This is a genomic window from Streptomyces cylindrosporus (genome assembly GCF_022698165.1).
Taxonomy (GTDB): Bacteria; Actinomycetota; Actinomycetes; order Streptomycetales; family Streptomycetaceae; genus Streptomyces; species Streptomyces cylindrosporus.
Map to the genome: position 1 here is coordinate 113840 of NZ_JALDAY010000007.1, position 225777 is coordinate 339616.

207 protein-coding genes, 1 pseudogene and 1 riboswitch (1 of these 209 running past the window's edge) are annotated in these 225777 nt (G+C 71.9%); of the genes and pseudogenes, 110 read left to right on the forward strand and 98 right to left on the reverse strand.

Annotated features, from left to right (window positions below):
- Nucleotides 1-920 precede the first annotated feature (920 nt).
- The 3 genes from MQP27_RS23170 (at nt 921) to MQP27_RS23180 (ending at nt 6157) form a co-directional block, all read left to right on the forward strand.
- On the forward strand, nt 921-3674 hold the full coding sequence (locus tag MQP27_RS23170; RefSeq protein WP_242767257.1) for a SpoIIE family protein phosphatase: 2754 nt from the start codon (nt 921-923) through the stop codon (nt 3672-3674).
- Between the two features lie 135 nt (nt 3675-3809).
- On the forward strand, nt 3810-4655 hold the full coding sequence (locus MQP27_RS23175; RefSeq protein WP_242767258.1) for a chitosanase: 846 nt from the start codon (nt 3810-3812) through the stop codon (nt 4653-4655).
- A 137-nt stretch (nt 4656-4792) separates the two neighbouring features.
- Nucleotides 4793-6157, forward strand: coding sequence for an FAD-dependent oxidoreductase (locus MQP27_RS23180; RefSeq protein WP_242767259.1), 1365 nt, complete (start codon nt 4793-4795; stop codon nt 6155-6157).
- Nucleotides 6158-6164: 7 nt separating this feature from the next.
- Here the strand turns inward: MQP27_RS23180 and MQP27_RS23185 are convergent, their stop codons facing one another.
- Together MQP27_RS23185 and MQP27_RS23190 are read right to left on the reverse strand one after the other, a co-directional pair.
- Nucleotides 6165-7127: a D-cysteine desulfhydrase family protein gene (locus tag MQP27_RS23185; protein WP_242767260.1), complete on the reverse strand. Its 963-nt coding sequence runs from the start codon at nt 7125-7127 to the stop codon at nt 6165-6167.
- 25 nt (nt 7128-7152) lie between these two features.
- Nucleotides 7153-7338 carry a hypothetical protein gene (locus MQP27_RS23190; RefSeq protein ID WP_372511288.1) on the reverse strand — a complete coding sequence of 62 codons (186 nt, stop codon included), beginning with the start codon at nt 7336-7338 and terminating at the stop codon, nt 7153-7155.
- Nucleotides 7339-7556: 218 nt separating this feature from the next.
- Between MQP27_RS23190 and MQP27_RS23195 the strand changes: the two genes are divergently transcribed.
- Both MQP27_RS23195 and MQP27_RS23200 read left to right on the forward strand, forming a co-directional pair.
- The gene (locus MQP27_RS23195) at nt 7557-8708 is read left to right on the forward strand and encodes an FAD-dependent oxidoreductase (RefSeq protein ID WP_242767261.1); all 1152 of its coding nucleotides are present in this window, start codon (nt 7557-7559) and stop codon (nt 8706-8708) included.
- A gap of 75 nt (nt 8709-8783) precedes the next feature.
- Nucleotides 8784-9278 carry a lamin tail domain-containing protein gene (locus MQP27_RS23200; protein ID WP_242767262.1) on the forward strand — a complete coding sequence of 165 codons (495 nt, stop codon included), beginning with the start codon at nt 8784-8786 and terminating at the stop codon, nt 9276-9278.
- Here the strand turns inward: MQP27_RS23200 and MQP27_RS23205 are convergent.
- Both MQP27_RS23205 and MQP27_RS23210 read right to left on the reverse strand, forming a co-directional pair.
- Nucleotides 9262-10302 (reverse strand): hypothetical protein, encoded by a 1041-nt coding sequence (locus tag MQP27_RS23205; RefSeq protein WP_242767263.1) that lies wholly within the window; start codon nt 10300-10302, stop codon nt 9262-9264. The genes MQP27_RS23200 and MQP27_RS23205 overlap by 17 nt on opposite strands.
- Nucleotides 10299-10667, reverse strand: coding sequence for a PadR family transcriptional regulator (locus MQP27_RS23210; protein ID WP_242767792.1), 369 nt, complete (start codon nt 10665-10667; stop codon nt 10299-10301). Before MQP27_RS23210 ends, MQP27_RS23205 begins: the two co-directional genes overlap by 4 nt.
- Before the next feature lie 393 nt (nt 10668-11060).
- Here MQP27_RS23210 and MQP27_RS23215 point away from each other — a divergent pair, with 393 nt between their 5' ends.
- Nucleotides 11061-12215: a hypothetical protein gene (locus MQP27_RS23215; protein WP_242767264.1), complete on the forward strand. Its 1155-nt coding sequence runs from the start codon at nt 11061-11063 to the stop codon at nt 12213-12215.
- A 10-nt stretch (nt 12216-12225) separates the two neighbouring features.
- On the opposite strand, the gene MQP27_RS23220 is transcribed toward MQP27_RS23215, so the two are convergent.
- Entirely contained in the window at nt 12226-13278 is a 1053-nt protein-coding gene (locus MQP27_RS23220) for a hypothetical protein (protein WP_242767265.1), read from the reverse strand.
- A 223-nt stretch (nt 13279-13501) separates the two neighbouring features.
- Between MQP27_RS23220 and MQP27_RS23225 the strand changes: the two genes are divergently transcribed.
- The 3 genes from MQP27_RS23225 (at nt 13502) to tgmB (ending at nt 15115) form a co-directional block, all read left to right on the forward strand.
- Entirely contained in the window at nt 13502-13837 is a 336-nt protein-coding gene (locus tag MQP27_RS23225; RefSeq protein WP_242767266.1) for a YkvA family protein, read from the forward strand.
- An 85-nt stretch (nt 13838-13922) separates the two neighbouring features.
- Complete coding sequence (gene tgmA / locus MQP27_RS23230; protein ID WP_242767267.1) at nt 13923-14114, forward strand: putative ATP-grasp-modified RiPP; 192 nt, start codon at nt 13923-13925, stop codon at nt 14112-14114.
- 17 nt (nt 14115-14131) lie between these two features.
- Nucleotides 14132-15115, forward strand: a complete 984-nt coding sequence (gene tgmB / locus MQP27_RS23235) for an ATP-grasp ribosomal peptide maturase (protein ID WP_242767268.1) — start codon at nt 14132-14134, stop codon at nt 15113-15115.
- Nucleotides 15116-15121: 6 nt separating this feature from the next.
- Here tgmB and MQP27_RS23240 read toward each other — a convergent pair whose 3' ends face one another.
- Entirely contained in the window at nt 15122-15337 is a 216-nt protein-coding gene (locus tag MQP27_RS23240; protein WP_242767269.1) for a hypothetical protein, read from the reverse strand.
- A gap of 126 nt (nt 15338-15463) precedes the next feature.
- Nucleotides 15464-15919, reverse strand: coding sequence for a hypothetical protein (locus tag MQP27_RS23245; RefSeq protein ID WP_242767270.1), 456 nt, complete (start codon nt 15917-15919; stop codon nt 15464-15466).
- A gap of 178 nt (nt 15920-16097) precedes the next feature.
- Between MQP27_RS23245 and MQP27_RS23250 the strand changes: the two genes are divergently transcribed.
- Nucleotides 16098-17081, forward strand: a complete 984-nt coding sequence (locus MQP27_RS23250) for a GlxA family transcriptional regulator (protein ID WP_242767271.1) — start codon at nt 16098-16100, stop codon at nt 17079-17081.
- A gap of 113 nt (nt 17082-17194) precedes the next feature.
- A complete protein-coding gene (locus tag MQP27_RS23255; RefSeq protein WP_242767272.1) occupies nt 17195-17530 on the forward strand; it encodes a hypothetical protein in 336 nt (111 codons plus the stop codon).
- A gap of 11 nt (nt 17531-17541) precedes the next feature.
- On the opposite strand, the gene MQP27_RS23260 is transcribed toward MQP27_RS23255, so the two are convergent.
- Nucleotides 17542-19311 (reverse strand): ABC transporter ATP-binding protein, encoded by a 1770-nt coding sequence (locus tag MQP27_RS23260; RefSeq protein WP_242767273.1) that lies wholly within the window; start codon nt 19309-19311, stop codon nt 17542-17544.
- Nucleotides 19312-19336: 25 nt separating this feature from the next.
- Nucleotides 19337-20194 carry an aldo/keto reductase gene (locus MQP27_RS23265; protein ID WP_242767274.1) on the reverse strand — a complete coding sequence of 286 codons (858 nt, stop codon included), beginning with the start codon at nt 20192-20194 and terminating at the stop codon, nt 19337-19339.
- Nucleotides 20195-20413: 219 nt separating this feature from the next.
- On the opposite strand from MQP27_RS23265, the gene MQP27_RS23270 reads away from it, so the two are divergent.
- A complete protein-coding gene (locus MQP27_RS23270; protein WP_242767275.1) occupies nt 20414-21307 on the forward strand; it encodes a Gfo/Idh/MocA family protein in 894 nt (297 codons plus the stop codon).
- 20 nt (nt 21308-21327) lie between these two features.
- On the opposite strand, the gene MQP27_RS23275 is transcribed toward MQP27_RS23270, so the two are convergent.
- The 3 genes from MQP27_RS23275 to MQP27_RS23285 form a co-directional block, all read right to left on the reverse strand.
- Complete coding sequence (locus MQP27_RS23275; protein WP_242767276.1) at nt 21328-21651, reverse strand: hypothetical protein; 324 nt, start codon at nt 21649-21651, stop codon at nt 21328-21330.
- 35 nt (nt 21652-21686) lie between these two features.
- Complete coding sequence (locus MQP27_RS23280; protein ID WP_242767277.1) at nt 21687-22583, reverse strand: GNAT family N-acetyltransferase; 897 nt, start codon at nt 22581-22583, stop codon at nt 21687-21689.
- 194 nt (nt 22584-22777) lie between these two features.
- Nucleotides 22778-25033 carry an MMPL family transporter gene (locus MQP27_RS23285; RefSeq protein WP_242767278.1) on the reverse strand — a complete coding sequence of 752 codons (2256 nt, stop codon included), beginning with the start codon at nt 25031-25033 and terminating at the stop codon, nt 22778-22780.
- 181 nt (nt 25034-25214) lie between these two features.
- Between MQP27_RS23285 and MQP27_RS23290 the strand changes: the two genes are divergently transcribed.
- Nucleotides 25215-25421 carry a hypothetical protein gene (locus MQP27_RS23290; RefSeq protein WP_242767279.1) on the forward strand — a complete coding sequence of 69 codons (207 nt, stop codon included), beginning with the start codon at nt 25215-25217 and terminating at the stop codon, nt 25419-25421.
- Here the strand turns inward: MQP27_RS23290 and MQP27_RS23295 are convergent.
- Nucleotides 25418-26560: a sulfite oxidase gene (locus MQP27_RS23295; protein ID WP_242767280.1), complete on the reverse strand. Its 1143-nt coding sequence runs from the start codon at nt 26558-26560 to the stop codon at nt 25418-25420. The genes MQP27_RS23290 and MQP27_RS23295 overlap by 4 nt on opposite strands.
- 152 nt (nt 26561-26712) lie before the next feature.
- On the opposite strand from MQP27_RS23295, the gene sthA reads away from it, so the two are divergent.
- Nucleotides 26713-28116: a Si-specific NAD(P)(+) transhydrogenase gene (gene sthA, locus MQP27_RS23300; protein WP_242767281.1), complete on the forward strand. Its 1404-nt coding sequence runs from the start codon at nt 26713-26715 to the stop codon at nt 28114-28116.
- 9 nt (nt 28117-28125) lie between these two features.
- Here sthA and MQP27_RS23305 read toward each other — a convergent pair whose 3' ends face one another.
- Nucleotides 28126-28629: a DUF5709 domain-containing protein gene (locus tag MQP27_RS23305; RefSeq protein WP_242767282.1), complete on the reverse strand. Its 504-nt coding sequence runs from the start codon at nt 28627-28629 to the stop codon at nt 28126-28128.
- A 302-nt stretch (nt 28630-28931) separates the two neighbouring features.
- Between MQP27_RS23305 and MQP27_RS23310 the strand changes: the two genes are divergently transcribed.
- Nucleotides 28932-30404, forward strand: a complete 1473-nt coding sequence (locus MQP27_RS23310; RefSeq protein WP_242767283.1) for an APC family permease — start codon at nt 28932-28934, stop codon at nt 30402-30404.
- Nucleotides 30405-30415: 11 nt separating this feature from the next.
- Nucleotides 30416-31375 carry a hypothetical protein gene (locus MQP27_RS23315; protein WP_242767284.1) on the forward strand — a complete coding sequence of 320 codons (960 nt, stop codon included), beginning with the start codon at nt 30416-30418 and terminating at the stop codon, nt 31373-31375.
- A 19-nt stretch (nt 31376-31394) separates the two neighbouring features.
- Here the strand turns inward: MQP27_RS23315 and prcB are convergent, their stop codons facing one another.
- The 4 genes from prcB to MQP27_RS23335 form a co-directional block, all read right to left on the reverse strand.
- Entirely contained in the window at nt 31395-32249 is an 855-nt protein-coding gene (gene prcB, locus MQP27_RS23320; protein WP_242767285.1) for a proteasome subunit beta, read from the reverse strand.
- Between the two features lie 74 nt (nt 32250-32323).
- The gene (locus MQP27_RS23325) at nt 32324-33265 is read right to left on the reverse strand and encodes a lysylphosphatidylglycerol synthase domain-containing protein (protein ID WP_242767286.1); all 942 of its coding nucleotides are present in this window, start codon (nt 33263-33265) and stop codon (nt 32324-32326) included.
- A gap of 157 nt (nt 33266-33422) precedes the next feature.
- Nucleotides 33423-35765, reverse strand: a complete 2343-nt coding sequence (locus MQP27_RS23330; protein WP_242767287.1) for a glycoside hydrolase family 65 protein — start codon at nt 35763-35765, stop codon at nt 33423-33425.
- A complete protein-coding gene (locus tag MQP27_RS23335; RefSeq protein WP_242767288.1) occupies nt 35762-36502 on the reverse strand; it encodes a beta-phosphoglucomutase family hydrolase in 741 nt (246 codons plus the stop codon). Before MQP27_RS23335 ends, MQP27_RS23330 begins: the two co-directional genes overlap by 4 nt.
- A gap of 100 nt (nt 36503-36602) precedes the next feature.
- Here MQP27_RS23335 and MQP27_RS23340 point away from each other — a divergent pair, with 100 nt between their 5' ends.
- Complete coding sequence (locus tag MQP27_RS23340) at nt 36603-37271, forward strand: nucleoside/nucleotide kinase family protein (RefSeq protein WP_242767289.1); 669 nt, start codon at nt 36603-36605, stop codon at nt 37269-37271.
- Here the strand turns inward: MQP27_RS23340 and MQP27_RS23345 are convergent.
- The 6 genes from MQP27_RS23345 to MQP27_RS23370 form a co-directional block, all read right to left on the reverse strand.
- The gene (locus MQP27_RS23345; RefSeq protein ID WP_242767290.1) at nt 37268-39091 is read right to left on the reverse strand and encodes a hypothetical protein; all 1824 of its coding nucleotides are present in this window, start codon (nt 39089-39091) and stop codon (nt 37268-37270) included. The two genes, MQP27_RS23340 and MQP27_RS23345, sit on opposite strands and share 4 nt — an antisense overlap.
- A 13-nt stretch (nt 39092-39104) precedes the next feature.
- Entirely contained in the window at nt 39105-40811 is a 1707-nt protein-coding gene (locus MQP27_RS23350) for a hypothetical protein (RefSeq protein WP_242767291.1), read from the reverse strand.
- 2 nt (nt 40812-40813) lie between these two features.
- Nucleotides 40814-41716 (reverse strand): carbohydrate ABC transporter permease, encoded by a 903-nt coding sequence (locus tag MQP27_RS23355; RefSeq protein ID WP_242767292.1) that lies wholly within the window; start codon nt 41714-41716, stop codon nt 40814-40816.
- Nucleotides 41713-42624, reverse strand: coding sequence for a carbohydrate ABC transporter permease (locus tag MQP27_RS23360; protein ID WP_242767293.1), 912 nt, complete (start codon nt 42622-42624; stop codon nt 41713-41715). Before MQP27_RS23360 ends, MQP27_RS23355 begins: the two co-directional genes overlap by 4 nt.
- A gap of 84 nt (nt 42625-42708) precedes the next feature.
- Entirely contained in the window at nt 42709-44037 is a 1329-nt protein-coding gene (locus MQP27_RS23365; RefSeq protein ID WP_242767294.1) for an ABC transporter substrate-binding protein, read from the reverse strand.
- Nucleotides 44038-44311: 274 nt separating this feature from the next.
- The gene (locus MQP27_RS23370) at nt 44312-45436 is read right to left on the reverse strand and encodes an ROK family transcriptional regulator (protein WP_242767295.1); all 1125 of its coding nucleotides are present in this window, start codon (nt 45434-45436) and stop codon (nt 44312-44314) included.
- Nucleotides 45437-45663: 227 nt separating this feature from the next.
- On the opposite strand from MQP27_RS23370, the gene MQP27_RS23375 reads away from it, so the two are divergent.
- From MQP27_RS23375 to MQP27_RS23400, 6 genes are all read left to right on the forward strand, one after another.
- Nucleotides 45664-46563 (forward strand): BadF/BadG/BcrA/BcrD ATPase family protein, encoded by a 900-nt coding sequence (locus MQP27_RS23375; protein ID WP_242767296.1) that lies wholly within the window; start codon nt 45664-45666, stop codon nt 46561-46563.
- A 199-nt stretch (nt 46564-46762) separates the two neighbouring features.
- On the forward strand, nt 46763-48691 hold the full coding sequence (locus MQP27_RS23380; RefSeq protein WP_242767297.1) for a phosphatase PAP2 family protein: 1929 nt from the start codon (nt 46763-46765) through the stop codon (nt 48689-48691).
- 36 nt (nt 48692-48727) lie between these two features.
- A complete protein-coding gene (locus MQP27_RS23385) occupies nt 48728-50497 on the forward strand; it encodes an ArnT family glycosyltransferase (protein ID WP_242767298.1) in 1770 nt (589 codons plus the stop codon).
- Nucleotides 50498-50621: 124 nt separating this feature from the next.
- Nucleotides 50622-51545: a MurR/RpiR family transcriptional regulator gene (locus MQP27_RS23390; protein ID WP_242767299.1), complete on the forward strand. Its 924-nt coding sequence runs from the start codon at nt 50622-50624 to the stop codon at nt 51543-51545.
- Between the two features lie 271 nt (nt 51546-51816).
- The gene (locus MQP27_RS23395; RefSeq protein ID WP_242767300.1) at nt 51817-52191 is read left to right on the forward strand and encodes a hypothetical protein; all 375 of its coding nucleotides are present in this window, start codon (nt 51817-51819) and stop codon (nt 52189-52191) included.
- A 259-nt stretch (nt 52192-52450) separates the two neighbouring features.
- Nucleotides 52451-53323, forward strand: a complete 873-nt coding sequence (locus tag MQP27_RS23400; protein WP_372511303.1) for a PP2C family protein-serine/threonine phosphatase — start codon at nt 52451-52453, stop codon at nt 53321-53323.
- 272 nt (nt 53324-53595) lie between these two features.
- Here the strand turns inward: MQP27_RS23400 and MQP27_RS23405 are convergent, their stop codons facing one another.
- Entirely contained in the window at nt 53596-54255 is a 660-nt protein-coding gene (locus tag MQP27_RS23405; RefSeq protein ID WP_242767301.1) for a peptidoglycan-binding domain-containing protein, read from the reverse strand.
- 229 nt (nt 54256-54484) lie between these two features.
- Here MQP27_RS23405 and MQP27_RS23410 point away from each other — a divergent pair, with 229 nt between their 5' ends.
- Nucleotides 54485-55153 carry a TetR family transcriptional regulator gene (locus MQP27_RS23410; RefSeq protein ID WP_242767793.1) on the forward strand — a complete coding sequence of 223 codons (669 nt, stop codon included), beginning with the start codon at nt 54485-54487 and terminating at the stop codon, nt 55151-55153.
- Between the two features lie 173 nt (nt 55154-55326).
- The gene (locus tag MQP27_RS23415; RefSeq protein ID WP_242767302.1) at nt 55327-55740 is read left to right on the forward strand and encodes a Zn-ribbon domain-containing OB-fold protein; all 414 of its coding nucleotides are present in this window, start codon (nt 55327-55329) and stop codon (nt 55738-55740) included.
- Here the strand turns inward: MQP27_RS23415 and MQP27_RS23420 are convergent.
- Nucleotides 55722-57095 carry a Gfo/Idh/MocA family protein gene (locus MQP27_RS23420; RefSeq protein ID WP_242767303.1) on the reverse strand — a complete coding sequence of 458 codons (1374 nt, stop codon included), beginning with the start codon at nt 57093-57095 and terminating at the stop codon, nt 55722-55724. The genes MQP27_RS23415 and MQP27_RS23420 overlap by 19 nt on opposite strands.
- A 202-nt stretch (nt 57096-57297) precedes the next feature.
- On the opposite strand from MQP27_RS23420, the gene MQP27_RS23425 reads away from it, so the two are divergent.
- Nucleotides 57298-60078 (forward strand): alpha/beta hydrolase family protein, encoded by a 2781-nt coding sequence (locus MQP27_RS23425; protein ID WP_242767304.1) that lies wholly within the window; start codon nt 57298-57300, stop codon nt 60076-60078.
- Nucleotides 60079-60146: 68 nt separating this feature from the next.
- Here MQP27_RS23425 and MQP27_RS23430 read toward each other — a convergent pair whose 3' ends face one another.
- From MQP27_RS23430 to MQP27_RS23440, 3 genes are read right to left on the reverse strand one after another with little or no spacing between them, the layout of a single operon-like run.
- The gene (locus MQP27_RS23430) at nt 60147-60533 is read right to left on the reverse strand and encodes a PPOX class F420-dependent oxidoreductase (protein ID WP_242767305.1); all 387 of its coding nucleotides are present in this window, start codon (nt 60531-60533) and stop codon (nt 60147-60149) included.
- 9 nt (nt 60534-60542) lie between these two features.
- A complete protein-coding gene (locus MQP27_RS23435; RefSeq protein WP_242767306.1) occupies nt 60543-61301 on the reverse strand; it encodes a type 1 glutamine amidotransferase domain-containing protein in 759 nt (252 codons plus the stop codon).
- A 51-nt stretch (nt 61302-61352) separates the two neighbouring features.
- Complete coding sequence (locus tag MQP27_RS23440) at nt 61353-62537, reverse strand: MalY/PatB family protein (RefSeq protein ID WP_242767307.1); 1185 nt, start codon at nt 62535-62537, stop codon at nt 61353-61355.
- Nucleotides 62538-62562: 25 nt separating this feature from the next.
- Here MQP27_RS23440 and MQP27_RS23445 point away from each other — a divergent pair, with 25 nt between their 5' ends.
- The 3 genes from MQP27_RS23445 (at nt 62563) to MQP27_RS23455 (ending at nt 65970) form a co-directional block, all read left to right on the forward strand.
- Nucleotides 62563-63573 (forward strand): hypothetical protein, encoded by a 1011-nt coding sequence (locus MQP27_RS23445; RefSeq protein ID WP_242767308.1) that lies wholly within the window; start codon nt 62563-62565, stop codon nt 63571-63573.
- A 54-nt stretch (nt 63574-63627) separates the two neighbouring features.
- Nucleotides 63628-64458 (forward strand): SAM-dependent methyltransferase, encoded by an 831-nt coding sequence (locus MQP27_RS23450; protein ID WP_242767309.1) that lies wholly within the window; start codon nt 63628-63630, stop codon nt 64456-64458.
- 129 nt (nt 64459-64587) lie between these two features.
- Nucleotides 64588-65970: a S1 family peptidase gene (locus tag MQP27_RS23455; protein WP_242767310.1), complete on the forward strand. Its 1383-nt coding sequence runs from the start codon at nt 64588-64590 to the stop codon at nt 65968-65970.
- Between the two features lie 17 nt (nt 65971-65987).
- Here MQP27_RS23455 and MQP27_RS23460 read toward each other — a convergent pair whose 3' ends face one another.
- The 3 genes from MQP27_RS23460 to MQP27_RS23470 all read right to left on the reverse strand — a co-directional run bounded on the left by MQP27_RS23460 (nt 65988) and on the right by MQP27_RS23470 (nt 68356).
- Nucleotides 65988-66809 carry an EamA family transporter gene (locus MQP27_RS23460; protein ID WP_242767311.1) on the reverse strand — a complete coding sequence of 274 codons (822 nt, stop codon included), beginning with the start codon at nt 66807-66809 and terminating at the stop codon, nt 65988-65990.
- A gap of 59 nt (nt 66810-66868) precedes the next feature.
- Nucleotides 66869-67054 carry a hypothetical protein gene (locus MQP27_RS23465; RefSeq protein WP_242767312.1) on the reverse strand — a complete coding sequence of 62 codons (186 nt, stop codon included), beginning with the start codon at nt 67052-67054 and terminating at the stop codon, nt 66869-66871.
- Nucleotides 67055-67195: 141 nt separating this feature from the next.
- Nucleotides 67196-68356: an ROK family transcriptional regulator gene (locus tag MQP27_RS23470; RefSeq protein WP_242767313.1), complete on the reverse strand. Its 1161-nt coding sequence runs from the start codon at nt 68354-68356 to the stop codon at nt 67196-67198.
- A 179-nt stretch (nt 68357-68535) separates the two neighbouring features.
- On the opposite strand from MQP27_RS23470, the gene MQP27_RS23475 reads away from it, so the two are divergent.
- Genes MQP27_RS23475 through MQP27_RS23490 form a run of 4 tightly spaced genes read left to right on the forward strand, consistent with a single transcriptional unit; the run spans nt 68536 to nt 73028 of the window.
- A complete protein-coding gene (locus tag MQP27_RS23475; RefSeq protein ID WP_242767314.1) occupies nt 68536-69501 on the forward strand; it encodes a carbohydrate ABC transporter permease in 966 nt (321 codons plus the stop codon).
- Between the two features lie 17 nt (nt 69502-69518).
- Nucleotides 69519-70442, forward strand: coding sequence for a carbohydrate ABC transporter permease (locus MQP27_RS23480; RefSeq protein ID WP_242767315.1), 924 nt, complete (start codon nt 69519-69521; stop codon nt 70440-70442).
- Nucleotides 70443-70452: 10 nt separating this feature from the next.
- The gene (locus MQP27_RS23485; RefSeq protein ID WP_242767316.1) at nt 70453-71802 is read left to right on the forward strand and encodes an ABC transporter substrate-binding protein; all 1350 of its coding nucleotides are present in this window, start codon (nt 70453-70455) and stop codon (nt 71800-71802) included.
- Nucleotides 71803-71828: 26 nt separating this feature from the next.
- Nucleotides 71829-73028 carry a Gfo/Idh/MocA family protein gene (locus MQP27_RS23490; protein ID WP_242767317.1) on the forward strand — a complete coding sequence of 400 codons (1200 nt, stop codon included), beginning with the start codon at nt 71829-71831 and terminating at the stop codon, nt 73026-73028.
- A 27-nt stretch (nt 73029-73055) separates the two neighbouring features.
- On the opposite strand, the gene MQP27_RS23495 is transcribed toward MQP27_RS23490, so the two are convergent.
- Complete coding sequence (locus MQP27_RS23495; RefSeq protein WP_242767318.1) at nt 73056-73754, reverse strand: L,D-transpeptidase family protein; 699 nt, start codon at nt 73752-73754, stop codon at nt 73056-73058.
- Nucleotides 73755-73892: 138 nt separating this feature from the next.
- Nucleotides 73893-74684 (reverse strand): SDR family NAD(P)-dependent oxidoreductase, encoded by a 792-nt coding sequence (locus MQP27_RS23500; protein WP_242767319.1) that lies wholly within the window; start codon nt 74682-74684, stop codon nt 73893-73895.
- Between the two features lie 49 nt (nt 74685-74733).
- On the opposite strand from MQP27_RS23500, the gene MQP27_RS23505 reads away from it, so the two are divergent.
- Nucleotides 74734-75270, forward strand: coding sequence for a hypothetical protein (locus tag MQP27_RS23505; protein ID WP_242767320.1), 537 nt, complete (start codon nt 74734-74736; stop codon nt 75268-75270).
- Nucleotide 75271: 1 nt separating this feature from the next.
- Here the strand turns inward: MQP27_RS23505 and MQP27_RS23510 are convergent, their stop codons facing one another.
- The 4 genes from MQP27_RS23510 to MQP27_RS23525 all read right to left on the reverse strand — a co-directional run bounded on the left by MQP27_RS23510 (nt 75272) and on the right by MQP27_RS23525 (nt 78431).
- On the reverse strand, nt 75272-76186 hold the full coding sequence (locus MQP27_RS23510; protein ID WP_242767321.1) for an SDR family oxidoreductase: 915 nt from the start codon (nt 76184-76186) through the stop codon (nt 75272-75274).
- A gap of 96 nt (nt 76187-76282) precedes the next feature.
- On the reverse strand, nt 76283-76657 hold the full coding sequence (locus MQP27_RS23515) for a DUF4180 domain-containing protein (protein ID WP_242767322.1): 375 nt from the start codon (nt 76655-76657) through the stop codon (nt 76283-76285).
- A gap of 59 nt (nt 76658-76716) precedes the next feature.
- Nucleotides 76717-77346, reverse strand: a complete 630-nt coding sequence (locus MQP27_RS23520) for an MBL fold metallo-hydrolase (RefSeq protein WP_242767323.1) — start codon at nt 77344-77346, stop codon at nt 76717-76719.
- Nucleotides 77346-78431, reverse strand: coding sequence for an S-(hydroxymethyl)mycothiol dehydrogenase (locus MQP27_RS23525; RefSeq protein WP_242767324.1), 1086 nt, complete (start codon nt 78429-78431; stop codon nt 77346-77348). The genes MQP27_RS23520 and MQP27_RS23525 overlap by 1 nt, the downstream gene beginning before the upstream one ends.
- Before the next feature lie 289 nt (nt 78432-78720).
- Here MQP27_RS23525 and MQP27_RS23530 point away from each other — a divergent pair, with 289 nt between their 5' ends.
- Both MQP27_RS23530 and MQP27_RS23535 read left to right on the forward strand, forming a co-directional pair.
- Nucleotides 78721-80052 carry an FAD-binding protein gene (locus MQP27_RS23530; RefSeq protein ID WP_242767325.1) on the forward strand — a complete coding sequence of 444 codons (1332 nt, stop codon included), beginning with the start codon at nt 78721-78723 and terminating at the stop codon, nt 80050-80052.
- Between the two features lie 140 nt (nt 80053-80192).
- Nucleotides 80193-81947 carry an ABC transporter ATP-binding protein gene (locus MQP27_RS23535; RefSeq protein ID WP_242767326.1) on the forward strand — a complete coding sequence of 585 codons (1755 nt, stop codon included), beginning with the start codon at nt 80193-80195 and terminating at the stop codon, nt 81945-81947.
- A 25-nt stretch (nt 81948-81972) separates the two neighbouring features.
- On the opposite strand, the gene MQP27_RS23540 is transcribed toward MQP27_RS23535, so the two are convergent.
- Nucleotides 81973-83433, reverse strand: coding sequence for an aldehyde dehydrogenase family protein (locus MQP27_RS23540; protein WP_242767327.1), 1461 nt, complete (start codon nt 83431-83433; stop codon nt 81973-81975).
- 133 nt (nt 83434-83566) lie between these two features.
- Nucleotides 83567-83857: a hypothetical protein gene (locus MQP27_RS23545; RefSeq protein WP_242767328.1), complete on the reverse strand. Its 291-nt coding sequence runs from the start codon at nt 83855-83857 to the stop codon at nt 83567-83569.
- A gap of 172 nt (nt 83858-84029) precedes the next feature.
- Here MQP27_RS23545 and MQP27_RS23550 point away from each other — a divergent pair, with 172 nt between their 5' ends.
- On the forward strand, nt 84030-84398 hold the full coding sequence (locus MQP27_RS23550) for a nuclear transport factor 2 family protein (RefSeq protein WP_242767329.1): 369 nt from the start codon (nt 84030-84032) through the stop codon (nt 84396-84398).
- A gap of 45 nt (nt 84399-84443) precedes the next feature.
- Here MQP27_RS23550 and MQP27_RS23555 read toward each other — a convergent pair whose 3' ends face one another.
- Nucleotides 84444-84947, reverse strand: coding sequence for a MarR family winged helix-turn-helix transcriptional regulator (locus tag MQP27_RS23555; RefSeq protein ID WP_242767330.1), 504 nt, complete (start codon nt 84945-84947; stop codon nt 84444-84446).
- Nucleotides 84948-85008: 61 nt separating this feature from the next.
- Between MQP27_RS23555 and MQP27_RS23560 the strand changes: the two genes are divergently transcribed.
- Nucleotides 85009-85863: a hypothetical protein gene (locus MQP27_RS23560; protein WP_242767331.1), complete on the forward strand. Its 855-nt coding sequence runs from the start codon at nt 85009-85011 to the stop codon at nt 85861-85863.
- 4 nt (nt 85864-85867) lie between these two features.
- Nucleotides 85868-85951: riboswitch (ZMP/ZTP riboswitch) on the forward strand.
- A gap of 24 nt (nt 85952-85975) precedes the next feature.
- A complete protein-coding gene (locus MQP27_RS23565) occupies nt 85976-86824 on the forward strand; it encodes a bifunctional 5,10-methylenetetrahydrofolate dehydrogenase/5,10-methenyltetrahydrofolate cyclohydrolase (RefSeq protein ID WP_242767332.1) in 849 nt (282 codons plus the stop codon).
- Here the strand turns inward: MQP27_RS23565 and MQP27_RS23570 are convergent, their stop codons facing one another.
- Both MQP27_RS23570 and MQP27_RS23575 read right to left on the reverse strand, forming a co-directional pair.
- Nucleotides 86825-87826 carry a CU044_5270 family protein gene (locus MQP27_RS23570; protein WP_242767333.1) on the reverse strand — a complete coding sequence of 334 codons (1002 nt, stop codon included), beginning with the start codon at nt 87824-87826 and terminating at the stop codon, nt 86825-86827.
- Nucleotides 87819-88367, reverse strand: a complete 549-nt coding sequence (locus MQP27_RS23575) for an RNA polymerase sigma factor (protein WP_242767334.1) — start codon at nt 88365-88367, stop codon at nt 87819-87821. Before MQP27_RS23575 ends, MQP27_RS23570 begins: the two co-directional genes overlap by 8 nt.
- Before the next feature lie 105 nt (nt 88368-88472).
- Here MQP27_RS23575 and ctaD point away from each other — a divergent pair, with 105 nt between their 5' ends.
- Both ctaD and MQP27_RS23585 read left to right on the forward strand, forming a co-directional pair.
- The gene (ctaD, locus tag MQP27_RS23580) at nt 88473-90080 is read left to right on the forward strand and encodes an aa3-type cytochrome oxidase subunit I (RefSeq protein ID WP_242767335.1); all 1608 of its coding nucleotides are present in this window, start codon (nt 88473-88475) and stop codon (nt 90078-90080) included.
- Between the two features lie 5 nt (nt 90081-90085).
- Complete coding sequence (locus tag MQP27_RS23585) at nt 90086-90427, forward strand: hypothetical protein (protein ID WP_242767794.1); 342 nt, start codon at nt 90086-90088, stop codon at nt 90425-90427.
- A gap of 56 nt (nt 90428-90483) precedes the next feature.
- Here MQP27_RS23585 and MQP27_RS23590 read toward each other — a convergent pair whose 3' ends face one another.
- On the reverse strand, nt 90484-92451 hold the full coding sequence (locus MQP27_RS23590) for an RICIN domain-containing protein (RefSeq protein WP_242767336.1): 1968 nt from the start codon (nt 92449-92451) through the stop codon (nt 90484-90486).
- A gap of 226 nt (nt 92452-92677) precedes the next feature.
- Here MQP27_RS23590 and MQP27_RS23595 point away from each other — a divergent pair, with 226 nt between their 5' ends.
- On the forward strand, nt 92678-93907 hold the full coding sequence (locus MQP27_RS23595; protein ID WP_242767796.1) for a glycosyltransferase: 1230 nt from the start codon (nt 92678-92680) through the stop codon (nt 93905-93907).
- A 32-nt stretch (nt 93908-93939) separates the two neighbouring features.
- On the opposite strand, the gene MQP27_RS23600 is transcribed toward MQP27_RS23595, so the two are convergent.
- Nucleotides 93940-94623: a TetR/AcrR family transcriptional regulator gene (locus MQP27_RS23600; protein ID WP_242767337.1), complete on the reverse strand. Its 684-nt coding sequence runs from the start codon at nt 94621-94623 to the stop codon at nt 93940-93942.
- A gap of 215 nt (nt 94624-94838) precedes the next feature.
- On the opposite strand from MQP27_RS23600, the gene MQP27_RS23605 reads away from it, so the two are divergent.
- Complete coding sequence (locus tag MQP27_RS23605) at nt 94839-96092, forward strand: YncE family protein (protein WP_242767338.1); 1254 nt, start codon at nt 94839-94841, stop codon at nt 96090-96092.
- A gap of 131 nt (nt 96093-96223) precedes the next feature.
- Entirely contained in the window at nt 96224-97477 is a 1254-nt protein-coding gene (locus MQP27_RS23610; RefSeq protein WP_242767339.1) for an MFS transporter, read from the forward strand.
- A gap of 151 nt (nt 97478-97628) precedes the next feature.
- On the opposite strand, the gene MQP27_RS23615 is transcribed toward MQP27_RS23610, so the two are convergent.
- A complete protein-coding gene (locus tag MQP27_RS23615; RefSeq protein ID WP_242767340.1) occupies nt 97629-99485 on the reverse strand; it encodes a cellulase family glycosylhydrolase in 1857 nt (618 codons plus the stop codon).
- Nucleotides 99486-99691: 206 nt separating this feature from the next.
- On the opposite strand from MQP27_RS23615, the gene MQP27_RS23620 reads away from it, so the two are divergent.
- Genes MQP27_RS23620 through MQP27_RS23650 form a run of 7 tightly spaced genes read left to right on the forward strand, consistent with a single transcriptional unit; the run spans nt 99692 to nt 107192 of the window.
- On the forward strand, nt 99692-100162 hold the full coding sequence (locus MQP27_RS23620) for a (2Fe-2S)-binding protein (RefSeq protein WP_242767341.1): 471 nt from the start codon (nt 99692-99694) through the stop codon (nt 100160-100162).
- Entirely contained in the window at nt 100159-102531 is a 2373-nt protein-coding gene (locus tag MQP27_RS23625) for a xanthine dehydrogenase family protein molybdopterin-binding subunit (RefSeq protein ID WP_242767342.1), read from the forward strand. The genes MQP27_RS23620 and MQP27_RS23625 overlap by 4 nt, the downstream gene beginning before the upstream one ends.
- The gene (locus MQP27_RS23630; protein ID WP_242767343.1) at nt 102528-103388 is read left to right on the forward strand and encodes an FAD binding domain-containing protein; all 861 of its coding nucleotides are present in this window, start codon (nt 102528-102530) and stop codon (nt 103386-103388) included. Before MQP27_RS23625 ends, MQP27_RS23630 begins: the two co-directional genes overlap by 4 nt.
- A gap of 33 nt (nt 103389-103421) precedes the next feature.
- Nucleotides 103422-104279: an AAA family ATPase gene (locus MQP27_RS23635; protein ID WP_242767344.1), complete on the forward strand. Its 858-nt coding sequence runs from the start codon at nt 103422-103424 to the stop codon at nt 104277-104279.
- A gap of 5 nt (nt 104280-104284) precedes the next feature.
- Nucleotides 104285-105442 carry a vWA domain-containing protein gene (locus MQP27_RS23640; RefSeq protein WP_242767798.1) on the forward strand — a complete coding sequence of 386 codons (1158 nt, stop codon included), beginning with the start codon at nt 104285-104287 and terminating at the stop codon, nt 105440-105442.
- The gene (locus tag MQP27_RS23645) at nt 105435-106535 is read left to right on the forward strand and encodes an XdhC family protein (protein ID WP_242767345.1); all 1101 of its coding nucleotides are present in this window, start codon (nt 105435-105437) and stop codon (nt 106533-106535) included. The genes MQP27_RS23640 and MQP27_RS23645 overlap by 8 nt, the downstream gene beginning before the upstream one ends.
- Before the next feature lie 18 nt (nt 106536-106553).
- Complete coding sequence (locus MQP27_RS23650) at nt 106554-107192, forward strand: SRPBCC family protein (protein WP_242767346.1); 639 nt, start codon at nt 106554-106556, stop codon at nt 107190-107192.
- 174 nt (nt 107193-107366) lie between these two features.
- Here the strand turns inward: MQP27_RS23650 and MQP27_RS23655 are convergent, their stop codons facing one another.
- Nucleotides 107367-108794 carry an MFS transporter gene (locus MQP27_RS23655; protein WP_242767347.1) on the reverse strand — a complete coding sequence of 476 codons (1428 nt, stop codon included), beginning with the start codon at nt 108792-108794 and terminating at the stop codon, nt 107367-107369.
- A gap of 42 nt (nt 108795-108836) precedes the next feature.
- Nucleotides 108837-109337, reverse strand: a complete 501-nt coding sequence (locus tag MQP27_RS23660) for a metallophosphoesterase family protein (RefSeq protein WP_242767348.1) — start codon at nt 109335-109337, stop codon at nt 108837-108839.
- A gap of 99 nt (nt 109338-109436) precedes the next feature.
- On the opposite strand from MQP27_RS23660, the gene MQP27_RS23665 reads away from it, so the two are divergent.
- The 4 genes from MQP27_RS23665 (at nt 109437) to rfbC (ending at nt 113234) form a co-directional block, all read left to right on the forward strand.
- Entirely contained in the window at nt 109437-109898 is a 462-nt protein-coding gene (locus MQP27_RS23665; RefSeq protein WP_242767349.1) for a MarR family winged helix-turn-helix transcriptional regulator, read from the forward strand.
- 64 nt (nt 109899-109962) lie between these two features.
- A complete protein-coding gene (locus tag MQP27_RS23670; protein ID WP_242767350.1) occupies nt 109963-110547 on the forward strand; it encodes a hydrolase in 585 nt (194 codons plus the stop codon).
- A 119-nt stretch (nt 110548-110666) separates the two neighbouring features.
- Nucleotides 110667-112622 (forward strand): glycosyltransferase family 2 protein, encoded by a 1956-nt coding sequence (locus MQP27_RS23675; protein WP_242767351.1) that lies wholly within the window; start codon nt 110667-110669, stop codon nt 112620-112622.
- Nucleotides 112623-112625: 3 nt separating this feature from the next.
- The gene (rfbC, locus tag MQP27_RS23680; protein ID WP_242767352.1) at nt 112626-113234 is read left to right on the forward strand and encodes a dTDP-4-dehydrorhamnose 3,5-epimerase; all 609 of its coding nucleotides are present in this window, start codon (nt 112626-112628) and stop codon (nt 113232-113234) included.
- Here rfbC and MQP27_RS23685 read toward each other — a convergent pair.
- The 6 genes from MQP27_RS23685 to MQP27_RS23710 all read right to left on the reverse strand — a co-directional run bounded on the left by MQP27_RS23685 (nt 113224) and on the right by MQP27_RS23710 (nt 118306).
- Complete coding sequence (locus tag MQP27_RS23685; RefSeq protein WP_242767353.1) at nt 113224-114027, reverse strand: class I SAM-dependent methyltransferase; 804 nt, start codon at nt 114025-114027, stop codon at nt 113224-113226. The two genes, rfbC and MQP27_RS23685, sit on opposite strands and share 11 nt — an antisense overlap.
- On the reverse strand, nt 114024-114896 hold the full coding sequence (gene rfbD / locus MQP27_RS23690) for a dTDP-4-dehydrorhamnose reductase (RefSeq protein WP_242767354.1): 873 nt from the start codon (nt 114894-114896) through the stop codon (nt 114024-114026). The genes MQP27_RS23685 and rfbD overlap by 4 nt, the downstream gene beginning before the upstream one ends.
- A complete protein-coding gene (gene rfbB, locus MQP27_RS23695) occupies nt 114893-115861 on the reverse strand; it encodes a dTDP-glucose 4,6-dehydratase (protein ID WP_242767355.1) in 969 nt (322 codons plus the stop codon). Before rfbB ends, rfbD begins: the two co-directional genes overlap by 4 nt.
- On the reverse strand, nt 115858-116925 hold the full coding sequence (locus MQP27_RS23700; RefSeq protein ID WP_242767356.1) for a glucose-1-phosphate thymidylyltransferase: 1068 nt from the start codon (nt 116923-116925) through the stop codon (nt 115858-115860). The genes rfbB and MQP27_RS23700 overlap by 4 nt, the downstream gene beginning before the upstream one ends.
- A 103-nt stretch (nt 116926-117028) precedes the next feature.
- On the reverse strand, nt 117029-117199 hold the full coding sequence (locus MQP27_RS23705) for a hypothetical protein (RefSeq protein WP_242767357.1): 171 nt from the start codon (nt 117197-117199) through the stop codon (nt 117029-117031).
- 141 nt (nt 117200-117340) lie between these two features.
- Nucleotides 117341-118306 carry an alpha/beta hydrolase gene (locus tag MQP27_RS23710; protein WP_242767358.1) on the reverse strand — a complete coding sequence of 322 codons (966 nt, stop codon included), beginning with the start codon at nt 118304-118306 and terminating at the stop codon, nt 117341-117343.
- Nucleotides 118307-118446: 140 nt separating this feature from the next.
- Between MQP27_RS23710 and MQP27_RS23715 the strand changes: the two genes are divergently transcribed.
- Nucleotides 118447-118902, forward strand: a complete 456-nt coding sequence (locus tag MQP27_RS23715) for a MarR family winged helix-turn-helix transcriptional regulator (protein ID WP_242767359.1) — start codon at nt 118447-118449, stop codon at nt 118900-118902.
- Here MQP27_RS23715 and MQP27_RS23720 read toward each other — a convergent pair.
- Nucleotides 118889-121330, reverse strand: coding sequence for a SpoIIE family protein phosphatase (locus MQP27_RS23720; RefSeq protein ID WP_242767360.1), 2442 nt, complete (start codon nt 121328-121330; stop codon nt 118889-118891). The genes MQP27_RS23715 and MQP27_RS23720 overlap by 14 nt on opposite strands.
- Nucleotides 121331-121526: 196 nt before the next feature.
- Between MQP27_RS23720 and lanKC the strand changes: the two genes are divergently transcribed.
- From lanKC to MQP27_RS51420, 4 genes are all read left to right on the forward strand, one after another.
- Nucleotides 121527-124073: a class III lanthionine synthetase LanKC gene (gene lanKC, locus MQP27_RS23725; protein WP_242767361.1), complete on the forward strand. Its 2547-nt coding sequence runs from the start codon at nt 121527-121529 to the stop codon at nt 124071-124073.
- Nucleotides 124074-124146: 73 nt separating this feature from the next.
- Nucleotides 124147-124263 (forward strand): SapB/AmfS family lanthipeptide, encoded by a 117-nt coding sequence (locus MQP27_RS23730; protein WP_028798592.1) that lies wholly within the window; start codon nt 124147-124149, stop codon nt 124261-124263.
- Between the two features lie 113 nt (nt 124264-124376).
- On the forward strand, nt 124377-126083 hold the full coding sequence (locus MQP27_RS23735; RefSeq protein ID WP_242767362.1) for an ABC transporter ATP-binding protein: 1707 nt from the start codon (nt 124377-124379) through the stop codon (nt 126081-126083).
- A gap of 146 nt (nt 126084-126229) precedes the next feature.
- Nucleotides 126230-128191 (forward strand): ATP-binding cassette domain-containing protein, encoded by a 1962-nt coding sequence (locus tag MQP27_RS51420; protein WP_308289978.1) that lies wholly within the window; start codon nt 126230-126232, stop codon nt 128189-128191.
- Here MQP27_RS51420 and MQP27_RS23745 read toward each other — a convergent pair.
- Nucleotides 128114-128863: pseudogene (locus MQP27_RS23745) on the reverse strand (response regulator transcription factor); the annotation flags it as partial. The gene MQP27_RS51420 and the pseudogene MQP27_RS23745 sit on opposite strands and share 78 nt — an antisense overlap.
- A 101-nt stretch (nt 128864-128964) precedes the next feature.
- On the opposite strand from MQP27_RS23745, the gene MQP27_RS23750 reads away from it, so the two are divergent.
- Nucleotides 128965-131103, forward strand: coding sequence for a SpoIIE family protein phosphatase (locus tag MQP27_RS23750; RefSeq protein WP_242767800.1), 2139 nt, complete (start codon nt 128965-128967; stop codon nt 131101-131103).
- 90 nt (nt 131104-131193) lie between these two features.
- Here MQP27_RS23750 and MQP27_RS23755 read toward each other — a convergent pair whose 3' ends face one another.
- On the reverse strand, nt 131194-132582 hold the full coding sequence (locus MQP27_RS23755; RefSeq protein ID WP_242767364.1) for a S1 family peptidase: 1389 nt from the start codon (nt 132580-132582) through the stop codon (nt 131194-131196).
- A gap of 191 nt (nt 132583-132773) precedes the next feature.
- Between MQP27_RS23755 and MQP27_RS23760 the strand changes: the two genes are divergently transcribed.
- The 5 genes from MQP27_RS23760 to MQP27_RS23780 all read left to right on the forward strand — a co-directional run bounded on the left by MQP27_RS23760 (nt 132774) and on the right by MQP27_RS23780 (nt 139820).
- Entirely contained in the window at nt 132774-133187 is a 414-nt protein-coding gene (locus MQP27_RS23760) for a PaaI family thioesterase (RefSeq protein ID WP_242767365.1), read from the forward strand.
- Between the two features lie 452 nt (nt 133188-133639).
- Entirely contained in the window at nt 133640-133855 is a 216-nt protein-coding gene (locus MQP27_RS23765) for a type A2 lantipeptide (protein WP_242767366.1), read from the forward strand.
- Nucleotides 133856-133976: 121 nt separating this feature from the next.
- Nucleotides 133977-134783, forward strand: a complete 807-nt coding sequence (locus tag MQP27_RS23770) for an HlyD family efflux transporter periplasmic adaptor subunit (RefSeq protein ID WP_242767367.1) — start codon at nt 133977-133979, stop codon at nt 134781-134783.
- Nucleotides 134780-137002, forward strand: coding sequence for an NHLP family bacteriocin export ABC transporter peptidase/permease/ATPase subunit (locus tag MQP27_RS23775; RefSeq protein WP_242767368.1), 2223 nt, complete (start codon nt 134780-134782; stop codon nt 137000-137002). The genes MQP27_RS23770 and MQP27_RS23775 overlap by 4 nt, the downstream gene beginning before the upstream one ends.
- Before the next feature lies 1 nt (nt 137003).
- Nucleotides 137004-139820 carry an NHLP bacteriocin export ABC transporter permease/ATPase subunit gene (locus MQP27_RS23780; RefSeq protein WP_242767369.1) on the forward strand — a complete coding sequence of 939 codons (2817 nt, stop codon included), beginning with the start codon at nt 137004-137006 and terminating at the stop codon, nt 139818-139820.
- A 4-nt stretch (nt 139821-139824) separates the two neighbouring features.
- On the opposite strand, the gene MQP27_RS23785 is transcribed toward MQP27_RS23780, so the two are convergent.
- Nucleotides 139825-140352: an SRPBCC family protein gene (locus MQP27_RS23785; RefSeq protein ID WP_242767370.1), complete on the reverse strand. Its 528-nt coding sequence runs from the start codon at nt 140350-140352 to the stop codon at nt 139825-139827.
- A gap of 6 nt (nt 140353-140358) precedes the next feature.
- Nucleotides 140359-140703: an ArsR/SmtB family transcription factor gene (locus MQP27_RS23790; RefSeq protein WP_242767371.1), complete on the reverse strand. Its 345-nt coding sequence runs from the start codon at nt 140701-140703 to the stop codon at nt 140359-140361.
- Between the two features lie 177 nt (nt 140704-140880).
- On the opposite strand from MQP27_RS23790, the gene MQP27_RS23795 reads away from it, so the two are divergent.
- The 4 genes from MQP27_RS23795 (at nt 140881) to MQP27_RS23810 (ending at nt 144523) form a co-directional block, all read left to right on the forward strand.
- A complete protein-coding gene (locus MQP27_RS23795) occupies nt 140881-142383 on the forward strand; it encodes an MFS transporter (protein WP_242767372.1) in 1503 nt (500 codons plus the stop codon).
- A gap of 82 nt (nt 142384-142465) precedes the next feature.
- Nucleotides 142466-142960 (forward strand): methyltransferase family protein, encoded by a 495-nt coding sequence (locus tag MQP27_RS23800; protein WP_242767373.1) that lies wholly within the window; start codon nt 142466-142468, stop codon nt 142958-142960.
- Between the two features lie 40 nt (nt 142961-143000).
- On the forward strand, nt 143001-144008 hold the full coding sequence (locus MQP27_RS23805) for a Ppx/GppA family phosphatase (RefSeq protein WP_242767375.1): 1008 nt from the start codon (nt 143001-143003) through the stop codon (nt 144006-144008).
- 137 nt (nt 144009-144145) lie between these two features.
- The gene (locus MQP27_RS23810) at nt 144146-144523 is read left to right on the forward strand and encodes an STAS domain-containing protein (protein WP_242767376.1); all 378 of its coding nucleotides are present in this window, start codon (nt 144146-144148) and stop codon (nt 144521-144523) included.
- Nucleotides 144524-144659: 136 nt separating this feature from the next.
- On the opposite strand, the gene MQP27_RS23815 is transcribed toward MQP27_RS23810, so the two are convergent.
- On the reverse strand, nt 144660-145091 hold the full coding sequence (locus MQP27_RS23815; RefSeq protein WP_242767378.1) for a protease inhibitor: 432 nt from the start codon (nt 145089-145091) through the stop codon (nt 144660-144662).
- Between the two features lie 323 nt (nt 145092-145414).
- Between MQP27_RS23815 and abmR the strand changes: the two genes are divergently transcribed.
- The 5 genes from abmR (at nt 145415) to MQP27_RS23840 (ending at nt 150734) form a co-directional block, all read left to right on the forward strand.
- Nucleotides 145415-145966: an ATP-binding transcription factor AbmR gene (abmR, locus tag MQP27_RS23820; RefSeq protein WP_242767379.1), complete on the forward strand. Its 552-nt coding sequence runs from the start codon at nt 145415-145417 to the stop codon at nt 145964-145966.
- Nucleotides 145967-146159: 193 nt separating this feature from the next.
- On the forward strand, nt 146160-147755 hold the full coding sequence (locus MQP27_RS23825; RefSeq protein ID WP_242767380.1) for a purine-cytosine permease family protein: 1596 nt from the start codon (nt 146160-146162) through the stop codon (nt 147753-147755).
- 40 nt (nt 147756-147795) lie between these two features.
- The gene (locus tag MQP27_RS23830; RefSeq protein WP_242767382.1) at nt 147796-148488 is read left to right on the forward strand and encodes an alpha/beta fold hydrolase; all 693 of its coding nucleotides are present in this window, start codon (nt 147796-147798) and stop codon (nt 148486-148488) included.
- 99 nt (nt 148489-148587) lie between these two features.
- Nucleotides 148588-149757: a lactate 2-monooxygenase gene (locus MQP27_RS23835; RefSeq protein WP_242767383.1), complete on the forward strand. Its 1170-nt coding sequence runs from the start codon at nt 148588-148590 to the stop codon at nt 149755-149757.
- On the forward strand, nt 149754-150734 hold the full coding sequence (locus MQP27_RS23840; RefSeq protein WP_242767385.1) for a 2-hydroxyacid dehydrogenase: 981 nt from the start codon (nt 149754-149756) through the stop codon (nt 150732-150734). Before MQP27_RS23835 ends, MQP27_RS23840 begins: the two co-directional genes overlap by 4 nt.
- A gap of 9 nt (nt 150735-150743) precedes the next feature.
- On the opposite strand, the gene MQP27_RS23845 is transcribed toward MQP27_RS23840, so the two are convergent.
- The 3 genes from MQP27_RS23845 to MQP27_RS23855 form a co-directional block, all read right to left on the reverse strand.
- Nucleotides 150744-152357, reverse strand: a complete 1614-nt coding sequence (locus tag MQP27_RS23845) for an RICIN domain-containing protein (RefSeq protein ID WP_242767386.1) — start codon at nt 152355-152357, stop codon at nt 150744-150746.
- 484 nt (nt 152358-152841) lie between these two features.
- Nucleotides 152842-153219: a toxin Doc gene (locus MQP27_RS23850; protein ID WP_242767387.1), complete on the reverse strand. Its 378-nt coding sequence runs from the start codon at nt 153217-153219 to the stop codon at nt 152842-152844.
- 3 nt (nt 153220-153222) lie between these two features.
- Nucleotides 153223-153468 (reverse strand): hypothetical protein, encoded by a 246-nt coding sequence (locus MQP27_RS23855; RefSeq protein WP_242767388.1) that lies wholly within the window; start codon nt 153466-153468, stop codon nt 153223-153225.
- Nucleotides 153469-153614: 146 nt separating this feature from the next.
- Here MQP27_RS23855 and MQP27_RS23860 point away from each other — a divergent pair, with 146 nt between their 5' ends.
- The gene (locus MQP27_RS23860) at nt 153615-154130 is read left to right on the forward strand and encodes a methylated-DNA--[protein]-cysteine S-methyltransferase (protein WP_242767390.1); all 516 of its coding nucleotides are present in this window, start codon (nt 153615-153617) and stop codon (nt 154128-154130) included.
- Nucleotides 154127-154846, forward strand: a complete 720-nt coding sequence (locus tag MQP27_RS23865) for a 2OG-Fe(II) oxygenase (RefSeq protein WP_242767391.1) — start codon at nt 154127-154129, stop codon at nt 154844-154846. The genes MQP27_RS23860 and MQP27_RS23865 overlap by 4 nt, the downstream gene beginning before the upstream one ends.
- Before the next feature lie 80 nt (nt 154847-154926).
- On the opposite strand, the gene MQP27_RS23870 is transcribed toward MQP27_RS23865, so the two are convergent.
- The gene (locus tag MQP27_RS23870) at nt 154927-155538 is read right to left on the reverse strand and encodes a hemerythrin domain-containing protein (RefSeq protein ID WP_242767392.1); all 612 of its coding nucleotides are present in this window, start codon (nt 155536-155538) and stop codon (nt 154927-154929) included.
- Between the two features lie 187 nt (nt 155539-155725).
- On the opposite strand from MQP27_RS23870, the gene sigJ reads away from it, so the two are divergent.
- The 3 genes from sigJ (at nt 155726) to MQP27_RS23885 (ending at nt 158745) form a co-directional block, all read left to right on the forward strand.
- A complete protein-coding gene (gene sigJ, locus MQP27_RS23875) occupies nt 155726-156646 on the forward strand; it encodes an RNA polymerase sigma factor SigJ (RefSeq protein ID WP_242767393.1) in 921 nt (306 codons plus the stop codon).
- Nucleotides 156643-158163: a cytochrome bc1 complex cytochrome b subunit gene (gene qcrB / locus MQP27_RS23880; protein ID WP_242767394.1), complete on the forward strand. Its 1521-nt coding sequence runs from the start codon at nt 156643-156645 to the stop codon at nt 158161-158163. Before sigJ ends, qcrB begins: the two co-directional genes overlap by 4 nt.
- 81 nt (nt 158164-158244) lie before the next feature.
- Entirely contained in the window at nt 158245-158745 is a 501-nt protein-coding gene (locus tag MQP27_RS23885) for a hypothetical protein (protein ID WP_242767395.1), read from the forward strand.
- 10 nt (nt 158746-158755) lie between these two features.
- Here the strand turns inward: MQP27_RS23885 and MQP27_RS23890 are convergent, their stop codons facing one another.
- Together MQP27_RS23890 and MQP27_RS23895 are read right to left on the reverse strand one after the other, a co-directional pair.
- Nucleotides 158756-160999, reverse strand: a complete 2244-nt coding sequence (locus tag MQP27_RS23890; protein WP_242767397.1) for a glycoside hydrolase family 9 protein — start codon at nt 160997-160999, stop codon at nt 158756-158758.
- Between the two features lie 155 nt (nt 161000-161154).
- On the reverse strand, nt 161155-164253 hold the full coding sequence (locus tag MQP27_RS23895; protein ID WP_242767398.1) for a glycoside hydrolase family 2 TIM barrel-domain containing protein: 3099 nt from the start codon (nt 164251-164253) through the stop codon (nt 161155-161157).
- A 191-nt stretch (nt 164254-164444) separates the two neighbouring features.
- Here MQP27_RS23895 and MQP27_RS23900 point away from each other — a divergent pair, with 191 nt between their 5' ends.
- Nucleotides 164445-166832, forward strand: a complete 2388-nt coding sequence (locus MQP27_RS23900; RefSeq protein WP_242767399.1) for a SpoIIE family protein phosphatase — start codon at nt 164445-164447, stop codon at nt 166830-166832.
- Nucleotides 166833-166836: 4 nt separating this feature from the next.
- Here the strand turns inward: MQP27_RS23900 and MQP27_RS23905 are convergent, their stop codons facing one another.
- Nucleotides 166837-167406, reverse strand: coding sequence for an RNA polymerase sigma factor (locus tag MQP27_RS23905; RefSeq protein WP_242767401.1), 570 nt, complete (start codon nt 167404-167406; stop codon nt 166837-166839).
- A 19-nt stretch (nt 167407-167425) separates the two neighbouring features.
- Here MQP27_RS23905 and MQP27_RS23910 point away from each other — a divergent pair, with 19 nt between their 5' ends.
- The 3 genes from MQP27_RS23910 to MQP27_RS23920 all read left to right on the forward strand — a co-directional run bounded on the left by MQP27_RS23910 (nt 167426) and on the right by MQP27_RS23920 (nt 170919).
- Entirely contained in the window at nt 167426-168778 is a 1353-nt protein-coding gene (locus MQP27_RS23910) for a serine/threonine-protein kinase (protein WP_242767402.1), read from the forward strand.
- A 117-nt stretch (nt 168779-168895) separates the two neighbouring features.
- The gene (locus MQP27_RS23915; RefSeq protein ID WP_242767403.1) at nt 168896-169579 is read left to right on the forward strand and encodes a DUF4232 domain-containing protein; all 684 of its coding nucleotides are present in this window, start codon (nt 168896-168898) and stop codon (nt 169577-169579) included.
- Nucleotides 169580-169662: 83 nt separating this feature from the next.
- A complete protein-coding gene (locus tag MQP27_RS23920) occupies nt 169663-170919 on the forward strand; it encodes an SLC13 family permease (protein WP_242767802.1) in 1257 nt (418 codons plus the stop codon).
- Nucleotides 170920-170933: 14 nt separating this feature from the next.
- Here the strand turns inward: MQP27_RS23920 and MQP27_RS23925 are convergent, their stop codons facing one another.
- Entirely contained in the window at nt 170934-172856 is a 1923-nt protein-coding gene (locus MQP27_RS23925) for an RICIN domain-containing protein (protein WP_242767405.1), read from the reverse strand.
- Nucleotides 172857-173284: 428 nt separating this feature from the next.
- Nucleotides 173285-174193: a helix-turn-helix domain-containing protein gene (locus MQP27_RS23930; protein ID WP_242767406.1), complete on the reverse strand. Its 909-nt coding sequence runs from the start codon at nt 174191-174193 to the stop codon at nt 173285-173287.
- A 62-nt stretch (nt 174194-174255) separates the two neighbouring features.
- Between MQP27_RS23930 and MQP27_RS23935 the strand changes: the two genes are divergently transcribed.
- A complete protein-coding gene (locus tag MQP27_RS23935; RefSeq protein WP_242767408.1) occupies nt 174256-175074 on the forward strand; it encodes a phytanoyl-CoA dioxygenase family protein in 819 nt (272 codons plus the stop codon).
- 118 nt (nt 175075-175192) lie between these two features.
- On the opposite strand, the gene MQP27_RS23940 is transcribed toward MQP27_RS23935, so the two are convergent.
- Nucleotides 175193-176164, reverse strand: a complete 972-nt coding sequence (locus MQP27_RS23940; protein WP_242767410.1) for an aldo/keto reductase — start codon at nt 176162-176164, stop codon at nt 175193-175195.
- A gap of 260 nt (nt 176165-176424) precedes the next feature.
- On the opposite strand from MQP27_RS23940, the gene MQP27_RS23945 reads away from it, so the two are divergent.
- The 6 genes from MQP27_RS23945 (at nt 176425) to MQP27_RS23970 (ending at nt 183165) form a co-directional block, all read left to right on the forward strand.
- Nucleotides 176425-177768: an ABC transporter substrate-binding protein gene (locus tag MQP27_RS23945; protein WP_242767412.1), complete on the forward strand. Its 1344-nt coding sequence runs from the start codon at nt 176425-176427 to the stop codon at nt 177766-177768.
- Between the two features lie 23 nt (nt 177769-177791).
- Nucleotides 177792-178757, forward strand: a complete 966-nt coding sequence (locus tag MQP27_RS23950; protein WP_242767413.1) for a carbohydrate ABC transporter permease — start codon at nt 177792-177794, stop codon at nt 178755-178757.
- Nucleotides 178754-179575 (forward strand): carbohydrate ABC transporter permease, encoded by an 822-nt coding sequence (locus MQP27_RS23955; RefSeq protein ID WP_242767415.1) that lies wholly within the window; start codon nt 178754-178756, stop codon nt 179573-179575. Before MQP27_RS23950 ends, MQP27_RS23955 begins: the two co-directional genes overlap by 4 nt.
- Nucleotides 179576-179580: 5 nt before the next feature.
- Nucleotides 179581-180519, forward strand: coding sequence for a carbohydrate kinase family protein (locus tag MQP27_RS23960; RefSeq protein WP_242767416.1), 939 nt, complete (start codon nt 179581-179583; stop codon nt 180517-180519).
- Nucleotides 180519-181820: an alpha-glucosidase/alpha-galactosidase gene (locus MQP27_RS23965; RefSeq protein ID WP_242767417.1), complete on the forward strand. Its 1302-nt coding sequence runs from the start codon at nt 180519-180521 to the stop codon at nt 181818-181820. The genes MQP27_RS23960 and MQP27_RS23965 overlap by 1 nt, the downstream gene beginning before the upstream one ends.
- A 664-nt stretch (nt 181821-182484) precedes the next feature.
- Nucleotides 182485-183165: a hypothetical protein gene (locus MQP27_RS23970; RefSeq protein WP_242767418.1), complete on the forward strand. Its 681-nt coding sequence runs from the start codon at nt 182485-182487 to the stop codon at nt 183163-183165.
- Between the two features lie 183 nt (nt 183166-183348).
- On the opposite strand, the gene MQP27_RS23975 is transcribed toward MQP27_RS23970, so the two are convergent.
- Complete coding sequence (locus MQP27_RS23975; RefSeq protein ID WP_242767420.1) at nt 183349-183873, reverse strand: flavoprotein; 525 nt, start codon at nt 183871-183873, stop codon at nt 183349-183351.
- Nucleotides 183874-183904: 31 nt separating this feature from the next.
- Nucleotides 183905-184366, reverse strand: a complete 462-nt coding sequence (locus tag MQP27_RS23980; RefSeq protein WP_242767421.1) for a nuclear transport factor 2 family protein — start codon at nt 184364-184366, stop codon at nt 183905-183907.
- A gap of 108 nt (nt 184367-184474) precedes the next feature.
- On the opposite strand from MQP27_RS23980, the gene MQP27_RS23985 reads away from it, so the two are divergent.
- Nucleotides 184475-185023, forward strand: a complete 549-nt coding sequence (locus MQP27_RS23985) for a TetR/AcrR family transcriptional regulator (RefSeq protein WP_242767804.1) — start codon at nt 184475-184477, stop codon at nt 185021-185023.
- Between the two features lie 3 nt (nt 185024-185026).
- Here the strand turns inward: MQP27_RS23985 and MQP27_RS23990 are convergent, their stop codons facing one another.
- A complete protein-coding gene (locus MQP27_RS23990) occupies nt 185027-185233 on the reverse strand; it encodes a ferredoxin (RefSeq protein ID WP_242767422.1) in 207 nt (68 codons plus the stop codon).
- A gap of 12 nt (nt 185234-185245) precedes the next feature.
- On the reverse strand, nt 185246-186445 hold the full coding sequence (locus MQP27_RS23995; protein WP_242767423.1) for a cytochrome P450: 1200 nt from the start codon (nt 186443-186445) through the stop codon (nt 185246-185248).
- 284 nt (nt 186446-186729) lie between these two features.
- Here MQP27_RS23995 and MQP27_RS24000 point away from each other — a divergent pair, with 284 nt between their 5' ends.
- Entirely contained in the window at nt 186730-187182 is a 453-nt protein-coding gene (locus MQP27_RS24000; protein ID WP_242767424.1) for a nitroreductase family deazaflavin-dependent oxidoreductase, read from the forward strand.
- A gap of 58 nt (nt 187183-187240) precedes the next feature.
- Here the strand turns inward: MQP27_RS24000 and MQP27_RS24005 are convergent, their stop codons facing one another.
- Complete coding sequence (locus MQP27_RS24005) at nt 187241-188221, reverse strand: cation diffusion facilitator family transporter (RefSeq protein WP_242767425.1); 981 nt, start codon at nt 188219-188221, stop codon at nt 187241-187243.
- A gap of 95 nt (nt 188222-188316) precedes the next feature.
- Between MQP27_RS24005 and MQP27_RS24010 the strand changes: the two genes are divergently transcribed.
- Together MQP27_RS24010 and MQP27_RS24015 are read left to right on the forward strand one after the other, a co-directional pair.
- A complete protein-coding gene (locus MQP27_RS24010) occupies nt 188317-189330 on the forward strand; it encodes a glutathione S-transferase family protein (protein ID WP_242767426.1) in 1014 nt (337 codons plus the stop codon).
- A complete protein-coding gene (locus tag MQP27_RS24015; protein ID WP_242767428.1) occupies nt 189327-189662 on the forward strand; it encodes a DUF4235 domain-containing protein in 336 nt (111 codons plus the stop codon). Before MQP27_RS24010 ends, MQP27_RS24015 begins: the two co-directional genes overlap by 4 nt.
- A gap of 9 nt (nt 189663-189671) precedes the next feature.
- Here the strand turns inward: MQP27_RS24015 and MQP27_RS24020 are convergent, their stop codons facing one another.
- Together MQP27_RS24020 and MQP27_RS24025 are read right to left on the reverse strand one after the other, a co-directional pair.
- Nucleotides 189672-190064: a VOC family protein gene (locus tag MQP27_RS24020; protein WP_242767430.1), complete on the reverse strand. Its 393-nt coding sequence runs from the start codon at nt 190062-190064 to the stop codon at nt 189672-189674.
- Nucleotides 190065-190140: 76 nt separating this feature from the next.
- On the reverse strand, nt 190141-190842 hold the full coding sequence (locus tag MQP27_RS24025) for a TetR/AcrR family transcriptional regulator (RefSeq protein WP_242767431.1): 702 nt from the start codon (nt 190840-190842) through the stop codon (nt 190141-190143).
- Between the two features lie 132 nt (nt 190843-190974).
- On the opposite strand from MQP27_RS24025, the gene MQP27_RS24030 reads away from it, so the two are divergent.
- The 3 genes from MQP27_RS24030 (at nt 190975) to MQP27_RS24040 (ending at nt 196008) form a co-directional block, all read left to right on the forward strand.
- Nucleotides 190975-192477 carry an APC family permease gene (locus MQP27_RS24030; protein ID WP_242767432.1) on the forward strand — a complete coding sequence of 501 codons (1503 nt, stop codon included), beginning with the start codon at nt 190975-190977 and terminating at the stop codon, nt 192475-192477.
- A gap of 10 nt (nt 192478-192487) precedes the next feature.
- A complete protein-coding gene (locus MQP27_RS24035; RefSeq protein ID WP_242767433.1) occupies nt 192488-194122 on the forward strand; it encodes an amidohydrolase in 1635 nt (544 codons plus the stop codon).
- Nucleotides 194123-194301: 179 nt separating this feature from the next.
- Nucleotides 194302-196008 carry a hypothetical protein gene (locus MQP27_RS24040; RefSeq protein WP_242767434.1) on the forward strand — a complete coding sequence of 569 codons (1707 nt, stop codon included), beginning with the start codon at nt 194302-194304 and terminating at the stop codon, nt 196006-196008.
- Nucleotides 196009-196067: 59 nt separating this feature from the next.
- On the opposite strand, the gene MQP27_RS24045 is transcribed toward MQP27_RS24040, so the two are convergent.
- Genes MQP27_RS24045 through MQP27_RS24065 form a run of 5 tightly spaced genes read right to left on the reverse strand, consistent with a single transcriptional unit; the run spans nt 196068 to nt 200394 of the window.
- Nucleotides 196068-197315 carry a cytochrome P450 gene (locus tag MQP27_RS24045; protein WP_242767435.1) on the reverse strand — a complete coding sequence of 416 codons (1248 nt, stop codon included), beginning with the start codon at nt 197313-197315 and terminating at the stop codon, nt 196068-196070.
- On the reverse strand, nt 197312-197917 hold the full coding sequence (locus tag MQP27_RS24050; RefSeq protein WP_242767436.1) for a GTP-binding protein: 606 nt from the start codon (nt 197915-197917) through the stop codon (nt 197312-197314). The genes MQP27_RS24045 and MQP27_RS24050 overlap by 4 nt, the downstream gene beginning before the upstream one ends.
- Complete coding sequence (locus MQP27_RS24055; RefSeq protein WP_242767437.1) at nt 197898-198269, reverse strand: DUF742 domain-containing protein; 372 nt, start codon at nt 198267-198269, stop codon at nt 197898-197900. Before MQP27_RS24055 ends, MQP27_RS24050 begins: the two co-directional genes overlap by 20 nt.
- Nucleotides 198266-198676 (reverse strand): roadblock/LC7 domain-containing protein, encoded by a 411-nt coding sequence (locus MQP27_RS24060; protein ID WP_242767438.1) that lies wholly within the window; start codon nt 198674-198676, stop codon nt 198266-198268. The genes MQP27_RS24055 and MQP27_RS24060 overlap by 4 nt, the downstream gene beginning before the upstream one ends.
- 5 nt (nt 198677-198681) lie before the next feature.
- On the reverse strand, nt 198682-200394 hold the full coding sequence (locus tag MQP27_RS24065; RefSeq protein WP_242767440.1) for a sensor histidine kinase: 1713 nt from the start codon (nt 200392-200394) through the stop codon (nt 198682-198684).
- A 290-nt stretch (nt 200395-200684) separates the two neighbouring features.
- Here MQP27_RS24065 and MQP27_RS24070 point away from each other — a divergent pair, with 290 nt between their 5' ends.
- Nucleotides 200685-201047: a DUF1304 domain-containing protein gene (locus MQP27_RS24070; RefSeq protein WP_242767806.1), complete on the forward strand. Its 363-nt coding sequence runs from the start codon at nt 200685-200687 to the stop codon at nt 201045-201047.
- Nucleotides 201044-201607 carry a TetR/AcrR family transcriptional regulator gene (locus tag MQP27_RS24075; RefSeq protein WP_242767441.1) on the forward strand — a complete coding sequence of 188 codons (564 nt, stop codon included), beginning with the start codon at nt 201044-201046 and terminating at the stop codon, nt 201605-201607. Before MQP27_RS24070 ends, MQP27_RS24075 begins: the two co-directional genes overlap by 4 nt.
- 4 nt (nt 201608-201611) lie before the next feature.
- Here the strand turns inward: MQP27_RS24075 and MQP27_RS24080 are convergent, their stop codons facing one another.
- Nucleotides 201612-202469: a hypothetical protein gene (locus MQP27_RS24080; protein WP_242767442.1), complete on the reverse strand. Its 858-nt coding sequence runs from the start codon at nt 202467-202469 to the stop codon at nt 201612-201614.
- Nucleotides 202470-202537: 68 nt separating this feature from the next.
- Nucleotides 202538-203497 carry a GlxA family transcriptional regulator gene (locus tag MQP27_RS24085; protein ID WP_242767444.1) on the reverse strand — a complete coding sequence of 320 codons (960 nt, stop codon included), beginning with the start codon at nt 203495-203497 and terminating at the stop codon, nt 202538-202540.
- Between the two features lie 71 nt (nt 203498-203568).
- Between MQP27_RS24085 and MQP27_RS24090 the strand changes: the two genes are divergently transcribed.
- Nucleotides 203569-204519, forward strand: coding sequence for an NADP-dependent oxidoreductase (locus tag MQP27_RS24090; protein WP_242767445.1), 951 nt, complete (start codon nt 203569-203571; stop codon nt 204517-204519).
- A 1-nt stretch (nt 204520) separates the two neighbouring features.
- Here the strand turns inward: MQP27_RS24090 and MQP27_RS24095 are convergent, their stop codons facing one another.
- The gene (locus MQP27_RS24095) at nt 204521-205627 is read right to left on the reverse strand and encodes an NAD(P)-dependent alcohol dehydrogenase (protein WP_242767447.1); all 1107 of its coding nucleotides are present in this window, start codon (nt 205625-205627) and stop codon (nt 204521-204523) included.
- Between the two features lie 40 nt (nt 205628-205667).
- Nucleotides 205668-207122, reverse strand: a complete 1455-nt coding sequence (locus MQP27_RS24100; RefSeq protein WP_242767448.1) for an aldehyde dehydrogenase family protein — start codon at nt 207120-207122, stop codon at nt 205668-205670.
- Nucleotides 207123-207225: 103 nt separating this feature from the next.
- On the opposite strand from MQP27_RS24100, the gene MQP27_RS24105 reads away from it, so the two are divergent.
- A complete protein-coding gene (locus MQP27_RS24105) occupies nt 207226-207663 on the forward strand; it encodes a MarR family winged helix-turn-helix transcriptional regulator (RefSeq protein WP_242767449.1) in 438 nt (145 codons plus the stop codon).
- 231 nt (nt 207664-207894) lie between these two features.
- Nucleotides 207895-208275 (forward strand): anti-sigma factor antagonist, encoded by a 381-nt coding sequence (locus tag MQP27_RS24110; RefSeq protein WP_242767450.1) that lies wholly within the window; start codon nt 207895-207897, stop codon nt 208273-208275.
- Between the two features lie 17 nt (nt 208276-208292).
- Here the strand turns inward: MQP27_RS24110 and tuf are convergent, their stop codons facing one another.
- Nucleotides 208293-209486 carry an elongation factor Tu gene (gene tuf / locus MQP27_RS24115; protein WP_242767452.1) on the reverse strand — a complete coding sequence of 398 codons (1194 nt, stop codon included), beginning with the start codon at nt 209484-209486 and terminating at the stop codon, nt 208293-208295.
- 55 nt (nt 209487-209541) lie between these two features.
- Nucleotides 209542-210495 carry a ribose-phosphate diphosphokinase gene (locus tag MQP27_RS24120; protein WP_242767454.1) on the reverse strand — a complete coding sequence of 318 codons (954 nt, stop codon included), beginning with the start codon at nt 210493-210495 and terminating at the stop codon, nt 209542-209544.
- A gap of 195 nt (nt 210496-210690) precedes the next feature.
- Here MQP27_RS24120 and otr(A) point away from each other — a divergent pair, with 195 nt between their 5' ends.
- The gene (gene otr(A), locus MQP27_RS24125; protein WP_242767455.1) at nt 210691-212559 is read left to right on the forward strand and encodes a tetracycline resistance ribosomal protection protein Otr(A); all 1869 of its coding nucleotides are present in this window, start codon (nt 210691-210693) and stop codon (nt 212557-212559) included.
- Between the two features lies 1 nt (nt 212560).
- On the opposite strand, the gene MQP27_RS24130 is transcribed toward otr(A), so the two are convergent.
- On the reverse strand, nt 212561-213751 hold the full coding sequence (locus tag MQP27_RS24130) for a cytochrome P450 (protein WP_242767456.1): 1191 nt from the start codon (nt 213749-213751) through the stop codon (nt 212561-212563).
- A 149-nt stretch (nt 213752-213900) separates the two neighbouring features.
- Between MQP27_RS24130 and MQP27_RS24135 the strand changes: the two genes are divergently transcribed.
- Nucleotides 213901-214563, forward strand: a complete 663-nt coding sequence (locus MQP27_RS24135; protein ID WP_242767457.1) for a DUF4230 domain-containing protein — start codon at nt 213901-213903, stop codon at nt 214561-214563.
- Here the strand turns inward: MQP27_RS24135 and MQP27_RS24140 are convergent, their stop codons facing one another.
- From MQP27_RS24140 to MQP27_RS24165, 6 genes are read right to left on the reverse strand one after another with little or no spacing between them, the layout of a single operon-like run.
- Complete coding sequence (locus MQP27_RS24140; RefSeq protein ID WP_242767458.1) at nt 214564-216327, reverse strand: complex I subunit 5 family protein; 1764 nt, start codon at nt 216325-216327, stop codon at nt 214564-214566.
- Nucleotides 216327-216677: a sodium:proton antiporter gene (locus MQP27_RS24145; protein WP_242767813.1), complete on the reverse strand. Its 351-nt coding sequence runs from the start codon at nt 216675-216677 to the stop codon at nt 216327-216329. The genes MQP27_RS24140 and MQP27_RS24145 overlap by 1 nt, the downstream gene beginning before the upstream one ends.
- A gap of 5 nt (nt 216678-216682) precedes the next feature.
- Complete coding sequence (gene mbhE / locus MQP27_RS24150; protein ID WP_242767459.1) at nt 216683-217423, reverse strand: hydrogen gas-evolving membrane-bound hydrogenase subunit E; 741 nt, start codon at nt 217421-217423, stop codon at nt 216683-216685.
- Nucleotides 217420-217680, reverse strand: coding sequence for a Na(+)/H(+) antiporter subunit B (locus MQP27_RS24155; protein WP_242767460.1), 261 nt, complete (start codon nt 217678-217680; stop codon nt 217420-217422). Before MQP27_RS24155 ends, mbhE begins: the two co-directional genes overlap by 4 nt.
- Nucleotides 217673-218125: an MrpF/PhaF family protein gene (locus MQP27_RS24160; RefSeq protein WP_242767461.1), complete on the reverse strand. Its 453-nt coding sequence runs from the start codon at nt 218123-218125 to the stop codon at nt 217673-217675. Before MQP27_RS24160 ends, MQP27_RS24155 begins: the two co-directional genes overlap by 8 nt.
- Nucleotides 218122-218304 carry a hypothetical protein gene (locus tag MQP27_RS24165; protein WP_242767462.1) on the reverse strand — a complete coding sequence of 61 codons (183 nt, stop codon included), beginning with the start codon at nt 218302-218304 and terminating at the stop codon, nt 218122-218124. Before MQP27_RS24165 ends, MQP27_RS24160 begins: the two co-directional genes overlap by 4 nt.
- A gap of 134 nt (nt 218305-218438) precedes the next feature.
- Between MQP27_RS24165 and MQP27_RS24170 the strand changes: the two genes are divergently transcribed.
- Both MQP27_RS24170 and MQP27_RS24175 read left to right on the forward strand, forming a co-directional pair.
- The gene (locus tag MQP27_RS24170) at nt 218439-219119 is read left to right on the forward strand and encodes a VanZ family protein (RefSeq protein WP_372511293.1); all 681 of its coding nucleotides are present in this window, start codon (nt 218439-218441) and stop codon (nt 219117-219119) included.
- Nucleotides 219120-219258: 139 nt separating this feature from the next.
- Nucleotides 219259-220491 (forward strand): ricin-type beta-trefoil lectin domain protein, encoded by a 1233-nt coding sequence (locus MQP27_RS24175; protein ID WP_242767463.1) that lies wholly within the window; start codon nt 219259-219261, stop codon nt 220489-220491.
- Nucleotides 220492-220500: 9 nt separating this feature from the next.
- On the opposite strand, the gene MQP27_RS24180 is transcribed toward MQP27_RS24175, so the two are convergent.
- Nucleotides 220501-220737: a hypothetical protein gene (locus MQP27_RS24180; protein WP_242767464.1), complete on the reverse strand. Its 237-nt coding sequence runs from the start codon at nt 220735-220737 to the stop codon at nt 220501-220503.
- A 101-nt stretch (nt 220738-220838) separates the two neighbouring features.
- On the opposite strand from MQP27_RS24180, the gene MQP27_RS24185 reads away from it, so the two are divergent.
- Nucleotides 220839-221849 (forward strand): PHP domain-containing protein, encoded by a 1011-nt coding sequence (locus tag MQP27_RS24185; protein ID WP_242767466.1) that lies wholly within the window; start codon nt 220839-220841, stop codon nt 221847-221849.
- 327 nt (nt 221850-222176) lie between these two features.
- Nucleotides 222177-223139, forward strand: coding sequence for an SDR family NAD(P)-dependent oxidoreductase (locus MQP27_RS24190; RefSeq protein WP_242767468.1), 963 nt, complete (start codon nt 222177-222179; stop codon nt 223137-223139).
- Here the strand turns inward: MQP27_RS24190 and MQP27_RS24195 are convergent.
- Entirely contained in the window at nt 223136-223792 is a 657-nt protein-coding gene (locus MQP27_RS24195; protein ID WP_242767822.1) for a M15 family metallopeptidase, read from the reverse strand. The two genes, MQP27_RS24190 and MQP27_RS24195, sit on opposite strands and share 4 nt — an antisense overlap.
- Nucleotides 223793-223874: 82 nt before the next feature.
- Here MQP27_RS24195 and MQP27_RS24200 point away from each other — a divergent pair, with 82 nt between their 5' ends.
- On the forward strand, nt 223875-224903 hold the full coding sequence (locus MQP27_RS24200) for an SDR family oxidoreductase (protein ID WP_242767469.1): 1029 nt from the start codon (nt 223875-223877) through the stop codon (nt 224901-224903).
- A 15-nt stretch (nt 224904-224918) separates the two neighbouring features.
- Here the strand turns inward: MQP27_RS24200 and nrfD are convergent, their stop codons facing one another.
- Nucleotides 224919-225777, reverse strand: the 3' portion of a protein-coding gene (gene nrfD / locus MQP27_RS24205; RefSeq protein ID WP_242767470.1) for an NrfD/PsrC family molybdoenzyme membrane anchor subunit. Its footprint extends 113 nt past the window's final position; the window shows 859 of its 972 coding nt (coding positions 114-972); its start codon lies beyond the right edge, outside the window; the stop codon is at nt 224919-224921.

Consider the following 225777-nt stretch of genomic DNA (forward strand, 5'->3'; position numbering starts at 1 on the left):
CGTCGCGGGACCGGTGGGAGGCCGGGCGCGGGGACCGGCACGTCGCGGACCAGTAGGAGGCCGGGCGCGCGGGGACGGGCAGACCGACAACTGGTAGAGACCCAGGCGCCGAGTCAGACAGCCCGCCAAACCGGCAAGAGCCCAGGCGCCGGGACCGGCACCTCACGGACCGGTGAAAGCCCGAGCGCGCGGGGACGGGCAGACCGACAACCGGTAGAGACCCAGGCGCGCAAGGACCGGCAGCCGCCAACCGGCGAGAACCCAGCCGCGTCGGGACCGGCACCTCACCAACCAGCGAGAGCCCGGACGCCGGGACCGACAGCCCGCCGACCGGCGAGAACCCAGCCGCCGAGTCAGACGGCCCGCCAACCCCCTGAAGCTCCGGCCGCGCCGCACGTTCCCCGAACCCGGCGTGTGCCGCTGACCCTGTCGGCGGCTCTCCCGCTGGGCGTGCCCCGCCGCGCCCTGGCCGCGCGCAGACTCCCCGCCGACACGCCCTCTCAGCCCCGAGGACGCCCAGATCGGCCAACGGTGTGCCCGCGCATCCGTCCCGACGTCCGGACCGACCGACGGTGTGCCCTCCACCCCCTGCCCATGCCCGGATCGGACGACAGTCCGCCCCCGCCGCCCTGCCGACGCCCGGTCCGACCGACAACGTGCCCCCGCACCCCTCCCGACGCCCAGCCCGACCGACAACGTGCCCGCGTCGGCCCGCCGCCACCCACACTCACAGCCACCGGCACCGGCACCGGCACCGGCACCGGCACCGGCACCGGCACCGGCAGCGTGCCCTTCGCCACCCCCGCCCCCACCCCGCCGCCGCCCTCCCCCCCCCGCTACCAACGCCAACCAGCGGCGCGCCCTGTCACCCTCTGTGACGCCTCTCGCCTCCTGAGGCCCGGCAGTGTAGACATGGGCACATGGTCCGACTTCTGGGCCGCTCCGGGGCCGGGTCGAGCCGTCACCCCAGCGGGTCCCGTGCCGAACGCGCGCCGGACGGCGCCCGCGGAGCGCAGGGGCGGCGATCGGCGCGGACGCCGGGCGGTGCGACGGCCCGGCGGCTCACGCGCGCGGACCCACCGGACCAGGGACGGTTCGCGGCACTGCGGTCGGCACTGACCGGACGCAGCGTCGCCGGACAGGTGTTCGTCCTCCAGGTCGTGATCGTGCTGCTGCTGGTGGTCGCCGCGGTGGTCGCGCTCTACCTCCAGGCACGCCACGACAGCACCCAGGAGGCCCGCAACCGGTCGGTCGCCGTGGCCGAGGCCTTCGCCAATTCGCCGGGCACCCGCGAGGCGCTCACCAACCCCGACCCCACGGCCGTGCTGCAGCCGCGCGCGGAGGCGGCCCGCAAGGCGACCGGCGTCGACTTCATCGTCGTCATGAACACCGACGGCATCCGCTACACCCACCCGAAACCGGACCGCATCGGCAAGAAGTTCGTCGGCAACATCGCCCCCGCGCTGGCCGGCCAGACCGTCGTCGAGGAGATCAACGGCACGATCGGACGCCTCGTACAGGCCGTCGTACCGATCAAGGCGGACGACGGCACGGTCGTGGGCCTGGTCTCGGCGGGCATCACCACCGCGAACGTCGGCGGCGCAGCCAACCGGCAGCTGCCACTGGTCCTGCTCGCCGCCGCCGTCGGCCTCGCCCTGGCCACGGCCGGCACCGCGCTGGTCAGCAGACGACTGCTGCGCCAGACGCACGGCCTGGGTCCGCACGAGATGACCCGCATGTACGAGCACCACGACGCCGTGCTGCACGCCGTCCGCGAGGGCGTGCTCATCGTCGGGGACGAGGGCCGGCTGCTCCTCGCCAACGACGAGGCGCACCGCCTGCTGGACCTGCCCGAGGACGCCGAGGGCCGGCACGTCCTCGACCTGGGCCTGCCCGCCGACACCGCCGACCTGCTGGCCTCCGGCCGGATGGCCACCGACGAGGTGCACCTGGTCAAGGACCGGCTGCTCGCGGTCAACCAGCGCCCCACGGACGCCGAGGGCGGCCCGCCCGGCAGCGTCGCCACCCTGCGCGACTCGACGGAGCTGCGCGCCCTGTCCGGCCGGGCGGAGGCGGCCCGGGAGCGGCTGAACATGCTGTACGACGCCGGCGTGGGCATCGGGACCAGCCTCGACGTCACCCGCACCGCGGAGGAGCTCGCGGAGCTCGCCGTGCCCCGGTTCGCCGACTTCGCGAGCGTCGACCTGTTCGACGCGGTGCTCGGCGGCGGCCAGCCGGAGGCCTCGACCGTGCTGCGCCGTACCGCCGTCAGCGGGATCCGCAAGGACGCCCCGCTCTACCCGGTCGGCCGGCAGATCACGTTCGTCGAGTCCTCGCCGCAGGCCCGCAGCCTCCGCTCCGGCCGGCCCGTCCTCGAACCGGACCTCGACCTGGCGCCGGGCTGGCACGCACAGGACCTGGAGCGGACCGCGCAGGTCGTGGGGTACGGCATCCACTCGCTGATCACCGTGCCGCTGCGCGCCGGGACGCTGCTCCTGGGCGTGGTCAGCTTCTGGCGCTCCGAGAAGCCCGAGCCCTTCGACACGGAGGAACTCGCCCTCGCCGAGGAGCTGGTGGCCCGGGCCGCGGTCTCCATCGACAACGCCCGCCGCTACACGCGCGAGCACAGCATGGCCGTGACCCTGCAGCGCAGCCTGCTGCCCCGCAGCCTGCCGGAACAGACGGCGCTGGACATCGCCTACCGCTATCTGCCGGCGCAGGCCGGGGTCGGCGGCGACTGGTTCGACGTACTGCCGCTGTCGGGCGCCCGGGTCGCGCTCGTCGTGGGTGATGTCGTCGGGCACGGACTGCACGCCGCGGCCACCATGGGTCGCCTGCGTACGGCGGTGCACAACTTCTCCGCCCTGGACCTGCCGCCCGACGAACTCCTCGCCCTCCTGGACGAGTTGGTGGGCCGCATCGACCAGGACGAGACCACCGAGGACGGCAGCGCCCCGGTCACGGGAGCGACCTGCCTGTACGCGATCTACGACCCGGTGTCGCGGAAATGTTCCATCGCCCGTGCCGGCCATCCGCCGCCGGCCCTGGTCCGGCCCGACGGCGGCGTCGAGTTCCCGGACGTCCCGACCGGTCTCCCGCTGGGCCTCGGCGGCCTGCCCTTCGAGACCGCCGACCTCGAACTGGCCGAGGGCAGCCGGCTCGTGCTCTACACCGACGGCCTCGTCGAGGACCGCGAACGGGACATCGACGAGGGGCTCGACCTCCTGCGCGGCGCCCTGGAACGCGCCGGGGACTCGCCGGAGGACACCTGCCGGGTCGTGCTCGAGACCCAGCTGCCGAACAAGCCCAGCGACGACGTCGCCCAGGTCCCCCCGGACCCGGCGGCGGTGGGCGAGGTGCGTGCCTCGGTCACCCGGCGGCTGGCCGAATGGGGCCTGGACGAGCTGACGTTCACCACCGAGCTGATCCTGAGCGAGCTGGTCACCAACGCGATCCGCTACGGCGCCGATCCCATCCGCGTCCGGGTGCTGTTCGACCGCACCCTGATCTGCGAGGTCTTCGACAGCAGCAGCACCTCACCGCATCTGCGGTACGCGGCGATGACGGACGAGGGTGGCCGCGGGCTGTTCCTGGTGGCGCAGCTCAGCGAGCGGTGGGGCACGCGCTACACGCCCGAGGGCAAGGTCATCTGGGCCGAGCAGCCACTGCCCTGACCCGTCGTCCGTTCGTTCTTCCCTACGAAGTTCTCACGTGACGGGTGCCGTCCATCGCCAATTTCTGATAGGAAACCTTCCTATCAGAGTGATGCACGGCCAACTCCCCACCCCCCACCTCCTCTTGGAGTCCCCGTGAGCCATCCGTCCAGCGATCTGCCACGCCCCGCGCTCACCTCGCGCCGCACCGTCCTCGCCCTGCTCGGCGCATCCCTGGCAGCGGCCCCGCTGCTGCGCCCCTCGCACGCCTCCGCGACGACCGCCGCGGGCTGCGTCGGGCTCGACGACCCGGCGAAGAAGGAGATCGCCATGCAGTTGGTGTCGAGCGCGGAGAACTCCTCGCTCGACTGGAAGGCGCAGTACAAGTACATCGAGGACATCGGTGACGGCCGCGGCTACACCGCCGGCATCATCGGCTTCTGCTCCGGCACCGGCGACATGCTCGACCTGGTCCAGCTCTACACCGACCGCAAGCCGGGCAACGTTCTTGCCAAATACCTTCCGGCCCTGCGCCAGGTGAACGGCTCCGACTCGCACGACGGGCTCGACCCGAACTTCCCCAAGGACTGGCGCAAGGCGGCCCAGGACAGCGCCTTCCAGCAGGCGCAGAACGACGAACGCGACCGCGTCTACTTCAACCCGGCCGTGAAGCAGGGCAAGACGGACGGGCTGGGCACGCTCGGGCAGTTCACGTACTACGACGCCATCGTCATGCACGGAGACGGCGACGACCCGACCAGCTTCCGCAACATACGCAAGCGCGCCCTGAACAAGGCCGAGCCGCCGGCCCAGGGCGGCGACGAGGTGACGTACCTCAACGCCTTCCTCGACGCGCGGGTGTGGGCCATGAAGCAGGAGGAGGCCCACAGCGACACCACCCGCGTCGACACCGAGCAGCGGGTCTTCCTGCGCAAGGGCAACCTGTGCCTGAACACCCCGCTGGACTGGAAGGTGTACGGGGACAGTTACCACATCGGCTGATCCGGCAGGTAGGCTTCCTATGGGCTCATAAAGTTGATTTATGAGCCCATAGACCGGACCCGCGTACCGACTTAGGCTTGCCTTAGCTTAGGCTTCCCGTTCGAGTCGATCTATCGCCGCTCGAAGGGAACCTGATCATGCCCCGCCCCCTGCGGGTAGCCATCGTCGGAGCCGGCCCCGCCGGGATCTACGCCGCCGACGCGTTGCTCAAGTCCGACGTGGCCGCCGAACCCGGTGTGTCCATCGACCTCTACGAGCGCATGCCGGCGCCCTTCGGGCTGATCCGCTACGGCGTCGCCCCCGACCACCCCCGCATCAAGGGCATCATCACGGCCCTCCACCAGGTGCTCGACAAGCCACAGATCCGCCTGTTCGGCAACGTCGACTACCCGAACGACATCAGCCTCGACGACCTGCGCGCCTTCTACGACGCGGTGATCTTCTCGACGGGCGCGACGGCCGACCGCGAGCTGCACATACCCGGCATCGATCTCGACGGCTCCTACGGCGCCGCCGACTTCGTCTCCTGGTACGACGGCCACCCGGACGTGCCGCGCACCTGGCCGCTGGAGGCCGAGAAGGTCGCCGTGCTCGGCGTCGGCAACGTCGCCCTCGACGTGGCCCGCATCCTCGCCAAGACGGCGGACGAGCTGCTGCCGACGGAGATCCCGCCGAACGTCTACGAGGGCCTCAAGGCCAACAAGGCCCTGGAGATCCACGTCTTCGGCCGCCGCGGCCCGGCGCAGGCGAAGTTCTCCCCGATGGAGCTGCGGGAGCTGGACCACTCCCCCAACATCGAGGTCATCGTCGACCCCGAGGACATCGACTACGACGAGGGCTCGATCGAGACCCGGCGCGGCAACAAGCAGGCCGACATGGTCGCCAAGACCCTGGAGAACTGGGCGATCCGCGACGTCGGCGACCGCCCGCACAAACTCTTCCTGCACTTCTTCGAGTCCCCGGCGGAGGTCCTCGGCGAGGACGGCAAGGTCGTCGGCCTGCGCACCGAGCGCACCGCCCTCGACGGCACCGGCAACGTCAAGGGCACCGGCGAGTTCAAGGACTGGGACGTCACCGCCGTCTACCGCGCGGTCGGCTACCTCTCCGACAAGCTCCCCAAGCTGCCCTGGGACATCGACTCGGGCACCGTCCCGGACGAGGGCGGCCGGGTCATCCAGGAGAGCGGCGAGCACCTCCGGTCGACCTACGTCACCGGCTGGATCCGGCGCGGCCCGGTGGGCCTGATCGGCCACACCAAGGGCGACGCCAACGAGACGGTGTCGAACCTGCTGGACGACTACGCGAACGACCGCCTCCACACGCCCGCCGCGCCCGAGCCGGAGGCCGTGGACGCGTTCCTCGCCGAGCGGGGCGTGCGCTACACCACCTGGGACGGCTGGTACAGGCTGGACGCCGCCGAGAAGGCGCTGGGCGAGCCGCAGGGCCGCGAGCGCGTGAAGATCGTCGAGCGTGAGGACATGCTCCGCGAGAGCGGCGCCTGACGGTCGCTCAGGAGGGCTTCCGGGACGACAACGCGGAGACGGTACGGTGCACCGTCTCCGTGTGGCCGAACAGTCCCGGGAGCCCTCCGCTGTGCAGGAACACGGTGCGCTGCCCCGGCCCGATGTCACCGTCCCGCACGGCGGCGAACAGCCCGGCCATGGCCCGCCCCGTGTAGACGGGGTCCAGGACGATCCCCTCGGTGGCGGCGGCCGTCCGCATCGCCGCCAGGACGGGCTCGTGCAGGACGCCGTATCCCGCGCCGACCTGGTCGGTACGCACGCGAAGGGAGCCGGGGTCGACGCCGGCGAGTCCGGCGACGGTGGCAGCCGGCTCGTCCACGGCGCCGCAGTGCACGCCCAGCACCCGCTCCGCCCCCAGCGCGCCGACGAGACCGGCCATGGTGCCCCCGGAGCCGAGAGCCACCACCACATGCGCCACGTCCGGCAGTTGGGCCAGCACTTCCTGACCGCCCTCGACATATCCCCGCGCGCCCAGCGGACTTGAGCCCCCGAAGGGAATCAGGAAGGGCCGGGCTCCTTCCCCGCGCAGCTGTTCACAGACGTCCTCGGCCACCCGGCCCAGGCCGCTCGGAGCGCCCTCGCCGGCCCAGTGGACACGGGCCCCGAAGAGGCTGTCGAGCACGAGGTTCCCGGAGCCGTGCGCCGCCCTGTCGGGCGTACCGGGGAAGACGAGCACCACGTCGAGGCCCAGCCGGGCGCCGGCGGCCGCGGTGAGCCGGGCGTGGTTGCTCTGTGCGGCGCCGGTGGTCACCAGCGTGTCCGCGCCCGCGGCCGACGCGGCGCCGACGAACCACTCCAGCTTGCGCACCTTGTTGCCGCCTCCGCCGAGACCGCCGAGGTCGTCCCGCTTGATCCACAGGTCGTCCTCGCGCAGGCCGAGTTCGGCGCCGAGGCGCGGCGCGCGCTCGATGGGGGTCGGCCAGGTGCTCAGGGCGATCTTGTCACTCATGGCACCCATCGAATCAGTACGCCGGTCAAAGGCACGTGCGGACGAGCCACTCGTCGGCGTTGTACGCGTCCCTCGCCGGATCCGGCGCCACCGCGGGCCGCTCCTCGATGGTGTCCTCGAGCCGGATCCGCTCCGGCAGACTCCCGAACCGCGCCCGCCGCCCGGCCTCGTCGGAGTCCGCCACCGTCTTCTCCTGCGACTGCATCGCCATCCCACGCTCCTGCGCTCGAAGCCCGTCCGAACGTTACCGGTTCGGATGACGACCATGCTCGCAGGCGACGCGTCACCAGTCAAGGCGGTGACGACGCACGGATGGCGCGTTCCACGGAATTCGAAAGGCGCGCTCCGCGGAACCGCTCCCGGCGCCCGGACGTTCCCCTCTGTGCAGGTGCGACCACGGGGGCCGCACGGAGACGGGCGAGGTGGCGCGTGACGCGGGTACTGGTCATCGGTGGCGGAATCGCCGGTACGACGACGGCTCTGGCACTGGACAAGGCGGGCTTCGAGGTCGCCGTGCACGAGGCGCATCCCGACTCGGCCGAGGACCTGGGCGCGTTCCTCACCCTCGCGAGCAACGGCATGCGCGCGCTGGCCCAGATCGACGCCTCCGCCGCGGTCACGGCGCTCGGCTTTCCGCTGACCTCGATGCGCGTACTGGACGACACGGGCAAGGAGTTGGCGCAGGCACCCCTCGGAGAGGCGGGCGATCCGCTCCTCCGATACCGGTGCCTGCGGCGCGGCGACCTCAACTCGGGGCTGCAGGCGGAGGCGACACGCAGGGGCATCGCCGTCCACCACGGCAACCGGCTCACCTCCGTCCAGGAGAACGGCGCGGGCGTCACCGCGCACTTCGCCGACGGCAGCACCGCGACCGCCGAGGTCCTGATCGGCGCCGACGGCCTCAACTCGACGGTCCGGCAGGCGATCGCCCCCGACGCGCGCCCCGTCTACGCGGGCCAGCGCGTCTTCTACGGCTACACCGGCGCCGCGTCCACATCCGACGGAGGCGCGCGCATCACGATGGTGCGGGGCAGCGAGGCCGCGTTCGGCTTCGCGGTGTCGCCCGACGGGGAGACGTACTGGTTTGCGCGCGTGGCCGACGACCCGCTGCCCGCGGAGGCCACCGACCAGGGCACACCGGCCGGTTGGCGCGAGCTGCTGCTCCCGGCGCTGCGCAAGGACGCCACCCCCGCCGCCGACATCGTGGCCGCCACCGGTGACGACGTCCTGGTCACCAACGCCACCGAGCTCCCTCCGGGCACCCCCTGGCGTTCCGGCCGGGTCCTGCTCCTCGGCGACGCGGCCCACGCGGCCTCGCCGGCGACCGGACAGGGCGCCTCGATGGCCATGGAGGACGCCGTGATCCTCGCGAAATCCCTGCGCGACGCACCGGACACCGACTCGGCGCTCTCCGTCTACGAGGAGCTGCGCCGCCCGCGCGTGGAGCACAACATCACCGTGAGCGGGAACATCTCGCGCGGCACCCACTCCACGTCCCCCGCCGCCCGCAGCGGCGCACCCGCCCGGCCCGGTGAGGACGAACTCGTACGGCTCCTCGAATGGGACGCATCAATTCGGTGAAGTGACCCCCCGCCCCGCCGTGTTTGTATACGCTCCGTTTCTTCACGGAAAATCCACACAGGGGGGATGTTTCACATGCGTATACGCCTTGTCGCGGCAACCGCGACCGCCGCGGGCACGCTCGCCGTACTGGCCGCCGTCCCGGCACACGCCACGGAGTACTCGTCCGCGCTGAAGATCAAGGGCATCCAGTACGACGCGCCCGGCAGAGACTCCAACAACTGCACCACCGGGAACACGAAGGACGAGTACCTGACGATCAAGAACTACTCGGCCCACACGACCGTGAACCTCAAGGGCTACGTGGTCAAGGACAAGGCCGGCAACAAGTTCACCTTCTCGAAGAACCACTACCTCCAGCCCGGCGACTACGTGAAGCTCCGCGGCGGCAAGGGCACGGACTCGGACACCAAGAACGTCGTCTACCGCAACAACTGCAACTTCATGTGGAACAACGACAAGGACACGATCTACGTGTACAAGCCGTCCGGCAGCGGCGCCGACTCGCACTCCTACACGAAGAGCGGCAACGACCCCGACGGCAACGGGTACATCACGTTCCACGGGTGACGTCGGCGGCGTGCGGGCCGCCTCCGCGCGGCCCGAGGTCGCGCCTGGCCACGACGCCCAGCCCGACGACGAGGAGCGTGAGCACCACGGCCTGGGCGAGCGCCCCGCCGACGAGCGCGGCGGGGACCGGGACGCCGAGCCAGGTGTAGAGCGCGGCGACGCGTACGGCGAGCAGGAGCAGGCCGAGCGCGGCGAGGGCCGGCGCACCGCAGGCGGCGCTCCGGTCGGCACGGCGGGTGTGCCACACCAGCCAGCCCAGAGTGCCGACGACGAAGCACGTGGCAGGTGCCCAGGCCGCGTCCGCCATGGCGGGCAGCAGCACCTCGGAGGCGCCTGTCACCACGCAGCACGCCGCGAAGACCAGCCCGGGCGAGCCGGCCGGCCGCAGGGCCGCCGGGGCGTCCCGGTGATGGCCGGCGCACAGGGCGAGGGCGGACGCCCAGGCGAACAGGGCGAAGGCGGCGGCGAACCACGGGGCGCCCGGCACGGTTCCGCTCAGCAGCGGTCCGGCCAACGGCCACACCGACGGGAGCGCCGCCAGCAGCACCGACACCTGGGCCAGGCGCCTTCGGTCGTGCACGAGGGCGAAGAAGCCGACCGGCCACAGCAGCGGCAGCACCCATACGGCGATCTCGACCACGGCGGGCGTGGGCCCGTGCCCGGCGAAGCCGGACAGGAAGAGGTCCCATTCCCGTGCGCCGTGGGTCGACGCCCAGGTCAGTTGCAGGACCCGGTCGACGACGGCGGTGGCCGCCTGCAGGAGCACGGCGAACAGGGCGAAGTGGCGGACCGCCGACCCGAGGAGCACATAGGGCCGAGGTGCCCCGGCGGCGGCGAGCCGGGTGCGTACGGCGAGTGCCGCGACGCTCGCCACCTCGCCGAGGGTGGGCCGGCTCTGGTCCTGGGTGTCCCGGTCGAGGTCCCACAGGTAGACCTCGACCATCTCCTCCTCCCGGGCCCGCCGGTAGTAGTCGGGGAGTAGCCGCAGCACCGTGCGGTAGCGGGCTTCGAGCAGTGTCGTCATGCGAGACCTCCCGCGAGTCCGGGTCCCTGGGCCGGGTTCGTGACGGGGCCGGGGGCGCCGCGGCCCTCGGCGATACGGCGCTTGGCGGCGCTGGCTCCGGCCGCCATGCGCTCCGCCTCGGCGTCGAGAGCCCGCATGCCCTCGTCGGTGAGCCGGTAGTAGCGCCTGAGCCGGCCCTCGTGCACCTCCTCGCGGTCGAGCACGATCAGCCCGTCGGCGGTGAGCCGGTCCAGCACGCCGTAGAGAGTGCCGACGCGCAACTGCACGGCGCCGTCGGACAGTTCCTCGACCTCGCGCAGGATGCCGTAGCCGTGTCGGGGCTGGTCGGCGAGGGCGGTGAGGACGAAGAACGCCGCCTGTGTCATGTTCCTCGATGCCATGCCGCCATGATATCTCGGTTACCGATATATAGCGCGCCACGGAGTTACCTGGGCGTGTCCCCCGAGGACGGGGTGGGGGTGACAGGGGCGGCGTCCGTGCGGTGCCGGCCGGACTCCGGCACCGCCGGGCTCGGTGGGTGCGACCACCGCCGCCGCGAACAGGGCCCGCCCCGAAGCGGATGGTGGGCGGGCCCTGTTCGGGGCGTCATTCTCGCGGCCCGAATGCCCGCGGGACACGAGTGAAACGCCGCGGACTGGGGTGTTCCGCTCGCACCCCGAGTGCGGCACGCACATCCCGTGTGCACACCCCGCCCGATCTCGCCCGAACCCCGCGGACGATACTGGTGGGTCCACGTGCCCCCGCCACCCGATGGACCCATGCGCTTCTTCTCCACCGCCCGCCCGACACCCTCCCCGACCCTGTGGCTGGCCCGCGGCCACCACCCCGGACCCGACGCGCCCGACACGGTTCGCCGGACCCTGAAACGCCTCAAGGGCAGCGAGGTCCTCGACGACCAGCACGAGCTGCCCGCGGCCGAGGACGCCTCTCCCCTCGTGTTCGAGGCGCGCTGGCGGGTCCGCGCCGGGACGGTGACCGTGCGGGCCCGGCTGACGCTGACGCCCGGCGCGGAGGGTGGACACGACTGGACGCTGGCAGCCGAGGCGGAGTCCCCGTGGGATCCGGAGTGGCCCTCGCCCGCCACCATGTTCTGGCCCGACGAACCGGACGCCGACTGGGACCACGAGCCCGGCACGGCACTGCGCACACGGCAGGCCAACCGTCTGCCCACGGACGACAAGGAGATCCGGCGGCTGCTGCGCGACTGCGTGCGCGGCGGCTGGAGCATCAACCTCGTCGTGCACGAGGCGATGACGCCGGACGAGCGCGGCCGGGGCCCGCTCGGCCCGCTGCTGCCACCGGGGCTGCGCCACCGCGTGCTGGAACACCGGGCCGCTCCCGAGCAGTTGCGGATCGTGAACCGGGCGCTGCGTGAGTTCGGTGTGCAGGTCCCGCGCGGCGGCGCCGTGCTGCTGTCCGCGGACCGGGACGGCGTCGACGCGGACGAGTTCGCCGTACGCACGGTCTTCCTCGACGGTTCGCGGCCGACGGACCTCGTCGACGCGCTGACCCGTTTCGCCGCGCTGCCGCCGCCCCTGCCGGAGGGGGCCGAGGAGGTCGTCTCGGCGCTGCGGGACGAGTGGCAACTGATGACGCTCGAGGAGGAACTCGCCCGTGAGCGCGCGCTGGTGGCGCGGTACGCCGAGGCCCTCGACGCGATGACGAAGTCCCGGGACCTGTACCGCGAGGCGGCCGAGCGCGCCCATGAGGCGCTGGAGGCCTACCGCGAGTCGGGCACGGCCGCACCGACAGCGCCGCAGCCCGCCCCCACTGCGTCCCCCTTCCAGCACCTGACCCGCACCCTGGAACGCCTCAAGGGGACGGGCAAGGCCCTGCGGCCCACGCCCACGACGGACAGCGAGCGTGCCGGAAACCCGGAGCAGGACGGCTCAGACGATTCGACCCGCGACTGACGCGGGTGTGTCACTCCGCCCCACGGCGTGCCCCCACCAGGGGGCGTGCCGGCGCGTTCACGGTCGGCGCCTGTGACGCCAGTCGCACCAGCAGGGCGGTCAGGGCCACGAGGGACGCGCAGACGGCGGCCAGGCCCGCGATCCAGTTCGGGGCGAGCGTGAGGTCCAGCGCGCGGGACAGCCGTGCCGAGTGGAAGCGCCCCTCGTACAGCTGGGCCGCCGCGAGCAGGGCCGGCACCACGACGGCGACCGCGAGGACGGTGAGGCCGGGCCGCAGGGTCAGCAGTACGGAGACAGCGGCGCACACCGTCGAGAGGCCCAGGGCGAGTCCGTAGGCGTGGAGCGACGCGCCGTCCCGGTGCAGCGGGAACCAGAGCATCGCGCAGGCGAGCAGCGCGGCGGCGGCGAACAGGCCGGGCCACTGGAGCCGGGCGGCGGGCCGGGCCGGCGTACGGGCGATCCGGCGCGGTGTGCGGAGGTCACCGATGGCGGGCGCGAAGTCGGGGGCGGGCGGCGGGAGGACGCCGGGCACGGGCGGCGGCTGGTCGCCGTACGCCTCCTGCTCGTCGTACGGCCGCGGCGGCTCCTCCGCTTCGAGCCTGGCGGCCTGCGCCTCGCGTTCCTCGCTCAGCCGGCCGATGAGTTCCACGAGTTCCTCGACGGGCCGCGCGGTGGCGGCGGCGCGGGCCGCCTCCTGTCCGCAGTGGGGTTCCATCGGCGAACGGTGCAGCAGCGCCATCAGCCGCGTCACGTCCTCCACGGGCCGGCTCCCGGCGGCGGCACGGATCGCCTCGTCGGCGCTGTCGGCGTCGCGCGGCGGCCGGGTGAGCAGGGCGGCCAGCCGGGTGACGTCCTCCACGGACCGGTCCGTGCCGACCGCCCGGAGCGCGTCGACGGTGGCCTGCGCGTACTGAGGGGACTGCTCCAGCAGTGTGATCAGCCGGGCGACCTCCTCCAGCGGGCGGTCGGCGACCGCGGCGTGCACCAGTGCGCTGACCGGGTCTTCGTGAGCGGTGGTTATCGAGGGTTCGTTCGGCTGAGGTGATGAAGAGCGGGTGCTCATTCTCTGCTCCATGGGAGAGATGAAAGGAGTTCGGCGAGCTCTCGCGCCCCCCCGAGTGCGCTCACGCGACGTTACGTGCCATTACTAGGCGCCACCCCCGCGCCGTGCCACTCGGGTGGGCCACCGGAATGAGACGTGCCGCGGACCGGCGACGTACGAAGGGCGGATGCGGGAATGCGGGAAGGGGGCGCGCCGCTCGGGCCCGCCCGTCCGAGGAGGACCCGTGGATACGACCACAACGGTGATCGTCGTTGCCGTGGCCCTTGCCGCACTCGTCCTGACCATGGCCGTCGTCCTGTTGGTACGGCTGGTGCGGACCCGGCGCGATCTGCGCCGCGCCGGACTGCCGACCGGCCCCCGCTGGGTTTTCTGGGGCGCCGTCCTCTACTTGGTGCTGCCCACCGACCTGCTGCCCGACCCCGTGTACCTGGACGACATCGGCGTCCTCCTTCTCGCACTACGCACCATCAGTGCACCTTTACGGATGCCGAATAGCCATAAATCCCCCGCGGTTACGGAGAGTAAGGAAACCAATCACTCGTTCGATTCGTATAAGTGACTGGAAGGGCAAGGCAGTCGGCGGACCGAGCGGCACCACAGGGCAGGGAGCGCTCGGTCGGCGCAGCACCGACGAGGGAGACACGATGCAACCGTTCGCGCTCAACTACGCACGTCCGGCGGTGGAGTTGGAGGCCAGGACTCCGTATGCCTACGACTCCGGACTGCAGTTGAACGTGCTCAGTGACGGCCGGGTCGCCGCCGGTGACCTGGCTCTGCTCAGAGAGCTGGGGACCACGACGTCCACTGCGGGCTCCAAGACTCACTTCGACGACTGAACGCGGAACCGCCGACCATGACCGTGCTGATACTGACCTGTGAAGAGGACGTCACCGCCGACATGGTGGTCGTCCATCTGAACGCGTCCGGGGTCCCGGTGGTCCGTCTGGACCCCGCCGATCTCCCCGGCGGTGTGGCGCTGTCCGGTGAGTATGTGCACGGCGCCTTCCGTGGCCATCTCCAGTCCGCGGGCCGCCTGGTGAGCATCTCCGGTCTGCGCTCCATATGGATGCGCAGGCCGGGCCCGGCGGCCACCCGGGCGCCCGAGCCCTCGGACTGGCTGACCGAGGAGTCCGGACAGGCGCTGTACGGCATGCTCCGCGGCTCGGACGCGCGCTGGATGAACCACCCGGACGCGGCCCGCCGGGCACGGCACAAGCCATGGCAGCTGAGGGTGGCACAGGGCTGCGGACTGCCCGTCCCGGCCACTTTGATCACGACGTTCCCGCAGGCGGCACGGGAGTTCGCGGAGCGCTATCCGGACCTGGTGGTCAAGCCGGTCTCCGGCGCGCATCCGCAGGATCCGCCGCGGGCGGTGCCGACCAGCCGGGTGGCGCCGGACACGGACTTCACGGCGGTCGCGTTCGGTCCCACGCTGCTTCAGCGGCGGGTCGCGAAGAGGGCCGACATCCGGCTGACCGTGGTGGGCGAGCGGCTGCTGGCCGCCCGCAAGGCGACCCCCGAGGACGCCGATCCCGACCAGGTGGACGTCCGTTTCGCCTCGCCGGACGTGCCGTGGCAGGCGACCGAGGTGCCGCCGCGGGTCGCCGCCGCGGTCGGCGCGTACATGCGGCGGGCCGAACTGGCCTACGGCGCCTTCGACTTCGCCGAGGACGCCGACGGGACCTGGTGGTTCCTGGAGTGCAACCAGTCGGGTCAGTTCGGCTTCGTCGAGGTGGAGACGGGCCAGCCGATCTCCCGGACCGTCGCCGAGTGGCTGGCGCATGGCGGCCCCGAGCCGAGGTCACACGTCAACGGGTCCAGTACGACGGTGTGTTGAGGCCGGTCAGTGCGGCATCGAGCCCGGCAGCAGCGCCGTCCGCTGCCATCCCGTGCCAGGAGAGGCTGGCCGCTCGGGGATCGGCGCGGGGGCGAAGGACTGCAGCGGACGCATGGCGTACTCCAGTTCCCGGCTCACGCGCTCGGCCTCCCGGCGAGTCTGGGTGGGGACGTCGCCGCGCTCGGCGACGAGTCGGTCGTAGATGGGGGAATCCTGGAACACCCGTCATGCGCCTTTCGTGTGCTGGCCCACGCGCATGGGCACAGCTGACGAGTGTATGCGCCCCGGCAGGCCGAGGTGTGAATTCCTCAAGAGCACTTGACGTCCGCGAAGCGGGTGTGCGTTCGCTCAGGCCCCGGTCGTCGAGCCGGGACGGACGATCATCAGGACGGTGACGGTGGCCCACAGCAGGTTGAAGATGCCGGTGAACATGGCGAGTCGGGCGGTGCCGGAGCGCTCCACCGCCTGTCCGGCGTCCAGTTGTTCCAGCAGTTCGTCCTGGCGGGGCAGGACGAAGGCGATCAGGATCCCGGCGGCCACCGCGGTCAGCGTGATGGACGCGACGAGCCACTTGTCGCCGAGCACTCCCATGGCCGACGCGGTGGCGAAGCCGAGGGCGGGCACGGCGAGGCCGATGCCGGAGTAGACGCGGCAGATGCGGCGCAGCAGCCGCACGGTGCCCACCCCGGCCGCGTCGGCGCCGGCCCGGCGCACGGCCGGCGGGAACATGCTGGCCGCCACGGTGACGGGGCCGACGGCGACGATGGCCGCGAGCACGTGGAGGGACAGCAGGACCTTGGTCATCGAGGAGCTCTTTCCGTGGATCGATCGGCTGTGCGCGGCCCACGGTAGGGATCTTCGAGACGGATCGACAGCGGCAGAAACGACAGAGGCCAACGGATTCCCGCCAACGCCCTCGTCTGAGCCATCGGCCTCGTTCCCTGGTCATACGCATGGCGGGAACCCGTCTATCGTGGCGTTCATGCACTCCGTGGCGATCCTCGCGCTCGACGACGTGGTGCCGTTCGACCTGACGGCGCCCATGACGGTGTTCGACTGGGCACAGCTGCCCGACGGGCGCAGCCCCTACCGGGTGACCCTGTGCGCCGAGAAGCCGGAGGTACGCGGAGACGGACTGGTACTGCGGGTGGAGCGGGGGCTCGACGCGCTCGCGGACGCGGACACGGTGGTCGTGCCGGGCCGCAAGCCCGGGGTGGGGCCGACGTCCGAGCCGGTCCTGGCGGCGTTGCGCCGGGCCGCCGCGGACGGCACCCGGATCGCCTCGGTCTGCTCGGGCGCGTTCGTGCTCGCGGAGGCGGGGCTGCTGGACGGGCTGCGGGCCACCACACACTGGGCCGCCGCCGGTGAACTGGCCCGCCTGTTCCCGCGCGTGCAGGTGCAGCCGGACGTGCTGTACGTCGACAACGGGCAGATCCTCACCTCGGCCGGTGCCGCGGCCGCGCTGGACCTGTGCCTGCACATGATCCGCCGGGATCTGGGCTCGGCCGTCGCCGCGGACGCCGCCCGCAGGTGTGTCATGCCGCTCGAACGGGAGGGCGGGCAGGCCCAGTTCATCGTGCACGAACTGCCGCCCGTGCCGCGCGGGTCGACTCTGGAGCCGGTGCTGGAGTGGATCGAGGACAATCTGGCGGGCGAGATCACCCTGGGCGCGATGGCGGCACGTTCGGGGATGAGCGAGCGCACCTTCAGCCGGCGCTTCCGCGAGCAGACGGGCACGACGCCGTTGCAGTGGCTGCTGCGCACACGGGTACGGCGGGCGCAGTACCTGCTGGAGAACAGCGACCGCCCGATCGAACGGATCGCGCAGCAGGCGGGGTTCGGCTCACCGACGGCGTTCCGTGAGCGCTTCCGCCGGGTGGTCGGGACGACTCCGCAGGCCTACCGGTCCGCGTTCCACGCGAACGGGACCCCGGTGACCTCGGGTGCGCAGGCGGGCGGCCGGTGACGGACTTCCGTGTCCCGTACCGCAATTGACGCAAACCACCGCGCCACCCGAGTCCCCGCGGCCCGCCGGACGTTGAACAGAGGGCAACCGACCCAGCACGAACGGTGACCATCATGAACCGCTCCGGCCGCCTCCTCTGCGCCCTGTACCTCGCCACCAGCGGCGGGCTCGCCTGGACCACGCTCCTCGAATCGCTGCACGGACCCGCGTGGGCCGCCTGTCTGTTCGCCGCCGCGAGTCTGGTCCCGGTCATCGCCGTCGTACGCGAGACGCTGATCCACGAGCTGCGCACGGCCGCCGCCGGGCCGCGCCGGCCCGTGCGGTCGGCGGCCGACGAGATCGTCCGGGAGGAGCTGGACGCGGCGTGCTGCGAGCGCTGGTGGACGAGTCTCGGCACAGACCACGACATGGCCTGTCCGCACCGGATCCCGCGCAGCAGCGCCGCCTGACCGCAGGCCGCTCAGGCGACCTGGCCGCTGTGCAGGTGGGTGTAGGCCCCGCCGCGGCGCAGGAGTTCCTCGTGCGTCCCGGTCTCCAGGATGCGCCCGTCGCCCATCACCACGATCCGGTCGGCGCCCCGCACGGTGGACAGCCGGTGCGCCACGACGAACGTGGTGCGGCCGTGCAGCAGCCGGGCCAGCGCCTCCTGGACCAGGGCCTCGGAGCGGGTGTCCAGGGCCGAGGTCGCCTCGTCCAGGATCAGCACCCTCGGGTCGCGGATCAGGGCGCGGGCGATGGCGAGGCGCTGGCGCTGCCCGCCGGAGAGCCGGGCGCCACGTTCACCGACCAGGGTGTCGAGGCCCTGCGGCAGCCGGTCGACGAACTCCAGCGCGTTGGCGTCCCGCAGCGCCGCCCGCACCGTCTCCTCGTCGGCGTCGTCCATGCCGTACGCCACGTTCTCCCGGATCGTGCCGTCGAAGAGGATCGACTCCTGCGGCACCACCGAGACGAAGCGCCGATAGGTGCGCAGGTCCAGGGTGTTCATGTCGGTGCCGTCGAGCAGCAGCCGGCCCGTGGTCGGGCGGATGAAGCCGATGACGAGGTTGAGCACGGTGGACTTGCCCGCGCCGGACGCGCCGACCAGTGCGACGGTCTCCCCCGGTACGACGTCCAGGGTGAAGTCACGGACGGCGGGCCGGCCGCTGTCGTCGTAGGCGTGGCCGACGTTCTCGAAGGCGACCGCGCCGCACAGCGAGGTCAGTTCGGTCTTGCCGTCGTTGTCCTCCAGCTCGGGCGCCTGGAGCACCTCGCCGACCGAGCGCACCGACTCCAGGCCCTTGGTGATGACCGGGGCCAGACTCGCCAGCGTCGTCGTGGAGTTGGTGAGCGTGGTCAGGAAGGCGCTGAGCATGACGACGTCGCCCGCCGTGACGCCCCAGACGCCGTAGTACGACACCAGTGCCGCGCCGGCCAGGACGAGTACGCCGACCACGTTGAGGACCACCCAGGCCAGCGAGCCGAAGCGGCCGTTGACGAGGTCGAGGCGCAGGCCGGAGGTGAGCAGCCGGCGCAGGGTGCCGTCCATGCGGCGCAGCGCCTTGCCCTCCAGGCCGTGGGCGCGGGTGACCGGGATCAGGCGGGTCATCTCCGAGACACGGGAGGAGAGGGTCTCGACCTCGTGCCGGAAGTGCTCGTTGTGGGTGCGCAGCCGTGCCCGCAGCCGGGCCACGACCAGCGCCGCGGCGGGCACGACGACCACGAAGACGGGCACGAACTCCGGTGTGCGGACGGCGATGATGACGAGTCCGCCGACGAGGACGGTGATGGCGCCGAGCCCGGTCTCGGCGGTCTGCTGCACCATCTGCTCGACCGTCTCCACGTCCCGGACGACCTTGGCCTGCAGGACTCCGGCGCTGACCCGCGAGTGGTAGCCGATGGACAGCTGCTGCATACGGGTGCACAGCGCGGAGCGCAGAGCGGTGCCCATGCGGCGGACGCTGCCGTACAGGAGGCGTACGTACAGCACGTGCAGCGGGTAGTTGACCAGCAGGATGAACAGGATGATCCCGGTGCTCAGCCACAGCCGCTCGACCGGCGCGTGCTGGACGACGGTGTCGATGATGGACGCGGTGATCAGCGGCAGCAGCCAGACCGGGCTGTGCTTGACGGTGAACACGCCGACCGCCGCGATCAGTCGGCGGCGGTCGGCGCGGAACAGATACACGAGGGTGCGTATCGGGTGTTCGTCGCGGTAGCGGTGGTCGAGGGGTCTTTCCGACGACGACGCCATCGGCGGGGGTCCTCCGGAGGAAGTGTCAGACGGCGTCGAGCTGGTCGAGTTCCTCGGCCGAGAGCTCGAGTTCCGTCGCGGCGAGGGAGTCGAGGATGGTCTCCGGGCGGCTGGAGCCCGGAATCGGTACGACCACCGGGGACTTGGCGAGCATCCAGGCCAGGCAGACCCGCTGCGGGCTCACCCCGTGGGCCTCGGCGATCCGGGCGAACGGCGCGTAGGAGGAGCCGAGTTCGCTCGCGCGGGAGATCCCGCCGAGCGGGCTCCAGGGCAGGAAGGCGATGCCCAGCTCATCGCAGAGTTCCAGCTCCGGCTCGCTGGAGCGGAAGGCCGGGGAGAACTGGTTCTGCACGGAGACCAGTCGCCCGCCGAGGATCTCCTGGGCCTGCCGGATCTGGTCGGGGTTGGCGTTGGAGATGCCCGCCAGCCGGATCTTGCCCTCGTCGAGCAGGTCCCGGATCGCGCCGACGGACTCGGCGTACGGGACGCGCGGGTCGGGCCGGTGGAACTGGTAGAGCCCGATGGCCTCCACGCCGAGCCGGCGCAGGGACGCCTCGCAGGCCTCCTTGAGGTGGCGGGGGCTGCCGTCGAGGGTCCAGCTGCCGTCGCCGGGGCGCAGATGGCCGCCCTTGGTGGCGACCAGGACGTCCCCGCCGCGGTCGTCGGAGGCGAGGGCCTTGGCGATCAGGGTCTCGTTGTGGCCGACTTCGTGGGCGTCACGGTGGTAGGCGTCCGCGGTGTCGATCAGCGTCACGCCGGCGTCGAGCGCGGCGTGGATGGTGGCGAGGGAGCGTGCCTCGTCCGGCCGTCCCTCGATGGACATGGGCATTCCGCCCAGACCGATCGCGCTGACCTCGACGTCACCGATACGACGGGTGTGCATGTGCTCGTGTCCTCTTTCGGCTTTCCGGCTTCCGGCTTTACGGCTTTCGACTGTCGCACTTCCAGCCTGACTCTCCGCTCGGCCGGAGGTCCAATAGAGGAAAGAGAACGCATTCAGCAGCCGCGCAACTGAATCGTCCGGCGTGCGGAAAGGGCTTGCCCGAGCGGCGGGTCGGTGTGCGACGCTCACCCTCGATCGATCGCGACGAGAGGCGGCGGCATGCGCATCGGACTCCTCGGAACCGGCCCCTGGGCGGCGATGGCTCACGCCCCCGCGCTGGACGAGCACCCGGAGCTGGACTTCGTGGGTGTGTGGGGTCGCCGTCCGGACGCGGCGAAGGCGCTCGCCGACCGGTACGGCGTGCGGGCATACGACGACGTCGACGCGCTGTTCGCCGACGTGGACGCGGTGGCGGTGGCGCTGCCTCCGGGTGTTCAGGCGGACCTGGCGGCGCGTGCGGCGCGGGCGGGGTGCCATCTGCTGCTGGACAAGCCGCTCGCGACCACGGTCGAGCAGGGGCGGGCCGTGGTCGACGCGGCGCGGGAGGCAGGTGTCGCGTCGGTGGTCTTCTTCACCACGCGTTTCGTCACCGAGACCGCGGCCTGGATCACCGAACAGGCGGGCGTGGACGGCTGGTTCACGGCACGGGCGCAGTGGCTCGGTGCCCTGTTCGGGCACGACAGCGACAGTCCGTTCGCGGATTCGCCGTGGCGGCAGGAGAAGGGCGCGCTGTGGGACGTGGGCCCACATGCGCTGTCCGTGCTGCTGCCGGTCCTGGGCGAGGTCCGCCGGGTGGCGGCCGCGGTGCCCGGTCCCGGGGACACGGTGCAGCTCGTCCTCGACCACACCGGCGGCGCGTCGAGTTCGCTCACCCTCAGCCTGTCGGCACCGGCCGCGGCGGCGGGCGCCGGCGTCGAACTCCGGGGCGAGTCGGGGGTGACGGTGCTGCCGGAGGGCACCGACAACGCGGTCACGGCCCTGGTCCACGCGGCCGACGCCCTCCTCACCGCCGTACACACCGGGAAGCCACACCCGTGCGACGCGTCCTTCGCCCTGCGGGTCACCGAGATCCTGGTGGAGGCCGAGACGCTGCTGGAGTCCGGCGCCCGCTGACAGCACGCCGGAGCCCGCCCCTACTCCTCCTCGAACGGCTCGTCGCTCCACCGGAACCAGGCCCGGTCGCCCTCGATGTGCAGCAGGAACTCGGGGACCGGGCCGTCCGGAGAGGAGAGGGAGACGCTGCGTCTGATCTCCGCGTACGCCGCCTCCCACTCCTCCCAGTCGTCGTCCCGCTCCATGAGGACGAGTTCGCGGGCGAACAGGTCGCGCACGGCGTCGTAGCCGGGGTGTGCGGTGAAGCGGCCGGACAGCCAGGGGAAGTCGGCATCGTCGATCAGGATGTCGCCGACCGCCGCCTCACCGCTGTGCACCCGCCAGGTCTCGCCCAGGAACGCCATGGCGCCAGCATGCCGGTCGGCACTGACAGCGCGGCCTACTCGGTGCGCGGGGGCTCGAAGTTGATGCGTTCTCGCTCGATCGGGTATCCGGCCTTGGCGAAGTTCGCCGCCATCGGGAAGTTCCCCCGGTCGGTCGCCGCGGACACGAACTCCGCGCCCTGGTCGGCCAGGAAGTGGGTGCACTCCGCCAGCAGGTCGTAGGCGTAGCCGTGTCCGCGTTGGTCGGGCAGCACGCCGATGAAGCCGACGCACGGGCCGGACGGGTTGTGTGCCGGGATGTGGATGCCCACGGGCTCGCCCGCGCGTGTGTACGCGATCTGCCACCACTCCCGTGGCGACGGGCACCAGTGGAAGAAGTCGAGCTCCTCCTGGGCGGCCTGGTCGAGGCCGCCTTCCTTGATGGCCTTGAGGGCGTGCGCGTCCAGCGTGGCGGAGTGGATGCGGCGCAGCGCGTCGAAGAACACCGCGTCGTCCGGTTCGGCCCGGAAGTCGAGCCGTCCTGGCCGCTCGGGCAGCCCGCACTCCGGCGTCCACCGGTACAGGAACCGCTCGACGAGCAGTTCGTAGCCGGCCGCCCGCGCGGCGCCGAACCGGGTCTCGGCGGCGGCCCGTTGCCGCGTGTCCTCGCGCCAGCCGGCCGGCAGGGTCAGTTCGAGTTCGACCTGCCAGGGTGCGCTGCGCAGGAGTTCGGCGCCCGCCTCCTCCTCGCCCTCGGCCACGTCGAACCAGTTGACGTTGAGGGGCTCGGCGTCGTCGGGGCCGCCCCACCAGGCGCCGCGGGCGACGACGGTGCCGTCGCGCAGGGCCACCCGCTTCCACTCGGGGCGGTGCCGGGTGCGCCGGTGGCCGGCCCGGGCGTCGAGCGGGTCGGGCATGTCGTCGAAAAGGTGGGCGTCGCTCTCGTCGAGCGCGCGGATGACCGGATCGGTCACGGGTTCCTCCGGGATGCGTACTGCGTGGAGCGCTCCCGGGTCAGGTCGGTCGAGACACGCCGGGGGCAACGGACAGGGAGCGCTGGGTGGTTGTGGTTCGCACGGCACTCGCCTCCTTCCGCCGGTCTCGGGGCGTGGCCCCACACGCTACGGGCCTGTCGTGAGCACGTCCAGCGAATATCCGGGGCCGTTTCTCACGCCCGGGTGACCGGCCGCTCGACGGCCTCCGCCGCCTGTTCCGACTCCCCCTCGGCGTCGATGTGCGGCAGCATCCGGTCCAGCCACCTCGGCGTCCACCAGGCGTGCCGTCCGAGCAGCGTCATGACCGCCGGGACCATCAGCAGGCGCACCACGGTCGCGTCGATCAACACGCTCACGGCGAGGCCCAGTCCGAGCATCTTGACCACGATGTTGTCGCTGACGATGAAGGCGGCGAAGACGCTCACCATGATCAGTGCCGCGCAGGTGATGACCCGTGCGGTGATCTCCAGGGCGTGCGCGACCGAGGCCTTGGCGTCCCCGGTGCGCAGCCAGGACTCGTGGACGCGGGAGAGCAGGAAGATCTCGTAGTCCATGCTCAGTCCGAAGATGATCGCGAACATCATCATCGGCACATAGCTCTCGATGGGCACCTTGCCGGAGACGCCCAGGGCGGGCCCGCCCCAGCCCCATTGGAAGACGGCGACGACGACGCCGTAGGAGGCGGCGATGGACAGGACGTTGAGGACGGCCGCCTTGACCGCGACGAGCAGGCCGCGGAAGACGGCGAGGATGATCAGGAAGGCCAGGGCGACGACGACGCCGATGATCAGGGGCAGCCGGCCGGCGACGATGTCGCGGAAGTCGACCTGCGCGGCCGTCGTGCCGGTGACGTATCCCTTGGCGTCCGTGCCGGAGACGGCGGCGGGGAGGGTGTGGTCGATCAGACGGTTCGTCAGGCCGGTGGTCTCGGCGCTCTGCGGGGACTGCCGGGAGTAGACGGTGCCGATCAGGACGTCGCCGTCCTTGGTGGGCGTCAGCGGCGTCACCGTGGCGGCGCCCGCCACGCCGTCGAGGGTCTTCTGCGCCTGGTCGGAGAGGGTGGAGCGCTGGGCGGAGGGCACGGTGGTCTGGTCGATGACGACGGTGAGCGGGCCGTTGGAGCCGGGGCCGAACGCGTCGGTCATCAGGTCGTAGGCCCGCCGGTCGGTGAAGGAGGTGGGGTCGGCACCGTCTCCGATGTGGCCGAGCTGGATGGAGAACACCGGAATGGCGAGGACGATCACGGTCGCGACGCCCGCGGCCAGGTACCGCCAGGGCCGTCGCTCGACGCGCTGGGCATAGCGGTGCCAGGTGCCCTGGGGCTGGGCGCCCGGCACGGCGTCGGTCTCGGCGACGGGTCGGCGCACTCGGTAGCGGTCGATACGTGTGCCGATCAGCCCCAGCAGCGCCGGGACCAGGGTCAGGGCGCCCGCGACCGCCGATACCACCGTGACGGCGGCGGCGAGGCCGAGTTTGCCGATGAAGGACACGCCGGACGCGGACAGGCCGGCCAGCGCGATGATCACGGTGCAGCCGGAGACGAGGACGGCCCGGCCGCTGGTGGCGGTGGCGTGGCCCGCGGCGCGCACCGGGTCGGCGCCGTCCATGAGGTTCTGGCGGTGACGGGTGATCAGGAACAGGGCGTAGTCGATGCCGACGCCGAGCCCGATCATCGTGGCGAGGGTGGGTGAGACGGTCGCGAAGGTGAACGCGGCGGCGAGCAGCCCGAGGCAGGCGAGCCCGCCGACCGCGCTGAGCAGTGCGGTCAGCAGGGGCAGTCCGGCGGCGATGACACTGCCGAAGCCGACCAGCAGGACGACGACGGCGACCGCGAAGCCGATGAGTTCGCTGACCCGGTCGTCGGCGGCGGGCCGGGCGAGTTCACCGAGCGGTCCGCCGTATTCGGCCTGTGCGCCGGCCGAGCGCAGCGGCTGCACCGCCTTGTCGACGCCGTTCAGGTAGCCGTCGCCCAGGGTCGAGGGCTGGGTGTCGAAGCGGACCGTGATGTAGGCGGTCTTCCCGTCGGAGGACAGGGGCCCGACCTTCGAGGCGGGGGCGGACAGCGGGTTCTGCGCGGACAGGACGTGCGGCAGTTTCTGCAGGTCACCGACCGTGGTGGACATCTGCGAACTCAGTGCGGTCAGGGACTGCCGGCCGTCGTGCAGGACGATCTGGCTGCTGTAGCCGCCCGCGGCCGGATCATGTCGTTTCAGGACATCCAGGCCCTGCTGGGACTGCACGCCGGGCAGCGAGAAGTTGTCCGAGTAGTCCCCGCCGAAGGACCGGTTGAGGGCCTGCAGCGCCACCAGGGCGATCAGCCAGCCGACGATCACGATCACGAAGTGGCGGGCGCACCATTGCCCCAGCCGTCGCAGAGCCCCTCCGGTGACGGTGCCCGCTCCCCCTGTGCCGGTGCGGGTGGCTGCCATGGCCTTCTCCAGGATCGCTGTCTCCCATTACACGCCCGTGCGATCGCTCCGGCATCTCGGGCCGTGGCCGGTTTCCGACGCCCTCCGGATGCACGCCGGGCTCCCGCGATGAATGGTGATAGGGGACCCGGACGACAGCTCCGGGGCCGAAGAAGCGATCCGGAGCCGAGGAGCACAGATCATGCCGACGTCACAGCCCGACGCGTCCGGGTCGTCCGAGGACCGCGTCACCCCGGACGACCTGCTTCACACCCGTACCGGCACCGAGGTCTCTCCGGAGGACCTCGTGCTCGCGACCGGCAGGGACATCACCCCGCACAATCTGGAATGGGCCAGGCACAAGCTGGAGACCGAGGGCCCGGCGGCGATGGAGAAGCTGCTGCCCTAGCTCCCGCCGGAGTCCGCCGGGTCGGGCTCCAGGCACAGCACCGGGACCCGCTGGACGAGGTTGTTGGCGAAGCCGCCCCGGTTCCAGTGCTGGTCGAGGGGCTGGGTGTGGCCCTCGGCGTCGGTGGCCCGTGCGCTGAGTACGTGCTCGCCCGGGTCCGCCGTCCAGTCGTACCGCCACCGCCGCCAGGCCCAGGGCCGCCCACCGTCGGGCTCCAGCTCGGCCTCGTGCCAGGTGCGTCCGGCGTCCGTGCTGACCTCGGCCCGCGTCACCGGTGCCCGTCCCGACCAGGCGCGCCCCTGAAGCGGCACCGGACCGGGCCGTACCACACGGGCCCGGGACATGAAGTCCGGGAAGCCGGGCGGGATCAGCAGGGCGCGCGGTGCGATCCGGGTGACCGGCTCACCCTCCTCGCCGGACTCCTGCCGCAGCCGGTAGGCGACGGCCTGCTGGAAGCCGGTGAACGGGGCGTCGGCGACGGTGACTTCGCGCAGCCACTTCACATGCGCCATGCCGTACCAGCCCGGTACGACCAGCCGCAGCGGATACCCGTGCTGCGGGGGCAGCGGGCCGCCGTTCATCTCGTACGCCACCAGTACCTCGGGCTCGGCGCCGGTGGCCACGGCGACGGGCAGGGAGCGCTGGTAGTCCTGCTCCACCCCGCGTTCCACGCCGTGGTCGGCGCCGGTGAAGACCACGTCGACGGCGTCGGCCGCCACCCCGGCCTCGGCGAGCAGCAGCCGCAGGGGTACGCCGGTCCACTCGGCGGTGCCGACGGCCTCGACGAGCCAGGGCTGGCTGACCGGGCGGGGGGTGAGCAGGGCCCGGCCGTTGCCCGCGCACTCCAGGGTGACGCGGGCGGTGGCCCGGGGCATCGCCCGCAGTTCGGCGAGGCCGAGCTCCAGCGGGCGGCGGACACGGCCTGCGACGGCCAGCCGCCAGGGGGTGTCCTCGGGGACGTACGGGATGTCGTAGTGGGTCAGTACGTAGTGCAGGCCCGGCGGTGTGACGTCGTAGCGCAGCGCCTCCAGGGGCAGACCGTGGTTGCGGGTGGCCAGCGCCAGTTCGTCCCGGCCGATGCCCTCGTCGGGGGCGGCCAGCCGGGCGGGGGCGCTCGTGTCACCGAGTCGATGGCCCATGGGCGCATTATCACGCCGTACGCCCGGCCCGGCACGTCCTCGGACCGCGGCCACAACTGTCCGCCGGCCGAGGAGAGTTCCGATCGATCAGCGGACGGTCGTTGCCGGTTCGCCCTTTCGAAGAGGGCCGTCGGGCTGACAGACTCCGGAGGGTGCCCGACTTCGACATGCTCGTCATCGGATCCGGCCCGGGCGGCCAGAAAGCCGCCATCGCCGCGGCCAAGCTCGGCCGCCGGGTCGCCGTCGTCGACCGCCCCGACATGGTCGGCGGGGTCTCCATCCACACCGGAACCATCCCCTCCAAGACCCTGCGCGAGGCGGTGCTGTACCTGACCGGTCTCACCCAGCGCGATCTGTACGGCCAGAGCTACCGGCTCAAGGACGACATCACGGTCGCCGACCTGACCGCGCGCACCCAGCACGTGGTCAGCCGCGAGGTGGACGTCATCCGCAGCCAGCTCTCCCGCAACCACGTCTCCCTGTTCGCCGGCACCGGCCGCTTCGTCGACGCGCACACCGTCGCGCTGCGCGAGGTCACCGGCCACGAGCGGCTGCTGAGCGCGGAGAACATCATCATCGCGACCGGCACCCGGCCGGCCCGCCCGGACAGCGTCGAGTTCGACGGCCGTACGATCATGGACTCCGACAACGTCCTCGACCTCGAACACGTGCCGCGTTCCATGGTCATCGTCGGTGCCGGGGTGATCGGCATGGAGTACGCGTCCATGTTCGCCGCGCTCGGCAGCAAGGTGACGGTGGTGGAACGGCGGGCCGGGATGCTCGACATGTGCGACATCGAGGTCATCGAGGCGCTCAAGTACCACCTGCGGGACCTCGCCGTGACCTTCCGGTTCGGCGAGACCGTCGCCGCGGTCGAGCGGCACCCCCGGGGCACGCTCACCGTCCTGGAGAGCGGCAAGAAGATACCGGCCGACGCGGTGATGTACTCGGCGGGCCGACAGGGCCTCACCGACGAACTCGACCTGGGGAAGGCGGGGTTGACGGCCGACCGGCGCGGCCGGATCACCGTCGACGAGCACTACCGCACCGAGGTGCCGCACATCTACGCCGTCGGCGACGTCATCGGCTTCCCGGCGCTGGCCGCGACCTCCATGGAGCAGGGGCGGGCGGCGGCCTACCACGCCTGCGGTGAGCCGGTGGGGCAGATGCAGAACCTTCAGCCCATCGGCATCTACACCATCCCCGAGATCAGCTTCGTCGGCCGGACCGAGGACCAGCTCACCGAGGAGAGCGTGCCGTTCGAGGTCGGGGTCTCCCGCTACCGGGAACTGGCCCGCGGCCAGATCATCGGCGACTCGCACGGCATGCTGAAGCTGCTGGTCTCCTCCGAGGACCGCACCCTGCTCGGCGTGCACTGCTTCGGCAGCGGCGCCACCGAGCTGATCCACATCGGCCAGACCGTGATGGGCTGCGGCGGCACGGTCGACTACCTGGTCGACGCCGTCTTCAACTACCCGACGCTGGCGGAGTCCTACAAGGTCGCCGCCCTCGACGCGACCAACAAGCTCCGGCAGATCGACCACATCGGGGACTGACGGAGGACGTCAGTCGTGCTCCTGCGGACCGGGCAGGCCGGTCTCGTCGTCGACGACGTGGACGGCCGCCTCCTCGGCGCCGGCGGCACCGCCGTCGATGCCGACGTCGGCGGCGACCGTCTCCTTCGTGGTGTCCGGGTGGGCGCCCTCGTCCGGTGCGACCAGCCGGCCGGCGCGCTCGGTGCCGGCCTCGGGGTCGAGGGGTTCGCCCTCGCCGCCGGGGAGGTCGCCGGTCCCGTCGCCGTCGGGCGGCGTCACGTCCGGCACCTCCTCGTCGAGCCGTTCGTCGAGGCTCTCGCCCTCGCGCTGCTCGGCGGCCGTGGTGCCGTGCCGGGTGACGCCCAGCGGCTTCTCGGGCGGGGAGTAGCCCTCGTCGAGGGTCTCGTCGTAGGTCCGCTCGCCGACGGCGTCCTGGAGATCCAACGGTGCGGCGTCCTCCTGCTCCTCGTTGGTCCCGACCGGCTGGTAGGCGTCGTCGGCCATCGGTTCGGAGTCCGTGTGTTCGCTGTGCATGGGTGCCTCCCTGGGTCGCTGCGGCAGGCCGCTTCTGTACGGTGTCCCGATCCGCGTTTCCCGTTGCGCGCCGGCCAACCCCGGGTGCCCCGGGCGGCGCGGAGGTTACCCCCTGGTCAATCTTGAAACGTCAATGAGTAGGGCTATCATCACTCGCACACACGGCGTGACCGAACGACGACCCAGGCAGCCGTGCGCTCTCCACCACCCCGTTCATTCGCTGCCCCTGATCTGATCCGAGGCCAACCCTCCATGGTCCGGGGCGAGTTCGTCACCCGTGCAAGACGGAAAGCAGCGCAACCATGAGCAACAACAGGGGCAGAGGGCTTCAGGCCAATGCCCTCGGTACGTTCGACACCGTGGTGATGGCCGTCGCGGGCAGCGCCCCGGCGTACTCGATCGCCGCCACCACGGCGGTCCTCGTCGGCGCGGTGGGGCTGGCGAGCCCGGCCGCGCTCCTGTACTGCGCGATACCCATGCTGGGCATCGCGCTGGCGTTCAGCTACCTCGGCCGCATCGACGTGAACGCGGGCGCCAGTTACTCCTGGGTGGGCCGCACGCTCCACCCCTTCCTCGGTTTCATCAGCGGCTGGGCACTGGTCATCTCGGCGACCATCTTCATGGTGGCGGGCTCGCTGCCGGCCGGTTCGATGACGCTGGCCCTGTTCGACGACGGTCTCGCCGACAACACCGCGCTGTCCACGGTGGTCGGCGCCGGCTGGTTCGTCGTCATGCTGCTCGTCGTGCTGGGCGGCGCCCGGCTCACCGTCCGCGCGCAGCTCGTGATGTCCGGCATCGAGCTCGCCATCCTGGCGCTCTTCGCGGTGCTGGCCTTCTTCCACACCGGCAACGCCCGCGCCTTCGACTGGTCCTGGCTCGGCTTCTCCCACTTCGACGGCATGGCGGGCTTCGCCTCCGGCGCGCTGGTCGCCGCGTTCTACTACTGGGGCTGGGACGTCACCAGCAACCTGAGCGAGGAGACCCGCAACAGCCGCCGTACGACGGGACTCGCGGGGCTGATCGGGGTGGGCATCGTCTTCCTGCTCTTCGAGGTGTTCACCATCGCGGTGAACGTGATCCTCTCCTCGAAGCAGATCGACGAGAACGACGCCAACGTGCTGGGTGTGCTGGGCGAGGAGGTCTGGCCGGGGGTGGGCGGCAAGCTGCTGATCGTGGCGGTGATGCTGTCGACCATCGCCACCCTGGAGACCACGCTGATCCAGGTGACGCGCTCGCTGTTCGCGATGGGCCGGGACCGCACGATGCCGTCCGCGCTGGGCCGGGTGCACCGCACCTGGAACACGCCGTGGGTGGCGATCGCCGTGGTGGGCGGGGTGGCGCTGGCGATGTTCATCGCCTCCAACGCCCTTGGTTCGGTGGGTGACATCCTCTCCGACGCGATCTCGGCGATCGGCCTGCAGATCGCCGTGTACTACGGACTCGCCGGGCTCGCGGTGGTCGTCGCGTACCGCAAGATGCTGCTGAAGTCGCCGGGCAACTTCCTGCTCGGCGGTCTGTGGCCGCTGTTCGGCGCCGTGTTCATGTTCTGGATCTTCTTCGAGTCGCTGGGCGAGCTGGACACCGCGGCGATCGCCATCGGCATCGGCGGACTCGCCGTCGGCCTGGTGCCGATGCTCTGGTACTGGCGGCAGGGCAGCGACTACTACCGGCCGGCCCGCCTGGACGCCACCCGTACCGTCGAGGCCGAGTACGTCTTCGACGACCACCCGGCACCCGACACCCGTGCCCACGAAGGTCTCTCCACCGACTTCTGAGGGAGACCGCGATGGCGCGAGACCGCTTCGCCCCCGACTTCGACCCCGACTGCGGGGACGCGGCCCTCACGGACGCCTCCCACGACATCGTCATCGGCCGCTGGCAGGGCCTTCGGGACCTGCTGCGGACGACCGGCCCGGACTGGCTCGCGCGCGGCCACCGGGTGCGGCTGCTCGCCCAGGCCTGCGCGGGCAGTTCGACGGCGGAGACCTGGCTGGCCGCCGAACCGCACAGCGCCGACGCACTGGTGCTGCGGGCAGCGACCGAGACGGCACGGGCGTTCAACCTGGCCATCGCCGCGGGCCGGGGCATGCCGATCGACCAGCACCGCATCGACGCCGCGGTGACGGCCTGTCTGCAGGCCGCGGAGGCCTACCTGGACGATCCGACGCCGTGGATCTCGCTGATCTCGGTGGCCCGGCTGTATCCGCAGGGGGTGCGCCGGCAGGAACTGGCGCGCTGGTGGGACGAGTTGCACCAGCGCGACCCGTACAGCGTGGAGGGACATCTGCAGGTCCTGCACTACTACTCGGCGCGCTGGCACGGCACGCACGGCCTGATGTACGACTTCGCGCGCGACGCGGCCGGCGTGGCGCCCCAGGGCTGTGCGCTGCCGGTCCTGGTGCAGTACGCGCGGGTGGAGGAGTACCGCTACGCCCTCGACACCGCGCAGGGCAGCCAGTCCGCGGTGGGTCTCGGGCAGCACTGGAACCACGACGGCGCGGTCGGCGACGTACGCCGCACCTGGCAGCGCTGGATCATGGGCCGCCCGGACAGCGCCATCGCCCCCGGCGAGCTGCGGGACCTCAACTACCTTGCGCACGCGGCCTGCAACGCGGGTGTCGCGGACATCGCCACGGCGCTGCTGCGGATGCTCGGCCGGCGGGCCACCCGGACCCCCTGGTCGTACACGGGGGATCCGGCCCAGCAGTTCCTCAAGTGGCGCAAGCAGCTGCGCCTGCGCAGCTGAGCGGGGCGCGGCTCCAGGGTCACGGGGTGGCGCCGGGCCCGTCCGGGCGGGCGCGGCGCTGCTCGACCATCTCGCGGCTCAGCTCCTCCGTCTCGGGTTCGGGCAGCCGCTCGAAGCCGTCCTCGGTGATCACCGAGACGATGGGGAAGATACGGCGGTTGATGTCCGGCCCGCCGGTCGCGGAGTCGTCGTCCGCCGCGTCGTACAGCGCCTGGAGCGCGGCCAGCGCCGCCTCGCGCCGGTCCATGCCCGGGCGGAAGAGCTTCTTCAACGCGCCCCGGGCGTACGGGGATCCGGAGCCGTCGGCGTGGAAGTCCGACTTCTCGTACAGCCCGCCGGCCACGTCGAAGCTGAAGATGCGTCCCCTGCGGCCCTCCGGCGCGGCGGGGTCGTAACCGGCGAGGAGCGGTACCACGGCGAGGCCCTGCATGGCCTGGCCGAGGTTCTGCCGGATCATGCCGGCGAGGCGGTTGGCCTTCGCCCGGAGGGTCATCGGGATGCCCTCGATCTTCTCGAAGTGCGTGAGCTCGACCTGGAACAGCTTCACCATGTCCAGGGCGAGGCCGACGGATCCGGCGAAGGCGACGGCGGTGTGGTCGTCCGCGGGGTGCACCTTCTCCAGGTCGCGCTGGGCGATCAGGTTGCCCATGGTGGCGCGGCGGTCCCCGGCGATCAGCACGCCGTCCCGGTAGGCGAGGGCGAGCACGGTGGTGCCGTGCGGGAACCGGCCGGGTTCGGCCCGCACGCCGTCCGGGAAGGGACTGCGGGTGGGCAGCAGCTCCGGGCGGTGGGCCGCCAGGAACTCGGTGAAGGACGTGGTGCCCGGCGTGAAGAACTCCTCCCCCAGCCGGCCCTCGCTGTCGCTCGCCGCCATGCCTCTCCCCCTCCTGCTCGCACCGGTACTCCGACTCCTACCTGAACCGGGGGCACGGGAAACGCCCGGACCGCTCACAGCGCCTTGCGCCGGACGAGCACTCCGAGCACCAACAGGCCCGGCAGCAGCGGCAGCCACACGGTCAGGAGCCGGTAGCCGAGGACCACGGAGGCGGCCGCGGCGCCGGGCGCTCCCGCGACGGTCAGGGCGAGGGCCAGGGCGGCGTCGAGGGAGCCGAGGCCGCCGGGGGTGGGCAGCAGGGCGGCCGCGCTGCTGGCGGCGAGGTAGAGCAGGGTGACGCGTTCCGGGGCCAGCGGCAGGGCGACGGCGCGGGTGACGGCGATCAGCACCAGGGAGTGGAGCGCGACGAAGGCCAGCGATCCGCCCCACAGCGCCGGCGCCCGCCCCCGGCGCACATGGACGGCCCGGATGTCGGCGAGCACCGCCGCGAGGGCCCGGCGGCAACGCGGCCACAGCACGACGCCCGGCAGGAGGAGGACGACCGCGACCCCGGCCGCCACCGCTGCCCCGGACAGCCGCGGCAGCCGTAGCAGACCGGGGCAGGCCGCGGTGAGTACGGCGATCAGGGTCGCGCGGACGACGACACCGGCCGTGGCCTTGACCGCGAGGGCGGTCGCCGAGCGGGCGGGCGTGAGCCCGCAGCGCATCAGGAAGCGCAGGTTGACCGCGCCCGCGCCGAGGCCCGCGGGCAGCATGTGGTTGGCAGCCGTGGCGGCGAACTGGGCGGCCAGCAGCCGTCCCGGGGGCAGTCGCCGGGTCACCGCGCCCTGCTGGGCGAGGGCCGCGCAGAACCAGGTCCCGGCGGCCGCCGTGGCGGCCAGCAGCAGCCAGCCGTGGTCGGCGAGGGCGAGCCGGACGGCGCCGGTGTGCAGGACGGGCCAGTGCCGCCGGACGAGCCAGACCGCGCCCACGAGACCGGCGAGCGTGAGCGCCGCCTGCCAGCAGGCCCGTCGGCGCGGACCGGGCTGCCGTGCCGCCGGCACCACGTCGGCCATGGTCCACCCCTTGCCGTGAGGGCTGCTGCCGTGGAGACCGCGACACCCCGCGAACAGAGGACGCGAACCGGCTGAAACACGGACAAGCTAACCCGGCTCGCGGAGGCGTGCCGCACGTTGTACGGCCGATCGCCTGACGACTGGACGTGTCTCCCGCTCAGCGCACGCTCGGCTCCCGGTGCGGAGGCTGCTCGGGAGCCGGGCGGTCCGGGACCTGCGGGAGCGGGCGTACCACCGGGCCGTCGCCGTTGACCGTGAGGGACGTGTCGTGGTGGCGGATCGTCAGGGGCGGGCCGGACAGCAGCGTGTAGGTCGCCTTGTCGGGGCCGATCTCGACGCGCAGCCGGCTGCCGAGGAGCTGGACGTGGAAGGCGAGGCGGCTGAGGCGCTCGGGCAGGCGCGGGGCGAAGCGGAGCGTGCCGCCCTCGCGGCGCAGTCCCCCGAAGCCCGCGACCAGGGCCGTCCAGGTGCCGGCCAGCGAGGCGATGTGGAGGCCGTCACGGGTGTTGTGCTCCAGGTCCTCCAGGTCCATCAGGGCGGCCTCGGCCGTGTAGTCGTAGGCGAGGCCCAGGTGGCCCGCCTGGGCGGCGATCACCGCCTGGACGCAGGCCGACAGCGAGGAGTCCCGGACGGTGAGGGGCTCGTAGTAGGCGAAGTTGCGGGCGAGCTGGTCGTCGTCGAAGTGGGCGGCGCAGGTGTACATCGCCAGCACCAGGTCCGCCTGCTTGACGACCTGCTTGCGGTAGAGGTCGAAGTACGGGAAGTGCAGCATCAGCGGGTACTGGTCGGGGCCGGTGCCCGCGAAGTCCCACTGCTGGTAGCGGGTGAAGCCGGCGTGCTGCTCGTGGACGCCGAGTTCGTGGTTGTACGGCAGGTGCATCGCCTCGGCGGCGTCGCGCCAGCCGGCGCTCTCCTCCTCGTCGACGCCGAGGCGGGCGGCCTGGCGCGGATGGCGGCCGACGGCGTCGACGGCGGCCAGGAGGTTCGCGCGGGCCATGAGGTTGGTGTACGTGTTGTCGTCGGCGACGGCGCTGTACTCGTCGGGGCCGGTCACGCCGTCGATGTGGAAGACGCCGTGGCCGTCGTGGTGGCCGAGCGAGCGCCACAGCCGGGCGGTCTCCACCAGCAGTTCCACCCCGGCCTCGCTCTCGAAGCCGGTGTCGCCGGTGGCCGCGACGTAGCGCACCACGGCGTCGGCTATGTCGGCGTTGACGTGGAAGGCGGCGGTGCCTGCGGGCCAGTACGCCGATCCTTCCGAGCCCTCGATGGTGCGCCAGGGGAACGCGGCGCCGGCCAGGCCGAGTTGGGCGGCGCGCTCGCGGGCGGCGGGCAGGGTGCCGTGCCGCCAGCGCAGTGCCTCGGCGACGGCTTCCGGGGCGGTGTAGGTGAGCAGGGGCAACACGAAGATCTCGGTGTCCCAGAAGGCGTGGCCGTCGTAGCCGGAGCCGGTCAGGCCCTTGGCGGGTATCGCGCGCCGTTCGGCGCGGGCGCCGGCCTGCAGCACGTGGAAGAGGGCGAAGCGCACGGCCTGCTGGAGCTCCTCGTCGCCGTCGACCTCGACGTCGGCGCGCGCCCAGAAGTCGTCGAGGTAGTCGCGCTGGTCGGCCAGGAGGCCGTCCCAGCCGCTGTGCGCGGCCGCCGCGAGGGCCGCCTCCACCTGGTCGGCCATCGCGGGCCGGGAGCGGACGCCGGACCAGCCGTGGGCGACGAGCTTCTCCACGCGCAGCCGCTGGCCGGGCTCCAGCACGGAGGTGACGGTCAGACGGGCCACGTCCACGTTGCTCTCGCTGTCGGTCGTGGTCCGCTCGGGGCCGCTGACGGTGTGGTCGGCGGCCACGGCGACGCGCAGTCCGCTGCGCCGGGTGCGGTGCACGAGCCGCAGCCGGTGTCCGACGGCGACGTCCTCCTCCGGCTCCAGCGGCGACTTCAGGGCCTTCGCCGCGCGCGGGTCGCCCTGCTGCTCGGGAAGGCTCTCGTTGGCGACGAGTTCGGACTGGATGACCACCCGGGAGCGGTCGCCGACCGCCTCCACCTCGTAGGCGACGGCGGCGACGGCGCGCTGGGTGAGCGAGACCAGCCGGGTCGAGCGCACCCGTACCGTCGACCCGGCCGGCGAGGTCCACTCGCAGGTCCGCTCCAGCACCCCGCGGCGCAGGTCCAGGACGCGTTCGTGGGAGACGAGCCGCCCGTAGCGCAGGTCGAAGGGCTCGTCGTCGACCAGCAGCCGCAGGATCTTGCCGTTGGTGACGTTGATGACGGTCTGGCCGGACTCCGGATACCCGTAGCCGGCCTCGGCGTACGGCAGCGGGTGCAGTTCGTGGACGCCGCCCAGGTAGCTGCCGGGCAGGCCGTGCGGCTCGCCCTCGTCGAGGTTCCCGCGCCAGCCGACATGGCCGTTGGAGAGGGCGAAGACCGACTCGCTCTGGGCGAGGACGTCCAGGTGCAGGTCCGTCTCGCGCACGCACCACGGGTCCACGGCGTACGACCTGTGCGTGATCACTTGCCGCCTCCCAGCTCCGCGAGGTCCCGTACGACGACGTCCGCGCCGTGCGCGTACAGTGCCTCGGTCTGGCCGACCCGGTCGACGCCGACGACGTAGCCGAAGTGGCCGGAGCGGCCCGCGTCCATCCCGGCCAGGGCGTCCTCGAAGACGGCGGCCTGCTTCGGCTCGACGCCCAGGTCCTGCGCGGCGGCGAGGAAGGTGTCGGGGTGCGGCTTGCCCGGCAGGCCCCGCTCGGCGGCCACGACACCGTCGATGCGCACGTCGAAGAGGGGTTCGGCGCCGATGGAGTGCAGCACGTCGCGGGTGTTGGCGCTGGAGGAGACGATCGCGGTGCGCAGGCCCTGCGCGCGGACGGCCTCGATGTAGCGCAGGGTGCCCTCGTACGCCTCGACGCCCTGGGTGCGGATCTTCTCCAGCAGCAGGACGTTCTTGCGGTTGCCGACCCCGTTCACGGTCGGCGCGTCCGGCGGGTCGTCGGGGGATCCTTCCGGCAGTTCGATGCCGCGGGAGGCGAGGAAGGTGCGCACACCGTCGGCGCGGGGCCGCCCGTCGACGTACTCGTCGTAGTCGGCTACGGCGTCGAAGGGCCGAAAGCCGTCGCCCTCCCGCTCCCTCAGGAAGGCGTCGAAGGTCTCCTTCCACGCGGCCGCGTGCACCACCGCCGTCCTGGTGACGACCCCGTCGAGGTCGAAGAGACAGGCCTGGATGTCTTCGGGAAGACCGAGCTGTGTCATACCGGTCCGGTTCCCCTTTACCGGCTCTCCCACTTTGTGGCGCACACCACATCGATCAGTGGTACGGGCCGTTGGCCGCACGGGTGACACACTCTCCCGTGTGCCGCTGACTTTCGACGATCTCCTCGCCCGGGCCCGCACCCTCACCCGCACGGGCCGGCGCGCGGTCCTCGGCATCGCGGGCAGCCCCGGCGCGGGCAAGACGACACTCGCCGAGAGCCTCGTTCGGGAGCTGAACGGCGGCGGGGAGCCCTGGGTCGCGCACGTCCCCATGGACGGCTTCCACCTCGCCGACGTCCAGCTGGAGCGGCTCGGGCTGCGGGACCGCAAGGGCGCGCCGGAGACCTTCGACGCGGCCGGGTACGCGGCGCTGCTGGGCAGGCTGCGGGAGGAGCGCGGGGAGGTGGTGTACGCGCCCGGCTTCGAGCGGGTGCTGGAGCAGCCGATCGCGGGTGCGGTCGCCGTGGAGCCGACGGCCCGGCTGGTGGTGACGGAGGGCAACTACCTGCTGCTGGACGCGGAGCCGTGGCCCCGGGTCCGCCGGCGGCTCGACGAGGTGTGGTTCTGCGAGCTGGACGAGCAGGAGCGGCTGCGCCGGCTGATCGCCCGGCACGAGGAGTTCGGCAAGGGCCACGAGGAAGCCGTGGAGTGGGTGACGCGCAGCGACCAGCCCAACGCCGAGCTGGTCGCCGCGACCCGGGACAGGGCCGACCTGGTCGTGCCGGTCGGCGCCCTGTCCTGGCCGTACGAGCCGTCGGGGACGGCCTAGGCGCGCAGGCTCAGCTCCGGCTCCCCGTGCTCGTCCGGTGCGCCGATCACCGCGGTGAAGGCGGACGTCCGCAGGGTCAGCCCCTCCTCGGCCCAGGTGGCCTCGACGGTGTACGGCCGCGTCGAGCCGTACTGCACGGCGAACACATGGAGGTCGTCCGGCGCGTCCGGGACCGGGCCCGCCTCCAGCGCCGTCGAGCTGACCAGGTGGCGCCAGCCCTCGTCGGGGTTGCCGTAGCCGCGCGGGTCCGCGGCGAGCGCGAACGCGGCCTGTTCCTGGAGGAGTTCGGAGCGCGCGTCGAAGTGCTCCGGGCCCTGCTCCGGCGGGTGGGTCAGCCGCAGCGCGCCCGCCGACGCGACCGCCGCCTCGGCGGTACGGCGGACGCGGTCGCCGTCGTCGGCCGCGTACGGCAGGCCCGCGAGGAGGTACGCGCCCTCGGGGAGGCGTTCGACGGCGACCGTGGTCCACAGGGTGGTGCCGTCGGTGACGTACAGGGACCGCACGTGCCGCAGGACGTGGTCGCGGCCGACGACCGGCTTGGTGACCAGCTTCGCGGTCAGGCCGTCGGCGCGCAGGTCCCGTACCCGGACCTCGCCCATGGGACGGCAGAAGACGAACCCGTCGCACACCGGGCCGAAGCCGTGCTGACGGTTGACCGCGGCGGGCAGGTAGTAGGTGCCGCCCGCCTCGACGACCGCGGGGGTCATACGGCTGTCGAAGGCCACGGAGACCGTGCCGGCGCGCAGTTGGTGCCGGGCGGGGCGCGTCGACGGCTCGCGGTGCCAGCGGGTGGTGTCCTGGATCTGCCAGACCAGCATCCACGCGAAGTGTCCGTCGACCCCGCCGTCCGCCTGGGCCGCGTGCCGGGCCCAGCGGCTGTCGCCCCGGTAGCGGCCCAGGTCGGAGCCGATCCGGGCACCGAAGTAGCGCAGGCCGAGGACCGACTCGAAGGCGGAGTGCTGCTCGCTGTAGCGCGGCCCTCCGTTGTCGAAGCCGCCGCCCGTGAGGCGGGCGTCGATGTAGCGGGCGAGCGTGTCGCCGTCCTCGGCGAAGACCTCCTCGCCGCTGACGCGGTGGGCCTGGGCCAGGAAGGAGAGGGAGATCGGGCCGTAGTTGTTGTCGTACGCCCCGCCGTGCTCCGGGGGCAGCAGGGCACCTCGGTCCGCGACCCGGTGGGCGCGGATCTTCTCGGCGTACAGGCGCAGCGCGAGCGCACGCACCGGCTCGCTCTCGTTGTCCGGCAGGTGGCGGGCCAGCATCAGGCCGCCCACCACGCAGCCGATGGCCTGGTTGCCGGCCTCCTGCGGGTTGAAGAAGGTGGCCTCGGTCAGCCAGCGCCAGTAACCCCGTGCCACGTCGAGGAGTTCGGCGCGCTGCTCGTCGTCGACGAGGTTGTCGGTGGTGTCGAGGAGGTTGACGGCCTGGAGCAGCGCCCACACGGTGCTCGGCCAGTCGCCGATGGGGTGCGCGCCGGCCGCCAGGGTGTAACGGGCGTACGGGAGACCAGAGTTGCGGATCCGCAGGTTCGGGTAGCCGGGGTTGTCCTCGCGGTAGACCCGCTCGCGCAGATGGAAGGCGAGGCTGCGCCGCACGGCCTCCGGCAGTCGCGGGTCCTTGGAGCGCTGCCAGGCGAGGGCCAGCAGGGAGGTGATGCCGAGGGAGGTGTCGCCGATGTCGTCGACGCTGTCCGGGTGTTCGAGGTTGCCCTCGGGCGTGAGGCGTGCGAGGGCCTGCTCGGTGACGTCGGCGAGCACGGCGTCGTACGCCTCCGGGGTGTCCGGCAGGTCGTGCAGCGGTCCGAGCTGGCGTGGGAGGTGCAAGGAGATCAGCCCTTCATGCCTGAGATGTGGCGCGCAGTGTGAGGGTCAGTGTCTGCGGTCCGTGCCCACCGAGGTAGACGCGGTTGCCGGTCGTCGCGTCGGTGCCGCCGGCCACGGTGTAGTCCTGCCCGGGGTCGTAGCGCAGTACGTCTCCCCGGTCCGGTCCCGCAAGGGGTTCGCCCGTCTCGACGGCGGCCGAGACCCGGATCTCGTCGGCGCCGACGCGGTAGGTCAACGGCTCGCTCGTCAGGCACCAGCGTCCGTCGCCGAGCGGTACGGCGCCCTGCGGCTCGCCGCCCGGCCGGAAGGTCAGTTCGAGCGCCCAGGGCACAGCTGGGCCGCTGATGTCGATGCGCAGGTCGGCCCCGTCGTCCCGCAGGTCGACCTCGACCCGGGTCGTGTGGGAGACCTCGTCCTGAGGGCGGTCTGGGAAGGACATCGCCGCGGAGAAGCGGCCCTCGTCCACCAGGCGGTAGGCGCCGTCGTCGCGCCTGAGCTCCTTCGGGAGCGGCTGGTAGTAGGCGGTGGTGAGGGTCTGGGTGAGCCGGTACCGGTTGTCGGCGAGCCGTTCCATGGCGTCGGCGCGGAACGGGCCCAGGTCGAAGAACGCCCGCGAGAGGCGGACCGCGTCGAGGACGGCGGCACCGGCGAACAGGCGCAGGAAGGTGGGGTTGCAGGCGAGGCCCGAGCGGATGCGCCGGTGCTCGGGCACGTCGGAGCCGCCGTACACCACGGTGTGCGCGGTGGCCGAGACGTGGGCGGCGAGGCGTGCGGTGGGGAGGTAGCGGTCGCGCGGGAGCTGCTCCGCGTCCGGGGCCGGCAGGGCGCGGCACAGTTCCGGGGTGAGCAGGGTCTGGGCGAGCAGGTCGGGGTCGTCGATGCCGTCGGCGGCCGCCAGGCGGGCCGCGCGGGCGAAGTCGCCGCGGCCGGTGCGGATCGCGAGCAGCCGGTAGTGCGGCAGGTAGGGCCACAGCGCGAACGAGAGCCTCTGGTCCTGGCGGCGCGAGTGGACGGTCTCCACCGTGCCGTCCGGCCTGATCAGGTCCAGGGTCGCGGTGAGGTTGCGTTCGACGGCGTCCTGCAGGTCGCCGCGCCCGAGCACCTCGGCCAGCAACAGCAGCGACGGGTTGGTGACGATGGACGCGTAGACGGCGCTGCGTTCCGAGTACAGGCCGTCCGCGTCGATGTCAACGCCCTCGGCGAGCCACTCGTCGACGCGGTCGAGGAGCCGGTCGTCGGGGAACGACCGGTGCAGACGGGCGAGCGCCGCGGCCAGCTCCCAGCGGTGGTTCGGGGTGTGCACGCCACCGGCCAGGAGGCTCTCGGTGGCGGCGCCGGCGATCTCGGCGAGCGCCGCCGTGACGTCGGCCAGTTCGGGCCCCGCGCCCGCGGCGAGGACGTGCGCGTCGCACACGTCGTTGACAGTGAACGCGGAGTCCGGCGGCGACTGCACGTTGTCGCCGCCCGCGAAGAGACCGGAGGCCGTCTGCAGGGACCGCAGGGCACGCAGGTGGGTCAGCGCGGCGGCGACGGCCCGCTCGCTGCCGTGCAGGGCCGACTCCGGCGAGCGGTACACCGCGACCAGGGTCTTCACCTGCCGGGCCAGGGCGCGGTGCGGCCCGATGAATTCCGCCGACGGGTCGGCCGCGAGCAGGGCGGCCGACCCGTCGGCGGCGAGCGCCGCCGCGCGGACGAACTCGTGGTCGAGCGGGGTGGGCAAGGTCAGTCCTTCAGGCCGGCGTTGATGTCGGCGCCCATGACATAGCGCTGGAAGACCAGGAAGATCACGATCAGCGGGATCATCGAGATGACCGAAGCGCCCAGCAGGACCGACCAGTTGATGTTCTGCGCGCCGACGATGCTCTGGATGCCGATCTGCACGGTGAACTTGTTGGGGTCGTTGAGCATCAGCAGCGGCCAGATGTAGTCGTTCCACCGCCACTGGAAGGACAGGATGGCGAGGGTCAGCATGATCGGCCGGGACAGCGGCACCATGATCCGCAGGAAGATCGACAGCTCGCGGGCGCCGTCAATGCGGGCGGCTTCCACGAGTTCGTCGGGAACCGTCAGGAAGAACTGGCGGAACATGAAGCAGCCGGTCGCGGTGAGCACGGCCGGGAGGATGATGCCGGCGAAGGAGTTGTAGAGGCCGAGGTTGCGCACGACCAGGAACTCCGGGGCGAGCATGACCTCGGACGGCAGCATCGTGGTGGCCAGGATGCAGACGAAGAAGACCTTGAGCCACCTGTTGTCGTACTTGGCCAGCGCGTATCCGGTACAGCAGCTGACGCCCACCGTGAGGATCGTCGTGATGACGCACACGATGGTCGAGTTGATGAAGTACTGCGAGAAGTTGGCGCTGTCCCACGCCGCCTTGAAGCCCGACAGGGTGGGGTTGTGCGGAACCAGCGTCAGCGGATAGGAGAACAGGTCGCTGGCCGGCTTGAAGGAGCTGAGGACGAACCACAGCACCGGAAACCCGTACAGGCACGCCATGATCCACAGCAGTGTCGTCGCGGACACCGCCTGGCGGATCCCACCGGTGGCCGCCTTGCGAGGGCGCTTCCTGGAGACGGCTCGTCCGGGACCGGTGTCGACCTTGTGCGGCATGTCTGTGGTTGTCATCGGTTCTCCACCCGTCGGTTGACGATCAGCTGGATGATCGCGACGGCCATCAGGATGAGCATGAGCACGAACGACGCGGCGCTCGCGTAGCCGATCTGGCCCCGCTGGAAGCCGGTCTGGTAGATGTACTGGACCATCAGGTTGTTCGAGGTTCCGGGCCCGCCGTTGTTGAGGGAGACGAACACCGGGTACTCCTTCATCGCGTTGATCGTGTTGAGCAGGATCACGATGAACGAGGTGGGCGCGATGCTCGGCAGCGTGATGCTGAAGAACTGGCGCCAGGGGCCGGCGCCGTCGAGCGAGGCCGCTTCGTAGTACGACACCGGTACGTTCTTGATCGCCGCGATGAACAGCAGCATCGAGAAGCCCGTCCAGGCCCAGGACGCCGCCATCACCACGACCAGCAGCGACAGGTCCGCGTTCGACTGCCAGTGGACGGCGGACCCGCCCAGTTTCTCGATGACGTAGTTGACCAGTCCGAAGTTCTCACCGAACATCCACCGCCACAGGACACCCACGACGATGGGCGACAGCAGCCACGGGATGAAGAAGATGACGCGGGCGACCGACGCACCCTTGGCGTGCTTGCTGACCACCAGGTTGGCGGCGAGCAGCGAGACCGCGAAGTTCAGCGGGACGAAGAGCACCGCGTACAGCAGCGTCCGCGTCAGCGCGTCGTAGAAGGTCGAGTCCCCGAACAGGTTGTGGTAGTTGTCCAGTCCGATGAACTGGAACGCCCCCACACCGGTGTAGTTCGTGAAGGAGTAGACGAGCCCGATCACCGCCGGCCAGACGAAGAACAGCGCGAAGAGCACGACATTGGCCGCGATGAGGACGAGGGGCGCAAGAACGTACTTGCTGCGTCTCCTGGGCGGGCTCGCGGACACGTCCGAGGCGCGTTTTGTCATCTTCCTGACTCCGTGCTGGTGGATGGGGATTGCACTGCCGGGGCCGGGCGGCGGAGTGGGGACTCCGCCGCCCGGCCCGGTGGCCTACGAAGCGCCGCCGACCTGCTGGTTGTAGCCGGCCACGATGTTCTCCAGGGCCTTGTCGGCCGACTGCTGACCGTTGATCGCCTTGCCGAGCTCCGTCTTGGTCGGGTCCTCGGTGAGGCTCTTGCCCTTCAGCACCCAGTTCGTCTGCGCGGTGTTGAAGTAGCCGGAGATCGGGGCGTAGAGCGGGATCTCCTCGTTGTAGAGCTTGAACGCCGCCTGCGCCGCCTCGGACTTGAAGGGGTACGTCGGGTTCAGGCCGCTCTCGACCGGCAGGAAGCCGGACGTCTCGCAGAGCGTCTTGTAGTGGGCCGGCTCGTACAGCCAGGACAGGAACTTCTTCGCGGCGGTGGCGCCCTCGCTGTTGTTGTTGAAGCCCACCGTCATGCCACCGCTGTTGACGTCACTGGCCTGCACCGGCTGGGCCGGGGTCGGGACGCTCGCCCAGTCGAACTTCTTGATGCTGTCCGCGAAGGAGGCGACCTGCCACACGCCGGACCAGTAAGCGACCACGTCACCGCTCTGGAACATGGCCGACGGGTCGGCGCCGCTCGTCCACACCGACTTCGGCATGGTCTTGTCGTCGTTCCAGCCGACGAAGGTGTTCACGGCCTTCTTGGTCGCCGCGTCCACCGAGAACTTGCCGGAGGAGTCGGCGTGGACGTACTTGCCGCCCATCTCGTAGACCATGGCGCGCAGCCGGGACGGCGACTGGTCGAAGGTCAGGGAGTACTTGGCGCCGGTCTTCTCGCGGACCTTGTTCGCCGCGGCGATGAAGTCGGTCCAGGTCCAGGTCTTCGAGGGCGAGGTCGGGAAGGAGACCCCGGCCTTCTCGAACAGCGACTTGTTGATGAACAGGCCGGAGGCGGTGACGTCCGAGGGAATGGACAGCACCTTCCCGGACGAGTCCTTGGCGAGGAAGTTGGCGTTGATGTTGTTGCTCTTGGTGTTGGCGATGGAGCTGAGGTCGATCAGCTTGCTCGACCAGATCGGGTCCAGCGCCGGCACGGCCGCGACGTCGGGCAGGGAGTTCGCCTGGGCGGCGTTGTGCAGCTTCGTGGTGTAGCCGTCGTAGGGGATGTTGACGAGCTTGACGGCGACGCCGGTTTCCTTCTTGTACTGCGCCACCATCTTCTTCCAGCCCGCGTCCTGGCCCGGGACCGTGGAGATCCAGAAGGTCAGCGACTTGGAGGTACCGCCCGAGCTGCCCCCGGACCCGCAGGCGGTGAGCAGAAGGGCACCTGCCGAGGCTGCGGCAGCGAGCGGAACAAGGCGGCGCATGCCGCCGCGGACGAGTCGGCGGGAGCGCCGCACACCCACAGTGGTCATCTTCGATCCCATTTCGTGAGAGGGGACGGAGCACGGCGCCGTTCTGGGCGGCACGGGTGCATTGTGAAGAAAATGTCGCTTTCCGGGGGCGCGGCCTCGCCCGGCCGCGTCGCCTTCGCGGGTGGGATCCCCCGGCCATGAGGGCCGTCGTCGCACGGGCACGCCCTCGTGCGGCTGCCGTACTTCGCGTACGGCCGGGACGCCAACCCAAGCCGGTGTCCCGACCGACTTAGAAAGCGCTTGTCCGGACATTGGCAGACCGAGTCGGAGGCCGTCAATCCTTCGCATGCGCGGCCTCGGTCACGGTTTGGACTCCATGGGCGACGGCGAGTCTGCTGGCGCCCACGACGGTGCCGAGATCACCGAGCGTGCTGCTGACCACCTCGGTGGGCCAGCTCAGCCGCTCCAGCTCGGCCCGCACCCCCGGCAGGAGCTGCGGGTCCGCTCCGGTGGAGCCGCCCAGGACGATCAGTCCCGGGTCCAGTACGGCGGTCACGGCGGCGGCGAGGCGCCCCACGTCGACGGCGTGGCGGCCGACGACCGCGCGGGCGGCGGCGCGGCCCTGCCCGGCCAGCGCGAAGAGCTGCTCGGTGGTGCTCGGACAGGGCCCGTCCGTGTCCGGCCAGGCCTCCGCGGCCCGGCGCAGCAGGGAACGGGCGCCCACGTGCTCCTCCAGGGCCTCCCGGCCGGGCTCGCGGCCCACGTCCCACGGGTAGGGCAGCCGGGCGACCTCACCGGCCGCGCCGTTCGCCCCGCGCAGCACCTGGCCGCCGATGACGACACCGAGACCGATGCCGACGCCGATGCGCAGGTAGCCGAAGGTGCGCCGGCCCCGCGCGGCGCCCTCGTGCAGCTCGGCGAGGGCGGCGCAGTTGACGTTGTTCTCCAGGTGGACGGGCACGCCCGGCGGCAGCGCGACGGCCACCGCGTCGAAGACGGGACCGGCCTTGGCGGTCGCGGGCCGCACTCCGGTGCCCTCCCGGGTGACGTCACCGACGGCGACCACGATGGTGCGCAGCGGTGTGCCGGCGGGCAGCGCGCCGAGCGCCTCACGCACCACATCGACGGCGTCCGACCGGGAGCCCGTGGCCTCGGCGAGCGGCGTGCCGTCCAGGGCGCAGCCGCGGACCCGGGTGAGGGCGGGGCCGAGGTCCACGGCGAGTACGGCGCCCGCTGCGGGCCCGAGCCGGTAGACGGCGGCGCTGCGGCCGGTGCCGCTGGAGGCGGTGCCGGAGTGGGCGGCGAGCCCGGCGCTCTCCAGTTCGACGACGGCGGAGGACACCGTCGGCTTGGACAGGCCCGCGAGGCTCGCGAGCTGCGGCCGGGTCGCGCTGCCCGCCTCGGCGAGCACCGCGAAGACCGCGCTTGCGCTCTCGGTCAGGCGGGGGGCTTCCGCCACGTCGTGTATCACAGTTCTCCCACGGGTCACGGGCCGCTCAGTGGTCGAGTGCGCGATGCCTCTTGACGCACTGTACTTCGTTAGTTAACTTCCTAACGAACTTCACGGTACTCGCCTGCCGTGTCCGCCAGAAGCCCGTCCCGGGGCTTCCCTAGTTCACCAACTCCCGTATAAACAGGCACGGTTCGCCCGCCGTCGCAGCACCACGCATCGACGAAAGAGGTTCCGTGCAGGACTCCACGCCCCTCGTGGTCGGTATCGACGTGGGCGGCACCAAGACGCACCTCCGTGCCTGCGCGGCGGACGCCCTGGTGGCCGACCACGTCCGGTCGAGCGGTGGCTGGCGGCCGCACGACCCCGTGGCCGCCGCCGGCTGGCTGGCCGCGCTGGTCGCCGAGGCACTGCCGGCGGACATTCGTCCGTCGGCCGTCGCCGTGGGCGGCCACGCCTGCGAGACCCCGCGCCAGTGCGCGCAGATCCGTACCGCCCTGCAACTCCACTTCGACGCGCCCGCGCTGGTCGTGGGCGACGCCGAACTGCTGGTCCCCGCCGCCGGGTTGGACAAGGGGGTCGGCCTGGTGGCCGGCACCGGTTCCGTCGCGGTGGGCCGGCGCTCCGACGGGACCTGCGTCCAGGTCGGCGGCTGGGGTGCGGTCCTCGGCGACGAGGGCGGCGCGGCCGGTCTCGTGCGCGAGGCCGCTCGGGCCGTGTGGGCGGCGCACGACCGCGGGGAGCGGCCTGACGAACTCGCACTCGGCCTCACGGCCGGCTTCGGCGTCGCCGAAGTACCCGCGCTCGGGGCCGCGTTGGAGAGCGCCACCGACGTCTCCGCCGAGTGGGGCCGGCACTCCCCGGTGGTCTTCGCTGCCGCCGAGGCCGGCTCCGCGCTCGCCCGGGACGTGATCGCCGACGCCGGACGGTCGCTGGCCGCCCTCGTGGCACGGCTCGCGGCACGCGAAGTCGCCGTGGACGACGTGGTGGTGGCGGGCGGCACGATCCTCGCCCAGCCCGCCCTGTACGACGCGTTCACGTCCGCGCTCGCCGAGACCGTGCCCGGGGCACGCCCGCAGCCTTTGCGCGTGCCGCCGGTCGAAGGTGCGGTGGCGCTGGCGCGTTCGATCCTGTGAACCGGTCGGGCCGCGTTCACGTACCCGACACGTGCCGGTCGCCGAGCCCTCCCCGACGGGTCAGGACACGGCCGTAGATCTTCGCTCAAAGCTTCACGGGACCCACCGGAAACACACATCTCGTGCGTCCCGCCGGACCCCGCTGATCGCACGATCTCCCCCCGGCCGTACGGCCGAAGAACTCAAGAGAGGCACACGCATGCCGTCATCCGCCGGGCACCGCTCCTCCACGTCGGCCGGCCGCGCCGCCGTCGGCCGACGGGGTTTCCTCAAGACCTCCCTGGGCGCCACGGCCGGGGTGATGGCCGCGCCCACCTTCGTCTCCTGGCTGGCCGCCGCCGACGCCAAGGCCGCGACGAGCCCCGCCGCGTTCGTCGACGACTACAAGACCAACGTCCTGACGAACCTCACGCCCGAGACCAACGCGGTCGTGCGGATCCTCGGCGGCTTCGCCCTGATCTGGAAGACGGGCGGTGCGTGGAACACCGGCACGCCGCTGATGCCGGAGATACTCCGCGCCAACATGCGCTACTGCGCCCGGATCACCGGTGCGCGCACGGACGCGCAGGCCAAGGAGGCGTTCATCTACGACCGCCAGCACCAGAGCTACGCGATGATCGCGGGCCTGGGTCCGCTGGCCGATCTGTACAAGGCGGGCGCCAAGGCGGTCACGTCGATCACCAGCGCTCCCGATTCCACCCCGGCGACCACGATCAGCGACGCCGTGCCCGCGGACGCCCCGGCCGGTTCCGCGCTGGGCGCCGGTTCGCACGACTCGGCGCTCGGCAAGGTGGCCGAGCTGGTCGACACGGTGCGCGGACCGTACGCCTCCGGCAACCCGGCCAAGTACGCCTACCAGTACCCGCGTCCATGGCGCATGAACGAGGACAGCGTGGTCGTCGACACCGGCGCCACGGACGCCCTCGGCTTCCCGGTGTACGACTCGAAGGTGATCGTGGCGCCCCAGCTGCTGCGCCAGCGCAGCACCTCCCCCACGGACGACGGCGGCTTCCCGAGCGGCCACACCAACGCCTTCCACCTGGCCTGCCTGGCGTACGCCTACGCGGTGCCCGAGCGCTTCCAGGAGCTGGTGACGCGGGCCTTCGAGCTCAGCCACACCCGGATCGTGGCCGGCATGCACAACACGGTCGACGTGATCGGCGGCCGCATCATGGCCACCGCCCTCGCGGCCGCCACGCTGGCGGACCCGACCAACGCCGACCTGAAGGCCGCCGCCCGCGCGCAGGCCCTGGCGTACTTCACGCAGCAGACCGGCACCACCGCCGACACCCTGTTCGGCTACGCGCACTCCGACTCCGCCGACGCCTACGCCGACCGGGACGCCAACGCCTGCACCGTCGAGCCGAAGCTGACGTACGTGCTGACCCGGCGTGGCCGCAGCGAGGCGCTGACCGTGCCGAAGGGCGCGGAGGTGCTGCTGGAGACCCGGCTGCCGTACCTGGACGCCGAGCAGCGCCGCGAGGTGCTGCGCACGACCGCGCTGCCCTCCGGGTACGTGCTCCTCGACGGCTTCGAGCAGTGGGGGCGGCTGAACCTGTTCGCCGCGGCGGACGGTTACGGCGCCTTCGACAGCGATGTGACGGTGACGCTGGACGCCGCTGCGGGCGGCTTCGGCGCGGCCGACGCCTGGCGCAACGACATCGACGGCGACGGCGGCCTGACCAAGAAGGGCAGCGGCACGCTCACCCTGGCCGGCCACAACAAGTACACCGGCGGCACCGTGGTCGCCGACGGCGTCCTGGCCACCGCGTCCTCGCACGCCCTGGGCCACGGCGACGTGCGGGTGAAGGGCGGCACGCTCCGGCTGGGCCGCCCGGTCCAGGTGCACGGCCAGTACTCGCAGGAGAACTCCACGCTGGAGGTGACCCTGCGCTCCGGCCACGAGCCCGCCCTGGAGGTCACCCGGCGCGCCCTGCTCGGCGGCGGCAGCGTGCTGTCGCTGCGGCTGGACGCCGACCGGCCGCCGGCCGCGGGCGGCACGGTGCGCGTCCTGGCGGCCGCTCAGCTGCGCGGCCGGTTCGACCGCGTGGAGCTGAACTCCGACCGGCTGCGGGCCGTACCCGTCTACACGACGGAAGGTCTGTCGGTACGACTCCTGAAGCGGTGACGCCCCCGGCGGCGGGACTGATGCGAAAGTAGGCGCATGGGACGCCTCGACGATCACTCCCGCCGCCCCGCGGCCGGTGACACCGCGGGGCGGAAGATGGCGCACGAACAGCACTCGGTCCTCGATCCCGGGACCCGCGACGACCCTCCGCCCCGCGACGGCGCGGAACACCCCCCGCCGTCGACGACGCCCGCGCCGCCGTCCCCCCGCCCCGCGCGCCGATGGCTGCTCCCGCTCCTCGTCGTGGTGCTGCTCGGCCAGATGGCCGCCGCCATGGTCACCACCGCCGTGCAGCAGACCCCGACGATCGACGAGCCGATCTACGTCGCCACGGCCGCCGACTACCTCCACGAGCACCGCGTCCGCCTCAACCCCGAGCACCCGCCGCTGGGCAAGCTGGTCATCGCGGCCGGGGTGGCGGTCGCCGACCCGCACGTGGACGCGGCGTACAAGGGCGACCAGGGGAAGTTCGGCCGGCATCTGCTGTACGAGTCGGGCAACGACCCCTGGCGGCTGATGTTCTGGGCCCGCCTCCCGATGATCGTGCTGACGCTCCTGTTCGGGCTCGTGGTCTTCGCCTTCGCGCGTGAACTCGCGGGCGCCGCGGCCGGGTTGGCGGCCCTGGCCCTGTACGCCTTCTCCCCCGACGTCATCGCCCAGGGCTCGCTGGCCACCCTCGACGTGCCCGCGGCCGGGTTCGTGCTGACGTCGGCCTGGCTGCTGTGGCGGGCCCGGCGACGGCCGAAGCCGTACGTCCCCCTCGCCGGGATCGCGCTCGGAGCGGGCCTGGCCACCAAGATGAGCGTCCTGCCGGTGGTTCCGGTGCTGTTGGGGCTGGCCGCGTGGTCGGTGTGGCGGGCGGGCCACGAGGACCGGCGCGGGGCGCTGCTGCGGGCGGCGGCGGCCGCGGCCGTCGTCGCGGTGGTGGCCATGGCCGTCGTATGGGCGTCGTATCTGGTGGTCGATCCGCGGCTGCGCCGGTCGCCCGAGCAGTCCGTGCCCGCCGTGCACGGACTGAAGGGGCTGCTGGTGCGAATCCTGCCGTTCCCGGAGTCGTACCGGGACGGCATGCGCATCCAGTTCGGCCTGGAGAACTACCCGTGGCAGGGCTTCCTGTTCGGTCATCTGTACACGGGGTCCCGCTGGTACTACCTGCCGGCCGCGCTGCTGGTGAAGACGCCGCTCGGCATGCTCGCGCTGTGGGCCGCCGGGGCGGTCGTGGTGGTGGCGGTACGGCGGCTGCGGCCGGCGGCGCCGTACGTGCTGCTCGCGCCCGCCGTGCTGCTGGCCTCGGCGATGACCGGGTCGCGGGACTTCGGGACGCGGTACGCGATCTTCGTGCCGATGTTCCTCGCGGTGGCCGCGGGCCTCGTCCTGGCCCTGCGGTGGCGGTGGGCGCCGCTGGTCACGGGGGCGCTGGTGGCGTTCGTCGCGGTGAGTTCGGTGCGGACGTTTCCCTACTATCTGCCGTACTCCAACGAGGCGTTCGGCGGTCCGGCCAAGACGCATCTGCGGCTGCACGACTCCAACGTGGACTGGGGCCAGGACCTCGGCCGGCTCGCCGACCGGCTGCGCGAGCGCTACCCGGGCGAGCGGATCTGGCTGGTCTACAAGGGCAGTGGGGTGCCGGCGTACTACGGCATTCACGCGGCCGATCCGCGCAAGGTGCCGCCGCGGCAGGTGCGGGGACTCCTGGTCGTGTCGGACTCCTCGGTTGCCAAGGCCCGAGGACGGCTGGCCGCGCTGATCGACAGCAGCCGTCCCGTCGACGAGGTCGGTCACTCCATCACCATCTACCGGCGCTGACACAAGGCCACCGCGGGCAACCTGAGGATCCGTCGGGCGCGCCCCGGATGCCCCCGTACAAGCCCTGGTCACGACGGTGTGTGAGCTATGTTGAAGCACTGTGGGAGACAAAGGAGGCGCACCGGTGCCATCGCCGCAGCAGGCACGCGCACAGGCATCCGCCATCACATCGGGCAAGACCGCACCGGAAGTCGAGGCCGCCCCGGCCTCCCAGCTCAGAACGCTCTTCGACCGGCCCCGGCTCTCCCCGGGCCAGCGGCGCATCGCGCAGTACCTGATCGAGCACATCACCGAGGCGGCGTTCCTGTCGATCACCGACCTCGCCGAGCGGGTCGGCGTGAGCCAGCCCTCGGTGACGCGGTTCGCCGCTGCGGTCGGATTCAGCGGCTATCCCGCGCTGCGCGAGAAGCTCCAGTCGATCGCCCTGGGCACGCTGGCCGGCGGGCCGGGCACGGCCGAGGAGAACGGCAGCAACGAACTGCAGGCGGCGGTCGACGCGGAGATCGAGAACCTGGAGAACCTGCGGCGCGACTTCGCCGACCCCGACCAGCTCATCGACATCGGCCGCAAGCTGGCCGCGTCCACGCCGCTGACCGTCCTCGGACTGCGGATCTCGGTCTCGCTCGCCGAGTACTTCGCCTACGCCGCACGCCGTATCCACCCGGACGTGCGGCTGGTGACGCGAGGGGGCAGCGTCGCCTACGACGCGCTGTTGCAGTCGCGTGAGGCGGGTGGGACGTGGGTGCTGGCCTTCTCGATGCCCCGGCACGCCCAGGAGACGCTCACGGCCGTACGGGTCGCGCGCAGCGCCGGGCTGAAGGTGGCCCTGGTGACCGACCTGGCGCTCGGGCCGGTGGCCGACGAGGCGGACGTCGTCTTCGCCACCGGCACGGGATCGCGCCTGGTCTTCGACTCGTACGCGGCTCCCGGTGTCGTCGCCGCCGCGCTGCTGCAGGCGATGACCGACGCCGATCCGGAGCGCACCCAGGCCCGGCTGGAGGAGTACGAGCAGATCTCCGACCAGCACCAGTTCTTCCTGCGCGACTGACACCCCCCTGCTGCCGCTAATTACAAAGGGACCTTTCACAACATTTCGCGCATGAATGTTTTCATGCCGCTTGCAAACCAGTCGGCATATATAAATACTGCTCACGCGTCACCCGGACACCCGAAGCCGCCGTCTCCTACCCGCGTCGGCGCCGGCGGTGTCCGGTGGGGCCTCGCCTCGCGCGAGCGCCCCTGGCGGTCCCGGTCATCCCCTAGGCCGGGGCCGCCCGCCCTCGTCGACCACCCCCCACGACGCCGCACACCCGGAAGCGATGAGCATGCAACTGACGACCACGCGTCTCAGCCCCGACTGGCCGTGCCAGGTCAAGGCGCCCGGCAGCTACGACTGGGAGCGCTCGGCGGCCAAGTGGCTGCGCGAGCTGGTGCCGGCGCGGTACGCGAGCTACCCGGCCCTGATCCGGCACCCTGTGCTGCTCGCGCGCCATGCGCAGATCCAGGTCCAGCAGGAGATCCGGGTCGCCCGCACCGCCCTGCAGACCGCGCGCGCCGATCTGCCCGCGCTGGGACTGCCGGAGTCGGTCATCGAGCACACGATCAAGCTGTACGCGGCGGAGGTGCTGCAGCTCCAGCACATCGCCCGCAGTGTCCGTGCCGTCTCGCAGGCGCTGGTGGACTCCGGGCGCTGAGCGCACAGGCCGGCGGCAACCCGGCGGTGCCGGTCGCCCGCTGCCGGGGGAAGCGCGATCGGACAAGGCGGCGAGCGGACCGGCGCCGGTGTGCAATGCTCGTCGCGTGACCATCGAACCCGCCGCATCGGCGCACCCCCTGACCGCGCCGGGCTCCGTCGGGCCGGCGAAGGCCCTCACCGGGCAGCGCGCCGACGCGGACGGGCTGCGCGCCCTGGCGGAGGCGTCCGCCGTCCTGGAGCGGGCCAAGGGCGCGGTGATGGCGCAGACCGGCTGCGCCGCGGAGGTCGCGGCCGAGATGCTGCGGCGGCGGGCCGAGGCCGGTGGGCGCACGCTGCTCGAGGAGTGCCGGAGCACGCTGCGCAGCCTGGTGCCGCCTGTCGACCCGACTGCCGAGCCCCTGGTCACCCCGGAGTCGCTGGCCGGCATGTTGCAGCACGCCCTGCTCCCGCTGCCCACCCGGCCGGCGCGCCTGGCCGGGCTGCGCGTCGAAGTCGCCTATCTGCCCGCGCAGTCGGGGATCCACGTCGGCGGCGACTGGTTCAGCGCCATCGAACTGCCGGACGGAAAGGCCCTGTTCGTGGTCGGCGACGTCGCCGGTCACGGCCTGAGCGCGGTGGCCACGATGGCCCAACTGCGGTTCACCGCCAAGGGCATGGTCATCACGGGCTCCTCGCTGACCGGTGCGCTCACCCGGCTCAACACGCTGTTGCTGCACTCCCGGGATCCGCACGGCACGGCGACCATGGTCCTCGCCCGCTACGACCCCGCCGAACGGCTGCTGGTGTGGGCGCAGGCCGGTCATCCGCCGCCGCTGCTGCTGCGCGACGGACAGGTGCGGGTACTCGACCGGCCGGGCGGGATGCTGCTCGGCGCGACCGACGAACCGGTCTTCGAGGAGGCCCGGTGCCGGCTCGAACCCGGTGACCGCGTGATCCTCTACACCGACGGTCTGGTGGAGCGCCCCGGCGAGGGCCTGGACCGGGGGCTCAAGCGGCTCTCCGAGGCCCTCCTCGCCCATGCCGCCGACGAGGCCGACACTCTGGCGCCCCTGCTCGCCGACATGCTGGAGGGCGAGCGCCGGGACGACGTGTGCGTGCTCGACATCAGGGTGCCGACCGATCCGGAGTAGGCGGCGGCACGCGCACGCCCCAGCGCCGCGCCGTCATTCGTCGCCGCGGTGCAGCCAGTACCAGCAGATGCCCGCCACGAGGGCCAGCAGGAAAGTGCCGGGCAGGATCAGGCCCGGGATGCGGGAGCCGGTCATGGGCGGGGCCTTCGGGTCGAGCGGGCGGGACGCCGTCTACGTCGGCCCTGTGCCCATGGTGACGCGCGACGGCCCGACCCGCGTCGCGACTTTTCCCACCCGTTGCCCTGCGTTCGAGTACCGGCGGCCGGGTGGGGTCAGCCCGTGCCGGTCCGGGACTCCAGTGCGAGCCGGGTGTCGTTGCCGTAGACGCCGTTCTCGTCGCCCCTGATGCCGTACCAGAGCTGGAAGCGGGCCACGGCCTCCTTGAGGGTGGCGTCGTAGGTGCCGTTCGTGGAGCCGTCCTTGTAGACGTCGGGGATGCGCAGCAGGCGTTGCTGGAGGTCCGTCACCTCGGGGCCGCTGTCGCCCTCGCGGAGGGTGCCGGCGCCGTCGGGGTCGGTCGGTCCGGCCGCCGTGGGCGTCGGGGTCGCCTCGGCGGACGCGGTCGGGCTGGGGGCCGGGGTGGCGGCCTCGCCGTCGCGGCCGGGCAGCAGCAGGGCGCAGCCGAAGCCGACGAGCGCTGCCGCGCCGACGCCGATGGTGACGGCGGCCCGGCGCAGTCCCGGACCGAACCCGAACCGGTCGCCGCGCCGCGGTGTTCTGAGCTCCTCGGTGCGCACCGGCGGGAGTTCCTGGGTCTCGCCCTCGTCCCAGGAGTGCGGGTCCGGGACGGCGACGGGTTCGAGGCCGCGGGTGCCCGCCTCCATCTCCCTGAACAGCTCCGCGAGCGCGTCCGTGCGGCGCGGCCGCAGCACGACGATGGGCTCCAGCGGCGGACGGTCGTCGGGTGACCCGGATGCGGGCGGTGTGGGCACAGTGCTCTCCTTCCGTCCCGTGACGGGACTGTCCGCCTTCCCCCGGAGTGATACGCGGCCGGGTCCCCGGAGGTTCAGGAACCAATCCACGAAGCGCTGCCGCCGGTACGATCGCCTGTCCATGCCGAGAGCACTGAGTTCCCTCGCGGGCGTGCACTGAGTGCCATCAGAGCGGTCCGGATGCTACGTTCCGTGCATGAAGACGGAGGCGGCGGCCGCGAAGCCACCGATGCGGGACGCCCTGGTGGCGGCGGCGTTCCAGCTGTTCCTGGAGCGGGGCTACGAGCAGACGACCGTCGACGACATCGTGGCCCTGGCCGGCGTCGGACGGCGCTCGTTCTTCCGCTACTTCCCCTCCAAGGAGGACGTGGTCTTCCCCGACCACGAGCGGTGCCTGGCCGACATGAAGGCCTACCTCGTGAACAGCGCGGACGACGACGAGCCCGTGCGGCGGGTGTGCGACGCGGCCCGGCTGGTGCTGCGGATGTACGCCGAGAACCCGACCTTCTCCGTGCAGCGCTACCGGCTCACCAAGAAGGTGCCGGGGCTGCGCGCGTACGAGCTGTCGGTGGTGTGGCGCTACGAGCGGGCGCTCGCCGAGTATCTGCGGGCGCGGTTCGCGGGCCGGCGGGACGGGACGCTCCAGGCCGATGTGATCGCGGCGGCCGTGGTGGCGGCGCACAACAACGCGCTGCGTTCCTGGCTGCGTTCGGACGGCCAGGGCGACGCGAGCGCGACGGTCGACCACGCGCTCGGATACGTGCAGTCCGCCTTCGGTACCGCGCCCGCGCCGCCGCGGGGAGAGCTACCCGAGGACGTGGTGGTCGTCGTCTCACGGCGCGACGCCCCGCTGTGGCGGGTGGTCCAGGAGATCGAGTCGGCGCTCGGCCGCGGCTGAACCTCGCGCCCGCGCCTCTCCGCGGCCCCTCTGGCCTGCGGAAACACCTCCGCCAAATTGAGGGTACGCAGTGCCTTTACGGCTGACACTCAGTGCCATACATTGGGGCTGTGCACGGTGGCACAGCGAACCGCGCACGTGGGAGTCCGCCCTAGCGCAGGGAGTTGACCAGCGTGTACCACCACTCAGGAAGCGTTGCCCGTCAGGCCGCCGGCTCCGGGGCGGGCCTGCTCGATCCGGTGGCGTCGGACTCGGAGAGCATCGTCTTCCAGCGCTGCACCTGGTGCGGCACGGCGATGTACCACCGGCTGCTGTGTCCGGTCTGCCAGGGCAGCGACCTGCGGACGGAGCGCAGCGAGGGTGTGGGCACGGTCCGGCACGCCACGATCGTGCACCGCAACACCCCCGCCGCGCGCAATGTCTCGCTCGTCGAGCTGGCCGAGGGCTTCGTGGTGCGCGGCCGGGTGATGGGCCCGCTGATCGGCATCCACAGCGGCGACCGGGTGCGGCTGTCCACCGCCAAGGACCCGGTGCGCGGCGAGCCGGTCTTCCAGCTGGTCGACGAGCCCTACCGCGCCTGGACCTGACCCGCCTGCTCCACCAGCCCGGGGACCAGATCGCGTACGGCGACGGGCCGCCCGGTCTCGAAGCACCGGTTGGCGGCGAGTCCCACGGCCAGCGCGAGCGCGCCGTCCCGCTCGGTGGCGGTGGGGTGCCGCGCGCCTTCCGGATCCACCGGACTCCCACCGTCCGCGTCCACCGGCCCGAACAGCGCGTCGAGCATGCGCGGGTCTCCCCCGCCGTGGGCCTCGTGTGCGGCGTCCAGGGGGATGTCGACGGGCGGTTTCCACAGCGGGCGCAGTGTGAGCCGCGCGCCGCCCGCGTGCTCGGCGGCCGTGTCGCCGTGCAGGGCACCGCTGTTGGAGGTCACCCGGGTGACCGGGGCCTGCCAGCGGCTCTCCTCGACCTCCAGTTCCAGCCGGCCCGCGCTGCCGTTGAACATCACGCGGTAGCCCTCCCACGGCGAGTACGCGGTGAGGTGGTACGTCATCGTCGCCCCGCGCGTGTGGCGGACGAGGACCGCCATGTCGTCCTCGATGGTGACCGGCCCGCCGAAGACATTGCGGTCGCGGAGGTATCCGTCGTCCTGCTCGGCGTCGAGGTAGAGGGCGCGCAGGGTGTCGTTGGCCGCGAGGTCCAGGGCGAAGGGGTCGTCGGCGGCGGCTTCGGCGCCGTGGGCGCGCTCGTACGCGCGGCGCAGTCCGTGGCGTTCGCCCGCGTCACGGCCGTAGAAGGCGAGCCGTCCGTAGCCGAAGACCTCCTGCGGCTCGTCGGCGAGCCACCAGTTGACCAGGTCGAAGTGGTGGCTCGACTTGTGGACCATCAGGCCGCCGCTGTTGTGCTTCTCGCGGTGCCAGCGGCGGAAGTAGTCGGCGCCGTGCCGGGTGTCGAGGAGCCACTCGAAGTGGACGGAGAGGATCTCGCCGATCCGCCCCTCGGCGAGCAGGGCGCGGACCTTCTCGTGGACGGGGTTGAAGCGGTAGTTGAAGGCGACGGTGAGTGAGTTGCCGGTGGCCTTCACCGTGTCGAGGATGCGTGCGCAGCGGGCCGCGTCGACGGTCATCGGCTTCTCGGTGACGACCCGGCAGCCCGCCCGCAGGGCGGGGACGATGTAGCGGTCGTGTTCGGCGTCGACGGTGGTGACGACGACCTCGTCGATGTCCTCCTTGGCGAGCATGTCGGCGAAGCGGTCGGGTTCCCAGGTGGTGGCGGCGGGTTCGCCGGCGGCGGTGAGCAGGCCGTTGTGGAAGGCCATCCGGGTCGGGTTCGGGTCGCACAGGGCGGCCAGGCGGTGGCCGGGGCGGGCGGCGAGGCCGCGGGTGAAGGTCTGGGCGCGGTGGCCGGTGCCGACGATCGCGGCGCGCAAGGGGGTTCGGCTCATGGGGGTGCCCTATCCCGGAGGCCCGACGCGCATGCCTGTCCGGCCAGGATGGCGCGAACGTGTCGGCGGATGTCGATCACATTCCCGTACACAGACAACCCACAGGCTCTTCTTCACGTCCTCCGGTACGCGAGAGGCCTCCGCTGACCAACGGGGTGCCTGAGCTCGCGACTTGAGGATCGCAAGACGAAGGAGGGGCATCTTGATCCGTGCCCGGCGAATAGGGGTGGCCGCTGTGGCGGTGCTCGCGGTGGCGGGGGGATCGCCAGGGTTGGCACAGGCGGCGCAGCCGTCGGATGCCGGACCGTCGGCGGTGGTGACCGACAACGGCGGTGGTATGCCGCCCGGTTGGCGGGTCACCGGTGAGGGGGCCGGCCGGCAGCTGGTGTGGCGTTCGAGCGCGCCGGTCGCGATGGGGGACGCGCGCGTCGACTTCTACGCGGGCGGGCGGCTGCTCGGCCATCCGGAACCGGGGAAGGACGGGCGCACGTTCCGTCTCGACCTCGCGGACGCCGGAGCGTCGAGCCCGCTGAAGGACCTTGAAGTGCGCGCAGGCGGACGGGAGTTGAACGCCGCCGGGCGTTCCGAGACGCCGCGCGGCCGGAGTTCGGTGACGGCCGCCCGGCCGCCCGCGCAACTCCCGGCGAACTCCGTCGACCCGGGCAAGCCGGGCTCGTACCGCACGACCACCGGCGAGTACGACCTCGACCCGGTGAAGCTGCCCGACTTCCCCCAGCCGGTCGAGATGAAAGCCGTGGTGGTCGCGCCGAAGGGCGCCACCGGCAAGCGGCCTCTCGCCCTGTTCCTGCACGGCCGCCACGCCACCTGCTACAAGGGCGAGGACGTGACCGGCGACTGGCCCTGCCCGCAGGGGACCAAGCCGATCCCCAGCTACCGCGGCTATCTGCGCGACCAGCAACTCCTCGCCTCGCAGGGCTATGTGACCGTCTCCATCTCCGCCAACGGCATCAACGGCCAGGACTACGCGGCCGAGGACGGCGGCGCCCAGGCCCGTTCCTCACTGGTCCGGCAGCACCTGGCCCGCTGGGCCGACTGGGCGGCGAACCCGGGCTCGGCGCCCGCCGTCGTGCGGGACGCGCCGAAGGCCGACCTCTCCCGCGTGCTGCTCGTCGGGCACTCGCGCGGCGGCGAGGGCGTCAACCGTGCCGCGCTGGACAGCCTCTACCCGCCGCCCGCCGCGCAGGACGGCTACCACGGCCCGGTGCGCTGGCACATCCGCGGCAACGTGCTGATCGGACCGACGATCTTCGGCCAGAACCCGGTCGCGGACGTGCCGTCGACGACGATCCTGCCGGGCTGCGACGGCGACGTCTCCGACCTCCAGGGCGAGGTGTTCGTCGACGGCACCCGCGGGATCAGCCGCGGCAAGGCGCTGCACAGCGCCGTGTACGTGGTCGGCGCGAACCACAACTTCTTCAACACAGAGTGGACTCCAGGGCAGGCCCAGGCGCCCTCGGACGACGACTTCTACGACGACCCGCAGCAGCGGGACCCGGTGTGCTCGCCGGGCACCGCGACCCGGCTGACGGCCAACCAGCAGCACAAGGCGGGCAGCACCTACATCGCGGCGGCGGCCCGGCTGTTCGTCGCGGGCGACGACAAGGTACGGCCGCTGCTGGACGGTTCCGGAAAGCGCGCGCCCTCCGCGGATCCCGCGCGCGTGCTCACCCACGCGGTCGGCGCGAACCGCGCCGGCGGATTCCTGCCGGACGGCAGCATGTCGGTGACGGGCGCACGGCTGTGCTCGGCCGTCGACCCGGACGTGAACGTGGCCTGCCTGGGCCCCGGCACCAAGGGCTCCTCACCGCACTTCGCGCAGTGGGAGACCGAGCGCGAGGTCGGCCGCCGCGCCGTCGCACTGCACTGGCCCCGCGCCGGATCCGCCGTGCAGGTACGCCCCGGCACGCCGGTGAAGCTCGCCGGTGCCAAGGACCTCGCCCTGCGTGTGATCGTCCCGCCGGGCTCGACCGGCACGAAGCTCGACGTGTCCCTCACCGACACCCACGGCAGGCGGGCCGGCCTCGGCCGCGTCACCGTCGACGGGCTGCCGGGCACCGAGCGCACCGCCTCCTACTGGGCCCGCGAGGTCCGCGTCCCGCTCACCGCCGCGACCCGGGCCGGCCTCGACCTCGGGCACGTCAAGTCCCTTGAGTTGACGCCGCGTTCGACCAAGGGACGGGCCTGGCTGATGGACGCATGGGGCTGGCGGCCCGGCACCCCGGCGGTGCGGGAGGCCGCGCTGCCGCGCGTCGACATCGGCCGTACGACCGTCAAGGAGGGCGACTCCGGCACCCGCACGTACACGGTGCCGGTGCAGGTCTCCGGGCAGGGCAGCGGCCAGGTGCGCGTCTACGTCGTCGACCCGGCCACCGGCAGGACGAAGCAGCACCTGGCGACCGTCCGGCCCGGCGGCCACGACATCGACGTACCGGTGACGGTGAAGGGCAACACCCGCTTCTCGTACGACGTCGACAACACCGTGCTGGTCAAGGCCGTCCGGGGTGCCGTCATCGGCGCCTACCGCGGCGGGGTGACCGTGCGGAACGACGATCCGATGCCCACGATCGGCGTTGAGCCGGTGGCGGACCGGGTCACCGAGGGGCAGCCCCTGAAGTGGAAGGTGACGCTGTCCGAGGCGGCCGACGTGGACCTCGGCGTGTACTTCGCGATCGCCCCGGTCACCAGTGGCCCGGAGCTGTCCACAAAGGACGTGGACCCGGCGTGGCTGGAGAGCGCCTCGGGCGAGAAGCCGGATCCGGAACGCCCGCTGTCCTCGGTCCAGTACCTGTACCTGGGCGCGGACATCCCGGCCGGCAAGCTCAGCGGCGAGGTGGACCTGCCCACGGTCAAGGACCAGGTCACCGAGCCCGCCGAGTCGGTGCTCTTCCGACTGACCGACGACAACGGCGACCCGAGGCCCGGCGGCCCGGAGCTCAAGGGCACGGTGGTGGACGCGTCGTAGCCCGGCACGAGCCGTGACGGCGGCCGCGCGGTTCCCCACGGGGGGGGCGTCGCGCGGCCGTACGCGTCTCAGGCGTCGAGCGTGACGCGGATGCCGACGGTTCCCTTCAGGCCCCGGCGCAGGCGGCTGCCGAGCAGGGTGAGACGGCCGACGATGCCGTACTTGCGGGCGATCAGCTGCCGGTAGCGGGCGACGGTCGCCTCGTCGGTGATCTCGGCGGTGGCGGGGAGCTGGGCGCCGGTGGGGTTGCCCCGCAGGTCGCAGGGGCCGACCAGGACATCCCCGCGGGCCCTGATGCGCTTGACCTTCCAGGAGTCGGCGACCGTCCACACACCGAGCGTGTCGCCGTCGCGCACCACCCACACCGGGGTGGCGACCGGGGTGCCGTTCTTGCGGTAGCTCGTGATCAGCAGGTACTTGCCCGCGCCGAGCCGCTCCAGCGACGTGTCGTCCATGCCGGAAGTCTAGGCACCCGGTCTCGCCCGGAGCAGCTCCAGGTAGCGGCGGGCGAAGAAGTACGCGTCCCCCGGCCAGCGCGCGGACAGGTAGTGGCCGTCCTGGACGACGAAGGCGGGCGAGTCGTCGGTGGCCGTGCCGCGCCGGGTCAGGACACGCGGGCCGCGCTCGAACTGTCCGCTCGGGTCGGTGAGGGCGGCGCGCACCTCGTCCTCCACGTAGGCCGGGTAGGTGCGGTAGTAGCGGCCCAGGCGCCAGGCGGTGGTCAGGTAGGCGGTGCGTTCCATGTACTTCGGCAGGCAGGTCGTCCGGTGGCCCGCCAGGACGCTGCGGCCGGTGGCCGGGTCCTCGGCGCGGGCCAGGACCAGCACGCCGTGGCAGATCGCGCCGACCGGCCGGCCCAGCGCCCAGAACCGGGCGACCTGCCGCTGGAGCGAGGCGGAGCCGAGGTACTGCCGCATGCCGGGCGCGTGGCCGCCGGGCAGCAGCAGTCCGTCGTACGCCGTGACGTCCACGTCGGCCCAGGCGGCGGGCGCGGTGAACTCCGGGGCGGCGGTGAGCTGCTCGTAGAACCGCTTGGGTTCGTCCTCGGCGCCGAGCTGCCCGAAGAGCACGCCGGTCAGCAGCCGCGGGTCCGCCGCGGGCCGGGTGCCGGCGCGTTCGGTGGCGAAGACGACCTGGTGTCCGGCGTCGGTGAGCAGCCGCCAGGGGACGGCCACCTCCGTGACGTCGAAGTCACGGTCGGGGAGCGGCATCAGCACACGCATGGGCCCATCATGCAGGGCCGTCACGTGCCCATGACACCCGCCCCGCCCAGCTCAGGTCCGGTCGAGCGCCGTCACCATCCGCCGTACGCCCTCCGCGAGGATCTCGGGCGTGGTCGCGAGGTTGAGGCGGGCGTGGCCCTCTCCCCCGGTTCCGAAAGGGATCCCGGAGTTCAGGGCCACCCGGCCGCGTTCCAGGAAGACCGCCGCGGGGTCGTCGCCGAGGCCGAGGGGGCGGCACTCGAGCCAGGCGAAGTAGGTGCCCTCGGCCGGGTGGCAGACGATCTGCGGGAGGTGCTCGGCGAGCAGGCCCGCGATCAGGAGGCGGTTGTCGTCGATGCCCGCGAGCAGCGCGTCCAGCCAGGCCGTGCCGTCGGTCAGGGCGGCGGTGTGGGCGATGACGCCGACGTGGCTCGGCCCGTGGCCGACCTCCTCGGGCAGCCGGGCCAGGTCGGCGGCGGCCCCGGGACCCGCGATCGCGAGGGCGGCCTTCAGGCCCGCCAGGTTCCACGCCTTCGACGCGGACATCAGGGACAGGCCGCTCTCCGCGCCGCTCACGCTCAGGTACGGGACGAAGTCGACGCCGTTCGCGACCAGCGGGGCGTGGATCTCGTCGGCGACCACGCGGACCCCGTACCGGTCGGCGAGGGCCGCGACGGCGGCGAGTTCCGCTGCCGTGTGCACGGTGCCGGTCGGGTTGTGCGGGCTGCACAGCAGGTAGGCGGCCCGGCGGCCGCCCGCGACGGCGTGCCGGAAGGTCGCCTCCAGCACACCGAGGTCGATGCGCAGGTCCGCGCCGAGCGGAGCCTGCAGCACCAGCCGGTCCATGTGCTCCACGAAGTGGAAGAACGGCGGATACACGGGCGAGTTCACGACGACCGGATCGCCGGCCCCGGTGACCAGTTTGATCATCTCGACCACGCCGAGCATCACGTCGGGCACGATCGCCGTGCGCTCCACCGCGAGCCCGTCCCACCCCCACCGCTTCTCGGCGAACGCGGCGAGCGCCTCGGCGTACGCCGTGCCCGCCGGATAGCCGGTGTCGCCGCGCGCGAGGGCGTCGGTGACCGCGCGGACGACGGGTTCGGCCAGGGGCACGTCCATCTCGGCCACCCACAGCGGCAGTACGTCCGCGGGGTAGGTGCGCCATTTCATGCTCGTACGGGAGCGGAGGTGGTCGAGGGAGAGGATGCGGAGGGGATTCGGTTCACCGGACGGGTCGTGCGGGATCCTGGTCATGGAGCAAAAGATAGGGGGCCGTGGGGTGACCTGGAACGAGCCGGAAGTGGCCTGCGACGAGTCGGGGTCGGACGGCGAGAATCTCACCGGTGGGAACACCGACGTCTTCGCCCACGCGAGTGTGCGCATGCCGGTGGATGCGGCTGCCGCGTACGTGCGGGAGATCAGGGACCGGATTCGCTCGCCCGCGGAGGAGTACAAGGCCAACCATCTGCTCAGGGAGAAACACCGGGCGGTCCTGGAATGGCTGCTGGAACCCGGCGGGCCGATTCACGGGACGGCCCATGTGCATCTGACGGAGAAGGCCTTCTTCGTCGTCGACCGGGCCGCCGACCTGCTGCTCGGCGACGGCACCGAGGCCCTCGTCCTCTTCCGTGCGGGACCGCGGGTGTTCGGGGAGGAACGCTGGCGGGAATTCCTGGCGGCCGCCAACCGATTGCTGCGCGTGCGCAACGACGGGGAGCCGGACGAGCCCGTCGACGCGTTCTTCCGCGCGGTGGACGAGCTGCGGCGCGCGCATTCCCGTACGGCTCTCGCCCCCATTCTGGAACGGCTCGCCGCAGCCCGTCCCCGGGCGGTTTCCTATCGCGCCCGTGTCCTCGCCGGGCCGGTGCTGGTTCCGGTCCTCAATCCGCTGCTGCCGGCCATCGTGAGCACGGCCGCCCACTGGAGTGCGGGCGGGCGCCGCGTGCGGCTCGTCCACGACCGGCAGAACATGCTGACGCCGGAGCGGATCGCCTGGATCGAGGAGACCGCCCGGCGGGCCGGGATCGGGCTCGACGGAGTGCGGCTCGTGGTCGCGCGCGAGGATCCCCGGGTGCAGCTCGCGGACTTCCTCGCCGGGATCGCCCGCAAGATCGCCTCGGACGTGCTGCACCGGCGCGTGGACCCCGTGCTCACGGGGTTGCTGCGCCCCTATGTGGATGCGGCGTCCGTGTGGGGCGACCGGGACGGATGGGCCCTGATCGGCGCAGAAGACGGCGTGGGAGAAAACAACCGCTCCGTACCCTCTGCGGATTGCAACTCGGCCGTCTAGATTTCCCATTGACAACCTTCACACCCCCCACCCGGCACCGCAGGAGCTGAACCCGTGACCGAGAACCACGCAGCCACGGAAGATCCCGCCGCGACGCTGCGCAGACGCATCAACACGCTGCGCCCGCACACGGCCCGGATCTGGAACTACTGGCTGGGCGGCGGGGACTACTACGAGGTCGACCGCGTGGCGGGCGACCGGATCCGCGAGCTGCATCCGGAGATCGGCGAACTGGCCCGCGCCGACCGCCTGTTCCTGGGCCGGGCGGTACGTCACCTGGTCGCCGACGTGGGGATCCGCCAGTTCCTCGACATAGGCACCGGCCTCCCCACGGCCGACAACACCCACGAGGTCGCCCAGCGGCTCGCCCCGGACGCGCGGGTCGTCTACGTCGACAACGACCCGCTGGTCCTGGCGCACGCCCGGGCCCTGCTCACCAGCTCCCCCGAGGGCCGTACGGACCATCTGGACGAGGACCTGCGCAACGTCGACGCGATCCTGGAACGCGCCGCGCAGACCCTGGACTTCAGCCGGCCGATCGCCCTGATGCTGCTCGGCGTGGTCATCTTCATCGGCGAGGACGAGGACCCGTACGGGATCGTGGGGCGGCTCATGGACGCCCTGCCCTCCGGCAGCCACCTGGTCATCTCCCACACCATCACCAGCCCGGCGATGCCCGGGGTGGACGCGGCGGTGCACTTCTGGAACGAGCACGGCACCCCGACGCTCACCCAGCGCACCCCGGATGCCGTGGCCCGCTTCTTCGACGGCCTGGAGGTCCTGGAGCCGGGCATCGTCTCGTGCTCGCAGTGGCGGCCGGAGCCCGCCGAGGCCGGCGAACCGCAGGCGGTGGGGATCTACGGCGGGGTGGGCCGCAAGAAGTGAGGAGCGAGACATGAGGACATCGTCCACCCACTGAACACTCCCGTCCCGGGCGACGTATGGAGGAGGGGCGCTCAACGACCGGAGGGCCCCGCGGTGTTGACACCGCGCGTTCGGGTTCGGGAGCCATGCATGAGGCACGCACGACGACGGATCGTCCGGCGAGTGACGCGACTGGCGGCCGTCGGCGGACTCCTCCTCGGAGGAGCCATGGTCACGCAGGCCGCCATGGCGAGCGAGACCCCCGGCACCTCGGCCGTCCCGTTCAGCTCCACCGACGCGGCACCGGGCACGGGAGCCTCGCTGATCTCCGAGCTCGGCACCGCGCGTACGGCGGGCACCTGGGTCGGTGCCGACGGGAAGACGGTCGTCGCGGTCACCGACGAGAAGGCGGCGGCCGCGGTCGAGCAGGCGGGCGCCGAGGCCAAGATGGTCGGCCACAGCATGAACGAGCTCAAGGCGGCCACGGCGACGCTGCGTTCGGCGCCCCGGGTGGCGGGCACGGCCTGGGTGATGGACTACAAGACGAACCAGGTCGTGGTGCAGGCCGACAGCACCGTCTCGGCCACCGGCTGGTCGGACATGACCAAGGTGGCCTCCGGCATCGGCAGTTACGTCCGCATGGAACGCACCAAGGGCACCTTCACCACCCGCGTCAACGGCGCCGTGCCCATCCTGTCGACCGGCGGCCGCTGCTCCGCGGGCTTCAACGTGACCAACGGGCAGAGCGACTTCATCCTCACCGCCGGGCACTGCGGGCCGACGGGCTCGGTGTGGTTCGCCGACAACCGCGGCACCCAGGAACTGGGCAAGACCGTCCAGCAGAACTTCCCCGGCAGCGACTTCTCGCTGGTCCAGTACGACAGCGGTACGGCCGGGCAGGGCGCGGACATCGTGGCGATCGGCAACGGCAACGGGGTGCGGATCACCGGCGTCGGCGATCCGGCCGTCGGGGAGCGGGTGTTCCGCAGCGGCAGCACCAGCGGGCTGCACGACGGCGAGGTCAAGGGCCTCGACGCCACGGTCAACTACCCGGAGGGCACGGTGACCGGGCTGATCGAGACGAACGTGTGCGCCGAACCCGGGGACAGCGGCGGCCCGCTGTTCTCCGAGGGCATCGCGCTCGGCGTGACCTCCGGCGGCAGCGGCGACTGCACGTCGGGCGGTACGACGTTCTTCCAGCCGGTGACGAAGGCCATGCAGGCGCTGGGCGTGCAGCTGATCGTCTCCAAGCAGGCGGCCGCCGGCCAGAACGCCTCGCAGAGCCCCGCGCCGTCCGACTCGGCCACGCACAGCGCGATCGCGCCGAACACCACCACGCCCGGCTCCTCGGCTCCGACGTCGGGCCTGGCGAGCGGGTCCACCCTGCTGGCCCGCCTCACCGACCCGCGCAACATCGGCCCCGGCATGCTGGTCATCGGCGGCAGCCTGCTGGCCCTGGTCGCCACCCGCTACATCCGCGCGGAACAGGACCGCAAGGAGTACCGCCGGTACTACTCGGCCACTTGGGGCTGACCAGCTGTACGGCGTGCTCAGCCGAGCGTCAGCAGGACCGTCGCCGCGGCCGCGCCCAGCAGCCCCACCGTCTGTCTCCGGGTGACCCGCTCGTGCAGGAGGGCCAGGCCGAGGACGACCGGGACGGCCGGGTAGAGGGAGGCCAGGACCACGGCGACGGCGAGCAGCTGCCGGTGTACGGCGAGCAGGTACAGGATCAGCCCGAGCGCGGCCCCGGCCCCGACGAGCAGCGCCTGCGCGGCGAGCGGCCGTGGCAGCCATGCGGGCCCGCGCCGCAGAACGGTCGGCAGCAGCAGGAGTACGGCGGCGACGCGGCCCGCGACGACGGGCCACAGCCCTGCGGCCGGTCCCGCGAGGCCGAGGGCGACGTACTGCACGGCCACCCCGGCGCTGGCCAGCAGTCCGTCCCCGGCTCCCCGGGCCGCGCCCGCCCGGCCTCCGGAGACCAGCCACAGCGCGGGCAGCGTCACCGCGATGCCCAGCCAGGCGAGCGCGCCCGGGCGGTCGTCGAGGGCGAGGACCCCGCACACCACGGACAGGGCGACGCCGGTCACCGCGCTCACGGGTACGACGACGCTCATCGCGCCGCGGCTGAGGCCCCGGTTGAGGAAGTGCATGGCGGTGCCGCTGCCGAGGCCGGACAGGGCGCCCCAGAGCAGATCGGCGGGGTGGACGGAGGAGGCGGGGATCACCAGGGCCGCGACCGACGCGAGGGCGAGCCCGCCCAGCTGGCCGAGGAAGGTGACAGCCGTGAAGGGGGCCCGGCGGGACAGGATGCCGCCGGTGTAGTCGACGATGCCGTAGCAGAGTGCCGAGGCAAGTGCGAGGAGAGGGCCCATCCCCTCAGGGGTGCCCAGGTCCGGCGCGGGGATGCGCCGCGGGCTTCAGAGGGCGGTGCTCAGGCCGCTCGCGCGGGCTGCGGGGCCGCGGCGGCCCACTCGAGGACGAGCCGCTGGTACTCCTCGCGCTGCTCGCCGCTCAGTGTCCCGCCCGACCGGCGCCACAGGGCACGGATCTCCTCGTTGACCTCGTCAGCCGATCGATCGGTAGCGGGTTCAACAGTGGTGGACATGGTGTGAAGCATACGGCGCCGGAGGTGAAGGCCACGTGAGTAATCAGGAATAAAGCGGACTTATCGGACCGTGTTGCTGATCACGTCGATCCGTCGAGCCTGGTCGGGGAGTTCGCAACATCCTTCGGGGAGTTGGCGGTTCCCAGGAGATTTTCATGCGTCGGCGGCCCCGAGCACCAGCACCTGGATCGCCAGGACCGCGGCCCCGCGGGCCCAGTCGTGAAAGTCGGACACCTTGGTCTCCAGCGCGACCGGGGCAGCCCGCGGGTGCCGTTGGGCGGCGATCGACTCGCGCACCGCGTCCCCGGCGACGTCCATCAGGCCGACGCCTTCGCCGGCGAGCAGGATCTTCTGCGGCATCACGAAGTTGGAGATCTGCGCGAGCAGGACGCCGAGGGCGCGCGCGGCCTCGTCGACGACCCGGGCGGGCATGGGCTCGCCTGCCGCGGCCCGGGCGAGGATCTCCTCGTAGGTGCAGTCGTGGCCGGTGGCGGCCCGCACCTGGTAGCGGATGCTGGGGATGGTGAGCAGGGAGACGGCGCTGCCGCGTTCTCCGTCGGGGGTGAGCGGCCCGTTGGGGTTGACGATCCAGTGCCGTCCGAAGCCGCGGTCCTCCTCGGCGTTGGGCACGCGCTTGCCGCCCAGGACCAGTCCGTAGCCGATGCCGGCGCCGATGGTGAGCACGACGAAGCGGTCCAGGCCCCGGCCCGCCCCGAACCAGGTCTCGGCCTCGACGAGGGCGGCGACGTCGTTCTCGACGACCACGGGCAGTCCCGTGCGCTCCTCCACGAGCCGCGCGAGCGGCACGTCCCGCCACTGCAGGAACGGCGACTCCCCCACCACGGCACGGTCCTCGACGAGGCCGCCGACGCCGATGCCGATGCCGGCGAGGCGCGGGTGGGCGGTCGCGAGTTCGGCGGCCATCTCCGCGAGCAGGTCGGCCACCCGGTCCGGCTCATGGGTCGTGAGCGGGCGGTCGTGGCGGGCGACGATGGCGCTGCGGAGGGTGGTGACGACGCCGTAGACCATGTCCTCGGTGACCTTGAAGCCGATGAAGGAGCGGGACTCGGCGACGACGTCGAGGGGCTGCGAGGGGCGGCCCTGGCGCACCTCGGGCGGGGCGCCGGCCTCGGCGACCTCGATCAGCAGGCCCGATTCGATCAGCGGCTTGGTCAGCCGGGTGAGGCTGCCCGCGGAGAGGTCGAGCCGCCGGGCGAGTTCGGTGCGCGACAGCGGGCCGCCCAGCAGCACCTCGATCGCCACCGCGCGTTCACCGGGGCTCAGTGGAAGCCAGCTGGCGGCAACTGTGGTCATGAAGGTCAGACTCCCACATGATCATTCACATGATTTCTTTTGCTTCAAAAACAACAGGTCCACTGTAGTGCGCTGAACCGGGCCTGGAAAAGATGCATGCAGGACCCTTGACGGGCCGATTCTTTCGCGACAAAAGTAAGTGGCCGAGGACGAGCCGCCGTAGACGAGGGAGTCTCCCGATGACCATCGCCTCCAGCAGCCCTCCTTCGCGTCTGCCGCTGCGCGGCGCGGAAGGGGCTGGGACCACACCGAGGACGGGGCGGGCCAGGGCCCGCGAGCGCGGAGGCGACGGACGGCTCGCCGCGGTGTTCGTCGCCCCGGCGCTGCTGGGCTTCACGGTCTTCCTGCTCTGGCCGACGCTGCGCGGGATCTACCTGAGCTTCACCCGCTTCAACCTGCTCACCCCGGCCGAGTGGGTGGGCCTCGACAACTACGTGCGGATGGTCCACGACCCCATCTTCTGGGACTCGTTGAAGGTCACCGTCGAGTACGTGGTCATCAACATCGGCGTCCAGACGGTGTCGGCGCTCGCCATCGCCGTGCTGCTGCAGCGGCTGACCCAGTCGGCCGTGCTGCGCGGGATCGTGCTGACGCCGTATCTGATGTCCAACGTCGTCGCGGGTCTGGTGTGGCTGTGGATCCTGGACAACCAGCTCGGCATCGGCAACGAGATCATCGCCGGGCTCGGCTTCGACCGCATCCCGTTCCTCGCCGACGAGACCTGGGCGATCCCCACGATCGCCCTGATCAACGTGTGGCGGCACGTCGGCTACACCGCGCTCCTGCTCTTCGCCGGGCTGCAGGCCATCCCGAACGACGTGTACGAGGCAGCGAAGGTGGACGGCGCGGGCGAGTGGCGGATGTTCTGGCGGATCACCATGCCGCTGCTGCGGCCGGTCCTCGCGGTCGTTCTGATCATGACGGTGATCGGCTCGTTCCAGGTGTTCGACACGGTCGCGGTGACGACCGCGGGCGGTCCCGCGAACGCGACCAACGTGCTCCAGTACTACATCTACGGCGCCGCGTTCGGCCGCTTCCAGTTCGGCTACGCCTCGGCGATGTCCGTGGCCCTGCTCGTCGTGCTCAGCGCGATCACCGTCCTGCAGTACCGGATCACCCGGGCCGGCCAGAGCGACCTCGGCTGACGGGAGAGGAGACCGACATGGCTGCCGTGACCACTACGACGACCACACGGATACGGCCCCTCGGGCGCCGGCCGTCCCTCGGCCGGATCGCGGCCTGGGCGGTGATGGCCGCGATCGTGCTCGTCACCCTGCTGCCGTTCTACTGGATCCTGCGCACCGCGCTGTCCACCAACCCCGGGCTCGCCGCCCACCCCGGCGATCCGCTGCCGGTCGACCCGAGCATGGGTGGTTTCGAGCGGGCGCTCGGCCTCCAGTCGACCAAGGAGGCGATCGCACAGGGCGGTGCGGGCGGCGGACTGAAGTTCTGGCGCTATCTGCTCAACTCGGTGATCGTCTCGACGCTGATCACCGGCTGCCAGATCTTCTTCTCCGCGATGGCCGCGTACGCCTTCGCCCGCCTGCGCTGGCGCGGCCGGGACAAGGTGTTCGGCCTGTTCCTCGCCGGACTGATGGTGCCGACGATCTTCACGCTGCTGCCGAACTTCGTGCTCATCAAGCAACTCGGCCTGGTGGACAACCTGTTGGGGATCGCCCTGCCGACGATGTTCATGACACCGTTCGCGGTGTTCTTCCTGCGCCAGTTCTTCATGAACATCCCGAGCGAGGTCGAGGAGGCCGCCCTGCTCGACGGCGCGGGGAAGGTGCGGATCTTCTTCCGGGTGCTGCTGCCGATGGCGTCCACGCCGATCATGACGCTCGCGGTCCTGACGTACATCACGGCCTGGAACGACTACTTCTGGCCGCTGATGGTCTCCTACAGCGACAGCTCCCGTGTCCTGACCGTGGCCCTGGCGATCTTCCGGGCGCAGACCCCGCAGACCGGCACCGACTGGTCGGGCCTGATGGCGGCCACGCTCATCGCGGCCCTGCCGATGCTCGTGCTGTTCGGGTTCTTCGCGCGCCGCATCGTCGGCTCCATCAGCTTCACCGGCATCAAGTAAGGGGACGGACATGCGAGTTGGGATGCGTACGGTCGTGGCACTGACCGGAGCGCTGGCGCTGTCCCTGGTGAGCGGCTGCGCCAAGGGCGGCGGGGCCGGATCCTCCTCCGGCACGGTGACGTACTGGCTGTGGGACGCCAACCAGCTGCCCGCCTACCAGGCGTGCGCCAAGGGCTTCGAGAAGGAGAACCCCGGACTGCACGTGAAGATCACCCAGTTGGGCTGGGACGACTACTGGACCAAGCTGACCGCGAGCTTCATCGCCGGCACCGAGCCGGACGTGTTCACCGACCACATCCAGAAGTTCGGCCAGTTCGCCGACCTGAAGGTGCTGGAGCCGCTGGACGACCTGGGCATCGATCCGGCCGCCTACCAGAAGGGCCTCGCCGACAACTGGATCGGCCAGGACGGCCACCGCTACGGCGCCCCGAAGGACTGGGACACCGTCGCCCTCTTCTACAACCAGAAGGCGGCCAAGGACGCGGGACTCACCGCCGAACAGCTCAACAGCCTGTCCTGGAACCCCGAGGACGGCGGCACCTTCGAGAAGGCCATCGCGCACCTGACCGTCGACCGCAACGGCAGGCGCGGCGACGAACCGGGCTTCGACAAGAACCACGTGAAGGTCTACGGCCTGGCCAGCAACGGCGCCGGGGACGGCGACGGCCAGACCCAGTGGAGCAACTTCGCCGCCTCCGCGGGCTGGACCTACACCGACAAGAAGCGCTGGGGCAGCAAGTACCGGTACGACAGCAAGACCTTCCAGTCGGTGATCAAGTGGTACTTCGGGCTGGCGAAGAAGGGCTACATGGCGCCCTTCACCGCCTACAACTCCCAGTCCAGCCCGGGCAACGCCCAGGTCGCCGCGGGCACGGCGGCCGCCACCTTCGACGGCGCCTGGATGATCTCGACGTACGCCGGGTTCAAGGGAGTGAAGATCGCCACCGCCCTCACCCCCGAGGGCCCCACCGGCAAGCGCGCCACGATGATGAACGGGCTCGCCGACTCGGTGACCAAGAACGCCCGCAACAAGGCGGGCGCGTTGAAGTGGGTCAAGTACCTGTCCTCGGACGAGTGCCAGAAGACGGTGGGCGGTTACGGCATCGTCTTCCCGGCCACACCGGCCGGGACGAAGGCCGCGGTGGCCGCGTACGAGAAGAAGGGCCTCGACGTCTCGGCCTTCACGAAGCCGGTCGCCGACAAGAAGGACTTCACGACCTTCTCCTATCCGATCACCAACTACGCGGCCGACGTGTACGCGTTGATGCACCCGGCCATGCAGGACATATACGGCAACGGCAAGTCGGTGACGAGCCTGAACCGGACCAACAGCCAGATCAACCTGATTCTCGACCAGTGACTCGACCATTGAAGGGCACGCCTTACATGACGTTCTCGATCGGTATCGTCGGCGCAGGCCAGTTCTCCGGCCAGTTCGCCACCCTTTTCCAGGCCCATCCCGGCGTCAGCGACATCTACGTCACCGATCTGCTGCCCGAACGCGCCGAGCAGCTCGTCGCCGCGCAGGGGCTGGCGGGCACCTTCCCCTCGTACGAGGCGATGCTGGAGTCGAAGGCGGTCGACGCGGTCGCCGTCTTCACCCAGCGCTGGACCCACGGCCCGCTGGTGCTGGCGGGCCTGAACGCCGGCAAACACGTGTACTCCGCGGTCCCCATGGCGATCACCACGGAGGAGATCGCGGCGATCATCGACGCGGTCAAGGCGACCGGGCTGACGTACATGATGGGCGAGACCAGCCAGTACAACCCGGCGACCGTGCACGCCCGCAACCAGATCGCCGAGGGCGCCTTCGGGCGGCTCTTCTACGCCGAGGGCGACTACGTCCACGACATGGATCTCGGGTTCTACGAGGCGTACCAGTACAGCGGTGGCGAGAACTGGAAGCAGACGGCCAGCTATCCCCCGCTGCTCTACCCCACCCACTCGGTGGGCGGGGTGCTCGGCGCCTGGCAGACGCACGCGGTGAGCGTGTCGGCGATCGGTGTCGTCGACGACCGCGGCGACGGCGTCTTCGACAAGGACGTCAGCCAGTTCGGCAACGACTTCTCCAACGCGACCGCGCTGTTCGAGGTGGCGGGCGGCGGCTCGTTCCGCACCAACGAGTTCCGGCGGGTCGGCTACCCCTCCCACATCCGCGAGTCCCGCTTCCGGTTCTTCGGCACGGAGGCGAGCATGGAGCAGCTCGCGACCGTGGCCCTGTGGCAGGACAAGAAGGGCGTCAAGGACATCAGCGAGCTCCTCGAACCCAAGCCGACCATGTCCCCGGACGACCCCTCGCTCCAGCACATCGCCCCTGACCTGCGGGCCGCCTTCACCTCCGGTTCGGCGCCGGTGCACGACCGCTCACGGCTGCCGCGGGTGTTCGACAACCTGCACAACGGCCACGAGGGCAGCCACCACTTCCTGGTCGACGACTTCGTGACCGCCGTCAACACACGGTCGCTGCCCTCGGTGAACGCGTGGGTGGCGGCCCGCTACACCCTGCCGGGCATCATCGCCCACGACTCGGCCCGGCAGGGCGGGGCACGGCTGGAGATCCCGGACTTCGGGGACGCGCCGCAGTAACGGCACGTCCGGGCCGGGCACCTGGGATCAGGTGCCCGGCTTCCGCCCGTACACGAACACGTCGTCGCCCTTCTTCAGGAGCGACCAGTACTTCTTGGCGTCCTTGGTGGTCATGTTGACGCAGCCGTGGGAGCCCGGCGGGTTCCACATGCTGAGGTTGACCGAGTGGAAGGCCTGGCCGCCGTCGAAGAACTGGCTGTAGGGCATCGGCACGTTGTAGATGTTCGAGACGTGGTCGATGTCCCGCCAGTAGATCTTCTTCAGGCCGGTGCGGGTGACGTACCCCTTGCGGCCGGTGCGGACCGGGACCGGGCCGTAGACGAGGGTGTTGCCGTCCTGGATCCAGCTGAGCTGGAGGGTCAGGTTGACGCAGGCGATGCGGCCCTTGTTGGTCGGGCACTTGCCGTCCTTATTCGGGTTGTGCCCGACGGCCTTCTGCTTGTTCATCAGGTCCATCACGCCCCAGGTGACGGAACCCGCGTAGCCGATGTTCGGCGTGATGCCGTGCTTGGTCTGGAAGGCCTTGATGGCTTTGCAGTCGCTCGCGGACTGCTTGCCGTCGACCGGCAGGCCGAGGAATTTCTCCACCTGCTTCTGGTACGGCCCGGTCGACGTCGTACAGCCCGTGGACGCCTGGGCGGACCCGGTGCTCAGTGCGAGAGTGAGTGGTGCCACCAGTCCGGTGATCCCCAGTACGACGGCTCCCCGTCTGCGTATGTCCCCCATGGCCGGCCTTGCCTTTCGCGCTCGATGACGGTCCCTTGTGCGATCTCTCCCACCTAGACCGGTGTCGGGCGTGATCGGTTGTAGCGCCCTGCACGCTAAGACGAAACGGTGACAATCGCAGTGCGGCAGGTCACACGTTCACCCGGTGTACCGGACCCTCGCGAGGAACCCGGAGTTCACCGCCGTCAGGCCGCCGTCGACCGTCAGCGCGGTGCCGGTGATCCAGGCCGCGTCGCGGGAGGCGAGGAAGGCGACGGCGGCGGCGATGTCCTCGGGCTCGCCGACCCGGCCGAGGGGGTAGAGGGGGCGCAGCGCGTCGAGTTCGTCGTCGCGTCCCTCCCAGGCGGAGGTGCGGACCGTGCCGGGTACGACGAGGTTGACGCGGACGCCGCGCGGTCCGGCGTGTCCGGCCAGGGTGCGGGTCAGGGAGAGCAGACCGGCCTTCGCCGCGCTGTAGGCCTGGTTGCCGAAGTTCTGCAGGGCGTTGACGGAGCCGATGCTCACGACGGCGCCGCGGCCGGAGGCGGCCAGGTGCGGGAGGGCCGCGCGGCAGCAGCGGTAGGTGCCGGTGAGCGTGATGTCGAGGTCGCGGTCCCAGGCCTCGTCCGTGCCGTCCTCGAACAGCGGGGTGTCGGGCGTGCAGGAGGCGGCGCTGTTGACCAGGACGTCCAGCGCGCCGAAGGCGTCGACGGCGTGCGCGACGACCGCCTCGACCTGCGCGCGGTCCGCCACGTCACAGCCCGACGCCCGGGCGGCGAGGCCCAGTTCGCGCAGCGCGGCCGCGGTCTTCTCGACCTCGGACGCGTCGGCGTCGGTCAGCAGGACACGCGCGCCCTCCTCGGCGAGCCGCCGGGCGACGGCGGCGCCGATGCCGCGGGCCGCGCCGGTGACGAGAACCCCGTACCCCTCGAAGCGCTTTGAGTCAGCCATGAGCCGAAGCTACTCCCGGAATGATCTACCGGGCAGATAGCGTGCGCCCATGTCGGCGTTCATACAGCAGCTTCCCGCGCTGATCGGTGTCGTGATCGGTGCGCTCGGTTCGTACTTCGCGGTGGTGCGCAGCGACCGCGCCCGGTTCCACCGCGAGCAGGCGGCCCGTTGGGAGGAGCGGCGGCTGGCCGTGTACATCGACTACGCGCGGACGCTGAAGAAGACGATCACTCTGGCGTGCCGGGTGGCGTCCCACTTCGGCAACGACCCCCATCCGCATCCGCTCACCCCCGAGGAGGCCGCACCGCAGCTGGCCGCGGCGACCCTCGCGCGGGACCCGGACGGGGAGGCGCTGCTGCTGATGGGGAGCCCGGAGGTGGTGGAGAAGGCGCGGGTCTGGGTCACGGTGGTGCTGGAGATGGAACAGTTCCTGCGTGACGGGACGCGCGATCCGGCGGCCTGGCAGGGGCTGCTGGAACGGCACCGGGGTGGACGGGACGGCTACTACGCCGCCGTACGGGAGGATCTGGCTCTGCCACCGGGCCTCACGGTGCGGTGGCAGCTGCCGTCGGTGGGGCCCTCCTGACTCAGCGATAACCGGTCGTGTCCGCCGGCTTCCCCGCGTCCTGCACCTCCACCAGGTACCGCCAGGCGTCCGGGCGGCTGCCGTCGAGGTCGGTGAAGCCGTAGGTGAGGGCCAGGCCGCCGCTGGAGAGGGACTCGCCGTTCCAGCGGGACACGTCCGGGTCGGCGGCGAGGGCGGTGACGGCGCGGCCGACGTAGCGCGGGGTCTCGGAGATGGCGAAGTGGGGGACGCGGTCGAGGGCTTCGCGCCAGGTGTCCTCGCGGACGCCGAAGTGGTCGAGCATGATCTCCGAGCGCAGCCAGCCCGGCGTCAGCCCGACGGCGGTGGCCCCGCGCGGGCCGAGCTCATGGCCGAGGGCGAAGGCCATGCGCAGCACGGACGTCTTGGCGAGGTCGTAGAAGAAGGAGACCCGGTAGTTGTCGCGGTTGTATTCGGCGGTGCCGTCGGTGACCTCGACGACCAGGCCGCCGGGCCGGCGCAGCAGCAGGGGCAGGGCGTGGTGGCTGGTGATGGCGTGCGTCTCGACGGCGAGCCGCAGCAGCCGCAGGCCCTTGTCGAGGTCGTGCTCCCAGACCGGGGTGTCCCATGCGAAGAGGTTCTCACCGCCCCAGATGTCGTTGACCAGGACGTCGAGGCGGCCCTGCTCGTCGGAGATGCGGTCGACGAGGGCACGGACCCGGTCCGGGTCGAGATGGTCGGTGGGTACGGCGATGCCGTGGCCGCCGGCCTCGGTGACCAGGTCGGCGGTGTCCTCGATGGTCTCGGGGCGGTCGTACTCGGAGCGCTGGGCGCGGGTGCTGCGTCCGGTGACGTAGACCGTGGCGCCGGCCGCGCCGAGTTCGACCGCGATCCCCCGCCCGGCGCCCCGGGTCGCCCCGGCGACCAGCGCCACCTTGCCTTCGAGTGCTGCCGACATGTCCGGCCTCCCGTTTCCCCTGCGACTGCTGTCACCGTCGAGGGTGCCGGGGAAACCGGACATCTCCTGTCGTGTTTTACCGAGGGCCTCGAACGGTCACCCGGCCGGGCGCAGCCTCGCCTCCAGCGCGGCGCGGTCCGCGAGGAACCAGATGTGGCCGCCCTGGTTGGTCTCGTGGACGAAGTCGCGCAGGGCCGCGCTCTCGGCGAGGTGCCGGGAGATGTCGCCGACGACGGCGAGGCGCTGCCGGTAGTTCACGAACTTCTGCATGACCGCGCCCGCGACCCCCGACCGCAGTTCGAAGAACTCCTCGGCCACCCGCTCCACGGGCACCACGACCAACTCGGCATCGTGGCCCATTGCGTCGCCGATGAGATCGAGCGCGGCCTGTTCTCCGTCGAGCGGCGGGCCGTCAGGGTCGCAGACCAGGGCTCGGGTGTCGTGGACGGTCACGAGAGTGTTGGTGGTCATGACCGTGATCGTATGGCGCGGCCGGGATGGGTGGGCCGGCCGCGCTCCTCCGGCCGGGGTCAGTGGCCTCGGGCGATCCATTCCTCCAGGTGCGGGGCCTCGGCGCCGATCGTGGTCGACTCGCCGTGGCCGGTGAGGACCTTGGTGTCGGGTGGGAGGGCGAGCAGGCGGTCGCGGATCGAGTCGATGATCGTCGGGAAGTGGGAGAAGGAGCGGCCGGTGGCGCCCGGGCCGCCCTGGAAGAGTGTGTCGCCCGTGAAGACCGCGCCGAGGGCGGGGTCGTAGAGGCAGACCGCGCCGGGCGCGTGGCCCGGGGTGTGGATCACCGTGAGGTCGGCGCCTGCGGCCTCGATGACCTGGCCGTCGACCAGATGGGCGTCGGGGTCGCGGTCGGGGTAGGTCTGCTTCCACAGCGGCAGGTCGTCGGGGTGCAGCCAGATGGTGGCGCCGGTGCGGTCGGCCAGCTCCGGCGCGGCGTCGATGTGATCGTTGTGCGCGTGGGTGCACACGATGGCCTTGAGGCGGCGGTCGCCGACCGCTTCGAGGATGGCGTCGGCGTCGTGGGCGGCGTCGATCACGATGGCCTCGTGGTCGTCACCGACGATCCACACGTTGTTCTCGACGTCCCAGGTGCCGCCGTCGAGGCTGAACTGCCCCGAGGTGACGAGGTGTTCGATACGAGCGGTCATCACAGCACCACCACCGAGCGGAGGACGTCACCGTGGTGCATCCGCTCGAAGGCCTTCTCCACATCGGTCAGTTCGATCGTCTCGGTCACGAACTTGTCGAGGGGAAGCCGGCCCTGCAGATGCAGGTCGATGAGCATGGGGAAGTCACGGGAGGGCAGGCAGTCGCCGTACCAGGAGGACTTGAGCGACCCACCACGGCCGAACACGTCCAGCAGCGGCAGTTCGAGCTTCATCTCCGGGGTGGGCACACCGACCAGGACGACGGTTCCGGCGAGGTCGCGTGCGTAGAAGGCCTGCTTGTACGTCTCGGGGCGGCCGACCGCCTCGATGACGACGTCGGCGCCGAAGCCGCCGGTCAGCTCCTGGATCGCGGCGACGGGGTCGGACTCGCGGGAGTTGACGGTGTGGGTGGCGCCCATGGAGCGGGCGGTCTCCAGCTTGCGGTCGTCGATGTCCACGGCGATGATCTTCGCCGCGCCCGCCAGGTTCGCCCCGGCGATCGCCGCGTCGCCGACGCCACCGCAGCCGATGACCGCCACACTGTCGCCGCGGCCGACGTTGCCGGTGTTGATCGCCGCGCCGATGCCGGCCATCACACCGCAGCCGAGCAGCCCCGCCACCGCCGGTGCCACGCTCGGGTCGACCTTGGTGCACTGCCCGGCCGCGACCAGCGTCTTCTCGGCGAAGGCTCCGATGCCGAGCGCCGGGGACAGCTCGGTCCCGTCGGTGAGGGTCATCTTCTGCTCGGCGTTGTGGGTGTTGAAGCAGTACCACGGGCGTCCCCGCAGACAGGCCCGGCAATTGCCGCACACCGCACGCCAGTTGAGGATCACGAAGTCGCCGGGCGCGACATCGGTGACGCCCTCGCCGACCGACTCCACGACGCCCGCGGCCTCGTGCCCGAGCAGGAACGGGAACTCGTCGTTGATGCCGCCCTGCTTGTAGTGCAGGTCGGTGTGACAGACCCCGCAGGCCTGCACCTGTACGACCGCTTCCCCGGGGCCGGGGTCCGGCACGACGATCGTCTCCACCCGCACCGGCTCGTCCTTGCCCGGTGCGATCACGCCGCGTACTTCCTGCGCCATGGTGTTGAACCCTTTCGTCGGCCACTGTCCGTGTCTTTCGACCCTACGGGTGACTGATCGGTAACGACATCGCCGCCCCTGTCTCCGCCGACGACCTTCTGGGGACAGGGGTTCATTCTGATTCGGGAAGAAATCATTAAGGATGATTCACCTTTCAGCAGCTCCACTGGAAAGTGGAAATCTCTTTGCCCGGTCCGGATGTGTGCCTGGTTCTTGACCATGCCGGTTCTCCGTATTTTGGTGCGCGAATTATTCCATCGAAGTGGAGAGCGATATTTCCGGAAACCAAATGGCCGATTCCGTCCTCGATGCCGAGGACCAGGATCTGCTGCGGGCCTCGGCCGATTTCGGGCACATCGTCGGGTCGCGTCCGCTCGGCGTGCTGACGGCGCGTTCCGTGGGCGCCGTGCAGGGACTCGTCGCCTTCGCAGGGCCGCGCGGAATCGCGGTGACCGCGCGCGGCGGCGGCCAGGCAGTGTACGGGCAGGGGCAGGCGGACGGCGGCTATGTCGTCGACATGACGGGACTCGACGAGGTGCGCTGCGTGCCGGAGGACCGGCTGCTGGTCGCCGGGGCCGGGGCGCTGTGGAGTGACGTGGTACGGGCCTCCCTCGCCGCCGGTCTCGCGCCGCCGGTGGTGCCCGACCATCTCGGCGCAAGCGTCGGCGGGGTGCTGAGCACCGGCGGTTTCGGCGGCTCCAGTCACCGGTTCGGACTTGTCGCGGACTGGGTGCGGGAGTTGGAGGTCGTCACCGGCACCGGTGAGCGGCTGGTCTGCTCGCAGCAGGAGCACCCGGACCTGTTCCGCGCGGTGCCTGCGGGGCTCGGCCAGTGCGCGCTCGTCGTCCGGGCCACGCTGCAACTGCTGCCCGCTCCGGCCCGGGTGCGCCGCTACCGCCTCCACCACCGCACGCCCGGCACGTTCTTCACGGACCAGCGCCGGCTGGCCCGCGACGCCCGCTTCAGCCATGTCGCCGGCCAGGCGCGCCCCGCGCCGGGCGGCGACTGGCACTACATCATCGAGGCGGTGGCCCCGCACAACGGCCAACTCCCGCCCGAGGACGGCCTGTTCATCGGCGATCTCGACCACGACCCGGACACCGAGGAGATCGAGGACCTCTCCTACGCGGAGTACCTGCACCGCCTCGACCGCGACGAGCGGCTGCTGCGGGCGAGCGGCGAGTGGCAGCGCCCGCACCCGTGGCTGACGCTGCTGCTCCCGGAGGAGGCGGCCACCTCGTTCGTGCCGTCCGTGCTGTCCGAGGACGCCCAACAGGCGCTGCGCGTCTGCGGCTCTGTCCAGCTGCGCCCCCTCACAGGCAGCACGCTGCACACGCCGCTGCTGCGCAGGCCCGCCGGCGAACGGCTCTGCCTGCTCTCCCTGATGCGCACGGCACCACCCGACCGGCCGGACGTCGTACGGCAGTTGGTGGCCGCCAACCGCGCGCTCCACACCCGCGCCAGGGCCGTCGGCGGAGTCCTGTACCCGGGCGGCGCGCTCCCGATGACACCGGCCGACTGGCGAACGCACTTCGGCCCCGACTGGGACGAACTCGTACGCGCCAAGGCCCTGTACGACACCCACCGCATCCTCACCCGGGGGTACGGGCTGTGGCCCTGACCTCCGTGACCGTGCCGTACCGCGGCCGGCACCGCGGTCTCTGCCCGGGGCGTACGCGGCCTCGGTGGCGCGGAATCGTTCGTGGTCGCGGGCGGGCGCCGACGTAGCCTGAATGCTCACCCGCCTGCCGAAGGAGCGCCGTGAGCATCGCAGAGACCGAGACCGGCCCGCCCGCCTGGCGGCTGCTCCTCGGCTACGTACGACCGCACCGGTGGCCCCTGCTCACGGGCGCCCTCCTCTCGCTGGTCACGGGCGCGACCGGGCTGCTGCTGCCGCTGGTGGCCAAGGGCCTGATCGACGACCTCTCGCACGACCGGGCCATCACCGGCGCGCTGCTCGCCATGTCGGCGCTGGTCGTCGCCAACGCGGCCCTGGGCGCGCTGGGTTCGTACGTGCTGCGCCGTACCGCCGAGTCGGTCGTCCTCGGCGCGCGGCGCGCCCTGTCCTCGTATCTGCTGCGTCTGCGGATCCCGGCGGTCGACCGCAGCGAGCCGGGCGATCTGATGGCCCGCATCACCTCCGACACCACCCTCCTGCGCGAGGTCACCACGGACTCACTGGTGGGCCTGGGCACCGGCGGGCTCACGCTGGTCGCGACGATCGTGATGATGGGTCTGGTCGACCCGGTGCTGCTCGGGGTCACCCTCGCCGTCATCCTGGGCGCGGGCACGGTGCTCGGGGTGATCGTGCCGCGCATCAACCGGGCCAGCAGACGGGCCCAGGACGCGGTCGGCGTGATGGGCGCCTCGCTGGAGCGCATCCTCGGCGCGCTGCGCACGGTCAAGGCGTCCGGGGCCGAGCACCGCGAGGAGCGGACGCTGCACGAGGCGGCCGAGGAGTCGTGGCGGCAGAGCGTGCGGGCCGCCAAGTGGTCGGCGGCCGCGGGCAACACGGCCGGGCTCGCCATGCAGATCGCGTTCATCACGGTGCTGGCGGTGGGCGGCGCGCGGGTCGCGACCGGCGCCATCCAGGTCGGCACGCTGGTCGCGTTCCTGCTGTACGTCTTCTATCTGATGTCGCCGATCCAGAGCGTGGTCGGCGCGATCACGCAGTACCAGACGGGTGCCGCCGCCCTGGCCCGCATCCAGGAGGCGCTGAACCTGCCCTCCGAGCCGGCCTCCCGCCCCGCACCGCTCCCCTCCCCCGGCGCGCAGCCGGCCGAACTCGCCTTCGAGGAGGTCCGCTTCCGCTACGCCGACGATCTCCCCTACGTCCATCACGGCGTGACGTTCGCCGTCCCGGCCCGCGGCATGACGGCCTTCGTCGGACCCTCCGGCGCGGGCAAGACGACGGTCTTCTCGCTCATCGAGCGGTTCTACGACCCCGAGTCCGGGACCATCACCCTGGACGGACGCGCCCTGCGGGACTGGGAGTTGCCCCAGCTCCGCTCGGCGATCGGTTACGTCGAGCAGGACGCGCCGGTGCTGTCGGGTTCGCTGCGGGACAACCTGCTGCTGGGCAACCCGGAGGCCGGCGAGGACACCGTCACCCGCGTGCTCAAGACGACCCGTCTCGACGGTCTGGTCGCCCGGCTGCCCAAGGGCCTGGAGACCCTCGTGGGGCACCGCGGCACCAAGCTCTCCGGTGGCGAGCGCCAACGGGTCGCCATCGCCCGCGCGTTGCTGCGCAGGCCCCGGCTACTGCTGCTCGACGAGGCCACGTCGCAGCTGGACGCGGTGAACGAGGCCGCGCTGCGGGACACGGTCGCCGACGTCGCCCGTACGACGACCGTGCTCGTCGTCGCGCACCGGCTGTCGACGGTGACGATGGCGGACCGGATCGTGGTGATGGACGCGGGGCGGGTGCGGGCGGTGGGCACGCACCGGGAACTGGTCGCCGCGGATCCGTTGTACGCGGAGCTGGCCGCCACGCAGTTCCTCGCGACGGCCGGCTGACGAACGGTGGGTGGAGGGGGCCGGACTAGAAGGGGTAGTGGGCGTGCTGGGTGGCGATGGTCACCCAGCGGGTGTTGGAGAACGCCTCGATGCCCCAGCGGCCGCCGAACCGCCCGTAGCCGGAGGCCTTCGCGCCGCCGAAGGGGGCCTGCGGCTCGTCGGCCACCGACTGGTCGTTGACATGCACGATGCCGGTGCGGACACGGCGGGCGACGGCGAGCCCGTGGGTGGCGTTCTCGGTGATGATGCCGCAGGTCAGCCCGTTGTCGGTGTCATTGGCGACGGCCACCGCGCCGGCGTCGTCGGCGAAGGTGTCGACCACGCAGAGCGGTCCGAAGGCCTCGGCGTAGTACAGGTCGGCGTCCTTCGGCACACCGGTCAGCACGGTGGCGGGATGCACGGCACCCTCCGGCGCACCGCCCCCGACCAGGACCTTCGCCCCCTTGCCGACGGCGTCCCGGACCAGTCCGGCCACCCGCTCGGCCGCCGAGGCGCTCACCAGCGGCCCGACCACCGTGTGCGGGTCGGACGGGTCGCCCGCCCGCAGCGACGCCACCTTCGCCGCGAACTTCCCGGCGAACTCCTCGGCCAGCGACTCGTGTACGAGGATCCGGTCGCCGGACATGCAGATCTGTCCGGCGTTCATGAACACGCTGAAGGCGGCAGCGTCGACCGCGTAGTCCACGTCGGCGTCATCGAGCACGATCACCGCGTTCTTGCCGCCCAACTCCAGTACGGCGGGCTTGAGATGACGGGCCGCCAGCTCGCCGACGATTCGGCCGACACCGGTGGACCCGGTGAAGTTCACCCCGCGCACCCGCTCGTCCGCGATCAGCGCCTCGGCGACCTGGGCCGCGTCCTCGCGGGCGTTGGTGACCACGTTGAGCACACCGTCCGGCAGCCCGGCCTCCCGCAGGACGTCCGCGATCAGCAGACCGCAGGCGATCGGCGCGTCCTCGCTCGGCTTGACGACCACGGTGTTGCCCGCGGCCAGCGGCGCCGCCACCGCCCGGACACCGAGGATGACCGGCGCGTTCCACGGCGCGAACGCGGCGACCACGCCCAGCGGTTCACGCACCGCGAGTCCGAGGGCGCCGGTCTCCTGGGCGCTGAGCACCTCGCCGCGCGGCGCGGTCACCGCGGCGGCCGCCTCGCGCAGGATGTTCGCCGCGAGGGCCACGTTGAAGTGGGCCCACGGCCGGGTGCCGCCGACCTCCCGGGCCATCAGCTCGGCGACCTGCTCACCTCGGGCGTCCAGCAGGTCGGCCGCCTTCAGGAAGATCGCGCGCCGGGCGAACGGGGTCGACGCCGCCCACTCCTCGAACGCCGCGTCGGCCGCGTCCACCGCCCGCCGCACGTCCTCCGGCCCCGCGGCGGGCACCGTCGCGTACACCTCGCCCGTGTACGGATCGAGGTCGTCCGTGGTCCGGCCGGAGGCCGCCGGGACGTCCTTGCCGCCGATGAACAGTTCACGGGTGATGGGCATCGTCCGCACCTTTGCGTTCGCCGTGTGAAATTTCATTCACCTTTCGATCTGCATGCTCCGAGCAGGTCGCGGCAAAGTCAAGGGCCGCCCGTCCCCGGGCGGCCCTCGATGGAGACGTGCGCTGGGGCGCGGCCTATTCGAAGGCGCCGAGCAGCCCGTACGCGGGGGCGGCCATGTCGGTCACCTGGTGCAGCTGGTTGAGGTCGTTGAGCCGGTTCAGCTGCTGCAGCTGCGCGGACGGCCGCGGGATCTGCGCCTTGCGCTCCTCGGGCATGTCGCTCACGGTCAGCGAGTCGAGGGTGGCGATCGGGTTGATCTGGCCCTCGTTCGGGGCGACCGTGGCCGCGTTCGCCATCGGGGCCGCCAGACCGGTGATGCCCGCTGCGAGGCCAACGGCGGCGACGATACGTCGTGTTGAGATCATGCTTTCAGCAACGGCGGCCGGCGCCCGGCGGTCACGGGCGGGCCGCGCCGCTCACCCGTCAGGCGCAGCACGCCGCTGCGCTTGCCGAGCCTGCCGGGGCGGAGGAGTCTCGAAGGAGAGGCCCTTCGCGGCCCGCTCCTCGCCGGGTCGCGGCCCTCGAAGGAGGTCAACCATGGGCACCGCGGCAAGCACCGCCTTCAGCGCCGATACGCTGCGCAAGGGCGTCGAAGGACACACGGCGACGGATCTTCTGTCGCTCTACGCGGACGACGCGCAAGTGCGCATCGTGGACCGCAACACCCAGCCCAGCCAACCCAGGGTCCTGCGCGGCCGCGCCGAGATCGGCGCGCTGTTCGAGGACATATACAGCCGTGACATGACGCACAAGGTCGACCAGTGCATCATCCAGGGCGACCACGCCGCCTACAGCCAGTCGTGCCAGTACGCGGACGGGACCCGGGTCCTGGCCGAGTCGATGATCACGCTGCGCGACGGGAAGATCGCCGAGGAAATCCTGATCCAGGCATGGGACGAGCAGTAGGGAGAACTCCGAGGGTCCAGGTCTCCACCCGGCTGACCTGGACCTTCACTGCCCGCCTCGGCCGGCCTCGGCAGCCGCGACCAGCTTCCGCAGCAGGTCGGCGAGCGTCTGTTGCTCTGCTGCGCTCAGTGCTGAGAGCAGCGCGACCTCGCCGGCTTCCTCCGTCGCCGCATGCTGCTCGAAGGCGGCACTTCCCGCTTCGGTGAGCCGGACCCGCACACGCCGCCGGTCGGCGGTCTCGTGCGTACGGCTGATCAGCCCCGCCTCCTCCAACGGCCCCAGCCGCGCGGACAGCGCGCCCCGGGTCAGCCCCAGCCGCTCGGCGAGCAGCGAGGGGCTCGCGGTGTACGGCGGGCCGAGCCGCCGCAGGGTGAGCAGGACCTTGTACTGCCAGCGCCGCAGTCCGTCGGAGTCCAGGGCCTCCCGCCGGGCCTGTGCCGCGTGCCGGGCCAGGAACGCCAGCCGGACGAAGATCGCCTCCTTGACGGGGTCCATCCAGGCCAGTTCCTTCTGCCACTCCTCGACGTGCCGGTCGGCCGAGTCCTCCATCGTCTGTCTCCCGCAGTGGTTTTCTTGTGGATGGTTTTCCGCAGAACTACCTTCTCCCGTCATGACGAACACGACGAGTGCTTTGCGCACATCCGTGGATCTCGACGAACTGATCTCCGCCGCACGGGAGTTGTCCCTCGCGGCCCGCTGGCCCCGCGCCCTCGGACTGCTGGACTCGACCGCCGTCGCCGAGCCGGCGGACCGCGCGCGGGTCGCGCTGGCCGCGGTCGAAGTCGCCCTGGAGAGCGACTGGTTCGCGGGCACCGACCTCACCCCGGGCCGTGTCGAGGCCGCGGCCGGCCTGCTGCCCGAGGACGACTGGGACCTCGGCTTCGCCCGGCTGCGGCACACCTACTACGGGCTGCTCCGCGTCGACGGCACCGTGCGCTTCGGCCCCGACGGCAAGGATCCCGAGGCCTTGGCCGCGGTCCGGCGGGAGGCGTACGCGCTGCGGGACCGCGCCCGGGACGCGGTGCGCGGCGGCTGGGCCTCGATGTACCTGGGCCTGATCACCGACAACCACTTCGGCGAGGGCGACGCCGCGGCCGCCCACTACACGGCCGCGCTGGAGGCCGGCGAGTCGGGCGCCGATCCCCTGCTGGCCCGGGAGGCCCTGCGTCATCTCGGCGGCCACGACCACGACACCGGCGACCGGGACCGCGCCCTGGAACGCTGGCGCCGGGCCCCCACGCTGGGCGCGGGTGCGGGCAACGTCCCGGGCACCCTCTCCCAGCAGCTGCTGCTGGCGATGCTGGCCCGCGACACCGGCGACGAGCCCGGGGCCCGGGCCCTCGCGACCGAGGTCGCCCGCTGGGCCGCGGCCATCGGCGCCGACCGTCTCCACGCACAGGCGACCGGCTTCCTCGCGGGGGTCGATCCGATGGGCTCGCCGAAGGAGGGCGAGAGCGTCGGTTAGGCTCGTGGCGGGCCGTGACTGGCGCTGAGGTGGAGTACCACCGGGGAGCGGTCCCGCAGAGTCGATGCCGTGCGCCTGGGCGATCCGGTCACCACCAGCCCAGGAGTGGATCATGCCCCAGGCCCGTCTCATGGACGGCACCGTGCTCGCCCGGCGCATCGTCGAGGCCACCGCGAAGAAGGCGGCCGACCTCACCGACCGCACCGGCACGGCGCCCTGTCTCGCGACCGTGCTGGTCGGCGAGGACCCCGCCTCCGTCACCTACGTCCGCATGAAGCAGAACCGCTGCCGCAAGGCCGGCATCGAGTCCCGCCACGTGGCCCTGCCCGCGGCCACGACCACCGCACAACTCGTCGCCACCCTGCGCGAGTTGTCGGACGACCCCACCGTGCACGGCATCCTGCTCCAGCACCCGATGGGCGAGCACATCGACGAGCGGGCCGCGTTCGAGGCGATCGCGCCCGAGAAGGACGTCGACGGCGTCACCTTCGCCTCGTTCGCGACGATGAGCTTCGGCCTGCCGGGCTTCGTGTCGTGCACTCCCGGCGGCATCGTGCGGCTGCTCGACGAGTACGCCGTCGACCCGGCCGGGAAGCGGGCGGTGGTCGTCGGCCGCAGCGCCATCCTCGGCAAGCCGGCCGGGATGCTGCTGCTCGCCCGCGACGCCACGGTGACCTACTGCCACTCGCGCACCCGGGACCTGTCGTCGGTGGTGCGGGAGGCGGACATCGTGGTCGCCGCGGTCGGCCGGCCCCGCCTGATCCGCGGCGAGGACATCAAGCCTGGCGCGGTCGTGATCGACGCCGGCTACAACCCGGGCAACGTCGGCGACGTCGACTTCGACTCGGCCGTGGAGCGGGCGAGCCTGATCACGCCGGTGCCGGGCGGCGTCGGTCCGATGACGATCGCCACACTGCTGGAGCAGACCGTGGACGCCGCCGCCCGGCAGCTCGGGGTGTGATCAGCGCATCCAGGCGCTGTAGTCCATGACGTCGCCGGCCCGCACGCCGTACTCGGGATCGGCCTTCGTGAACGTGGTCTCCAGGCCGAGCACGGCACCGGTCGCCGGGTCCATGATCAGCATCCGGCGGGTACCGGACCCCTCGTACACATACGCCTGCCCGCGCCTGCCGAGCCGGTCGGTCACCTGGCCGACCGGCCGCAGCCCTTCGGCGCCGGCCAGCAGCCGGGCGAGCGTCGCGGACTCGCGGGCGCCGAGGGTCCAGTGGTCGAGCAACACGTCGACGGCGTCGAGGAGTTCACCGGTGTCCGGCGCGGTCCGGAGGGACGCCGCCTCCTCAAGGTAGGCGCGCAGTCGGGCCACGTCGTGCGGCGGCGGGGACTCGGGCGGCGCGTCGCTCCAGCTCGGCGGGTAGGTCTGCCGGCTGATGACGTGGCCGTCCTCGACCAGGTGGGGATCGCCGCCGTCGTCGCGCAGGACCGGCCGGCCCGGGTGCCGCGGATCGGTGGCCACCACGAGCTCGGTGTGGCTGCCGTCCGCCTTCCAGCGCACGACCCGCTCCTCCGGGAGGGTGACCGGCGGTTCGTCGTCGCTCATGCCCATGCTCCAGGACTGCACATGCGTGCCCTTGCGCAGCTCCGGCACCCCGCCGTCCGCGGCAGCCGCGGCCCGCTCCGCCAGAACCTTCAGGGGTACGGGGGTGGAGTCGGCCCGCACGACCAGCGGGCGGGGTGCGGCCACCGCGGGCGGCGTGCCGGGACCGCTGACGACGAGGGCCAGGGTGACGGCGGTGACGACGGCCGCGGCGACGAGACCCCAGGCGAGCCGTGCGCGGTGACCGGCGGCCGTGCGGCGCAGCCAGGTCCGCCGAGCGGCGGGCCGCCGGCCCAACAGTTCTGCGAGGCGCCGTTCGGCGTTGTGGTCCAGGGGCCCGTCGCCGTAGTGCGGGCCGTCGACCGGCATCGGGTCGGCGCGGCGCAGGAGTTCGAGTTCGTCAGCCATGGTGGTGCTCCTTCGTGGCTGTCGCACCGGTCGTCGGGGTGGGGCGCAGGCGGTCGATCTCGGCTCTCAGCCGGCGCCGCGCCCGGTGCAGCCGCATCGCCGCGGCCCGCCTGCCGCAGCCGAGCGCGACGGCGACCTCGTCGACGCCGAGTTCCTCCCAGGCCGTCAGGCGCAGCACCTCCTGGTCGGCCTCGGAGAGCCGGGCCAGCGCCTCGTGCACCCAGGCGCCGGGCGCCTCGGTGTCGGGGCCCACCACGACCTGCCGGCCGTGCGCGGTCTCGTCGTTGCCCAGCCGGTCCATCAGCCGGCGCCGCCGTCCGTATCCGCGCACCGCGTTGGCCAGGCAGTTGCGTGCCACGCCGTAAAGCCAGGGCAGCGGGGCTCCCGGCAGGTCGGCCCGGCGGCGCCAGGCGACCGTGAACACCTCCGCCACCACTTCCTCCACCTCGCTGGTCCGCCCGTCCAGTCGCCGCGCGACATAGCGGCTGACCGCCCAGTAGTGCTCGCGATAGGCAGCGGCGAAGATCTCGTCGTTGCTCATGTCCCGTTCATGTCCGGCACCTTCCGGATCGTCACACCCTTCTGCGTGACGCTCGTCGCACCGGTCGAGTGTGACCGCCTCGACCGGTCCGGACACAGGCGGGGCATGAGGAACCTCAAGTGGCTCACGACCACGGACCACAAGACGATCGGAACGCTGTATCTGGTCACGGCGTTCTCGTTCTTCTGCCTCGGTGGCGTGATGGCCCTGTTCATGCGTGCCGAACTGGCCCGCCCTGGCCTGCAGATCATGTCGAACGAGCAGTTCAACCAGGCGTTCACGATGCACGGCACGATCATGCTGCTGATGTTCGCGACGCCGCTGTTCGCGGGTTTCGCGAACTGGATCATGCCGCTCCAGATCGGCGCGCCGGACGTGGCGTTCCCGCGGCTGAACATGCTGGCGTACTGGCTCTACCTGCTCGGCTCCACCATCGCGGTCGGCGGCTTCCTCACCCCGCAGGGTGCGGCCGACTTCGGCTGGTTCGCGTACGCCCCGCTGTCGGACGCGATCCGCTCGCCGGGCGTCGGCGCCGACATGTGGATCATGGGTCTGGCCTTCTCCGGCTTCGGCACCATCCTCGGTGCGGTCAACTTCATCACCACGATCATCTGCATGCGCGCGCCGGGCATGACCATGTTCCGCATGCCGATCTTCGTGTGGAACGTCCTGCTCACGGCGGTGCTCGTCCTGCTCGCCTTCCCGGTTCTGGCGGCGGCGCTGTTCGCCCTGGAGGCGGACCGCAAGTTCGGGGCGCACGTCTTCGACGCGGCCAACGGCGGAGCGCTGCTGTGGCAACACCTCTTCTGGTTCTTCGGCCACCCCGAGGTGTACATCATCGCCCTGCCGTTCTTCGGCATCATCAGCGAGGTCGTCCCGGTCTTCTCGCGCAAACCGATGTTCGGCTACATGGGCCTGATCGGCGCGACCATCGCGATCGCCGGCCTCTCGGTGACGGTGTGGGCGCACCACATGTACGTCACCGGTGGCGTCCTGCTCCCCTTCTTCTCCTTCATGACCTTCCTGATCGCGGTGCCGACCGGGGTGAAGTTCTTCAACTGGATCGGCACGATGTGGCGGGGCTCGCTGTCGTTCGAGACGCCCATGCTGTGGGCCACGGGCTTCCTGGTGACGTTCGTCTTCGGCGGCCTGACCGGTGTGATGCTCGCGTCCCCGCCGGTCGACTTCCACGTCTCGGACTCGTACTTCGTGGTCGCGCACTTCCACTACGTCGTCTTCGGCACGGTCGTCTTCGCGATGTTCTCCGGATTCCACTTCTGGTGGCCCAAGTTCACCGGCAGGATGCTGGACGAACGCCTCGGCAAGATCACTTTCTGGACGCTGTTCGTCGGCTTCCACGGCACGTTCCTGGTCCAGCACTGGCTGGGCGCCCAGGGCATGCAGCGCCGGATCCCCGACTATCTGGCGGCCGAAGGGTTCACCACGCTCAACACGGTCTCGACGCTCTTCTCGTTCCTGCTGGGATCGTCCCTGCTCCCCTTCTTCTACAACGTCTGGAAGACGGCCAGGTACGGCGAACGGGTCGAGGCCGACGACCCCTGGGGCTACGGCCGCTCCCTGGAATGGGCGACATCCTGCCCACCCCCGCGCCACAACTTCACCACCCTCCCCCGCATCCGCAGCGAGTCCCCGGCCTTCGACCTCCACCACCCCGAACCCGCCTCGGCTGAAAGGGAGTTGACGTCGCTGTGACCGCCATGGACGAACACCCCGTCGACACGGAGGCCTTCCTCAACGACATCGAGGGCCATCTGCTCCTCGCCTCGGCCCGCGACGAGAGCCGGGCGGCCGCCCACCGTTTCACCGCCCCGCTCGACTGGCTCACGGAGGGTCAGCGGGCCGAGGTGGAGCGCCGTTTCCAGGCGGAGTACCTCGCACTCGCCCGCGCCTCCTGGGAGCACACCGCCACGCGGGGCCGGGAACTGCGCGCCGAGTACGAGGCGACGTACCGAAGACTCCGTGAGCGGACGCTGGCGCTCGGCCTGCTGGGACTGGCCATTTGCGTGGCCGTGGGAGTGGTGGTCCTGCCGCTGCGGTAGCACGCACCTCGCGGTGTTCGGCCCGCCCGGGACCCGGGCGGGCCGAACCGAGAGTGCTAGTTCAGGGTCCACTTCTGGTTGGTCTGGCCGTTGCAGGTCCACAGGTCGAGGAGCGTGCCGTTGGCCGTGCCGTTGTTGTACGCGTCCAGGCAGAGCCCGGCGTTGACGTTGGTGATCGTGCCGTCGCTGTTGACGTTCCACTTCTGGTTGTTCTGGCCGTTGCAGTCCCAGATCACGACCTTGGTGCCGTTGGTCGTGCCCTGGTTGTAGGCGTCCAGGCACTTGTTGCCGTACACCACGAGCTCCTTGCGGGACGTGTACGTCCACGCCTGGTTCTGGCCGCCGTTGCAGTCCCACAGCTCGGCCTGGGTGCCGTTGGTGATGGTGTTGTTGTAGACGTCCAGGCAGCGGCTCGACTGGCTGCCGACGACCTGGTTGCCGTTGGCGCCGGCCAGCGGGCGGACCGTGATGTCGGCGAGGGTCGGCGCGCCCGAGAAGGTCAGCGTGTTCGAGGAGCCCTTGGCCAGGCCGACCATCACCGAGATCGTGCCCTGCGAGGAGCCGGTCGGCGGGAAGGAGACGGTCGTCGTGCCCTGGCCGTTGACCTTGAGGGTGGCGGTGCGGGCGGCGGACGTGTTGTTGGTGTAGGCGACGTCGACGACCTTCACACCGGTGTTGCCGGCCACCACGCCGGAGAAGCTCGACGTGCCCGTGTAGGTGCTGCTCGACGCCTCCGTGCCGCCGGTGACGGAGAGCATCACCGAGCCGCCCGCCGGGACGCTCGTGGTGTAACTCGTGCCGTAGGAGCCGATGTTGGCACGGGCCCACAGGTCACGGACGGTCGCGGAGGCGTTCGTCAGGCCCAGGTCCGACCAGCGCACGGTGATGTTCTGCGCGGAGGAGGTGCGGTTGAGCAGGACGACGGCGCGGTTGCCGCTGCCGGACAGGACCTTGCCGTAGACCTGAAGCCCGGTCGTGTCCTCGGCGACCTTGACGCCCTGCAGTCCACGGGCGTCCTGGTCCACGGCGACGACCTCGGGGTTCTTGAGGATGTCGGCGGTCTCCGTCGTCATCGTGGCGAGGTTGTTGCCCGCGAGGAGGGGTGCGCCGGAGATCGCCCACAGGTTCATGTGGGTGCGGTTCTGGGCGGCGGTGAAGCCGTCCATGCCGACCATCAGCATGTCCGGGTCGTTGTAGTAGCCGGTGTGCTGCGCCAGGGGGTGCAGGGTCTGGTCGAAGTTGGAGAGCAGATTCGTCATCGACGGCGAGTTGCCGTAGTAGATGATGTCGGTGCTGGTCCGCCACATCGGGGCCTGGCCCGGCGCCCAGTTCCAGGGGTTCTGCTTGCCCCAGTTGCAGATCGAGAGGGTGAGCGGACGGCCGGTGGCGGCCGTCGCCTTCGCGACCGAGTCGCTGATCGACTGGTACGTCGTCGCCGCGTCCAGCCCCTCCACGTCACCGCCGCACCAGTCGACCTTCACGAAGTCGAAGCCCCATTCGGAGAACTGGAGCATGTCCTGGTCGTAGTGGCCCTCGCTGCCGGTGTTGGCGGCGGCGGGGCGGCCGGTCGGGTAGTAGTAGCCGCAGCCGTTCTTGCCGGCGTCGGTGTAGATGCCGGCCTTGAGGCCCTTGCTGTGGATGTAGTCGGCGATGGCGCTCATGCCGCCCGGCCACTCGGACTCGTCGACGGTGATGTTTCCGTCGCTGTCCCGGGTGCCCTGCCACCAGCCCTCGTCGATGTTGATGTACTTGTAGCCGGCCGCCGGCAGGCCCGCGGCCACGAACGCGTCGACCTGCTGCTTGATGACGCTGTAGTCGATCTTGGCGGCGAAGCTGTTCCAGGAGGCCCAGCCCATCGGGGCGGTGGGCACGGCTATCTGACGGCTCGTCGCCGCCTGCGCCGGGCTTGGCGCGGCGAACAGAAGCGCGGCGGCTGCGGTCAGGGCGAGGACCACAAGGCGTACGGCGGTGGCTCTGAGGTGTCGTACGAGACCTCTGCGGGTGGTGCGCGGCGGGGGGTACATGCGGCTCCTTCGGGCGGGGGAACTCCCGGACGGACAAAGGCGGCTGGCGAATTATTCGATATACCGAACAAGGATCGGTGAACCGAACATATCGCGGGCCGAAAGTAGAGCCATCGGGAGAGGGAAGTCAACGGATGTGACAGGGGTGAAGTGGCCTTCGTGGACGGGTCGTTCTCGTCGCGCGGCGCTTTCCGGCGCCATACTGGCCGTCGTGCGCGTAGCGATCATGACGGCGGGCTCGCGGGGCGACGTGGCCCCGTACACCGGACTGGGCCACCGGCTCTCCCGTGCCGGGCACGAGGTCACCCTGGTGACGCATGCCCGGTTCGAACCCCTGGTCGCCGGGTCGGGGGTGCGCTTCCACCCGCTGCCGGTGGACCCGCGGGCCGAGCTGGAGTCCTCGCGCGGGCGCGGACTGCATCGCAGCGGGACCGGCGTGGGCAAGCTGGTGCGGGTGGTCGCGATGGCGCGGGCCCTGGCGGGACGCATGACGGACGACCTGCTGGCGGCCGCCCGCAGGAGCGACATGCTGCTGCTGTCCGGTTCGGTGGGTCCACTGGGCCACACCATCGCCGAGGGCCTGTCGCTGCCCTGTCTGGACGTGCCGCTCCAACCCTTGGCTCCCACAAGGGAGTTCGGCCCGCCGATGCTCGGCGTCCACTCGCTGGGAGCCGCGGGCAACCGGGTCGCCGGGCACGGCGTGGGCCTGGCGGTGGAGCTGGTCTTCGCCGGCGCCCTGCCCGAGCTACGGGAACGTCTCGGGCTGCCCCGCGTACGGACCACGGCGGCCTGGCGGACCCGGGAACGGCGGCGGCGACCGGTCCTGCACGGCTTCAGCCCCCTCGTGGTCCCCCGCCCGTCCGACTGGCGGCCGGGCCTGACGGTGACGGGCTACTGGTGGCCGTACGACGGCGAGGCCCACCTCCCGCCGCGGCTACGGGACTTCCTCGACGCGGGCCCGCCTCCGGTGTACGTCGGCCTGGGCAGCGCGACCGTGCCGGACCCGGCGCGACTGAGCGCGGCCGTCGTACGCGCCCTGCGCCGGGCCGGGCTGCGGGGTGTGATCCAGCGCGGCTGGGCCGACCTGGAGGCCTCCGGCGACGACATGCTCACCATCGACGAGGTCCCGCACTCGGCGCTGTTCCCGCGCATGGCCGCGGTGGTCCACCACGCGGGCGCCGGCACGACGGCGGCGGGACTGCGGGCAGGGGTGCCGGCCGTGCCGGTGCCGATCCAGTTCGACGAGGGCTTCTGGGCGGGCCGCCTGGTGAGTCTCGGCGTGGCCCCACGCGCCCTGCCACTGCGCCGCCTGACGGCCGACGCCCTGGGCGCCGCGCTGATGCGGGCGACCCGCGATCCGGCGTTCGCGCGACGCGCGGCCGAGCTGGGGACGCGGGTTCGGGCGGAGGACGGGGCGGGACCGGTGCTGGAGGCGGTGCGACGGGCGGGGACGTGAAGCCCGTTCAAGGCGCGGCTCCCCGCACACCTTCAGGGCGCCGCCGACGGCAGCGCGCTCCGTCCCGGCTCCCACCCCGCCGGCCGCAGAATCCCCAGCAACTGCCGGACCAGTTCGTCCACCACCTCGTCCAGCGTCGCCTCCACCCACCCCGCGCTCCAGTCGTGGAGCAGGCCGTTGACGCTGCCGATGAAGGCCGTCGCCGCGATGCGGTAGTCGCGGCGGGCCGCCTCGCCGCGGGCCGCGGCCGCCTCGGCCTCCGCGCAGATGAGGTCGACCCAGCGGGCCCGGCGGGCCAGGCGCTGTTCCTCCAGGCGGGGGCTGACGCCGATGATCTCGACGAAGGTGATGCGGATGCGGCGCGGGTCGCCCGTGACGTTCGCCGCGTACGCGCGGAAGATCGCCGTCACCCGTTCGGCGAGCGGGCGGCCCTCCGCCTCGGCGAACGCGGTCAGCACCGCCTCCTCGGCCCAGTCGTTGACCTGGAGGTGCAGCGCGGCGAGCACGTCCTCAAGCGTGCGGAACTCCTCGTAGAACTGACGGGTCGACAACCCCGCCGCCTCGCTGAGCGCGGCGACCGTGGTGGCCCGGTAGCCGGGGTCGGCGCCGAACAGCTCCAGCGCGGCGGCCAGGAACCTGCTGCGCCGCTCGGCCTGCCGCTGAGCGGCGGACTTGCCTCCGTACCGCCCCGTCGGCGCCTTGAGCCTCCCCGTCACGGACCCTCCTTTGTCGCCCGATCCCCAATTTTGTCGTGTACGCAGTCTTGTGGAGAAGGACGCCTCTTCCTTACTTTCCAGTAAGTAAGAATCTGAAGGAGCCTCTTTTCAGATTCTTGCCCAGCCCTTCACGCCGGCCTTCACACCAGCCCTTCACGCCGAGCGCCTGCTTGGCATGCCCCCGTCACCCGCCGCACCCAGAGGAGAGAGCAGCCATGCCTGCCTTCAGAACCAGGCACCTTTGCTCCGTAGCCGCCGCCCTCGTCCTGACCATCGCCGCGCCCGCGACCGCCGCCACCGCCGCCGACTCCTCCGCCGCCGACCTGCGCGAGGTGCTGTTCGTCGGCAACAACTGGGACGGCACCGCGGACGTCATCAAGTCGTCCGGCGACTTCGCCAAGGTCGGCCGGCTCAACGTCATCCCGGACAAGGACCAGCGGATGGCGGAGATCAACGCCGACCCGATCAAGTGGATCTACTTCATGGCGATCCGCAACGGCGTCGGCGAGGGCCACGACCAGTTCGTCGACGACATGTACTCCACGCCGGACGGCAAGTCGGTGGTCGTCTCCCGGCCGAGCTTCGCCGACGTCGTGTCGATCGACCTCGCCACCGGCGCCATCAACTGGCGCTTCCCGGTGTCGGGTTACCGCTCCGACCACATGGCGGTCTCCCCCGACGGCACCCGCGTCGCGGTCTCCGCCTCGACCGCGAACACCGTGCACGTGCTGGACATCAACACCGGAAAGCAGCTCGGCTCGTTCGCGACGGGCGACAAGCCGCACGAGAACATCTTCACCAAGGACGGCAAGTACATCTGGAACATGGCGATCGGGGACGTCAACACCTCCCTCGACGACCCGGCCTGGGACTGGACCAAGGGCGACCGGCACATCACCGTCGTGGACGCGACGACGTACAAGCAAGTGAAGATCATCGACATGCGGGACCGGCTCGACGCCTTCGGGCTCAAGGACTTCTCCGACGCCGTCCGCCCAGCCGTCTTCTCGCCCGACGAGTCGAAGCTCTACTTCCAGGTGTCCTTCTTCAACGGCTTCCTGGAGTACGACGTCGCCACCGACAAGATCACCCGGATGAAGACGCTGCCGAAGAACCCGGCGACCAGCGAGGACCGCACCACCTGGGTCAACGACTCGCGCCACCACGGCATTTCGATGAACCCGGCCGGCACCAAGCTCTGTGTCGCCGGGACGATGGACGACTACGCGACCGTCGTCGACCGCTCCACGCTCCAGGAGGGTCCCCTGGTCACCGCCTCCAAGCCCTACTGGGCCACAGTCAGCGGCGACGGCAAGGACTGCATCATCTCCGAGAGCGGCGCCGACCAGGTCACGGCCATCGACTTCGCGACGGGCCAGAAGGTCACGTCCGTGCCGGTCGGCGACCATCCGCAGCGGGTGCGGCTGGGGCATGTGCAGGCGGACTGGACGGGGCCGGCCACCGGCTGAGCCGCCACCGCACGCTCCGAGATGCGGGCGCACCGGTCACCGCCGATCATGGGATCGATTGTCGGGGGATCGGATGCGCCCGCGCCGCCGTCGGCCACGGGTGCCCGCACGGCGTAGCTGGGAGCGTGCCCATGACCGGCCCCATCAGCGATCTGTCGCCCGCGACGGACCGGCCGCCCGCCGCGGCCTGGCGCAACCTGGTGATGGCGACCCTCGGCTTCGGCCTGACCTTCTGGGCCTGGAACCTGATCGCCCCCCTGGCCGGCGACTTCGACGAGCACCTGCACATGAGCTCCTCCGCCCAGTCGCTGCTCGTCGCCGTCCCGGTCCTGGTCGGCTCGGTCGGACGCATCCCGGTCGGCGCCCTCACCGACCGCTACGGCGCCCGCCTGATGTTCCCGCTGCTGAGCGCGCTGACGATCGTGCCGGTCCTGCTGCTGATCCCGGCGAAGAGCTCCTACGGCGCCCTCATCGTGGTCGGCTTCTTCCTCGGCCTCGGCGGTACGACCTTCGCCATCGGCGTCCCCCTCGTCAACGCCTGGTTCCCGCCGGCCCACCGGGGCGCCGCCCTCGGCGTCTTCGGCATGGGCATGGGCGGCGTGGCCGCGTCCGGGTACTTCACGCCGCGCATGTACAAGCACAGCGAGAACCTCCCCTTCCTGGTCCTCGCGATCGCCCTCGCGGTCTACGCCGTGCTCGCGGCCCTGCTGATCAACGACCGCCCCGGCCGCCCGATCCCGTCCACCCCGCTCACGCAGCGCCTCGCCCAGGCCGGCCGGCTGAGGGTGACCTGGGAGCTCTCCGCGCTCTACGCCATCGGCTTCGGCGGGATCGTCGCGTTCGGGGTCTACCTGCCTACGTACCTGAAGACCTGGTACGAGCTCAGCCCCACCGACGCCGGTACCAAGGCGGCCGGGTTCGCGGTGGTCACCGTGGTGTTCCGGCCCATCGGCGGCTGGCTCGCCGACCGCGTCCACCCGGCCGTGGTCACCTCCTGTGCGCTGGGCGTCGTGTCCCTCCTCGCGATCGTCCAGGCCTTCGACCCGGCCCTGACGCCCGGCGCGACGATCTGTCTGCTGGTGATGGCGGCCGGTCTCGGCACGGCGAGCGGCTCGGTGTTCGCCCTGGTCGCCCGGGTCACACCACAGCCGCAGGTGGGCAGCGTCACCGGCATCGTCGGCGCGATGGGCGGCCTGGGCGGCTTCGTCCCGCCCCTGGTGATGGGCGCGGTCTACAGCGCCAAGAACTCGTACTCGATCGGCTTCATGCTGCTGTCCGACCTCGCGCTTGCCGGTTGCGTCTACGCGTACGGCCGTATGCGCGACGCGGGCCGCGGCGCCCCGGCGGAGTCCCGGGCGGGCGTGTCGGAGAAGGTCCCCAGCTGAGCGCTCCACCGGCCGTGCCGATCAGCGGCTCGGCCGCGGGGCGGCGACGGGTCGCCGGTCGGCTGCGCACAGCCCCGCCCCCCCTTGGCAGCGCCGGCCCACCGCAGCCCGCTTCCCCGGGACCGCCCAGCGGCCCGCCCGGGTCACCCGGTCAGAAGTGTGCCGCCGCCCAGGCCGCCAGCTCGGACTTCGCCGCGCTCAGCAGGCTCGCCGACGGGGAGGTCGCCCCGTTGGTGACCAGCGCGTAGTGCAGGACGCCCGAGTCGGAGTCGGTCAGCAGCAGCCTGCGGCTGCCCGTGCCGCCCGGCTCGACGGCCGCGGCGACCGGTGTGGAGGCGGTGTACGACGGCGGTCCGTAGACCGTGCCCAGGTCGGAGACCACCGTGGTCGTCGCGGTCGGGAAGGACGCCGGCAGGTGGAGCTCGGTGGGTGCGGAGCCGGAGCCCGACCGCCACACCAGCAGCCCGTACTGGCCGGAGCCGACCAGCTGGGACACGTTGGGCAGGGAGCTCGGCACCGGGTTCCAGGTGAGGGTGGTCGAGCCGTCGCGCGAGCGGTCCTCGTAGGTGAAGGCGAGGGTCGTGCCGGCGGTGGCGCTCGGGTAGAGACGGTCGAGGAGACGGGCGTCCTGACGGAGCGTCACCGTCCCGGAATCGGTCATGTTGACGGCCGACAGGTCCTCGTCGTTCCAGGCGTCGCCGGAGGTCTGCACCTTGTCGGGGTTGTCGTTCATCAGCTCGTGATGGCGGCCGTTGTAGATGTCCCACTGCCACTGGTTGCCGGAGAGCACCGGTCCGGAGGCGGACGGGTTCGACCACCAACCGGAGCCCGGCAGACGGGAGTCGAGGGCCTGGTACATCGCCTTGTCGACGGTCGGCGCCTTGCCCGCGACCGTCCCGGACAGCGGATGGCCGAACTCGCTGACGACCGCCGTCGTCCCCGCGGCCGAGGCACGGTCGCGGATCGTGCCGAAGTTCGTCGAGTACTGCCCGTCGGAGGCGTTGCCCCACATCAGGATCCCGGAGATGGCCTTCTGGTCGTAGAAGTGGGTGTTGAAGACGTAGCGCGAGCCGAGGGTGCCGGCGTCGAGGAGTCCGCCCTCCTGCTTCTGGGAGTCGATGTTGGCGTTCCAGAAGAGGTTCGGCTCGACGAAGGCGGGCTTGTCCTGCCAGCCGGCCGCGTCCATCCGGGCCCGGAACTTCTGGTAGAAGGGCCACAGCAGGTTCTGCTCCCAGGTGCGGGAGGTCTGCCCGGAGTCGTAGGTGCCGGCGTACGGCTCGTTGTAGGGGTCGAAGCCGACGATCCCGGTGAACTCCTCGGTGCTCAGGTTCTGCCGGATGTACGTCATGGTCTTCTGGGCGGTGGCCAGGAAGGCGTCCTGCAGGCCGTAGGCGTTGTGCCAGAAGTCGTACTGGGCGGCCGTGACCGCCCCGTTCTGGGTGATGTTCTGCCCCCAGAACAGGCAGATGCCGCAGGACTCCTGCGGGTAGTCGCCCAGCTCCACCGCCCACTCGGGGGCGCCGTCGCCGGTGTACCAGCTGCCGGAGTTGAAGAGGTAGCGGGAGTAGAGGTCCTGGTGGAAGTCGGGGTAGACGCGGATGCCGGCGTCGAGGAAGGCGCGGATCTGGTCGGTGGCGGCGGCCAGATACGCGGAGTCGACCTGGCCCTGCGCGGGTTCGGCGTGGGCCCAGGAGAGCAGGAAGCGGACGGAGTTGCCGCCGCCCAGGGCGCGCAGCGCGGTGGCCGACTTCTTCGCGTCGGCGACCGAGGCGAAGGGAAGGCCGCTGTTCTCCTCCAGCTTGGTCTCGCCGGAGACGTTGTAGCCGCGCAGCACGACCTCACGGCCGTTGCCGTCGATGAAGTGGCCGCCCGAGACGGTGAGCGCCGTGCCGTCGAAGGAGAGGGAGTCGGGGACGGTGGCGGCGGAGGCGGGCGAGACGCCCACGACCGTCAGCAGTCCACTGAGGACAACCAGGACAACGAGCAGACGTGCCCGGATATTCGGCATGTCCACTACAGTCCGGCGATCTCCGGACATCGTCAATACTTCTGACTCTTGAGTAAGTTTCAGGATTCCCCCCCGCCCACTCTTTGAGCGCTCAACGAACACCGCCCGACTACTCGCCCCCTCCCGTGCGCGGTCATAGAGTGACGCACATCACGTTCGGCCGCTGGTTTCCCTCACTTTCCGCCCGTACGGCCACTGGAGGGCACATGACCCACATATCGGTGAAGGTGGACGGCACGACGTACCAGGACGAAGTGGAACCCCGTCTCCTCCTGATCCACTACCTGCGTGACCGCCTCGGCCTGTCCGGCACCCCGATCGGCTGCGACACCTCGAACTGCGGGGCCTGCACGGTCGAACTGGACGGCGTGAGCGTCAAGAGCTGCTCCGTGCTGGCCGTCCAGGCGGACGGCGGTGAGGTGACCACCGTCGAGGGGCTGGCCGAGGACGGGGAGCTGTCGGCTCTGCAGCGGGCCTTCCACGAGAAGCACGCCCTGCAGTGCGGCTACTGCACCCCGGGCATGCTCATGGCCGCACGCGATCTGCTGCGGGAGAACCCGCACCCCAGCGCGGACGAGATCCGGCACGGACTGGAGGGCAACCTCTGCCGCTGCACCGGCTACCAGAACATCGTGCGAGCCGTCCAGGCCGCCTCCGAACAGGAGGTCCCGGCATGACCGACCAGGCCGTGGAACCGGAGGTCGGGCGCGCCCGGCCGCGCAAGGAGGACGCCCGGCTGATCACCGGGCAGACCAACTGGACCGACAACATCAGCGTGGGCGGCCTGCTGCACATGGCGATCCTGCGCAGTCCCATGGCGCACGCCCGCATCACCCGCGTCGACGTCTCGCCGGCCCGCGAACGTCCGGGCGTCATCGCCGCGTTCAGCGGTGCCGACCTCGCCGAGGGGCTGGGTTCGCTGCCCTGCGCCTGGCCGGTGACCGAGGACATCGTGCTGCCCGACCATCCGCCGATCGCGGTCGACGAGGTGCGGTACGCCGGTGACCCGGTGGCGCTCGTGGTCGCCCGGGACCGGTACACGGCCGCCGACGCCCTGGAGGCCATCGAGGTCGACTACGAGCCGCTGCCCCCGGTCCTCGACCTGGAGGCCGCGCTCGCGGAGGACTCCCCGCTGGTCCACTCCGACAAGGGCACCAACCGCAGCTACGTCTGGCCCCTGAGGACCGGCGAGGACTTCGACTCCGTACGGCAGCGGGCCGAGGTCACCGTCAAGCGCCGCTACCACCACCAGCGGCTCATCCCGAACGCGATGGAGCCGCGCGCGGTCGGGGTCACCCCGCTCGCCGCGTCCGGCGAGTACACCCTCTACTCCTCCACGCAGATCCCGCACATCGTGCGGGTGATGATGGCCGTGGTCACCGGCATCCCCGAGCACAAGATCCGGGTGATCGCCCCCGACGTGGGCGGCGGCTTCGGCTCCAAGCTCCAGGTGTACGGCGAGGAGGCCCTGGCCCTCGCGGTCGCCCGGAAGACCGGCCGACCGGTGAAGTGGACCGAGTCCCGCTCCGAGGGCTACCTCGCCACCCACCACGGCCGCGGCATGATCCAGGACGTCGAGATCGCCGCGATGCGGGACGGCAGGCTGCTCGGCCTCAAGGTCGACCTGCTCACCGACATGGGCGCCTACCTGATGCTCGTCACCCCGGGCATCCCACTCCTGGGCGCCTTCATGTACCCGGCGATCTACAAGATGGACTCCTACGACTTCACGTGCACCGGCGTCTTCACGACCCGGACGCCGACCGACGCGTACCGCGGCGCCGGGCGCCCCGAGGCGACGTACGCCATCGAACGGATCATGGACGAGCTGGCCGTCGAACTCGGCCTGGATCCGGTGGAGTTGCGGCGCCGGAACTGGATCGGGCACGAGGAGTTCCCGTACACGTCCATCGCGGGTCTGACGTACGACAGCGGCAACTACGAGGCGGCGACCGAGAAGGCCCTCGCCCTGTTCGACTACGACAAACTCCGTGCCGAGCAGGCCGACCGCAACCATCGCGGGGACTCCGTGCGGCTCGGGATCGGTGTGTCGACGTACACCGAGATGTGCGGGCTCGCGCCGAGCCGGGTGCTGCGGGATCTGCGGTACGCGGCCGGCGGCTGGGAGGCCGCCACCATCCGGATGCTGCCGACCGGCAAGGTCGAGGTGGTCACCGGCACCAGCCCGCACGGGCAGGGGCACGTGACCTGCTGGAGCCAGATCGCCGCCGATGTGCTGGGCGTGCCGTTCGAGGACGTCGAAGTGGTGCACGGCGACACCAAGGCGGCCCCGCAGGGCATGGACACCTACGGCTCCCGCTCGCTCGTGGTGGGCGGGGCGGCCGTGCACCACGCGGCACGGAAGGTCGTCGACAAGGCGCGGAAGATCGCCGCGCATCTGCTCGAAGCGAGCGAGAACGACCTGGAGTTCACGGACGGCGTGTTCTCCGTGAAGGGTTCGCCGGACGCCCGTAAGACGATCCAGGAGATCGCCTTCGAGACGTTCACCTCGCACGACCTGCCCGACGGCCTCGAACCCACCATCAACGCCGAGCACTTGGTGGATCCCGACAACTTCTCCTACCCGCACGGCACCCACCTGTGCGCGGTCGAGGTCGACACCGAGACCGGACAGACGCGCATCAGGTCGTACGTCTGCGTCGACGACGTCGGCAAGGTCGTCAACCCGATGATCGTCGAGGGGCAGGTGCACGGGGGTCTGGCGCAGGGCATCGCGCAGGCGCTGTACGAGGAGGCCGTCTACGACGACGAGGGCAACCTGGTCTCCGGCACGATGGCCGACTACCTGGTGCCGTCGGCGGTGGACCTGCCCGAGTTCACGACCGCGCGGACGGAGACGCCGGCCACCTCGAACCCCTTGGGGGTCAAGGGAGTCGGCGAAGCGGGCACGATCGCGTCGACGCCCGCCGTGGTCAACGCGATCGTGGACGCGCTGCGCCCCTTCGGCGTCCATGACATCCGGATGCCCTGTACGCCCGAACGGGTCTGGCGAGCGGTCCGGTCCGGGAAGGAGGCCCGGTCATGATTCCTCCGGCATTCGACTACACCCGGCCGACCAGCGTCGACGAGGCGGTGCGCGCGCTCGCGGACGCGGGCGAGGGCGAGGACGCCAAGGTGCTCGCCGGCGGGCAGAGCCTGCTGCCGCTGCTGAGGCTGCGGCTCGCCTTCCCCGAACTGGTCGTGGACGTCGGCCGCATCCCCGAGCTGCGCGGGGTGCGCGAGGACGGCGACACCCTCGCCATCGGCGCGATGACCACCCACCACGACGTCGTCCGTGACCCGCTGGTCCGCCGCCACGCCGGCCTGCTGGCGGCCGCCACGGCGACGGTCGCGGATCCGGCGGTACGGCACCGGGGCACCCTCGGCGGCTCCCTCGCGCACGCCGACCCGGCCGGGGACCTCCCGGCGGTCGTCCTGGCGCTGAACGGCGAACTGATCGCGCAGGGCCCGCACGGACGGCGCACCATCGCCGCCCGGGACTTCTTCGTCGACTACCTCCAGTCCGCCCTGGAACCCGACGAGCTCCTCGTCGAGGTGCGGGTGCCCAAGTCGGACGGCTGGGGCTTCCACTACGAGAAGTTCCACCGGGTCGCCCAGGCCTACGCGATCGTCGGCGTGGCCGCGCTGGTGCGGCGCGACGACGGGCGGATCGCCGAGGCACGGGTCGGCCTGACCAACATGGGCGCGACCCCGCTGCGGGCCGCCGCGGCCGAGGAGGCCCTGGCCGGCGCCGCGGACGCGCAGGCCATCGCCCGGGCGTCGGACGCGGCGGCGGAAGGGACCCGGCCCGCCCAGGACGTGTCCGCGTCGGCCGAGTACCGGGAGCACCTGGCGCGGGTGCTGACTCAACGGGCGGTGCTGGCCGCCTCCGGAATGGGGTGAGAGGCGATCGAGGACATCGACGGCCCGGAGCAGGTGCGGGCCCGCCTGGAGGAGACGGGTTACCTCGTCGACGACGGGCTGGCCGTCGCCTGCTTCCTGGCCCTGCGGCTGCACCGGCCGATCTTCTGCGAGGGCGACGCGGGCGTCGGCAAGACGGCGCTCGCCTCCGCCCTCGCCGAGGCGCTCGGGGCGCCGCTGATCCGTCTGCAGTGCCATGAGGGCATCGACGCCTCGCAGGCCCTGTACGACTGGGACTTCCCGCGTCAGCTGCTGCATCTGCGGGCCGCCGAGGCGGCCGGGGTGAAGGATGCGGAGCGCCTGGAGAGCGAGCTGTACGACCGCCGTTTCCTGGTCGCCCGGCCGCTTCTGAAAGCCCTGGAGACGCAGCCGTCGGTGCTGCTGGTGGACGAGGTCGACCGGGCCGACGACGAGTTCGAGGCGTTCCTCCTTGAGCTGCTGTCGGAGTTCTCGGTGACGATCCCGGAGCTCGGCACGCTGCGCGCCGGGACTCCCCCGGTGGTCGTGCTGACCTCCAACCGCACCCGCGAGGTGCACGACGCGCTCAAGCGGCGCTGCCTGTACCACTGGTTCGACCACCCGGGCTTCGCCCGTGAACTGGCCATCGTACGGCGGCGGTTGCCGGGCGTGTCGGCCCGCCTGGCGGAGCAGGTGACCGCGCTGGTGCAGGAGCTGCGCTCCCAGGACCTGCTGAAACCGCCGGGCGTGGCCGAGACGATCGACTGGGCGCAGGCCCTCGACGCGCTGGGCGTGGACGAGGTGGACGCGGAACTGGCGGTGGCGACGCTGGGCTCGGTCCTCAAGTACCGGGAGGACGCGGAACGGGCGCGGGGGCTGGATCTGGCGGCGGTGCTAGCGGGACGCGGGGCGTGAGGGACATGGACGTCACCTCGCCGAAGACACCACGGGCCGACGCGGCCCTCCTCGGCTTCGCCCGTGCGCTGCGGGCCGCCGGGGTCGACGCGAGTGCCGAGCGGGTGTACGCCTTCCTGCGGGCCGTCGGCGAGCTGCGGCCCGGGATGCGGGCGGACGTGTACTGGGCGGGGCGGCTGACGCTGTGCGGTGGGCGGGACGATCTGGAGCGGTACGAGCGGGTGTTCGCCGCCTGTTTCGACGGCAGCGCGCCCGACGGGCGTACGACGGCGACGGCTCCGCCGCCTCGGCCGCGCCTCGTCGTCAGGGACGGCCCGGTACCGCGCGGCCCAGCCCGGCCGGAACACGCCCCCGCCCCGCCCGCCGCCTCCCTCGCCAGCTCGGCGGAGGTGCTGCGCCACCGCGACGTCGCCGAGCTGGACTCCGCCGACCGGGAGCAACTGCGGCGTCTGCTGGCCGCGTTCGCCCTGCGGGGCGAGACGCGCCGCACCGCGCGGCGGCGGCCCGCCCGGCGCGGGCAGGTCGATCCGCGCCGGACGGTACGGGAGTTGCTGCGGCGCGGCGGGGAACCGGCGCGGCTGCGGCGGCACGCCCGGACGGACCGGCCACGGCGGGTGGTCCTGCTCGTCGACATCAGCGGTTCGATGGCTCCGTACGCCGACGCGCTGCTGCGATTCGCGCACGCGGCCTCCCGTGGGAGCCGCGCCGAGGTGTTCACGATCGGCACCCGGCTGACCCGCGTGACCCGCGAACTGACGCACCGCGACCCCGACCTGGCGATGACCGCGCTCGCCGCGGCGGTGCCCGACTGGCGCGGCGGCACCCGACTCGGGGAGCTGCTGCGGGAGTTCCTGGACCGCTGGGGCCAGCGGGGCATGGCGCGCGGCGCGGTCGTGGTGCTGCTGTCGGACGGCTGGGAGCGCGGCGACCCGGAGCTGCTCGGCGCCCAGATGCGCCGTCTGCACCGGCTCGCGCACCGGGTGATCTGGGCCAACCCCCGCAAGGCGCGGCCCGGTTACGCGCCGCTGGCGGCCGGGATGGCGGCGGCGCTGCCGAGTGTGGACGCGTTCGTCGAGGGACACAGCCTGGCGGCGCTGGAGCGGTTGGCGGCCGTGGTCGCGGGGGCCGAGCCGGGTCTCGTGGAAGGAGCGGAACGTGCGTGAGATTCTGCCGACGCTGGCCCAGTGGTACGCGGCCGAGGTCCCGTTCGGCCTGGCGACGGTCGTCGGCGTGAGCCGCAGCGCACCGCGCGACCCCGGCGCCGCCATGGCCGTCGGGCCCGGCGACGAGGCGGTGGGGAGCGTGTCCGGGGGCTGTGTCGAGGGCGCGGTGTTCGAGCTGGCCAAGGAGGTCGTGGACAGCGGCGAGGCCCGTCTGGAGACCTTCGGGTACAGCGACGAGGACGCCTTCGCGGTCGGCCTGACCTGCGGCGGCGAGATCACCTTGCTGGTCCGCCCGGTGACGCGGGAGACCGACCCCGGATTCGCCGAGGTCGCGGAGTCGGTCGCGGCGGGCCGCCCGGTGACCGTGGCCACGGTGACCGACGGGCCCGCGTCGATCGGGGCCACCCTCGCCGTCTGGCCGGACAAGGTCGTCGGCACGCTCGGCACGACCGGCCTGGACGTCGCCGTCACCGCCGACGCGCGCGGCGAACTCGCCCTGGGGGCAACCGGGTTGCGCCACTACGGCCCGCGCGGCGAGCGCCGCGAGGACACCGTCACCGTCTTCCTGCACTCCTTCGCGCCGCCCCCGCGGATGCTGGTCTTCGGCGCCATTGACTACGCGGCCGCCGTCGCCCGCATCGGCAGCTTCCTCGGCTACCGGGTCACCGTGTGCGACGCCCGCCCGGTGTTCGCCACGCCCAAGCGCTTCCCGGACGCCGTCGAGGTGGTCGTCGACTGGCCCCACCGCTACCTCCACGGCACGGACACCGACGAGCGCACGGTGATCTGCGTCCTCACCCACGACCCCAAGTTCGACGTGCCGCTGCTTGAGGAGGCGCTGCGCCGGCCGGCCGCGTACATCGGGGCGATGGGCAGCCGCCGTACCCACGACGACCGTATGAAACGCCTGGTCGACGCCGGGCTCACCGACGCCGAGCTGGCCCGGCTGCGCTCCCCCGTCGGCCTCGACCTCGGGGCTCGTACGCCCGAGGAGGTCGCCGTGTCCGTCGCCGCCGAGATCGTCGCGCTGCGCTGGGGCGGCAGCGGCACACCGCTCGCGGCCACGGCCGGGGCCATCCATCCGTCGACGTGACGCCCGTTGGAGGAAGTCATGGAACTGCACCACGAGTTCACCGTCCCGGTCCCGGTCGACGAAGCCTGGCGCACGCTCCTCGACATCGAGCGGGTGGCGCCCTGCATGCCCGGGGCGGCCGTCGAGGAGTACGACGGCAAGACCGTCACCGGCTCCGTGAAGGTCAAGGTCGGCCCGATCACCGTGACCTACAAGGGCACCGCCGTCTTCGAGGAGCAGGACGAGTCGGCGCACCGCGTGGTGCTGATCGCGAGCGGCCGGGAGACCCGCGGCCAGGGCACCGCGCGCGCCACGGTGACCGGCACGCTGTCCGGGCAGGACGGCGGTACGGCGGTGTCGGTGCGCACCGATCTGACGGTCACCGGGCGTCCGGCGCAGTTCGGGCGCGGGGTGATGGCGGAGGTGGGCGACCGCCTCGTCGGCCAGTTCGCACAGTGCCTCGCGGAACGGATCACCGAGCCGGCCGAGCCGGAGGCGGACGAGCGGGAGCAGGAGCAGGGACCGCACGAGCAGGAGCAGCGGCCGGAGGAGCCCGAGCCCCTCGACCTGCTCCGCACCGCGGGGGTGCCGGTGGCCAAACGGGCGGCCGTGGGCGTGGCAGGTGTGGTTCTGGTGGCGGTGGTGTTCGCTCGGATACGGCGTCGGCGGCGGCACTGAGCCTGCCTTCGAACTCCCCCGAACCGGGATGTGTGAGCCGCCCTCCAGAGGGGTAGTCGCGGCACAAAGCACCTCTGTGGGAAGGAGGTCCGTGACAGCGCACACACACTCGCAGCGCCCGGGCCGCTTCCCTTAGTCCGAAGCGGCCCGGATCTTGCCCTCGCGCCGATCGGATCACCTCTCGCCGCCCGGGAACAGCATCCCGGGCAACAGGACCAGCGCCAGCACGGCGGCCGCCGCGTAGAGACCGGCCGCTCCCAGTGCGACGGCGTGGAATCCCCGTACGAAACGCGTCCCGTCGGCGGGCTGCCCGGCGATCGCGCCGGCCACCGCGATGCCTATCGCGCCACCGGTCTGACGTGCGGTGTTGTTCGTCGCGGAGGCCAGCCCGGCGCGCTCGGCGGGCACCGCCTCGATGGCCGCGGCGACGACGGCCGGGGTCAGCAGGCCCATGCCGGTGCCCCACAGCAGGAACGCGGGCAGCAGCACCGGGTACGGCGAGTGCGCTCCGGCGCGGACCAGCAGCGCGAGACCGGCGGTGGCGAGGAGCAGTCCGGCGGCGGCCGGCAGTCGGGCGCCGATCCGGCTGGTGACACGGCCGCCGAAGGGCGCGATGACCGCCAGCGGGGCGAACAGCGGGACGACCGCCAGGCCCGCGAGCAGCGCCGAGCGGTGCTGGACCGACTGCAGGAACAGCATCAGCACGAAGAGGGTGCCGAGGGTGCCCAGGTTCATGATCCCGGCCGTCACGTTCGCCGCGTCGAAGGCGGGTCGGCGCAGCAGCGACACCGGCAGCATCGCGTCGTCGCCGCGCCGGAGTTCGGCCAGGGCCAGCGCGGGCACGGCGAGGACCGCGACCAGGACGGCCACCAGCACCCGCGGGCTGCCCGCGCCCTCGCGTCCGCCCTCGATGAAGGCGTACGTCGTGGCCAGCAGGAGCAGGCTGCCGAGGAGCACGCCGGGCAGGTCGAGGCGGCGGGCCTGTTCCTCGCGGCTCTCCCGCACGATCGCGGCGGCCCACACCAGGGCCACCAGCACGATCGGCACGTTGAGCAGGAAGATCGCCCGCCAGCCGAAGGCCTCGGTGAGGGCGCCGCCGAGCAGCGGGCCTGCGGGCAGGGCCAGGCTGCCGATGCCCGCCCAGACGCCGATCGCCCGCGCGCGGGCCGCGTCGTCGGGGAAGGCCCGGCTGATGATGGCCAGCGTGCCGGGCAGCAGCAGCGCCGCGCCCACGCCCTGCGCCACCCGCGCGGCGACCAGCACCGGGATCCCGGGAGCCAGCCCGCAGGCGAGCGAGGCGGCCCCGAACACGGCGAGACCGCCGAGCACCACACGCCGGTGCCCGTAGAGGTCACCGGCCGTGCCGCTGGTCAGCATGAGGGAGGCGAGGGCGAGGGCGTAGCCGTCGACGACCCACTGCAGGCCGCCGACGTCGGCGCCCAGGCCCGAACCGATCGCGGGCAGCGCGACGTTGACGATGGTGACGTCGAGCAGCACCAGGAAGTACCCGGCGCACATGACGACGAGGACGGTGCGCGGCGAACCCGCGTGCCGGGCGGGATCCACCGCGCGCCTCAGGAGCGTTACCGGTGTATCAGCCATGTTCCCGGCGAGTGCCCCTCGCCGGTGCGCCGAAACCGGCGGCTATCGCGCAGGCAGCCGGTGCAGCTCCACGTCCGTGAGCCGGCCGTCGGCCGCGGTGGCGGTCAGGTAGGTGCAGTGGGGCTGGCGCCGGCGGTCGGTCGGTGAGCCGGGGTTGAGCAGCCGCAGACCGCCGGGGGCGGTGGTGTCCCACGGGATGTGGCTGTGCCCGAAGACCAGGACGTCCAGGTCGGGGAAGCGTGCCGCACAGCGCGCCTCGCGGCCCTGCGCGGCGCCGGTCTCGTGCACGACGCCGAAGCGCAGGCCGCCGATCTCGGCGTACGCCACCTCGGGCAGCCGCTCGCGCAGCGCGGGCCCGTCGTTGTTGCCGTACACCGCGACAAGTCGGCGGCTGCGGCCCTCCAGCAGGTCGAGGGTGTCCGTGTCGACCCAGTCCCCGGCGTGGAACACGACGTCGGCGCGCGGGAGTTCGGCGAGGAGCTGCTCCGGCAGCCGCTTGGCGCGCTTGGGGAGATGGGTGTCGGACATCAGGAGCAGGCGCACGGGGCCAGCCTAGAGGCGCGTCCGGCGTTGCGGCGATCTACAGCTGGGACTGTTCAGTCTGGACTGGACAGTTTCGGTTGACGGTTTTACGGTGTCGTCATGGACGTACAGCCCGTCGGCCCTTCCGAGGGCATCACCGAGTCCGCCACGCGTGCCGCGCGGGACCTGCGGGTGGTGTTCAGCCGGCTGCGCCGCCGGATCCGAGAGGTCGCCGAGGACGACGAGCTCACTCCGCCGCAGGTCTCCGCGCTCACCCTGGTGGCCAAGCACGGCGCCGCCACGGCGAGCGCGCTGGCCACCGCGGAGGGAGTACGCCCGCAGTCGATGGCGACGACGCTCGCCGCCCTCGACCGCCAGGGGCTCATCCGCCGCAGCCCCGACCCGGACGACGGCCGCCGCCAGCTGGTCACCCTCACCGAGGCCGGACGCCTGCGGGTCGAGGGGGACCGGCAGGCCCGCGAGGAGTGGCTCGCGCGGGCCCTGCAGGACCGCTTCACGGAGGCGGAGCGGCGGACGGTCCTGGAGGGGCTGGCACTGCTGGAGCGGCTGACCGGGCCGTGACACCGGGACCCCCTCACATCTCGCCCGGCACACTCGTAACTCTCTCGAAAGGCCCCGCTCTCTCATGACCGTCACCGCTCTCGACCCGCGCACCGCCCTCGTGGTGATCGACCTTCAGGCCGGCATCGTCGGAGCCCCCACCCAGCCGTACACCGGCGCCGAAGTGGTGGCCCGTACGGCTCGGCTCGCCGACGCGTTCCGCGCCCACGACCTGCCCGTCGTGCTGGTCCGGGTCTCCTTCGCCGCCGACGGCGCGGACGTCGTGCCCGGGCGGACCGAGGCGGCGCCCCGCGCCGGCGCCCGGCCCGCGGGCTGGGACGAGATCGTGGGCGAACTGGCCGGTCACCCCGGGGACATCACCGTCACCAAGCGCAACTGGGGCGCCTTCCACGGCACCGACCTCGACGTGCAGCTGCGCCGCCGCGGTGTCACCCAGATCGTGCTGACCGGCATCGCCACCAGCATCGGAGTGGAGTCCACCGCGCGCGCCGCCCACGAGCACGGCTATCACGTCACTCTGGCCACGGACGCCATGAGCGACATGAGCCCGGAGGCCCATCGCGGCAGCGTGGAGCGCATCTTCCCCCGCCTGGGCGAGACCGGCAGCACGGACGAGATCCTTCAACTCCTCGCAAAGACGCACGGCTGAGCGCGACCCGAAAGGGATCAAACAGACAGGGGAAGGTGGGACAAAGCCCCCGGCCGGGATAGCATCTGGCCACCGCACCACATCACACGGCGAGCGAACCGAGGGGGCTCGGAAGCCCGATGCCGGTCAAGGTCAGCGTCATCGTCCCGGTCTACAACCCGGGGCCCTACATCGAGGACTGCATCGCCTCGCTGCTCAAGCAGTCCCTGCCTCCGGACGAGTACGAGGTCATCTTCGTCGACGACGGTTCCACCGACCAGACCCCGGCCCGGCTCGACGAGCTCGCCGCCAAGGAACCCCGGGTCCGGGTGATCCACCAGGAGAACTCCGGCTGGTCCGGCAAGCCGCGCAACGTCGGCATCGCCGCCGCCCGGGGCGAGTTCGTCATGTTCGTCGACAACGACGACTCGCTCGGCGAAGAGGCCCTGGAGCGGATGTACGGCTACGGGGTGGCCAACGGCGCCGACGTGATCGTCGGCAAGATGGCGGGCAAGGGCCGCTCGGTGCCGGTGGAGCTGTTCCGCCAGAACCGCCCGCGCGCCTCCGTCGAGAACGCCCCGCTCATCGACAGCCTCACCCCGCACAAGATGTTCCGCAAGGCGTTCCTCGACGAGACCGGCCTGCGCTTCCCGGAGGGCAGGCGGCGGCTGGAGGACCACGTCTTCGTGGTGGAGGCGTATCTGCGCGCCGCCAACGTCTCCGTGATCGGCGACTACGTCTGCTACTACCACATCCGGCGCGACGACGAAGCGAACGCGGGCATCCAGCAGTTCGAACCGGCCGGCTACTTCAAGAACCTGCGCGAGGCCCTCGACGTCGTCGAGGAGTACACCGAGCCGGGCGCCGTCCGCGACAGCCTGCACCGGCGCTGGCTGCGGGTCGAGATGGTGGAGCGGCTGCGCGGCAAGAGATTCCTGAGGATGCCGGACGACTACCGGCGCAAGCTGTTCCAGGAGATCCACCACATCACCGCCGAGCGCTTCGGCCCCGCTGTCGCCGCCGGTCTCCAGCCGACCCAGCAGGTGGTCGCCGCGCTGATCGCCGCCGACCGGTACGAGGACGTCGTCGCGTTCGCCGAATGGGAGGCCGGGCTCACCCTCAAGGCCGCGCCCGGGAGCCTGCGGTGGCACGACGGCGCGCTGCGCGTCGAGCTGGCCGCGGAGTTCACCGCGGGCGGCGCGCCGCTCACCTTCCCCGGCAGCGGGGTGCGCGCACCGCTGGGCGGCCCGCCGCCGAACGTCGCCGAGGCAGAAGCCTGGGTGGCCTCCGACACCGTCGCCCAGTTCGGCAGGGCCGCTCTGGACCTGCTGGTGCGGGAACGCTCCACCGGGGCCCAGTACTTCCAGCCGGTCGAGGTCACCCGGGAGATCGTGCCGGTCGAGGACAGCGGGAAGGTCCGGCTGGTGCTGCGCGCCACGGCCACCGTCGACCCGGCCCGCGCGATCGACGGGGGTCCGCTGCACTCCGGGCTGTGGGACACCTACGCCCGCGTGCGGCTGGGGGGCTGGAGCAAGGAGACCCGCATCGGGCCCGGCCCGCGCAAGGCACGCGCCGCCACGTCCGCCGCGGTGGTGGCCGGCCGGGTGGTGCTGCCGTACTGGACCGACCAGCACGGCCACCTGTCCCTGGACGTCGACCGCGCGAGCAAGCGCCTCGGCCTGAGCCGCCTCGACCCCGAGCAGGTCAGCGTCTCCGGCGGCCGGCTGCGCGCGCCCCTGCCGCTGCACGTCCCCGGCGACACCGCCGTGGCGCTGCGGCTGACCTCGCCGGACCGTTCGGTGGACACGCCCGCCACGCTCGCCCCGGCCGGTGACGGGGCGGTGCTGGAGGCCGCCCTGCCCGCCGGTGAGCTGAGCGGCGCGACCTGGCGGACCGCCCTGTGCGCGGCCCCGGACGCCGCCGAGCCGCGCTTCCTGCCGCTGCCGCTGTCCCTGCGCGCGGACGCCAACCAGGTGAAGGTGGTGCGGACTCCCCGGCCGTCGTTCGTGCAGCGGCTGGTCCGGCTGACCCGGCGGACGCTCGCCGCCGTCCTGGGACGGCGTACGGCGTCCCGTGCCAAGGCCCGAAAGGTGTGAGAGTTGCGGTCACTGGGGATTGCCGGCGCCTGGGCGCTGGAGCCGAAGGTCTTCCCGGACGAGCGGGGCAGCTTCCACGAGTGGTACCGCGGGGCGGAGTTCCGGGAGGCCACCGGGTACGACCTGTCGCTCGCGCAGGCCAACTGCTCGATCTCGCGCTGGGGTGTGGTGCGGGGGGTGCACTTCTCGGACGTGCCCCCGGGACAGGCCAAGTACGTGACCTGTGTGCGCGGTGCGATCCTCGACGTGGTGGTGGACCTGCGGGTCGGCTCGCCGACGTTCGCGCAGTGGGAGGCGGTGCGCCTCGACGACGACACCCGGCACGCGCTGTTCCTCGCCGAGGGACTCGGGCACGCCTTCATGTCCCTGACCGACGACGCGACGGTGGTGTACCTGTGCTCGACCGGGTACGCGCCCGAGCGGGAGCACGGCATCGACCCGCTCGACCCGGACCTGGGCATCACCTGGCCCGAGGGCATCACCCCGCTGCTGTCCCCGAAGGACGCGCAGGCTCCGTCACTGGCCGAGGCCCGGCGGACCGGGCTGCTGCCGTCGTACGAAGCCTGCGTCGCCCACTACGAGGAGCTGACCGGGCGGCCGTTCACCGGCTGACGGCGAACGGCTCCAGGGCCGAGCTGAGCGCCTTCCAGCCGCGGGACCGGCTCAGGCCGCGGTTGCGGGCACGGACCAGCGGGCGCCAGAAGTCGGCTCCCGTCAGCGTCTCCGGCTTGACCGCCTTGACCCGCTCCAGGACCGCCTCGGGCACCTTCTGCGGGTCGGGCACGTCGAACTCGGCCATGATCTCGTCGTACTTGTCCTTGAGCACGGTGCTCTTGGGGTCCGCGCCGAAGACGACCAGCTGGCCGGTGGGCTGGGTGTCGACGAGGACGGTCACCAGGTCCGGGCGGTAGCGGTTCAGGATCTCGATGACCTTGTAGACGTCGCCGGTCCAGGCGGTGGTGTGCCGGTCGCGGGCCGCCTCGTCGATGCTGCGCGGCAGCATGTCGTCGAAGACGATGACGCTGGCCCAGTCGGCGTGCTTCTCGATGTTGATGAAGTCGCGCAGCGCGTATTCGAACAGGTGCATGCCGTCGATGAACGCCAGGTCGAGCGTGGTGCGCCGCCAGTACCCGAACGGTGCCCGGCCCCGGCGCAGGTTGCGCACGGGGTGCCGGCCGCCGCGCAGGTGCTGGAGCGGGTTGTCGCGGGCGAAGAAGTCGTCGCTGGTGGCCTTCACCAGGTGGACGTCGCACTTGATCTCCGTGACCACCTTGAACGCGGGGTCGACCGCGATGCTGGGGACGCGCGACAGCTTGAGGCTGCGGCCGTCGTTCACCCCGATCTCCAGGTAGTTGCGGTTGGCGGTGACCTTGTGCAGTTCCCGCAGGAACTCATGGCGTTTCACGAAGGGGACTCCTTGCGGATCAGGGGAAGTGCCTCGTGCAGGGCGGCGCGCCAGTCGCGCAGGGGCGGCAGGGCGAGCTCCTGCCAGCGGCCGTGGGCCAGGACGCTGTACGCGGGGCGGGGCGCCGGGCGCGGGAAGGCCCCGCTGCCGACGGGACGCACCCGCTCCGGGTCGGCGCCCAGGCCGTCGAAGACCTCGCGGGCCAGCTCGTACCAACTGGCCTCGCCGGTGCTGGTGGCGTGGAACACGCCGCTCGCGCCGCGGGCCAGGTGCGGGCCCAGGTCGGCGAGACGGGCGGCGACGTCCGCGCTCCAGGTGGGCTGACCGCGCTGGTCGTCGACGACGTCGAGGGTGTCGCGACGGGACTCCAGGTCGATCATCGTGCGGACGAAACTACGCCCGTGGACGCCGTAGAGCCAAGCCGTTCGCACGATTGCACTCGATGTGGGGAGTTCCTCCGCGACGGCGCGCTCGCCGGCGAGCTTGGTGCGGCCGTAGGCGGTGCGCGGGGCGGCCGGGTGGTCCTCCGGGTACGGGGCGGTGGCGTCGCCGGCGAAGACGTAGTCGGTGGAGACGTGGATGAGGCGGGCGCCGTGCGCGGCACAGGCGCGGGCGAGGTAGCGGGGGCCGTCGCCGTTGATGCGCAGGGCGCGGTCCTCGTCGGTCTCGGCGTCGTCGACGGCCGTGTACCCGGCGCAGTTGACGACGATCTCCGGGCGGTGGCCCGCCAGCGCGCCCTCGACCGCGAGGGGTTGGGTGATGTCCAGGGCCGCGTGGTCGAGGCCCGTCACGTCCTCGCCGCGGCGCAGGAGTTCCTCGACCGTGTCCCGGCCGAGCATGCCGGCGGCGCCGGTGACCAGCCACCTCATGCCGACCGCCGCTTCAGGGGCTCCCACCAGGCTCTGTTGTCCCGGTACCAGGCGACGGTGTCGGCGAGGCCGGTGGCGAAGTCGTGGCGCGGGCGGTAGCCCAGCTCGTCGCGGGCCTTGCTCCAGTCGACCGAGTAGCGCAGGTCGTGGCCCTTGCGGTCCTCGACGTACTCGACCCGGTCCCAGCCGGCCCCGCAGGCCTCCAGGAGCAGGCCGGTGAGCTCCTTGTTGCTCAGCTCGGTGCCGCCGCCGATGTTGTAGACCTCCCCCGGGCGGCCCTGCGTGCGCACCAGTTCCACGCCCTGGACGTGGTCCTCGACGTGCAGCCAGTCGCGGACATTGAGCCCTTCGCCGTACAGCGGGACCTTCAGGCCGTCGAGGAGGTTGGTGACGAACAGCGGGATGACCTTCTCGGGGTACTGGTGCGGCCCGTAGTTGTTGGAGCACCGGGTGACGCGGACGTCGAGGCCGTGGGTGCGGTGGTAGGCGAGGGCGAGCAGGTCGGAGGAGGCCTTGGACGCGGAGTAGGGCGAGTTGGGGCGCAGCGGGTGGTCCTCCGGCCAGGAGCCGGAGTCGATGGAGCCGTAGACCTCGTCGGTGGAGATGTGCACGAAGGGCTCCACGCGGTGGCGCAGGGCCGCGTCGAGGAGGGTCTGGGTGCCCACCACGTTGGTCAGGACGAAGTCGGTGGCGCCGGTGATCGAGCGGTCGACGTGGGACTCGGCGGCGAAGTGCACCACCTGGTCGGCCTCGCCCATCAGCTTGTCGACGAGTTCGGCGTCGCGGATGTCGCCCTGTACGAAGTCCAGCCGGGGGTGGCCCAGTTCGAGGTTGTCGAGGTTGCCGGCGTAGGTCAGCTTGTCCAGCACGGTGACCCGGGGGGCGTCGGGCCCGCCCGCGGCGAGCAGGGTGCGGACGTAGCAGGAGCCGATGAAACCGGCGGCGCCGGTCACGAGGAGGTTCATGTGTGGATCTGCACCTTGCTGTGGTCGCCGAGGACGAGTCGGTGGGCGCTGGGGACGCTGGGTGCGGGCGTCACCTCGACGTGCCGGCCGATCAGGGAGTTCTCGATGCGGCCGACGCCGAGGATCGAGGAGTCGCGCAGCACGATGGAGAACTCCAGCTCGCTGTCGGTGATCCGGCAGTTCTCCGCGACGGAGGTGAACGGGCCGACGTAGGAGTCCTGGACGACGGTCCCGGCGCCGATCACCACCGGGCCGACGATGCGGGAGCGCTCGATGCGGGCACCCTCCTCCACCACGACCCGCCCGATCGTCTCGGACTCCTCGTCCACCTCGCCGTCGATACGCCGGTCGACACCCTCCAGGACGGAGCGGTTGACCTCCAGCATGTCGACGACGTTCCCGGTGTCCTTCCAGTAGCCCTTGATGACCGTGCAGCGGACGTCGGCGTGGGTGTCGATGAGGTGCTGGATGGCGTGGGTGATCTCCAGTTCGCCGCGCCAGGACGGGCGGATCGCGCGGACCGCGTCGTGGATGCGGGGCGTGAACAGGTAGACGCCGACGAGGGCGAGGTCGCTCTTGGGGTGTTCGGGTTTCTCCTCCAGGCCGATCACCTGGCCGCTCGCGTCGAGTTCGGCGACGCCGAAGGAGCGGGGGTCGGCCACCTTGGTGAGGAGGATCTGGGCGTCGGGGCGGTTGGCGCGGAACTCGTCGACGAGAGCGGTGATGCCGCCGACGACGAAGTTGTCGCCGAGGTACATCACGAAGTCGTCGTCGCCGAGCCAGTCCCGCGCGATCAGCACCGCGTGGGCCAGCCCGAGGGGCCGCTCCTGGGGGATGTAGGTGATCTCCAGACCGAACTTGGATCCGTCGCCGACCGCCTCCTGGATCTCGGCGGCGGTGTCGCCCACGATGACGCCGACCTCGGTGATGCCGGCGGCGGCGATGGACTCCAGTCCGTAGAAGAGCACGGCCTTGTTGGCCACGGGCACCAGTTGCTTGGCCGATGTGTGGGTGATCGGCCTGAGGCGTGTACCGGCACCGCCGGACAGCACGAGAGCCTTCATCTGCTTCACCATAGCGTCGATCGCCGTAAAGCGAGCGTTGGTGCGTTGGCTTCCTGGTCAAGGGGCTGTCAAGCAGACGGTGTACGGGCGGTAAAGGCGCCGGTCAGTCCTCGCCCCGCACGATGTTCCACTCGGCGGCCGTCCGGGGGGTGCTGTCGTCCACCACGGCCGGCAGACAGGTCCGCACAGTGCTCTTGCCGCTGCGGTCGCGTGCCTTCGACCAGCCGGTCCGGGGGCGGCGGATGACGAGCTTGTCGTCGGTGTGGGTGGTCACGGCGGTTCATCTTCCTTCTGCGTCGATGCTCCGGGACCGGGTAACCGGCGGTGCCGAGGTCAAACGCCGTGCGCGGCGGGGGCGGAAGTGGCTGACGGGGCGGGTCCGTTGGAGCGACGGGCCCGCCCCGTGGCCCGGCACTCAGCCGTGCAGGGCGGTGCGCAGGGTGTCGACGGCCTGCTTGATGGCGGCGTCGGCGGCGTGGGTGGCGCGCAGGGCGTTGAGCATGACGAAGTCGTGGATGATGCCCTGGTAGCGGACCGCGGTGACCGGGACGCCGGCCGCGCGCAGCTTGTTCGCGTAGGCCTCGCCCTCGTCGCGCAGGACGTCGGCCTCGCCGGTGATGACCAGGGCTGGCGGCAGTCCGGTGAGCTGTTCGGGGGTGGCGCGCAGTGGGGAGGCGGTGATCTGGGCGCGGTCGGCTGCGTCGGTCGTGTACTGGTCCCAGAACCACTGCATGGCGTCCCGGCGCAGGAAGTAACCGGTGGCGAACTGGTGGTAGGAGGGGGTGTCGAAGCTTGCGTCGGTGACCGGGTAGAACAGCACCTGGGCCAGCAGCGGGAGGTCGCCGCGCTGCTTGGCCATCAGGGTCAGGGCGGCGCTCATGTTGCCGCCGACGGAGTCGCCGGCCACCGCGATGCGGGCTGGGTCCAGGCCCTTGGTGGCGCCGTGTTGGACGATCCAGCGGGCGACGGCGTAGTTCTGCTCGATGGCGACGGGGTAGCGGGCCTCGGGTGAGAGGTCGTACTCGGGGAAGACCACCGCGGCGTTCGCGCCGACGGCGAGTTCGCGGACCAGGCGGTCGTGGGTGTGGGCGTTGCCGAAGACCCAGCCCGCGCCGTGGATGTAGACGATGACCGGGAGGGTGGCGGTGGTGCCGGCGGGCTTGACGATGCGGGCCCGGACGCTGCCGGTCGGGCCGTCCTCGACGGTGATCCACTCCTCGTCGACGGCGGGCAGGGGGATCTCGCCGGACTGCACCTCGTCGACCGCCTTGCGGCCCTCCACCGGGCCCAGGTCGAAGAGGTAGGGCGGGTTCGCGGTCGCCTCCACGAAGGCCTGGGCGGCGGGTTCGAGGACGGGGCGGGGTGCGGTGCTGCCGGTCATGACGTACTCCTCGTGTCGGGTGAGACAGATAGTAGCGCTCGATTTAGTCGTGCACAACTAATTCGCGGTCGATACAATAGGGCAGACCGGAAGATAAGGTGGTGATCACCGTGAGCAGCGCAGGAACCGGGAGCCGTGCCATGAGCCCAGCCGCAGCGGAGCCGAGCGAGGGATCGCTGCTCCTGGACGACCAGCTCTGCTTCGCGCTGTACGCCGCCTCCCGCGCCGTCACCGCGCGCTACCGCCCCCTGCTGGACGAACTGGGGCTGACCTACCCGCAGTACCTCGTGATGCTCGTGCTGTGGGAGCAGGACTCGATCTCGGTGCGCGACCTGGGCGTCGCGCTCCAGCTGGAGTCCAGCACGCTGTCCCCGCTGCTCAAGCGGCTGGAGGCGAACGGGCTGCTGCGGCGCGAGCGCCGGGCGGAGGACGAGCGGTCCGTCGCCATCCGCCTCACCGAGGCGGGCGCCGAGCTCAGGGACCGGGCCGGCACGGTGCCGCTCGCCATCGGCGACGCGATGGGCCTCACCCCCGAGCAGGACGCCCTCGCCAAGCAGCTCCTGCGGCTGATCACCGCCAACGTCAGCGACCGCTGAGCGCCAGCTCGGCCCACACCTGCTTGCCGCCGCTGACCGGCACGGTCCCCCACACCTCCGACATCGCCTCGGTCAGCAGGATGCCGCGGCCGCCGGTGGCATCCCAGCTGATGCTCGTCGGCTTCACCGGCGTGCGCGGCGAGGAGTCGGCGACGGCGACCCGCATCCGGTGGTCGAGAAGGGTGAGGTCGAGGCGGACCCGGCCGTCGGTGTGCACCAGGGCGTTGGTGACCAGCTCGGAGACGACGAGCAGGACGCCGTCCATGTCGTCAGGGGGCACGCCCCAGGCGCGCAGGGTGCGTCGGGTGAAGCGGCGGGCGTGTCCGACCGCCTCCGGGACGCGCCAGACCGTCCAGCTCTCCCGCAGCGGGCGCAGCGCCATCCCGTCGTAGCGCAGCAGGAGCAGGGCGACGTCGTCGCTGCGGTGGGCGTTGCCGAGCAGGGTGTCGGCGACCAGGCCGAGGTGGGCGGGGTCGGAGACGGCCAGCTCGTGGGCGACGCGGTCGACGCCCTCGTCGATGTCGGCCTCGGCGGACTCGACGAGGCCGTCCGTCATCAGCGCGACCACCGTGCCGGGCTGCAGCCGCAGCAGGCTCATCGGGAAGTCGGCCTGCGTCACCACGCCCAGCGGGGGTCCGCCCTCCGCGTCGGGGATCTCGGTGCTGCCGTCCGGGTGGCGCAGCACCGGCGGCAGATGTCCGGCGCGGACGTACCAGGCGGAGCCCTCCTCCATGTCCACGTCGACGTAGCAGCAGGTGGCAAAGAGGTCGGTCTCCAGGTCCACCAGGAGCCGGTTGGCGTGCGAGACGACCACGTCCGGCGGGTGGCCCTCGACGGCGTAGGCGCGCAGCGCGGTGCGCATCTGGCCCATCAGGGTGGCGGCGCCCGCGTTGTGGCCCTGGACGTCCCCGATGACGAGGGCGACGTGGTTGTCGGGCAGCGGGATCACGTCGTACCAGTCGCCGCCGACCTCCAGGCCGGCCGTGGTGGGCAGATAGCGGGCGACGGCGACCGCGCCGGGCAGCTTGGGCAGGCGACGCGGGAGCAGCTGGCGCTGGAGCATGCCGACGAGTTCGTGCTCGGCGTCGAAGGCGTGGGCGCGCATCAGGGCCTGTCCGGCGAGGCCCGCGGAGGCGGTGAGCAGGGCGCGTTCGTCGGGGCCGAAGTCGTGCGGGGTGTCCCAGCCGATCAGGCAGGCCCCGGCCATGCGGCCCCCGGCCGGCAGCGGCAGGACGGCGAGGCCGCCGGGGCCGACATCCGCGAGGGCGGGTTCCAGGGCGGTGCCGGCGGGCCAGATCTGGGCACGGCCCTCGCGCAGGGCGGCGGCGAGGGTCGGCATGGCGCGCACGGGCGCGTCGGGCCACTCCGAGCGCCACTCCAGCCGCCACAGCTCGGGCCAGGACTCCTGGTCCGGCGGGTCGAGGACGGTGACGACGAGCCGCTCGCCCTCCAGCTCGGCGAGCGCGATCCGGTCGGCCCGCAGCGGCTTGCGCAGGGCGGAGACCACGGCCTGGCTGACGTCGCGGACGGTGCCCGCGGTCGCGAGGGCGGCGGCCAGGCGCTGGACGCGGGCCACGTCGGTGACGTCGGAGCGCAGCGTGGAGGCGTCGGCGACGGTGCCGACGAGACGGGCGGGCCGGCCCTCGCCGCCGGGCAGCAGCCGCCCGCGCAGCCTCAGCCACTTCGGCGGACCGGACGGCTGGAGCACCCGGAACTCCAGTTCGCGCTCGCCGATGGACATGTGGTCGGCCTCGACGACGGACATCAGCGAGGGCAGGTCCTCCGGGACGGTCAGGCCGAGCAGGGTCTCGACCTTGCCGTCGAACTCGTCGCGGCTGAGGGCGAACAGCTCCAGGATCTCGTCGCCGACCTCACCGCGGCCGGTGTCCAGGGCGAGCACGAACGCGTTCGCGGGCAGCTCGCCGCCCTCCGCGGCGGGGGCCCGGACGGGGCTGCCGACGGCGTCGGCGATAAGCTCCAGGCATTTGCGGTCCTCGGTGTCGAAGCCGTCCGGCCGCTCGCTGACGGCCAGCAGACACTGCCCGCCCCCGCCCCCGCGCGCGGGCAGCACCGCCAGGTGGAAGTCCCGCGCCGGCGTCCGCCGCGACTCGGCGAGCTCCTTCGGCCCGAGCCAGACCGGCTGCCCGGCGCGCTGGGCGTCGGCCACCGGCGAGTGCCCGGAGCGCGGATAGCTGTCGCGCACCCCGAACAGGGTCCTCGGTACGCCCGCCGACTCCACCAGGCACAGCACGTCGCCGTCCTCCCCCGGCGCGTACACGGCGACGAAGGCCGCGCCGGCGAAGACGAGCGCCTGTTCCAGGACGCGGCGCACCCTTTCGGGCGAGGCCGGACCGTCGGTGAGCGCTTTCAGGGCACCTTCGGCACGCAGAGTCCTCGTTCTGCGTCCCTCAGCGCCCTCACTGACCACGTCCGCAATTACAGCGCGTATGAGGCGCCTGCGCAGCCCCTGTGAGCGTTCCGTGGAGGTCAGAAGGCGTGTCCGGTCGAAAGGCGCCGAACATGTCTTAACGCATGCGTACCGCACGGTGGTCTCGTGACAGGCGTGACTGTCCCCGGCCCCGGCTCGGCTGGAAGTCTCGTTGCCGGGCCACGGAGGGGGTTCGATGGACAAGCGGTACGAGGTGTACGCGCTCGCGGACAGACACTTCTACGAGACGCCGGACCGGGCGGCCGCGGCCGGGCAGCAGGCGTCGCCCCTGTTCGGGACCGCCCGCCGCGAGGTGCCGGAGGGCTGGGAGGCGGCGCGGATCGGGGACTGGCTGACGCTGACGCCGCCGGCCGCCGAGGCCGCCCCGGCACAGGGCTGGAAGATCCACGCCTCGGCCACCCGGGCGAACGCCGACCGCATCGCCGCGATCGTGTGGGACTACTGTGTGCCGCGCCGCATCCCGTTCAAGTTCGTGCCGGGCCCGCATCTGCTCCATTTACGGAACACGAAGTACGCCGGCCGCGACACCAGCGGCAAGTTCGTCACGATCTACCCGGCCGACGAGGACCAGCTCCACCTGGTCCTGCAAGAGCTGGGCAGACTCCTGGAGGGCTTCGAGGGCCCGTACATCCTCACCGATCTGCGCTGGTACGACGGTCCGCTCTACGTCCGCTACGGCGCCTTCGCGCGCACCTTCACCGTCGACGAGCGGGGCTCGCTGGTGCCGGCGGTGCGGGACGGCGAGGGCCGGCTGGTGCCGGACCGGCGGGCGCCGTCCTTCCAGGTGCCCGAGTGGGTGACCCTGCCGGCCTTCCTCGAACCCCATCTGGCAGCGCGCAACACGACGACGGTGGGCGAGCTGCCGTACCGCATCGAGAAGGCGCTGCACTTCTCCAACGGCGGCGGGGTGTACGCGGGCACCGACACCCGGGACGGGCGCAAGGTCGTCCTGAAGGAGGGGCGGCCGCACGCGGGGCTGGCCTCCGACGGGGCGGACGCGATCACCCGCCTCGAGCGGGAGAAGGCGGCGCTGGAGCAGGTCGCGGGGACCGGTGTGGTGCCCGAGGTGCGGGACTGGTTCACGCTGGGCGAGCACCGGTTCCTGGTCATGGACTTCGTCGAGGGCCGCCCGCTCAACTCCTTCTTCGCCGAGCGGCATCCGCTGCTCACCCCGGACCCGGATCCCGAGGCCGTCGCCCGGTACGCGCAGTGGGCGGTGCGCGTCCACGGGGCCGTGGAGCGGGCGGTGGCGGCGGTGCACGCGCGCGGGATCGTCTTCAACGACCTGCACGTCTTCAACATCATGGTCGCGCCGGACGAGGAGTCCGTCTTCCTCATCGACTTCGAGGCCGCGGCCCCGGCGGCGGAGAACGGCCGCCAGGTCGTCGCCCACCCGGGCTTCTTCGCCCCGCCCGACCGCACCGGCGCCGACGTCGACCGCTATGCCCTGGCCTGTCTGCGGCTCGCGCTGTTCCTGCCGGTCACCACGCTGTTCGTGATCGACCGGGGCAAGGCGGCCCACCTCGCCGAGGTGATCGCGGAGCAGTTCCCGGACGTACCGCGGGAGTTCCTGGACGAGGCGGTCGCGGAGATCACGCGCGGCGCCGAGGTGGGCGCCCCGGCCTTCGTGCGGCCCGCCGACCGGCCGCACAGCCGGGACTCGATGGTCAAGGCCATCCTCGCCTCCGCCACCCCGGAGCGCGACGACCGGCTCTTCCCGGGCGACATCGCCCAGTTCTCCGACGGCGGCGGACTCGGTCTCGCCCACGGCGCGGCCGGCGTGCTGCACGCGCTGGCCGAGACCGGCGAGCGCCACGAGGAGGGCGAACGCTGGCTCCTCGCCCACACCGACCCGTCCCCGGCCGGTACGCCGCTGGGCCTGTACGACGGTCTCGCGGGCGTCGCCCACGTCCTGGACCGGCTCGGCCACCGCCGGCGGGCCCTGGACCTGGTCGAGGGCATCCTGGCCGAGAAATGGCAGCACCTCTCCTCCGACCTGCACGGCGGACTGGCCGGCCTGGGCCTGGTCCTCGGCGAACTCGCCCGCACCACCGGCGAGTCGGAGCTGGCCGAGCGGTCCGCCGAGGCCGCGGACATCCTCGTACGACGTCTCGCCGAACCGCCCGCGGAGAAGCGCCGGCGCCGGGCCGGGCTGCTGCGGGGCTGGAGCGGGCCCGCCCTGTTCCTGCTTCGGCGGTACGAGGCGACCGGCGAGGCACGGCTGCTGGCGGCGGCCGGGGTGGCGCTGCGCCGGGACCTGGAGTGCTGCGTGGTGCGCGAGGGCGGGGCGCTGGAGGTCGACGAGGGGTGGCGGACGCTGCCCTATCTCGGCGACGGCAGCGCCGGTGTCGGGATGGTCCTCGACGACTATCTCGTCCACACGGCCGACGCGAGCGGGGACTTCGCGCACGTGCGCGAGGGGATCCTCACCGCCGCGAGCTGCCGGTTCTACGCGCAGCCCGGTCTGTTCCAGGGGCGCGCGGGGATGATCCTGCACCTGAGCCGTACCGGCGCCGCACCGGACCGGCTCGCCGAACAGCTCGACGGGCTCGGCTGGTTCGCCATGGCCTACCAGGGCCAACTGGCCTTCCCCGGGCACCAGATGATGCGGCTCTCCATGGACCTCGGTACCGGAACGGCAGGCTGCCTCCTCGCGCTCGACGCGGCCACCGGGGGCACCGCCCACCTGCCGTTCCTCCCGCCGCTCAGGCGGCCCTCATGACGCGGCTCCGCAACCTGACGGAGTCGTGACCGAACCCCGTCCCCACGGGTGAACACGGAAGGAAGGACACGAGATGGCACTGCTCGACCTGCAGACGATGGAGTCCGACGAACACACCGGCGGTGGCGGCGCGAGCACCGTCAGCCTGCTCTCCTGCATCAGCGCGGCGAGCGTTCTGCTCTGTCTGTGACGCTCCACCGAGCACCGTGAGCACACGGCTCCGGGCGGTCCGCTCCCTCGGGAGGGGCCGCCCGGGGTCCTACGCACGCCCCCTCCCCTTCTGGATGCGAGGCCGCGGCCGACATGACGACTCGTGCCGACACCGCACCGACGCCCCCACTGACGAACGCCGCCGTCCAGCACAGCGCGGGCCGCTGCCTGGCCCTCTGTCTGCTGAGCACGGCCTCGACCGCGGTCGTACTGCTGCTGCCCGCCGCTCTCGGCCGGACCCTGGACCTGCTGCTGGCCCACGCCCCCGCGACCCGCTGGGTGCTGTACTGCGCGGGGCTGGTCCTGCTGGCGGCCCTCCTCGACGCCTGCGAGACGGTGTTGAGCGGCACCGTCGACGCGCGCACGACGGCCTGGCTGCGGCGCCGCCTGGCCGGACACGTGCTGGCCCTCGGCCCGCGGGCCGGCGCCCGTTTCGGGCCGGGTGACCTGGTCGCACGCCTGGTCGGGAACGCGGCCCAGGCCGGGACCGCACCGGCCGCCCGCGCCGCGCTGCTCGCCGCGCTGGCCGGCCCCGTCGGGGGCGTCGTCGCCCTCGGCCTCGTCGACTGGCGGCTCGCGGCCGTCTTCCTCGCCGGGGCGCCGGTACTGACGCTGCTGCTGCGCGCGTTCGCCCGCGACACGACCCGGTGCGTGGCCGACTACCAGCGCGTGCAGGGACGTATCGCGACCTCGCTCGCGGAGGCGGTGGCGGGCAGCCGCACCGTCCGGGCGGCGGGTACGGCGGACCGGGAGACGGCACGGATCCTGCGCCCGCTGCCCGAACTCTCCCGTGCGGGCCACCGGATGTGGCGCGTGCAGGGGCGGGCGGCCGGTCAGGCCAGTGCCGTGGCGCCGCTGCTGCAGCTCGGCATCGTCGCCGTCGCCGGAGTGCTGCTGACCCGGCACCGGCTGACGGTCGGCGAGGTGCTGGCGGCCTCCCGGTACGCGGTGCTCGCGACCGGGGTCGGCGTGCTGGTGGGCCAGTTCGCGAGCCTGGCGCGGGCGCGGGCCGCCACGGCGCGTCTCGCCGACGTGCTGGAGCAACCGGCCCCCGCGTACGGCAACCACCAACTCCCTTCCGGACCAGGCAGGTTGGAGCTGCGTGGCGTGACGGCCCGGCGCGGCGACCACACGGTCCTCGACGGCATCGACCTGACCGTCCCCGGCGGTACGACGCTCGCCGTCGTCGGCCGCTCCGGCACCGGCAAGTCCCTGCTCGCCGCACTCGCCGGCCGCCTGGCCGACCCCGACGCCGGGGAGATCCTCCTGGACGGCGTCCCCCTGCCCTCCCTCCCCCACGACCAACTGCGCCGAGCCGTCGGCTACGCCTTCGAACGCCCCGCCCTCCTCGGCACGACGATCGAGGACACGATCGCCCTGGGCCTGCGCTCCCCCTCCCCCGCCCGGGTCCGCGAGGCGGCCCGCAAGGCCCGCGCGGACGACTTCGTCCGGCGTCTCCCGCACGGCTACGCCACCCCCTGCGCCGACGCCCCGCACTCCGGCGGCGAGTCCCAACGCCTGGGTCTGGCAAGGGCGTTCGCCCACGGCGGCCGACTGCTCGTCCTCGACGACGCGCTGTCCAGCCTCGACACGGTGACGGAGGCCCGGATCGCCGACGCCCTGCTGGCCGACGGCTCGGCGACCACCCGGCTGATCGTCGCGCACCGGGCGACCACGGCGGCCCGGGCCGACGCGGTGGCCTGGCTGGACGGGGGGAAGGTGCGGGCGGTGGGCACGCATGCCCGGCTGTGGCGGGATGCCGGGTATCGGGCGGTGTTCGGGGACGGAGGGGCGGGGTGAAGGGCGTCGGGCACGGGCGCGGCACGCGCCGGGGGCGGTCGGGGCGGAGGGCCGACGCGAATGCCCTGCGGGACAGGGGGCCGACACGGGCGACTTCCGGTCCGAACCGCGGCCGACGTGGGCGCTGGTCTGACCAGAGGACCGACATGAGGGGCGGAGTCGGGGTACGGGGGCTGCGGTTCCTGTGGGTGCGGTGGCGGGTGGTGCTGCGGCTCGCCGGGTGGTCCGTCGTGGAGGCCGGGCAGACCTTCCTCACCGGATACGCCCCGGCCCGCGCCCTCGACCAGGGGTTCCTCGCCGGACGGGCCGGGCTCGGGCTGGCGTGGCTCGCCCTGGCCGGGGTCGGCGTGCTCCTGGGGGCCTACGGCACCGCTCGCGCGTACGCGGCCGTCGCCGCGCTCGTGGAACCCCTGCGGGACCGGCTCGTCGAGCGGGTGGTCGGGCGCGGGGTGCGGGAGGCCGACGGCGCAGCCCTGTCGGGGCTGACCCAGCAGGTCGAGATCGCCCGGGACACCTTCGCCGGACTGGTGATGGTCTCCCGGTCGTTCGCGTTCACGGCCGTCGGGGCGCTCGCCGGGCTCGTCTCCCTCGATCCGCTCCTGCTCCTGGTCGTCGGGCCCCCGCTGCTGGCCGGCGTGGCCCTGTTCGCGGCGACGCTGCGGCCGCTGGCCCGCAGGCAGGAGGCATATCTGGTGGCCGACGAGGCGCTGGCCCACCACTGGGGCGCCGTCTGCCCGGGCCTGCGGGACATCACGGCGACCGGCGCGGAGGAACGCATCGCCGCCGACACCGGGGACCGTATCGACGCCGAACTCGGCACCGCCCGCGCCCTCGCCCACTGGGGCGTCCTGCGCGTGGCGTCCCTGGCGATCGGCGGCCAGCTCCCGATCGTCCTCCTCCTCGCAGCCGCGCCCTGGCTTCTCGACCGTGGCGTCACCACGGGCGCCCTCGTCGGCGCCCTCGCCTACGTCACCCAGTCCCTGCTGCCGGCCCTGCGCAACCTCGTGCACGGGCTGGGCACGAGCGGTTCACGACTGACGGTCGTGCTGCGCCGGCTGGCGCCCGCACCCTCACGACGGGAGGCAGCGACGGGGCCCTGCGGGCAGGACTCATCCCGGGACGCCGGTCCGCCGCCTGCCCGACCGGGTGCCCGCCGGCCCCGGGCGAGCGCGACCACCCCGGCCGCCCCCGCCACCGGCTCACCTCTCCCCGCCACCTCGTCCACCCCGCCCGCCCTCGCCCTCAACGCCGTCACCTTCGCCTACGGCCCCACCGCCGCCCCCGTCATCGAGGACCTCGACCTCACCCTGCGGCCCGGCGCCCACCTCGCCGTCGTCGGTCCGAGCGGTATCGGCAAGTCCACGCTCACCGCTCTGGTCGCCGGCCTGCTGCGGCCCCGGCAGGGCACCGTCCGGGTCGGCGGAGCGACCGTGCCCTCCGCGGCGGCCGCGGCGCAGCGCGTGCTCATTCCGCAGGAGGCGTACGTCTTCACCGGGACCCTCGCCGAGAATCTCGGGCACTTCCGGCCGGACCCGGGGCCCGAGGCGGAGCTGCTCGCGGCGGTCGACGCGGTCGGCATGGGCCCGCTGGCCGAGCGGCTCGGCGGGCCGGGGGCCCGGGTCGACCCGGCGGCCCTGTCCGCGGGCGAGCGGCAGCTGGTCGCGCTGGCCCGCGCCTACCTGTCGTACGCCCCGCTCGTCCTCCTCGACGAGGCGACCTGCCATCTCGATCCGCAGGCCGAGGAGCGCGCGGAACGCGCCTTCATGGAGCGGCCCGGCACCACCCTGGTCGTCGTCGCCCACCGGATCAGCTCGGCCCGGCGCGCGGAGCGGGTGCTGGTGATGGACGGCACGGGGACGGCGTACGGGACCCATGCGGAACTGATGCGGGTCTCGGCGCTGTACCGGGACCTCGTCGGGAGCTGGGCGCCCGGCCCGGCGGGGGGGTCAGAGCCAGCCCTCGCCCTGCGAGATGCGGATCGCGTCGATGCGGTTGCGGGCCCCGGTCTTGCGGGTGATGGCCGCCATGTAGTTGCGCACGGTCCCGTGGGACAGGTGCAGGCTCCCGGCGATCTCGGCGACGGAGGCCCCCTCGGCGGCAAGGGATAACACGCTCAACTCCCGCCGGGTCAGCGGCATTTCGGCGGCCTTGAGGAAGCCGAAGCCGAGCGAGTCATGGACGAAACGTTTTCCCTCGGCGACCCGCCGGATCCCCTGCACCAGCTGGTCGGGCGCGCCCGCCTTGTCGACGTAGCCGAGCGCGCCCGCCTCGATCGCGCGTTTCAGCAGGCCGGGCCTGTTCGCAGTGGCAAGGACGAGGAGCCTCGGCGGTGTGTGGTCCGGGGTTCTCGGACACAGGTCGCCGAGCGGTGGGACGCCGTACGCCTCCGCGCAGTCCAGGTCGGCCGCGCAGACGTCGGGCCGCAGGGACCGCACCCGGTGGGGCGCGCTGCGCCAGGGCGTGTCCTCGACCGTGAGATCGGGTTCCCGGCGCAACCACTCCGCCAGGACCGATCGCACCAGACACGCGTCGTGCACCAGAAGTACCCGGATCACTGCCGCCGCCCCCTCAGCTCGCGTACGCCGGTTCCATGGTGTTGAGCGCGTGCCCATTGTTCGCGTCCGTGACCGTCCGTGGGCGCGAAGAATCGGCCATCGGGGTGCGCGGGGGCGCACGCGGGGCGCCCGTACACCGCCGCGCGCATCAACTGAGGGGGCATGGGAGAGGGGCGTCGGGGTACCCGACCGTCCTTCACCGTCCGCGGGCACCCCTGCGCCCATGGCGAGCCCTTCCGGCGCCGCCTGCGTCCCGCTCGCCGTGCGCGTCCGGCTTCCAGGGGGCAGATTTGATCCCTGGGACAGGGGACCGACCGGGCGAGGAGGTGGTCGCCGTGTCCGACGGGCGTACCTCCGCGCCGGCGAGCGCGCGGACACGGGTGGGGCGGCCGCTGCTCTCCCTGGCACTGGCCTCGATGATGGACGAGGTCCACGCGCACTCCGGCGCCGTGTATCTGCTGGCGGCCGAGGAACCGGTGCTGGAGATGGCCGTGATGGCAGGGCTGCCCCGGGCCTTCGCGGCGCCGTGGGAGCGGGTGGGGCTGAGCGCGCCGATCCCGGTAGCCGAGGCGGTGCGCGAGCGGCGCCTGGTGTGGGTCGGCGGCGAGGAGGACATGGCCCGCCACTATCCGCGCATCGCGGTGGTGCTGCCGTACCCCTTCGCGCTGGCCGCGCTGCCGGTGGCGACGGCCTCGACGGCGTACGGCGCGGTCTTCGTGACCTGGCCGGGCTCCCATCCGCCGCAGCTGTCGGACCGGGAACGGGACCATCTGACGGCGGCCTGCGACCGGCTCGCGCTGCGGCTGGAGCGCGCCCTGGAGGAGAGCCGTCCGCTGCTGCCCGAGCCGGACCTGCTCGCCGCGCCCGTGGTGGGCGGGACGGCCGGCACGCTCGGCACGGTGGAGGCGGCGCGGATGGTGGCCCGGCTGCCGTACGGGCTGTGCTCGCTGGATCTGAACGGCCGGGTGACCTTCGCGAACACGGCGGCGGCCGAGCTGATCGGCGTGCCGGTCAGCGGACTGCTCGGCACCCAGCTGTGGGCGTCGGTGCCGTGGCTGAACGACCCGGTGTACGAGGACCGCTACCGGGCCGCGCTGATCAGCCAGCACACCACCTCGTTCGTGGCGCTGCGGCCGCCCGGGGACTGGCTGTCGTTCCGGATGTATCCGAACACGACCGGGCTGAGCGTGCGGGTGACCCGGGCGCGGGCGGTGGCGGAGATGAACCGGGCCGGTCCGCAGCCCGGTGACGCCCCGTCCCGGCTGGTGACGATCTCGCAGGTGCTGACCCTCGCGGGGGCGCTCACCGAGGCGGTGGGGGTGCAGGACGTGGTGCAGCTGGTCGCCGACGAGGTCGCGCCGGCCGTGGGCAGTCAGGCGCTGGTCGTCCTGGGCTCGCGGGCCGGGCGGCTGCATGTGCTGGGGCACCGGGGCTATGCGGACCCGCATCTCGTGGAGCGGTTCGACGGGCTGCCGATGTCCGAACAGACGCCGGGCACGCACGCGCTGAACACCGGAGTGCCCGCCTTCTTCGACTCGCGGGAGGAGCTGGAACGGCTGTACCCGTCCCGGCACGCCACCCCCGACGGCTTCGCGGCCTGGGCGTATCTGCCGCTGATCGCCTCCGGGCGGCCGGTGGGCACCTGTGTGCTCGCCTATGCCGATCCGCACCCGTTCCCCGCGGACGAGCGCGCCGTGCTGACGAGCATCGGCGGGCTGATCGCGCAGGCCCTGGAGCGCGCCCTGCTCTACGACGCCAAGCACCAGCTCGCGCACGGCCTGCAGGCGGCCCTGCTCCCCCACTCGCTGCCCCGGCTGCCCGGCATCGAGGCGGCCTCCCGCTATCTGCCCGCCACCCAGGGCATGGACATCGGCGGCGACTTCTACGACCTGGTGCCCACGCAGGGCGTGGCGGCGGCCGTGATCGGGGACGTGCAGGGCCACAACGTGACGGCGGCCGGGCTGATGGGGCAGATCCGCACGGCGGTACGGGCGTACACGACCGTCGGGCAGGCCCCGGAGGAGGTCATGCGCAGCACCAACCGGCTGCTGATCGACCTGGACGTCGACCTGTTCGCCAGCTGTCTGTATCTGCGGCTGGATCCGGCGCGCGGGCGGGCCGTGATGGCCCGGGCCGGTCATCCGCCGCCACTGCTGCGCCGCCCGGACGGGAAGGTGCGGGTGCTGGACCTGGCCGGTGGTCCGCTGCTCGGCATCGACGGTCTGGCCGGGTATCCGACGACGGAGGTGGACCTCGCGCCCGGCTCGGTGCTCGTCCTGTACACCGACGGGCTGATCGAGTCGCCGGGCGTCGACATCGAGGACGCGCTGGCCGAACTCGGGGAGCGGCTCGGTGCGGCCGGGCAGCTGCCGCTGGACGAGCTGGCCGACCTTCTGATCAGGGAGGGCGCGAACGCCCAGGAGCGGATCGACGACGTGGCGTTGTTGCTGCTCAGAGCCCGGTAGGGGCTGGTTTCCCGGTCATGTGACGCGGCCCGGCCCTCCCGCCGGAGGGCCGGGCCGTCCGCTGTCGGCCGGAACCGCGGTCGAGGCCGATCAGCGGGTCGAGGTGAGCGAGGAGCCGTCGTCCGCGCCGGACTGGTCGTCGGCACCGGACTGGTCACCGACGCCCTCGCCCGACTGGTCGCCCGCGGTGGCGGACGGGTCGACCGCGCCGGCGCTCTCGTCGCCGCCGCCGACCGCGTCGCCGCCGGCACCCACGTCACCGGCGCCATCGGTCGCGGAGGCGGACGGGTCGGCCGCACCGACACCCTCGTCGCCGGCGCCCGCGCCCGCGGCACCGTCGCCCAGCGTGGCGCCCGTGGCCGTGAGGGCCGTGGTCACCGGCTGGAAGAAGGTCTCGCCGCCGTTGGTGCAGTCGCCGCTGCCGCCGGAGGTCATGCCGACCGCGCTGCCGTCCTGTGTGAACAGGGAGCCGCCGCTGTCGCCGGCCTCGGCGCAGACGTCGGTCTGGATGAGGCCGGTGACGGTGTCGACGCCGTTCGGGTCGGTCTCGCTCTGGAAGTTGACCGTGGCGTCGAGGCCGGTGACCGTGCCGTCGTGCAGACCGGTGGTGCTGCCCATCCGGAAGACCTGCTCGCCGACGGTCGCGTCCGCGGCCCCGGTGATCTGGACGGTCTGGCCGCCGCCGACGTTGACCTCGCTCGGCGCCTGGGTGGCCGGGTCGTCGTACTTGACCAGGGAGAAGTCGCCGTCGCCGGGGAAGGTGGCCTGGTCGACGGTGGCGATGGGGGCGCCCGTCTCGGAGTCGGACCACTCCTTGGCGGCCACACCGCAGTGTCCGGCCGTCAGGAAGGCCGGGCTGCCGTCGCTCGCGGTGACGTTGAAGCCGAGGGAGCAGCGGACCGTGCCGCCCTCCGCCTGGGCGAAGATGGCGTCGCCGCCGGAGACCAGGGTCTTGAAGGTGCCGGAGGACTTCTTGACGGCCGCCACGTCCGAGCCGAGGCTCTCGACGGTCGACGTCAGTCTGTCCCACTTGGCGCCGGTCACCGTGGAGTCGGCGGTCACCTGGATCTTGTTCGTCTTCGGGTCGAGGGCCCAGGCGGTGCCCGGGATGGTCGCGTCCGCGGCCAGGGTCTTCGCCCCGGCCTGCAGGGTGGCGAGGCTGTTCTTGACCTCGCGGACCTTCGCGCCCGCCTTCTTCGCCTGGACGACCACGTTGTTGTCGCCGGATACGACGTTGACGACCAGCTGCTGGGTGCCGGAGTCGTAGTAGGAACCGGCGAAGGCCTGGCCGAGCAGGTCCTGAAGCTGCGCGGCGAGATCCGATGCGTCGGTCGCCTTCAGGGTCTTGGGGGCGGCGTCCGTCGACGAACCGTCCTGCGAGGCATTCGCGTTCGGCAGCAGGATCGCCGCCGCGCCGAGCGCCACGACGCTGCCCGCCGCGATCGCGGCCTTGCGCTTCGGAATTCGCTTGTGACTCAAACTTCTCGACCTCCTGGGGGACCGGAGTCTGTGTGCCGCCGTTCGGCAGCCGTTCTGTTCGGGCGCCTGGATGGCCATGGGTACGCACGGGGCACGCGGGGCGTTCAATTCCGTTTGCCAACTCGCTTTGCACGACGAGGAATCGGCCATGACCCGGGACTTACCGAGGGGCGCGGGGAACAATCCCCCATATGACGATGACCACCGCCGAAGCCGACAAGATCCTCTCCGCCAACTTCGCCCCCTGGGTGCTCGATCTGGGCCTGACCGTCGAGGAGTTGGGCGAGGGCCGGGCGACGTTGCGTCTGCCCTGGTCGGACCGGCTGTCCAGGGAGGGCGGCGGGCTGTCGGGGCAGGCGTTGATGGCCGCGGCCGACACCGCCACCGTGATCGCGGTGTCGGCCGCGCGCGGCGGCTACGGCCCCATGACGACGGTTCAGCAGTCGACGTCGTTCCAGCGCGCGGTGACGGGTTCGGATGTCCTGATCGAGGCGGTGCTCACCAAACTGGGCCGCCGCATGGCGTTCGCCGACATCACGATGACCGACGGATCGACGGGTGAACTCGCGGCCCGGGCGAGCACTGTCTATGCACTTCTGGGCTGACACGGTCCGCAGTCGGTCGGCAACGGTCCGTTCCGAACGCGGTGCCGAAACGAAGCTCCAGAGAATCTGCACATTGAATACTCAACGAAGTCACCGTGCGCGGAGGTTCTGCACAAGCCGGCGAGGGCCGTCACGCCATTGGGGCGGGAGTGTCTGATTCGCCGAGCGATCAGCAAGGGGTGGGACGAGCCGATGCCGTGACGCATGTGAAGAACTCGCCGCAGAGGCGTGCAGGAGCCTGCACGGATCGATACCTGAGGGGCTCAAGTTGCCTGGTGAGACGGTTGGTTGATTGGAAGCGCCCGGCCGCGCCGTGCTTTGATCCATCGCACCGCGGGGGCCGCGAAGGGTTCCCGGCAACGGGCGCCCGGCGCTCGCGGTCGCGGCCGTCGCTCTGTCCCCAGAGGGGGCCGCTCCCCCTTGTGAATATCCATATGAAGGGAAGTTCCATCATGAACTCCACCCCCCAGGTTGAGACCGTCGAGATCTCCGACGCCGAGCTCGACAACGTCTCCGGCGGTCTGTCCGTGAACGCCCTCGGCACCGTCACCGGCCTGGTGGACGGCGTTGCCCCGGTTTCCGGCCTGGTCGACACGGTCGTCGGCACCGTCGAGGGTGTCACCGGCCTGAACACCGCCCCGGTCACCAACCTGGTCGCCGGTCTCTGATCGCTGCCTTTGTGATCGTCGGGTCCCGGAGCCGTACAGCGGTTCCGGGGCTTGCGGTTGCCGTAGACCAACCGGCTCGGGCGAGCCGGTCCTTCCTCGTTTTCAGGTGAGGGAAAGTTCCGTGCAGTTCCGCCAACAGGCCCTCGCCAAGCTCCAGTCGCCGGAGGAGCTCGACCTGCCGGTGCGCTTCGCCCGGCCCCAGGGCTGGCTCGTCCTGTCCGTGACGGTCGTCGCGGTCGCGGCCGCCTGCGTGTGGGCGGTGACCGGTTCGGTGGCCTCCACGGTCAGCGCGCCCGCCATCCTCACGCACGGCGAGGGCAGTTACATCCTGCAGAGTCCCGTGGCGGGCCAGGTCACCGCCGTGCTCGCCGAGCAGGGCGAGCGACTGCCGGCCGACTCCCCCGTCCTGAAGGTCAAGACCGCCCAGGGCGAGACGGTCGTCCGCACGGTCGCCGCGGGCCGGATCACCGGACTCGCCGCCACCATCGGCCAGATCATCCAGACCGGTGCGAACATCGCCGCGGTCGAGAAGGTCGCGAAGGCCTCCGACCCGCTGTACGCGACCGTCTACGTCCCCGCCGAGAACGCGGCCTCCATCCCCGCGGACGCCGCCGTCGACCTCACCGTCTCCTCGGTGCCCACCCAGACGTACGGCGTGCTGCGCGGCCATGTGAAGTCGGTGGACCGCTCGGCACAGTCGGCCCAGCAGATCGCCGCGTTCCTCGGCGACAGCCAGCTGGGCGAGCAGTTCACCAAGAAGGGCCGCCCGGTGGCCGTACTGGTGAAACTCGACAAGTCGTCCGGGACCAAGAGCGGTTACAAGTGGTCGTCCAAGGACGGGCCGCCCTTCGGCCTCACCTCCATGACCACGGCCTCGGGTTCGATCCGGCTGGCCGATCAGCGTCCCGTCGATTGGCTGCTGCCGTGAGCACCGCAGAGCAGACGCGGAGCAGACGCCGCTCCGCCCCGCCCAAGCGCCCCGTCCCCACCGGGAAGTCGAAGACCGTCCGCACCCCGACCATCCTCCAGATGGAGGCCGTCGAATGCGGCGCCGCCTCCCTCGCGATGGTCCTCGGCCACTACGGCAAGCACGTCCCGCTGGAGGAACTGCGCATCGCCTGCGGTGTCTCCCGCGACGGCTCGCGCGCGAGCAACCTCCTGAAGGCGGCCCGCAGTTACGGCCTGACGGCCAAGGGCATGCAGATGGACACGGCCGCCCTCGCCGAGGTGAGGACGCCTGCCGTGCTGTTCTGGGAGTTCAACCACTACGTCGTCTACGACGGCATGGGCCGCCGCTTCGGCCGGCGCGGGGTGTTCATCAACGACCCCGGCAAGGGCCGGCGTTTCGTGCCCATGGAGGACTTCGACGGCAGCTTCACCGGTGTCGTCCTGGTGATGGAGCCCGGCGAGGGCTTCACCAAGGGCGGCCGCAAGCCCGGGATCCTGGGCGCGATGCCGGCCCGGCTGCGGGGCACCGCCGGAACCATGCCGGCCGCGGTCCTCGCGAGCCTGCTGCTGGTGCTGGTCGGCGCGGCGGTGCCGGCCCTGAGCCGCACTTACATCGACATGTTCCTCATCGGCGGCCAGACCTCGCTGCTGACCGTGCTGTTCTCGTCGATGGGCGCCTGCGTCCTGCTCACGGTCCTGCTGACCTGGCTGCAGCAGGCCAACCTGCTGCACGGCCGCATCATCTCCTCCACCCTCTCCAGCGCCCGCTTCCTGCGCCATCTGCTGCGGCTGCCGGTGACGTTCTTCGCCCAGCGCAGCCCGGCCGACCTGGTGCAGCGCCTGCAGTCGAACGACCAGGTGGCCGAGACGCTGGCCCGCGACCTCGCGGCGGCGGGCGTGGACGCGGTGGTCGTCGTGCTCTACGCGGTGCTGCTCTACACGTACGACCCGCAGCTCACCTTCGTCGGCATCGGCGTCGCGCTGCTGAACATCGTCGCCATGCGGATCGTCATCCGGCTGCGCGCCACCCGCACCGCGAAACTGCGTGCCGACAGCGCCCGGCTCACCAACACCGCCTACACCGGGCTGCAGTTGATCGAGACGATGAAGGCGACCGGCGGCGAGGACGGCTACTTCCTCAAGTGGGCCGGGCAGCACGCCACCACCCTGGAGGAGCAGCAGCGCCTCGGTGTGCCGAGCGCCTGGCTCGGGGTCGTCGCGCCGACGCTGGCCTCGCTCAACAGCGCGGTGATCCTGTGGATCGGCGGCATGCGCGCGGTCGAGGGCGGTATCTCGGTGGGCCTGCTGGTCGCCTTCCAGTCGCTGGTCACCCGCTTCACCGCGCCGATCACCCGCCTCAACGGCGTCGCGGGCCGCATCCAGGACTTCGCCGCCGACGTGGCCCGCCTCAAGGACGTCGAGAACTTCCAGGCCGACCCGCTGTACGGCCGCCCCGGCGCCGGCGACTCCACACGCCGCCTGCACGGGCACGTCGAGCTGCAGAACATCTCCTTCGGCTACAACCCGCTCGACAAGCCCCTGCTCACCGGCTTCGACCTCACGGTCGGCCCGGGCCAGCAGGTGGCGCTGGTCGGCGGCTCGGGCAGCGGCAAGTCGACCGTCTCCCGGCTGATCTCCGGCCTCTACTCCCCCTGGGAGGGCGTGATCCGCATCGACGGACAGCGCCTCGACGACATCCCGCGCGGCGCCCTCGCCGCCTCCGTCTCCTTCGTCGACCAGGAGGTCTTCCTCTTCGAGGGCACCGTGCGCGACAACGTGGCGCTGTGGGATCCGTCGATCCCGGACGACGCGGTGGTGGACGCGCTGCGGGACGCGGCGCTCTACGACGTCGTGACGCGCAGGCCCGGCGGCATCCACAGCAGGGTCGAGCAGGACGGCCGCAACTTCTCCGGCGGGCAGCGCCAACGCCTGGAGATCGCCCGGGCGTTGGTGCGCCGCCCCAGCATCCTGGTCCTCGACGAGGTGACCAGTGCGCTGGACGCGGAGACCGAGCAGGTCGTGATGGACAACCTGCGCAAGCGCGGCTGCGCCTGCGTGGTGATCGCACACCGGCTCAGCACCGTCCGGGACAGCGACGAGATCGTCGTACTGCAGCACGGCACGATCGTGGAGCGCGGGCGGCACGAGGACCTGCTGGCGCGCGGCGGCGCGTACGCGGCGCTGGTCAGGGAGCGATGAGATGACGACCGCACACGAAGGCGACCTGGTTCTCGGCGCCCTCGGCCAGATGGGCAGCTATGTCGACTGCTCGGGCCTGACCCGGCTCGACCTGGAAGGCCCGCAGGTGCTGTGGCTGGTCGCGGCGGGCAGCCTCGACCTGTTCGCGGTCGACGCCGTCCAGCAGGGCCACTGGCACCACCTCGGCCGCCTGGAGGCGGGCTCGCTGGTCCTCGGCCCGGTCCCGGGACCTCAACACACCCTGGTGGCACGCCCGTTGAGGGACTGCGTCGTCCACCGCATCGGCCTGCGCGAGCTGTACCAGACTGCCGACACCCAGACCTGGTCCTACGACGAGTACGGCAACGCCCAGTACGTCCCGCCGACGACCAGCCCCCTCGAATACGCCCTCGCCCTCGGTGTCGGCCGCAGCCTGTCCGTCCTCTTCCAGGCTCCGATGGCCACCGAGCGGGCCGCGGAGATCACCGACGACGACGTGTTCTGGATGCAGGTGCCGCCGGGGAGTGTGCAGTACGGATCGCTGTACGGCGCCGAGGCCGCCGCCGATCTGCTGATGGACCCCGCGGTGTGGCAGTCCATGGTCGACCAGCAGTACCGGCTGCTGACCACGCTGGACCGCTGGATCGAGCAGCTGGAGCGGACCCACGAGACGCGAACGGCCGCCGGGATCAAGGCCGGTGAGGCGGTCCGCGCCCAGGCCGACCGGACGCTGCTGGCCTCCATCGGCAAGTCCTCGGCCAAGCGCACCACGGCCGCCGACGCGGACGCCACCTACGCGGCGTGCAAGCTGGTCGCCGAGGCGGCCGGGATCGAGCTCGCCGAGCACGCGCAGAACGGGACCGGCAGCGACCGGCTCGACCCGGTGGAACAGGTGGCCGTCGCCTCCCGGGTGCGCACCAGGGCCGTACGACTGGACGGCCGTTGGTGGCGGGACAACGTCGGGCCGCTGGTCGGTCACCGGGCCCTGTCGGGTGCGCCGGTCGCGCTGCTGTGGCGGCGCGGCGGATATGTGGCCGTGCATCCGGCGAGCGGGCGCGAGACGCCGATCGAGAAGGCGAACGCGGAGGAGTTCGAGCCGCGCGCGGTGATGTTCTACCGCCCGCTGCCGGAGCGGACGTTGAGCCCACTACGGCTGCTGCGGTTCAGCATGCGGGGCACCGGCGGCGACCTGGGCAACCTGCTGATGAGCGGGTTGGTGACGGTCGCCATCGGCGCGCTCGTGCCGATCGCGACCGGCAAGGTGCTGGGCGAGTTCGTGCCGAAGGCGCAGACGCATCTGATCGTGCAGGTCTGCCTGGCCGTGATGGTGACCAGCGTGGTGGCGGCTGCCTTCATGCTGCTGGAGAACCTCACCATCCTGCGTCTGGAGGGCCGTATCGAGTCCACGCTCCAGCCGGCCGTCTGGGACCGGCTGTTGAGGTTGCCGACGAAGTTCTTCACCGAGCGCTCGACGGGCGAGCTGGCGAGCGCGGCCATGGGCATCAGCGCCATTCGCCGCATGATGGCGGGTCTCGGTCCCGTGGTCGCCCAGTCGGTGACCGTGGGCGCGATGAACCTCGGTCTGCTGTTCTGGTACAGCCCCTCGATGGCCCTCGCCGCGATCGGCATGCTCGTCGTCATCGCGGGCGCGTTCCTCGGGCTGGGGCTGTGGCAGGTGCGCTGGCAGCGCAAGCTGGTCGTGCTGTCCAACAAGCTGAACAACCAGGCCTTCCAGACCCTGCGCGGCCTGCCGAAGCTGCGGGTGGCGGCGGCCGAGAACTACGCCTACGCCGCCTGGGCCTCGGAGTTCGCGCGCAGCCGGGAGCTCCAGCAGAAGGTCGGCCGCATCAAGAACCTCACCACGGTGATGGGCGCGGTCTATCTGCCGCTGTGCACCCTGCTGATGTTCATGCTGCTCGCGGGCCCGGCGCGCGGCTCGATGTCGGCGGCCGCGTTCCTCACCTTCAACACCTCGGTGACGATGCTGCTGACCTCGGTCACCCAGCTGACCGGCGCGTTCGTGTCGGTGGTGGCCGCGCTGCCGCTGTTCGAGGAGATCAAGCCGGTCCTGGAGGCCACCCCGGAGGTACGCGCGGCGAGCACCCGGCCGGGACCGCTGACCGGCGCGATCGAGGCCCGCCGGCTGTCCTTCCGGTACGCCGACGACGGGCCGCTCGTCCTCGACGACGTGTCCTTCGACATCCGCCCCGGTGAGTTCGTGGCGATCGTCGGCCCCAGCGGCTGCGGCAAGTCGACGCTGCTCAGGCTGCTGATCGGCTTCGACAAGCCGGTCTCCGGGAGCGTCCTGTACGACGGCCAGGACCTGTCCGCCCTCGACCAGTCGGCCGTGCGCCGGCAGTGCGGTGTGGTGCTGCAGCACGCGCAGCCGTTCACCGGCTCCATCCTGGACGTCATCTGCGGCACCGAGCCGTACACGCCCGAGGAGGCGATGGCGGCGGCCGAGATGGCGGGGCTCGCGGAGGACATCAAGCGGATGCCGATGGGACTGCACACCATCGTCTCGGGCAGCGGCGCGGTCTCCGGCGGCCAGCGGCAGCGCCTGATGATCGCCCAGGCGCTGATCCGGCGACCGCGGATCCTGTTCTTCGACGAGGCGACCAGCGCCCTCGACAACGAGACACAGCGCGTGGTCATCGAGTCCACCAAGGCCCTCAACGCCACCCGTGTCGTCATCGCCCACCGTCTGTCGACGGTGCTGGACGCCGACCGGGTCATCGTCATGGAGGACGGCAAGGTCGCCCAGCAGGGCCCGCCCGCGCAGCTGCTCGCGGACACGGGCGGGCGGCTGCACGAGCTGGTGCGCCGGCAGCTGGCCTGAGAGGTCAGTCCAGGCCGGGGACGGGTGCTCCGGAGGGCACACCGGCGTCGAGGTAGGCGGCGTAGAACTCCTTCCAGGGCGCGTTCGCCCCGGCATGGGGTCCCTCGAAGGCCTCGCCCCGCGCCTTCGCGTCCAGGGCGGCGAGGCACACCTCCCAGCCGGCGCCGTTGCGGGCGGCGGTGTCGGCGGCCTGGAGGACGTTGGTGAGGGTGAAGCGGGTGCGCTTGTCGTCCAGCGCCTCCAGGTCGAAGTGGAGCTCGTCGCCGCCCCACTCGAAGGAGAGGTGGCGTGGCTCGTCGAGCGCGAGCACCCGGCCCGTCGACTCGGGCATGTTCGGGTCGCCGCTGAAGGTGATGGTGCCGCCGGGGCGCGGGTCGATCTCCGCGCGGGACGGGAACCACTGGGCGAGTTCCTCCGCGTCCGTCACGAACTGCCAGACGCGCTCGATCGGATGGTCGTAGGTACGGCTGAAGCGGACGGCCGATCGGCCGTCGTCCAGGGTCAGATAGGTGCCGGTGAGATCAGCGGCCATGGTGGATCAGTCCTTCGGGGCGGGTTCCTCGGGGTCGTCCGGCGCCGTCTCGTCGAGGCGGCGGCCCAGCTGGTCGAGGCTGCGGTTCCACAGCGTGCGATAGGGCGCCAGCCATGCGTCGAGTTCGGCGATCGGAGCAGGGTCGAGGGCGTAGACGCGGCGCTGCGCGTCCTGCCGGACCCGGACGAGACCGGCCTCCCGGAGCACCTTCAGGTGCTTCGAGGTGCTCGGCTGGCTCAGACCGCACGCCTCCACGATCTCCCCGACGGGCCGGGGCCGCTCCAGGAGCAGCGCGACGATGGCCCGCCGGTGCGGATCGGCGAGGGCGGTCCAGAGCGAGGCGTCGGACATGACTCCAATATGCCTCAGCGGTTATATGCCGGTCAAGGAATAAGAGATGGACGACACATCCTGCGAAACGTTGCCGTTTCGCTTCAGGAGGGTCTAGTCTGCTGGTGTACGAAACCGTTTCGTTCCTGGTTTCGGCGATTCCGGCAACCCGAACGACTTCCCTGGAGTGGTTCTCCCATGTCCCAGAAGACACTCACCGACGACACCTCCACAGGTGCCGTGGAGGCGCCAGCCTCGTCATCGTCGAAGCGCTGGTGGATCCTCGCGGTCATCGCCCTCGCGCAGCTCATGGTGGTGCTGGACGCCACCATCGTGAACATCGCCCTGCCCTCGGCCCAGGCCGACCTGGGCTTCTCCGACGGCAACCGGCAGTGGATCGTCACCGCGTACGCCCTGTCGTTCGCCTCCCTGCTGCTGCTCGGCGGCCGGATCGCCGACCTGTTCGGCCGCAAGACGGCCTTCCTCGTCGGAGTCGTCGGCTTCGCCGCCGTCTCCGCACTGGGCGGAGCCGCCACCGGATTCGGGATGCTGGTCACCGCGCGCGCCCTGCAGGGTGCCTTCGGCGCGCTGCTCGCGCCGGCCGCGCTGTCGCTGCTCAACACCACGTTCACCGACGCCAGGGAACGCGCGCGGGCGTTCAGTGTCTACGGCGCCATCGCCGGCGCCGGCGGTGCGGTGGGCCTGCTGCTCGGCGGTGTGCTGACCGACGCCTTCGACTGGCGCTGGACGCTGTACGTGAACGTGCTGATCGCCGTCGTCGCGTTCGTGGGCGGCTGGCTGCTGCTGACCAACCACCGCGACGACACCAGCGCCAGGCTGGACGTCCCGGGCACGGTGCTCGTCGCCGCCGGTCTGTTCTCCCTGGTCTACGGCTTCTCCAACGCCGAGACGCACGACTGGGGTTCGGCGCTGACCTGGGGCTTCCTGATCGCCGGTGGTGTGCTGCTGGCCGCCTTCGCCTGGTGGCAGACCAAGGCCGCGCACCCGCTGCTGCCGCTGCGCATCCTGCTCGACCGCAACCGCGCGGCCTCGTTCCTCGCCGTGCTGATCTCCGCGGGCGGCATGTTCGGCGTGTTCCTCTTCCTGACCTACTACCTCCAGCTCAACCTCGGCTTCAGCCCGACCAAGACCGGCGTGGCGTTCCTGCCGATGGTCGGCGCCCTGATGGTGGCCGCACAGCTCGGCACCACGGTCCTGCTGCCCCGCATCGGCCCGAAGGTGGCCGTTCCGCTCGGCTTCGCGGTCGCGGCGGCCGGCATGGCCTGGCTGACCGGCATCGGCGTCGGCTCCAGCTACGTCAGCGCGGTGCTGCCGCAGCTCATCGTCACCGGTTTCGGTCTCGGCCTGGTGATGCCGGCGGCCATGCAGCTGGCCACCGGCGGAGTGGCGGCCGAGGACGCGGGCGTGGCCTCGGCCACGGTCAACGCGATGCAGCAGGTGGGCGGTTCGATCGGCACGGCCCTGCTGAACACCCTGGCCGCGAGCGCCGCGACCGACTACCTCGCCGGCAAGGACGCGACCAGCAAGCTGGTGCAGGCCCAGGCGACGATCGAGAGCTACACCACCGCCTTCTGGTGGTCGGCGGGCATGTTCGCCGCCGGCGCCGTGATCGCCTTCCTGCTCTTCCGCCGCGGAGTCCCCGAGCAGGACCCGGACGCCGCCCCCGTCGTCCACATGTGATCACCACGAGCTGAGCCGCACGGACCGAGGGGCCGCCGTCTGCAGGGAGACGGCGGCCCCTCTTCACTGGCATGGTGTGGGTGTGCGCAGGGCATCGGCGGCGCTGGGCAGCGCCGCGTTCCTCGTTCTCGTCTCCGGCAGCGCGGCCGTACTGGTGCCGTGGTGGCTGACCGGCTGGCGGGCCGGTGACTGGTGGCTGCCGCTGCGGCTGCTCGGTCTGGTGCCGCTGGTGGCGGGGGCCGCCGTGATCCTGGTGGCCTTCGGGCGGTTCGCCCTGGAGGGGCTCGGCACACCGGCTCCGATCGCGCCGCCGGTGCGCTTGGTGGTGACCGGTCCGTACCGGTACGTGCGCAATCCGATCTACCTCGCCGTGGCAGCGGTCCTGTGCGGCCAGGCCCTGCTGCTCGCCCGCCCGGTGGTCTTCGTCTACTGCGCCTGCGTCCTGCCGGTCATGTGGGCGTTCGTGCGCTGGTACGAGGAGCCCGGGCTGGTACGGCGGTTCGGCGCCGACTACGAGCGCTACCGGCGGGCGGTGCCGGGGTGGTGGCCGCGCGGGCGGCCCTGGCCGGGCGAGTGACCAGCTTTTGACCTGGGCCGAAATGGGTACTCACCGGCCCATGCGAATCAGCGTGGTGGATGTGGGGTCGAACACGGTCCGGCTCGTGGTGGCGGACGCGGAGGGCGGGGTGCCGCTGCCCGTGCACACCGCGAAGTGGCGACTGCGGCTGTCGGAACAGGTCAGGCCCGGCAGCAGCATCCCGGAGGAGGCCGTCGAACGGCTCGTCGTGGCGGTCGACGAGGCGAGCCGGACCGCCGCCCGGTGGGGTGCGACGCCGCCGCTGGCCTTCGCCACCGCGGTCGTACGGGCCGCCCCCAACCGCCAGGAGGTGCTGCGCACCGTCCGCTCGCGGACCGGCGTCCTGCTGTGCACGCTGCCGGGCGAGCTGGAGGCCGAGCTCACCTTCCTCGGGGCGCGGCGCTGGATGGGCTGGCAGTCGGGCCCGCTGGCTCTGTTCGACATCGGCGGCGGCTCCCTCGAAGTGGCGTTCGGACGGGGCCGGTTGCCCGAGTTCGTGGCCTCCCTGCCGCTCGGCGCGGGACGTCTGACGCACGAGTTCTTCCCGGATGCGGATCTGCCGCTGCCCCAACAGCTGCGGGCGCTGCGCCGCAAGGTGCGGCATCAACTGCGGGACGTGGCGGCACGGATCCGCTGGGAGGGGCCGCGCACGGCGGTGGCCACCTCGCGCACCTTCCAGCAGCTGGGACGGCTGTGCGGGGCGGCGCCCGGACGGCACGGCCCGTTCGTGGAGCGGCGGTTGCGGCGCTCGGACCTGGGTGCGGCGGTGGAACGACTGGCCGGCCTGCCCGTCGCCGAACGCGCCGAGCTGCCCGGCATCTCCGCCCCGCGTGCCGCGCAGAGCCTGGCCGGCGCGATCGTCGGGCACACCGCGATGAAGCTGACCGGCCTCAAGGCGGTCCACATCTGCCCGTGGGCGATCCGCGAGGGAGTCCTGCTGCGCCACATCGAGGACGGAGCCTCCTGGTGGACGGAGATCAACCACCTCGACGACTCCTTCGCCGCCAAGGATCCGGTCCCTCTGCGCATCGCATCTGCGACCACCTGAGCGGAAAGTCAAGCGGATCCAACTCAATTCACCAGGTCGAGTGAACCAGATCTTGCGCACGGCTCGTCAGGGATGTTCGCCATCGCACCGGGGTAACTACCGGGATCGAATGCGCCCCTTGTCGAGGTGGAGCGGACATGACGCCCGACGCGGACGACCGCGCCTCCGAAGCCCCCGCGGCGAACGCCCACGCCCGGACCCGGACCGACGGCCGGTTCACCGTGGTCGAGGTCTCGGGTGAGATCGACCTGGCGACCGCGGAGTTCCTGACCGAGCATCTGGACGCCGCGACCGCTCGGCCGCGGCCGGACGTGCTGGTCGACCTGCGGCACGTGGAGTTCTTCGACTGCTCGGGCCTGCGGGTGCTGTGCCGGGCCGAGAACCGGGCCAGGGAGCGCGACGGCCGGCTGCGGCTCGTCTCCGACCGGCCGGGCATCCGCCGGCTGCTCGCCGGCGCGGGACTGCTGGGACGGTTTCCGCCCCTCCCCGACGTCCCCGGGGAGGGGCGGGACTGATCCCAGAGGCCGGCGGGCGGCCCCACTCCGCCCGCCGGCCCCCGGTGCGAGATCGCCGGTGTCCCCGCGACAGGGCCTCGCACTCCCCATCCGCGGGCCGCCGAGTGTGCACGGGGGACCGTGCGATCCCGGTCCCTCAGAACGTGAAGACGCTGGTCCCGTAGGTGTTCTTCACGCACTCGTTGGCGAAGGTGCGCTCGAAGGAGACGCGCTTGCCCTGCCAGACCCCGTCGACGGTGACGACGACCGGGTCGTACTCCTTGGTGCACAGCACGTCGGGTCTGGTCGCCAGGGCGTCGAGGCCGCCGGCGGCGCGCAGTTCGGCGCAGGCGAGGGCGGCGGCCGGGTGGGTGCCGGAGGGCGTCGGAGCGCAGTTCAGGGTGACGGCGCGCTGCGGCGTGGTGGCGGCGGCGCTCTCGCCGTGGCCGGTGGTGAGCACCAGGGCCGAGGGGGCGTAGAGCGAGGCCGGCGCGGCGGCCGGGGCGGCGAGGGCGGTTCCTGTGAGCGGTGCGCAGACGGCGGTGGCCGTGAGGGTCAGGGTCGCTGCCCAGCGTGCGGTGTTCCGCATTGTGTGCATCCTTCCGCTGGATTCGAGGGTGTGCCGGACCGTTCGGGTTGGTGCCGGACCGGCGAGCGCGAGTCTGCCGAGTCCGCGCCGGAAACACACCTCGACCCCACGCGTTTCAGTAACATTGCGTATTGAATCAGTGGCTCGAAGTTACGGAATCCGACCGGTCGAACCCCGGAACTGAGCGGTTCTTGATCGCCCGAAGCAGCCAAGTGGCCGGTTCCCACCGCTTCGTTAATAGGCCTGAAACATTCCGGTTGAGCTCTCGGCGGACTCCGCCGCACCCCCTTGTGTTCATGGATCGGTCGAGTAATCGTCATTACATGATTACGACAGAGCAGCAGGAGAAACTGCGCGGCTGGTTCACCGGCCGTCTGCCCGACGACCTCTTCGAGGAGTTGGCCGAGCTCACGGTCGACCGCGAGGAGATCACGGTGATCGGCCGCATCCCGGAGCCCCGGCTCGCCGAGGACGCCTCGGCCGCCGAGCGGGGGGCCGCGCTCAAGGCGCGGATCGAGGAGTTCCGGGAGCGCACCCGGGAGGCACGGATCGAGGTGGCCCGGGAGGCCGAGCACCGGTTCCGGCGCAAGGTGTCCTGGGGTGTGGAGTGCGGCGGGGAGCGCGCGATGTTCACGCACATCGCCGCGCCGGTCATGACCCGGTTGCGCCAGCCCGAGCGGCAGGTCCTCGACACCCTGATCGCGGGCGGGGTCGCCCGCAGCCGCAGCGACGCACTCGCCTGGTGCGTACGCCTGGTCCAGCGCCACACCGACGACTGGCTGACCGAGCTGCGGGAGTCCCTCGAACAGGTCCAGCGAGTACGGGCGCAGGGGCCGGACGCCGAACCGGAGGACGCCGCACCGGACGACGAGTGATGGAGGAATCGCACACCTCGGGCCCGAAAGATGGATGAACCGTCCTCTGGTGCGGCTCTTGCCCTCGCCCGTACGGTCGGCAGACCCCCATGAGGACGGCCACCCTGCCCGCCGCACACCCCGCGAAGGCGACCGGCCGGCCACTCCGCCGCGCCACCAAGCGCTCCACCGCCCCGCCCCCGCTGGAGCCCCCATGACCTCGCAGTCCCCCGACTCCCCCGTCACGCCGCCACCGTCCCTCACCGAGGTCGAGGCGCACGGCGTCGAGCGCATCCCCGACGCGGACCGCACCGCGACCCCGCTCGACCTGTTCCGGCTCGCGTTCGGCGGCGCCAACACGTTCTCCACGTGTGTCCTCGGCGCCTTCCCGATCCTGTTCGGCCTCTCCTTCTGGCAGGGCCTGGCGGCCACGCTCCTCGGCGTGGTCGCGGGTGCGGTGATCCTGTGCCCGATGGCGGTGTTCGGCCCGGTCAACGGCACCAACAACGCCGTGTCCTCCTCCGCGCACCTGGGCGTGCACGGGCGCGTGGTCGGCTCGTTCCTGTCCCTCCTCACCGCCATCGCGTTCTTCTCGATCTCGGTGTGGAGCTCCGGTGACGCCCTGGTGGGCGGCGCGCACCGGCTGTTCGGCCTGGAGCGCAGCAATCTGTCGTACGTCGTCGCGTACGCGCTGTTCGCCGGTCTGGTGCTCGCGGTGTGCGTGTACGGCTTCCGGTTCATGCTGTTCGTCAACAAGGTCGCGGTGGCCTCGGCGACGGTGCTCTTCCTGCTCGGCGCGATCGCCTTCGCCGGGGACTTCGACCCGTCGTACGCCGGTGTCTTCACCGACTCGGCGGACGCGGCGACCAAGTCGCTGTTCTGGCCGTCGTTCATCGGCGCGGCGCTCATCGTGCTGTCCAACCCGGTGTCGTTCGGCGCGTTCCTCGGCGACTGGTCGCGCTACATCCCGGCGAGCACCCCGCGCCGCCGGGTGGTCGGTGCCGCGTTCCTGTCCCAGATCGCCACACTGATCCCGTTCGTCTTCGGCCTGGCCACCGCGAGCATCATCGCCACGCGGGCACCGAAGTACGTCGACCCGGCGGCGCCCGACTTCGTGGGCGGGCTGCTGGCGATCTCCCCGGCCTGGTACTTCCTGCCGGTGTGCCTGCTCGCCCTGATCGGCGGCATGTCGACGGGCACGACCGCGCTGTACGGCACCGGGCTCGACTTCTCGTCCGTCTTCCCCCGGCTGTCGCGGGTGCAGGCGACGGTGCTGGTCGGCGTCCTGTCGATCGCGTTCATCTTCATCGGCCGCTTCGGGCTCGACCTCGTGCAGTCCATCTCCACCTTCGCCACGATGATCATCACCTGCACCACGCCGTGGATGGTCGTGATGATGCTGGGCTTCTTCACCCGGCGCGGCTGGTACGACCCGGACGCCCTGCAGGTCTTCAACCGCCGCCAGCGCGGCGGCCGTTACTGGTTCGCGCACGGCTGGAACTGGCGGGGCATGACCGCCTGGTGGGTCTCCGCGCTCGTCGGCGTGCTCTTCACGAACATCCCGGGCCAGTTCGTCGGCCCGCTGGGCGACCTGGCGAACGGCGTCGACATCAGCCTGCCGCTGTCGCTGGTGATGGCCGCGGTCCTGTACCTCTCGATGCTGCGGCTGTTCCCCGAGCCGCGCGCGGCGTACGGGCCCGAGGGCGCGCGGCTGGCCCGGACCGTGGAGGTCCCGGTGCCGCCGATCACGGGCCCCGGCGCGGAGTCCGAGGGCGTCTCGGCCACGGCGTCCGCGGCCCAGGGCAGCTGATCGCGGGGCGTTGTCAGTGGCCCCCGCTACCTTGGGCGGCATGACGAACTTCGTGCTGGTGGCAGGGGCCTGGCTCGGCGGTTGGGCCTGGGACGAGACGGCGGGGGCACTGCGGGAGGCGGGGCACGCGGCGCATCCGCTCACGCTCTCCGGGCTCGCCGAGAGACGGGGCGAGCCCGCCGGGCAGCAGACCCATGTCCAGGACATCGTCGACGAGGTCGAGCGGCTGGACCTGCGGGACGTCGTCCTCGTCGGCCACAGCTACTCGGGGGTGCCGGTCGGGCAGGCGGCCGGGCGGATCGGGGAGCGCTTGGCGCGGGTCGTGTTCGTGGACGCCATGGTCCCGGTCGACGGCGAGTCGGCCCTCTCGGGCTGGCCCAGTGACGAGGTGCGGGAGGCGATCGCCGAGAGTGGCTTCTGGCCGCCGCTCACCGCGCCCGAATTCGCGGGGCAGGGCCTGACGGACGAGCAGATCGCACGGATCGTCGACGGCTCGACCCCGCACCCCGGAGCCACGGCGACCGAACCGGCCGTACTGACAAGCCCGTTGAGCGAGCTCCCCGGCACGTACGTCAAGTGCCTCCTGGACGGCGACGAGCCCTGGGGTGCCGCCGCCGAGCTGCTCAAGAGCGACAGGTGGGAGCTGGTGAACCTGGACACCGGGCACTGGCCGATGTTCTCGCGGCCGGCCGAACTCGCCCGGATCCTCCACGAGTCCGTCTCCGGCCCCTGACCAGGATCCGCAGGCCCACCCCGGTGGACGGCCCAGCGCCTACTCGTCAGTATCGTCGGGGTGCAGCGCGTTCTCAGCGACGAGAGGCGGGACCTTCCGATGGCCAAGCACTGGGCGGACTTCCAGTACGAGATCTATCTCAACGGGATGTCGGGCGCGGTGCCCCGGCTGCCCACCGATCTGACCCGGCTGGAGGAGCTGACCGAGCAGCGGCTCGGTCCGGGTCCCGTCGGCTATGTGGCGGGCAGCGCGGGCAACGGCAGCACCGCGCGGGCCAACCGGGCCGCCCTCGACCGGCGCCGGATCGTGCCGCGCATGCTGCGGGACGTGCACGAGCGGGACCTGTCGGTCGAGGTGCTGGGCCGCGCCCTGCCCGCCCCGCTGGCGCTGGCGCCGGTCGGTGTGCTGTCGATCATGCACCCCGGTGCCGAGCCGGCCGCCGCCCGGGCCGCCGCGGCGCAGGGGGTGCCGTACATCCTGTCCTCCGCCTCCAGCACGCCGATGGAGCAGGTCGCGGAGGCCATGGGGGACGCCGAGCGCTGGTTCCAGCTGTACTGGCCCAAGGACATCGAGGTGGCCCGCAGCTTCCTGAACCGGGCGAAGGCGGCCGGGTTCACCGCCCTGTTCGTCACCCTCGACACTCCGCTGCTGTCCTGGCGCCCCCGCGACCTCGACCAGGCCTACCTGCCCTTCCTGCACGGCGTGGGCACCGCCAACTACTTCTCCGACCCGGCCTTCCAGGCGGCCCTCGCCAAGCCCGTGGCCGAGGATGCGAACGCGGCCGTGCTGCACTTCATCGGCATGTTCTCGGACCCCGCCAAGACCTGGCCGGACCTCGAGTTCCTGCGGGAGAACTGGGACGGCCCGATCGTCCTCAAGGGCGTCCTGCACCCGGACGACGCCCGGCTGGCCGCCGACGCCGGCATGGACGGTGTGGTCGTCTCCAACCACGGCGGGCGCCAGGTGGCCGGTTCCGTCGCGGCCGCCGACGCGCTGCCGCGGGTGGCCGAGGCGGTCGGCGACCGGCTCACCGTCCTCTTCGACAGCGGCGTCCGCACCGGCGACGACGTCTTCAAGGCCCTCGCGCTCGGCGCCCGGGCGGTGCTGCTCGGACGGCCGTACGTCTACGGGCTCGGCCTCGACGGAGAGGCGGGCGTCGAGCACGTGATCCGCTGTCTGCTCGCCGAGTTCGACCTCACCCTCGCCCTGTCCGGACACGCCACGCCCACCACGATCGGCTCGGCCGACCTCATCGAGGAATCCGCATGACCACCGCCCCGAAGAACGTCCTCGCCGTGATCGCCCCGCACGTCGGCGGCCGCACCGCGGGCGCCGGACTCGCCACGCTGTTCCCGGGCGAGGCGAACGTCACGGTGGTGGAGGCGACCGACGAGCAGCCGTCGGCCCTGCGCGAGGCGCACGTCGTCATCACCGCACTCGCCCCGGTGACCGCCGAACACCTCGCCGCCGCACCGGACCTGCGGCTCGTTCAGTGCGCGAGCCACGGCTTCGACTACGTCGACCTCGACGCGGCGCGCGCCCGCGGAGTGCGGGTGGCCAACATCGGCTCCAGCGGCGCCGAGTCGCAGAACGTGGCCGAGCAGACCTTCGCGCTGATGCTCGCCCTGGCCAAGCAGCTGATCCCCGCGCACACCGCGCTGGTGGAGGCCGACTGGGCGCTCCCCCGCCTCCAGCGCTCCCTGACCGAGCTGTCCGGCAAGACCCTCGGCATCGTCGGTCTGGGCAACATCGGGCAGGAAGTCGCCCGCCGCGCGGTCGCGTTCGACATGAGCATCGTCTACGCGGGCCGCCGACGGCTGCCGCAGGAGACGGAGGCCCGCCTCGGCGGCGCCCGCCACGTCCCCCTCGACGAACTCCTGCGCACCGCCGACTACGTCACCCTGCACGCGCCCCTCACCGACGAGACCCGCAATCTCCTCAACGCCGAGCGCCTGGCCCTGCTGAAGCCGACGGCGTTCGTGATCAACACCGCCCGCGGTGCTCTGGTCGACCAGGACGCCCTCGCCGACGCCCTGGAGAAGGGCGCCCTGGCCGGAGCGGGCGTCGACGTCTTCGACCCCGAACCCCCCACCCCGGCCCTGCGCCTCCTCAAGGCCCCGGGCGTGGTCCTCTCCCCCCACGTCGGGGGCGTCACCCGCGAGACACTCATCCGCATCGCCCTGGCCGCCGTACAGAACGTGACGGACTTCCTCACGGGCGGACAGCCGAAAGACGTCGTGGGCTAGCCCGGATCCCTACGCCGTCCCGTCGTCCAGACGTACCGGTCGTACCGTGGGTCTCTCGGTGCCGGTGATCGACAGCGACCCGGGACTGGCCGTCGCCGACGGGTCGGCCAGCCAGTGTTGGGCGTCGGTGCCGTCGCGGACCTTGACGACGATGTCGGCGTCCGGCGAGTCGGTGGTGGCGGCCAGTGCGAGCTGTTCGTCCCAGCGCGGCAGCAGTTCACCCCGCACGGTGATGTCGTAGCGCACGTCGTCGCCCCGCTTGTCCTTCTCGGCGGCGCACCTGCCGAGCACCACCACGCCGGCGTCCACGTGCGAGTCCAGGCACAGCGCGGGATCCGCCGCGCTGCGCAGCAGGCCGTCGGTCTCGTACGACCACTGCTGGGTGGGCGCGGACGAACAGGCCGCCAGCTCGGTCCCGGCCCCGGCCTTCACCTCGCCGGTGATGTCGAGGCAGAGGTCGGCGGCGGCGTTGCGGAGCCTGGACTTGCCGGGGGCCGTGGGGAGTTGGGCCGTCGTACCGGGCGAGGAGTCGGCGCCCGCACCCGGCGCCGTACCGTCACTGGCGCTGTTCGAGGCGGCCGGGTCGACGCCGTCGTCGTGGGACCACAGCCCGGCGACGGCCACCGTGGCGATCAGGCCGGCGGAGGCGACGCCCACCCCGGTCAGCAGCGCCCGTGAGTTGCGCAGTGAGCCCGGCGTGCGGCGGCCCGGCAGCGGAATGCGGGGCAGCATCCGCGGGCGACCGCCGCCGTGCCGGCCGGAGCCGCGCGGCAGCCGCGGCGACTGGCCCGAGCGCCCCGGGCGGGACTCCAGATAGCGGCGCGCGCCCCAGCCGAGTACCGACTCGGCGAGCAGTACTCCCAACCCGCCCTCGAAATGACTCAGCTGTTCGGCGGCGAAACGGCAGTAGCGGCACTCGCTCAGATGTTGCTGGACATCGGGCAGCAGCGCTCCGCCCCGGCGAATGGGAACGTCGAGGAGACGGTTGTAGAACCGGCAATCCTTCGTCGGCGCGAGTTCTCGGTGGGCATGTACACAACCTTCGCGGAATTTTTCACGCGCCTGTTCGAGCGCCACCGACGCGGTGTCGGTGTCCATACCGAGCAGACCGGCGGGTATCGATATCGGCTCGGCCTCCACCTCGGTGTGCCACAGCAAACACCGGGCGAGTCCGGGGAGCGCCTGGAATGAACGCTCGGCCAGCTTGCGGTTTTCGGGCGTCATGGACTTCGTGGTACGCATCCCTCGTCCGCCGGAGGGTTTCTGCAGTTCCGGCAGAACGGTCGATATTCGTTCCTCGGCGGACCACACCCGGACGGTTTCGCGCACGGCCACCAGAAGCCGGGGCCGCAGCGCGAGGGCGGCCTCGCCCAGCGCCAGCCGGTCGAGGACCTGATGGAAGGCGGCCGAGGTCACCATGGAGGCGAGTTCGGAGGAGGCGGCGACACAGATGGCCGCGTAGTCGCGGGCCGCCTCCCAGTGCCGCGTCATCAGCAGCGCGACGGATTGGGAGACCTCGCCGTCCGGGCGGCCTCTCAGCCGGGCGGCGACGTTCTCGTCGGATTCGCCGGGCACCCCGCCGGCGGGCGGGTAAGGGGGACGAGGGGGGTGGGGGGTGGGCACTGAGCGGATTCCTTCCCACGCGCATTGGGACACAAGGGAGTTGTGACCGCCGAAAAGGCCCCCTGGTTGGTGCACACCTCTTGGACGGCCGGGCGCGAGGAGCGTGAATTCGGCTGCACCATTCCCCCCGCACGGCTGGTTCACCCTTGCACAACACACTCATGACCAACAAGGCACTTGAGCAACATCCGCCTCTTTGAAAGAAAGTCAGATACGGCGGCAACTCGCCTCACCCGCACGAGCTTTCCTCTTTCCATGCGCCCCGTGTGAAACAGGCGCACGCGCCGGCGCGACGCGCACGCTCCCGGCGCGCACCACCCCGTAGTGCACTGGAGTCGGCCCTTCTCGAAAAGGCCCCGCGCAGGAAGGCGGCTCTCCTGCGCCGAACGGGCCGCCGACCTTGTTCCTCCCGCCCTCGGTCGGCGGCCCCGGGGGGCGGGTCGGCGCGCTGCGGGCGGCGGCACCGAACGCGCGCCGACACCCCTCAGATCTGCCAGGAGCGCAGCCGGTCGGCCGCGCCGTACACGTCGACCTTCCCGTCGATCAGGTCACGGGCCAGGTCGACGAGGGCGCCGTAGGGCGGGTCGATGCCCGCGCCGCTGACGAACATGTACGCCACGGCGGTCGCGCAGGCGAAGCGGGCGTTGGCCGCGGGCAGCGGCTTGAGCAGGGCGAGGGTGTGCAGCAGGGCGGCGGCCCGCCAGGCCGGGTCGGAGTCCACGCCCAGGCGGGGCGGGTCGACGCGGTGGCGGGCGACGGCGGCGACCAGCGCGGAGAAGTCGTTGACCGTGGGCTGGTCGGGCAGGACCTCTTCGTGGCGCTGGAGCAGCCAGGGCACGTCGATGTGGATGACGGGTGCCATCGGTCAGGCGACCCGCCCCTCGCTCGCGCCCGCTGGTTCGTCGTCCGGGAAGGCGGCCGCGAACTCGTCGGCGTGCGCGGCGAAGAAGCGGCGGAACTCCTCCGCGCCCTCCTGCAGCGCCCGGTGCCGGGCGATGTCCGCCGCGGCGGCCTCCCGCACGAGCGCCTTCATCGACGTACCGCGTTCCTTGGCGATCTGGCGCAGGTCCTCTAGTTCGCGATCGCTGAACTCCACATTCAGAGCTGGCATGCCTTCACGGTACCGCCGGGGTACTTACTCGTAAATACTCCCTGCTCAGGGTGGTTGTGCTGTGGTACCTTACGGCGCCCGACCCGGCCGAGGTGCACGTCCGAATCCCGCCGGTCGCGGGCCGCGGCGCGCAGCAGACTGAAGCCATGACGACACACACGACGTACACGGCGTACACGACGATCGACAGTCCGGTGGGCGAGCTGCTCCTCGTCGGCGACGGCACCGCCCTCGTCTCGCTGTCCCTGCCGGGGCAGCGCAACGCGCCCGTCGTCGGTGCCGGGTGGCGGCGCGACGACGGGGCCTTCGGCGAGGCCGCCCGGCAGCTGGCCGACTACTTCGCGGGTCGGCTCACCCGCTTCGAGCTGGACCTCGCGCCCGTGGGCACGGAGTTCCAGCAGCGGGTGTGGCGGGCGCTCGACGACATCCCGTACGGCGGCACGACGACGTACGGCGAACTCGCCGCGCGGCTCGGTGTGCCGCGCGACGAGATCCGGGCCGTGGGTGCCGCGGTCGGCGCCAACCCGCTGCTGCTCGTCCGCCCCTGCCACCGCGTGATCGGCGCCGACGGCTCGATGCGCGGGTACGCGGGCGGCGTGGAGACCAAGGTGCGGCTGCTCACGCACGAGGGTGCGCTGCAGCCCATGCTGGAGCTGTCATGACCCCCACCCTGACGCAGGCCCGCCGGCGCGTCGCCGAGACCGACTGGGCGGCGCTCGCCACCGAGCTCGACGCGCTCGGCAGCGCGCCGACCGGGCGGCTGTTGACACCCGCCGAGTGCCGTGACCTGGCCGCGCTGTACGACAAGCCGGAGCTGTTCCGTACGACGGTCGACATGGCGCGGCACCGGTTCGGCTCCGGCGAGTACCGCTACTTCACCCATGAGCTGCCTGGTCCGGTGGCCGCCCTGCGCGCCGCGTTGTACCCGCGGCTGCTGCCGATCGCGCGGGACTGGGCGGCCCGGCTCGGCCGTCCGGCGCCCTGGCCGGACTCCCTGGAGGAGTGGCTGGAGCGCTGCCACGCGGCCGGGCAGGACCGGTCGGCGCAGATCCTGCTGCGCTACACCGAGGGCGACTGGAACGCGCTGCACCGGGACGTGTTCGGCGAGCTGGTCTTCCCGCTCCAGGTGGTGGTCGGCCTCGACGAGTACGGCGGTGACTACACGGGCGGCGAGTTCCTGATGGTCGAGCAGCGTGCGCGGGCCCAGTCCCGGGGTACCGCGACCGCACTCCGGCAGGGCCACGGGCTGGTCTTCACGACCCGGGACCGGCCGGTGCGGACGGTGCGCGGCTGGTCGGCTGGGGGCATGCGGCATGGGGTGAGTACGGTGCGCTCTGGCCATCGGCGCTCGCTGGGGCTCGTTTTCCATGATGCGTGACGCTGGAAGAGTGGTGATGGATCTGCGGGCCGGTGGGGGCTGGTCGCGCAGTTCCCCGCGCCCCTTTGGGGCGCTGCTGCTCAGGTGGCTCCCCAGAACCCTTGGCGTCTGTAACTTCCCTCCCAGAACAGGCGGTTGAGGATCCGTACCGGTGGTGGCATGGCTGCCAGGAACGCGGATCGGTCGGGTGCCGGGGCGCCGTCCACGATCCACGGTACGAACACCGCGGCTCCGCGCAGGCCCTGGACCTCGCGCATGCGGCCGGTGAAGGCTGCCCAGTCCGCGGCCGTCAGGACGTCCTGCATCAGCGGCAGCGCGGCGTCCTCCTCGTGCTTGAGGTGGTCGTCGAGGGTGGCCGTCAACGCCCGTACCAGATCGGGCAGTTCTGGCGTCCGCTCGGCCAGCGCGGTGTCGACCGCGGCCAGCAGCGGGTCGATGCGGGAGTGCTCGGCCTCCATGTCGTCGAGCAGGGCCAGGTCGCGCGGGCGGCCGGCGAGGCGTTGTCGGGTGCGCGGCCACAGGTCGCTGTCCTCGGCGGTGTGGTGGATGTGCAGCTGGTGCTTGAAGTTCTCCCATCCCGCGCGGACCCCGGGAGTGTGCGCCCGGCCGTCGTCGACGGCCCGCGCGAGGCGCTCCAGGTCCCGGCGGAAGGCGTCATGGGCGGCGTACATGGCGGTGAAGTCGATGCTCATCGGTCTGCTACCTCGATCGCGATGTCGGAGTGACTGCTCCGGACTCGCGTTCAAGAGGGCCGGGCGGCCGGCGAGTGTGACACGGGGCGAGCGCCGTGAGAGCTAGGTCACATACAGGCCGTTCCTTGTCACATTCGGACCCCCCTGTCCCCTCCCAGTTGTGAGCGCGACAGCGGGGAGGCCACACATGTCCGAGAGCCGGGCGACCGACGAGGCGACCGATGTCTTCCTGGACCATCGGGAGCTGTTGTTCAGCCTCGTCTACAACATGCTGGGCAGCGTCGCCGACACCGAGGACGTGCTGCAGGACACCTGGCTGTCCTGGTCGGCCCGGGGCACCGACGGCATCGCCAATCCGCGGGCCTATCTGGTCCGTATCGCCGTCAACCACGCCCTCCAGCGCCGGGCCACGATCAGCCGCCGCCGGGAGACCTACGTCGGCCCGTGGCTGCCGGAGCCGCTGGTCGCCGACGACCGGACGGCGGAGGAACCGGCCCTGCGCACCGAGTCCGTGTCACTGGCGATGCTGGTGGTGCTGGAGTCGCTGACCCCGCTGGAACGGGCGGTGTTCGTCCTCAACGAGGTGTTCGGCTATCCGCACACCGAGATCGCGGACATCATCGACCGCAAGCCGGCGGCGGTACGGCAGCTCGCGCACCGCGCCCGGGACCATGTGCACGCCCGGCGGCCGCTGTACCGGGCGCATCCGCGGGTGCGGCGGGAGGCGACCGAGCGGTTCGTGCGGGCCGCGCTCGGCGGGGACATCGGCGAGCTGATGGAGATCCTCGCGCCGGACGTCACGGTGTGGTCGGACGGCGGCGGCAGGCGCCGGGCGGCGGGGCTGCGCCCGGTGCACGGCCGGGACAAGGTGGTCCGTCTGATCACCTCGTTCACCACCCGGCGCGACCGGCAGCACTTCGACCTGAGCTACCGCCGGGTCAACGGCGACGACGCCGCCGTGCTGTTCCAGGGCGACTCCCCGTACGCCGTCATGGTCATGGACCTCACCCCCGAGGGCGACCGGGTCAGCGGCGTCTACATCGTCACCAACCCCGACAAGCTCACGCATGTGCACAAGAGCGCCGAGGACACCGAGGAGGCGGAGTGAGCACCACCACCGAGACCCCCGGCAGGGCAGCCGACCCCGGCCGGGGCGAGCGCGTCGCCGACTGGCTGGACGGCCGCCTCGGCATCCACACGCTGGGCCGCAAGTACCTGCGCAAGGTCTTCCCGGACCACTGGTCCTTCCTGCTGGGCGAGATCTGCCTGTACAGCTTCGTCGTCCTGGTCCTGACCGGCATCTACCTCACCCTGTTCTTCCATCCGTCGATGAACGAGGTGACGTACCACGGCAGTTACGTCCCGCTGAACGGCGTGCGGATGTCCGAGGCGTACGCCTCCACCCTGGACATCAGCTTCGACGTGCGCGGCGGGCTGCTGATCCGGCAGCTGCACCACTGGGCGGCGCTGGTCTTCGTGGCCGCGATGCTCACGCACATGATGCGGCACTTCTTCACGGGGTCGTTCCGCAAGCCGCGCGAGGTGAACTGGCTGTTCGGCTGGACGCTGCTCTTCCTCGGCCTGTTCGAGGGCCTGTTCGGCTACTCGCTGCCGGACGACCTGCTGTCGGGCACGGGCCTGCGTTTCGTCAACGGCGCGCTGCTGTCGGTGCCGATCGTGGGGACGTATCTCTCGATGTTCCTGTTCGGCGGCGAGTTCCCGGGCCATGACATCGTGGCCCGCTTCTATTCGCTGCACATCCTGCTGATCCCCGGCATCATGGCGGCGCTCGTCCTGGCGCACCTCATCCTGGTCGTCTACCACAAGCACACCCAGTTCGCGGGCCCCGGGCGGACCGAACGGAACGTCGTCGGCACCCCGTTCATGCCGGTGTACCTGGCGAAGGCGGGCGGTTTCTTCTTCCTGGTCTTCGGCGCCCTGTCGATCGTCGCCGCGGTGGCGACGATCAACCCGGTCTGGGTGTACGGCCCCTTCCGCCCCGACCAGGTCTCCACGGGCGCGCAGCCCGACTGGTACCTGGGCTTCGCGGAGGGCCTGGTCCGGGTGATGCCGGGCTGGGAGATCAACCTGTGGGGCCACACCCTCGTCCTCGGGGTGCTGATCCCGGTCGTGGTCTTCCCGCTGCTCCTGGTGTTCATCGGCGTCTACCCGTTCCTGGAGGCGCGGGTCACCGGCGACAGGCGCGAGCACCATCTCCTGGACCGGCCGCGCAACCGCCCGGTCCGCACGGCGATCGGCGCGGCCTGGATCAGCCTCTACCTGATCCTCCTCGCGGGCGGCGGCAACGACATCGTGGCGACCCGGCTGCATCTGTCCATCAACACGGTCACCTGGACGGTCCGGGTCGCGCTGTTCGTCCTCCCGGCCGTCGTCTTCGTCGTCACCCGCCGCATCTGCCTGGGTCTCCAACTCCGGGACCGGGAGCTGGTGTTGCACGGCCGGGAGACGGGCGTGATCAAGCGGCTGCCGCACGGCGAGTACGTCGAGGTGCACCAGCCGCTGACACAGGCCGAACTGCACACCCTCACCGCGCACGAGCGGCCCCGGGAACTCGTGGAGCACCGGCCCGACGAGGCGGAGGAGCGGGAGACGGTGCAACCGTGACCGCCGCCAGGACTGTCTCACACACCGACACCCGGGTGACGCAGTGCCGTTCACCCGCCGGCACCGTCGTGGGAGGCACCGATGGCCATGGTCGGCCTGTTCTGGATCACCGAGGACTGCGTGTACGTCGGGGCCGAGGCGGTCGGCGCGGCGTCCGGGGTCAGGCTGACGGAGGCCGGCGTCGAGACCGTCGGCCTCGATCACGGCTCCTCGTGGGGCTGGGAGAAGGTACGGCGGATCGAGGCCGCCGACGTGGCCGTGCGCTCCGCCGCGCGGCGGCTGGCGTCCCTGGCGCTGGACTCGGTGGTCGTGCTGGTGAGCGGTGACGGCGTACTGCCGCCGGCCTTCACCGTACGGGTGGAGACCGCCGACGCGGCCGAGGAGGTGAGCGTCTTCTCCCCCGCCGTCGGCGGCATCTACACGCCGCTCGAGTACGACCTCTCCCGCGCCGTCCTGGAGCGGCTCACCGACGATGTGTCGAGGGTCGGTGAGCTGCTCGCCTGGGGCCGTGCCCACGCCGCGGACGGCACCCCGCGCCGCGAGGAGCGCGAGGAGCTGCTGCGGGAGTGGGCCGGAGCCTGAGGATCCGCCGCTATCCCTGGTCCGCCACGAAGGACGCCATCCGGGCCAGGGCGGCGTTCCAGTTGATCGCCGTCTCGTTCGTCGACCAGGACTGGATGTCGTCGATGTAGCAGAACTGGCCGACGCAGCCCTGGAGTTTGCTCTGTGCGTAGGGGTCCTGGATGGAGGAGTTGGGGCCGCCCGCCAGGGTTCCGTGCGGCGGGTTCGGCAGGTTGGGGTCGAGTTCGTGGGCGTACCAACGGCTGTGCTGGTTGTGGGAGTTGGCCTCGCCGTAGCCGGTGACGTAGGAGATGTTCAGGGCGTTGCGGCCGAGGATGTAGTCCATGCTCTGGACCGCGCCGTCCCGGTACTTGGCGGCGCCGGTGATGTCGTACGCCGTCGCCAGTACGACCGAGTTGTTGAGGACCTGGTGGCTGGAGCCCCAGTCGTAGATGTTGTCGGGCGGGGCGTACGGCATGCCGTACGGCTGTGACCTGAGCGTCGACAGGTAGCCGTCCGCGCCCTTGACGACGGACTCGCGCACCTTGTCCCGGCCGGGCAGTCTGCTCGGCACCGTGGCGAGGTCGAGCCGTCCGGCGGCCGCCGTGCGGCCCCAGTCGAAGCCGAGGGGGCCGAAGATGTCGGCCGTGTGCACCGGGGAGCCCAGCACGTAGTCCGCGAACTGCTTCTCGCCGGTGGTGAGATACAGCTCGGCGGCCGCCCAGTAGAACTCGTCGGTCGCGTTGGTGTCGTCGTAGGTGCCGCCCCCGGTGCCGTCGCTCGCGGAGGCGTACATGGTCGGGTGGTTGAGCGCCGCCGACCAGGCCTTGCGGGCGGCCGTGAGGGCCTTCGCGGCGAAGGCGCGGTCGTAGGGGCGGTAGAGGCGGGCCGCCTGGGCCGCCGTGGCGGCGAGGTTGAGGGTCGCCTGGGTGGACGGCGGGTGCAGTTCGCGCTTCTGCGGGTCCTCGCTGGGCAGCAGGGGCAGGCCCGTCCACTGCTCGTCGTGGATCTTGTGGTGGGCCATGCCGGCCAGCGGCTGTCCGTCCGGCACCTGCATCTTCAGCAGGAACTCCAGCTCCCAGCGGGCCTCGTCGAGGATGTCCGGCACCTTGTTGCCGCTCTCCGGGATGGCGAGGGTGCCGTCCCGCAGCTTCTCCGACTCCCCTGTGCGCGCGAGCAGTTCACGCTCGTAGGTGCTCAGCAGCTCCCAGGTGGCGATGCCGCCGTTGACGACGTACTTGCCGTGGTCGCCGGCGTCGTACCAGCCGCCGGTCACGTCGAGCGTGTAGTCGCAGACGCCCGGCTGGCAGGGGACGTTGTGGTCGCCCTGGTTGGGCGAGACGTCGACGTGCCCGGCCGCCCTGCCGTAGCCGGGCCGCAGGTCGTCGCGGATCGCGATGCCGCTGCGCTGCGTGTAGTAGTACTTCACCGAGTCGAGCCGCAGCTGCTCGTACGCACCGGTGCCGATGTCGAACGGCCGGCTGGTCTCGCCGTCGGCCACCAGGGTGAGGCCCTGGCCCTGCTTGCGGTAGGCGCCGAAGTCGATCGAGTGGACGTTCTGCCCGGAGGAGACGTCGGTCCCGCGCGGCACGGTCCAGCCGTGTGCGACCGTCGTACCGGCGGCGTTCCTGAGCTGCCAGGGCACCTTGGTGGTGGCGTCCGTGACGAGCGTGGCGTTCTTCGGGCCGGACGGCAGATAGGCGACCTGATTGACGCGCACCCGCGGCCCGGTGTCCGGCTGGTAGACCTCCGGCGGGACCCCGCCGAGCAGCGACACGTCGTCCATGCACAGCCGCCACGGGTCCGCGCTGCCCCCGGCCTGGAAGGCGACCTGGCCCTGGGTCGTGTCGACGGGCGAGGTGAAGGTGTACGAGTAGGTGTCGCCGGAGACGCTCAGCTGCGGGCTGACCTCGAAGTAGGTGTCGTACGGCGCCACTTGGAGTCCCACGATCGCCCGCACCACGTGCCCCTCGGGCGAGCCGGACGCCCTGAAGGCGAACCGGTACGACTCCCCCTTGACCAGGGTGACGTCGTTCTGGCCGACGGCGGCGTCCCAGCGGTTGGCGGTGCCGCCCGGGACGTCCGCGCACAGTTGTCCGTCGGAGAGGCCGGCGGTGACGTTGCCGGTCGTCCACCAGGGGGCGGTGGTGGTGTCGAAGGTGCCGTTCTTCAGCTGCTCCACCTCGTCGGCGGCCGCCGGTCCTGCCGGGAGGGCGGTGAGCACCGCTCCCAGCAGGGCGGTCAGGCTCAGCAGGGCGGTTCTGCGTCGTTTCACGTCTGGGCTCCTCGGGAGGGAGGTACGGGTGACGCTCACCGGCGCACGGCGATGGGAGCGCTCCCAGATGCGGACGCAGCCATGCTTGTTGGAGGCATGACACTCCGTCAACGGTCCGGACGGGACTCGTTCCCGTCCGGACCGTCACGCCCGGCTCAGCTCGCGGGTGCCTCCAGCTTGCTGATCCGCACGGCACCGACGGCCTGTCCCGGGTGCGCGCTGGTCAGCGTCAGCCGCAGCCGGGAGCCGCTGACCGCGTCGAAGGTGACGACGGTCGGCGCGTCGGAGGCGGTGGCCCAGTCGACCGCCGCACCCGTGACGGGCACGTACGCGCGGCCGTCCCACACGGCCACGTCGATCGTGGCGGGCAGGCTGTGGGTCGCGTCGACGGTGAAGGAGACCTCGACGCGGGAGAAGCCGCGGGAGCGGCCGTAGTCCACGGAGACCCAGTCCTTCGGCCGGGCCCCGTTGAAGGCGGGCAGCAGGGCGGTGGCCGACTTGGCGAAGGCGTTGGACCAGCCGGTGGCCGGGTCGCCGTCGAGCATCGCGGCGGGGAGGGTGTCGGGGCGGCCGGAGTAACTGGCGTCCGCGGAGGGGTAGTTGGGGGCGGCCGGGTGCTCCGGCTCGAACGGTGTCGGCGCGGTGGTCGCCACCGAGCGGGCGTGCATCGTCCGCATGGTCACCGTTCCCGTCCGCAGCCCCTCGGCCCGCGCGGTCACCTTCAGCGTGCCCGCCTCGGTGCCGGACCGCACGATGGCAAGCGCCTTGCCGTGGAAGGCCGTTCGGGTGGTGGCCTGGTAGCGCTCGGCGCTCTCCTCGCGCCCGTTGTCGAGCCCGGCGAGGGAGCCGCCCGTGACGGCGAAGGTGAGCAGGTGCTCGGCGTCGGGCACCACCACGCCCCGGGCGTCGACCACGTCCGCCGTCACGAACACCAGCGAACGCCCGTCGGCGGCAAGGGACCTGCGGTCCGCCGTGAGGCGTACGGCGTGCGGCTGTCCCGCGGTGCGCAGCACATCGGTGGCGACGACCTTACCGTCCCGTCGGGCCACCGCCTTCAACTCGCCCGGCGCGAAGGGCACTTTCCAGGTCAGGTGCAGCTTGCCCGCGCTGCCGTTCGGGCTGGTGTAACTGCCCGGGTAGGGGCCGCTGGTGAAGGTCTTGTCGTCGCCGGTCGCCTCGGTGGTCTCCAGGTAGGTGCGCCCGTCAGTGGTCTTCTTCGTGTCGAAGCTCCGGGCGCCGAGGGATGTGCCGTTGAGGAAGAGCTCGACGGTCTCGACGTTGGAGTAGGCCCAGACCTCCACCGTGTCGCCGTCCTCGTGGTTCCAGCTCATCGGCAGCAGATGGACCATGGGCTCGTCGATCCACTGGCTCCGGAAGAGGTGGTACATGTCCTTGGGGAAGCCGGCCGTGTCGACCGCGCCGAAGAAGGACGCCTTCACCGGGAAGACGTTGTACGGCGTCGGCTCGCCGATGTAGTCGATGCCGGACCACAGGAACTGTCCCGCGAACCACTTCCGGTCCCGGTCCTTCTTGTGCCCGTACTCGCCGCTCATGGTCCAGGAGGCGAGGTTGTTGTCGTACGAGGAGGTCGCCCGTCTGCCGGGCGTGTGGTTCTCGCCGGTGTTCAGGTGTTCCGGTTCCTGGTACGTCGAGCGCGTCGAGGTCTCCGAGGAGGACTCGGACTCGAAGAGGAACAGGTGCGGGTAGGCCGCGTGCAGGGCGTCCACCGACTTGGCGGTGTTGTAGTTGAGGCCCAGGCCGTCCAGCTTGGCCAGCATCAGGTCGGCGGCCGAGCCCTTGGCGGGCACGCTCCGGTACTTGTCCGAGCCGATGACCAGGGGCCGGGTGTCGTCGGCGGCCTTGATCGCGCCGATGATCCGGTCGGCCATCGCGAGCCCCGCGGTGGAGGTCGAGTCGGGGATCTCGTTGCCGATCGACCACAGCACCACGGCGGGCGAGTTGCGGGCCGCGAGGACCATCTCGGTGGCGTCCTTCTCGCACCACTCGTCGAAGAAGCGGCCGTAGTCGTACTTGGTCTTGCCGGTCCGCCAGCAGTCGAAGGCCTCCACCATCATCACGATGCCCAGTTCCTCGCAGACCTGGATGATCTGCGGCGAGGGCGGGTTGTGGGAGGTGCGGAAGGCGTTGACGCCCATCGACTTCATGATGGTCAGCTGCCTGCGGACGGCGTCGATGCTGATGGCGGAGCCGAGCGCGCCCTGGTCGTGGTGGAGGTCGACGCCCTTGATCTTGCTGTAGGTGCCGTTGAGGGAGAAGCCCTCGTCGGGGTCGAAGCGGTAGGTGCGGATGCCGAAGGGGGTGCGGTAGGTGTCGACGGTCCTGCCGCCGACGCGGAGTTCGGTCTCGACGGTGTAGCGGTGGTGCGGGGTCGCGAAGTCCCACAACTTGGGCTTGGCGACGGTGAGTTCGTGTGTCTCGGCGGCTTTGTCCGTGACCGCGACCGTGCTGGAGGCGCGGGCCACGGTACGGCCGTCGGGGTCCTTCACCGCGGTGCGGACCTCGACCTGGCCTGCGGCGCCCGACTCGTTCAGCACGGAGGTGCGCACCCGTACGACGGCGCGCTCGCCGGTGATGTCCGGCGTGGTGACGTACGTGCCCCAGCGCTCCACGTGCACCGGCTCGGTGATCACCAGGCGGGCCTCGCGGTAGATGCCGCTGCCCGAGTACCAGCGGCTGCTCGGGAGCTGGTTCTGCACCTTGACCGCGAGCACGTTCTCGGTGCTGCCGTCGGTGTGCACCAGGTCCGTGAGGTCGAGGGCGAAGCCCGTGTAGCCGTAGGGGTGCCGGCCGACCTGGGTGCCGTTGCAGTAGACGTACGAGTCCATGTAGACGCCGTCGAACTCCACCGAGATCCGCTTGCCGGCGAGGTCCGGCGGCAGGGTGAAGGCGAGGCGGTACCAGCCGAGGCCGCCGGGGAAGAAGCCGGTGCCGCTGGTGGTGCCGTTCTCGGTGGTGGGGGTCTGCTCGATGCTCCAGTCGTGCGGGACCGCGACCTCGCGCCACGCCGAGTCGTCGTGGCCGGGGTCGGCGGCGTTCGCGTACGCGCCGGTCGGATCGGTGATCCCGCCGGGGTTGACCAGCGCGAAGCGCCAGCCGTCCCGCAGGGCGACCGTGCGGCGGCCGGCGGCGCTCCCGGCGGCCTCGGCGGCGCGGGCCGCCGGGGTGGCGAGGAGCGCTCCGGCCGCGGGCGCGGCGGTGGAGGCGATCAAAACCGATCTGCGAGTGACCGTCATGGCGGCTCTCCCTCATCAGGGCCCAGAAGTACTCACAACTGATCGTGAACAAACAGATTCTGACGGGGCGCTGCTCGGGATCGTCAAGGGTGCGGCCAGGGGTTCTCCGAACGTGGCGGGCCGGGAAGCACTAGGGTGGGACCCAGGTGAAGTGGCTGTTCACTGTGAGTGCGCACGATGGAGTGGCGACGATGAGCCCGGTCTACCCGTTCGACGATGCCGCCACCGCGCGGGCGGTCATCGACGCGAGCGGCAGGCTCGTCGAGTGGAACGGCGGTGCTCAGCGCCTGCTGGGCTGGTCCGCGGCGGAGATCCTCGGCAGCCGCGCCGCGGACCTGGTGATCGGGACGGCCCCGGGTCCGGAGTTCGATCCCCGGGACATCCGCTGGCACGGCATCGTCACGCTGCGCCACCAGGACGGCAGCGAGGTCCCCGTCTGGCTGCTCGTGCACCGCACCGAGGCCGAAGAGGGCGGACCGGTGCGCTGGCTCGTGGTGACGCCCCTGGAGGGTGACGCGCCGCGCGCGGCCGACGATCCTCTGGAGCAGGTCGGCCTCCTCCAGTCCCCGTGCGCCGTGGCGATCTACGACGAGCGGCTGCGGCTGCGGCGGATGAACGAGGTCATGGCCCAGGTCCTGGGGCTGCCCGAGGAGCGGGTGCGCGGCCTGCGCGTGTTCGAGATGACCGGCCGGCGGCAGAGCGCCGACATCGAGCGCCATCTGCGGCGCGTCCTGACCACCGGCCAGGGACACGACGTACGGACGCACGTGCCGGCCGGCGGGGACGTCCGGGCGCATGCCTGGCTGGCCCGCATGGCGCCGGTCACCGACGCGACGGGGCGGGTGCGGGGCGTGTGCGTGGCCGCGCACGACTTCACCGACGAGTACATGGCCCGCGAGCGGCTCCAGCTCGTCAACGAGGCGAGCGTCCGCATCGGCACCACCCTCGACGTCACCCGGACGGCGCAGGAGCTCGCGGAGGTCTGCGTCCCCGCGCTCGCCGACTTCGTCAGCGTCGACCTGCTCGACCCGCCGGACGCCGGAGCCGAACCCCTCGCCGGACCGCTGACCGCCCCGATCAGCCTGCGCCGCGCCGCACACCGCTCCCTCAACACCGGCACCCCCGAGGCCGTGGTCGAGCCGGGGCACGTCGACCTGTACCCGGCCCCCTCCCCGCAGGCCGACTCGCTGCTGGCGGGCCACACCATCGTGGCCACGATCGAGTCCGACGACCTCGAGGACTGGCTCACCTGGGACCCGGCCCGGCTGGAGCGGATCAAGGAGTACGGCATCCACTCCACGATGTCCGTGCCCATCCAGGCCCGTGGCCTCACGCTCGGCGTCGCCGTCCTGGCCCGCTTCAGACGCGAGGACCCCTTCACGCCCGACGACGTGCTGCTCGCCGAGGAGGTCACCGCGCGGGCCGCCGTGTGCATCGACAATGCCCGCCGGTTCTCCCGCGAGCGCGAGACCGCCCTCGCCCTGCAGCGCAGCCTGCTGCCGAGATCGCTGCCGCGCACGGCCGCCGTGGACGCCGCCTCCCGCTACCTCCCGGCCGCCCGCGCCGGGGTGGGCGGCGACTGGTTCGACGTGATCCCCCTGTCCGGGATGCGGGTCGCCCTGGTCGTCGGGGACGTCGTCGGCCACGGCATCCAGGCCTCGGCCACGATGGGCCGGCTGCGCACCGCCGTGCGCACCCTCGCCGACATAGACCTCGCGCCCGACGAACTCCTCACCCACCTCGACGACCTGGTCGTCCGCCTGTCCGCCGAGGCGGGCAGCGAGGGCAGCCCGGGCGAGGTCGGGGCCACCTGCCTGTACGCGGTCTACGACCCGGTGTCGCGGCGCTGCACGATGGCGCGGGCCGGGCATCCGCCGCCGGTGGTGCTGGTGCCGGGCGGCGAGCCGGAGCAGGTGGAGCTGCCCGCCGGGCCGCCGCTGGGCCTGGGCGGGCTGCCGTTCGAGTCGGCCGAGCTGGAGCTGCGCGAGGGCAGTGTGCTGGCGTTCTACACGGACGGGCTGATCGAGTCCCGCGAGCGGGACGTGGACGCCGGCCACCGGATGCTGTGCGACGCGCTGGCCACGTACACCGACTCGCTGGACGAGACCTGCGACCGGATCCTGCACGCCCTGCTGCCGCCGGGCGGCGCGCCGGACGACGTGGCGCTGCTGCTGGCCCGCTCCCGCGGGCTGCCCGCCTCCCGGGTGGCGACCTGGCACATCCCCGCCGACCCGGCGCTGGTCGCCCCCATCCGCAAGCAGGTCGTCGAGCAGCTGGAGGTCTGGGGACTGCTGGAGGCCTCCTTCACCGCCGAGCTGGTGGTGAGCGAGCTGGTCACCAACGCGATCCGGTACGGCGCCCACCCGATCCGGCTCCGGCTGATCCACGACGCGACGACGCTGATCTGCGAGGTCTCCGACACCAGTCACACCGCGCCGCATCTACGCCGGGCGAAGACCTTCGACGAGGGCGGCCGGGGTCTGCTGCTGGTCGCCCAGCTCACCCAGCGCTGGGGCAGTCGGCACACCGCCGAGGGCAAGACGATCTGGGCCGAGATCGGGCTGCTCGACGAGGACTGAGCGCTCAGGACCCGTCCGCGAGCCACGGCCTGACCTGCCGGCGCGCCTCGTGCAGCCGCGACTTGAAGGTGCCCAGCGGAATGCCGGCCCGCTCGGCGGCCTCGGCGTAGTCGAGCCGGCAGATGTCCCGGTACACCAACGGCTCGACCAGGTGCGGGCGTTCGCGCTCCAGCCGCTCCAGGGCTTCGAGCAGGTCGAGGCGGGAGCCGGCGATCACGCTGGTGGTGCGCGGGTCGGCCTGCCGGTCGTCGGCGACCGGGACGGGCTGCTCGGCGGCCCGCCGTTTCAGCTCCCGGTACTTCTGCCGGCAGCAGTTGGCGACGACCGTGTGCAGCCAGGTGCTGAAGCGGCTGCGGCCCTCGAAGGTGCCGATCTTCCGGGCGAGTTGGAGCAGGACGTCCTGCGCGGCCTCCTCGGCGTCCTCCCGGCAGGGCAGGAACCGCCCGCAGCGCCGCAGCACCTCGGGCCGGATCGTCTGCAGGAGTTCCTCCAGCGCGGCGCCGTCGCCGGCCGCCGCGGCGCGGGCCAGGTCCTCGGTCGGCGGGAGGAGGTGCTGTGCTCGGGGTCGGTCCACGGCCAGGCATGATAGTCGTATGCACTCCGTCGAGCGGATCGGGCGCTACCGCCTGGAGCGGCGCCTGGGCGCGGGCGCGTTCGGCACGGTCTGGCTGGCCCACGACGACGTGCTCGAGGCACCGGTCGCGGTGAAGGTCCTCGCCGACAACTGGTCCCACCGGCTCGACGTCCGCGAACGCTTCCTGGCCGAGGCGCGCATGCTGCGGCAGGCCGGTTCGGAGCGGGTGGTGCAGGTCTACGACATCGGTGAACTGCCGGACGGCAGGCCGTACTTCGTGATGGAGTACGCCGACGGCGGCACCCTCGCCGAGCTGCTCGCCGCCGGTCCGCTGCCCGTGCCGCAGGCGCTGCGGCTGACGGCGGCGGCCGCCCGGGGGGCTGCCGCGCTGCACGAGGCGGGGATCGTGCACCGGGACATCAAGCCGACCAACGTCCTGCTGGCCGAGGGCGGCTCGCGGGTGCTGCTGGCGGATCTGGGGCTGGCGAAGAGCCTGGCGCAGGCGTCCGGTCTGACCCAGGCCGCGGGCTCGGCGGGCTACCGGCCGCCCGAGCAGGCGGAGGCGGGTGCGGGGATCGACGCGCGGGCCGACGTGTACAGCCTGGGCGCGGTCGGCTATCACCTCCTCACGGGTGCGGTGCCGGGTGAGCCGGGCAGGGTGGCGCGGCCCGACCGGCTGCGGCCGGGGCTGGACCCGGCGGTCCGGCGGGCCCTGATGCGGGCGCTGCAACCGGACCGCGAACGCCGCTGGCCGAGCGCGCGGGCCTTCGCGGAGGAGCTGGAGCGCCTCGCCTCCGGTGTACGCCCCCGGCGCCGTCGGAGGGTCTTCGCCCTGTCCGGTGTGGTCGTGGCGGCCGCCGCAGCCGGTGTGACTCCGGCGCTGCTGCACCGGTCGGCTCCGGCTTCACAGGTGAGGGTCGCGGACGGCGGCGGCCGGGTCACGGCCGAGGTGCCCGCCGCCTGGGACCGCCAGCTGCGCGACTCGGGCTGGGATCCGCGGGCGCTCGGACTGCCCGCCGGGCACGAGCCGGGGTTCGCGGTCGCGGACGACCTGGCGAAGTGGCAGGACCTGGGGGCCGACGTGAACGGCGTGTTCGTGGGCCTGAGCGAGCGCGGTGATCTCACGGCCGCCGTGAACGGCCTGACCCACTCCGGCTGTCACTACGACGGCGCCCGCGCCTACACCGGCCCGGCCTGGCACGGCAGGGTGCGCACCTGGAGCGGCTGTCCGGGCGGCGGAGGTTCGGTCACGGAGGCCGCGCTGGCTCCGGCGGGCGGCAGCGGACGGACACGGGTGTACGTGCAGATCCGCGAGAGCGGCAAGGGGCCCTCGGCCGACCGCGTCCTCGGTTCCGTACGTCTCGGTGGCTGACGCGCAACACTCGCGAACTTTTCCGCCCCGGCGGGCATCGGACATGTATGACGGGGCACAGAGCGCCGTACGCACACGCCGGGCGTGTGCGTGGAACATCCGGGAGTGTTGAGGACCATGACGAAGAAGTCCCCCTCCGTCCGCCGGGCGGCCCTGCTCGCGAGCGCGGTCGCGGTGCTGGGCCTGCTGACCGCCTGTGGCAGCGGCGACGGCACGGCGAGCTCGCCGAGCACCCTGCCGGGCACGGCCGCCCCCGCCACCGACGGAACCACGACCGGATCGGACAGCGCCTCGCCGACCGCGCCGTCGTCGGGCTCCGACACCGCCTCGGGCAGCGGGACCACCACCCCGTCCGGGGCGGTGTCGGCCTCCGGGAGCGCGAGCACCCGGTGCCACACCTTCCAGCTCAGCGCGACGGTCGGCCGCAACAACCCCGGCGCCGGGCAGGAGAACTTCCCGATCGTCCTGACCAACAAGGCGTCCCACACCTGCACCGTGCGCGGCTATCCCGGCGCCGCGTTCACGGATGCCTCCGGCAAGCAGCTGGGGCCGGATCCCAAGCGCTCCTCGGGCACTCCGGGGACCGTCTCGCTGGACCCGGGGCAGAGCGCGTGGGCCGGACTGACGTTCTCGAACCCCGAGGTGAGCGGTGCCCACGCCGAAACGCCGACGACGCTGCTGGTGACGCCGCCGGACGAGCGGGACTCGCTCAAGGTGAAGTGGACCGGCGGCCCGGTGCCGGTCTCCGGGAACTCGTCGTCGGTCTTCCTGACCGTCTTCAGCCCCGGCACCGGGGCCTGAGCGGGCGGGGGCGGGGCAGACCTCTTACCTCGACCTGTTTTCATTGAGGGCTGCCACCCCGAACCGCTTCGAAGGACCCAGCCCTGAACACCCCGCTCGCCGAGACCCTGTCCGCCGTCCTGCTCGTCGCCGTCCTCGCCTTCGCCGTGCTGCGCCCCAAAGGCCTGCCGGAGGCGGTGGTGGCCGTCCCGGCGGCGGGGCTCGTGATCGTCACCGGGGCGATCACGCTGGACCACGCCCGCGAGGAGGCCGCGCGGCTCGGGCCCGTGGTCGGCTTCCTGGCGGCGGTGCTGGTGATCGCCCACTTCTGTGACGTGGACGGACTGTTCCAGGCGTGCGGGGCGTGGATGGCCCGGCGCGCGGCCGGGTCTCCGACACGCCTGCTGACCTCGGTGTTCGTGCTGGCCTCGGCGATCACCGCGGTGCTCAGCCTGGACGCCACGGTGGTGCTGCTGACGCCGGTGGTGATCGCCACCGCCGCCCGCGCCGGCGTGCGCGCGAAACCTCACCTGTACGCGTGCGCGCACCTGTCCAACACGGCCTCGCTGCTGCTGCCGGTCTCCAACCTGACGAACCTCCTCGCCTTCGAGACCAGCGGGCTGAGCTTCACCCGGTTCGCGGCCCTGATGGCCCTGCCCTGGCTGGTCGCGATCGGCGCCGAGTACCTGGTCTTCCGGCGGTTCTTCGACGAGGACCTCAGCGCCCGCGACCACTCCCCCGAACCCGGCGAGACGCCCGAGCTACCCCTGTTCGCGCTGATCACCGTGGGCTGCACACTGGCCGGGTTCGTGGTGGCCTCCGCGGTCGGCGTCGAGCCGGTGTGGGTGGCCACCGCGGGCGCCCTGGTGCTGGCCGGGCGTGCGCTGGTGCGGCGCAAGGCCACGCCGGTGTCGGTGGTGCGGGCCTCGGCGCCGGCGTTCCTGGCCTTCGTGCTCGCCCTCGGCATCGTGGTGCGGGCCGTGGTCGACAACGGGCTCGCCGACGCCCTCGACCGGGTGCTGCCCTCGGGCTCGGGGCTGCTCGCGCTGCTCGGCATCGCCGCGCTGGCCGCCGTACTGGCGAACCTGATCAACAACCTGCCCGCAGTGCTGGTCCTGCTGCCGCTGACGGCCGCGGCCGGGCCGGGTGCCGTGCTCGCGGTGCTGCTCGGGGTGAACATCGGCCCGAACCTGACGTACGCCGGATCGCTCGCGACGCTGCTGTGGCGGCGGATCGTGCACCGGCACGGTCAGGACGCTGACCTCGGCGAGTTCACCCGGCTCGGGCTGCTCGCCACCCCGGCCGCGCTGCTGGCGTCCGTGGCGGCGCTGTGGCTGTCGCTCCAGGCCGTCGGGGTCTGACCGGGCGGGGCGGGTCAGTGGTGGTGACCGCCGCCGCCGTAGCCACCGCCGCCGTATCCGCCGCCCCAGCCCCCGCAGTAGGCCGGGTTGTAGTAGCAGTAGGGGTTCGTCGTGCCGTACGGGTTCGACGGTGTCGGGGAAGCCGTGGTCGGCGTCGCCGTGGGCGTGGGGGTCGGCGTCTTCGACGGTGTCGGCGTGGCCTTCTTGACCGTGGGCGTCGGGGCCGGGGTGGTGTCCGCGTCCCAGTTGACGACCTGCATCTGCAGATCGGCCTTGGCCGTGTCGAAGACCCAGCGCTGGGCGTCGCTGCCGTCGCGGTTCTTGACCACCAGGGCGCCCGAGCCGTCGGTGGCGGCGGGGCTCAGGGCCAGGTCCTGGTCCCAGCGCGGGACGACCGTGCCCTGGAGCGTGAAGTCGTAGCGGATGTTCTTCTGCACGGCGGCCGCGCACGGGGCGAGCTGCACCGAGTAGCCGAGGTGGGAGTCCAGGCACAGGTCGGGGTCGGCGACGCTGCGCAGGCGGCCGTCGGTCTCGTACGACCACTGCTGGCTCGTCACCGCGGAGCAGGAGGCGAGTTCGGCCTCCGCGCCCTTGACTGCCTTGTTGCCGACGACGGCCACGCACAGCCCGGAGTCGACATTGTGCAGCCGGCCCTGTACGTCACCCTCGGCGGCCTCGCTCGCGCTGATCCAGGACGGGTCGCCGGCCACGGTGCTCTTGGACGGGGTCGGCGTCGGCGAGGCCTGGCCACCGTCGGCCGACGGGGTGCCGTCGCCGGAGCCGATGACCGTCCACAGGACCAGCGGCAGGACCACGAGTCCGCTCACCGTGAGGACGGCCGCGGTGAGGTTGCGGCGGCGGGCCGCGGCGCGCCGGGCGGCCTTCTGGGCCGAGCGGTGCGAGCCGGTCGTGCTCTCGGGCGAGGGGCGGGAACCGGTCCGGCCGCGGTCCGCGCGGCGGGAGCCGGGACGGCCCTCGGGTCTGGGAGCCGTGCCGGGCGGGGGGCCGACGGGGGCCATGGGCACGCCCGGCGTGGTGAACGGCTCGCCCGCCATCACCGGGGGCTGCACCTCCGCGGGCAGCGGCCGGGAGATGCCCTCCACCGGTCCGGCGAGCCGCGACTCCACATAGGCCTGGGCGCCCCAGCCGAGCACCGCCTCGGCCAGCGCGACGCCGAGCCCCTGGTTGAACTGGGCCAGCTGGTCGGCGGTGTGGCTGCAGTGCCTGCACCCGGCGAGATGGGCGGCGAGGTCGGGGTCGATGGCGACTCCGCCGCGCCGGTAGGTGACGTCCAGCATCCGCAGATAGCGGCGGCACTCCTGCTCGGGGGCGAGCTCGCGGTGGACCTGGAGGCACTCCTCGCGCAGCCGCTCGCGGGCCCGCCCCAGTTCGACGCGCGCGTCCTCGACGTCCAGGCCGAGCAGTCCGCCGGGTATCTCCAGCGGTTCGGCCTCGACCTCCACGTGCCACAGCAGGCAGCGGGCCGACTGGGGCAGCCGCTGGAAGGCCCCGGACATCAGGCGCCGGTCGGCCGGCGGGAGCAGCCGGGCCGCGACCCGCTGCCCGTCCTCGGCGCCGGAGCGCAGCGCGGGGTGGAGGTGTTCGCGCCGGTGGTCGCTGTCCCACTCGGCCGCGATCCGGCGCACGGTGACCAGGAGCCTGGGCCGCCAGGCGGAGGTCGGCCCGTTCTGCCGCAGGGTCTCCCCGAAGAGCCGGGTGAACGCGGCCGTCGTGAGCATTCCCGCGGAAGGGGCGCCGTCGGTGCACAGCCGGGCATAGGTGAACGCGGCTTCCCAGTGCCGGTCGAGGAGTTCCCCGACGGGTTGCAGCGCGGGCGTCGTTCCCGTCCACTTCCTGAGTTCGGCGCTCAGTTGCTCGTCCGTCACGTCGAACCGGCGGGCAGGCGTGGGGGAATTCGACAGGCCGGTGTCTCTCACGGCTGCATTCCTCTCGGGGCCATGCGGCATAAAGTCCATACCAACCGGTATGGGGACCCGCCGACAAGGCGACGAGGTCCGCTCGTACGGGGTTCGGCGTCTCGAACGCCCGCCTGGGGCAGCTCTTTTGAAGCATGCGGACGAACGGGAGGCGCCTCGTGCGCACAGGGTGAATATGTAGTGCCTGTGCGCCGACAGGCCACACCTTTGCACAGGTCAGGGAGGCCTAACAAGAGATCTCGCGGTTTTGTGCATTCCGTGCGCGACACGAGATATTGACGAATCGTCAATCCTGTCGCCCGGCGATGTCCGGCTATCGGCGGGCCATTTGGGAACGGGTATTCAGCCGTCCGCATGGCGACTCGGCGCTCAACCATTGAACAACCTCTCCCACCACACAAGGCATCGTTCGCACCGGCCGCACCACATCACGTCCCAACCATTGAGCCGCTTGTCCGGTACATGCCGGGTGGCACGCCGTAGCGCGTGCGGAAGACACGGTTGAAGTGGAACGGGCTGGCGAATCCGGAAGCGGCCGCCACCCGGTCCACCGGCAGGTCGGTGCTCTCCAGGAGACGCGCGGCGTGTCGCAGCCGGGCCTCGCGCAGGACCCGCATCGGGGACTGGCCGAGCTGCCGGGTGAACAGGTGGGCGAGGCGGGACGGCGAAAGGGAGACGCTCTCGGCGAGCGAGCGGACCGTGTGCGGGGCCCCCGGGTCGGCGGCGATCAGCGCCTCGGCCCGGCGCACCCGGGCGTCCACGCCAGGTGCGGGTGCCGGAGGACGTGCGGTGGCGGCCGTGAGCAGGACGACCTCCTCCAGCGAGGACAGGGCGAGTTCGCGGGCGGCCGTGCCGTGCGCCACGGCGAGCCGGTCGTCCGCGGGGACGGTGGTCGCGGGCGGTGGTTCGGTGCCGGTCCAGCGGGCGTCGGCGAGCATCCGCCGGAAGGCCGCCTCGATCCGGCCGTGCAGCGCGGTGGGGGTCGGCGTGACGACGTAGAGGCCGTCGCCGGTGTCGTACGGGCGCAGCCAGGGTGTCCAGGAGGGGCGGGCCTGGCAGTGCGCCCACCAGAACTGCCAGTTGGGGGCGCCGGGTTGGACCGCGTACTGGTGGCGGACGCCCGGGGCGAGCGCCACCAGGTCCCCGGCGCCGGCCCGCGCCTGTGCGGCGCCCTGGCGCACCCGGCCGCTTCCGCCCGTGGTCCAGATGAACAGCCAGCTGTCGGCGCCGCCGGGCCGGTTGATGCCGTAGCCCGGCAGCTCGTCGTAGCGGCCGATCACCACCAGGCCGGGTGGCGGCGCAGCAGCCACGGGCAATCCGTCAGCGTTCACGGGCATCCTCCTGTGGCGGGCGTCGGCCTAGCGTTCCGGGTGTGGGAACCCGACCGAGGAGTGGAAGCATGACAGTCACGGACAACGACGCCGCCGGCGCCCCCATCCTGACGCCGAGCGGGCTGAGGCAGTTCCGGGAGGACGGCTTCACCGTCGTACGCGGACTGTTCGGGTACGACGAGATCGAGCGCCTCCGCGCGGAGTTCGCGGCGCTGCACGCGGCCGGGCCGGTGCCGGGGCACTTCCGGCCGCGCGAGTCGGCGGACCCGCTCGCCGCGTATCCGCGGGTGATGCATCCGCACGAGATCAACGACCGGGCCCGGGGCGTGCTGCTCGACGCGCGGCTGCGAAGTGCCCTGGAAGCGCTGCTCGGTGAGGAGGTGCTGGCCGCGCAGAGCATGTTCTACTTCAAGCCGCCGGGGGCGCGGGGGCAGGCGCTGCACCAGGACAACTTCTATCTGCGGGTCGAGCCGGGCACCTGTGTGGCGGCCTGGGTGGCCTGCGACGTGATCGACCGGGAGAACGGCGGCCTGGAGGTCGTGCCGGGGACGCACCGCATGGACGTGTTCTGCCCGGAGGAGGCGGACGAGCGGGTGTCCTTCGCGCGGGAGTACGTGCCCCCGCCGCCGGGGCTCGCGGCCGTGCCGGTCGACATGGCGCCGGGGGACGTGCTGTTCTTCAACGGCAGCCTGGTGCACGGCTCGGGGCCCAACCGCTCGGCCGACCGGTTCCGCCGGTCCTTCATCGGGCACTACGTGGGGCGGTCGGCGGAGCGCATCGGCGTCTACTACCGGACCCTCACGATGAGCGGCGACCGTGTCGTGCTGTCGGAGAGCGAGGGTGCCGGTCCGTGCGGCACGGAGTTCGCACCGCACGGACCGCACTAGGCGCTCCGCTGGTTGTGCGGCGATGGGTAGTGGGTCGGCTGCGGCGCCGTTGTGGCTGGTCGCGCAGTTCCCCGCGCCCCTTGGCGGCGCTGTCCGACCGGAGCTGACCTGGGACCGCTCAGCTGTGGCCGACGATCGGGTGTGGAGTGTACGGCTGCTCCAACTCCTCGATCTCCTTGTCGCTCAGCTCCAGTTCGACCGCGGCCGTCGCGTCCTCGATGTGGTGCGGCTTGGCGGCGCCGACGATCGGTGCCGCCACCGTGTCCTGGTGGAGGAGCCAGGCGAGGGCCACCTGGGCGCGCGGCACGGCGCGGTCGTTCGCGATGCGGGTGACCGCCTCGACGATCGTGCGGTCGCCCTCCGGGTAGAGGCGGCTGCCGAAGTTGTCGTTGGCGCTGCGCTCGGTCACCGTCCCCCAGTCCCGGGTGAGCCGGCCGCGGGCCAGCGGGCTCCAGGGCAGCGCGCTGACACCCTGGTCGGCGCAGAGCGGCAGCATCTCGCGCTCCTCCTCGCGGTAGAGCAGGTTGTAGTGGTTCTGCATGGACACGAACTTGGTCCAGCCGTGCCGCTCGGCGGTGTACTGCATCTTCGAGAACTGCCAGGCGTACATCGAACTCGCCCCGATGTAGCGGACCTTGCCCGCCTTCACCAGGTCGTGCAGGGCCTCCATGGTCTCCTCGACCGGGGTGTGCGGGTCGAAGCGGTGGATCTGGTAGAGGTCGACGTAGTCGGTGCCGAGGCGGCTGAGGCTGTGGTCGATCTCGGCGAGGATCGTCTTGCGGGACAGGCCCGCTCCGTTGGGTCCGGGCCGCGTCCGCCCGTGCACCTTGGTCGCGAGCACGATCTCGTCGCGGTTCGCGAAGTCGCGCAGCGCCTTGCCGACGATCTCCTCGCTGGTGCCGTCGGAGTAGACGTTGGCGGTGTCGAAGAAGTTGATCCCGGCCTCCAGCGCCTGCCGGATGAGCGGACGGGTCGCCTCCGCGTCGAGGGTCCACTCGTGCACGCCCCGGTCCGGGAGGCCGTAGGTCATGCAACCCAGACAGATCCGCGACACGTCCAGGCCCGTCGAACCGAGCTTCACGTACTGCATCGTTGCTGCTCCTGCCTTCGGGGTGGGGTACCAGTTCGGAGGGTACGTGGTTCCCCGCCCCGGGCTCCGCTTTCCCGGCCCCCTCTTGACGGCGGAGGGCGCCCGGCGCTTTCATCCTGGACACGTGCCGCCGCGCGCAGCGGGGCACTCAGAGGTGCGCCCAGCCGGTAGCGGACGAATTCCAAGCCCGGCCAAAGTCGCCAGGACCGACCGGACACCCGGTCCGAGGCGGGGTCGTACCCGCGATTGATGGAGCGGACATGCCCGTCAAGGGTGTCTACCGCGTCGGAGGTCCCGGGACGACCGTCGGCGCTCTCGGAATCTCACGCCGTCGGCTGCTGCTCGGCGCGGCCTCGGCCGCCGCGGTGAGCGGCTGCGCGGGCGGCGCCTCGGGCGGGGTGGGTGCCGACGGCCGGGTGACCGTGGAGCTGTGGCACGGGCAGGCCGACACGGCGCGCAAGGCGGTGGAGGCGCTGGTCGCCGAGTTCAACCGCACGCATCCGACGATCCGGGTCGACTCGGGCGGCGGCGGGGTGATCTCCGACGCGATGCTGCAGAAGGTGACCGCGGCGCTCGCCGCCGGTTCGTACCCGGACGTCGCGTACATCTTCGGCTCGGACCTGGCGAACATCGCGCGCAGCCCGCGCGTGGTCGACCTGACCGACGCGCTGCACGACGGACCGACGCCGTGGAACACCTACTGGAAGCCGGTGCGGGACGCGGTCACCGTCAACGGCCGGGTCCGGGCGGCGCCCGCGCTGCTCGACTCGCTCGCCGTCGTCTACAACCGGAAGCTGTTCCGCCGGGCCGGTGTGCCCTTCCCGGAGGCGGGCTGGTCCTGGAACGAATTCGCCGCCACGGCGAAGGCGTTGACCGACCCCGGCCACGGCGTCTTCGGCGCCGGCTGGCCCGGCACCGGCGACGAGGACACGGTGTGGCGGCTGTGGCCGATGATCTGGGACCTCGGCGGCGATGTCGTCGCCCCCGACGGCAAGCACATCGGCTTCGCCGACGAGGGTGTACGGGCGCTCGGGACCCTCGCCCGGCTCGCCACCGACAAGAGTGTGTACGTCGACCCGAAGCCGGGCGGCGAACAGATGTACCAGGCCTTCCAGAGCGGCCGTATCGGCATGGTCGGCACCGGGCCCTGGAAGCTCCCGGACATCGTCGAGGCGAGGATCGACTACGGCGTCGTACCTCTGCCGACGTACAGCGGGCGGCCGGTCACCATCTCGGGGCCGGACACCTGGACGGTGTTCGACAACGGCTCGGCCCGCTCGCGGGCGGCCGTGGAGTTCGTGCGCTGGATGACCGAGCCCGCCCAGGACGTGCGCTGGGACGCCTCGGCGGGCAGTCTGCCGTTGACCACGACGGCCGCGAAACTGCCCGGCTGGCGGCGGTACAGCGCCGGCACCACCGGCCTCGACGTGTTCACCGACTCGCTGAGCTCGGCCCGGGTGCGGCCCGTGCACCCCGCGTACCCGCAGATCTCCCAGCCGCTCGGCGAGGCGATCGTGTCCGTCCTGCTCGCCCAGGACTCCCCCGCACACGCCCTGCGCAGGTGCGCCGGCAAGGCCGACGCGGCCCTGCGGATCCCCAGGTGACTTCCCCGGTACGGGAGACCGTCATGTCCACACTGCCCCGCGCCCTCACCCTCCCGCCGCAGGCCGCGGTGGAGGTCCCCGTCGCGGCCCGCCGGGCCGCCCGTCGCCGGGCCCGCCGGGAACGGGCCACCGCCTGGGCCTTCATCGGCCCCTCCGTCGTGGTGATCCTCGGCCTGAGCGTGGTCCCGGTCGTCTGGTCCCTGCTGCTGTCCTTCCGCGCGGACGACCTGGTGACGCCGAGCCGCTGGGTCGGTCTCGACAACTACCGCGCTCTCGCGCAGGACCCCAACTTCCGTACGGCGGTGGGCAACACGCTCCTCTACACCGCTCTGTACGTGCCGCTCAGCCTGGTCGGCGGGCTCGCCCTGGCCCTCGCGCTCGACCGCAAGATCCGCTTCATCGGCCTGTACCGGACGCTGGTGTTCATCCCGTTCGTGGTGTCGGCGACCGCGCAGGGCGTGCTGTTCTCCTTCATCCTCGACCCGGAGTTCGGCGTGGCCAACGCGCTCCTGCACCATCTCGGGATCTCCTCGCAGGGCTTCCTGACCGACCCCGGGCAGGCCCTGTATCTGCTGGTGCTGATCTCCCTGTGGAGCGGCGTCGGCTTCTGCGTGGTCGTCTATCTCGCCGCGCTCCAGGACGTGCCGCCCGAACTCGTCGAGTCCGCCCGCCTGGACGGCGCGAACCGGCGGCAGGTGCTGCGCCATGTCACGCTGCCCGCGCTGACGCCGGTCACCGTGTTCCTGCTGCTGTGGGAGTGCATCACCGCGCTGCAGGTGTTCGACCTGATCTATGTGACGACGAAGGGCGGGCCGCTCGGCTCGACGACGGTCGTCGTCTACTTCGTCTGGCAGCAGGCCTTCCAGATGTTCACCGCCGGGTACGGGGCGGCCGCGGCCTACGTCCTCGCGGTGGCGCTGCTGGTGGCGGGCGGCGCGCTGCGGGTCGTACGCCGCCGGCGGGGCCGTACGGAAGGAGCCGTCCGATGAACGCGCGCAGGTCGGGCCTCGGCTGGCATCTGCTGCTCGCGCCGATCGCGCTGGCGTTCGCGGTGCCGTTCGTGTGGCTGGTGCTGAGCTCGGTGATGTCGGACGCCGAGATCAACCGGTTCCCGCCGGCGCTGTGGCCCAAGGGCATCCATCTGGACGGCTACCGGTACATGCTGGGCAACGCGCTCTTCCCGCGCTGGTTCGGGAACTCGCTGATCGTCGCCTCGGTGGCGGTGCTGTCGAACCTGCTGCTGGGGGCGCTCGGCGGCTATGCCTTCGCCCGGATGCGGTTCGGCGGCTCGCGGCTGATGCTCGGGCTGATGCTGGCGACGATGGTCGTGCCGTTCCAGCTGACGATGATCCCGACCTTCCTGGTGATGAAGTGGCTCGGGCTGATCGACACGCTGGGCGCGCTGATCCTGCCGTCACTGGTGACGCCGTTCGCGGTGTTCCTCTTCCGGCAGTTCTTCCTGTCGCTGCCGCGGGAGATGGAGGAGGCGGCCTGGATCGACGGGTGTTCGCGGCTGCGGGTGCTGTTCTCGATCGTGCTGCCGCTGTCCCGCCCCGCACTCGCCACGGTCGCCGTGCTGACCTTCCTGACCACCTGGAACGACCTGACCTGGCCGCTGATCGCCATCAACCACGACACCCGGTACACGCTCCAGCTGGGCCTGACGACCTTCCAGGGGCTGCACCACACCAAGTGGTCGGCGGTGATGGCGGGCAACGTCATCACGGTGCTGCCGGTGCTGGTCGCGTTCCTGCTGGCGCAGAAGACGTTCGTGCAGGCGCTCACGTCGAGCGGGATCAAGGGGTGAGCGGAATGCCGTACGACCTGCTGGTGATCGGGGACGTCAATCCCGATGTGGTGGTCGGGCCGGTGGCGGGCGCTCTCGCCTTCGGGCAGCGTGAACAGCTCGTGGAGCACGGCCGGTTGGTGCTCGGCGGGTCAGCGGCGATCATGGCGTGCGGGGCAGCGCGGCTCGGGCTGCGGGTCGCGTTCGCTGGGCGGGTGGGGGACGATCCGGCGGGGGCGTTCGTCCGGCAGGCGCTGGTGGCGCGGGGCGTCGACACGAGCCACCTCGTCGTGGACCCCCAACTCCCCACTCCCCTCACGGCGATTGTGACCACAGCCGACGGCGACCGGGCGATCCTCACCTCGCCGGGCTGTCTGGCGGCCACTGGCCCCGAGGACGTTCCGGCCGAGCTCCTTTCCTCCGCCCGGCACGTCCACTCCGCCTCCTTCTTCCTGATGCCACGCCTCGCACGCTCACTGGCCGAGCTCTTCGCCGAGGCCCGCGCGCACGGGGCGAGCACCTCGCTGGACACCAACGACGATCCGGCCGGCCGCTGGGACCGCGCCCTACTGAACCCGGTCCTGAAGGTGACCGACGTACTGCTGCCGAACGCGGCGGAGGCCCGCGCCCTGTCCGGGGAGGACCAACCGGCCGACGCGGCAGGGGCGTTGGCCCGGCTGGGCCCGACGGTCGTCGTCAAGGACGGGGCGCGGGGTGCCCTGGCCCGTGCCGGCACGGAGTCGGTGCGCGTCCCCGCCCTCCCGGTCGAGCCGGTCGACTCCGTCGGCGCGGGCGACAGCTTCGACGCCGGTTTCGTCGCCGCGCGGCTGCGCGGACTGGATCTGCGCGCGTCCCTGGCCGTGGCCGTCGCATGCGGCTCACTGTCGACGCGCGCCCACGGGGGTACGGCGGCACAGCCGACGTGGGACGAAGCGTGTGCCGCCACCGAGCCGAAAGGGACTTGATGAAGATCGCCTTCGTGGGGGCGGGCAGCGTGGTGTTCACGCAGGGCCTGCTGGCCGACCTGTTCGCCTTCCCCGAACTCGCCGACGTGCATGTCGCGTTGCACGACGTCGACCCGGAGCGGCTGGCCACGGCGGAGGGCGCCGCCCGCCACATCGCGGACGTACGCGGGGTGAAGCCGGTGATCTCCGGGCACCTCGACCGGCGGGCGGCACTGGCGGACGCCGACTTCGTCGTCAACATCGTCCAGGTCGGCATGGACGCGGCCACCCGCACCGACTTCGCGGTCCCGGCCCGCTACGGGCTGCGCCAGACCATCGGCGACACCCTCGGCATCGGCGGTATCTTCCGGGCACTGCGCACCTTCCCGGTACTGAGGGGCATCGCCGAGGACATGGCCGAACTCTGTCCGGACGCCCACCTGTTGAACTACACCAACCCGATGGCGATGAACGTCCTCTACCTGAGCCGCATCGCCCCGCGGCTTAAGGTCACCGGCCTGTGCCACTCGGTGCACTGGACGATGCACGACCTGTCCGCCCTGGTGGACGTGCCGTTCGAGGAGGTCTCCTACCTCGCGGCCGGCGTGAATCACCAGGCCTGGGTGCTGCGTTTCGAGCGGGCGGGCGAGGATCTGTACCCGCTGCTGGACAAGGCGATCGCCCGCGACCCGGGCCTGCTGCGCCGGGTCCGGGTGGACATGTACCGCAGGCTCGGCCACTACCCGACCGAGACGAGCGAGCACTCCTCCGAGTACGTGCCCTGGTATCTGCGCCACGACAGCGAGATCGAACGCCTGCGGCTGCCGGTCGGCGCCTATCTGGACACCATCGAGGAGAACGCGGCGAGCTACGAGCGCACCCGCGAGGCCCTGGCGGCGGGCCGCCCCCTGCCCGTGGAGGGCACGCTGGAATACGCCCCGCAGATCATCCACTCGATCGCCACGGGCACGCCCCGCACGGTGTACGGCAACGTCCCGAACCATGGCCTGATCGACAACCTCCCCGCCGACTCGGTGGTCGAAGTCCCCTGCCTGACCGACGCGTTGGGCGTCCAGCCGACCCGCGTCGGCCCGCTCCCGCCACAGTGCGCGGCCCTCAACCGGGCGTACGTCTCCGTCACCGACCTGGTGGTCCGCGCGGCCACGGACGGCGACCCGCGCCACATCCGCCACGCGGCGATGACCGACCCGGCAACGGCGGCCACGCTGCCGGTGGAACGAATCTGGGACCTGTGCGACGACCTCGTACGGGCACACGGCGACCTCCTGGCACCGGAACTGCGGGAGACGCTCGGACATTGAGGGGGTCCGGCCGCCGGGAGCCCTCGGGGTGGGGGGCGTTCCGGGCCGCGGGGGCCTCGGGGGCCTCGGGCAGTGAGCGGGTCGGCCGCGGGGCGTCGGGGGCTAGCCTGCCGGCCGCGGGGGCCTCGGGGGACTGAGCTGTGGGGCCACGGGAGCCCTCGGGCACCGGGCATGGGGGCCGCTGAGATCCTCGGGCAGTGAGCGTTCCGGGCCACAGGGACCTCGGGCACTGAGCATGTCGGGCTACGGCGACCCTTCGGCACACGGCATGCCGGGCCACCACGGCCCCCGGCACGGCACGCCCGGCCACCGCGCCCCCCCGGCACTCGGCAAGCCGCCCCGCTGGAGCCGGTCGGGTGTTCCGCGTTGCTGCCCGTAGGTGATCGTCCGGCGTGGGAGTGGTCGGGGGGTCGGGTGGGTCCCGCATTCTCGGCGCAGGTGACCGGCGGTCGGCCGGTCGTGGGTCCACGGGAGGAATCCGGTGCCGAGGACGACGCTCAGGACGCTGCTCGGGGCGACGGTGCTGCCGCTCGCCCTGATCACCCCCGCGTGGGGCAGCCCCGCCCCGGCATCAGCGCCGGCACCGACACCGGCAGCTGATGGGCCGTCAACCATGTGTGCTGCGGCGGGAGTTCTGCGAGGCGCCTACGGGCAGAAGGGCTCCGTGAGTCTCTGCGCGGGCAGCGGCAGCCCGGTCATGGCCGTGTCGGCGCCCGCGACCTGCCGCCGGCTCGGGTCGGCCGACGGGCTCGCCTGTCTCACCTCGGGCACGTGGACCGCGCGGCGGGACGGCGAGGTGGTCGCCTCGGGACGGCTGCCGGGGTCGGGCGAGTACCCCGGTCCGGGGACGTACGACGTGGAGGCCGAGGTCCGGGTGCGGTCCGTGCCCGCCGGCCTGGACCTGCACGGCACCGTGCACGCCAAGCTGACCTTGACCTCGCCCAAGCCGCCGGCCACGCACCGCATCGAGGTCGACCACGGCACCCTGCGACGCGGCTCGGCGACCACACTGACGTACCAGATCCACCGCGACAGCGAACAGGGCGACGGCAGCGCGCGCTTCGGACTGATCGGCGAGGAGGGCTCCGGAGTGGAGCTGACCACGGACGACCCGCGCTGCGTGAACCCGCTCATCGGCCGTTACCCGGCCACGACCCGTCAGACGCACGCCCTCGACTGCGCCCTCACCGACCTCCAGCCGGGGCACCCCGCGACCGTCGTCGTACGGGCGGTGGTGAAGGACTCGTGCTCCACGGTCGTGTCGAAGCTGGGGTACTGGATGCCGCAGGGGCAGGCGCTCTACACGGGCGGCATGCTGGCGGGACCGACCGTCGGCTGCGCCTAGGGCCTGTCCGGCGGATCATGTCGCAGACGCGGGATCTGGCACGCCGATCTGCGGCGTTGTCGTCGGTCGCCGACGCTCCGCGTCGACTCCCTCCTCCGCCTTGCAGCTCGACGCACCAGACCCCGCTCACCGGCACCGATGAGTCACCGCTGCTTTCCTGCGACCTGATCCGCCGGACAGGCCCTAGAGCAGATCGAGCGCCCGCTCCCAGCCGAACTCCGGCCGGATCCCGTCCTCCCCCGCCTCGCCGGAGTACGGCTCCCCGAACCGCACACCCATCCCGCGCAGCCGGACCATGCTCTCCCGGTACGCGGGGTGGGCCGCCAACGCGTCGGCCACGCACGGGAGTACGGCGACCGGGACGCCCAGGCCGTACGTCTCGCAGAGGGTGGCGACGGCGAGGGTGTCGGCGAGGCCCGCTGCCCACTTGTTGACGGTGTTGAAGGTGGCCGGCGCGACGACGACCGCGTCCGGCGGCGGGAAGGGGCGCGGGTCCCCGGGGGTGCGCCAGGCCGAGCGTATGGGGCGGCCGGTCTGGGTGTGCACGGCGTCCGTGTCGAAGAAGCCGTTCATCGCCACCGGTGTCGCTATCACGCCGACCTCCCAGTCCCGCTCGTGCGCGGCGGTGATCAGCTCGCCGACCTCCGCGGCGATCCCGGCGGCGCAGACGACGACGTAGAGGAAGGGTTTCCCGGCCTGTTCGGTCATCCGGGCACCTTATGCGAGGGGGGCGGGCACCCTAGGCGAGGGGGAAGGACTGCCCGCGCTCGGCTTCCGGCCTCGGTCCGTGGATCCGGCGCTCCTTCTCCTCGATCGGCACGTCGTTGATGCTGGCCTCCCGGCGAGTCATCAGGCCGTGCTCGTCGAACTCCCACAGCTCGTTGCCGTACGAGCGCCACCACTGGCCGTCGGCGTCCCGGCACTCGTACTGGAAACGGACCGCGATGCGGTTGCCGTCGAACGCCCACAGGTCCTTGCGCAGCGCGTACTCCTGCTCGCGTGCCCACTTGGCGGTCAGCAGTTCGACGATCTCCGCGCGGCCGGTGACGAAGGTGGAGCGGTTGCGCCACACCGAGTCCTCGGAGTAGGCGAGCGCCACCTTGTGCGGGTCGCGGGTGTTCCAGGCGTCCTCGGCGGCCTGCACCTTCTGGGCGGCGGTCTCCCTGGTGAACGGGGGCAGGGGCGGGCGGTCGGCGGTCATGGGTCCTCCTCGGCTCGGAAGCAGCGGAGAACGTACGTTCTCCACTTGACTGCTACCGTAGGAGAACGCTCGTTCTCACGTCAAGGAGAGGTCGTACGCATGGCCGTCATGGACAGCGCAGCCGCGCGGGAGCAGGCGCTGGACGCCGCCGAGGAGCTGTTCTACGGGCGGGGCATCCAGTCCGTCGGCATGGACGACATCCGCGGCGCGTCGGGGGTCTCGCTCAAGCGGCTCTACCAGTTGTTCCCGGCCAAGGAGCAGCTGGTGGAGGCCTACCTGGAGCGGCGCGACGTGCGCTGGCGTGGGCGGCTCGCCGAGTTCGTGGCGCGGCGCGAGGACCCCGGGGAGCGGATCCTCGCGGTCTTCGAGTGGCTGGAGGGGTGGTTCGGCGAGGACGGCTTCCGGGGGTGCGCCTGGATAAATTCGTACGGCGAGCTCGGGGCGACCTCGGCCCGGGTGGCGGCCCAGGTACGGGCGCACAAGCAGGCGTTGCGGGACTATCTCGCCGGGCTGGTGGCGGACGCGGGGCTGCCCGGCACCGTGGCCGGGCAGCTGTTCCTGCTCGCCGAGGGCGCGATGGTCACCGCCGGCATCACCGGGAGCACCGAGCCCGCCCGTGTGGCGCGCGAGGCGGCCCGGACGCTCATGACCCGCTGACCGTCAGCCCTCCGACACGGTGATGGCCCCCACCGGGCAGGCCCGGGCCGCCTCCCGCACCATCGGGTCGCCGCCGCCGTCCTCGCGGCCCGGCAGCAGCGTGCTGAACCCGTCGTCGTCCTGGGTGAAGACGTTCGGGGCGGCCAGGGCGCACTGCCCGGCGCCGATGCAGACGTCCTTGTCGATCTCGATACGCGTGTCGGTGTGCATGCCTCGACCCTCTTACCAGGTCACGGGGAGTTCCAGCATCCCCTGGATCGTGTCGCCGGGTTTGAAGGGGATCTCGTCGGCCGGCGCGGCCAGGCGCAGCTCCGGCAGGCGGTGGAAGAGGGTGCGCAGGGCGATCTCCATCTCGGCGCGGGCCAGGTTCTGGCCGAGGCACTGGTGGATGCCGAAGCCGAACGCGACATGGTGGCGGGCCGGCCGGTGCCAGTCGATGGCGTCGGGTTCGGCGTAGACGTCCTGGTCGCGGTTGATGACCGAGGTGGAGAAGACCACCCCGTCGCCCGCGCGGATCGTCGTGCCGCCGGCCTCGATGTCCTCGGTGGCCCGGCGCAGCAGCCCGTCGGCGATGGACAGCATGCGCATCAGCTCCTCGACCGCGGCGGGCAGCAGCTCCGGGTCGGCGCGCAGCTCGGCGAGTTTCTCCGGGTGCTGGAGGAGGGTGAAGGTGCCGAGGGAGATCATGTTGGCGGTCGTCTCATGGCCGGCGACCAGCAGGATGGTCGCGAACGAGACCACCTCCTGACGGTCGATGACCCCTTCGCGCAGCTGCTGGTGGACGAGTTCGTCGAGCACGCCCTCGCCGGGCTCCGGCTGCTTCTGCTTGCGGTCGATCAACTCCTCGAAGTAGGCGTCGAGTTGATTGCGCGCGTCCTGCACGTCCTCGACCGCCGGGCCGCGCAGCAGGCGGCGGGACTGCGCCTCGAAGAAGTCGTGGTCGGCGTAGGGGACGCCGAGCAGGGCGCAGATCACCATGGAGGGCACGGGCAGTGCGAAGGCGTTCACCAGCTCGGCGGGCGGCCCCTGCGCGACCATCGCGTCGATGCGTTCGTCGACGATCCGCTGGATCCGCGGGCGCAGTTCCTGGGCTCGTCGGAGGGTGAAGCTGGGCACCATCATCCGCCGCTGGGTGCGGTGCTTCGGGTCGTCGACGCCGAGCATGGCAACCCTCCGGTTCTTGACCGCGGAGAACCGCTCGGTGGGCGAGGGGAAGTCGGGGTGGGTGCGGTCGGTCGACAGGCGCTGGTCGGCGAGCAGTTCGCGGGCGAGGGCATGACCGGTCACCAGCCAGGCCGGACGGCCGTCGTACAGCGTGATCCGGGCCAGCGGGCGGGCGGCGCGCAGCGGGTCGTAGGCGGTGGGCGGGTGATAGGGGCAGGTCCGGTCCTGGGGGAAGGCGACGGGTTCCGTTTCCGTCATGGGAGACCTCGCAGACGAAGGGTGCGTCGTGCAGATCTTCATTAGATGCCCGAGGCATCTATAGGGCACCGAGAAGTTCGGCCAGATCGGTGGTGCGGCCGATCTGGCCGGGGATGCTCGCTCACGCACCGGAACGGCCGCCGGACCGGCGGCCGGACCCGCCCGGTTCCGGGTGAATCTGGCGCGATATGTGCGGGCCGGGTGGCGGGTGGCGGATGAAACGCGTCCGGTTCGGTGTTGAGTGGAAGCGATCAGCCGTACGACTCGACGATGGGACGGATGCCATGCCTCTTGAGGGCGAGTACGAACCGAGCCCGACGCAGTGGGTGCGTGACCAGGTGGAGCTGTACGAGAGCTCCGGTGGGACCAAGGGGACGACCCTGATGGACACGGGAATGCCGGTCATCGTGCTCACGACCCGCGGTGCGAAGAGCGGCAAGATCCGCAAGACACCGCTGATGCGGGTCGAGCACGAGGGCAGCTACGCGGTGGTGGCCTCGCAGGGCGGGGCGCCCAAGCACCCGGTCTGGTACCACAACGTCAAGGGGGATCCGCGGGTCGAGCTCCAGGACGGGCCGGTGAAGCAGGACATGAGGGCCCGTGAGGTCACCGGCGCGGAGAAGGCCGAGTGGTGGGAGCGTGCCGTCGCGGCCTATCCCCCGTACGCCGACTACCAGAAGAAGACGGACCGGGAGATCCCGGTCTTCGTGCTGGAGCCGGTCGCCGGGGGCGAGTGAGCCGGGAAAAATCTTCCGGCGCGGGTGCATGAACCCGTTGGTGCCGGGAAGCCGTGCGTCAGGCCCCGCCGCGTTCCCCCGTCGCGGCGGGGCTTTCCCGTGCCTCGCCGGCCGGCCGGTCGGTGATGTCGAGGAAGATCTGGTCCGCCTCGGGGACGGTCTCGGAGACGGTCCGCTTGATGCGGACGGCGACCTCCTCGACCCGTTCGCTGTCCAGGCCGGGCATCAGGTCGACGCGGGCGGCCACCAGGGCCGTGTCGAGGCCCGTCTTCATGGTGAACAGCGCCTCCACGCTGTCGATCTCGGGCTGCTCGGCGAGCAGGTCCCGGATCCGGTCGGCCGCCTCGGCGTCGGCGGCCTGGCCGATCAGCTGGTCGCGGGCCTCCCGGCCCAGGGTGTAGGCGACGTAGACGAGCAGCGCTCCGATCGCGAGCGAGGCCGACGCCTCCCAGACCACCTGCCCGGTGACCATGTGCAGGACCATGCCGACGGCGGCCACCGTGACGCCGAGCACCGCGGTGCCGTCCTCGGCGACCACCGTGCGCAGCGCCGGGTCGCGCAGGCCCCCCTTGCCGCCCTGCCGGCGCACCTGGTGCAGGGCCCGCAGCAGCGAGACGCCCTCGGCGACGAAGGCGACGCCCAGCACGATCAGACCGGCCACATAGCCGCTGAGCTTCTCCTCGGCGCCGTTGCGCAGCGCCTCGAAGCCCTGGAAGAAGGAGAAGCAGCCGCCCATGACGAAGATCCCGACGGCCGCGAGCAACGACCAGAAGAAGCGCTCCTTGCCGTAGCCGAAGGGATGCCGTTTGTCGGCGGGGCGGCGGCTGCGGCGCAGCGCGGCCAGCAGGAAGACTTCGTTGAGGCTGTCGGCCACCGAGTGCGCGGCCTCCGACAGCAGGGCCGGGGAGCCGGCGAGCAGACCGCCGACTGCCTTGGCCACCGCGATCACCAGGTTGGCGGTGAGGGCCACCAGCACGGTGACCCTGGTGCGCCGGTCCGCCTTCTTCTTCGCATGCTTGTCTGAGGTTGTCCCGCTCACCTTCGCCGACTGCCCCGCTCGGATCGGCTCACACCGTGCGGACGACGGAATTCGGGGAACGCGGCAGTCAGAAGAGCACTTCGCAGGGAGGCACCATGGGCGGCGGGGGCAACGACACGTACGGCAGGAAGGCGTTCAAGCGGTCCAAGAGCCACTTCACGGACCGGATCACCGCGGACGGCCGGGACGGCTGGCCGGTGGCGGCGGACCGCTACCGGCTGATCGTCAGCCGGGCCTGTCCGTGGGCGAGCCGGGCGGTGATCTCACGGCGGCTGCTCGGCCTGGAGGGCGCTCTGTCGATGGCGATCGCCGACCCGATCCAGGACGACCGCAGCTGGCGCTTCACCCTCGACCCGGACGGCCGCGACCCGGTGCTCGGCATCCGCTACCTCGCCGAGGCCTACGACAGGCGGGAGACCGGCTACCCGGGCGGGGTCAGCGTCCCGGCGATCGTCGACGTCCCGAGCGGGAAGCTGGTCACCAACGACTACCAGCAGCTGACGCTCGACCTCGCCACCGAGTGGACCGCGCTGCACCGCGACGGTGCCCCCGACCTGTACCCGCGCGAGCTGCGCGACGAGATCGACACAGTGATGGCCGACGTCTACGAGGACGTCAACAACGGTGTCTACCGGGCGGGTTTCGCCACCGGCCAGGAGGAGTACGAGGCCGCCTGCGCCGGTGTCTTCCGGCGCCTGGAGCTGCTCGAACCGCGCCTGGCCCGGCAGCGCTATCTCGTCGGCGACACGATCACCGAGGCGGACATCCGGCTGTTCACCACCCTGGTCCGCTTCGACGCCGTCTACCACGGCCACTTCAAGTGCAACCGCTGGAAGCTGGCGGAGAACCCGGTGCTGTGGGCGTACACCCGTGACCTCTACCAGACGCCCGGCTTCGGTGACACCGTCGACTTCGACCACATCAAACGGCACTACCACCAGGTCCACACCGGCATCAATCCGACCCGGATCGTGCCCCTGGGACCCGACCTGTCCGGCTGGCTCGCACCCCACCACCGGGAGGAGCTGGGCGGGCGGCCGTTCGGCGACGGGACACCGCCGGGGCCCGTGCCCGCGGGCGAGGCGGTGCCCCCGCAGGGGCGTCCATGACAACGAAGGAGGCGCACGTGGCCAAGAACAAGAAGAGCGGGAAGAAGCTGAAGCTGCCCCTCGCCTACAAGCCGCTCGGCTTCGCCATGGGATGGCTGAGCGGGGCGGTGGCGGGGCTCGCCTTCCGCAAGACCTGGATGGCGATACGGCACGAGGAGGACGCCCCCGACGCGCTGGACCGGGACCGTGGCTGGGGGGAGATCCTGCTGGCCGCCGCGGTCCAGGGGGCGATCTTCGCCGTGGTGCGCAGTGCCGTGGACCGCGGCGGCGCGAAGGCCATCGAGCGCTCGACCGGCGTCTGGCCGGCCGACGACAAGGGCGGCCGGGACTGACGCCGGGGCTCAGCCCTGCTTGGGCGCCGTCGGGGTGACGCGGCGCAGGGTGAAGGAGTGGCCCGCCGGGTCCGCGTAGCCGCGCGTCTCGAACGGCCCGGACGCGTCCTTGGTCTCCAGCGGACGCCCGCCGAGCTCCACCACCTTGCGCTCCGCCTCGTCCAGATCCGTCACGACGAACTCCAGGTGCGCCTGGAGGGAGTTCTCGGGGCGCGGCCAGCTCGGCGGCGTGGCGTTCACATCGCGGCGGAAGGCCAGCCGGGTGCCGTCGGCGCCCCTGATCTCCACGCGGTTGGCGGACGCGTCGGTCTCCTCGGCGTCCATGAACTCCTTGTAGAACACGGCGAGTTTCTCGGGCTCGGCGCAGTCCAGCACCACGAAGCCCGCTTCCACCACTGGCATGTCTCCTCCGAACGGTCCGGGGGCGGCACGGTCGTGCCGCGCGCCCGCACCTCCCGGATATCCAGCTCCGGCCGTTTCAGTCCGCGACCAGCCGTGCACGCGCCGCGCTGAGCAGCAGGTCCAGGGCGGCCGGATAGGAGGTGCGCCGCATGTCCGCGACCAGATGGCGGGCGGTCGCGGCGATGTGCGGATGGGTGTCGGCGGGCAGCCGGGCGTAGGTCGCCCGCCACACGTCGTCCTCCGCCTCCTGGGCAGGCCTCGGCATCGCGGCGCTCGCCCCGTCCAGGGCGCCGAAGGCGAGGGCCTGGTCGACGAAGGCGTGATAGACGCGCACCGCCTCGGCGTCGGGGAAACCGGCCCCGCGCAGCACCCCCAGGATGGTCTCGACGGCCTGGATCTCGTACGCCCGCCCGGTCACCCGGTAGGAACTCAGCACCGCCGCCCGGGGGTGCGCGAGAGCCCCTGCGTGCATGCGCAGGCCGAGGTCGCGCAGGTCGGCGACCCAGTCGCCGGTGGGTCGCCAGGTGCGCATCGTGCGGCCGATGAGTTCGTCCGCGATGGCCAGCATCAGGTCGTCGGTGTGCCGGAAGTACCGGTAGAGGGAACTGGGGTCGGCGCCCAGGGCGCGGCCGAGGCGGCGCACGGACAGGGCGTCGGCGCCGTGCTCCTCGATCAGCCGCAGGGCGGTCTCGACGATCAGTTCCTCGGACAGGACCACGCCCTGCTTGGTGGGGCGCCTGCGCCGCCGGGCGGCGGGCGGGACGACGCGCTCGCTCATGGACTGCCTCCCTGGGGCCGACGCCGGTGCCCGCACCTTATGACAACACCGTTGACCTGTTAAGTCCCCGGGCAGTTTCATGTCCGTTCACCGGGGCCGACCAGGCCCCCTGGTGCGAGCGGAGACCCGCCCATGTCCGACCAGCCCTTCGGCGCAGACCCTCCGGCGCGGCCCGCGCTGCGCAAGTCCCTCGGCGTCCTCGACGGCGTCGCCATCGCCGCGTCCAGCACGGCCGCGACCACCAGCATCGGCATCGGGCTGGGTGTCACGGCCGGTGTGGTCGGCCTCCATCTGCCGGCGATCATGCTGCTGGCGTTCCTGCCGGTGCTGGGCATCGCGGGCGCCTTCTCGCGGCTGAACAAGGTGGAGCCGAACGCGGGCAACGGCTATGTGTGGGTGGGCCGTTCGCTCAGCCCCTGGCTCGGCTTCATGGTCGGCTGGGTGAACATCGTGGCAACGGTGGCCTTCCTGGCGTACACCACCGCGGTCACCGGCTCGGCGCTGATCCAGCTGGCCGGGAAGGCCGGGCTGCACCGCGTGGCCGGGCTCGACCTGGACCCGGGATCCACCGCGCAGACCACCGCCGTCGGCATCGTGGTGCTGGTCGCGGTCACCCTCACCGCCGTCACGGGCATCCGCACCGCCGCCAGGCTGCAGACGGGGCTGCTGGTCTTCGAGTACGTCGTGCTGCTCGGCTTCTGCGGCTACGGCATCGTGCACGGCCCGCACGCCTTCAGCCTGAGCTGGTTCGACCCGTTCGCGATCCCGTCGGCGTCGGCGCTGGCCCAGGGCATGCTGCTGTCGGTGTTCTGCTACTGGGGCTTCGAGGCCGCGTTCAGCATCAACGAGGAGGTGCGCGAGCCGCGGGACGCCTCCCGCGCCGGGTTCATCACCCTGCTCACCATGCTGGGGCTGTTCCTGCTCGGCTCGATCGCCTTCCAACGGGTGCTGTCGGAGGGCGAGTTGGCCGGGCACGGCGCCGAGGGGCTGGCGTACTTCGGGGACCGGCTCGCCGCCGAGCCGCTGGCCGTGCTGCCGCTCGTGGCGCTGATGTTCTCGGCCGTGGCCTCGCTGCAGGCCGGGGTGATCCCGACGGCCCGGGCGATGTTCGCGATGAGCCGGGACCGTACGCTCGGGCCGGTGTGGGCCAAAGTCAGCCCCCGGTACGGCACCCCGGCCTCGGGGACGCTGCTGATCGGCGCGCTGGCGGTGGCGGTCGCCGCACTGGCCCTGGTGATCCCCCGGCTCGCGGACATGATCATGGCGACGGTGAGCGCGGTGGGCATCGTGGTCGCCCTGTCGTACGCGCTGACGGCGCTCGCGGCGGCCGTGCGCTTCCGCTCGCTGCTGCGCGAGGACTGGCGCCAGGGAGTACGGGCCGTGGTGCTGCCCACGCTGAGCGCTCTCGCCCTGCTCGGCCTCGGCGGCTATCTCGGCTGGTCCTTCTACACCTCCACCGACCATCTCGAACTCCGCGCGGACAACGGCTGGTTCCTGCTGCTCACCCCCCTGGCGATGATCGCGTCCGGCTTCGTGGCCGCCGCGTGGGCCCGCTGGGTGCGCAGGTCGCCGTACTTCCGCACGGGCCAGGGCACCGACGCGGACGCCCCGGCCCTGCTCCCGACACCCCACTAGGAAACGGACCATGCACGCAGATCTCCTGTTCACCGGCGGCCCCGTCCTCACCCCCGAGGGCCGCACCGCGACCGCCGTGGCCGTCACCGGCGACCGCATCACCGCCGTCGGCCACGACGAGGTCCTGGATCTCGCGGGGCCGCGGACCCGAGTGGTGGACCTGGCCGGGCGGCTGCTGCTGCCCGGCTTCCAGGACGCGCACGTCCATCCGATCCCGGCGGGCCTGGAACTGAGCCAGTGCGACCTGACCGGGGCGCGGACCGCCGGCGAGACGGTCGCCGCCGTGCGCGCGTACGCCGACGCGCATCCCGGGCGGGAGTGGATCCTCGGCGGCGGCTGGTCGATGGAGGCCTTCGAGGGCGGTACGCCGACGAAGGAGCTGCTGGACGCGGTGGTGCCCGACCGGCCGGTCTACCTGCCCAACCGCGACCATCACGGCGCCTGGGTCAACAGCCGTGCCCTGGAGCTGGCCGGGATCACGAAGGACACGCCGGACCCGGCCGACGGACGTATCGAGCGGGACGCCACCGGCGAACCCGGTGGCACACTCCAGGAGGGGGCGATGCAGCTCGTCGGGCGGCTCACCCCGCCGGCCACCGCGGCCGACCGGCTGGCGGCCCTGCTGCACGCGCAGCGCCATCTGCACGCGCTCGGCATCACGGCCTGGCAGGACGCGCTCGTCGGGGACTTCCTCGGCATGGACGACCCGTCGGGGGCGTATCTCGCGGCCGTACGGGACGGCTCGCTGACCGCGCGGGTGGTCGGCGCGCTGTGGTGGGACCGTGAGCGCGGGGCCGAGCAGATACCCGAACTCGTGGAGAAGCGGGCCGAGTTGAGCCGCGGCCGGTTCCGGGCGACCAGTGTCAAGCTGATGCTGGACGGGGTCGCCGAGAACGGCACGGCCGCGCTGCTCGATCCGTACCTGGACCGGTGCGGCTGCGCCACCGCCAACCGCGGCAAGAGCTTCATCGACGCCGGTCAACTCCCCAAGTACGTCACCGAGTTGGACGCGCTCGGCTTCCAGTGCCACTTCCACGCGCTGGGCGACCGGGCCGTACGCGACGCACTGGACGCGATCGGGGCGGCGCGGGCCGCGAACCGGCCGAACGACACGCGGCCGCATCTGGCGCACCTTCAGGTCGTGCACCCCGACGACGTGCCACGTTTCGCCGAGTTGGGGGCCACGGCGAACATCCAGCCGCTGTGGGCCGCGCACGAACCGCAGATGGACGAGCTGACGATTCCCTTCCTCGGCTCGCAACGGGCCGCCTGGCAGTACCCGTTCGGCGCTCTGCTGCGCTCCGGCGCCACGCTGGCGGCGGGCAGCGACTGGCCGGTCAGCAGCCCCGACCCGCTCCAGGGGATCCATGTCGCGGTCAACCGCGTCGAGCCCGGCGCCGACGGCGCCCGCGTCTTCCTGCCCGCCGAACGCATCACTCTCACCGAGGCGTTGACCGCCTACACGGCCGGATCGGCGTACGTGAACCACCTCGACGACACCGGCCGGATCCAGGTGGGTGCGCTGGCGGATCTCGTGGTCCTCGACCGCGACCCGTTCGACGGGCCGCCGGAGGCGATCGCGGAGACGCGCGTGGCACTGACCTATGTGGGAGGGGAGGGAGTATACGCAGCTCACGAGGCGTGAGCAGTAACGGAGATCACGGCGAGGTCACGCGTAGATCATTTACGCTCAGGGCAGCCTCGTACCGCTTCTCGATTCAACTTTCGTTCGCAGAAGCTGAGTTCGAGGGCGCGGGTGGCCATTTCGGCCACCCGTTCGCAGGGGCGGGGGGCTCTGCATCGTCGTCTCCCGGAAGGAAGCACATGCCTCAGGACGTCACGTTCGATCTCCCCCTCGACAGCCCCGGCAGCAGAGTCGACCCCACGGAGGCGGCCGGCGCCCTGGCCCGCCTCTTCGTGGAACGTGTCAAGGGGAGCACGGACGAGTACCGCGGTTGCCAGAGCGCCGCTCGGCAGCGGCTGGACGCCCTCGGCTCACCGAACTTCAGCACCACGCTCCGGGTGGACGGAGCCCTCCATCTGGCGCGGCCCGCGTTCCTGCCCCCCGACGAGGAGGGCCACGCCCGGCTGCGGCGTCTCAACACCAGCCTGGACATGATCGAAGCCGCCTTCCCTCAGGTCGGCAACGATGTCGAGGTGTGCCGGCTGACCTGCGCGATGCTGGAAGGGGCCTGGCGGAGCCGGGCGCTCGCCCCGCCGCGCGAGCAGGAGCGGACGACCGCCTGCTCCTGCCCTCTGTGCCGCCGGCTGCCCACTCCCCCGGCACGGACGCTCGACGACTACCGCTGGCGGCAGAGCGCCGGCCGTCCCCTGCGCGTCAAGACCTGGCCCTACCGCCGGGAACTCGACAGCGTGCTGACCGGCGGCTGGTCCTGGACCCGGCAGATGAACGACCTGGAGCGGGACCTCGGCCACCGCCACCGCTTCGAGGACGACATCCTCGTGTTCCACGAGTACAAACGCGTCATCGAGACCATCGACACGACACGCCTGACCCAGCACGTCGAAGGCCGCCTGGCCGAGAACTTCAGCACCAACAGCGCACGTGCCCTGGTCTCCGGACTCTTCTCGGCCCACAAGCGGTCCGTCGACGAGTACTGGCTCCGGCAGCACCACGCGGGCAACGTCACGCTCCCCCAGAGCAACCCGCTCGACCAGAGCACCTACTCCGTCCTGCAGATGCTGGACTGCCTGTTCTGGCACGTCGCGCCCGACTCCGAGCTCTGGCAGGAGGAGAACCTAGCCTCCCTGCTGCTGTGCCGCGCCATCGACGACATGGCCGACGTCCGGGCCGACGCCCTCACCGGCGAGATAAGCAACTTCTGGCTCGCCGACATGCCCACCCACACCAAGGCCCTCTACGCCGCGTGCGCGATAGCCATCGTCAAGTACGGCTGCATGCCCGAGGCGCACACGCCGATGTGGAACACCTGGCTGATGACCACCACCATCGTCTGGATGGGGCTGACGGGCCGCCACGCCCTGTGGTTCGACGGCATCACCCAGGGCCTGCCACCGGCCGAGGCCTGCCCGCTCTGCGACCTGCAGCCCAACTCGTGCAGCGGCATCCTCACCCACGGCACGGACCTGACCATCGCCCCGCGGCCCACCGTGCCCGAACTGAGCACCCGGGCCGCCGAGTTGTCCGCGCGCTGCCGGGCCGAGTTCCCCCGCACCTGGTCCCTCCTCGACACCGAGCTGCACGCCTTCGAAGCGATACACGGCCCCTGGTACGGCAACGTCGACAGCGCGTGGGAGATCCTGCGCCGCACCTACATGGCCGCCGTGGAGGCATCAGCCGCGGCGGCGTCCACGGACCGCGCCCGTCAGGTCCAGCAGGACGCCGGAGCGGTCGGATCCGAGATGTTCCACACCCTGCACGACCCGCGGACCGGCAGGGAGGACACCGCCCTGCTCGCCTACATGTTCGGCGCCGCCCACCCGCACTTCCTCTGGAACGCCACGGGATACCGTCCCACCGGCGTCACGGGCGACTGGCTCGACGGCTGACGCCGGCGGCCTGCGGAGACGCCGCTGCCCGGCCGGGGTCCGGCCGGGCAGCGGAGGTGTCAGACGGAGAACTCGACCGGCAGGCTGTCCAGCCGGGACTCCCAGGTGGAGGCGGTCGAGGAGAGCTCCTCCGAGGGCACGGCCAGACGCAGGCCCGGCAGCCGGTGCAGCAGGACGTCCACGCCGATCTCGATGATGGACTGGCCGATGTTCTGCCCCGGGCACTCGTGCGGTCCGGCACTGAACGCCAGGTGCGACTGGTTGCCCTGCACGGCGACGCCCGCGTCGGGCCGCACCTCCGGGTCGAGGTTGCCGGCCGCAAGGCCCAGGACGAGCAGCTCGCCCTCCTGGATGTGATGGCCGCCGAGCTCCAGGTCGGTGGCCGCGAACCGGCCCGGCAGCACGGCCAGCGGCGGGGTGTCCCACATGACCTCCTCCACCACCGAGGAGATGTTCAGCTGCCCGCTGACCAGACCGGACAGCCGGCCCGCGTCGCTGAGAACCAGTTGCAGGACCCGGGCCAGCAGGTTGCTGGTGGTGGTGTGCGCGGCGATCAGCACCAGGCGCAGATGGCTGACGACCTCGTCGTGGTCGAGGCCGGCCGGGTGCTCCAGCAGGGCCGTGGCGAAGTCGGCGCCCGGCTCGGTCCGCTTGCGCTCGGCGAGTTCGGAGAGGATCTGCATGATCCGCTCGTTGTGCTCCAGGGCGCCCTCGCCGCCCTTGAAGACCTCGGCGCACGACTCGACCAGGCGTGCACCCTCCGCCGTGGGCAGGCCCAGGATCCGGGTGAGCACGAGCATCGGCAGGTGCTCGGCGTAGTCGGCCACCAGGTCGGCGCGCCCGGCGTCGGCGAACGCGTCGATCTGCTTGTTCGCGAAGTAGGTGGCGTGTCTCCGCACACCGCGGCTGGACGCCGCGAGCAGCCCGTCGGTGACCGCGCCGCGCAGCCTGCGGTGCGGTTCGCCGTCCTGGGAGACACAGTCGGGCCGCCAGCCGACCATCGGGATCAGCGGATGGGTCTCGGAGACCCGCCCCTCCCGCCAGTCCCGCCAGATCCGTGCGTCCCGGCTGAACTGGCGCGGGTTGTCCAGCACCCGCCGGTTGTCGCGGTAGCCGAGGACCAGCCAGGCGGGGACGTCGCCTTCGAGCAGCACCGGCGCCACCGACCCGTGCTCCTTGCGCAGCCGCTCGTAGATGCCGTACGGGTCGGTCGACGCCTCCGGCCCGAACAGCCGGGTGCGGTCGCCCCCGTGGGCGACCGGGCAGCCGCGCGGGGCGTCGGGACCGTTTAAGGGCTGGGCGTTCATCGGGACTCCAGTGCGACGGCCGAGCGGTCCTTCAGGTGACGTATCAGCGTGACGAGCACGTCACGGCTGGAGGCCCGGTCGCGGGCGTCGCAGGCCACGACCGGGATGTGTTCGGGGATGTCGAGGGCGTCGCGGATCTCCTCGACCGGGTAGTCCTTGGAGTCGGGGAAGACGTTCAGGGCGACGACGAACGGCACGTCCTGCCGCTCCATCTCCTCGATGGCCCGGAAGCTGGAGGCCAGCCGCCGGGTGTCGACCAGGACGACCGCGCCGAGCGCGCCCTTGAACAGGCCGTTCCACAGGAACCAGAAGCGTTCCTGGCCGGGCGTGCCGAACAGGTACAGCATCAGGCTCTCGTTGAGGCTGATCTTGCCGAAGTCCAGGCTGACGGTGGTCTCCGTCTTGTCGGCGACGCCGATGAGGTGGTCGACGTCGGCGCTGGCCTGGGTGAGCGTCTCCTCGGTGGTCAGCGGCTTGATGTCGCTGACCGAGCGGACCATGGTGGTCTTTCCGGTGCCGAAGCCGCCGGCGATCATCACCTTCACCGAGCGGGGGCCGGACCCACCGGGCCGCCCCGGACGGTCAAAGCCTTTCAAGTCCACTGAGTACCTCCTCAAGGAGCGCGAGGTCGGGCCCGCGACCGACGCCGTGCGCCGGGATGGGGTCACGGGCTTCGACGCGGCCTGCCTCGAGCAGATCCGTGAGGAGCACCGCGAGAATGTTGAAGGGCAATCCGAGATGGGCGCCGAGTTCGGCCACCGACAGCGGATCGCGGCAGCGCCGGAGGATCTCCTCGTGCTCGTGCTGCATGCCCGGTACGGGGGCGGCCAGGGAGACGATGAGGGTCGCCACGTCAAGACTCGACGCCGAACCGCCCGGTCCGCTGCGTCCTCCTGTCAGGACGTAGTAGCGCTCGAGACCGGACGGATCGGTGGGCCGGCGGGGAGCACTCATCCAGAGTGCTCCTCCAGGCGCGGAGTGGTGCCGAGGAGCTCGCCCATCCTGCGGGCCAGATCCCTCATCTGGTGTCCGAGCAGGCCCTGGTCGAGCCCTTCCCTGGCGAGGACGCCGAGATACGTCTCGATCCCGGCGCGTACGACGAAGAGGTGGCCACCGTCGACCTCGATCATCGCCAGCCGCAGTTGCCCGGCGTATTTGGGGAACTGCTCGGCGACCGGCTGGGCCAAGGCCTGCAGTCCGGCCACCACGGCGGCGAAACGGTCCACGTCGTCGGGGTCCTCCGCGCCGAAGGAGGTGATGGCCTTGCCGTCGCTGGAGGCCACGAGGGCGAAGCGGATCTCGGGGATGGACTCCACCAGATCGCGCAGCGCCCAGCTCACGTCGGTTCCCTGTTGCGTCATGTGGACTAGTCGCTCTCTTCGGTGCGGTGCTCGGTGGACTCACGGTCCACGGTGGACTGCTCGACGGACTCGCGGCCGGCGGTGGCGAAGGCGGCCAGGCCGGCGAACGAGGCGTCCGGCGGGACGGCGGAGACGGTGCTCTCCTCACGGCGCTCGGCGCGCTCCTGCCGTACCGCGCCCTCGTCCTCGTGCCGTTTGCTGCGGCGCCGGGGCAGTCCGCCGGGCGTGGTGTCCACGGCCTCGTCCGGTTCGGCCGCGGGCACCGCGGTCGCCGAGGCGCGCACCGGGGCACCGGCCGACGCCTGGGCGGCCTGCGGCGCCGGGGCCGGCGGCGTGGCGGGACCTGCGGGCAGCGGGCTGAAGTACTTGTGCGGAACCACGACGACCACCGAAGTACCGAGCCAGGGCGAGTCCGCGAAGGTGACGCGGATGCCGTAGCGACGGGCGAGGGCACCGACCACGCGCAGACCGATGCTGGCGTCCTCGGAGATGCCGCCGAGGCCCGGTCCGGCCGCGGTGCCGGCGAGGGCGTCGGCCGCCTCGCGCTTCTTCTCCTCGCTCAGGCCCTTGCCGGAGTCCTGGATCTCGATGCCGACGCCGTTCGGGACCTCCTTGCCGGAGACGAGGACCGGCTCGGTGGGCGGCGAGTAGCGGGCCGCGTTGTCCAGCAGGTGCGCGAAGATCAGCGTGAGGTGGTCCACCAGGCCGCCGTCGACGCCCAGTTCGGGCAGATGGCGCACCTCGACGCGGTGGAAGTCCTTGATCCGGCCGATGCCGCCGCGCACCACGCTGAGCAGGCGCTGGGGCTCCTGCCACTGGCGTCCGGGGCGGTCCGAGCCGCCGAGCACGCCGATGCTGGCGGCGAGCGAGTCGGCGGGGCCGAGCTCCTGGTCGAGCTCCATCAGGCCGCGGGCCACGGTGGGCAGCCGGCCGTGCTCGCCCTGCATCTCGTGCAGCCGGCCGCGTAGCTTGCTGGTCAGGACGTGGATGCGGTTGCCGATGCTGATCACGGCCTGTTCGGCGGAGGTGGAGCGGTTGAACTCCTCCTCGACACCGATCAGCGCGGTCCTGAGCACCTTGCGCAGTTCGGCCTGCAGATCGGCGCTGACCTTGGCGCACTGGTTGGCGGCGGGCAGCAGGTCCTCGATGGCCTCACCGGCCCGCAACTGCTTGAGTGCCTCGGGGAGTTGCTCGTCGGCGAGCCGCGCGACGGCGGCCTGCTGGTGGGCGAGCTGCTCCTGCCAGACCTCGGCCTGGTCGGCGAGCCGGGCCTCGTACGACTTCGCCTGCTCGGTGAGCCGCTCCTCGAAGGTCCGGGCCTGCTCGCCCAGTTGGGCCTCGTAGGTCGAGCCCTGCTCGGCCAGTCGCGCCTCGTAACCGTTGACCTGCTCCGTGAGCTGCGCCTCCAGCGAGGCGCGCTCGGCGGTGAACTTCCGCTCCAGGCCCGCGACATGCTGCTGCCACTGCTGGGAGTGCTCGGCCTGCGAGGTGCGGAAGGAACCCTCGGTGCGGGTCAGCTGGGAGCGGGTGCGGATCAGCAGCCGTACGCAGACCGCGCTGGCGGCCGTCGCCGCGGCTCCGGCGACGCCGGCGAGTATTCGCTCCGAGCTCATGAACGTGGCGGCAACCGTCCCGCCTCCTAAGGCCAGCGGCATCAACCACCAGCTGTACCAGGCGACAGGGGCCCGCGCCGCCGGCGGCGGAGTGGCGAGTTCCATCTGCATCCTTCGAAGCAACACGATCGAACAGGGGGGTGTTCAAGGGGGGTCGCACGTGTGCGCACGCACTGCGGGAGGACCGAATGTGATCGCGTCAACTCGCAGCGCCGAACGGGAGCTTATCTGGTTCGAACCGAAAAAGATCAACCTCGAAGGCCCTGCGGAAGTGAGGGTTCCGTCACTCTCCGCCAGCGGCCCACACATCGACAAATCGCTTTTCCGAGCAGGTGAGCCATCCTGGACAGATGTCCAGCTATAGTGGACACCTGTCCAAGAAATGGAGCTCGGTGATGGAGACGCTGGCCAATGTGCTCGTCGGTCTGGTGGCCGCCCTGCACGCCTACATCCTGGTGCTGGAGATGTTCCTGTGGCAGAAGAAGCCCGGGCGGGCACTGCACGGGTTCGACCGGGAGCTGGCCCGGGCGACCGCGCCGATGGCCGCCAACCAGGGGCTCTACAACGGGTTCCTCGCGGCCGGCCTGGTGTGGGGCCTGATCGCGGCGGACCCGACCGGCTTCCGCGCCCAGGTGTTCTTCCTGTCCTGCGTCGTGGTCGCGGGCGTCTACGGCGCCGCGACGGCCAACCGCCGCATCCTCTTCGCGCAGGCCCTGCCCGGCGCGCTCGCCCTGGCCGCCGTCCTCGTCGCGCGGTGACCCGCCCCGCGCCCGAGGACCCGCGGGCCGCGCGCACCCGGGCGCGGCTGCGGGAGGCCCTGCTCGCGGAGTGCGCCGAGCGGCCCCTCGCCGAGGTCGGCGTGGCCGCGCTGGTGCGCCGGGCCGGGGTCGGCCGGGCCACGTTCTACGTCCACTACGACGGCCTGGAGGCACTGGCGGTCGACGCGTGCGCGGACGTCGTACGGGAGGCGGTGGAGGCGCTGCACTCCTGGACGGGCCGCCCGGACCCGGTGCACGCGCCGCCCGCGCTGGGCGAGTTCTTCGGCTCGCTCGCCCCGCATGCCGGCCTGTACCGGGAGTTGCTGGCCCCGGGCGGCGGCGGGCCGCTGGGCCGGGTGCTCCACCGGGACCTGCGGGCGTACAGTCTGCGCGAGCGCACGCGGGCGGGTGCGGCGGACGCTCCGCTGGTCGCCTCGGCGGTGGCCGCGACCTTCGCGGGCGTCCTGGCGGACTGGCTGCACGGGCTGCTGGAGGGCGACGCCGCTCACATCGCCGACGAGGTCTGGCAGTTGCTTGTGGCCCTGCACGCGAGCCGGTGACGGCTCACGCACAGCCCGTGCCCTCCTTCACCAGCGGCCAGGCCTCCACGCCGTGGGAGGTGCGGACGTAGGCCCTGGCCGGGTCGTCCGTCAGCCACAACTGCCGTCCGTGGTAGCGGTATCCGGTGTCGTGGGCGTCGGCGGGCATCCGGACGTCTCCGTCGTACGGGGAGGTGAGCATGGCCTCGGGGAGCACGCCGTCGGGGTCGCGGGCGTACAGCCTGCCCTTCCTCCCCTCCCCCAGGGACAGGAAGTGCGCCTTCTGCCAGTCGCAGTGCTCCGGGCCCACGCTGCTGTTCACCTCGGTGATCGGCACCCGTTCGCCGTGCCGGTCGGTCCAGATCTCGTACCACTGCTGGTCGGTGAAGCTCGCCGGGAGTTCGGCCGGGTCGCAGGAGGCGCTGGTCTCCGGACCCCAACCGGGCCTGTTCTTCTGGTCCTTGGCGACGACGACGGCGACCTTGGTCCGGCCGTTCACGTCGAAGGAGTACAGAACGCGGTCCGCCTCCTGGCGCTCCACCCGGTAGCCGTACCGCGGAACCTCGGGCTGCTCGATGTCGAAGTACGCCTTGAGGCCCTCTTCCGGGGTGGCGCCGCCGTCGCCCTTGCTCCACGGGTCGCTGCCGCCGCCCGAGTAGATCTCCCCGTCGCACTCCAGGGCCCGGCCCGCGGCGCCCGACTCGATCCGGGTGGCGCGGACGCTGTCCTCGTCGAGGTTCTTCGCGGGCACGTACAGCGGCCCGCTGTAGGGCACGGCCGGGGCCGTACCGCTGACCACGAGGTCCCCCTGGGCCCGTTCACCGCCGCATGCCACCGCCGCCGACGCGACCAGAACGGTCGTGGCCACGAGTCTTCCGCGCATCCCCCACCCCTTGTTCCGCTCGCCGTCCTACGCTCCTCCGACGCGGCGGCGGTACGGAACGTTCGCGTCTAGCGGGCCGCCGTCCGGAAGGTGCGGCGGTACGCCTGCGGTGAGACGCCGATCGCCGCGTGCAGGTGCTGGCGCAGGGAGGCGCCTGTAGCGAAGCCGACCTGTCCGGCGATCTGGTCGACGGACAGGTCGCTGGACTCGAGCAACTGCCGGGCGCGGGCGACCCGTTGCTGGACGATCCAGCGGCCGGGGCTGAGGCCCACCTCGTCGTTGAAGCGGCGGGCGAAGGTGCGCAGGCTCATCCGGGCGTGGCCGGCGAGGTCGGCCAGCGTGAGGTTCTCGTCGAGGCGCTCCAGGGCCCAGGCGCGGGTGGCGGCGGTGCCGGCGGTGCCGCTGTCCGGGACGGGCTGCTCGATGTACTGGGCCTGGCCGCCGTCCCGGAACGGCGGTACGACACAGCGGCGGGCCACGGCGTTGGCCAGCTCGCTGCCGTGGTCGGTGCGGACGATGTGCAGACAGATGTCGACACCGGAGGCGGCGCCGGCCGAGGTGAGGACGCGGCCGTCGTCGACGAAGAGGACGTCGGGGTCGAGCTCGACCTGCGGGTAGCGCTGCCGGAAGGCGTCGGTCAGCTGCCAGTGCGTGGTGGCCCTGCGGCCGTCGAGCAGGCCCGCCGCCGCGAGGACGAAGGCGGCCGTGCAGATGGAGACGATCCGGGCGTCCGGGCGGATGCGGGCGAGCGCGGCGGCGACCTCGGCCGGCAGTTCGGCGGGGATGTGCGAGGGCGTCATGGAGGTGACCACCACCGTGCCGGCGGTGGCGAGGACCTCGGGCCCGTGCTCCACGCCGATCGTGAAGTCGGCGCAGGTGCGCACCGGTTGGCCGTCCACACTGCACGTCAGCACCTCGTACCGCCCGTCGGCCGCGCCGAAGATGCGGCTGGGGATGCCCAGCTCGAAGGGGTACACACCGTCCAGGGCCAGCACCACGACCCGTTCCACCTGCCGTTCACCACTCATGGCACGATCTTATCGAAGGTTGGCAATCGTGCCATTTTCTTGCGGGGCGGCGCCCGGCAGTCTGGTTCACCATGAGCACTGTGAACACGATGCGAGCCATCAGCCAGGACGTCCTGGGCGGTCCCGAGGTCCTGAAGGTGGTGGAACTGCCCCGCCCCGAGCCGCGGGCGAACGAGGTACTGGTCCGGGTCCGCGCGGCCGGCGTCAACCCGACCGACTGGAAGCACCGCGCGACCGGCGGGTTCCTGGGCGAGCCGCCCTTCGTCCTGGGCTGGGACGTCTCCGGCGTGGTGGAGGCGGTCGGCGTGGGCGTCGCCCGCTTCCGGCCCGGCGACGAGGTCTTCGGCATGCTGGCCTACCCGTGGGGCCACGGCTCGCACGCGGAGTACGTGAGCGCCCCGGCGCGCTGGTTCGCGCACAAGCCGGCCTCGGTCGGTCACACGGAGGCGGGCGCGCTGCCGCTGGTCTCCCTGACCGCCTGGCAGGCCCTGGTGGAGTACGCCGACGTACAGGCCGGGCAGCGGGTGCTGGTGCATGCCGCCGCGGGCGGGGTCGGGCACGTGGCCGTGCAGATCGCCAAGGCGCGCGGCGCGTACGTCATCGGCACCGCGAGCGCGGGCAAGCACGAGTTCCTGCGCGGGATCGGCGTGGACGAGACGGTCGACTACCGGGAGACGGACTTCACCGAGGCCGTCAAGGACGTCGACGTCGTACTGGACACGATCGGCGGCGAGACGTCCACGAACTCGCTGCGGGTGCTGCGCCCGGGCGGGATCGTGGTGTCGATCCTGCCGGTCGGCGGGAACGAGTTCCACGAGGAGGCCGAGCGGCTCGGCGTCCGGTCGCTGCGGATGCTCGTCGACGCCTCCCACTCCGGCATGACGGCGATCGCGGAACTGGTGGAGGCGGGGAAGCTGCGCCCCGCGATCGCCGGCACCTTCCCGCTGGCCGATGCCGCCGAGGCACACAGGCTCGGCGACACCGGCCGGACCACGGGGAAGCTGGTCCTGACGGTCGACTGACTCAGAACGTCAGCACGGGCTTGATCGCCTTGCCCGCGCCCATGTCCCGCACCGCCTGGTCGATGTCCGCGAACGGATAGGTGCTGATCAGGCGGTGCAGCGGCAGCCGTCCGTCCTTCACCAGCCGCACGAGGGACGGGATGAAGGACTGCGTCTCGGCGTCGCCCAGGGTGAGGCCGACGATCTGCTTGCCGCCGAGCAACCCGTTGACGTCCAGGGCGACTTCGGTGCCGAACGGCGGGGCCCCGACGACGACCAGGGTGCCGCGGGCGGCGAGCGCGTCGACGCCCTGGCGCAGCACGGCGACGCTGCCGGTGGTCTCCACGGCGCCGTCGGCGCCCTGGCCCCCGGTGATCTCGGCGAGCGCCTCGCCGAGGTCGGCCTCGCCGGCGTCGACGGTGTGGGTGGCACCCAACTCCTTGGCCAGGGAGAGGCGTTCACTCACCTTGTCGACGGCGACGATCCGGGTGGCCGGAGTGAGGGCGGCGGCCATGACGGCGGAGAGGCCGACGGCTCCGGCGCCGAGGACGACGATCGTGCTGCCGGTGACCGGCTTCAGCACGTTCCAGACGGCGCCGACCCCGGTCTGCACTCCGCAGCCCAGCGGCGCGATCGACTCCAGCGGTACGTCCGCGTCGACCTTGACGAGGCTGCGCTCGTCGACCAGTGCCCGCTCGGCGAAGGAGGACTGGCCGAAGAAGTGCCCGCCGAGCGGTTTCCCGTCCCGGCTGATGGTGCTGCTGCCGTCGGCGCGGCGGCCGCCGATGAGGTTCAGCGGCAGCCAGGTGGCGCAGTAGGCGGGATGACCGCCGTGGCAGTTGCGGCACTCTCCGCACGAGGTGAACGACAGCAGGACGTGGTCGCCGGGGGCGACACCGGTGACGGCCGGGCCGACGGCCTCGACGACGCCGGCTCCCTCGTGCCCCAGGACTCCGGGCAGCGGGAAGGGCAGTCCGCCGCTCGCGACGGTGAGGTCGGTGTGGCACAGGCCGACCGCCGCCATCCGCACCAGGGCCTCGTGGGGTCCGGGCTCGTCGAGTTCGACCGGGGAGAAGGTGAAGGGTGCGCCGCCGGACTCGACCACGGCGGCACGGGTGGAGATGGACATCGTACGAACTCCCTTGGTTCTACGGCGCGTTCGGCCGGGCTCAGTCGAGCGAGACGACGACGGACTTGACCTTGGTGTAGGCGGCGAGGGCCTCGGGGCCGTACTCGCGGCCGAAGCCGGAGTCCTTGACGCCGCCGAAGGGGACCGCGGGGTCGAGCATGGCCCAGTCGTTGATCCAGACGATGCCGGCCTGGAGGCGGTCGGCGATGCGGTGGGCGCGGGCGAGGTTCTGCGTCTGGATGCCCGAAGCCAGGCCGTACGGCGTGGAGTTGGCGAGCTCGATCGCCTCCTCCTCGGTGTCGAAGGGCTGCACGGTCAGGACCGGGCCGAAGATCTCCTCCTGGATCACCCGGGAGTCGTTCGACAGGTCGGCGATCACGGTGGGCCTGTAGTAGTAGCCGCCGTCCAGGTCGAGGCGCTCGCCGCCGCAGACGATGCGGCCGCCCTCCTTGCGGGCGAGGTCGACGTACTCCTCGACCTTCTTCCGGTGCTTCTCCCCCGCCATCGGGCCGACGACGGTCTCGGGGTTGCGCGGGTCGCCGACCGGGACGCCGGGGACGGCGTCGCCGAGGATGCCGAGGAGGGTGCTGTAGACCGGGCGGGCCACCAGCAGGCGCGGGCCGCCCATGCAGAACTGGCCGGTGTTGAAGACGAAGGCCTTGATGATCGCGCCGACGGCCTTCTCCAGGTCGGCGTCCTCGAACACGACGTGGGCGGCGTTGCCGCCGAGCTCCATGGTGACGGGCTTGAGGGCCTCCCCGGCGACGGCCGCGACGTGGCGGCCGATCGCGGTGGAGCCGGTGAAGGCGACCTTGTCGATGCCCCGGTGGCGCAGCAGGGCCTCGCCGGCGACCGGGCCGCTGCCGGTGACCACGTTGACGACGCCGTCCGGGACGCCCGCCTCCTGGAGCAGCCGGGCCATGCGGAGGGCGCTGAGCGGGGTCTCGTCGGCGGGCTTGTGGACGACGGTGTTGCCGGCCGCGAGCGCCGGGCCGATCTTCGAACCGGCCAGGATCAGCGGGAAGTTGAAGGGCGTGATCGCGGCGACCACGCCGATCGGCTCACGCCTGGTGTAGGCGAGGGCGTTCATGGGGGTGTCGCGGACCGCGCCGTCCAGGGAGTGGGCGAGGGCGGCGAAGTGCTCGTAGTCGTTGGCCGCGTTGGTGATGTCGACGGCGTGGCAGAGCGAGATGGGCTTGCCGACGTCGAGGCTCTCCAGGCGGGCGAGTTCGTCGGCGTTCTCGCGGATCAGCTCGGCGACCCGGTGCAGGATCCGGCCGCGCTCCCGGCCGCTCAGCCCGGACCAGGTTCCGCTGTCGAAGGCCTCGCGCGCGGCCCGGACGGCGGCGTCCACGTCGGCGGCGCCCGCCTCCGCGACGGTGGTGACGACCGCGCCCCGGGACGGGTCGACCACCTCGGTGCGCGCTCCGTCGGCGGCTTCGCGCCACTGGCCCCCGACGAACAGTCGTCCGGGTTCGATCTCGAAGGTGGTCATCACCGCTCCTCAGCCTCTTCGCCAAGATTTCAACCAACAGGATTCCTGTTGGTTCGCAGTTTCATTACAGACAGGTTTCCTGTCAATGCTCTACGCTGAACCCATGCTCGATTCCCAGGCGACCAAGACCACTCCGTCCCTGCTCTACATGGTGAAGCAGGTGGAGCTGGTGGTGCGATCGCACCTGGACGAGCTGGTCCGGCCGTCCGGGATCACCGCGCTGCAGTACACCGCGCTCACCGTCCTGGAGCGGCACGACGGGCTGTCGGCCGCACAGCTGGCCCGGGACTCGTTCGTCACCGCGCAGTCCATCGCCGACCTGGTGCGGTCCCTGGAGAACCGGGGGCTGGTGCGCCGGGAGCGCAATCCGCAGAGCCGGCGCGAGCTGCTGATCCTGCTGACCGACGCCGGGCGGGAGCTGCTCGGGCAGTACGCGGGGCCGGTTCGGGAGCTGGAGGAGCGGATGGTGAGGGACCTCACGGCACACCAGACCGAGCAGTTCCGCCAGGCTCTGTCCAAGGCCTGGCACGCCCTGTCGTAGTCCGGCCACGCCAGTCGCGGGAACGCTCCGTCGCAATTCGAAGACATATGTCAATCGAACATGCTCAAATTCACTCGATCGAGGGTAACTTGCAGGGCGGGGAACGGTTTTGCGCTCACTCGGGACCCGGGGGACAGGCCTGCGCTCATACGCTCGCTACAACGACGTCACCCAGGCCCCCGGTGACCTGCAACACCGCAGCGGACGGAGCAGGTTGGAGGCGATGTCGTCGTGGAGCAGGAACCTGCGCCGCTCACCCGGCATCTGCGCGTCCACCGCGACCGGGGACACACGGTGCTGGAGTTCCGGGGCGAGATCGACATCGCCGCGGCCATGGAGATCACGCCCTATCTGGACCGGGTGACCGCGCACCCCGAGGTCCGGCTGGTGATCGACCTGCGGCGGGTGGACTTCTTCGACTGCTCCGGGCTGCGCCTGCTCTACCGGGCCCGGCGCCGCGTCCTCGACCAGGACGGGGAGCTGCGGCTCGTGTGCACCCATCCCCTCACCCTGCGCATCATGCGGGTCACCGGCCTGGCCAGGCTGCTGCCCGCGCACGCGAACCTGGACGCGGCCCTGGGCCAGCCCGAGGCCACGTCCGGCTCGTTATGACCGTCGACTGACGGCCGCTACTTGAGGATCTTCGTCACCTGCCCCGCGCCCACCGTCCGGCCGCCCTCCCGGATCGCGAACTTCAGGCCCTCCTCCATCGCGATGGGCTGGATCAGCACGACGTTGATGCCGGTGTTGTCGCCCGGCATGACCATCTCGGTGCCCTTGGGCAGCGTCACCACGCCCGTCACGTCCGTCGTACGGAAGTAGAACTGCGGGCGGTAGTTGTCGAAGAACGGCGTGTGCCGGCCGCCCTCGTCCTTCGACAGGATGTACGCCTGCCCCTCGAACTCCGTGTGCGGGGTGACCGTCCCCGGCTTGATGACGACCTGCCCGCGCTCCACGTCCTCCCGCTTGACGCCGCGCAGCAGCAGACCGACGTTCTCCCCGGCCCGGCCCTCGTCGAGCAGCTTGCGGAACATCTCGATGCCGGTGACGGTCGTCTTCGTCTTCTGCTCGTGGATGCCGATGATCTCGACCTCGTTGTTGACGTGCAGCACCCCGCGCTCGATCCGGCCGGTGACCACCGTGCCGCGGCCGGTGATGGTGAAGACGTCCTCGATGGGCATGAGGAACGGCTTGTCCACGTCCCGCTGCGGCTCCGGGACCGCCGTGTCGACCGCCTCCAGCAGGTCGAGCACCGACTGGGTCCACTGCGGGTCGCCCTCCAGGGCCTTGAGCGCGGAGACCTTCACGACCGGCACGTCGTCGCCGGGGAACTCGTACTCGGTCAGCAGCTCGCGCACCTCCAGCTCCACGAGCTCCAGGATCTCCTCGTCGTCCACCATGTCGGTCTTGTTGAGGGCGACGACGATGTACGGCACGCCCACCTGCCGGGCCAGCAGCACATGTTCCTTGGTCTGCGGCATCGGCCCGTCGGTGGCCGCGACGACCAGGATCGCGCCGTCCATCTGGGCCGCGCCGGTGATCATGTTCTTGATGTAGTCGGCGTGCCCGGGGCAGTCGACGTGCGCGTAGTGCCGGTGCTCGGTCTGGTACTCGACGTGGGCGATCGAGATCGTGATGCCGCGCTGCCGTTCCTCGGGCGCCTTGTCGATCTGGTCGAAGGGCGTGAACGGGTTCAGGTCGGGAAACCTGTCGTGCAGCACCTTCGTGATGGCCGCCGTGAGCGTCGTCTTGCCATGGTCGATGTGACCGATGGTGCCGATGTTCACGTGCGGCTTGGTCCGCTCGAACTTCGCCTTCGCCACTGCAACCCCTCCTGAGCATCCGGTTGATGCCAAGCGTTGCTCCGCTACCTCATGTCTATTCGCTTCGCGGCGCGTCGAACAGGGCGCTGACCGACTCACCGTTGTGAATGCGGCGCACGGCCTCCGCGAGGGCCGGGGCGACGGTCAGGATCCGCAGCTTCTCGGTCCGCTCCTCCTCCGGGACCGGCACGGTGTTGGTGCACACGATCTCCAGTACGTCGGGCTGCTCCCCGATCCGCTTCAGCGCCCCGTCCGCGAACAGGCCGTGCGTGCAGGCCACCCGGATCGAGCGCGGGCCCAACTCGCGCAGCCGGTCGAGGAGTTCGAGGACCGTGCTGCCCTTGGCGATCTCGTCGTCCAGCACGATGACGTCCCGGTCGGTCACCTCGCCGATCACCGAGCTGATGGAGACCCGGTCGTCCGCGTACCGCTGCTTGGCGCCGGCGGCCACCTGGGCGCCGATCATCCGCGCGAACGCGGCCGCCTCCTTGGCGTTGCCCAGGTCCGGCGAGACCACGGTCGTACGGGAGAGGTCGTACCTGCGGAAGTGCGCGGCGAGTTCGCGCCGGGCGTGCAGATGGTCGACCGGTACCGAGAAGAAGCCGTGCACCTGGGGCGAGTGCAGGGTCATGGTGAGGACGCGGCTCGCGCCGGCCGCCACCATCAGGTCGGCGACGAGCCGGCCGCCCAGCGAGATGCGGGGCGCGTCCTTCTTGTCGGAGCGGGCGTAGGAGTAGTGCGGCATGACGACGCTGATCCGTGCCGCGGACGCCCCGCGGGCCGCGTCGCACATCAGCAGCAGCTCGACCAGGTGCTCCTGGACCGGCTTGACCAGCGGCTGGATCAGGAAGACGTCCCGCTCCCGGCAGTTGGCCTGAAGCTGCACCTCCAGACAATCGTTGGCGAAGCGGCTGACCCGGGTGGGGCTGAGGGGCACGCCGAGGTGCGCGCAGACCTCGGCGGCCAGCTCGGGGTGGGCACTGCCGCTGAACACGGAGATGTCTCGCACGTTCCGCTCTCCTCGCCTGGTCATGACCGGGAGCCTCCCGCCACGGCCGCCGTAATTCGCTTGCGCCGGGCCACCGCCGGCACGCCATCATGGCGCCGTCCGTGTTCCCTCACGTCAGGATCCCTCGCATGCGCCGACTCCTCGGAATCCCCCAGCCCTTCCACAGGCCCACGGTTCTCGAGGACGCGACCCCGTATGCACACCCTGAACATCGGAATTCTGGCCCACGTCGACGCCGGTAAGACCAGCCTCACCGAGCGGCTGCTGTTCGACCACGGCGCGATCGACCGGCTCGGCAGCGTCGACGCCGGTGACACCCGGACGGACGACGGCGAGATCGAGCGCCGGCGCGGCATCACCATCCGCTCCGCGGTGGCCGCCTTCACCGTCGGCGACACCCAGGTCAACCTCATCGACACCCCCGGGCACTCCGACTTCATCGCCGAGGTCGAGCGCGCCCTGGAGGTCCTGGACGGCGCGGTGCTGCTGCTCTCCGCCGTGGAGGGCGTCCAGGCCCAGACCCGCGTGCTGATGAGGACACTGCGCAGGCTGCGACTGCCCACGCTGATCTTCGTCAACAAAATCGACCGCACAGGCGCCCGATCGGGTGAACTGCTCGCCGACATCCGCCGCAGACTGACTCCGTACGTCGCCCCGCTCGTGGACGTGACGGGCATCGGGACCGCCGACGCTCGTGTGACGCCCTGCCGGCCGGGGGATCCCCGCCTGGCCGAGGCGCTCGCCGAGGTCGACCCGGACGTCCTCGCGGCGGTCGTGGACGGCCCCGCACCCACCCCGGACGACCTGCGCAAGGCCCTCGCCGCACGCACCGCGGACGGCAGCTTCCACCCGCTCTGCTTCGGCTCGGCGCTCGGCGGCCAGGGCGTCGCCGAACTCGTCGAGGCTGTGGTCCGGCTGATCCCGCCCGCCCCCGCGACCGCGGCCACCGAACCGCGCGGCACCGTGTTCGCCGTACGTCCGGGGCCGGGCGGCGAGCGGACGGCGTATCTGCGGTTGTACGACGGGGAGGTGACGGCGCGTCAGCGGCTGACGCTGCTGCGGCGCGAGGCCGACGGCCGGACCACCGAGGTCCTCGGGCGGGTCAACCGCCTTGAGGTGATCGGCCGTTGCGGGCCGCTCACGGCCGGGAACATCGCGGCGATCAGCGGCCTGGGCGGCGTGCGCGTGGGCGACCGGCTCGGCGAACTCGGCGACCGCGCCCCGCAGTTCGCGCCGCCGACGCTGGAGACCCTGGCACGGGCCCGCCGCCCCGAGCAGTCGGCATCCCTGCGCAAGGCCCTGCTCGCCCTCGCCGACCAGGACCCGCTGATCCACGCCCGGCCCGCGGCCGGCGGCGCCACCGCGCTGCTGCTGTACGGCGAGGTCCAGATGGAGGTGCTCGCGGCGACGCTCGTCCAGGACTTCGGGGTCGAGGCCGACTTCGAGCCGGGCCGGGTCCGCTTCCTGGAGCGGCCACGGGGCGTCGGGGAGGCCGGGGAGGAGATGCCCTGGCACCTCGGCACCCGCTACTGGGCGACGATCGGGCTGCGCGTCGAACCGGGGCCGCGCGGGTCCGGCGGGGTGTTCACGTACGAGACGGAACTGGGCGCGCTCCCCCGCGCCTTCCACCAGGCCGTCGAGGACACCGTGCATGCGGGCATGCTCAGCGGGCTCACCGGGGCGCCGGTGACGGACTACCGGGTCACCCTGATCCGGTCCGGCTTCTGCGCCCCGATCAGCACGGCCGCCGACTTCCGCGGCCTCACCCCGATCGTGCTGCGCCGCGCCCTGGAGGCGGCCGGTACCAGGCTCTACGAGCCGTACCACGCCTTCGAGACCGAGGTTCCGCTCGACGCACTGGCCTCCGTGACGGCCCAACTCGCCTCCTGCAGCGCCGAGTTCACCGGGACGACGGGTGGATCGGCCTCCTGGGTGATCACCGGCGAGCTGCCGGCCCGCCGGGTACGGGAGGTGGAGCTGCGTCTGCCGGGGCTCACGCACGGAGAGGGGGTGTGGTGGTCGCGGCCCTCCGGCGACCGGGAACTGCGGTCGCGCCGGGGGTAGTTCACCAGGACACCGGCAGCCGGCGTGGGCTGCGGGTCATCTGGCCCTCCCGCCATTCGATGGTCTCGTCGGTGAACTCGGCGCGCAGCCCCGGGAATCGGGCGGCGAGGCGGTGCAGGGCCAGGCCGAGTTCCAGCCGGGCGAGCCAGGCGCCGAGGCAGTGGTGCGGGCCGGCGCCGAAGATCACGCCGGGTGAGGTGAGGGGCGTGAAGAGGTCGGGCGGCCCCGGCGGGAACACGTCGGGGTCGCGGCTCGCGGAGACGGTCTGCACGGCGACGACATCGCCCGCCGGGATCGTCACTCCGCCCACGTCGGTGTCCTCCACGGCCCGGCGGATCAGGCCGGGCAGCACCCGCCCCTCGCTCAGCGGCACGGCCCGCAGCAGCTGTTCGGCCGCGGTGGCCGCCGCGTCCTCGTCCTCGGCGAGCCCGGCCCAGGCGTCCTGCCGGTCGGTGAGCAGGTAGACGACGATGTTGCCTAGGGCGGTCATGGTGGTCTCGTGGCCGGCCACCACCAGCCCGCACACCAGCCGCACCAGCTGCCGCTCGTCGATGCCGAGCCCGTCACCCGCCGCCACCAGGCTGCTCACCAGGTCATCGCCGGGCGACTTCCGCCGCTCGTCGATCAGCCGGGCGCCGAAGGCCCCGAACTCGGTCATCGCGGCCACGACCTCCTCGCGCGTGTGGGCACCTCCCGACAGCGCGTGGTCGGCCCAGTGGCGGATGCGCTCGCGGTCCAGGTCGTCGAGCCCCATCAGCCGGCAGATCACCGAGACGGGCAGCGGGCGGGTGAACCCCTCGATGATGTCGGCGGGTTGTTCCCGTACCGCGAAGTCGTCGAGCAGCGCGTCGACGACCGAGGTCACCCAGGGCCGCCAGCGCGAGATCGCCCGGGGCGTGAACGCCCGCTGCACGGTCCCGCGCAGCCGCTGGTGCGGCTCGCCGTCCAGGTTGACCATCCCGTTCGGATCGTCCAGCAGATTCGGTACGACGAGCAGCGGCGGGGCGTCCGGGGCGTGCAGCGAACTGCGGTCGAAGCGCGGGTCCATGAGCACCTGGCGTACGTCCGCGTACCGGGTCACCAGCCACACCGGGGTGCCGGTGGCGAGGGTGGCGGGCCGGGGCGGTGCCGCCTCGGGGAGGTCGACGCGGTGCATGGGACACAGGGGGCGGGACGTGCTGTCTGTACTCATCCGGGACTCCAGACGTGCCGGTACGGACAGGTCCTCCACGCTAGTGCGCCCCGCATGCCTCCACCAAGGGCGCCGTTCGGCCAACGCGCCGGTCTGCCAAGGGCTTTGGCGGGCATTCGTTGAAGGAGTCAGGAAGGAGGGCCGTCGCCATGACGACTCCCATCAGGCGCGTGTCCAGGCGCATGCCCGGCTGGGCGAAGGCGCTCACCGCCGTCGTGCTGGTGATCGCGGTGTTCTTCGCCGGGATCCGGCTGGCCGTGCTGCCCGGTCTCAAGGACCTGTTCGGCACGGAGACACACGACCGCTCGGGCCCCGCACTGCTCCAGTCCATCCAGGACATGAGCCGTTACGACGCCGCCTCCGGCAATTTCCAGGTCGTCGTGGACCTGGAGAAGGACACCAAGTACCTGCCCGACGCGATCCGCGGCTCCCGCGTGCTGTACGTCGGGGCGGGCACCGTGGACGCGTACGTCGACCTCGGCAAGGTCGCCAAGGACGACGTGACGGTCAACGGCGACCGCACGTCCGCGACGCTCCGGCTGCCCCACGCGGCCCTCGGCAAGCCCGCCCTCGACCCCGACCGCTCCTACGCGGTCTCCAAGCAGCGCGGTCTCCTCGACCGCCTCGGCGACTTCTTCTCGGACAACCCCAACAGCGAGCAGGCCGTGCAGAAGCTGGCGGTGAAGCACATCGGCGAGGCGGCCAAGGACAGCGGCCTGACCAAGCGGGCCGAGACCAACACCACGGACATGCTGGAGGGGCTGCTGCACTCCCTCGGCTTCAAGGAGGTGCACGTCACCTACCACAGCTGATCAGGCGCCCATGATCCCCGGCAGCGTCAGCGCGCCGAGCAGCACGGCACCGACCAGCAGCCAGGCCACGTAGTCCCCCACGTGCCCGGACTGCAGGCGCCGCAGCCGCGAGGCCCGGTACGCGCCGGCGAGCAGCTTCGGCCGGACCACGGCGAGGGCCGCGAGGCCCACGGCGAGCACGGTCGAGGCGAGTCCCAGCAGGACGCCGGCCGGTGTCCAGTGCGGGTCGGAGACCACGACCCCGCCGGACCCGGCCGCGCTCATGCCGTGCCCGACCACGGCGGCGAAGCCGGGGACGACACCGACGGCGAGGGCCGCGGCGAGCAGCAGCGCGGGCACCGTCGTCATGGTGTCGGGGACCTTGCCGATCCGGTGCCCGGTCTCGGGCTGCTCGCCGGAGCCGGTCGTCTCGTACTCCGAGTCCCCCGCGGGCCTCGGGCCGAGACCGAGGAACACCCGCGCGGTGACGCGCAGCACCGCGGCGCCGGTCAGCGCGCTCGCGGCGACGTACAGCACGGTGAGCGGGGCGCCCACGGCCTCCTCGGTGACGGCCTTGCCGAGCCCGGTGCCGAAGGGCGGCAGCCCGGCCAGGCCCAGCCCGCCGAGCCCGTACAGCACGGCGACCCCGCGCAGCCGCCGGGCGCGCCCGTGCAGGGTGTACTCGTCGACGCTGCCGAAGCGGTCGAGCAGGATGCCGGTGCAGGCGAACAGGGCGGCCTTCACGCCGGCGTGCCCGATGACGTACAGCGCGACCCCGTCGTCGCCCTCCGGCGTCAGCACCCCGATGCCGATCAGGAACAGGCCCGTGTGGGCGATGGTGGAGAAGGCCAGCTGCCGCTTGATGTGCCGCTGGAACCAGCACATCACGGCGCCGATCACCGCCGTCAGCGCGCCGAGCACCACCAGCGCCCGCTGGAGGTCGGCGGCCGGGACCCCGCCGGGCCCGGAGAACACGGTGGCGTACACGCGCCAGACGCCGTAGACGCCGAGTTCGACCATGACGCCCGACAGCAGCATGCACACCGGGGTGGGGGCCACCGCATGGGCGTCCGGCAGCCAGAAGTGGAAGGGCACGGCGGCGGCCTTGACCAGCAGTCCGGTCACGACCAGCACGAAGGCCGCGAGGGTCAGCGCGTCGGGCCCGCCGTGCCCGTCCAGTCCCCGCCCGATCTGCGTCATGGACAGCTCGCCGGTCCGGGCGTACAGCAGGCCGATGCCCATGAGCATGGCGTACGCGCCCAGCGAGTTGACGACGCCGAAGGTCAGCGCGCCCTGCACGGCCCTGGCCTCCTCGACCCGGGTGCCGGTCAGCGCGTAGGCGACCACGCTCATCAGCTCGAACCACACGAACGCGTTGAACAGGTCCCCGGCCAGCGCGAAGCCGCACATGGCGCCCTGGAAGAGCAGCATCAGCGCGGGGAAGGAGCCCGCGTGCCGGCGGGGCGGCTCGTCGAAGTAGTGCCAGGAGTACGCCAGTGCCGCGAGCGTGAGCAGTGAGGCGAGCGCGGCCATGCCGAGGCCGGGCCCGTCCCCGGTCAGGACGATGCCGACGCTCTCGCCGTTCACGGGCGTCCAGCCGCCGACCCACTCGGTCATCGGCGGCGAGGAGTCGAGGAGCAGGACGATCGCCAGCCCGGCCGCGCCCGCGGACACGGCGCAGGCCACGGACTCGGCGGCGACCCTGGGCATGCGGCGGCCGGCGGCGACCAGGAGGGCGGCGCCGAGCAGGGGCACGGCGACCAGGAGGGGCAGCAGGTCGTTCATCAGCCGCGCAGCTCGGAGAGCTCGTCGGGGTCGACGGTGTCGTGGCGTTTGGAGATCTGTACGACGAGGGCGAGCAGCAGGGCGGTGACGGTGGCGCCGACGACGACGTCGGTGAGGGTCAGCGCCTGGACGACCGGGTCGACGACCGGCCGGGAGCCGGGCTTGATGTCGGAGTACACGGGCGCGGTGGCCTTGTCCCGGTAGCCGACGGCCAGCAGCAGCACATAGGTGCCGGCCTGGCAGACGGACAGACAGCCGACGGCGTGGATGAGGTTGCGGCTGGTGGCGAGGCCGTAGCAGCCGACCAGGAAGACCCACCCGGCGACCAGGTACGGCAGTACGTCCAGCACGGCGCTCACGACCCGCCCTCCCCCTCGATCTCGACGGCCTGGTCCAGGAACCGGGCGAGCAGCACGACGACCGCGCAGGCGACCTCCATGCCGATGGCCGCGTTCAGCAGCGGGACGGTGCCGCCGGAGGACAGCGTGTTGAAGGTGCCGTACGGCAGGATCGTGTTGGCCAGGAAGGCGGCGGAACCGATGAGGCCCGCGAGCCCTGTGACGAGGTAGGCGGAGGCGGCGAGCGCGTCGCCGACCTCGTAGCGGCCGACCGGGCGGACGCGTTCCAGGGCGCGGTAGTCGGCGCCCAGGTAGAGCAGGTGGAGGGCGGTCGCGGCGACGACGCCGCCCTGGAAGCCGCCGCCGGGGCTGAGCTGGCCGTGCGCGACGACGTACAGCCCGCTGACCAGGGCGACGGGCAGGACGATCAGGGCGTAGCGGCGCACCGGCAGGGCCACCTCGGCGGGCTCGGGAGCGGCGCGGTGTTCGTCGCGGGTCTGGCGCAGCAGCACCACGCAGCCGAGCACGGCGGCGAACAGGATCGTCATCTCGCCGAGGGTGTCGAAGGCGCGCTGGTCGAAGTTGACGGAGGAGACGGTGTTGGCGGTGTGCCGGGCGAGGGAGGCGCGCACCGCCCGGTCGCCGTACGGGTGCCGGTCGCCGCCGAAGGCCGGCAGCTTCAGGCAGGCGGCGGCGAACAGGACGGCGAGGCCGGCGCCGCCCGCCAGCAGGAGCCACAGCCGGGCGCGCCGGGTCACCGTCCGCGTCCCTTCTCCTGGCCTCGCCGTCTGACCTTGCGGACGGTCAGCATCAGCAGCAGCGGGGTCAGCGCGGAGCCCACGGCCAGCTGGGACAGGCCCACGTCGGGTGCCTGGAGCACGGTGAACAGGACGGCGAGGACGACGCCGAGCACGGCGAGGACGAGGGCCTGGCGGACCGGGTCGCGGGTCACCACGGCCACGGTCGCGGACGCCGCGACGAGCAGCAGCGCGACGACGATCACCGCGTCAGCCACGGCGGACCCCCCGGAAACCGCCGGACAGCGCGCGGGAGGCGATCACGTTCCCGCCGATCAGCAGCGCCCCGATCACCAGCAGCTTGACCATCGCCCGGCTCGGTCCGGTGGCCACGCACAGCGCGATCACCGTCGCCGCGCCGAGCCCGGCGACCGCCCAGGTCGGGCCCCAGGCACGCGGCGGGTCCTCGGCCAGCTCGTCGGCGAGCAGCCGGGCGAAGACCAGCGTGCCGACGGGGCCGAGCAGGGCGAGGACGAGGCCGAGGTCGACGTAGGAGGGGCGGCCGTAGGCCTGGGAGAGCAGGAGCAGGCCGGGGCAGGCGAGGGCGGTGGAGAGGTTCTGGGCGACGACCCGGCGGCGCAGCGGCCCGGTGGCCACGCCCCACAGGGCGGTTCCCAGGCCGCCGGCGAGGCCGACGGTCGCGGCGAGCGTCCAGCCGTTCACGGTCCGCTCACCGCCCGGCGCGCGGACCGTGCCGCGAGGGCGCCGAGGGCCGCGGCGGCCGCGCCGATCACCCGCTCCAGCGTGTCCACGGTGCTGATGAGCACCAGCCACAGCAGGGCGAACCCCGCCCACCAGGCCGCCAGCTCGCCGGCGGCGAGGAGCGTCGTACGCGGACTCATGCGCCCGGAGTGCCCCTGTGGCGGGAAGGGAAACGCGCGCCGGGGGCGACCGGATCCGGTGGTACGGCTGCATCGTCGGCGGTACAGCGGGTAACCGCCTTACAACGCAGGTAAGTTGAAGACTGGAGGACCTGATGGCCCGGGCAGCCTTGAACCCACGTTCGGCGTTACGCCTGCGTACGACCAAGTCGGGGAAGGACGACACGAAGAACGCCAAGACCCCGAAGAACGCCAAGGCCTCGAAGAACGCCAAGGCCCCGAAGAGCGCCAAGGCCGCGCGGGGGTCGCGGCCGGCCCCCGCCGGGCGTTCCGTCATGGCCTGGCCGCTGCGGGTGCTGGCGATGCTGTGCGCCTTCGGCTTCATGGTGGCGTTCGCCGTGGTGCTGGCCAAGCTGACCCTGGAGCCCTCCCCCGCCTCGGTGTCCATGGCGCACACGAACCTGCATCCGGGGAGCACGCTGCACACCTACCTGGACCAGCCGGCGCTGCGGGACGCGGTGAAGCAGATCGGCGGCAACGTGCTGCTGGGCGTCCCGTTCGGGATCCTCGTCCCGGTCGTCGCGCCGCGGGCCCGCGGACTGCTGCGGGTGCTGCTGCTGACGGCCGTGGTCATGCTGCTGGTCGAATTCGCGCAGGGGGCCCTGGTGGAGGGGCGCGCGTTCGACATCGACGACGTCATCCTCAACACCACCGGCGCGCTGATCGGCTACGTCCTGCTGGGGCGGCGGCTGGGCCGGGCGGTGCACGCGCGCGAGCGGCTCCCGCGCCGGACGGCCAAGCAGACCAAACAGACCAAGCAGGCCAAGGGCGCATAGCCGGACCGCTTCAACTCCTGGTCCGTACCTAGGTATTGACGCTCCCCTTATCTCACTTCTTAAATCAAGAGGCGACGCCTTCACCCCCCACCCCGGCCGACGCACGCGTGCGCCCGGCCGCCGCATGGAAGGAAGTGCCGTGGCCTCCCCACGCCTGCTGCGCAACTGTCTGTTCGCCGCCCTGTCCGCCGTACTGGTCGCGTCCGCCGCGACCGGTGCGGCGCAGGCGGATCCGCCGAGCACGAAGGCCGCCGCCGCGGTGGCGTTCTCGGACAACTTCGACGGGCCCGCCGGGTCCGCCGTGGACTCCTCGAAGTGGCAGATCGAGACCGGCGACAACGTCAACAACCACGAGCGGCAGTACTACACCTCCGGCAACAGGAACGCGGCCCTGGACGGCCAGGGCCACCTGGTGATCACCGCCCGGAAGGAGAACCCGGCCAACTACCAGTGCTGGTACGGCACTTGCCAGTACACCTCGGCCCGGCTGAACACCTCCGGGAAGTTCAACGCCCAGTACGGGCATGTCGAGGCGCGGATGAAGATCCCGCGGGGGCAGGGCATGTGGCCGGCGTTCTGGATGCTGGGGACGCCGGTCAACTGGCCGGACTCGGGCGAGATCGACGTCATGGAGAACGTCGGCTTCGAGCCCTCGACGGTGCACGGCACCATCCACGGCCCCGGCTACTCGGGCTCGGGCGGCATAGGCGCCGCCTACTCCCTGCCGGGCGGCCAGGCTTTCGCCGACGCCTTCCACACCTTCGCGGTGGACTGGGCGCCGGACTCGATCACCTGGTCGGTGGACGGGAACGTCTACCAGCGGCGCACACCGGCCGACCTGGGCGGGAAGACCTGGGTGTTCAACAAGCCGTTCTTCCTGATCCTGAACCTGGCGGTGGGCGGCTACTGGCCCGGCGACCCGGACAGCTCCACGTCCTTCCCGCAGCAGCTGGTGGTGGACTCGGTGTCGGTCACGACGGGTGACACGGCGACCGGGGTGGCGATCAGGGGCCTGGGCGGCAAGTGCGTGGACGTGGCCGGCGCGAACCCCGCCAACGGGACCCCCGTCCAGCTCTACGACTGCAACGGCACCGCCGCCCAGCAGTGGACGACCGGCTCGGACGGCACCCTGCGCGCGCTCGGCAAGTGCCTCGACGCCACCGGCAACGGGACCGCGGACGGCACCCCCGCCCAGCTGTGGGACTGCACCGGCGGCCCGAACCAGAAGTGGACGGTCACCGCGGCGAACGACATCGTCAACCCGCAGGCCGACAAGTGCCTGGACGCGACCGGGAACAGCTCGGCCAACGGCACCCGGCTCCAGCTGTGGACCTGCTCGGGCGGCGCCAACCAGAAGTGGACGGTCGGCTGACCGGACCGGTCAGTGCAGCTTCCAGGTGTACTTGTCCCCGCCGACCCAGCGCACCACGTCCGGGTCGTCCATGTCGTGGATGGGTACTCCGAAGGCGGCCGCCGCCGCCAGGACGTCGGTGACGGTCTTGGCCTCACCGACCACGACACCGTCGATCTCGACGATCCGGAAGGGCGGTGTGCCGGGCTGGACCCCCAGCACCATGATCCGCGGATGGGAGATGTGCGGGCTGGCGATTTCGGTCATGCAATAGAGCGTAGAACGCATTCCGCGTTCGCGAATCTCCCGATTCGTCCCCCGATACGTCTCCCGACACGAATCCCGATTCGTCCAGAAAGGAGGTCTCGATGGATCCCGTCGAGGCTCTGGACCGGATCGCCTTCCTGCTGGAGCGGACGCTGGCGCCCACGTACCGCGTCCGCGCCTTTCGCACGGCCTCCCGTGTGCTCGCCTCCCTGCCCGAGTCGGAGGTGCGCGAGCGGGCCGCCGACGGGTCGCTGGAGTCGCTCAAGGGCATCGGCCCGAAGACGGCACAGGTGGTCCGGGAGGCGCTGGACGGTCGGGTGCCGGGCTACCTGGAGAAGCTGGAGGCCGAGCCCGCGGCCGCGCTGCCCAAGGGCGGTGCGCGGCTGCGGGCGCTGCTGCGCGGGGACTGCCATCTGCACTCGGACTGGTCGGACGGCGGCAGCCCGATCGAGGAGATGGGCCGGGCCGCGGCGGCGATCGGACACGAGTGGGCGGTGCTGACCGACCACTCGCCGCGGCTGACCGTGGCCCGCGGCCTGTCCCCCGAACGGCTGCGCGAGCAGTTGGCGGTCGTGGCGCGGCTCAACGAGACCTGGGCGCCCTTCCGGCTGCTGACCGGCATCGAGTGCGACATCCTCGACGACGGCTCCCTCGACCAGGAGCCGGAGCTGCTGGAACAGCTCGACGTGGTCGTGGTGTCGGTCCACTCCAAGCTGCGGATGGACGCCCGATCGATGACCCGGCGGATGGTGGCCGCCGTACGCGATCCGCATGCGGACGTGCTCGGCCACTGCACCGGGCGGCTGGTGACCGGGCGGGGGCGGCCGGAGTCGGAGTTCGACGCGGACGAGGTGTTCGCCGCGTGTGCCGAGACGGGCACGGCACTGGAGATCAACAGCCGGCCCGAGCGGCTCGATCCTCCCCGGCGGCTGCTGCGGCGGGCGGTCGAGGCAGGTGTGCTGTTCTCCATCGACACGGACGCGCACGCGCCGGGCCAGCTGGACTGGCAGGTGTACGGCTGTGCCCGTGCGGAGGAGTGCGGGGTGCCCGCCGAGCGCGTGGTGACCACCTGGCCGCTGGAGCGGCTGCTCACCTGGACGCACAGGGAGTGAGGCGCAGGGAGTGACGCACAGGTAGTGACACACATCACCACGCTCCGTGGGCGGGAGCTGGAACACCCGTGGGTGGTTCACCGTTGAACCAGCCGTGGGTGCGGATGGGACAGTGTCCCCGGGCCTCACCTTTTGCCCACAGGGACGATCGTTCGGCTGAAGCCCTGTGGAGCCTTTCGCCGAGAGGCGACCGCCATCCGCGCCCACCGCTTGGCCGCCCCGACCGTGAATCCCCCGTCCGGTCGGGGCTTTCCTCTGTCCGGACCCTCCGCACGGCCGCGCCTCGCGCTTGACTTCGAGAGCACTCCAATTCGTAGCGTTCCCGGTATGACCACTGCACAGCACAAGATCGGATCCGGTTTCGGCGCCACCAGCACCGCGGACGACGTCCTGGAAGGCATCGACCTCACCGGGAAGCTCGCGATCGTCACCGGCGGCTACTCGGGCCTCGGCCTGGAGACCACCCGCTCGCTCGTCAAGGCGGGCGCCCACGTGGTCGTCCCGGCCCGGCGCCGGGCCACCGCCGAGGAGGCGCTGGCCGGCATCGACGGCGTCGAGATCGACGAGCTGGACCTCGGCGACCTGGAGAGCGTGCGCGGCTTCGCCGAGCGGTTCCTCGCCTCCGGGCGGACCGTCGACATCCTCATCAACAGCGCCGGGATCATGGCGTGCCCGGAGACGCGGGTCGGGCCCGGCTGGGAGGCGCAGTTCGCCACGAACCACCTCGGCCACTTCGCGCTCGTCAACCGGTTGTGGCCGGCGATCGAGCCGGGCGGCGCGCGGATCGTCTCCGTCTCCTCCCGCGGCCACCACTTCTCCGGCATCCGCTGGGACGACGTCGAATGGCGGCGGGGTTACGACAAGTGGGAGGCGTACGGCCAGGCCAAGACCGCCAACGTGCTGTTCGCCGTCCACCTCGACAGGCTCGGCCGTGACGCCGGCGTGCGTGCCTTCTCCCTGCACCCCGGCGGCATCATCACTCCGCTCCAACGGCACATCCCCAAGGAGGAGATGATCGAGCGCGGCTGGATCGACGAGGACGGCAACGTCCTCAACCCCGAGGGCTTCAAGACCCCGCCGCAGGGCGCGGCCACGCAGGTGTGGGCGGCGACCTCCCCGCAGCTGGACGGTCTCGGCGGCGTCTACCTGGAGGACTGCGACATCGCCGAGCCCGCGGTGGACGGCGACCAGCGCAGCGGCGTCAAGTCCTGGGCAACCGACCCGGAGCAGGCGGCACGCCTGTGGGAGCTGTCGGCGCGGCTGACGGGCGTGAACGCCTTCGCCGCCTAGGAGCCGACGAGTTCCCCGGGCCCGTACACAGCGGCGGGCGCCCCCGTCATCAGGGCCCAGTAGCGGTCGCCGTACGACCAATGCCACCACTCGGTCGGGTAGTTGACCAGCCCGGCCGAGCCCAGCGCCTGCCCGAGCAGCGCCCGGTTGGCCCGCGCCGCACCGGAGACGTTGCCGGCCCCGGTGTAACAGGCGCCGTCGCTCTGCTCGGGACTGGCGTTCATCGCGGTGCCCAGGTCGAGTTCACGGCCGTCGGCGTCGGCGAGGGTCAGATCGACGGCGGCGCCCGCGCTGTGCGGGGCGATCTCGGGCGGTGAGACATAGCGGCTGGCGGCGGTACGGATGCGGTCGGCCGGCCAGTCGGGGTGTGCGGAGCGCAGTTCGTCGGCGTACCGCTCGAAGTAGTGCCGCTGCAGAGCCGGCGGCCGGTAGCCCTCGACGAAGAGCAGCCGCAGGCCGTCGGGCAGCAGGGACTGCGCGGCCAGCAGTCGTTCCAGGACGCCGCGGCGCAGGTGGACCTCGGCGCCGTGGGAGTCCTCGTGCTTGCGGTCGTCGGTCAGCAGGGCGTCGCGTACGTCCACGAGGGATTCGCCCGACTCCTGCACGGGTATGGCGGCCACCCGCGCGTCGGACATCAGGATGATCTCGCTGATCTCGCTCATCTCACTGGTCTCGCTCATGTGCTGATCATCTCCGGCCGGGTACCCGGTCACTCCCCTCGGAAGGGAGTCGAAGGTGAGCGGCATGACGGGCAGCAGGATCGTGGTCACGGGTGCCACCGGCAACGTCGGTACCAGTGTGGTGCGCGCCCTCGCCGAGGACTCGGACGTCGGCTCCGTGCTGGGGCTGGCCCGCCGGATCCCGGACTGGTCGCCGCCGCGGACGGACTGGTCGCGGGTCGACCTCGCGTCCGAACGCGCGGATCTGGTCAAGGAGTTCACGGACGCCGACGCGGTGGTGCATCTGGCCTGGGCGTTCCAGCCCACGCACGACCCGGCGACGACCTGGCGCACCAACGTCCTCGGCAGCATCCGGGTGTTCGAGGCGGTGGCGGCGGCCGGGGTGCCGACGCTGGTGCACGCCTCGTCGGTCGGCGCGTACTCGCCGGGGCCGAAGGGGCGCGCCGTCGACGAGTCGTGGCCGACGCACGGCTGGCCGGACGCCGCGTACTGCCGGGAGAAGGCGTATCTGGAGCGGAGCCTGGACATCTTCGAGCGGGAGCATCCCGAGGTGCGGGTGGTGCGGATGCGGCCGGCGTTCCTGTTCAAGCGGGAGTCGGCGAGCGAGCAGCGCCGGATCTTCGGCGGGCGGTTCCTGCCGGGGCCGCTGGCCCGTCCGGAACTGCTGCCGTTCCTGCCGGACATCCCTGGTCTGCGGGTCCAGGCGCTGCACACCGACGACGCGGCAGAGGCGTACGTCCGGGCACTCGCGAGCGAGGTCCGCGGCGCGTTCAACCTCGCCGCCGAGCCCCCGGTCGACGCGGAGCTGCTCGCCGGGATGCTGGGCACCCGGCCGGTCCGTCTCCCCCGGGCCGCGGCCCGCTCCGCGATCGCCGCCGCGTGGGGACTGCACCTGCTGCCCGCCTCGCCCCACCTCTTCGACGCGGTCCTGCGCCTGCCGCTGATGGACTGCACCCGCGCCCACACCGAACTGGGCTGGCAGCCGCGGCACACGGCGACGGAGGTACTGGAGGAGTTCCTGCAGGGGCTGCAACGCGGGGAAGGCACGAGCACGGAGCCGATGCGGGGCCGCAAGGTCGGCTGAGATCACCTCGGCCTCCTACTCGACCTGGGTGTCCGCTCCCCCGCCTCCCTCGGCGTCCAGCCTCTCCCGCTGCGGCACCACCGTGTACTTCGGGTCCTCCGCCGACGCCATCCCCGCCGCGAACACGCCGAAGCGGGTGCAGGCCGAGCCCGTGAGCAGGGCCAGGCCGGAGGCCACCGCCGGGGCGCGGCGTCCACCGAACGCGGCGGCTCCCAGGGCGCCGGCGGCCGTGAGGACGCGTGCGGCCCGCAGCAGGGTGCCCGCCCTGCCCTCCCGCCAGGTCTCCGCGACCATGCCCAGCCGCCGCTCCGCCGCCTTCTCCGCCGCCGCGTCGGCCAGCGCGGCCAGCCCGGCGGCACAGCGGGCGGGGGTGTTCTCGTGCGCCGGGCCGGTGACGAGGGCCATGCCGGCCGCCGCGGCCGTCGCGGAGGCGCCGAAGAGGTAGGGCAGTTCGCGGTGGGCGCCGTGCCAGGCCGGTACCGCGGTGTCGGCGGCCAGCACACCGGTGTACGTGGCCACCGCAGGGCCCAGCACCGCCGCGGCACCGGTTGCCGCGCCCCCGAGCCGCGGCAACCGGCCCGTGACGGCGCTGGCGGCGGCCGCACCGGCCGCGGGCCCGTACACCGAGAGCAGCCAGGAACCCATGCTCATCGGTGAGGTCGGCTTGAAGACCCGCAGCATGTTGGCGAAGCGGGCGGGCCTGCCCAGGTCGTGGACGAGGGCGGCGGCCGAGAGGGAGACCGCGGTCAGCGAGGACACCTTCAGCGCGGTGGCGGTGGTGGTACGACCGGTCAGCTGGGCGCCCGCCGCGAGGACGGACCCGGCGCCCGCGAGGCCGCCGAGGAAGAAGTAGCCCGCGATGTCGGGGGCGGCC

Excerpts from the sequence above, each read along its gene's own strand:
- MQP27_RS23170 (WP_242767257.1), top strand. The coding sequence starts at position 921 with ATGGTCCGACTTCTGGGCCGCTCCGGGGCCGGGTCGAGCCGTCACCCC.
- MQP27_RS23180 (WP_242767259.1), top strand. The coding sequence starts at position 4,793 with ATGCCCCGCCCCCTGCGGGTAGCCATCGTCGGAGCCGGCCCCGCCGGG.
- MQP27_RS23185 (WP_242767260.1), bottom strand. The coding sequence starts at position 7,127 with ATGAGTGACAAGATCGCCCTGAGCACCTGGCCGACCCCCATCGAGCGC.
- MQP27_RS23190 (WP_372511288.1), bottom strand. The coding sequence starts at position 7,338 with ATGGCGATGCAGTCGCAGGAGAAGACGGTGGCGGACTCCGACGAGGCC.
- MQP27_RS23200 (WP_242767262.1), top strand. The coding sequence starts at position 8,784 with ATGCGTATACGCCTTGTCGCGGCAACCGCGACCGCCGCGGGCACGCTC.
- MQP27_RS23205 (WP_242767263.1), bottom strand. The coding sequence starts at position 10,302 with ATGACGACACTGCTCGAAGCCCGCTACCGCACGGTGCTGCGGCTACTC.
- MQP27_RS23210 (WP_242767792.1), bottom strand. The coding sequence starts at position 10,667 with ATGACACAGGCGGCGTTCTTCGTCCTCACCGCCCTCGCCGACCAGCCC.
- MQP27_RS23215 (WP_242767264.1), top strand. The coding sequence starts at position 11,061 with ATGCGCTTCTTCTCCACCGCCCGCCCGACACCCTCCCCGACCCTGTGG.
- MQP27_RS23220 (WP_242767265.1), bottom strand. The coding sequence starts at position 13,278 with ATGAGCACCCGCTCTTCATCACCTCAGCCGAACGAACCCTCGATAACC.
- tgmA (WP_242767267.1), top strand. The coding sequence starts at position 13,923 with ATGCAACCGTTCGCGCTCAACTACGCACGTCCGGCGGTGGAGTTGGAG.
- tgmB (WP_242767268.1), top strand. The coding sequence starts at position 14,132 with ATGACCGTGCTGATACTGACCTGTGAAGAGGACGTCACCGCCGACATG.
- MQP27_RS23245 (WP_242767270.1), bottom strand. The coding sequence starts at position 15,919 with ATGACCAAGGTCCTGCTGTCCCTCCACGTGCTCGCGGCCATCGTCGCC.
- MQP27_RS23250 (WP_242767271.1), top strand. The coding sequence starts at position 16,098 with ATGCACTCCGTGGCGATCCTCGCGCTCGACGACGTGGTGCCGTTCGAC.
- MQP27_RS23255 (WP_242767272.1), top strand. The coding sequence starts at position 17,195 with ATGAACCGCTCCGGCCGCCTCCTCTGCGCCCTGTACCTCGCCACCAGC.
- MQP27_RS23260 (WP_242767273.1), bottom strand. The coding sequence starts at position 19,311 with ATGGCGTCGTCGTCGGAAAGACCCCTCGACCACCGCTACCGCGACGAA.
- MQP27_RS23265 (WP_242767274.1), bottom strand. The coding sequence starts at position 20,194 with ATGCACACCCGTCGTATCGGTGACGTCGAGGTCAGCGCGATCGGTCTG.
- MQP27_RS23270 (WP_242767275.1), top strand. The coding sequence starts at position 20,414 with ATGCGCATCGGACTCCTCGGAACCGGCCCCTGGGCGGCGATGGCTCAC.
- MQP27_RS23275 (WP_242767276.1), bottom strand. The coding sequence starts at position 21,651 with ATGGCGTTCCTGGGCGAGACCTGGCGGGTGCACAGCGGTGAGGCGGCG.
- MQP27_RS23285 (WP_242767278.1), bottom strand. The coding sequence starts at position 25,033 with ATGGCAGCCACCCGCACCGGCACAGGGGGAGCGGGCACCGTCACCGGA.
- MQP27_RS23290 (WP_242767279.1), top strand. The coding sequence starts at position 25,215 with ATGCCGACGTCACAGCCCGACGCGTCCGGGTCGTCCGAGGACCGCGTC.
- MQP27_RS23295 (WP_242767280.1), bottom strand. The coding sequence starts at position 26,560 with ATGGGCCATCGACTCGGTGACACGAGCGCCCCCGCCCGGCTGGCCGCC.
- MQP27_RS23305 (WP_242767282.1), bottom strand. The coding sequence starts at position 28,629 with ATGCACAGCGAACACACGGACTCCGAACCGATGGCCGACGACGCCTAC.
- MQP27_RS23310 (WP_242767283.1), top strand. The coding sequence starts at position 28,932 with ATGAGCAACAACAGGGGCAGAGGGCTTCAGGCCAATGCCCTCGGTACG.
- MQP27_RS23315 (WP_242767284.1), top strand. The coding sequence starts at position 30,416 with ATGGCGCGAGACCGCTTCGCCCCCGACTTCGACCCCGACTGCGGGGAC.
- prcB (WP_242767285.1), bottom strand. The coding sequence starts at position 32,249 with ATGGCGGCGAGCGACAGCGAGGGCCGGCTGGGGGAGGAGTTCTTCACG.
- MQP27_RS23325 (WP_242767286.1), bottom strand. The coding sequence starts at position 33,265 with ATGGCCGACGTGGTGCCGGCGGCACGGCAGCCCGGTCCGCGCCGACGG.
- MQP27_RS23335 (WP_242767288.1), bottom strand. The coding sequence starts at position 36,502 with ATGACACAGCTCGGTCTTCCCGAAGACATCCAGGCCTGTCTCTTCGAC.
- MQP27_RS23355 (WP_242767292.1), bottom strand. The coding sequence starts at position 41,716 with ATGACAACCACAGACATGCCGCACAAGGTCGACACCGGTCCCGGACGA.
- MQP27_RS23360 (WP_242767293.1), bottom strand. The coding sequence starts at position 42,624 with ATGACAAAACGCGCCTCGGACGTGTCCGCGAGCCCGCCCAGGAGACGC.
- MQP27_RS23365 (WP_242767294.1), bottom strand. The coding sequence starts at position 44,037 with ATGACCACTGTGGGTGTGCGGCGCTCCCGCCGACTCGTCCGCGGCGGC.
- MQP27_RS23380 (WP_242767297.1), top strand. The coding sequence starts at position 46,763 with ATGCCGTCATCCGCCGGGCACCGCTCCTCCACGTCGGCCGGCCGCGCC.
- MQP27_RS23385 (WP_242767298.1), top strand. The coding sequence starts at position 48,728 with ATGGGACGCCTCGACGATCACTCCCGCCGCCCCGCGGCCGGTGACACC.
- MQP27_RS23395 (WP_242767300.1), top strand. The coding sequence starts at position 51,817 with ATGAGCATGCAACTGACGACCACGCGTCTCAGCCCCGACTGGCCGTGC.
- MQP27_RS23400 (WP_372511303.1), top strand. The coding sequence starts at position 52,451 with ATGGCGCAGACCGGCTGCGCCGCGGAGGTCGCGGCCGAGATGCTGCGG.
- MQP27_RS23410 (WP_242767793.1), top strand. The coding sequence starts at position 54,485 with ATGCGGGACGCCCTGGTGGCGGCGGCGTTCCAGCTGTTCCTGGAGCGG.
- MQP27_RS23420 (WP_242767303.1), bottom strand. The coding sequence starts at position 57,095 with ATGAGCCGAACCCCCTTGCGCGCCGCGATCGTCGGCACCGGCCACCGC.
- MQP27_RS23430 (WP_242767305.1), bottom strand. The coding sequence starts at position 60,533 with ATGGACGACACGTCGCTGGAGCGGCTCGGCGCGGGCAAGTACCTGCTG.
- MQP27_RS23435 (WP_242767306.1), bottom strand. The coding sequence starts at position 61,301 with ATGCGTGTGCTGATGCCGCTCCCCGACCGTGACTTCGACGTCACGGAG.
- MQP27_RS23440 (WP_242767307.1), bottom strand. The coding sequence starts at position 62,537 with ATGACCAGGATCCCGCACGACCCGTCCGGTGAACCGAATCCCCTCCGC.
- MQP27_RS23455 (WP_242767310.1), top strand. The coding sequence starts at position 64,588 with ATGAGGCACGCACGACGACGGATCGTCCGGCGAGTGACGCGACTGGCG.
- MQP27_RS23460 (WP_242767311.1), bottom strand. The coding sequence starts at position 66,809 with ATGGGCCCTCTCCTCGCACTTGCCTCGGCACTCTGCTACGGCATCGTC.
- MQP27_RS23465 (WP_242767312.1), bottom strand. The coding sequence starts at position 67,054 with ATGCTTCACACCATGTCCACCACTGTTGAACCCGCTACCGATCGATCG.
- MQP27_RS23470 (WP_242767313.1), bottom strand. The coding sequence starts at position 68,356 with ATGACCACAGTTGCCGCCAGCTGGCTTCCACTGAGCCCCGGTGAACGC.
- MQP27_RS23475 (WP_242767314.1), top strand. The coding sequence starts at position 68,536 with ATGACCATCGCCTCCAGCAGCCCTCCTTCGCGTCTGCCGCTGCGCGGC.
- MQP27_RS23480 (WP_242767315.1), top strand. The coding sequence starts at position 69,519 with ATGGCTGCCGTGACCACTACGACGACCACACGGATACGGCCCCTCGGG.
- MQP27_RS23485 (WP_242767316.1), top strand. The coding sequence starts at position 70,453 with ATGCGAGTTGGGATGCGTACGGTCGTGGCACTGACCGGAGCGCTGGCG.
- MQP27_RS23490 (WP_242767317.1), top strand. The coding sequence starts at position 71,829 with ATGACGTTCTCGATCGGTATCGTCGGCGCAGGCCAGTTCTCCGGCCAG.
- MQP27_RS23495 (WP_242767318.1), bottom strand. The coding sequence starts at position 73,754 with ATGGGGGACATACGCAGACGGGGAGCCGTCGTACTGGGGATCACCGGA.
- MQP27_RS23500 (WP_242767319.1), bottom strand. The coding sequence starts at position 74,684 with ATGGCTGACTCAAAGCGCTTCGAGGGGTACGGGGTTCTCGTCACCGGC.
- MQP27_RS23505 (WP_242767320.1), top strand. The coding sequence starts at position 74,734 with ATGTCGGCGTTCATACAGCAGCTTCCCGCGCTGATCGGTGTCGTGATC.
- MQP27_RS23510 (WP_242767321.1), bottom strand. The coding sequence starts at position 76,186 with ATGTCGGCAGCACTCGAAGGCAAGGTGGCGCTGGTCGCCGGGGCGACC.
- MQP27_RS23515 (WP_242767322.1), bottom strand. The coding sequence starts at position 76,657 with ATGACCACCAACACTCTCGTGACCGTCCACGACACCCGAGCCCTGGTC.
- MQP27_RS23520 (WP_242767323.1), bottom strand. The coding sequence starts at position 77,346 with ATGACCGCTCGTATCGAACACCTCGTCACCTCGGGGCAGTTCAGCCTC.
- MQP27_RS23525 (WP_242767324.1), bottom strand. The coding sequence starts at position 78,431 with ATGGCGCAGGAAGTACGCGGCGTGATCGCACCGGGCAAGGACGAGCCG.
- MQP27_RS23530 (WP_242767325.1), top strand. The coding sequence starts at position 78,721 with ATGGCCGATTCCGTCCTCGATGCCGAGGACCAGGATCTGCTGCGGGCC.
- MQP27_RS23540 (WP_242767327.1), bottom strand. The coding sequence starts at position 83,433 with ATGCCCATCACCCGTGAACTGTTCATCGGCGGCAAGGACGTCCCGGCG.
- MQP27_RS23545 (WP_242767328.1), bottom strand. The coding sequence starts at position 83,857 with ATGATCTCAACACGACGTATCGTCGCCGCCGTTGGCCTCGCAGCGGGC.
- MQP27_RS23550 (WP_242767329.1), top strand. The coding sequence starts at position 84,030 with ATGGGCACCGCGGCAAGCACCGCCTTCAGCGCCGATACGCTGCGCAAG.
- MQP27_RS23555 (WP_242767330.1), bottom strand. The coding sequence starts at position 84,947 with ATGGAGGACTCGGCCGACCGGCACGTCGAGGAGTGGCAGAAGGAACTG.
- MQP27_RS23560 (WP_242767331.1), top strand. The coding sequence starts at position 85,009 with ATGACGAACACGACGAGTGCTTTGCGCACATCCGTGGATCTCGACGAA.
- MQP27_RS23565 (WP_242767332.1), top strand. The coding sequence starts at position 85,976 with ATGCCCCAGGCCCGTCTCATGGACGGCACCGTGCTCGCCCGGCGCATC.
- MQP27_RS23570 (WP_242767333.1), bottom strand. The coding sequence starts at position 87,826 with ATGGCTGACGAACTCGAACTCCTGCGCCGCGCCGACCCGATGCCGGTC.
- MQP27_RS23575 (WP_242767334.1), bottom strand. The coding sequence starts at position 88,367 with ATGAGCAACGACGAGATCTTCGCCGCTGCCTATCGCGAGCACTACTGG.
- ctaD (WP_242767335.1), top strand. The coding sequence starts at position 88,473 with ATGAGGAACCTCAAGTGGCTCACGACCACGGACCACAAGACGATCGGA.
- MQP27_RS23585 (WP_242767794.1), top strand. The coding sequence starts at position 90,086 with ATGGACGAACACCCCGTCGACACGGAGGCCTTCCTCAACGACATCGAG.
- MQP27_RS23590 (WP_242767336.1), bottom strand. The coding sequence starts at position 92,451 with ATGTACCCCCCGCCGCGCACCACCCGCAGAGGTCTCGTACGACACCTC.
- MQP27_RS23595 (WP_242767796.1), top strand. The coding sequence starts at position 92,678 with ATGACGGCGGGCTCGCGGGGCGACGTGGCCCCGTACACCGGACTGGGC.
- MQP27_RS23605 (WP_242767338.1), top strand. The coding sequence starts at position 94,839 with ATGCCTGCCTTCAGAACCAGGCACCTTTGCTCCGTAGCCGCCGCCCTC.
- MQP27_RS23610 (WP_242767339.1), top strand. The coding sequence starts at position 96,224 with ATGACCGGCCCCATCAGCGATCTGTCGCCCGCGACGGACCGGCCGCCC.
- MQP27_RS23615 (WP_242767340.1), bottom strand. The coding sequence starts at position 99,485 with ATGCCGAATATCCGGGCACGTCTGCTCGTTGTCCTGGTTGTCCTCAGT.
- MQP27_RS23620 (WP_242767341.1), top strand. The coding sequence starts at position 99,692 with ATGACCCACATATCGGTGAAGGTGGACGGCACGACGTACCAGGACGAA.
- MQP27_RS23625 (WP_242767342.1), top strand. The coding sequence starts at position 100,159 with ATGACCGACCAGGCCGTGGAACCGGAGGTCGGGCGCGCCCGGCCGCGC.
- MQP27_RS23630 (WP_242767343.1), top strand. The coding sequence starts at position 102,528 with ATGATTCCTCCGGCATTCGACTACACCCGGCCGACCAGCGTCGACGAG.
- MQP27_RS23640 (WP_242767798.1), top strand. The coding sequence starts at position 104,285 with ATGGACGTCACCTCGCCGAAGACACCACGGGCCGACGCGGCCCTCCTC.
- MQP27_RS23650 (WP_242767346.1), top strand. The coding sequence starts at position 106,554 with ATGGAACTGCACCACGAGTTCACCGTCCCGGTCCCGGTCGACGAAGCC.
- MQP27_RS23655 (WP_242767347.1), bottom strand. The coding sequence starts at position 108,794 with ATGGCTGATACACCGGTAACGCTCCTGAGGCGCGCGGTGGATCCCGCC.
- MQP27_RS23665 (WP_242767349.1), top strand. The coding sequence starts at position 109,437 with ATGGACGTACAGCCCGTCGGCCCTTCCGAGGGCATCACCGAGTCCGCC.
- MQP27_RS23670 (WP_242767350.1), top strand. The coding sequence starts at position 109,963 with ATGACCGTCACCGCTCTCGACCCGCGCACCGCCCTCGTGGTGATCGAC.
- MQP27_RS23675 (WP_242767351.1), top strand. The coding sequence starts at position 110,667 with ATGCCGGTCAAGGTCAGCGTCATCGTCCCGGTCTACAACCCGGGGCCC.
- rfbD (WP_242767354.1), bottom strand. The coding sequence starts at position 114,896 with ATGAGGTGGCTGGTCACCGGCGCCGCCGGCATGCTCGGCCGGGACACG.
- rfbB (WP_242767355.1), bottom strand. The coding sequence starts at position 115,861 with ATGAACCTCCTCGTGACCGGCGCCGCCGGTTTCATCGGCTCCTGCTAC.
- MQP27_RS23700 (WP_242767356.1), bottom strand. The coding sequence starts at position 116,925 with ATGAAGGCTCTCGTGCTGTCCGGCGGTGCCGGTACACGCCTCAGGCCG.
- MQP27_RS23710 (WP_242767358.1), bottom strand. The coding sequence starts at position 118,306 with ATGACCGGCAGCACCGCACCCCGCCCCGTCCTCGAACCCGCCGCCCAG.
- MQP27_RS23715 (WP_242767359.1), top strand. The coding sequence starts at position 118,447 with ATGAGCCCAGCCGCAGCGGAGCCGAGCGAGGGATCGCTGCTCCTGGAC.
- lanKC (WP_242767361.1), top strand. The coding sequence starts at position 121,527 with ATGGACAAGCGGTACGAGGTGTACGCGCTCGCGGACAGACACTTCTAC.
- MQP27_RS23730 (WP_028798592.1), top strand. The coding sequence starts at position 124,147 with ATGGCACTGCTCGACCTGCAGACGATGGAGTCCGACGAACACACCGGC.
- MQP27_RS23735 (WP_242767362.1), top strand. The coding sequence starts at position 124,377 with ATGACGACTCGTGCCGACACCGCACCGACGCCCCCACTGACGAACGCC.
- MQP27_RS51420 (WP_308289978.1), top strand. The coding sequence starts at position 126,230 with ATGAGGGGCGGAGTCGGGGTACGGGGGCTGCGGTTCCTGTGGGTGCGG.
- MQP27_RS23760 (WP_242767365.1), top strand. The coding sequence starts at position 132,774 with ATGACGATGACCACCGCCGAAGCCGACAAGATCCTCTCCGCCAACTTC.
- MQP27_RS23765 (WP_242767366.1), top strand. The coding sequence starts at position 133,640 with ATGAACTCCACCCCCCAGGTTGAGACCGTCGAGATCTCCGACGCCGAG.
- MQP27_RS23780 (WP_242767369.1), top strand. The coding sequence starts at position 137,004 with ATGACGACCGCACACGAAGGCGACCTGGTTCTCGGCGCCCTCGGCCAG.
- MQP27_RS23785 (WP_242767370.1), bottom strand. The coding sequence starts at position 140,352 with ATGGCCGCTGATCTCACCGGCACCTATCTGACCCTGGACGACGGCCGA.
- MQP27_RS23790 (WP_242767371.1), bottom strand. The coding sequence starts at position 140,703 with ATGTCCGACGCCTCGCTCTGGACCGCCCTCGCCGATCCGCACCGGCGG.
- MQP27_RS23795 (WP_242767372.1), top strand. The coding sequence starts at position 140,881 with ATGTCCCAGAAGACACTCACCGACGACACCTCCACAGGTGCCGTGGAG.
- MQP27_RS23805 (WP_242767375.1), top strand. The coding sequence starts at position 143,001 with ATGCGAATCAGCGTGGTGGATGTGGGGTCGAACACGGTCCGGCTCGTG.
- MQP27_RS23810 (WP_242767376.1), top strand. The coding sequence starts at position 144,146 with ATGACGCCCGACGCGGACGACCGCGCCTCCGAAGCCCCCGCGGCGAAC.
- MQP27_RS23815 (WP_242767378.1), bottom strand. The coding sequence starts at position 145,091 with ATGCGGAACACCGCACGCTGGGCAGCGACCCTGACCCTCACGGCCACC.
- abmR (WP_242767379.1), top strand. The coding sequence starts at position 145,415 with ATGATTACGACAGAGCAGCAGGAGAAACTGCGCGGCTGGTTCACCGGC.
- MQP27_RS23825 (WP_242767380.1), top strand. The coding sequence starts at position 146,160 with ATGACCTCGCAGTCCCCCGACTCCCCCGTCACGCCGCCACCGTCCCTC.
- MQP27_RS23830 (WP_242767382.1), top strand. The coding sequence starts at position 147,796 with ATGACGAACTTCGTGCTGGTGGCAGGGGCCTGGCTCGGCGGTTGGGCC.
- MQP27_RS23835 (WP_242767383.1), top strand. The coding sequence starts at position 148,588 with ATGGCCAAGCACTGGGCGGACTTCCAGTACGAGATCTATCTCAACGGG.
- MQP27_RS23840 (WP_242767385.1), top strand. The coding sequence starts at position 149,754 with ATGACCACCGCCCCGAAGAACGTCCTCGCCGTGATCGCCCCGCACGTC.
- MQP27_RS23850 (WP_242767387.1), bottom strand. The coding sequence starts at position 153,219 with ATGGCACCCGTCATCCACATCGACGTGCCCTGGCTGCTCCAGCGCCAC.
- MQP27_RS23855 (WP_242767388.1), bottom strand. The coding sequence starts at position 153,468 with ATGCCAGCTCTGAATGTGGAGTTCAGCGATCGCGAACTAGAGGACCTG.
- MQP27_RS23860 (WP_242767390.1), top strand. The coding sequence starts at position 153,615 with ATGACGACACACACGACGTACACGGCGTACACGACGATCGACAGTCCG.
- MQP27_RS23865 (WP_242767391.1), top strand. The coding sequence starts at position 154,127 with ATGACCCCCACCCTGACGCAGGCCCGCCGGCGCGTCGCCGAGACCGAC.
- MQP27_RS23870 (WP_242767392.1), bottom strand. The coding sequence starts at position 155,538 with ATGAGCATCGACTTCACCGCCATGTACGCCGCCCATGACGCCTTCCGC.
- sigJ (WP_242767393.1), top strand. The coding sequence starts at position 155,726 with ATGTCCGAGAGCCGGGCGACCGACGAGGCGACCGATGTCTTCCTGGAC.
- MQP27_RS23885 (WP_242767395.1), top strand. The coding sequence starts at position 158,245 with ATGGCCATGGTCGGCCTGTTCTGGATCACCGAGGACTGCGTGTACGTC.
- MQP27_RS23895 (WP_242767398.1), bottom strand. The coding sequence starts at position 164,253 with ATGACGGTCACTCGCAGATCGGTTTTGATCGCCTCCACCGCCGCGCCC.
- MQP27_RS23900 (WP_242767399.1), top strand. The coding sequence starts at position 164,445 with ATGAGCCCGGTCTACCCGTTCGACGATGCCGCCACCGCGCGGGCGGTC.
- MQP27_RS23910 (WP_242767402.1), top strand. The coding sequence starts at position 167,426 with ATGCACTCCGTCGAGCGGATCGGGCGCTACCGCCTGGAGCGGCGCCTG.
- MQP27_RS23915 (WP_242767403.1), top strand. The coding sequence starts at position 168,896 with ATGACGAAGAAGTCCCCCTCCGTCCGCCGGGCGGCCCTGCTCGCGAGC.
- MQP27_RS23930 (WP_242767406.1), bottom strand. The coding sequence starts at position 174,193 with ATGCCCGTGAACGCTGACGGATTGCCCGTGGCTGCTGCGCCGCCACCC.
- MQP27_RS23935 (WP_242767408.1), top strand. The coding sequence starts at position 174,256 with ATGACAGTCACGGACAACGACGCCGCCGGCGCCCCCATCCTGACGCCG.
- MQP27_RS23940 (WP_242767410.1), bottom strand. The coding sequence starts at position 176,164 with ATGCAGTACGTGAAGCTCGGTTCGACGGGCCTGGACGTGTCGCGGATC.
- MQP27_RS23945 (WP_242767412.1), top strand. The coding sequence starts at position 176,425 with ATGCCCGTCAAGGGTGTCTACCGCGTCGGAGGTCCCGGGACGACCGTC.
- MQP27_RS23950 (WP_242767413.1), top strand. The coding sequence starts at position 177,792 with ATGTCCACACTGCCCCGCGCCCTCACCCTCCCGCCGCAGGCCGCGGTG.
- MQP27_RS23955 (WP_242767415.1), top strand. The coding sequence starts at position 178,754 with ATGAACGCGCGCAGGTCGGGCCTCGGCTGGCATCTGCTGCTCGCGCCG.
- MQP27_RS23960 (WP_242767416.1), top strand. The coding sequence starts at position 179,581 with ATGCCGTACGACCTGCTGGTGATCGGGGACGTCAATCCCGATGTGGTG.
- MQP27_RS23965 (WP_242767417.1), top strand. The coding sequence starts at position 180,519 with ATGAAGATCGCCTTCGTGGGGGCGGGCAGCGTGGTGTTCACGCAGGGC.
- MQP27_RS23975 (WP_242767420.1), bottom strand. The coding sequence starts at position 183,873 with ATGACCGAACAGGCCGGGAAACCCTTCCTCTACGTCGTCGTCTGCGCC.
- MQP27_RS23980 (WP_242767421.1), bottom strand. The coding sequence starts at position 184,366 with ATGACCGCCGACCGCCCGCCCCTGCCCCCGTTCACCAGGGAGACCGCC.
- MQP27_RS23985 (WP_242767804.1), top strand. The coding sequence starts at position 184,475 with ATGGACAGCGCAGCCGCGCGGGAGCAGGCGCTGGACGCCGCCGAGGAG.
- MQP27_RS23990 (WP_242767422.1), bottom strand. The coding sequence starts at position 185,233 with ATGCACACCGACACGCGTATCGAGATCGACAAGGACGTCTGCATCGGC.
- MQP27_RS23995 (WP_242767423.1), bottom strand. The coding sequence starts at position 186,445 with ATGACGGAAACGGAACCCGTCGCCTTCCCCCAGGACCGGACCTGCCCC.
- MQP27_RS24000 (WP_242767424.1), top strand. The coding sequence starts at position 186,730 with ATGCCTCTTGAGGGCGAGTACGAACCGAGCCCGACGCAGTGGGTGCGT.
- MQP27_RS24010 (WP_242767426.1), top strand. The coding sequence starts at position 188,317 with ATGGGCGGCGGGGGCAACGACACGTACGGCAGGAAGGCGTTCAAGCGG.
- MQP27_RS24015 (WP_242767428.1), top strand. The coding sequence starts at position 189,327 with ATGACAACGAAGGAGGCGCACGTGGCCAAGAACAAGAAGAGCGGGAAG.
- MQP27_RS24020 (WP_242767430.1), bottom strand. The coding sequence starts at position 190,064 with ATGCCAGTGGTGGAAGCGGGCTTCGTGGTGCTGGACTGCGCCGAGCCC.
- MQP27_RS24025 (WP_242767431.1), bottom strand. The coding sequence starts at position 190,842 with ATGAGCGAGCGCGTCGTCCCGCCCGCCGCCCGGCGGCGCAGGCGCCCC.
- MQP27_RS24030 (WP_242767432.1), top strand. The coding sequence starts at position 190,975 with ATGTCCGACCAGCCCTTCGGCGCAGACCCTCCGGCGCGGCCCGCGCTG.
- MQP27_RS24035 (WP_242767433.1), top strand. The coding sequence starts at position 192,488 with ATGCACGCAGATCTCCTGTTCACCGGCGGCCCCGTCCTCACCCCCGAG.
- MQP27_RS24040 (WP_242767434.1), top strand. The coding sequence starts at position 194,302 with ATGCCTCAGGACGTCACGTTCGATCTCCCCCTCGACAGCCCCGGCAGC.
- MQP27_RS24045 (WP_242767435.1), bottom strand. The coding sequence starts at position 197,315 with ATGAACGCCCAGCCCTTAAACGGTCCCGACGCCCCGCGCGGCTGCCCG.
- MQP27_RS24055 (WP_242767437.1), bottom strand. The coding sequence starts at position 198,269 with ATGAGTGCTCCCCGCCGGCCCACCGATCCGTCCGGTCTCGAGCGCTAC.
- MQP27_RS24060 (WP_242767438.1), bottom strand. The coding sequence starts at position 198,676 with ATGACGCAACAGGGAACCGACGTGAGCTGGGCGCTGCGCGATCTGGTG.
- MQP27_RS24065 (WP_242767440.1), bottom strand. The coding sequence starts at position 200,394 with ATGGAACTCGCCACTCCGCCGCCGGCGGCGCGGGCCCCTGTCGCCTGG.
- MQP27_RS24070 (WP_242767806.1), top strand. The coding sequence starts at position 200,685 with ATGGAGACGCTGGCCAATGTGCTCGTCGGTCTGGTGGCCGCCCTGCAC.
- MQP27_RS24080 (WP_242767442.1), bottom strand. The coding sequence starts at position 202,469 with ATGCGCGGAAGACTCGTGGCCACGACCGTTCTGGTCGCGTCGGCGGCG.
- MQP27_RS24085 (WP_242767444.1), bottom strand. The coding sequence starts at position 203,497 with ATGAGTGGTGAACGGCAGGTGGAACGGGTCGTGGTGCTGGCCCTGGAC.
- MQP27_RS24090 (WP_242767445.1), top strand. The coding sequence starts at position 203,569 with ATGAGCACTGTGAACACGATGCGAGCCATCAGCCAGGACGTCCTGGGC.
- MQP27_RS24095 (WP_242767447.1), bottom strand. The coding sequence starts at position 205,627 with ATGTCCATCTCCACCCGTGCCGCCGTGGTCGAGTCCGGCGGCGCACCC.
- MQP27_RS24100 (WP_242767448.1), bottom strand. The coding sequence starts at position 207,122 with ATGACCACCTTCGAGATCGAACCCGGACGACTGTTCGTCGGGGGCCAG.
- MQP27_RS24105 (WP_242767449.1), top strand. The coding sequence starts at position 207,226 with ATGCTCGATTCCCAGGCGACCAAGACCACTCCGTCCCTGCTCTACATG.
- MQP27_RS24130 (WP_242767456.1), bottom strand. The coding sequence starts at position 213,751 with ATGAGTACAGACAGCACGTCCCGCCCCCTGTGTCCCATGCACCGCGTC.
- MQP27_RS24135 (WP_242767457.1), top strand. The coding sequence starts at position 213,901 with ATGACGACTCCCATCAGGCGCGTGTCCAGGCGCATGCCCGGCTGGGCG.
- MQP27_RS24140 (WP_242767458.1), bottom strand. The coding sequence starts at position 216,327 with ATGAACGACCTGCTGCCCCTCCTGGTCGCCGTGCCCCTGCTCGGCGCC.
- MQP27_RS24165 (WP_242767462.1), bottom strand. The coding sequence starts at position 218,304 with ATGAGTCCGCGTACGACGCTCCTCGCCGCCGGCGAGCTGGCGGCCTGG.
- MQP27_RS24170 (WP_372511293.1), top strand. The coding sequence starts at position 218,439 with ATGGCCCGGGCAGCCTTGAACCCACGTTCGGCGTTACGCCTGCGTACG.
- MQP27_RS24180 (WP_242767464.1), bottom strand. The coding sequence starts at position 220,737 with ATGACCGAAATCGCCAGCCCGCACATCTCCCATCCGCGGATCATGGTG.
- MQP27_RS24185 (WP_242767466.1), top strand. The coding sequence starts at position 220,839 with ATGGATCCCGTCGAGGCTCTGGACCGGATCGCCTTCCTGCTGGAGCGG.
- MQP27_RS24190 (WP_242767468.1), top strand. The coding sequence starts at position 222,177 with ATGACCACTGCACAGCACAAGATCGGATCCGGTTTCGGCGCCACCAGC.